The 218,617-nt window shown below is 65.7% G+C and carries 203 protein-coding genes, 2 tRNA genes, 2 pseudogenes and 1 riboswitch (1 of these 208 cut by a window edge); of the genes and pseudogenes, 93 read left to right on the top strand and 114 right to left on the bottom strand.

The features are described 5' to 3' along the window. Nucleotides 1–79: 79 nt before the first annotated feature. From AZ34_RS09465 to AZ34_RS09455, 3 genes are all read right to left on the bottom strand, one after another. Nucleotides 80–1,747 carry a ShlB/FhaC/HecB family hemolysin secretion/activation protein gene (locus tag AZ34_RS09465; RefSeq protein ID WP_155831768.1) on the bottom strand — a complete coding sequence of 556 codons (1,668 nt, stop codon included), beginning with the start codon at nt 1,745–1,747 and terminating at the stop codon, nt 80–82. Between the two features lie 197 nt (nt 1,748–1,944). Continuing rightward, a riboswitch (cyclic di-GMP riboswitch) is annotated at nt 1,945–2,029 on the bottom strand. An 80-nt stretch (nt 2,030–2,109) separates the two neighbouring features. Beyond that, nucleotides 2,110–5,070 (bottom strand): hypothetical protein, encoded by a 2,961-nt coding sequence (locus AZ34_RS09460; protein WP_155831767.1) that lies wholly within the window; start codon nt 5,068–5,070, stop codon nt 2,110–2,112. A gap of 35 nt (nt 5,071–5,105) precedes the next feature. After that, nucleotides 5,106–5,879 (bottom strand): IclR family transcriptional regulator domain-containing protein, encoded by a 774-nt coding sequence (locus tag AZ34_RS09455; protein WP_035607443.1) that lies wholly within the window; start codon nt 5,877–5,879, stop codon nt 5,106–5,108. A gap of 241 nt (nt 5,880–6,120) precedes the next feature. Between AZ34_RS09455 and pobA the strand changes: the two genes are divergently transcribed. Together pobA and AZ34_RS09445 are read left to right on the top strand one after the other, a co-directional pair. Then, nucleotides 6,121–7,329 (top strand): 4-hydroxybenzoate 3-monooxygenase, encoded by a 1,209-nt coding sequence (gene pobA, locus AZ34_RS09450; RefSeq protein ID WP_035607441.1) that lies wholly within the window; start codon nt 6,121–6,123, stop codon nt 7,327–7,329. A 222-nt stretch (nt 7,330–7,551) separates the two neighbouring features. Beyond that, entirely contained in the window at nt 7,552–8,013 is a 462-nt protein-coding gene (locus AZ34_RS09445) for an Lrp/AsnC family transcriptional regulator (protein WP_035611339.1), read from the top strand. Between the two features lie 88 nt (nt 8,014–8,101). On the opposite strand, the gene AZ34_RS09440 is transcribed toward AZ34_RS09445, so the two are convergent. Further along, a complete protein-coding gene (locus AZ34_RS09440) occupies nt 8,102–10,477 on the bottom strand; it encodes a YgiQ family radical SAM protein (RefSeq protein ID WP_035607435.1) in 2,376 nt (791 codons plus the stop codon). A 167-nt stretch (nt 10,478–10,644) separates the two neighbouring features. Then, nucleotides 10,645–13,701: an EAL domain-containing protein gene (locus tag AZ34_RS17595; protein WP_051509656.1), complete on the bottom strand. Its 3,057-nt coding sequence runs from the start codon at nt 13,699–13,701 to the stop codon at nt 10,645–10,647. Between the two features lie 110 nt (nt 13,702–13,811). Between AZ34_RS17595 and AZ34_RS09430 the strand changes: the two genes are divergently transcribed. The 4 genes from AZ34_RS09430 to AZ34_RS09415 are packed head-to-tail and all read left to right on the top strand — an operon-like array spanning nt 13,812 to nt 18,735. Further along, nucleotides 13,812–15,416, top strand: a complete 1,605-nt coding sequence (locus tag AZ34_RS09430) for an EAL domain-containing protein (RefSeq protein WP_081767152.1) — start codon at nt 13,812–13,814, stop codon at nt 15,414–15,416. Beyond that, nucleotides 15,409–16,047, top strand: a complete 639-nt coding sequence (locus AZ34_RS09425; RefSeq protein WP_051509654.1) for a chromate transporter — start codon at nt 15,409–15,411, stop codon at nt 16,045–16,047. The genes AZ34_RS09430 and AZ34_RS09425 overlap by 8 nt, the downstream gene beginning before the upstream one ends. Further along, on the top strand, nt 16,044–16,667 hold the full coding sequence (locus tag AZ34_RS09420; protein WP_035607432.1) for a chromate transporter: 624 nt from the start codon (nt 16,044–16,046) through the stop codon (nt 16,665–16,667). The genes AZ34_RS09425 and AZ34_RS09420 overlap by 4 nt, the downstream gene beginning before the upstream one ends. 46 nt (nt 16,668–16,713) lie before the next feature. Beyond that, nucleotides 16,714–18,735 carry an AsmA family protein gene (locus tag AZ34_RS09415; protein ID WP_035607429.1) on the top strand — a complete coding sequence of 674 codons (2,022 nt, stop codon included), beginning with the start codon at nt 16,714–16,716 and terminating at the stop codon, nt 18,733–18,735. Between the two features lie 26 nt (nt 18,736–18,761). Here AZ34_RS09415 and AZ34_RS09410 read toward each other — a convergent pair whose 3' ends face one another. Next, nucleotides 18,762–19,214, bottom strand: a complete 453-nt coding sequence (locus AZ34_RS09410) for a DUF2721 domain-containing protein (RefSeq protein WP_035607426.1) — start codon at nt 19,212–19,214, stop codon at nt 18,762–18,764. A 122-nt stretch (nt 19,215–19,336) separates the two neighbouring features. After that, nucleotides 19,337–19,666, bottom strand: a complete 330-nt coding sequence (locus tag AZ34_RS18295) for a hypothetical protein (RefSeq protein ID WP_035607424.1) — start codon at nt 19,664–19,666, stop codon at nt 19,337–19,339. A gap of 83 nt (nt 19,667–19,749) precedes the next feature. On the opposite strand from AZ34_RS18295, the gene AZ34_RS18290 reads away from it, so the two are divergent. Further along, complete coding sequence (locus AZ34_RS18290) at nt 19,750–20,061, top strand: DUF4389 domain-containing protein (protein ID WP_035607422.1); 312 nt, start codon at nt 19,750–19,752, stop codon at nt 20,059–20,061. Nucleotides 20,062–20,121: 60 nt separating this feature from the next. Here the strand turns inward: AZ34_RS18290 and AZ34_RS09395 are convergent, their stop codons facing one another. Beyond that, nucleotides 20,122–21,414: an MFS transporter gene (locus tag AZ34_RS09395; protein WP_035607420.1), complete on the bottom strand. Its 1,293-nt coding sequence runs from the start codon at nt 21,412–21,414 to the stop codon at nt 20,122–20,124. Between the two features lie 97 nt (nt 21,415–21,511). Between AZ34_RS09395 and AZ34_RS09390 the strand changes: the two genes are divergently transcribed. From AZ34_RS09390 to AZ34_RS09365, 6 genes are all read left to right on the top strand, one after another. Beyond that, entirely contained in the window at nt 21,512–22,162 is a 651-nt protein-coding gene (locus tag AZ34_RS09390) for a TetR/AcrR family transcriptional regulator (RefSeq protein WP_035607418.1), read from the top strand. A 177-nt stretch (nt 22,163–22,339) separates the two neighbouring features. Then, complete coding sequence (locus AZ34_RS09385) at nt 22,340–23,317, top strand: Bug family tripartite tricarboxylate transporter substrate binding protein (RefSeq protein ID WP_035607415.1); 978 nt, start codon at nt 22,340–22,342, stop codon at nt 23,315–23,317. A gap of 41 nt (nt 23,318–23,358) precedes the next feature. Continuing rightward, nucleotides 23,359–24,534 carry a Gfo/Idh/MocA family protein gene (locus tag AZ34_RS09380; protein ID WP_035607411.1) on the top strand — a complete coding sequence of 392 codons (1,176 nt, stop codon included), beginning with the start codon at nt 23,359–23,361 and terminating at the stop codon, nt 24,532–24,534. A gap of 11 nt (nt 24,535–24,545) precedes the next feature. Then, nucleotides 24,546–25,784 carry a dihydrodipicolinate synthase family protein gene (locus tag AZ34_RS09375; protein WP_035607408.1) on the top strand — a complete coding sequence of 413 codons (1,239 nt, stop codon included), beginning with the start codon at nt 24,546–24,548 and terminating at the stop codon, nt 25,782–25,784. Between the two features lie 10 nt (nt 25,785–25,794). Beyond that, nucleotides 25,795–26,718 carry a sugar phosphate isomerase/epimerase family protein gene (locus tag AZ34_RS09370; RefSeq protein WP_035611334.1) on the top strand — a complete coding sequence of 308 codons (924 nt, stop codon included), beginning with the start codon at nt 25,795–25,797 and terminating at the stop codon, nt 26,716–26,718. Between the two features lie 61 nt (nt 26,719–26,779). After that, on the top strand, nt 26,780–27,007 hold the full coding sequence (locus tag AZ34_RS09365) for a hypothetical protein (RefSeq protein WP_035611332.1): 228 nt from the start codon (nt 26,780–26,782) through the stop codon (nt 27,005–27,007). Between the two features lie 27 nt (nt 27,008–27,034). Here the strand turns inward: AZ34_RS09365 and AZ34_RS09360 are convergent, their stop codons facing one another. The 7 genes from AZ34_RS09360 to AZ34_RS09330 are packed head-to-tail and all read right to left on the bottom strand — an operon-like array spanning nt 27,035 to nt 34,755. Beyond that, nucleotides 27,035–27,838: an SDR family NAD(P)-dependent oxidoreductase gene (locus AZ34_RS09360; RefSeq protein WP_051509653.1), complete on the bottom strand. Its 804-nt coding sequence runs from the start codon at nt 27,836–27,838 to the stop codon at nt 27,035–27,037. A gap of 3 nt (nt 27,839–27,841) precedes the next feature. Then, a complete protein-coding gene (locus tag AZ34_RS09355; RefSeq protein ID WP_035607406.1) occupies nt 27,842–28,588 on the bottom strand; it encodes an SDR family NAD(P)-dependent oxidoreductase in 747 nt (248 codons plus the stop codon). Further along, nucleotides 28,588–29,511 (bottom strand): branched-chain amino acid ABC transporter permease, encoded by a 924-nt coding sequence (locus tag AZ34_RS09350; protein ID WP_035607404.1) that lies wholly within the window; start codon nt 29,509–29,511, stop codon nt 28,588–28,590. Before AZ34_RS09350 ends, AZ34_RS09355 begins: the two co-directional genes overlap by 1 nt. A 21-nt stretch (nt 29,512–29,532) precedes the next feature. After that, entirely contained in the window at nt 29,533–30,858 is a 1,326-nt protein-coding gene (locus tag AZ34_RS09345; RefSeq protein ID WP_081767150.1) for an ABC transporter substrate-binding protein, read from the bottom strand. A gap of 56 nt (nt 30,859–30,914) precedes the next feature. Next, nucleotides 30,915–31,829: an NAD(P)-dependent oxidoreductase gene (locus AZ34_RS09340; RefSeq protein WP_035607402.1), complete on the bottom strand. Its 915-nt coding sequence runs from the start codon at nt 31,827–31,829 to the stop codon at nt 30,915–30,917. Beyond that, nucleotides 31,826–33,847: a bifunctional 5-dehydro-2-deoxygluconokinase/5-dehydro-2-deoxyphosphogluconate aldolase gene (locus AZ34_RS09335; RefSeq protein ID WP_231495499.1), complete on the bottom strand. Its 2,022-nt coding sequence runs from the start codon at nt 33,845–33,847 to the stop codon at nt 31,826–31,828. Before AZ34_RS09335 ends, AZ34_RS09340 begins: the two co-directional genes overlap by 4 nt. Then, nucleotides 33,844–34,755 carry a MurR/RpiR family transcriptional regulator gene (locus AZ34_RS09330; RefSeq protein ID WP_081767149.1) on the bottom strand — a complete coding sequence of 304 codons (912 nt, stop codon included), beginning with the start codon at nt 34,753–34,755 and terminating at the stop codon, nt 33,844–33,846. The genes AZ34_RS09335 and AZ34_RS09330 overlap by 4 nt, the downstream gene beginning before the upstream one ends. A gap of 94 nt (nt 34,756–34,849) precedes the next feature. Here AZ34_RS09330 and AZ34_RS09325 point away from each other — a divergent pair, with 94 nt between their 5' ends. From AZ34_RS09325 to AZ34_RS09310, 4 genes are read left to right on the top strand one after another with little or no spacing between them, the layout of a single operon-like run. After that, complete coding sequence (locus tag AZ34_RS09325; protein WP_035607399.1) at nt 34,850–35,878, top strand: branched-chain amino acid ABC transporter permease; 1,029 nt, start codon at nt 34,850–34,852, stop codon at nt 35,876–35,878. Nucleotides 35,879–35,881: 3 nt separating this feature from the next. Next, a complete protein-coding gene (locus AZ34_RS09320) occupies nt 35,882–36,628 on the top strand; it encodes an ABC transporter ATP-binding protein (RefSeq protein ID WP_035607397.1) in 747 nt (248 codons plus the stop codon). Then, a complete protein-coding gene (locus tag AZ34_RS09315) occupies nt 36,625–37,377 on the top strand; it encodes an ABC transporter ATP-binding protein (RefSeq protein ID WP_051509652.1) in 753 nt (250 codons plus the stop codon). Before AZ34_RS09320 ends, AZ34_RS09315 begins: the two co-directional genes overlap by 4 nt. A 1-nt stretch (nt 37,378) precedes the next feature. Further along, the gene (locus tag AZ34_RS09310) at nt 37,379–38,020 is read left to right on the top strand and encodes an ATP-binding cassette domain-containing protein (RefSeq protein ID WP_035607394.1); all 642 of its coding nucleotides are present in this window, start codon (nt 37,379–37,381) and stop codon (nt 38,018–38,020) included. A gap of 5 nt (nt 38,021–38,025) precedes the next feature. Here AZ34_RS09310 and AZ34_RS09305 read toward each other — a convergent pair whose 3' ends face one another. Both AZ34_RS09305 and AZ34_RS09300 read right to left on the bottom strand, forming a co-directional pair. After that, the gene (locus AZ34_RS09305; RefSeq protein ID WP_035607391.1) at nt 38,026–39,000 is read right to left on the bottom strand and encodes a Bug family tripartite tricarboxylate transporter substrate binding protein; all 975 of its coding nucleotides are present in this window, start codon (nt 38,998–39,000) and stop codon (nt 38,026–38,028) included. 33 nt (nt 39,001–39,033) lie between these two features. After that, nucleotides 39,034–40,068 carry an amidohydrolase family protein gene (locus AZ34_RS09300; RefSeq protein ID WP_035607388.1) on the bottom strand — a complete coding sequence of 345 codons (1,035 nt, stop codon included), beginning with the start codon at nt 40,066–40,068 and terminating at the stop codon, nt 39,034–39,036. Between the two features lie 85 nt (nt 40,069–40,153). Between AZ34_RS09300 and AZ34_RS09295 the strand changes: the two genes are divergently transcribed. Further along, complete coding sequence (locus AZ34_RS09295; RefSeq protein WP_035607385.1) at nt 40,154–41,113, top strand: LysR family transcriptional regulator; 960 nt, start codon at nt 40,154–40,156, stop codon at nt 41,111–41,113. Here AZ34_RS09295 and AZ34_RS09290 read toward each other — a convergent pair whose 3' ends face one another. After that, nucleotides 41,114–43,231 (bottom strand): NADPH-dependent 2,4-dienoyl-CoA reductase, encoded by a 2,118-nt coding sequence (locus AZ34_RS09290; protein ID WP_035607382.1) that lies wholly within the window; start codon nt 43,229–43,231, stop codon nt 41,114–41,116. Nucleotides 43,232–43,368: 137 nt separating this feature from the next. On the opposite strand from AZ34_RS09290, the gene AZ34_RS18545 reads away from it, so the two are divergent. Then, nucleotides 43,369–43,539, top strand: a complete 171-nt coding sequence (locus AZ34_RS18545) for a hypothetical protein (protein WP_006297688.1) — start codon at nt 43,369–43,371, stop codon at nt 43,537–43,539. A gap of 141 nt (nt 43,540–43,680) precedes the next feature. On the opposite strand, the gene AZ34_RS09285 is transcribed toward AZ34_RS18545, so the two are convergent. The 3 genes and pseudogenes from AZ34_RS09285 to AZ34_RS09275 all read right to left on the bottom strand — a co-directional run bounded on the left by AZ34_RS09285 (nt 43,681) and on the right by AZ34_RS09275 (nt 47,211). Continuing rightward, nucleotides 43,681–45,039 (bottom strand): hypothetical protein, encoded by a 1,359-nt coding sequence (locus AZ34_RS09285; protein ID WP_155831766.1) that lies wholly within the window; start codon nt 45,037–45,039, stop codon nt 43,681–43,683. Nucleotides 45,040–45,250: 211 nt separating this feature from the next. Further along, nucleotides 45,251–46,108: pseudogene (locus AZ34_RS09280) on the bottom strand (bile acid:sodium symporter family protein); the annotation flags it as partial. 110 nt (nt 46,109–46,218) lie between these two features. Continuing rightward, nucleotides 46,219–47,211, bottom strand: coding sequence for an isopenicillin N synthase family dioxygenase (locus AZ34_RS09275; RefSeq protein WP_035611318.1), 993 nt, complete (start codon nt 47,209–47,211; stop codon nt 46,219–46,221). A 259-nt stretch (nt 47,212–47,470) separates the two neighbouring features. Between AZ34_RS09275 and AZ34_RS09270 the strand changes: the two genes are divergently transcribed. Beyond that, complete coding sequence (locus AZ34_RS09270) at nt 47,471–48,505, top strand: ABC transporter substrate-binding protein (RefSeq protein WP_035607371.1); 1,035 nt, start codon at nt 47,471–47,473, stop codon at nt 48,503–48,505. Between the two features lie 2 nt (nt 48,506–48,507). Then, nucleotides 48,508–49,008, top strand: coding sequence for a nucleoside deaminase (locus tag AZ34_RS09265; protein WP_035607367.1), 501 nt, complete (start codon nt 48,508–48,510; stop codon nt 49,006–49,008). A 46-nt stretch (nt 49,009–49,054) separates the two neighbouring features. Here the strand turns inward: AZ34_RS09265 and AZ34_RS18895 are convergent, their stop codons facing one another. The 4 genes from AZ34_RS18895 to AZ34_RS09245 all read right to left on the bottom strand — a co-directional run bounded on the left by AZ34_RS18895 (nt 49,055) and on the right by AZ34_RS09245 (nt 55,895). After that, nucleotides 49,055–50,668 carry a methyl-accepting chemotaxis protein gene (locus AZ34_RS18895; RefSeq protein ID WP_081767148.1) on the bottom strand — a complete coding sequence of 538 codons (1,614 nt, stop codon included), beginning with the start codon at nt 50,666–50,668 and terminating at the stop codon, nt 49,055–49,057. A 100-nt stretch (nt 50,669–50,768) separates the two neighbouring features. After that, nucleotides 50,769–52,352 carry a methyl-accepting chemotaxis protein gene (locus AZ34_RS09255; RefSeq protein ID WP_331280904.1) on the bottom strand — a complete coding sequence of 528 codons (1,584 nt, stop codon included), beginning with the start codon at nt 52,350–52,352 and terminating at the stop codon, nt 50,769–50,771. A gap of 221 nt (nt 52,353–52,573) precedes the next feature. After that, on the bottom strand, nt 52,574–54,922 hold the full coding sequence (locus AZ34_RS09250; protein WP_035607365.1) for a RelA/SpoT family protein: 2,349 nt from the start codon (nt 54,920–54,922) through the stop codon (nt 52,574–52,576). A gap of 25 nt (nt 54,923–54,947) precedes the next feature. After that, nucleotides 54,948–55,895, bottom strand: a complete 948-nt coding sequence (locus AZ34_RS09245) for an alpha/beta fold hydrolase (protein WP_035611312.1) — start codon at nt 55,893–55,895, stop codon at nt 54,948–54,950. A gap of 91 nt (nt 55,896–55,986) precedes the next feature. Here AZ34_RS09245 and AZ34_RS09240 point away from each other — a divergent pair, with 91 nt between their 5' ends. The 3 genes from AZ34_RS09240 (at nt 55,987) to AZ34_RS09230 (ending at nt 59,048) form a co-directional block, all read left to right on the top strand. Continuing rightward, nucleotides 55,987–56,769, top strand: coding sequence for a 3-hydroxybutyrate dehydrogenase (locus AZ34_RS09240; protein WP_035607363.1), 783 nt, complete (start codon nt 55,987–55,989; stop codon nt 56,767–56,769). Nucleotides 56,770–56,968: 199 nt separating this feature from the next. After that, nucleotides 56,969–57,703, top strand: coding sequence for a two-component system response regulator OmpR (gene ompR / locus AZ34_RS09235; RefSeq protein WP_006298009.1), 735 nt, complete (start codon nt 56,969–56,971; stop codon nt 57,701–57,703). 52 nt (nt 57,704–57,755) lie between these two features. Continuing rightward, on the top strand, nt 57,756–59,048 hold the full coding sequence (locus tag AZ34_RS09230) for an ATP-binding protein (protein WP_051509648.1): 1,293 nt from the start codon (nt 57,756–57,758) through the stop codon (nt 59,046–59,048). A gap of 90 nt (nt 59,049–59,138) precedes the next feature. On the opposite strand, the gene ispF is transcribed toward AZ34_RS09230, so the two are convergent. Together ispF and ispD are read right to left on the bottom strand one after the other, a co-directional pair. Beyond that, nucleotides 59,139–59,624 (bottom strand): 2-C-methyl-D-erythritol 2,4-cyclodiphosphate synthase, encoded by a 486-nt coding sequence (gene ispF / locus AZ34_RS09225; protein WP_035607359.1) that lies wholly within the window; start codon nt 59,622–59,624, stop codon nt 59,139–59,141. Then, nucleotides 59,621–60,346: a 2-C-methyl-D-erythritol 4-phosphate cytidylyltransferase gene (gene ispD / locus AZ34_RS09220; protein ID WP_035607358.1), complete on the bottom strand. Its 726-nt coding sequence runs from the start codon at nt 60,344–60,346 to the stop codon at nt 59,621–59,623. The genes ispF and ispD overlap by 4 nt, the downstream gene beginning before the upstream one ends. A 150-nt stretch (nt 60,347–60,496) precedes the next feature. Here ispD and mfd point away from each other — a divergent pair, with 150 nt between their 5' ends. Genes mfd through serB form a run of 3 tightly spaced genes read left to right on the top strand, consistent with a single transcriptional unit; the run spans nt 60,497 to nt 65,401 of the window. Next, complete coding sequence (mfd, locus tag AZ34_RS09215; protein ID WP_035607355.1) at nt 60,497–64,021, top strand: transcription-repair coupling factor; 3,525 nt, start codon at nt 60,497–60,499, stop codon at nt 64,019–64,021. A 6-nt stretch (nt 64,022–64,027) separates the two neighbouring features. Then, nucleotides 64,028–64,642, top strand: coding sequence for a hypothetical protein (locus AZ34_RS09210; RefSeq protein ID WP_035607351.1), 615 nt, complete (start codon nt 64,028–64,030; stop codon nt 64,640–64,642). 21 nt (nt 64,643–64,663) lie between these two features. Further along, nucleotides 64,664–65,401, top strand: coding sequence for a phosphoserine phosphatase SerB (serB, locus tag AZ34_RS09205; protein WP_035607348.1), 738 nt, complete (start codon nt 64,664–64,666; stop codon nt 65,399–65,401). A 28-nt stretch (nt 65,402–65,429) separates the two neighbouring features. Here serB and AZ34_RS09200 read toward each other — a convergent pair whose 3' ends face one another. Next, nucleotides 65,430–66,266, bottom strand: coding sequence for a DUF481 domain-containing protein (locus tag AZ34_RS09200; RefSeq protein ID WP_035607346.1), 837 nt, complete (start codon nt 66,264–66,266; stop codon nt 65,430–65,432). A 218-nt stretch (nt 66,267–66,484) separates the two neighbouring features. Here AZ34_RS09200 and AZ34_RS09195 point away from each other — a divergent pair, with 218 nt between their 5' ends. Continuing rightward, on the top strand, nt 66,485–66,712 hold the full coding sequence (locus AZ34_RS09195) for a hypothetical protein (protein ID WP_035607344.1): 228 nt from the start codon (nt 66,485–66,487) through the stop codon (nt 66,710–66,712). Nucleotides 66,713–66,783: 71 nt separating this feature from the next. Beyond that, complete coding sequence (locus AZ34_RS09190; RefSeq protein WP_035607341.1) at nt 66,784–67,092, top strand: hypothetical protein; 309 nt, start codon at nt 66,784–66,786, stop codon at nt 67,090–67,092. A 27-nt stretch (nt 67,093–67,119) separates the two neighbouring features. On the opposite strand, the gene rlmB is transcribed toward AZ34_RS09190, so the two are convergent. Both rlmB and AZ34_RS09180 read right to left on the bottom strand, forming a co-directional pair. Next, the gene (gene rlmB / locus AZ34_RS09185) at nt 67,120–67,860 is read right to left on the bottom strand and encodes a 23S rRNA (guanosine(2251)-2'-O)-methyltransferase RlmB (RefSeq protein ID WP_035611308.1); all 741 of its coding nucleotides are present in this window, start codon (nt 67,858–67,860) and stop codon (nt 67,120–67,122) included. A gap of 90 nt (nt 67,861–67,950) precedes the next feature. Further along, nucleotides 67,951–68,652 (bottom strand): ABC transporter ATP-binding protein, encoded by a 702-nt coding sequence (locus AZ34_RS09180; RefSeq protein WP_035607338.1) that lies wholly within the window; start codon nt 68,650–68,652, stop codon nt 67,951–67,953. Between the two features lie 40 nt (nt 68,653–68,692). On the opposite strand from AZ34_RS09180, the gene AZ34_RS09175 reads away from it, so the two are divergent. Beyond that, nucleotides 68,693–69,352 carry an arylesterase gene (locus AZ34_RS09175; protein ID WP_035607335.1) on the top strand — a complete coding sequence of 220 codons (660 nt, stop codon included), beginning with the start codon at nt 68,693–68,695 and terminating at the stop codon, nt 69,350–69,352. Nucleotides 69,353–69,364: 12 nt separating this feature from the next. After that, on the top strand, nt 69,365–70,414 hold the full coding sequence (gene mnmH / locus AZ34_RS09170; protein WP_035607332.1) for a tRNA 2-selenouridine(34) synthase MnmH: 1,050 nt from the start codon (nt 69,365–69,367) through the stop codon (nt 70,412–70,414). Nucleotides 70,415–70,470: 56 nt separating this feature from the next. Here the strand turns inward: mnmH and AZ34_RS09165 are convergent, their stop codons facing one another. The 5 genes from AZ34_RS09165 to AZ34_RS09145 all read right to left on the bottom strand — a co-directional run bounded on the left by AZ34_RS09165 (nt 70,471) and on the right by AZ34_RS09145 (nt 75,422). Beyond that, a complete protein-coding gene (locus tag AZ34_RS09165; RefSeq protein WP_051509646.1) occupies nt 70,471–71,292 on the bottom strand; it encodes an ABC transporter permease in 822 nt (273 codons plus the stop codon). Beyond that, a complete protein-coding gene (locus AZ34_RS09160; RefSeq protein ID WP_035607329.1) occupies nt 71,292–72,239 on the bottom strand; it encodes an ATP-binding cassette domain-containing protein in 948 nt (315 codons plus the stop codon). The genes AZ34_RS09165 and AZ34_RS09160 overlap by 1 nt, the downstream gene beginning before the upstream one ends. Nucleotides 72,240–72,309: 70 nt before the next feature. Continuing rightward, nucleotides 72,310–73,137 (bottom strand): DUF2189 domain-containing protein, encoded by an 828-nt coding sequence (locus tag AZ34_RS09155; RefSeq protein WP_197026521.1) that lies wholly within the window; start codon nt 73,135–73,137, stop codon nt 72,310–72,312. Between the two features lie 91 nt (nt 73,138–73,228). Further along, nucleotides 73,229–74,488, bottom strand: a complete 1,260-nt coding sequence (locus AZ34_RS09150) for a PLP-dependent transferase (protein ID WP_035607327.1) — start codon at nt 74,486–74,488, stop codon at nt 73,229–73,231. A 16-nt stretch (nt 74,489–74,504) separates the two neighbouring features. Beyond that, nucleotides 74,505–75,422 (bottom strand): LysR family transcriptional regulator, encoded by a 918-nt coding sequence (locus AZ34_RS09145; RefSeq protein ID WP_035607325.1) that lies wholly within the window; start codon nt 75,420–75,422, stop codon nt 74,505–74,507. Nucleotides 75,423–75,531: 109 nt separating this feature from the next. On the opposite strand from AZ34_RS09145, the gene AZ34_RS09140 reads away from it, so the two are divergent. Next, nucleotides 75,532–76,707 carry a YeiH family protein gene (locus tag AZ34_RS09140; RefSeq protein ID WP_081767146.1) on the top strand — a complete coding sequence of 392 codons (1,176 nt, stop codon included), beginning with the start codon at nt 75,532–75,534 and terminating at the stop codon, nt 76,705–76,707. A 78-nt stretch (nt 76,708–76,785) separates the two neighbouring features. Here AZ34_RS09140 and AZ34_RS09135 read toward each other — a convergent pair whose 3' ends face one another. The 20 genes from AZ34_RS09135 to AZ34_RS09040 all read right to left on the bottom strand — a co-directional run bounded on the left by AZ34_RS09135 (nt 76,786) and on the right by AZ34_RS09040 (nt 97,819). Continuing rightward, nucleotides 76,786–77,316 carry a phosphoribosyltransferase gene (locus AZ34_RS09135; protein ID WP_035607322.1) on the bottom strand — a complete coding sequence of 177 codons (531 nt, stop codon included), beginning with the start codon at nt 77,314–77,316 and terminating at the stop codon, nt 76,786–76,788. A gap of 40 nt (nt 77,317–77,356) precedes the next feature. Further along, complete coding sequence (locus AZ34_RS09130; RefSeq protein WP_035607319.1) at nt 77,357–78,730, bottom strand: adenylosuccinate synthase; 1,374 nt, start codon at nt 78,728–78,730, stop codon at nt 77,357–77,359. Nucleotides 78,731–78,753: 23 nt separating this feature from the next. Continuing rightward, on the bottom strand, nt 78,754–79,962 hold the full coding sequence (locus AZ34_RS09125; RefSeq protein ID WP_035607317.1) for an ATP phosphoribosyltransferase regulatory subunit: 1,209 nt from the start codon (nt 79,960–79,962) through the stop codon (nt 78,754–78,756). Between the two features lie 116 nt (nt 79,963–80,078). Further along, nucleotides 80,079–80,267, bottom strand: coding sequence for a DUF2065 domain-containing protein (locus AZ34_RS09120; RefSeq protein WP_035607314.1), 189 nt, complete (start codon nt 80,265–80,267; stop codon nt 80,079–80,081). 92 nt (nt 80,268–80,359) lie between these two features. After that, complete coding sequence (hflC, locus tag AZ34_RS09115) at nt 80,360–81,262, bottom strand: protease modulator HflC (RefSeq protein WP_035607311.1); 903 nt, start codon at nt 81,260–81,262, stop codon at nt 80,360–80,362. A gap of 27 nt (nt 81,263–81,289) precedes the next feature. Next, a complete protein-coding gene (gene hflK, locus AZ34_RS09110; protein WP_231495581.1) occupies nt 81,290–82,666 on the bottom strand; it encodes an FtsH protease activity modulator HflK in 1,377 nt (458 codons plus the stop codon). Nucleotides 82,667–82,974: 308 nt separating this feature from the next. Continuing rightward, nucleotides 82,975–84,189, bottom strand: a complete 1,215-nt coding sequence (hflX, locus tag AZ34_RS09105) for a GTPase HflX (RefSeq protein ID WP_035611302.1) — start codon at nt 84,187–84,189, stop codon at nt 82,975–82,977. An 83-nt stretch (nt 84,190–84,272) separates the two neighbouring features. Then, a complete protein-coding gene (hfq, locus tag AZ34_RS09100) occupies nt 84,273–84,542 on the bottom strand; it encodes an RNA chaperone Hfq (RefSeq protein WP_081767319.1) in 270 nt (89 codons plus the stop codon). A 90-nt stretch (nt 84,543–84,632) separates the two neighbouring features. Beyond that, nucleotides 84,633–85,967 (bottom strand): ribosome biogenesis GTPase Der, encoded by a 1,335-nt coding sequence (der, locus tag AZ34_RS09095; RefSeq protein WP_035607306.1) that lies wholly within the window; start codon nt 85,965–85,967, stop codon nt 84,633–84,635. 39 nt (nt 85,968–86,006) lie between these two features. Beyond that, nucleotides 86,007–87,359 (bottom strand): PQQ-binding-like beta-propeller repeat protein, encoded by a 1,353-nt coding sequence (locus AZ34_RS09090; RefSeq protein WP_051509645.1) that lies wholly within the window; start codon nt 87,357–87,359, stop codon nt 86,007–86,009. Then, nucleotides 87,359–88,063: a YfgM family protein gene (locus tag AZ34_RS09085; protein WP_035607298.1), complete on the bottom strand. Its 705-nt coding sequence runs from the start codon at nt 88,061–88,063 to the stop codon at nt 87,359–87,361. Before AZ34_RS09085 ends, AZ34_RS09090 begins: the two co-directional genes overlap by 1 nt. Before the next feature lie 13 nt (nt 88,064–88,076). Continuing rightward, nucleotides 88,077–89,420, bottom strand: a complete 1,344-nt coding sequence (gene hisS / locus AZ34_RS09080) for a histidine--tRNA ligase (protein ID WP_035607295.1) — start codon at nt 89,418–89,420, stop codon at nt 88,077–88,079. A 10-nt stretch (nt 89,421–89,430) separates the two neighbouring features. Continuing rightward, nucleotides 89,431–90,729, bottom strand: a complete 1,299-nt coding sequence (gene ispG, locus AZ34_RS09075; RefSeq protein WP_051509644.1) for a flavodoxin-dependent (E)-4-hydroxy-3-methylbut-2-enyl-diphosphate synthase — start codon at nt 90,727–90,729, stop codon at nt 89,431–89,433. Beyond that, entirely contained in the window at nt 90,729–91,970 is a 1,242-nt protein-coding gene (locus AZ34_RS09070) for a helix-turn-helix domain-containing protein (protein WP_051509643.1), read from the bottom strand. Before AZ34_RS09070 ends, ispG begins: the two co-directional genes overlap by 1 nt. Continuing rightward, complete coding sequence (gene pilW / locus AZ34_RS09065; RefSeq protein ID WP_035607292.1) at nt 91,963–92,799, bottom strand: type IV pilus biogenesis/stability protein PilW; 837 nt, start codon at nt 92,797–92,799, stop codon at nt 91,963–91,965. Before pilW ends, AZ34_RS09070 begins: the two co-directional genes overlap by 8 nt. Next, on the bottom strand, nt 92,796–93,992 hold the full coding sequence (rlmN, locus tag AZ34_RS09060; protein WP_035607289.1) for a 23S rRNA (adenine(2503)-C(2))-methyltransferase RlmN: 1,197 nt from the start codon (nt 93,990–93,992) through the stop codon (nt 92,796–92,798). The genes pilW and rlmN overlap by 4 nt, the downstream gene beginning before the upstream one ends. Before the next feature lie 33 nt (nt 93,993–94,025). Next, entirely contained in the window at nt 94,026–94,451 is a 426-nt protein-coding gene (gene ndk / locus AZ34_RS09055; protein ID WP_035607286.1) for a nucleoside-diphosphate kinase, read from the bottom strand. 151 nt (nt 94,452–94,602) lie between these two features. After that, nucleotides 94,603–95,922, bottom strand: coding sequence for a pseudouridine synthase (locus AZ34_RS09050; RefSeq protein ID WP_035607283.1), 1,320 nt, complete (start codon nt 95,920–95,922; stop codon nt 94,603–94,605). Beyond that, a complete protein-coding gene (gene scpB, locus AZ34_RS09045) occupies nt 95,919–96,656 on the bottom strand; it encodes an SMC-Scp complex subunit ScpB (protein ID WP_035607281.1) in 738 nt (245 codons plus the stop codon). The genes AZ34_RS09050 and scpB overlap by 4 nt, the downstream gene beginning before the upstream one ends. A 128-nt stretch (nt 96,657–96,784) precedes the next feature. Further along, nucleotides 96,785–97,819: an RluA family pseudouridine synthase gene (locus AZ34_RS09040; RefSeq protein WP_035607280.1), complete on the bottom strand. Its 1,035-nt coding sequence runs from the start codon at nt 97,817–97,819 to the stop codon at nt 96,785–96,787. A gap of 129 nt (nt 97,820–97,948) precedes the next feature. Here AZ34_RS09040 and AZ34_RS09035 point away from each other — a divergent pair, with 129 nt between their 5' ends. Next, entirely contained in the window at nt 97,949–98,770 is an 822-nt protein-coding gene (locus AZ34_RS09035; protein ID WP_035607273.1) for an outer membrane protein assembly factor BamD, read from the top strand. Between the two features lie 106 nt (nt 98,771–98,876). On the opposite strand, the gene AZ34_RS09030 is transcribed toward AZ34_RS09035, so the two are convergent. The 11 genes from AZ34_RS09030 to AZ34_RS08980 form a co-directional block, all read right to left on the bottom strand. Next, nucleotides 98,877–101,018 (bottom strand): ATP-dependent DNA helicase, encoded by a 2,142-nt coding sequence (locus AZ34_RS09030; RefSeq protein ID WP_051509642.1) that lies wholly within the window; start codon nt 101,016–101,018, stop codon nt 98,877–98,879. After that, on the bottom strand, nt 101,005–101,220 hold the full coding sequence (locus AZ34_RS09025) for a YdcH family protein (RefSeq protein ID WP_035607270.1): 216 nt from the start codon (nt 101,218–101,220) through the stop codon (nt 101,005–101,007). Before AZ34_RS09025 ends, AZ34_RS09030 begins: the two co-directional genes overlap by 14 nt. Before the next feature lie 12 nt (nt 101,221–101,232). Beyond that, on the bottom strand, nt 101,233–101,697 hold the full coding sequence (locus AZ34_RS17590) for a hypothetical protein (RefSeq protein ID WP_155831763.1): 465 nt from the start codon (nt 101,695–101,697) through the stop codon (nt 101,233–101,235). Between the two features lie 49 nt (nt 101,698–101,746). Beyond that, nucleotides 101,747–102,847 (bottom strand): cell division protein ZapE, encoded by a 1,101-nt coding sequence (gene zapE, locus AZ34_RS09015; protein WP_035607267.1) that lies wholly within the window; start codon nt 102,845–102,847, stop codon nt 101,747–101,749. A 138-nt stretch (nt 102,848–102,985) separates the two neighbouring features. Then, nucleotides 102,986–104,413, bottom strand: a complete 1,428-nt coding sequence (gene lpdA, locus AZ34_RS09010) for a dihydrolipoyl dehydrogenase (protein ID WP_035607264.1) — start codon at nt 104,411–104,413, stop codon at nt 102,986–102,988. Between the two features lie 30 nt (nt 104,414–104,443). Further along, entirely contained in the window at nt 104,444–105,091 is a 648-nt protein-coding gene (locus tag AZ34_RS09005; protein ID WP_155831762.1) for a hypothetical protein, read from the bottom strand. A 12-nt stretch (nt 105,092–105,103) separates the two neighbouring features. After that, on the bottom strand, nt 105,104–106,366 hold the full coding sequence (gene odhB, locus AZ34_RS09000) for a 2-oxoglutarate dehydrogenase complex dihydrolipoyllysine-residue succinyltransferase (protein WP_035607260.1): 1,263 nt from the start codon (nt 106,364–106,366) through the stop codon (nt 105,104–105,106). Between the two features lie 97 nt (nt 106,367–106,463). After that, the gene (locus AZ34_RS08995; protein ID WP_035607258.1) at nt 106,464–109,352 is read right to left on the bottom strand and encodes a 2-oxoglutarate dehydrogenase E1 component; all 2,889 of its coding nucleotides are present in this window, start codon (nt 109,350–109,352) and stop codon (nt 106,464–106,466) included. 326 nt (nt 109,353–109,678) lie between these two features. Further along, on the bottom strand, nt 109,679–112,264 hold the full coding sequence (locus AZ34_RS08990) for a branched-chain amino acid ABC transporter ATP-binding protein/permease (RefSeq protein WP_155831761.1): 2,586 nt from the start codon (nt 112,262–112,264) through the stop codon (nt 109,679–109,681). A 58-nt stretch (nt 112,265–112,322) separates the two neighbouring features. Beyond that, nucleotides 112,323–113,201: a branched-chain amino acid ABC transporter permease gene (locus AZ34_RS08985; RefSeq protein ID WP_035607255.1), complete on the bottom strand. Its 879-nt coding sequence runs from the start codon at nt 113,199–113,201 to the stop codon at nt 112,323–112,325. After that, a complete protein-coding gene (locus tag AZ34_RS08980; protein WP_035607252.1) occupies nt 113,201–114,394 on the bottom strand; it encodes an ABC transporter substrate-binding protein in 1,194 nt (397 codons plus the stop codon). The genes AZ34_RS08985 and AZ34_RS08980 overlap by 1 nt, the downstream gene beginning before the upstream one ends. 225 nt (nt 114,395–114,619) lie before the next feature. On the opposite strand from AZ34_RS08980, the gene AZ34_RS08975 reads away from it, so the two are divergent. The 4 genes from AZ34_RS08975 to AZ34_RS08960 are packed head-to-tail and all read left to right on the top strand — an operon-like array spanning nt 114,620 to nt 117,978. Then, on the top strand, nt 114,620–115,024 hold the full coding sequence (locus tag AZ34_RS08975) for a hypothetical protein (RefSeq protein WP_035607249.1): 405 nt from the start codon (nt 114,620–114,622) through the stop codon (nt 115,022–115,024). Nucleotides 115,025–115,035: 11 nt separating this feature from the next. Next, nucleotides 115,036–115,959, top strand: a complete 924-nt coding sequence (locus AZ34_RS08970) for a polysaccharide deacetylase family protein (RefSeq protein ID WP_035607247.1) — start codon at nt 115,036–115,038, stop codon at nt 115,957–115,959. Then, a complete protein-coding gene (locus tag AZ34_RS08965; RefSeq protein WP_035607240.1) occupies nt 115,956–117,158 on the top strand; it encodes an amidase in 1,203 nt (400 codons plus the stop codon). Before AZ34_RS08970 ends, AZ34_RS08965 begins: the two co-directional genes overlap by 4 nt. Next, entirely contained in the window at nt 117,142–117,978 is an 837-nt protein-coding gene (locus AZ34_RS08960; RefSeq protein ID WP_035607237.1) for a GntR family transcriptional regulator, read from the top strand. Before AZ34_RS08965 ends, AZ34_RS08960 begins: the two co-directional genes overlap by 17 nt. Before the next feature lie 21 nt (nt 117,979–117,999). On the opposite strand, the gene AZ34_RS08955 is transcribed toward AZ34_RS08960, so the two are convergent. From AZ34_RS08955 to AZ34_RS08920, 11 genes are all read right to left on the bottom strand, one after another. After that, complete coding sequence (locus tag AZ34_RS08955) at nt 118,000–118,392, bottom strand: YciI family protein (protein WP_035607234.1); 393 nt, start codon at nt 118,390–118,392, stop codon at nt 118,000–118,002. A gap of 98 nt (nt 118,393–118,490) precedes the next feature. After that, complete coding sequence (locus AZ34_RS08950) at nt 118,491–119,150, bottom strand: hypothetical protein (RefSeq protein ID WP_155831760.1); 660 nt, start codon at nt 119,148–119,150, stop codon at nt 118,491–118,493. Nucleotides 119,151–119,385: 235 nt separating this feature from the next. Then, on the bottom strand, nt 119,386–119,832 hold the full coding sequence (locus tag AZ34_RS18285; protein ID WP_155831759.1) for a hypothetical protein: 447 nt from the start codon (nt 119,830–119,832) through the stop codon (nt 119,386–119,388). A gap of 188 nt (nt 119,833–120,020) precedes the next feature. Beyond that, the gene (locus tag AZ34_RS18280) at nt 120,021–120,545 is read right to left on the bottom strand and encodes a hypothetical protein (RefSeq protein WP_197026518.1); all 525 of its coding nucleotides are present in this window, start codon (nt 120,543–120,545) and stop codon (nt 120,021–120,023) included. Nucleotides 120,546–121,101: 556 nt separating this feature from the next. Further along, entirely contained in the window at nt 121,102–121,527 is a 426-nt protein-coding gene (locus AZ34_RS08945; RefSeq protein ID WP_155831757.1) for a hypothetical protein, read from the bottom strand. Between the two features lie 22 nt (nt 121,528–121,549). Then, nucleotides 121,550–122,278: a hypothetical protein gene (locus AZ34_RS18275; RefSeq protein ID WP_155831756.1), complete on the bottom strand. Its 729-nt coding sequence runs from the start codon at nt 122,276–122,278 to the stop codon at nt 121,550–121,552. Nucleotides 122,279–122,490: 212 nt separating this feature from the next. Next, on the bottom strand, nt 122,491–123,102 hold the full coding sequence (locus tag AZ34_RS08940; RefSeq protein ID WP_231495498.1) for a hypothetical protein: 612 nt from the start codon (nt 123,100–123,102) through the stop codon (nt 122,491–122,493). A 467-nt stretch (nt 123,103–123,569) separates the two neighbouring features. Then, nucleotides 123,570–124,556, bottom strand: coding sequence for a helix-turn-helix transcriptional regulator (locus tag AZ34_RS08935; RefSeq protein WP_035611288.1), 987 nt, complete (start codon nt 124,554–124,556; stop codon nt 123,570–123,572). Between the two features lie 57 nt (nt 124,557–124,613). Continuing rightward, entirely contained in the window at nt 124,614–126,806 is a 2,193-nt protein-coding gene (locus AZ34_RS08930) for a xanthine dehydrogenase family protein molybdopterin-binding subunit (RefSeq protein WP_231495497.1), read from the bottom strand. After that, complete coding sequence (locus AZ34_RS08925) at nt 126,803–127,264, bottom strand: (2Fe-2S)-binding protein (RefSeq protein WP_035607218.1); 462 nt, start codon at nt 127,262–127,264, stop codon at nt 126,803–126,805. Before AZ34_RS08925 ends, AZ34_RS08930 begins: the two co-directional genes overlap by 4 nt. Nucleotides 127,265–127,351: 87 nt before the next feature. Then, a complete protein-coding gene (locus AZ34_RS08920) occupies nt 127,352–129,292 on the bottom strand; it encodes a propionate--CoA ligase (protein WP_035607217.1) in 1,941 nt (646 codons plus the stop codon). A gap of 94 nt (nt 129,293–129,386) precedes the next feature. On the opposite strand from AZ34_RS08920, the gene AZ34_RS08915 reads away from it, so the two are divergent. From AZ34_RS08915 to AZ34_RS08905, 3 genes are all read left to right on the top strand, one after another. Then, nucleotides 129,387–129,953: an NUDIX hydrolase gene (locus tag AZ34_RS08915; protein WP_035607216.1), complete on the top strand. Its 567-nt coding sequence runs from the start codon at nt 129,387–129,389 to the stop codon at nt 129,951–129,953. Nucleotides 129,954–130,122: 169 nt separating this feature from the next. Further along, entirely contained in the window at nt 130,123–130,305 is a 183-nt protein-coding gene (locus tag AZ34_RS08910; RefSeq protein WP_035607215.1) for a hypothetical protein, read from the top strand. A 74-nt stretch (nt 130,306–130,379) separates the two neighbouring features. Beyond that, entirely contained in the window at nt 130,380–130,586 is a 207-nt protein-coding gene (locus AZ34_RS08905; RefSeq protein ID WP_035607212.1) for a hypothetical protein, read from the top strand. A gap of 89 nt (nt 130,587–130,675) precedes the next feature. Here AZ34_RS08905 and AZ34_RS17950 read toward each other — a convergent pair whose 3' ends face one another. The 9 genes from AZ34_RS17950 to AZ34_RS08860 all read right to left on the bottom strand — a co-directional run bounded on the left by AZ34_RS17950 (nt 130,676) and on the right by AZ34_RS08860 (nt 139,455). After that, nucleotides 130,676–131,239 carry a MerR family transcriptional regulator gene (locus AZ34_RS17950; RefSeq protein WP_081767144.1) on the bottom strand — a complete coding sequence of 188 codons (564 nt, stop codon included), beginning with the start codon at nt 131,237–131,239 and terminating at the stop codon, nt 130,676–130,678. A gap of 106 nt (nt 131,240–131,345) precedes the next feature. Next, the gene (locus AZ34_RS08895; protein WP_035607210.1) at nt 131,346–131,669 is read right to left on the bottom strand and encodes an integration host factor subunit alpha; all 324 of its coding nucleotides are present in this window, start codon (nt 131,667–131,669) and stop codon (nt 131,346–131,348) included. Nucleotides 131,670–131,704: 35 nt separating this feature from the next. After that, a complete protein-coding gene (gene pheT / locus AZ34_RS08890; protein ID WP_035607208.1) occupies nt 131,705–134,149 on the bottom strand; it encodes a phenylalanine--tRNA ligase subunit beta in 2,445 nt (814 codons plus the stop codon). An 18-nt stretch (nt 134,150–134,167) separates the two neighbouring features. Next, the gene (pheS, locus tag AZ34_RS08885; RefSeq protein WP_035607205.1) at nt 134,168–135,277 is read right to left on the bottom strand and encodes a phenylalanine--tRNA ligase subunit alpha; all 1,110 of its coding nucleotides are present in this window, start codon (nt 135,275–135,277) and stop codon (nt 134,168–134,170) included. 121 nt (nt 135,278–135,398) lie between these two features. Beyond that, nucleotides 135,399–135,758, bottom strand: a complete 360-nt coding sequence (gene rplT / locus AZ34_RS08880; protein WP_035607203.1) for a 50S ribosomal protein L20 — start codon at nt 135,756–135,758, stop codon at nt 135,399–135,401. A 25-nt stretch (nt 135,759–135,783) separates the two neighbouring features. Then, nucleotides 135,784–135,987 (bottom strand): 50S ribosomal protein L35, encoded by a 204-nt coding sequence (rpmI, locus tag AZ34_RS08875; protein WP_006296830.1) that lies wholly within the window; start codon nt 135,985–135,987, stop codon nt 135,784–135,786. A 225-nt stretch (nt 135,988–136,212) separates the two neighbouring features. Beyond that, a complete protein-coding gene (infC, locus tag AZ34_RS08870; RefSeq protein WP_081767143.1) occupies nt 136,213–136,821 on the bottom strand; it encodes a translation initiation factor IF-3 in 609 nt (202 codons plus the stop codon). A gap of 95 nt (nt 136,822–136,916) precedes the next feature. Beyond that, nucleotides 136,917–138,875, bottom strand: a complete 1,959-nt coding sequence (thrS, locus tag AZ34_RS08865; protein ID WP_035607195.1) for a threonine--tRNA ligase — start codon at nt 138,873–138,875, stop codon at nt 136,917–136,919. Nucleotides 138,876–139,047: 172 nt separating this feature from the next. Continuing rightward, nucleotides 139,048–139,455 (bottom strand): GlcG/HbpS family heme-binding protein, encoded by a 408-nt coding sequence (locus AZ34_RS08860; RefSeq protein ID WP_035607192.1) that lies wholly within the window; start codon nt 139,453–139,455, stop codon nt 139,048–139,050. Nucleotides 139,456–139,725: 270 nt separating this feature from the next. Here AZ34_RS08860 and AZ34_RS08855 point away from each other — a divergent pair, with 270 nt between their 5' ends. Beyond that, nucleotides 139,726–140,412 (top strand): Bax inhibitor-1/YccA family protein, encoded by a 687-nt coding sequence (locus tag AZ34_RS08855; RefSeq protein WP_035607189.1) that lies wholly within the window; start codon nt 139,726–139,728, stop codon nt 140,410–140,412. Nucleotides 140,413–140,515: 103 nt separating this feature from the next. Continuing rightward, on the top strand, nt 140,516–140,914 hold the full coding sequence (locus AZ34_RS08850) for a hypothetical protein (protein ID WP_051509639.1): 399 nt from the start codon (nt 140,516–140,518) through the stop codon (nt 140,912–140,914). 127 nt (nt 140,915–141,041) lie between these two features. Here AZ34_RS08850 and rlmD read toward each other — a convergent pair whose 3' ends face one another. The 4 genes from rlmD to surE all read right to left on the bottom strand — a co-directional run bounded on the left by rlmD (nt 141,042) and on the right by surE (nt 145,336). Beyond that, on the bottom strand, nt 141,042–142,535 hold the full coding sequence (rlmD, locus tag AZ34_RS08845; RefSeq protein WP_081767142.1) for a 23S rRNA (uracil(1939)-C(5))-methyltransferase RlmD: 1,494 nt from the start codon (nt 142,533–142,535) through the stop codon (nt 141,042–141,044). Nucleotides 142,536–142,542: 7 nt separating this feature from the next. Next, on the bottom strand, nt 142,543–143,517 hold the full coding sequence (locus tag AZ34_RS08840; RefSeq protein ID WP_081767141.1) for a peptidoglycan DD-metalloendopeptidase family protein: 975 nt from the start codon (nt 143,515–143,517) through the stop codon (nt 142,543–142,545). Between the two features lie 98 nt (nt 143,518–143,615). Continuing rightward, nucleotides 143,616–144,542, bottom strand: coding sequence for a protein-L-isoaspartate O-methyltransferase family protein (locus AZ34_RS08835; RefSeq protein WP_081767140.1), 927 nt, complete (start codon nt 144,540–144,542; stop codon nt 143,616–143,618). Beyond that, entirely contained in the window at nt 144,539–145,336 is a 798-nt protein-coding gene (gene surE, locus AZ34_RS08830; RefSeq protein ID WP_035607183.1) for a 5'/3'-nucleotidase SurE, read from the bottom strand. The genes AZ34_RS08835 and surE overlap by 4 nt, the downstream gene beginning before the upstream one ends. Nucleotides 145,337–145,519: 183 nt before the next feature. Between surE and AZ34_RS08825 the strand changes: the two genes are divergently transcribed. The 12 genes from AZ34_RS08825 to AZ34_RS08770 all read left to right on the top strand — a co-directional run bounded on the left by AZ34_RS08825 (nt 145,520) and on the right by AZ34_RS08770 (nt 155,951). Beyond that, a complete protein-coding gene (locus tag AZ34_RS08825) occupies nt 145,520–146,497 on the top strand; it encodes an NADPH:quinone oxidoreductase family protein (protein ID WP_035607181.1) in 978 nt (325 codons plus the stop codon). Nucleotides 146,498–146,633: 136 nt separating this feature from the next. After that, nucleotides 146,634–148,625, top strand: a complete 1,992-nt coding sequence (gene uvrC / locus AZ34_RS08820) for an excinuclease ABC subunit UvrC (protein ID WP_035607178.1) — start codon at nt 146,634–146,636, stop codon at nt 148,623–148,625. 88 nt (nt 148,626–148,713) lie between these two features. After that, nucleotides 148,714–149,277, top strand: a complete 564-nt coding sequence (pgsA, locus tag AZ34_RS08815; RefSeq protein WP_035607175.1) for a CDP-diacylglycerol--glycerol-3-phosphate 3-phosphatidyltransferase — start codon at nt 148,714–148,716, stop codon at nt 149,275–149,277. Between the two features lie 299 nt (nt 149,278–149,576). Next, a complete protein-coding gene (locus AZ34_RS08810; protein WP_006296845.1) occupies nt 149,577–149,849 on the top strand; it encodes an HU family DNA-binding protein in 273 nt (90 codons plus the stop codon). A 45-nt stretch (nt 149,850–149,894) separates the two neighbouring features. Then, nucleotides 149,895–149,970 (top strand) — tRNA-Val (locus tag AZ34_RS08805). 85 nt (nt 149,971–150,055) lie between these two features. Then, nucleotides 150,056–151,999: a SurA N-terminal domain-containing protein gene (locus AZ34_RS08800; RefSeq protein WP_035607172.1), complete on the top strand. Its 1,944-nt coding sequence runs from the start codon at nt 150,056–150,058 to the stop codon at nt 151,997–151,999. A 28-nt stretch (nt 152,000–152,027) separates the two neighbouring features. Continuing rightward, nucleotides 152,028–152,103 (top strand) — tRNA-His (locus AZ34_RS08795). Nucleotides 152,104–152,182: 79 nt separating this feature from the next. Further along, nucleotides 152,183–152,722 (top strand): thiosulfate oxidation carrier protein SoxY, encoded by a 540-nt coding sequence (locus AZ34_RS08790; protein WP_035607169.1) that lies wholly within the window; start codon nt 152,183–152,185, stop codon nt 152,720–152,722. Nucleotides 152,723–152,725: 3 nt separating this feature from the next. After that, entirely contained in the window at nt 152,726–153,067 is a 342-nt protein-coding gene (soxZ, locus tag AZ34_RS08785; protein WP_035607166.1) for a thiosulfate oxidation carrier complex protein SoxZ, read from the top strand. A 26-nt stretch (nt 153,068–153,093) separates the two neighbouring features. Next, a complete protein-coding gene (gene earP, locus AZ34_RS08780; RefSeq protein ID WP_035607163.1) occupies nt 153,094–154,218 on the top strand; it encodes an elongation factor P maturation arginine rhamnosyltransferase EarP in 1,125 nt (374 codons plus the stop codon). 188 nt (nt 154,219–154,406) lie between these two features. Further along, nucleotides 154,407–154,961: an elongation factor P gene (efp, locus tag AZ34_RS08775; protein WP_035607160.1), complete on the top strand. Its 555-nt coding sequence runs from the start codon at nt 154,407–154,409 to the stop codon at nt 154,959–154,961. Between the two features lie 96 nt (nt 154,962–155,057). Continuing rightward, a complete protein-coding gene (locus AZ34_RS08770; RefSeq protein WP_035607157.1) occupies nt 155,058–155,951 on the top strand; it encodes a TIGR00730 family Rossman fold protein in 894 nt (297 codons plus the stop codon). Here the strand turns inward: AZ34_RS08770 and AZ34_RS08765 are convergent. From AZ34_RS08765 to AZ34_RS08750, 4 genes are all read right to left on the bottom strand, one after another. Next, complete coding sequence (locus tag AZ34_RS08765; protein ID WP_035607154.1) at nt 155,948–157,117, bottom strand: MFS transporter; 1,170 nt, start codon at nt 157,115–157,117, stop codon at nt 155,948–155,950. The two genes, AZ34_RS08770 and AZ34_RS08765, sit on opposite strands and share 4 nt — an antisense overlap. 69 nt (nt 157,118–157,186) lie before the next feature. Continuing rightward, nucleotides 157,187–158,509, bottom strand: a complete 1,323-nt coding sequence (locus AZ34_RS08760; protein WP_035607153.1) for a DNA recombination protein RmuC — start codon at nt 158,507–158,509, stop codon at nt 157,187–157,189. 174 nt (nt 158,510–158,683) lie between these two features. Further along, entirely contained in the window at nt 158,684–159,922 is a 1,239-nt protein-coding gene (locus AZ34_RS08755; RefSeq protein WP_035607148.1) for a magnesium transporter, read from the bottom strand. Nucleotides 159,923–160,157: 235 nt separating this feature from the next. Beyond that, nucleotides 160,158–161,021 carry a transglutaminase-like domain-containing protein gene (locus AZ34_RS08750; RefSeq protein ID WP_035607144.1) on the bottom strand — a complete coding sequence of 288 codons (864 nt, stop codon included), beginning with the start codon at nt 161,019–161,021 and terminating at the stop codon, nt 160,158–160,160. A 231-nt stretch (nt 161,022–161,252) separates the two neighbouring features. On the opposite strand from AZ34_RS08750, the gene AZ34_RS08745 reads away from it, so the two are divergent. From AZ34_RS08745 to AZ34_RS08725, 5 genes are all read left to right on the top strand, one after another. Continuing rightward, on the top strand, nt 161,253–162,083 hold the full coding sequence (locus AZ34_RS08745) for an alpha/beta fold hydrolase (protein ID WP_035611278.1): 831 nt from the start codon (nt 161,253–161,255) through the stop codon (nt 162,081–162,083). Between the two features lie 235 nt (nt 162,084–162,318). Beyond that, a complete protein-coding gene (locus AZ34_RS08740) occupies nt 162,319–163,161 on the top strand; it encodes an ABC transporter substrate-binding protein (protein ID WP_035607141.1) in 843 nt (280 codons plus the stop codon). 87 nt (nt 163,162–163,248) lie between these two features. Beyond that, nucleotides 163,249–163,944, top strand: a complete 696-nt coding sequence (locus AZ34_RS08735) for an amino acid ABC transporter permease (RefSeq protein WP_035607138.1) — start codon at nt 163,249–163,251, stop codon at nt 163,942–163,944. 9 nt (nt 163,945–163,953) lie between these two features. Next, entirely contained in the window at nt 163,954–164,673 is a 720-nt protein-coding gene (locus tag AZ34_RS08730; RefSeq protein ID WP_035607135.1) for an amino acid ABC transporter permease, read from the top strand. Continuing rightward, on the top strand, nt 164,670–165,407 hold the full coding sequence (locus AZ34_RS08725) for an amino acid ABC transporter ATP-binding protein (protein ID WP_035607132.1): 738 nt from the start codon (nt 164,670–164,672) through the stop codon (nt 165,405–165,407). Before AZ34_RS08730 ends, AZ34_RS08725 begins: the two co-directional genes overlap by 4 nt. 88 nt (nt 165,408–165,495) lie before the next feature. Here AZ34_RS08725 and AZ34_RS18270 read toward each other — a convergent pair whose 3' ends face one another. The 5 genes from AZ34_RS18270 to AZ34_RS08705 form a co-directional block, all read right to left on the bottom strand. Then, nucleotides 165,496–165,633, bottom strand: a complete 138-nt coding sequence (locus tag AZ34_RS18270; RefSeq protein WP_155831754.1) for a hypothetical protein — start codon at nt 165,631–165,633, stop codon at nt 165,496–165,498. Nucleotides 165,634–165,745: 112 nt separating this feature from the next. Continuing rightward, nucleotides 165,746–166,909, bottom strand: coding sequence for an acyl-CoA dehydrogenase family protein (locus AZ34_RS08720; RefSeq protein WP_035607129.1), 1,164 nt, complete (start codon nt 166,907–166,909; stop codon nt 165,746–165,748). 95 nt (nt 166,910–167,004) lie between these two features. Then, nucleotides 167,005–168,297 carry an NAD(P)/FAD-dependent oxidoreductase gene (locus tag AZ34_RS08715; protein ID WP_231495496.1) on the bottom strand — a complete coding sequence of 431 codons (1,293 nt, stop codon included), beginning with the start codon at nt 168,295–168,297 and terminating at the stop codon, nt 167,005–167,007. A gap of 37 nt (nt 168,298–168,334) precedes the next feature. Further along, nucleotides 168,335–168,655, bottom strand: a complete 321-nt coding sequence (locus tag AZ34_RS08710) for a c-type cytochrome (RefSeq protein WP_035607124.1) — start codon at nt 168,653–168,655, stop codon at nt 168,335–168,337. Nucleotides 168,656–168,841: 186 nt separating this feature from the next. After that, on the bottom strand, nt 168,842–169,864 hold the full coding sequence (locus AZ34_RS08705) for a sulfate ABC transporter substrate-binding protein (protein WP_035607121.1): 1,023 nt from the start codon (nt 169,862–169,864) through the stop codon (nt 168,842–168,844). 151 nt (nt 169,865–170,015) lie between these two features. Here AZ34_RS08705 and AZ34_RS08700 point away from each other — a divergent pair, with 151 nt between their 5' ends. The 11 genes from AZ34_RS08700 to AZ34_RS08650 all read left to right on the top strand — a co-directional run bounded on the left by AZ34_RS08700 (nt 170,016) and on the right by AZ34_RS08650 (nt 181,055). Continuing rightward, complete coding sequence (locus AZ34_RS08700; protein ID WP_035607118.1) at nt 170,016–170,288, top strand: oxidative damage protection protein; 273 nt, start codon at nt 170,016–170,018, stop codon at nt 170,286–170,288. A gap of 60 nt (nt 170,289–170,348) precedes the next feature. Further along, a complete protein-coding gene (gene mnmD / locus AZ34_RS08695; protein ID WP_035607114.1) occupies nt 170,349–172,403 on the top strand; it encodes a tRNA (5-methylaminomethyl-2-thiouridine)(34)-methyltransferase MnmD in 2,055 nt (684 codons plus the stop codon). Nucleotides 172,404–172,561: 158 nt separating this feature from the next. Beyond that, nucleotides 172,562–173,011: a response regulator gene (locus AZ34_RS08690; RefSeq protein WP_035607111.1), complete on the top strand. Its 450-nt coding sequence runs from the start codon at nt 172,562–172,564 to the stop codon at nt 173,009–173,011. An 82-nt stretch (nt 173,012–173,093) separates the two neighbouring features. Continuing rightward, on the top strand, nt 173,094–174,089 hold the full coding sequence (locus AZ34_RS08685) for a nucleoside hydrolase (protein WP_051509638.1): 996 nt from the start codon (nt 173,094–173,096) through the stop codon (nt 174,087–174,089). Nucleotides 174,090–174,199: 110 nt separating this feature from the next. Continuing rightward, nucleotides 174,200–176,014, top strand: a complete 1,815-nt coding sequence (locus tag AZ34_RS08680; RefSeq protein WP_035607108.1) for a nitrite/sulfite reductase — start codon at nt 174,200–174,202, stop codon at nt 176,012–176,014. A gap of 14 nt (nt 176,015–176,028) precedes the next feature. After that, a complete protein-coding gene (locus AZ34_RS08675) occupies nt 176,029–176,418 on the top strand; it encodes a DUF934 domain-containing protein (protein WP_035607105.1) in 390 nt (129 codons plus the stop codon). After that, nucleotides 176,415–177,086 carry a phosphoadenosine phosphosulfate reductase family protein gene (locus AZ34_RS08670; protein ID WP_051509637.1) on the top strand — a complete coding sequence of 224 codons (672 nt, stop codon included), beginning with the start codon at nt 176,415–176,417 and terminating at the stop codon, nt 177,084–177,086. The genes AZ34_RS08675 and AZ34_RS08670 overlap by 4 nt, the downstream gene beginning before the upstream one ends. 18 nt (nt 177,087–177,104) lie before the next feature. Beyond that, nucleotides 177,105–178,082, top strand: coding sequence for a sulfate adenylyltransferase subunit CysD (gene cysD, locus AZ34_RS08665; protein ID WP_035607101.1), 978 nt, complete (start codon nt 177,105–177,107; stop codon nt 178,080–178,082). Between the two features lie 108 nt (nt 178,083–178,190). Further along, nucleotides 178,191–179,489: a sulfate adenylyltransferase subunit 1 gene (locus AZ34_RS08660; RefSeq protein WP_035607099.1), complete on the top strand. Its 1,299-nt coding sequence runs from the start codon at nt 178,191–178,193 to the stop codon at nt 179,487–179,489. Between the two features lie 57 nt (nt 179,490–179,546). Then, a complete protein-coding gene (gene fdxA / locus AZ34_RS08655; protein WP_035607097.1) occupies nt 179,547–179,876 on the top strand; it encodes a ferredoxin FdxA in 330 nt (109 codons plus the stop codon). An 81-nt stretch (nt 179,877–179,957) separates the two neighbouring features. Further along, nucleotides 179,958–181,055, top strand: a complete 1,098-nt coding sequence (locus AZ34_RS08650; RefSeq protein WP_051509636.1) for an NAD(P)/FAD-dependent oxidoreductase — start codon at nt 179,958–179,960, stop codon at nt 181,053–181,055. 200 nt (nt 181,056–181,255) lie between these two features. On the opposite strand, the gene AZ34_RS18265 is transcribed toward AZ34_RS08650, so the two are convergent. After that, the gene (locus tag AZ34_RS18265; RefSeq protein ID WP_155831753.1) at nt 181,256–181,657 is read right to left on the bottom strand and encodes a hypothetical protein; all 402 of its coding nucleotides are present in this window, start codon (nt 181,655–181,657) and stop codon (nt 181,256–181,258) included. 89 nt (nt 181,658–181,746) lie between these two features. Continuing rightward, the gene (locus tag AZ34_RS08645) at nt 181,747–181,986 is read right to left on the bottom strand and encodes a glutaredoxin family protein (protein ID WP_035611270.1); all 240 of its coding nucleotides are present in this window, start codon (nt 181,984–181,986) and stop codon (nt 181,747–181,749) included. 469 nt (nt 181,987–182,455) lie between these two features. Here AZ34_RS08645 and dnaE point away from each other — a divergent pair, with 469 nt between their 5' ends. Next, nucleotides 182,456–185,977 (top strand): DNA polymerase III subunit alpha, encoded by a 3,522-nt coding sequence (dnaE, locus tag AZ34_RS08640; protein ID WP_035607095.1) that lies wholly within the window; start codon nt 182,456–182,458, stop codon nt 185,975–185,977. Nucleotides 185,978–186,025: 48 nt separating this feature from the next. Here the strand turns inward: dnaE and dusA are convergent, their stop codons facing one another. Continuing rightward, nucleotides 186,026–187,045 (bottom strand): tRNA dihydrouridine(20/20a) synthase DusA, encoded by a 1,020-nt coding sequence (dusA, locus tag AZ34_RS08635; protein ID WP_051509635.1) that lies wholly within the window; start codon nt 187,043–187,045, stop codon nt 186,026–186,028. Between the two features lie 204 nt (nt 187,046–187,249). Between dusA and AZ34_RS08630 the strand changes: the two genes are divergently transcribed. The 21 genes from AZ34_RS08630 (at nt 187,250) to AZ34_RS17585 (ending at nt 206,872) form a co-directional block, all read left to right on the top strand. Beyond that, nucleotides 187,250–188,146 (top strand): beta-ketoacyl synthase chain length factor, encoded by an 897-nt coding sequence (locus tag AZ34_RS08630; protein ID WP_051509634.1) that lies wholly within the window; start codon nt 187,250–187,252, stop codon nt 188,144–188,146. Further along, a complete protein-coding gene (locus tag AZ34_RS08625) occupies nt 188,143–189,036 on the top strand; it encodes a lysophospholipid acyltransferase family protein (protein ID WP_231495495.1) in 894 nt (297 codons plus the stop codon). The genes AZ34_RS08630 and AZ34_RS08625 overlap by 4 nt, the downstream gene beginning before the upstream one ends. Further along, nucleotides 189,023–189,286 (top strand): phosphopantetheine-binding protein, encoded by a 264-nt coding sequence (locus tag AZ34_RS08620; protein ID WP_035607093.1) that lies wholly within the window; start codon nt 189,023–189,025, stop codon nt 189,284–189,286. The genes AZ34_RS08625 and AZ34_RS08620 overlap by 14 nt, the downstream gene beginning before the upstream one ends. Nucleotides 189,287–189,348: 62 nt before the next feature. Further along, nucleotides 189,349–189,603, top strand: coding sequence for an acyl carrier protein (locus AZ34_RS08615; RefSeq protein WP_035607091.1), 255 nt, complete (start codon nt 189,349–189,351; stop codon nt 189,601–189,603). A gap of 92 nt (nt 189,604–189,695) precedes the next feature. Further along, nucleotides 189,696–192,191 carry an AMP-binding protein gene (locus AZ34_RS08610; RefSeq protein WP_051509633.1) on the top strand — a complete coding sequence of 832 codons (2,496 nt, stop codon included), beginning with the start codon at nt 189,696–189,698 and terminating at the stop codon, nt 192,189–192,191. Then, on the top strand, nt 192,188–193,042 hold the full coding sequence (locus AZ34_RS08605; RefSeq protein ID WP_035607088.1) for a glycosyltransferase family 2 protein: 855 nt from the start codon (nt 192,188–192,190) through the stop codon (nt 193,040–193,042). Before AZ34_RS08610 ends, AZ34_RS08605 begins: the two co-directional genes overlap by 4 nt. Continuing rightward, entirely contained in the window at nt 193,039–194,136 is a 1,098-nt protein-coding gene (locus AZ34_RS08600; RefSeq protein WP_231495494.1) for an acyltransferase, read from the top strand. The genes AZ34_RS08605 and AZ34_RS08600 overlap by 4 nt, the downstream gene beginning before the upstream one ends. Then, the gene (locus AZ34_RS08595) at nt 194,133–194,558 is read left to right on the top strand and encodes an acyl-CoA thioesterase (protein ID WP_035607085.1); all 426 of its coding nucleotides are present in this window, start codon (nt 194,133–194,135) and stop codon (nt 194,556–194,558) included. The genes AZ34_RS08600 and AZ34_RS08595 overlap by 4 nt, the downstream gene beginning before the upstream one ends. Continuing rightward, nucleotides 194,555–195,244, top strand: coding sequence for an outer membrane lipoprotein carrier protein LolA (locus tag AZ34_RS08590; RefSeq protein ID WP_155831751.1), 690 nt, complete (start codon nt 194,555–194,557; stop codon nt 195,242–195,244). The genes AZ34_RS08595 and AZ34_RS08590 overlap by 4 nt, the downstream gene beginning before the upstream one ends. Further along, nucleotides 195,237–197,642, top strand: coding sequence for an MMPL family transporter (locus tag AZ34_RS08585; protein ID WP_197026517.1), 2,406 nt, complete (start codon nt 195,237–195,239; stop codon nt 197,640–197,642). Before AZ34_RS08590 ends, AZ34_RS08585 begins: the two co-directional genes overlap by 8 nt. A gap of 78 nt (nt 197,643–197,720) precedes the next feature. Further along, complete coding sequence (locus AZ34_RS08580; protein ID WP_197026516.1) at nt 197,721–197,954, top strand: hypothetical protein; 234 nt, start codon at nt 197,721–197,723, stop codon at nt 197,952–197,954. Between the two features lie 157 nt (nt 197,955–198,111). Further along, the gene (locus tag AZ34_RS08575) at nt 198,112–199,356 is read left to right on the top strand and encodes an NAD(P)/FAD-dependent oxidoreductase (RefSeq protein ID WP_035607077.1); all 1,245 of its coding nucleotides are present in this window, start codon (nt 198,112–198,114) and stop codon (nt 199,354–199,356) included. A gap of 77 nt (nt 199,357–199,433) precedes the next feature. Then, nucleotides 199,434–200,543, top strand: a complete 1,110-nt coding sequence (locus AZ34_RS08570) for a class I SAM-dependent methyltransferase (RefSeq protein WP_035607075.1) — start codon at nt 199,434–199,436, stop codon at nt 200,541–200,543. 2 nt (nt 200,544–200,545) lie between these two features. Then, the gene (locus tag AZ34_RS08565; RefSeq protein ID WP_051509632.1) at nt 200,546–201,175 is read left to right on the top strand and encodes a DUF3261 domain-containing protein; all 630 of its coding nucleotides are present in this window, start codon (nt 200,546–200,548) and stop codon (nt 201,173–201,175) included. After that, complete coding sequence (locus tag AZ34_RS08560; RefSeq protein ID WP_035607071.1) at nt 201,172–202,416, top strand: beta-ketoacyl-ACP synthase; 1,245 nt, start codon at nt 201,172–201,174, stop codon at nt 202,414–202,416. The genes AZ34_RS08565 and AZ34_RS08560 overlap by 4 nt, the downstream gene beginning before the upstream one ends. A gap of 15 nt (nt 202,417–202,431) precedes the next feature. Further along, nucleotides 202,432–202,926 (top strand): hypothetical protein, encoded by a 495-nt coding sequence (locus AZ34_RS08555; protein WP_051509631.1) that lies wholly within the window; start codon nt 202,432–202,434, stop codon nt 202,924–202,926. An 11-nt stretch (nt 202,927–202,937) separates the two neighbouring features. Beyond that, nucleotides 202,938–203,711 carry a 3-ketoacyl-ACP reductase FabG2 gene (locus tag AZ34_RS08550; protein ID WP_035607068.1) on the top strand — a complete coding sequence of 258 codons (774 nt, stop codon included), beginning with the start codon at nt 202,938–202,940 and terminating at the stop codon, nt 203,709–203,711. 42 nt (nt 203,712–203,753) lie between these two features. After that, complete coding sequence (locus AZ34_RS08545; protein WP_035607064.1) at nt 203,754–205,016, top strand: beta-ketoacyl-ACP synthase; 1,263 nt, start codon at nt 203,754–203,756, stop codon at nt 205,014–205,016. A 46-nt stretch (nt 205,017–205,062) separates the two neighbouring features. Next, nucleotides 205,063–205,563: a hypothetical protein gene (locus AZ34_RS08540; RefSeq protein WP_155831750.1), complete on the top strand. Its 501-nt coding sequence runs from the start codon at nt 205,063–205,065 to the stop codon at nt 205,561–205,563. After that, nucleotides 205,563–206,006, top strand: a complete 444-nt coding sequence (locus tag AZ34_RS08535; RefSeq protein ID WP_051509630.1) for a hypothetical protein — start codon at nt 205,563–205,565, stop codon at nt 206,004–206,006. The genes AZ34_RS08540 and AZ34_RS08535 overlap by 1 nt, the downstream gene beginning before the upstream one ends. 41 nt (nt 206,007–206,047) lie before the next feature. Beyond that, nucleotides 206,048–206,872 carry a 4'-phosphopantetheinyl transferase family protein gene (locus AZ34_RS17585; RefSeq protein WP_197026515.1) on the top strand — a complete coding sequence of 275 codons (825 nt, stop codon included), beginning with the start codon at nt 206,048–206,050 and terminating at the stop codon, nt 206,870–206,872. Nucleotides 206,873–206,904: 32 nt separating this feature from the next. On the opposite strand, the gene AZ34_RS08525 is transcribed toward AZ34_RS17585, so the two are convergent. Further along, a complete protein-coding gene (locus AZ34_RS08525; RefSeq protein WP_035607060.1) occupies nt 206,905–207,717 on the bottom strand; it encodes a sulfite exporter TauE/SafE family protein in 813 nt (270 codons plus the stop codon). A 14-nt stretch (nt 207,718–207,731) separates the two neighbouring features. After that, nucleotides 207,732–209,177: an oxygen-independent coproporphyrinogen III oxidase gene (gene hemN / locus AZ34_RS08520; protein WP_051510108.1), complete on the bottom strand. Its 1,446-nt coding sequence runs from the start codon at nt 209,175–209,177 to the stop codon at nt 207,732–207,734. Between the two features lie 180 nt (nt 209,178–209,357). On the opposite strand from hemN, the gene fnr reads away from it, so the two are divergent. After that, complete coding sequence (gene fnr / locus AZ34_RS08515; protein ID WP_035607057.1) at nt 209,358–210,083, top strand: fumarate/nitrate reduction transcriptional regulator Fnr; 726 nt, start codon at nt 209,358–209,360, stop codon at nt 210,081–210,083. A gap of 162 nt (nt 210,084–210,245) precedes the next feature. On the opposite strand, the pseudogene AZ34_RS08510 reads toward fnr, so the two are convergent. The 10 genes and pseudogenes from AZ34_RS08510 to mltB form a co-directional block, all read right to left on the bottom strand. Continuing rightward, nucleotides 210,246–210,455 (bottom strand): annotated as a pseudogene (locus AZ34_RS08510) (hypothetical protein); the annotation flags it as partial. A gap of 71 nt (nt 210,456–210,526) precedes the next feature. Further along, on the bottom strand, nt 210,527–210,793 hold the full coding sequence (locus AZ34_RS17945) for a hypothetical protein (protein ID WP_081767132.1): 267 nt from the start codon (nt 210,791–210,793) through the stop codon (nt 210,527–210,529). A gap of 31 nt (nt 210,794–210,824) precedes the next feature. After that, complete coding sequence (gene ccoG, locus AZ34_RS08500; protein ID WP_035607054.1) at nt 210,825–212,306, bottom strand: cytochrome c oxidase accessory protein CcoG; 1,482 nt, start codon at nt 212,304–212,306, stop codon at nt 210,825–210,827. After that, on the bottom strand, nt 212,278–213,195 hold the full coding sequence (gene ccoP, locus AZ34_RS08495; RefSeq protein WP_035607052.1) for a cytochrome-c oxidase, cbb3-type subunit III: 918 nt from the start codon (nt 213,193–213,195) through the stop codon (nt 212,278–212,280). The genes ccoG and ccoP overlap by 29 nt, the downstream gene beginning before the upstream one ends. A gap of 29 nt (nt 213,196–213,224) precedes the next feature. After that, nucleotides 213,225–213,359 carry a CcoQ/FixQ family Cbb3-type cytochrome c oxidase assembly chaperone gene (locus AZ34_RS08490; RefSeq protein WP_035607050.1) on the bottom strand — a complete coding sequence of 45 codons (135 nt, stop codon included), beginning with the start codon at nt 213,357–213,359 and terminating at the stop codon, nt 213,225–213,227. 11 nt (nt 213,360–213,370) lie between these two features. Next, nucleotides 213,371–213,988 (bottom strand): cytochrome-c oxidase, cbb3-type subunit II, encoded by a 618-nt coding sequence (gene ccoO, locus AZ34_RS08485; RefSeq protein WP_035607048.1) that lies wholly within the window; start codon nt 213,986–213,988, stop codon nt 213,371–213,373. A gap of 10 nt (nt 213,989–213,998) precedes the next feature. Next, nucleotides 213,999–215,438, bottom strand: coding sequence for a cytochrome-c oxidase, cbb3-type subunit I (ccoN, locus tag AZ34_RS08480; protein WP_035607046.1), 1,440 nt, complete (start codon nt 215,436–215,438; stop codon nt 213,999–214,001). Between the two features lie 70 nt (nt 215,439–215,508). Continuing rightward, nucleotides 215,509–215,646: a cbb3-type cytochrome oxidase assembly protein CcoS gene (gene ccoS, locus AZ34_RS08475; protein WP_035607043.1), complete on the bottom strand. Its 138-nt coding sequence runs from the start codon at nt 215,644–215,646 to the stop codon at nt 215,509–215,511. Next, nucleotides 215,646–218,150 carry a heavy metal translocating P-type ATPase gene (locus AZ34_RS08470; RefSeq protein WP_081767315.1) on the bottom strand — a complete coding sequence of 835 codons (2,505 nt, stop codon included), beginning with the start codon at nt 218,148–218,150 and terminating at the stop codon, nt 215,646–215,648. The genes ccoS and AZ34_RS08470 overlap by 1 nt, the downstream gene beginning before the upstream one ends. Before the next feature lie 95 nt (nt 218,151–218,245). Further along, nucleotides 218,246–218,617: the 3' end of a lytic murein transglycosylase B gene (gene mltB, locus AZ34_RS08465; protein ID WP_035611237.1), read on the bottom strand. Its footprint extends 726 nt past the window's final position; the window shows 372 of its 1,098 coding nt (coding positions 727–1,098); its start codon lies off the right edge, out of view; its stop codon occupies nt 218,246–218,248.

The raw sequence follows: 218,617 nt of genomic DNA, 5'->3' as shown, positions 1-218,617 counted from the left end.
CCCAGGCGGCGATCCACGCGCGCCTCATCGCGACGACCCATGTGCAGTTCTTGCGTCATGTTCTTCCCCTTGTGCATGTTCAGATGTGCCATGTCAGTGCAAAGCCTCCCGTCAGGCCTTCGTCCTTGAATGAAGCCGGCGCGTGCAAGCCATGCGCCACGAAGGCTTCGTATTGCAATGGTCCTTGGCGTCCCCGCCACCCCACGGCGCCACCGGCCAGCCAGCGGCCGTCGTAAGACTCCGTGCCCAGGCCGGAGACACCTCCGACATCGATGGCGACAAAAACGTCATGCCCGCGCCACCAGGTGTGGCCCAGCTCGTTGCGGCTGAGCCAGCCGCGTTGGCCGCCCAGGCTGTTCTCACCGCTGAAACCGCGCACGGTGTGGCGGCCGCCGACACTGAACCAATCCAGGCTGTAGAGCGGCTTGTCGCTCCACTGCACGCGGTTCTGGGAGGACAGCCAGACCGGCTGGCGCAGCGAGGGAAACGACTGGTTGAGCCCGGCGGAGGCCTGCACCAGGCGGTAGGTCGGGCCCGGCGCATCGGGGCCGTCCAGGCCGGATTCGGCATTGAAGATGCGCAGGCCCTGCTTTCCTGTGAGCGAGAGGTTGACACTGCCGGCATCCAGGTAGTGGCGATGGCGCACGCCCAGTTGCAACTGGGACAGGCGGCGCTGCTGCACCATGATCTCGGCGTCCTCGATGTAGCTGTGGCGACGACGCACGCCCAGGCCGACGAACAGGTCCGTCTTGACCCGGTTGTCGCGCAGCACGGTGCGGGTCGCGTCGAGCTGGACGTCATAGCCGTCCCCGCTGCTCATGAATTCGAGCACGTCGCCTTCCACCTGCTGGTGGTAGCTGAATGTGTTGTAGCTGGCCTCGACCAGCCAGTAGCCCCAGGGAATACCGTAGTAGACGTTGTGGCTACGGGTGCCCTGCTGGGCGTCGTAATCGGAAGACCGGTTCCAGCCCAACTGAATCTGGTCCTGCAGGCCCAGCGGGTTGTTCCAGCCCGCCTGGGCCGCCCACTGGTTCTTGCCCGTGGCATCCCCGCCGCTGTCGTCCAGGGTGACACTGAGACTCCAGGGCCGCGTGGTGGTGACGGACACCTCCACATCGCTGTAGCCTTCCTGCTCGGACGGCTTGATCTGCATCTGCACGTCCTGCGAGGCCAGGCGCTTCATCTGTTCCAGGCCCTGCTCCAGGTCACGCAGATTGAGCACATCACCGTGACGGGCGGGAAAAGCGGTGCGCCAACTGCCCCGGTAGTCCTGGGGCAGGCGGATCTGGTTCAGGTAACCAGGGAAGAAATGCAACACCAGGGTGCCGCTCTTGAGGTCCTGCTCGGGGAAGGCCAGGCGCGACGTGACAAAACCGCGCGCGAGCAGGCTGCCATTGAGGTTCTTCAGCAACTGCGCCAGGCCCTGCTGGCCCAGGCAACGGCCTTGCCACGCGCGCAGTTCGTCTTGCAGCCAGCCGAAACCCGAAGGCACTTCACCTTCCAGGCGGATGTGATCAAGCTGGAAGCAGAAGTCTTCAGCCTGTGCTGCCGCGTCGGGAGATGCCTGGGGCTCAGGCAGATCAAAGCGGAAATCCGGCCGCTGCTCGCGACGCTGCTGCTCCTGGGCCTCGCGCTGCTGGCGGCGCAGCCATTCGTCCTGGGCGGCCTGGTCCAGGGCTTGCGCGCGCACCGCCCAGCAACCCCAGGCCCACAGAACCAACAACAGTACCCGCCACCCTCTTGCCATGCGCTTCACCACGCCCTTTGCAGCTCCCGGCTCCTAAGGCGCGCGCCCGCAACCTTTCAGGATGCGGTCACACGCCAAGGCCAGCCTTGTTGGCGCAAGGAACACCGGAGGACAGGAAAGGAGTACACGGGACACGCCGCGCGCATCCCGCACAAGCTGCCCAGGGCCGGTGAACCGGAGGCCCTGTGTGCCCGCAGCCTGGCAACCCCGCTGTCATGTCGCCTGGACGTAGACCGGTAGCTTTGCGACCCTGGCTTTCGCTCAGGTGTGCCTTGCCTTATGAATGGGAAGCGATCTTAACGAACGCACCATGGCAAACCCTGGGGTGCATATTTTGCAAGGTAAGGAGTTGTTTCTTTTTTTCAGAACGCCCGCCCCACCGTCAGATAGCCGTGCGTCTCCTGCGGCCCATCCAGCCCCTGGGCCACCCCCAAGCGCAGCTGGAGCCCAAGCACGTACAGCAGCTTCACCTCCCCCAACAACTCCACGCCCACGCCGCGCCAGTAGCGCGCAGGCGCGTCCTCGTCCCGGCCCCAGGCACCACCTACGTCATAGAACACGCTGGCCGAGAGGCGGTTGATGCCCACGGCGGGTGCCATGAGATGTCGGTCGATGTCGGCCAGGGGCGTGCGCCATTCGAGGCTGGCCACGCGGGCGTTGGCGCCTTGCAGTTCGGGCTCATCACTGCCGTAGCCACGCAGAGCGAGCGTACGGTTGCCGAGCTGGATGCCAAGTTGCAGGTTCTCGTCCGTCGCGCCGCCGAGTTGAAAGGGCTCTGTCCGTCCCTGGGCGCGGGCCTCGGTGTAACGCAGGCCCAGCACGCTGCGGCCCAGGGGCAGGAAACCACGCAGGTCGGCGCGCAGCATGCCGCCGTTGTAGTCCGCGTCACGGGGCAGGTCGTCACCATCCTCGCCTTTGAAGGGCGCATAACTTTCGTAGAGCAGCCGGGCATATACGCCCCGGTTCGCACCCTCGCTGTACCAGCTGGCACCCAGGCTGTCGTAGTCCATCACAGCGGCTGCGAGGCGGGTGTCTTCCATACGCCGCACGCTCTCGCTCTCCACGTCCACCCATTCGCTGCGCTCCAGCGCGGCGCCCAGGCCCAGGCTGAAGCGCCGCTCCAAAGTGGGCCACAAGGCCCTGCTCAGCCATTGCGCGTGGGTCTCGCGTTTGTAGGCCGTGGTTTCCGGGTCGTTGCTGCTCCCCGTCCAGGCGCGCGCCTCGACCCAGCGGCTCAGCGCCAGGTGATGCCGGCCCCGATACAGGTATTCGAGGCTGCCCACGGTCTCCTGCTGCGTGGTTTCCGCCGCCAGCATCGCGGCGTACTGGTGCCAGCCCAGGGCGTCGGCGCCATCGGTCTGCGCGCCGAAGGTGACGAGGCCATGGTCAGACGAGAGGACGGGCCACCACCAACGCGGGTACATGGAGCGCCAGGCGGCGTAGGAACGGGGGGCGCCCAGGTCCCCATCGTTCAAGGCTTGTGGGTTCGGCTCGCGCCCACCGGCCACCCGGCCCTGCGCAGCGAGCGACGCGCCCAGCTGAGCTGAGGCGGGGGCTGACGTTGTGACCCAAGGCGGCGCTTCACCCACATCCACCATGACGCTCTGCAAGGCTTGGGCCTCGGTCATGCGCCGCAGTGTGTAACCGCCCTGAGCCACGGCCACCAGGCCCAGGCTGCCATCGGCGGCGCGTCCGCTCTGGGCCGTGACACCGGTGTAGGCATGGCTCAGGCGCCACAGGCGTGCGCCTTCCAAGCGCCAGACATTGGGCACGCCGTCCTCGGCCAACACCATGGTCAGCCCCTCGCGGTCCTGCGCCAGGCCGTGGATGGGCCGGTCGCGGCGCAGCAGGGTGCGCGGTGCGGCCTGCGGCTGCGCCAGGTCGAACTGCAGGATGCGCCAATCGGCCCCCTGATGCGCGACGACGCTGACGCGGTCTCCATCGGCGGCCAGATCGCTCAGGTCCACGCCCGCAGGCGGCGCGTAGAGCAACCTTTCTTGCTTGCCCTGCGCATCCAGCCAGATCAGGCGCGTGGCGCCCGCCTCGTGCTTCAAGGCCACGATGCCGGCCAACACGCCCTGCCCCGCGAACACGGCACGGCGCAGGCGTGCGCAATCGGTGAGTTGCCGCAGGCCCCCGTCGCGCAAGACGTAGAGGTCGTAAGCCAGCGTCCAGGCATCACACAGATCGGGCTGGGCGACAAGCACACGGCCATCGGGCGCCGTCGTGACACGCGCCAGGGCGTTGACCTCGGCCAGATCGCTGCGCTGGCCATCCGCCGCGAAGCGCGTCAGTTGCGGCCGGCCCAGGCCATCGTCCAGCACGGCCAGCAGCGATCCGTCCGCCTGCATGGTGACCGAAGGAATGCGCAACAACGGCTCGGTCAAGACCGAGCCCATCACCTCGGGCTGGCGCCGGATGGCGGCGGCGCGTGTGTCCACCTGTGCCGCGAGGTCGGCCAGGAATTCCTCCCAAAGAAAATCCAGGGGCTTGCCGGTGATGGCCACGGGATTGCTATCCAGACGCGGCCAGAAGAGAAAATTGCCGCTGTAGCGCGTGACCCAGCGTTGCGGCGCATCGGCCCCATAACGCCGCACCAGGAAATCGTAGAAATAGGCCCCGTAGAGGTACTGCTTGGACAGCGGCAGCGCGCGGCCATTGGCGTTGAGTTCAAGCAGGCTGATGAAACCCCGATCGCGCTCGGCGCGCAGCCAGGTTTCGTAAGCTGGGGAATGCAGGCGCCCCTGCCCGGACCAGAGGCCATCGCCCTGGCCCTGCACGCCAGAGGCGCCGGGCGGACTGCTCTCCACCTGCACCGCCAGCCCTTCCAGCACCCAGGACGGATTGAACAGGTTCGGAATGAAGAGCGGCATGTTGCCGAAGATACGCTGCCCCAACTTGGGCACGCCCCGCACCTTGTCCAGGTGCACGGCGTGGGTCAGCTCGTGCACCAGCAGCAGGTCCAGCCAAGCGCTGTTCTCCAGCAGTTCGCCTTCGTCGGGTGGGGCCAGCATCACGGCAATCAGGCTGTAGGGCAACGGCGTGGCGTAGCCGTTGGCCAGGTCGGTCTCGCTGAGCACGAGGATCTCGGTGCGCCCACGCAAGCGCCACTGCAGGGCCTCGGTCACGCGCGGATAGGCCCGCTCAGCCGCGCGAGCCACGGCTTCGGCTTGGGCACGCTGCACGGCGCGGTAATGGACGCGGAAGTTGGCGCTGTCGGCTGACTGCCACTCGACCCTGGGGTCGGGGCTTTGCGCCAGCGCCCCGCCCGTGGTGCCGCACAGCAGCAAAACCAGGCCGAGCCTGCCCAGGAGGTTCTTCATGCGCATGTTCTCTCTGACTCCCTCTGACGAACGACTCACAACAGCGGACGCACCGCCGCCGCCGTTTCCCAGAGCAAGGGTAGCAAATCGCGCTTCAGTTCCTCTGCCGACAGGCGCGTGGTCTCGGCCACCACGTTGAGCGCGGCCACGGTCCGGCCCTGGTTGTCGCGCAAGGGCACGGCCAGGGCGTGCACGCCGAGTTCGTGTTCCTCGCTACTGAGGCAATAGTCTTCCTTGCGCGCGCGTTCGATCACGGCGCGCAGGGCGCGCGCATCGCTCAAGGTGTAGGCGGTCAGCCGGGCCAGTGGCCGGCCCTGGAGCCAGGCGCTGAACTCCGGCTTGGGCAAGGCGGCCAGCAGCACCTTGCCTGTCGACGTGGCGTGGGCCGGCAGGCGCGCGCCCAGGTGCAGGCCATACGGCAGCACGGTGGACGGCGCGCCGGCGTGCACCGGACTGCTGCGCGCGACGATGACCACCTCGTCCCCGCCCAGCACCACGGCCGAGAAGGATTCACCCGTGCGCAGGGCCAGCCGCTCCAGCGGCGCCTGCAGCACGCGGGGCAGGCGCGACGACGCCAAGTAGCTGCCTGAAAAGCGCAGCACCTTGCTGGCCAGCCAGAACCAGGAACCGTCGCTCTCCAGGTAACCCAGGTGGGCCAGGGTGAGCAGGTGTCGCCGCGCGGCGGCGCGGGTGATGCCGGCGCGCTGCGCGGCCAGCGTGGCGTTGAGGCGCTGGCGCTCGGTGTCGAAACTCTCCAGCACGGCCAGGCCCTTGGCCACGCCTTCGATCAAATCGGCCTTGGCGATCATCGACGGCTCCTTCATGCATTCCTTGCGCGATCATCGCGCAGTGGTGGCGATTGTCGCGCAAAGCTCAGCCACCCTGCGTGCTTCCGCAGTCGCGCGCCGCTACGCTACAGAGACACTGAGGCGGCGGGTTGGAAGCGCAGCGAAATAAAGGAGGAGACAAGGCGCAAGCCTTGGCGGGGGAGATTCGCGGAGCTTTCAGCCCACCGCCTCGCACGATCAAGCAAACGAACAGGAGACCCGCATGAGCTACCCCACCCGTACCCAAGTCGCCATCATCGGCGCCGGCCCGTCCGGCCTGCTGCTGGGCGCGCTGCTGCACAAGGCCGGCATCGACGCCGTCATCCTCGAACGCCAGAGCGGCGACTACGTGCTGGGCCGCATCCGCGCCGGCGTGCTGGAGCAGGTCACCATGGACCTGATGGACGAGATCGGCGTCGGCACGCGCATGCACAAGGAAGGCCTGGTGCATGGCGGCTTTGACATGCTGTTCCAGGGCCGTCGCCACCGCATCGACATGAACAAGCTCACTGGCGGCCAGAACGTCATGGTCTACGGCCAGACCGAGGTGACGCGCGACCTGATGGACGCGCGCAAGCAAGCCGGCCTGACGACCATCTACGAAGCCGCCAACGTCGCCATTCACGACTTCGGTACGAACAAGCCCCGGGTGACCTTCGAGAAGGAAGGCAAGACGCATGAACTGCAGTGCGACTTCATCGCCGGCTGCGACGGTTTCCACGGGGTCAGCCGCGAGACGGTGAAGAAAAGTGCCTCCGCATCGGCCATCCGCGAGTACGAGAAGGTCTACAACTTCGGCTGGCTGGGCGTGCTGTCAGACACCCCGCCCGTGCACCACGAATTGATCTACGTGAACAGCGAACGTGGTTTCGCGCTGTGCTCGCAGCGCAGCACCACGCGCAGCCGGTATTACCTGCAGGTGCCGCTGACGGACAAGGTGGAGCAATGGAGCGATCAGGCTTTCTGGGACGAGCTGAAGCGCCGCCTGGACCCCGAGGCCCGTGAACATCTGGTCACCGGCCCCAGCATCGAGAAAAGCATCGCCCCGCTGCGCAGCTTCGTCACCGAGCCGCTGCGCTTCGGCCGCCTCTTCCTCGCGGGTGACGCAGGCCACATCGTGCCGCCCACCGGGGCCAAGGGCCTGAACCTCGCCGCCACCGACGTGAAGTACCTGAGCGCCGCGCTGATCGAGTTCTACCAGGACAGAAGCGAAGCCGGCATCGACCACTATTCCGAGCGCTGCCTCAAGCGCATCTGGCGCGCCGAGCGTTTCTCGTGGTGGTTCACCAGTCTGATGCACCGCTTTCCCGAGAACGGCGAAATCGGCCAGAAGCTGCAGGAAGCCGAGCTGGACTACATCGTCCATTCCGAAACGGGCGCCCGCTCCGTGGCCGAGAACTACGTCGGCCTGCCGCTGGATTTCGGCGCCTGAAACCCCGCAGGCCGCACCCTGACGGCAAGCGCCCCCAGGGTTTGCACCATGCCCGAGGAGGATGCCTGGGGTGCTCCGGCCCTGCGGGCTCGCCCAGACCTGTGAAGGACGCCCCCGGCGGTTTGATCTGCGTCAAAGGGCGTTGCGACGAACCGTTTTGACTTGCTTACATCGGCCTGGATCAGGGGCCATCCATCCCATAATTTGTCGATGAGCAAGAAACTGGACGCCATCGACCGCAGGCTCTTGGCCCTGCTGCAGGAGAACGCGGAAACCCCGCTGGCCACGCTGGCGGAAGCCGTCAACCTCTCCACCTCCCCCTGCTGGCGGCGGGTGCAGGCCCTGCGCGAGCGCGGTTACATCACGCGCCATGTCGCGCTGGCGGACCGCGGCAAGCTCAATCTGGGTGTCACGGTGTTTGTCTCGGTCAAGGCCAGTCAGCACGACCCAGCCTGGTTTGAACAATTCCGCGACGCTGTGCGCCAGATCCCGGAAGTGCTGGAGTTCTACCGCATGAGCGGCGCCGTGGACTACCTGCTGCGCGTCGTGGTGCCTGACATCAACGCCTATGACGCGGTGTACCAACGCCTGATCCGTTCCGTGGCGCTGAGCGACGTGCGCAGCAGTTTCGCGATGGAAGAACTGAAGTTCACCACCACCCTTCCGCTGGACTATGTGAGCTGAGCCAGGGCGACTCCTGGCACGCCATCTTTTTTCAGCGCTCCCTCACGCCCTTGACGCCACCACGTTCACAGGTGGCTAGGCAGCAGGGTCAGCCGCGCCGACCCTTGCGCGGGGCCCCAGTCTCACGCGGCGGCAGGCCCGTGTGCTGGGTCAGCAGGCGGCCTTTGGGCGGTGGCGTCGCTGCAGACCTGGGTGCACCCGCAGCGGACCCCATGACCCGCGCCGTGGCAGTCGTCTTGCCCGGCGGCGTGCTGTTCTTGCGCCGCGCGCTCTGGTAGCCACCGTCCGTCATGGGCTGCCAAGTCGGTATCAGGTGCTGCTTGCCATTGCCGATCAGGTCGGCGCGGCCCATGGCCTTGAGCGCCTCGCGCAGCAGCGGCCAGTTGTTCGGATCGTGGTAGCGCAGGAAGGCCTTGTGCAGGCGGCGGCGCTTCTCGCCGCGCACGATGTCCACGCTTTCGGCACGGTCGTCGCGGTGAATGCCCTTGAGGCTGTTCAGACCCGTGTGGTACATGGTCGTGGCCGTGGCCATGGGGCTGGGGTAGAAGGTCTGCACCTGGTCGGCGCGAAAGCCGTTCTTCTTGAGCCAGATCGCGAGGTTCATCATGTCCTCGTCGCTGGTGCCCGGATGCGCGGCGATGAAGTAGGGAATCAGGTACTGCTTCTTGCCCGCCTCCTCGCTGTACTTCTCGAACATCTGCTTGAAGCGGTCATAGCTGCCGATGCCCGGCTTCATCATCTTGGACAAGGGGCCGCCTTCGGTGTGCTCGGGTGCGATCTTGAGGTAGCCGCCCACATGGTGCTGCACCAGTTCCTTCACGTACTCGGGGCTCTTGACCGCCAGGTCATAGCGCAGGCCCGAGCCGATCAGGATCTTCTTCACGCCCTTGAGCGCGCGCGCGCGGCGGTAAATCTTGATCAGCGCGCTGTGGTCCGTGTTGAGGTTCTGGCAGATGCCCGGATAGACGCAGCTGGGCTTGCGGCAGGCCGCCTCGATCTCGGGTGACTTGCAGCCGATGCGGTACATGTTGGCGGTCGGACCGCCCAGGTCGCTGATGACCCCGGTGAAGCCCTTGACCTTGTCGCGGATGTCCTCGACCTCCTGGATGATCGAATCCTCCGAGCGGCTCTGGATGATGCGCCCCTCGTGCTCGGTGATGCTGCAGAAGGTGCAGCCGCCGAAGCAGCCGCGCATGATGTTGACGCTGAAGCGGATCATCTCCCAGGCCGGGATCTTGGTCGCGCCATCATGACTGCCGTTCTCGTCCGCATAGCTCGGGTGCGGGCTGCGCGCGTAATGCAAACCAAACACGTAGTCCATCTCCGCCGTGGTGAGCGGGATGGGCGGAGGGTTGATCCAGACGTCGCGTGCCGTGGTTCCCTCGCCATGCGCCTGCACCAGCGCGCGCGCATTGCCCGGGTTGGTTTCCAGGTGCAGCACCCGGTTGGCATGGGCGTAGAGCACCGGGTCGGACTTGACCTGCTCGAAGCTGGGCAGGCGGATCACGGTGCGCTCGCGCGGCAGGCGCTTGATGCTGCCCCGGCCCTGCAAGGCCGGGTTGGCCATGAAGGTGATGGGCTGCACGGCCGGCAGGACCGCGACTTCACTCCCCGCCTTCTCGCCTTCTTCCTTGCTGCAACTCTGCCCCTGGGCCGCGGCCTGCTCGGACGTGGTCATGTACGGGTTGATGTGCTCCTCCACATGGCCGGGCGTGTCCACCTCGGTGGAGTCGATCTCGAACCAGGGGTCGTCACCCGGCGGGCTCTCGCGCCGCACAAAGGCCGTGCCGCGCACGTCGGTGATGTCCTGCACCGGCACCTTGGCGGCGATGCGGTGCGCCACCTCGACCAGGGCACGCTCGGCGTTGCCGTAGAGCAGCAGATCGCACTTGCTGTCCACCACGATGCTGCGGCGCACCTTGTCGCTCCAGTAATCGTAGTGCGCGATGCGGCGCAGCGAACCTTCGATGCCGCCGAGCACGATGGGCACCTCGGGGTAGGCCTCGCGGCAGCGCTGGCTGTAGACGATGGCTGCGCGGTCGGGCCGTTTGCCGCCCACGTCGCCCGGGGTGTAGGCGTCGTCGCTGCGGATCTTGCGGTCCGCCGTGTAGCGGTTGATCATGGAATCCATGTTGCCCGCTGTCACGCCCCAGAACAGATTGGGCTTGCCCAACGCCTTGAAGGGCTCGGCGCTCTGCCAGTCGGGCTGGGCGATGATGCCCACGCGGAAGCCCTGGGCTTCCAGCACGCGGCCCACCACGGCCATGCCAAAGCTCGGATGGTCCACGTAGGCGTCCCCGGTCACCAGGATCACGTCGCAGCTGTCCCAGCCCAGGCGCTCCATCTCGGTGCGGCTCATGGGCAGGAAAGGCGCCGTGCCGAAGCGCCTGGCCCAGTAGGGCCGGTAGCTGGTCAGCGACTTGGCGGCGCGGGGGAAAAAGGAAACGTCGGGGAAGGAGGACATGAGAATGCGGTCGGCCGTCCGGAAAGGAACGGACTGAACCCCCGATTGTCCTGGATTTGTGCTGGACTTGCGTGCGGACACGCCCGAAGCCCCGCCAGGTCACGCGTCCAAGCCATCAGGCCAGCGCTACATGACACCAGGGCGCATGCACGCCACTCCCGACCTCCTCAGGCCGGATCAGAGGCGGGATGCGATTGCGACACGGGGGCCAAGGCCGGATGGTCCGCCCGGGGCCGATCCAGGTGATAGCCCTGCACCAGGTCCACGCCCAGGGTGCGCACCATGGCCAGCGTTTGCGCGTCCTCCACGAATTCGGCCACCGTGCGCTTGCCCAAAGCTCGGGCCACGTCCACGATGGCGCGCACGAAGACCTGGTTGTCCCCATCCTTGGGCAGGTCACGGATGAACAGGCCGTCGATCTTGAGCAGGTCCACCTTGAGGTGCTTGAGGTAGGCGAAGGAGGCAAAACCCGCGCCGAAGTCGTCCAGACAGGTCTGGCAGCCCGTCTGGCGCAAGGCTTCGATGAAGCATTCGGCGTCCTGCAGGTCAGACACCGCCGAGGTTTCCGTCAACTCCACCAGCAGGCGCTCGGGCGCCACGCCGTGCATGGTCAGCATCTCGGCGATGTAGTGCGGAAAGCTCGCCTGGTCGAAGGAACGGCCGGAGATGTTCACGGCCAGCGGCGGCATGGCGGGATTGGCCGCGAGCTGCTCGATGCTGGCGCGGACCACCCAGCGGTCGATGTCCACGATCTTGCCGCTCTTCTCTGCATAGGGGATGAATTGCCCCGGCATGATGAGCTGGGTGCTGTCGTCCTGGTCCACCATGCGGATCAGCGCCTCCAAATGGGAAACTGCGCCATCCCCCGCGTGGTAGACGCCCTGGTAATGCAGGCGAAACAGGCCCTGCTCGAGCGCGCGGGCGATGCGGTCGTTCCAGCCCAGGCGCGTGATCATCTTGCGCGAGGTGTCGCGCCCGGGAAGGTAGAGCTTCCAGCCGTTCTTGCCGCTTTCCTTGGCCTGGTACATGGCGGTGTCGGCATGGGCCACCAGTTCTTCGGCGCTGACCGACCCCTGGGTGTACAAGGCGATGCCCAGGCTGGAGGTGAGGCGCAGGTTCTGCCCGTCGATGCGGAAGGGAATCAACGCGATGGCGCGCACGATGCGCTCGGCCAGGTGCTCGGCCTCCTCCTGGCGGGCGTCGGGCATCAGCACGGCGAATTCATCGCCACCCAGCCGGCACAGGAGTTCATTGCGCCGTGTCAACGCACCGACTTCCGAGGCCACGCGGATCAACACGGCGTCGCCGGCCCGGTGGCCGAAGGTGTCGTTGATGTGCTTGAACTCGTCCAGGTCGAAGAACAGCAGCGCGCCCTGGCGATGACGTCGCTGCGACTCCTGGATGAAGCGCCCGAGTTCGTCCTCGAAACGGCGGCGGTTGTAGAGCCCCGTCAAGGCGTCGCGCTCGGCCAGGTAGACCAGCTGTTCGGCCGTCTGGCGCTCGCGCGTCACGTCCTCGTGGATCCAGAGCTGGCCGATGAAACGGCCCTCGGCGTCGCGCACCGGGTAGGCAGTCTGCACGATGACACGACCGTCGCCCGTGGCGATTTCATAGCTGGCCGAGGCCTCGCGCGTGCCCAGAAGCTCGTGCAGATGGCTGGAGAAATGCGTGGGCTGCATGATCTCCACCGCCGAGTCGCTCAGCACCTCGCCTGCGGGCCGCCCCACCAGATTGGCGCTTTCGTCCATCTGCCAGATGCGCAAAAAGGTTCCGTTGCAATACTGGATCTGGTTGTCCGCCGTCACGAACAGGATGCCCAGGTCCATCGCACCCAGCAGCGCGAGCAGGCGCGCGTGTTCTTCCTCCAACCGTGTCAGGTAACGGCGCCGCGCGGACTCGCCCGCGCGCAACTCCAGCACCATGCCGTCGAAGGCTCGCGCCAACCGCCCGAGTTCATCGGAACCGCTCATGGCGATCGGTGCGGGCATGTGACCCTGCCCCAGCTCATCCACCGCCACCGTCAGGCGCTGCAGCGGCCGGCTGACGATGCGGCGGATCAGCACGCGCATCACCCACAGGGCGGGGAGCAGGCCCAACAAACCGATCAGAAAGGCCAGGGTCGCGCCCCAGCGCAGGACCTGGTCCACCTGCGACTGTGGCAAGAGCTGCACCCAGCGCCAATCCGGCCCCTTGATGCGGGACCAGGCCACCCAGTAGGCCTCGTGGCCGTTCTCGCCCTGGGTTGCGCCAATGCGCCGCGCGCCGCTGCTTTGGCCAGATCGCGCCTCCTCGGCGGCGATCAGGGCATGCACCTTGACCAGCAGGGGATCACCGGACTGCTGGATGGCCAATTGCCCCTCGGCCTGCACGATGGGGTTCTGCAGGTCCGGGTGGGCGATGAGCTGGCCGTCGGCGCTCAGGATCATCTGCAACCCGCCCTCGGCACTGCGGGCACGCACCGCGTCCAGCAGGGTCTGGACCGCGATGTCATGGCCCACCGTGCCCACCCAGGCGCCGCGCCAGTCCAGCGGCTGGATGACGGAAACCAGCCAGGACTGGGCCTGCTGATCAAAATACACGGGCGTCCAGAACAGCATGCGCTTCGGGTTGTTCTCGGGCCGCGAGCCAATCATGGTCGGGTACTGGGCATTGCTGGCGTCGACCTGTGCCGCGCCACCCCAGTCCCGGCCCCGCGCGTAGACCATCAGTCCGTCCTCGACGAAATCCATGTACGCGGAGAAAAACGGCGGCGCCAGCGCGGGACCCTGCTCGCGCAACAGTTGGTAGCTCACGACGGCGCGCAGGCGCACGGAATCGCTGGGCCCGCGCGGGCCGGCGCGCAGGTACATGGTGGGGGCGCTCTCCGTGTCCACCCATTGCGGACGCAAGCGCCATAGGCCGTCCCAGCCCGGGGCGAACAAGACATCGAAGCGCCGCCGGGCCTGCTCCAGGTCCTGCTGTTCCAGTCGCAGCAGCAGTTCTTCCTGCAGTCGCAGCACACTGTTCTGGGCCTGCTGGAAGATCGCCGCGCCCGCCTCGGCCCGCAGCTCGGCGGTTTGTCGCGCCAGGATGGGGGCCAGCCGCGAGGCCGCCCAACTCATCGCGGCATACCCCAGAGCCACCAGCACCAGCAGCAGCGCGACGATCAGTCCGCCCATGGTCCAGGACAGCTGACGCGTGACGGAACCCCGACGTGCGACGGAACGGGAAGCGATGCGCAACATGGTTTTTGATTACAGCATAGCAAGCATCGTTCCAGGGTTTGCGCGAATCCCAGCGTTGCCGCCAGGCGTCATCACGCGGGTAAGATTACCTCGTACATACCATCGACTTCATGCGCAAATCGTTGATCCTCGCCTGTGTGCTGGGTTTCACCGCCTTGACGGTGCCGATCGCCGCCGCCCTGCACTGGGCCTCACGCGAGGCGCTGCGCGTGGAGTTGAGTTATGCCGGCACGGTGGCCGATGAATTGCTGCGTCGCGCCATCGCCGCGCGGCAACAGATTTACCTCGCCTTGGATACCCTGGGCCCTGCCCGACGCAACGCCTGCTCGGAGACCACGCTCAGTCTGATGCGCGAATTGAGCATGGGTTTGAGTTACCTGAAGGACGTGGGCGCGGCGCGTGATGGGCGTTTGATGTGTTCCTCCATGGGCCTGTACAGGCAAGGCATTGCCTTGGGCCCTAGCGACGGCCGCGTGTCCAGCGGCGTGCGGCTCTGGCGTGACGTGGTGTTGCCCTACGCACCCGGCCTGCACCTCAATCTCTACGAGCGCGAAGGCTGGGTGGTGGCGCTGCAACCCGACCTCGTCTTTGATCTGGCCTTGCGTGACCCCGACACGACCGTGGCGGTGCTGCTGGGCAGCCCGCCGATGGTGATCCAGTCGCGCGGACCCTACGATCCGACCCCGCTCGCACGCACCTCGACGGTGACCGCCCCTTACCTGGAGCTGGCCGACCACCTGCTGGTGCTGCGTCACTCGCCCGAGAACAATCTGACTGCGCTGGTGGCGATCCCGCGCACGGGCCTGGGTACACGCACCCAGGAGCAAGCCCTGATCCTGCTGCCGCTGGGGGCGGTTGCGGGCTTGCTGCTGGTGGCTGCCGTGGCCCTGGCCACACGCCAGCGCCTGAGCCTGCCAGCTGAAATCCGTCTGGGCCTGAAACGCCGCGAGTTCCACCTGCATTACCAACCCCTGGTGGACCTCCAGACCGGACGCTGCATCGGTGCCGAGGCCCTGCTGCGCTGGCGCCGACCCGAGGGCACGCCCATGTCGCCCGACCTGTTCATCCCTGTCGCCGAACGCAGTGGCCTCATCCGCGCCATCACGGACTACGTCATCGACCAGGCCGTGCGGGACCTGCCCATGTTGCTGGCGCAGCAGCCGGGTTTTCACCTCGGCATCAATTTCTCCGCGCAGGACCTGGAGCACGATGGTTCGGTCACGCAGTTGCTGCGGCGCCTGCGCGAGATGCAGGCGCCAGCGGGCAGCCTGGTCGTGGAAATCACCGAACGCAACGTCACCGACGCCCGGGCTGCGGCCAAACAGATCGCGCGCCTGCACGACCACGGTGTGCAGGTGGCGGTGGACGACTTTGGCACCGGGCATTCCAGCCTGTCGGTGCTGGCCGGCCTGGAACTGGACATCCTGAAGATCGACAAGTCCTTCGTGGACGCCATCGACGCGCAGGCCGCGGCCAGCCTGGTATTGCCCCACATCATCGACATGGCCAAGACCCTGAGGCTGCTGTTGATCGCAGAAGGGGTTGAGACCGAGACGCAGGCGGACTACCTGCGCGAACGCGGCGTCCAGTACGCGCAAGGCTGGCTCTATGGCAAGCCCATGCCGCTGGAAGCACTGCTGGACTTGCTGCGCACCCAGGGCCGGGCCTGGGCACCTCGGGGCCGTGGGTTGATGCCCGGAACCGACCATGCCTGAAACCACGATGCGTCCCAATCCGGAGCCCAGCGGCACGGTGGCGCCACGCTCCTGCGCGGATCTGTTTCTCTCCTTTACCGTGTTGGCCCTGCAGGGCTTTGGGGGCGTGGCGGCGGTGGCGCAACGTGAACTGGTGGAACGCAAGCGCTGGATGACCAACACGCAGTTCGTCGAGGAATGGGCCGTGGCCCAGATCATGCCTGGCCCCAATCTGGTCAATCTTTCCCTGATGCTGGGCGCGCGCCACTTCGGCGTGCGGGGCGCGCTGTCGGCCCTGGCCGGCATGCTGAGCGCGCCACTGCTGGTGCTGCTGAGCCTGGCCTGGCTGTACACGCAACATGCCGACCAAGCCGCCGTGGCCGGCGCGCTGCGCGGCATGGGCGCGGTGGCGGCCGGTCTGGTCATAGGTACCGGCCTGAAACTGATCGTGGCGCTCAAAAACAATCCGCTGCACCCAGCCCAGTGTCTGTTGCTGGGCCTGGCCTGTTTCGTCGCCATCGCCTGGCTGCGCTGGCCTCTGCTTTGGGTGTTGCTGGGGCTCGGCGGCCTGGCCTGGACCTGGGCTTGGGTGCGCCTGGCTCGACGCGAGCGGTCCGCACCAGCGCCGGCCTCGACGGGAAGCGCGCCATGAGCGCCCTCGCTGAACCTGTGCTCTCCCTGGGCCTGACGGACTGGCTGCAGCTGACGCTGCATTTCGCCCTGCTCTCCCTGCTGGCCGTGGGCGGGGCCATCACCACCACGCCGGACATGCACCGCTACCTGGTCACCCGGCAGGGCTGGCTGAGCGAGGCCCAGTTCAACGCCTCCATCGCCATCGCCCAGGCCGCGCCCGGCCCCAACGTGCTCTTCATCGCCTTGCTGGGCTGGAACGTCGGGCTGAACAACGGCGCCGGGGGGCCGTCCCTCGGCTGGGCGCTGCTGGGCGCATGCACCTGCCTCGCGGCTGTGCTGCTGCCCAGTTCCACCCTGGTCTATCTGACGGCGCGCTGGAGCCATGCGAACCGCGAGCGGCGCGGCGTGCGCGCCTTCAAGCAGGGGCTGGCGCCCTTGGTGGTGGCGCTGCTGATTTCCACGGGCTGGATCCTGGCCAGCACGCAGGCGGGCGCTTCCGCTGACCTGGCCTCGGCCGCGATTGCGGCCTGGCCCTTCTGGCTGCTGACGGTGGCCACCGCATTGCTGGTCTGGCGTACCCGCCTGCACCTGTTGTGGCTGCTGGGCACGGGCGCGGTCCTGGGTGTCTGGCTCGGCTGAGGCCAGCTTGTGTCGGTGACATCCATGACGCGGCGACAATGCCGGCATGGCCGAGACCGCTTCTTCCCCCTCGTCGTCCACGTCACCCCGCCGTTGGCCACCCGCGCTACGTCGCCTGCTGGGCCCCCTGCTGCTGTCGGCGCTGGTGCCGCTGTTCGTGCTGCTGGCGGGCATCGCGTGGATCGCGGTGCATTTCAATCCGCAGACCCAGTCACGGCAACTCGTTGAGCTGGTGCGCGCCCGCACCGGCTACCTGCTGACGCCGAGCGCGCCGCCCAAACTGACCTTCAGTCCCCGCCTGGGTCTGGCCTGGGGGCCACTGCTGCTCGAAGCGCCCGCTGACGAGGGTCAGACCGGCGCACCCGCGCGACGCGTGGCCGTCGCCCAGAGCATGCACCTGAGCCTCGACGCGTGGGCACTGCTGCGCGGAACCACGCAGGTGCGTGACGCCCGGATCGACGGCCTCAGCCTCTGGCCGGCCCCAGACCGCCGCTACGCCCTGCCCTCGCTGACACTGAATCTGAACCCCATCACCGAACCCGCCTCGCCAAACCAAACTGGCATGAGCGGCACCCGCAACGCGGCGCCGACGCCGGCCCTGCCCAACTCCGCACCCGCACCCGCACCCGCACCCGCACCCGCACCCGCACCGGGCAGTGTCGACCCACATCAAGCCCCGGCCCTGACCCATGCGCTGAGCCTGGAAGCCACTCTGCTGGACGCCACCGGCCAGGCCGTGTCACTGAGTCTGCAAGGACAGATCGGTCTCGCGCCGCCCACACCCTCGGCGATGCAGGGGCGCGCCCCCGGCCTGCGCGGGGCCTTGCGCCTGGTGTTGCAAGGCGTTTTCGACCAGACCACGTTCGCGCTCGACGCCAGCCGCGCCGATGCCTCGCCGGTGCTGCGCTTCGACCTGGCCCTGGGCTCGCTCGACCTCGACCATTACCTGGCCCGCCCCCTGAGCCAAGTGGTCCAGCAGACGGCTGCCTGGCAAGGCGGCGCCGCGTCCCAAGCGCCAGACCGGCAGACATCCCAGGTGACCGCAGCCCGAGTCTGGACCATGAGCGATGCTGTGGCCCCCAGCCAGCCCCTGCGCGCCCCGGACCGTACACCCCTGCGCTGGCTGCATGAGCTGGGACTGGACCGCCTCGATCTTCAGGGCACGCTGCGCGTGGCCGCGCTCAAGTTCAAGGATGTGCGGCTGAGCCATCTGCGCCTGCAGGCGCGCGCCCAGGACATACCCTTGCAGGACAGCCAAGGGCGCAAGCGCCACAGCATCGACCTCAACCCCCTGACCGCCTCGCTCTACGACGGTGGCGTGCATGGCGCGCTGCGCATCCACCTCGATGCCGACGCAGCCCAGGCACCCCGTTCGACCCCTCTCACCACCTTCGTCGCGGCCAAGCTGGACCTGCGGGATGTGCGCATCGGCCCCTTGCTGCGCGACGCGCTGGCCATCGACGGGCTGGAAGGTCGGGGCCACATCGCACTGGATCTGCGCAGCGGTGGGGGCACGGCCCAGGCGCTCAAGCGTCAACTGAACGGCAAGCTGGGGCTTCAGCTGCAAAACGGCTCGGTCGGTCTGAGCCTCGCCGAGCTATTGCGCGCGGGGCTGGGCGAAATCGGGAAGGCCCACCCCTTGCGCAAGCCCCAAGGCACGGAGGAGGCCGCGCGTTGGCGCACCCCCTTCGATCGGCTGCGCGCGAGCTTCGAGATCGAGAACGGCGTGGCGCGCAACCAGGATCTCTCCCTGGAGGCCCCGACCTTGCGGGTCGGCGGCGGTGGCACCGCCTGGCTGGCCGAGAACCGACTCGATTACACGCTGCGCATGACGATCGCACCCGCCACCCTGCAGCCGGCGCCCTCCGGCCCGCAACCGGCGCTGGATGGCTTGCAGGGACTGACCATACCGGTGCGCCTGAGCGGCCCCTTTGACGACCTGCAGTGGCGCATCACCTATGCCGATATTGCTCCCACGCCCGCATTGCGCCAGCGGCTGCGCGGTTGGAAGCGGGACACGCTGGACAAGCTGCGCGGCCTGCTGCCCCCGGCCAAGACCCGGGACTGAGGGATTGCGCAGACCGGCATGGCAGCTCAGTCGTCGCCGAGCTGCCGGAACTTGAGCACCCGAGCGGCCAGCAGGGTCTCGGCGAAGAAACAGCCCAGCGCGGCCATGAAACAGAGCACGCCCGCCAGAAAGCCGTAGATCGCGTAATGGTCGATCTTGAAAGCCGTGGTCTCGCCCAGGAAGAGCAGCACGATGGTCAGGCCGATCACGAAGGCGCACAAGGTCAGCAAGCCGATGGTGGTGTTGGCCAGCAGGCCGCGCTGCCGTAGCGCGGCCAGTTCCTGGACCCAGTAGGGTGCCAGTGCGGGTTCGGCATTGACGCGCAGTTTCTCGTCCAGGGTGCGGCCCCGGTCGATGATGCGGGCCAGCCGACCGGCCACCGCGCCGATCATGCCGGCCACGGCGGTGAGCAGGAAAACCGGCGCGACGGCGAGCTGGATGCCGTGGGTGACGGTGGAGGTATCGGTGAAAAGAGCCATGGGCGGATTATCGGGTGGACCATGGCGCCGATCGAGCGAGAAGATTCCCCAAGACTGCCCAGAGAGCGCGCCAGAGGGGTTTTGCACCGGCAGCGCCAAGCATGGAATGTTGCCAGTGCAGTTCAAGAGCCGGTGGGTCGGATTTCATAAAAACTCTCGCTCATGCCACGCAGTGGCCCGAACACGGCCTCCAGGGCGGCACTTTCGGCGAGCAGCCATTGCTGAGCGATTTCGCGCTCGGCGTCGGTCAACGCCTCCAGATTCGGCGGATCGCCATAAGCCTGCGCAATGCGCAAGTAGGCGGCGTGCACGGGCAGCACCAGCTCGGCGTCACCGAGATGGTCTTCCAGTACCTGGGCGAAGCGACGCTGCGCCTGCTCGCGCACCCTGCTGCCTTGCGCATCACCCTCGCCCTGGGGGTCGTAGAGGCGGACGGAGTAGGGTCGGTTCATATCCTTCATGGCGTGAGCTTAAGGCACGGGAGGCTTCCTGCTTTAGGTACAGTGCGCATCCCACCGTCATAGGAGCATGGACCTTGAGCGAACCCAACACCCCGCCCAGCCCGGACAACGCCACCCCCCCCGCCGGTCCCAGCAAGAAACGCCAGCTGGGCCTGCGCGCCATCGTCATGGTGCTGATGGGCATGGCCTTTTACCTGGCTGCCACCGTGCTTTTCGCGCTGGCCCTGGTGCAGTTGCTGCTCAGCATCGCCAGCGACGCGCCCAACGAACGCCTGCGCCACTTCGGCCGCGCATTGGGACACTACCTGCGTCAGATCGCGCACTACTTGAGCTTCGCTCGCGACGAGGCGCCGTTTCCGTTCAGCGACTGGCCTGACGCCGATTGAGGACGGGCCGGGTGGCGACCGCGCCGGCTCACGGTCACGCCGCCGCCACGTGGCCCCCTCTTAGGCACGCAGCAGCGGCCGGAACATCCACAGGCCGATCAAGGGGCCGACCCCCAGCAGGGGCAGCAGCAGACCCAGGGCCAGGTGCGGCAAGGCCGAGGTGAACAGCTCGATGCTGAGCACCGAGATCACGAAGCCGATGCAGTTGACCAAGGTCAGCACGCTGCCCACCGCCGCCTGGGGCGCGTTGCGCGCCGTCAAGGCCGAGAACTGCGGCGAGTCCCCGGACACCGTCACCCCCCACAGAAGCAGCCAACCCAGGAACACGACATCGGGCGCGTGCAGCATCAGCGGCGCGACCAGGCAGCAGGCCGCGCTGACCGCCAACTGCACCTGGGCCACCCGCGCGCTGCCTCGCTGGCGCGCCAGCCATCCCCCGCCCGCGCAACCGATGAAGCCCGCGCCGATGATGGCGAAGGACCAGGCGCTTTGCGCCGCGCCCGCGAAACGCAGGCCGACGATGAGCGGCACCAGCACGAAGCAGGTGTAGATCTCCCACATGTGACCGAAGTAGCCGAAGACCGAAGCCCGCAGGCGTCGGTCCTGCCAGATCAGGGCCAGCGAAGCGAGCCGAAGACCGCCCGCGCTGTGTGCGACGGCGGCGCCTTTCGCCTGCGCCGAACGTTGCTGCCAGGGGCTGTCAGGCACCAGCCAGGCCGTCAGCAATCCGCCCAGGGCCGCGAGCAGCGACACCCCGAGCACCACGGCCTGCCAAGGCGCCAGCCCACAGGCCGCGAGCAGGTTCGCCCACGCGCCCTCGCCCCCGGTGCCCTGAGTCGCGGCCGCCAGCGCGCGCAAGCCGTGCGGCAAGGCCGTGCCGAGAATCAGCGCCCCGATCAGCACGCCCATGGCCCCGCCCAGGCCCTCGCGGTACCAGCTGGCTGCGATCTTCATGCCCACGGGATAGATCCCTGCCAGCAGAAAACCCACCGCGAAGCGCAGAACCAACAGCAACGACAGATTCCCGTCCACCCAGAGCGTGGCAGCGTTCACGAGCGCACCCACCAAGGCACAGACCATGAACACCCGCGAAGGCGAAAACCGGTCGGCCACCATCAGCAAGGCAAACACCAAGGTGCCCGCGACAAAACCCAGTTGCACGGCCGAGGTCAGGCGGCCCACGGCCTCCGCCGGCCAGGCCCACGCATGCTGCAGGTCAGGCATGACCGCGTTGACGGCGAACCAGAGCGAGGTGGCGGCGAACTGCGACAGCACGATCACCGGCAGGATGCGGGCCGGGACTACGGTCGAGGCGGGTTGTGGGATTGAGTCCTGGTTTGCCTGCTGCGTCATGGACACAGCTTAGCCGGCGTGCCAGTTGTGTAAAGTCGGCCCGACCCCAGACCCAGCCTTTTGGACCAATAATTAACCAATAAGTGAATTAAACAACATGCCGCGCCCGCCCAAAAACGTCCCCGAGGAACGCCTGCGTGACGCCGACCGCTCGCAAGGCACCATCCTGGCGGCTGCGCGCGACGAGTTCGCTGAATTCGGCCTGGGCGGCGCACGCATGGACCGCATCGCCGAGCGTGCCGGCCTGAACAAGCGGCTGATCTACTACTACTTCGAGGACAAGGAAAAGCTGTTCCAGGCCGTGCTGGAACAGGCCTACGGCAACATCCGCGAGGAAGAGCGCAAACTGAACCTGTTGGACCTGACCCCGGCCGAGGCCGTGCGCAAGCTGGTGGCGTTCACCTGGAACTACTACCTGGCCCACCCCGAGTTCCTGACCCTGCTCAACAGCGCCAACCTGCACAAGGCCAGGCATCTGCAGGATTCGCAGCAGGCCCGGGCACTGAATTCACCGCTGCTGGACATGCTGGCCGAGATCCTGGAGCGCGGACGACGCGATGGCAGCTTGCGCGGCGGCGTGGACCCGATGCAACTCTACATCTCGATCGCCGGCATCGCCTATTTCTACCTCTCGAACAACCACACCCTCTCGGCCATCTTCGGCCGCGATCTGATGTCCGCCAAGGCCCGCAACGAGCGGCTCTCGCACATGACGGACCTGATCCTGGGTTCCCTGCTGCGCGGCTGACACGGCCTCCTCGGAACCTCTTTTCGGTCTCCCCGGTACGTTTCCAGTCCTTTTTCGGGCCCCGGCGGCCCGTCCGCGTGCGCGTGCGCCCTCCGGCGAATCCCTGATGGGCATTGGCACGCGCCCGCCTATAATTCACTGCCTAGTTAATTATTCCAAGCAACCAGGAGACAAACCATGCAACAGCATCTGCGCAGATTCCTCGCCATGGCCACGCTGACCGCGCTCGTGCCGCTGGCCGTCCAGGCCCAGAACAGCTACCCGAACAAGCCGATCCGGGTGATCGTGCCTTTCGCCGCTGGCAGCACCACGGACATCATCGCCCGCGCCATCACCGACAAGATGGGACTGAGCATGGGCCAGCAATTCGTGATCGAGAACCGCGGCGGCGCCAGCGGCACCATCGGCCAGGCGGTCGTGGCCCAGTCCGCGCCGGACGGCTACACGATCATGATCCATTCGTCCTCGCACACGGTGACGCCGCACACCTTCGCCAAGCTGCCCTTCGATCCGCTGAAGGACTTCACGCCCATCACGCCGATCTCGGCCACGCCGAATGTGCTGGTGATCGCGCCGTCCAAGAACATCAAGACCGTGCAGGAACTGCTGAGCTACGCCCGCGCCAACCCCGGGCAGCTCAATTTCGCGTCCGCCGGCCAGGGCAGCGCCACCCACCTGAACGCCGAGAAGTTCAAGCTCGCCGCCAAGATCCAGGCCACCAACATTCCGTTCAAGGGTTCGGCCGAAGCGGTCAATGAAGTGATCGCGGGCCGGGTGGACTATTACTTCTCGCCCATCGCACCCGTGATCGGGCAGATCCGCGGAGGCCAGTTGTTGCCGCTCGCGGTGGGTTCGGCCCAGCGCGCCAGCGCCCTGCCCGAGGTACCGACCACGGCCGAAGCCGGCGTGCCGGGCTCCGAATTCAACTTCTGGATCGGCCTGTTCGCGCCCGGCAAGACGCCGCGCGCCATCGTCGATCGCCTGCAGTCCGAGGTCGTGAAGGCCCTGGCCACGCCCGAGGTCAAGGAACGCTTCCTGTCCCTGGGCGCGGATGCCTGGACGCTGACGCCACGCGAATTCGACGCCTACATCCGCACTGAAATCAAGAACAACGCCGCGCTGGTCAAGGCCGCCGGCCTGGAAATCACCCCCTGAGCGGCACTGCCGTTGACCTTACTTCGTAGGAGAACCCATCCATGCCCACCCAACGTCTGGGAATCATCATGCACGGCGTCACAGGACGCATGGGCATGAACCAGCACCTGATCCGTTCCATCTGCGCCATCCGCGCCCAAGGGGGTGTCATGCTCTCCAACGGCGACAAGGTCATGCCCGACCCGATCCTGATCGGCCGCAACGCCGAGAAGATCGAGGCGCTGGCCAAGGCACACGGCATCGGGCGCTGGGGCACGGACCTGGACCAGGCGCTGGCGAACAAGGATGACACGGTCTTCTTCGATGCGGGCACGACGCAGATGCGCCCCACGCTGCTGGCCAAGGCGCTGCGCGCGGGCAAGCATGTCTATTGCGAGAAGCCCATCGCCACGACTCTGGCCGAGGCGATGGACATCGCCAAGACAGCGCAGGAAGCCACGAAAAAGAGCGGGCTCAAGCACGGCGCCGTGCAGGACAAACTGTTCCTGCCCGGCCTGCGCAAGCTGGACATGCTGCGCCGCGCCGGCTTCTTCGGCCGCATGCTCTCGCTGCGCTTGGAGTTCGGCTACTGGGTGTTCGAAGGCGACCTGCAACCCATCCAGCGTCCAAGCTGGAACTACCGCGCGGAAGACGGCGGCGGCATGATCTTGGACATGATGTGCCACTGGCGCTATGTGCTGGACAACCTGTTCGGCGAGGTGAAATCCATCTCCTGCCTGGGCGCCACCCACATCCCCCAGCGCTGGGACGAAGCCGGCAAGCCCTATGCCTGCACGGCCGACGACGCGGCCTACGCCATCGCCGAACTGACGGGCCACAACGGTGAGCCCGTCATCGCGCAGCTCAACATGTCCTGGGCCACCCGCGTCAACCGCGAGGACCTGGTCACCTTCCATGTCGACGGCACGCACGGCTCCGCCGTGGCCACGCTGACCGACTGCAAGGCGCAAAGCCGCGTCAACACACCGCGTCCGGTGTGGAACCCCGACGTGAAGCAGACCATGAACTTCACCGAGCAATGGCAGGACGTGCCCGACACCCAGGTCTACGACAACGGTTTCAAGATCCAGTGGGAGCACTTCATCCGCCACGTGGTGGAAGACGCGCCCTACGCGTGGACGCTGCCCGAAGGCGCCAAGGGCGTGCAACTGGTGGAGGCCGCGCTGCAGAGCTGGAAGGAGCGACGCTTCGTCGATGTTCCCTCGTTGAACTTCTGAGGAGACACCGCATGGCCCTGTCCCTCAAGCTGCCCACCACATCCGGCGCGCTGGAAAACTACGCGCTGCACGGTGCCGCGCCGGTGCGGCCGGCCGCGGGTGTGAAGTTCAACCGCATCGCCTACTCCGCCGCCCACGTGGTGGCCGACCCGCGCGCGATCGTCGACCCCTGGCTGCAAAGCGCGGTGGACTGGGACGTGACCATCGCCTACCGCCGGCGCCTGTGGTCCCTGGGCCTGGGCGTGGCCGAAGCCATGGACACGGCCCAGCGCGGCATGGGCCTGGATTGGCCCACCTCTCTCGAATTGATCCGCCGTTCGCTGGACGCCGCGCGCGATTTTGGCCCGGCGGCCCTCGTCGCCTCCGGTTGCGGCACCGACCACCTGGCCCCCGAGGCCGCCAAGAGCGTGGACGACGTGATCCGTGCCTATGAGGAGCAGATGGCCGCCATCGAGAAACTCGGCGGCAAGCTCATCGTCATGGCCAGCCGCGCGCTGGCCCGTGTGGCCAAGAGCCCGGCCGACTACGAGCGCGTCTACGACCGCATCCTCAGCCAGGCAAAACAGCCGGTCGTGCTGCACTGGCTGGGTGAGATGTTCGACCCCGCCCTCGCCGGGTACTGGAGAGGCTCCGGTCAAGTCGGAGCCAGGGGCGACAAGGACTTGGACGCCGCCATGGACACGGCGCTGGGCATCATCGCCGCGCACCCGGACAAGGTCGACGGCATCAAGATATCTCTGCTCGACAAGCACAAGGAAATCGCCATGCGCCGCCGCCTGCCGACCACGGGCGGCATCGACGGCCAAGGCGTGCGCATGTACACCGGCGACGACTTCAACTACGCCGAGCTGATCGCGGGTGACGGCTATGGCAATTCACCGGTGCACGGTCAGAGCGATGCGCTGCTGGGCATCTTCGACGCCATCGCGCCAGCCGCGAGCGCCGCGCTGGGCGAACTGGCCCGTGGCAACACCGAGCGCTTCCACGCCATCCTCGGCCCCACGGTGCCTCTGTCGCGCCACATCTTCGCGGCGCCCACGCGCTTCTACAAGACGGGTGTGGTCTTCATGGCATGGCTCAACGGCCACCAGAGCCACTTCACCATGGTGGGTGGCCAGCAGAGCACGCGTTCGCTCGTGCACTTCGCCGAGCTGTTCCGCCTGGCCGATGCGGCGAACCTGCTTGAACAGCCCGAGCTGGCCGTGCGCCGCATGCGGACCCTGCTCGCCCTGCATGGCATCGAAGGGTGAACGGCTGACCATGCGCGATTTCTCGCAGGATCACCGCTGGCTCTCGATCAACACCGCCACCCTGCGCCGCCAGCAGGGCGCGGAAGTGCCCCTCGATCTCATCATCGACCAATGCGCCGCGCGCGGCGTGCGCGCCATCAGCCCCTGGCGCGACCAGGTGGCCGCGGTGGGCATCGACCAAGTGGCCCGGCAACTCAAGGCTCTGGGCATCGAACTCTCGGGCTACTGCCGGGGTGGGTTTTTCCCTGCTGCCGATGCGGCTGGCCTGCGCGCCGCTCTGGACGACAACCGCCGCGCCATCGACGAAGCCAAGACACTCAACGCACCCTGCCTGGTACTGGTTGTCGGCGCCCTTCCCGGTGCCCTGCAGGGCCAACCGGCCTACAAGGACATCGCCCGCGCGCGCGGCGAGGTGCGTGACGGCATCGCGGCCTCGCTCGAGTACGCACGCGCGGTCGGCATGCCCCTGGCGATCGAACCGCTGCACCCCATGCAGGCCGCCGAACGTGCCTGCATCAACACGCTGGAGCAGGCGCTGGACCTGTGCGATGAACTGGACCCGCTGCCGACCGGCGAGTATGGCCGAGGACAGTTGGCCGGTGCATCAGCCGCCTTGGGCGTCGCGCTCGATGTCTATCACTGTTGGTGGGACCCGAAGCTGCAGCAGCAGATCGTGCGTGCGGGCCAAGGTTCGGCCTCGCGCCTACTGGCCTACCACGTCTGCGACTGGCTCGTGCCCACGCGCGACCTGCTCAACGACCGCGGCATGATGGGCGACGGCGTGGTGGAACTGCGCAAGCTGCGCAGTTGGGTCGAAACTGCGGGTTACGCCGGCTACAGCGAGGTAGAAATTTTCTCCACGCTGGACTGGTGGTTACGCCCCGGCGAGGAAACACTGGCCACCTGCATCGAACGCCACCGCGGCGTGGTCTGAGCGCGCCGCGCGATCACGCCGCTGGAGCCGCTACAGTGTGGGCTTCTTCCAGAAATCCACCATGGCAAAACAGAGCGAATGGCCCGGCAAGATGCTGGCCGTCATCAAGACCGGCAACGTGGCCGCAGCCGTTGCGCAGATCAAGGTCGCGCCGAGCGTCAAAGACCTGCGCCAGCTGCAGTCCGAACTCGACAAGGCCGGGCTGCGGGGCCGCTGGCGCGAGCTCGATCTGGCGATCGAGGAGAACATGGCCCTCTTGAACGCGCCGCGCCTGCACCGCTCGCCCTGAGGGCACAAGAACGCGCGAAATACCGCGCTACTGCGTGGCCGTGAGGCCACCATCCACGTAGATCACCTGGCCCGTCACGAAGGCCGCTCCCGGGCTGCACAGAAACAGCACCGGCGCCACCACATCCTCGGGCTCGGCCACGCGACCCAGCGGAATCCTTTGCAGCACCTGCGCCCGCACGGTCGGGTTCTCCAGCCAGTGGCGCGCCATCTCGCCTCGCACCACGGTGGGCGCCACACCGTTAACGGTGATGCCGTGCGCGCACAGCTCCACCGCATGCTGCTTGATCAGCATGACCATCGCCCCCTTGCTCGCGCAATAGGCCGAATACCCCCGGTCGCGCAAGCCCAGCTGGGCGCGCACCGAGAGCAGGTGGACCTGGCGGCCCGGTGCCCGGCCGGCCCGCACGGCCGCGATCTGGTGCACCGCCGCGCTCTGGGCCAGGAACATCGCGGCCTTGAGGTTGACCTGGATGACTTCGTCGAAAGCCTCTTCGCTGACCTCGGACAAACGCTCTTCACGCTGGATGCCCACGCAGTTGACCAGCAGATCAAGGTGGCCAAAATGCCGGGCCACCGCATCCACCGAGCGCCGGATATCGGCCACATGGTGCGCGTCGAGCACCAGGCCCAGTGCCTCATGGCCACGCGCCCTCAGTGCCGCGGCCAGGGCTTCGGCCTTGGTCGGGTCACGCCCGGCGACGGCCACGCGTGCACCGGCGGCGGCCAAGCCCCAAGCGACTGCGGTGCCGATGTCACCGTAGCCGCCAGGCACAAAGGCCACCTGGCCGGCCAGGGGCGCGAGGGTGTTGTCAGTACCAGCAGGCGCCATCGCTCAGTCCATGTGCAGACCACCATTGAGATCGATGATCTCGCCGGTGATGAAGCCCGACAGGGGAGAGGCCAGGAAGGTGACCACGTGGGCGAATTCCTCGGGCTCGCAGAAGCGCCCCACCGGGATCTGCTGCAGTAAGACCTGACGCTGGGCTTCACTGAGCTGCTCGGTCACCATGGGCGTGCGGACGTAAGCCGGCGCGATCGCATTGGCCGTCACGCCAAAGGCGGCGAGTTCGCGCGCCAATGAAAAGGTCAAGGCACTGATGGCGCCCTTGGACACGGAATAGGCCGTGCCCGCCGTGAGCCCGCCGGTCTTGCTGGCCAGTGAGCCGGTGTTGATGATGCGCCCCCAGCGGCGCGCCTTCATCGCGGGCGTGACGCATTGCGACCAGAACAGCGCCCCGTCCAGGTTGACCGCCAGCACGCCGCGCCACTCGGACTCGGTCGTGGCCTCCACCTTGTGGTTGGACAGAACCCCGGCGTTGTTGACCAGGATGTCCACCGGCCCCCAAGCTTGCACGATGGCCTGGTGGGTCTGCTGCACCTCGGCCAGGGAGCGTATGTCGCACACCTGCACACCCACCTGGGCGCCATGGCGGGCGAACGCCGGTTCCATGGCCGCGGCCTGCACATCGACCATGGCGACGCGGCAGCCCTGCGCCACCAGCGCGTCCACCACGGCCCGGCCCATGGTGCCGCCCGCGCCAGTCACCACCGCCACTTTGCCATTCAAGGTCTTGTCCATCAGGTATCCAGAATACTTTTGCGGCCGAACAGCCCACGGGCACGGAAAGTCACCACGGCGATGAACAGGATGTACATCGACATCAGCGACCATTCCGAGGCGAAGGCCCCGGTCAAACCCACCACCAGCCCGACCATCAGCCCCGCCGTCACGGCGCCCCACAACGATCCTACGCCGCCCAACACGATCACCAGAAAGGCCGGCACCACCGCGTCCACGCCCACCTGCGGCCGGATACCCCAGATGGGCGCCATGACCACGCCGGCCAGCGCCGCCAGCGCCACACCCAGCGCGAACACCGCCGAGCGCAGCCGGCCCAGGTTGATGCCCAGCGCGCGCACCATCTCGCTGTCGTGGGCCCCGGCCTTGATGATGGCGCCATAGGGCGTCTTCTCCAGAAAGAGCCAGAGGCCGGCGATGGCCGCGATGGCAAAACCGCAGGCGTAGAAGCGGTAGGTCGAATAGACCAAATCACCGAACAGGAAGGCGCCCGAGATCGCCGCCGGCAACGGCAACTGCTGCTCGTTCGACCCCCACACCACCCGGATCGCCTCCTCGATCACCAGGGCAGCACCGAAGGTCAGCAGCAGGCCGTACAGCGGGTCGAGCCCGTAGGTGCGGCGCAGGCAGGCCTCCAACAAGAGGCCGAACAGGCCCACCAACAGCGGCGCCAGGAAGAGCGCGATGGCGTAGCGCGTCCCTACCGGCAGTGCCATGTAGGCCTCCTGCACTCCGGGAAACCAACCCAGGCGCGGTGTCATCACGAACAGGGCCGCGTACATGCCCAGCGCGAAGAGCGAGCCGTGCGCCAGGTTGATGGTCTCCATCACACCGACGATCAGCATGAAGCCCAGCGCGATCAGCGCGAACAACAGGCCCAGGGTAATGCCGTTGATCAGGTGCGGCAACAGATTGGCGAGCATGGGGAGAGGACCCTGTACCGTTCAGCGCTCGTAGCTGGGGGTCGCCTCGTACGACTCCAGCTTGCAGCTCCCCACGGCAGCGGGATCGATGACATCTTTCGGCTCGCTCTGGGTGAGGATCTTGTAGATGTCGTTCTTCTCCGCCGGCGTGTCGTTGTAGGACGCGAGGTAGATCGTCTGCTGGACCTGGTGCGTCACCGGGTCGATCCAGGCGTCGTAATGCTGCATGCGGTCGCGCGCGCTCATCTTGCGGCCTTCGAGTTTCTTGATCACCGATATGTTCTGGGTCGTGCCGGCCTCCTGCACGCAGCGCAGCAACTCACGCGTGGCCATGTAGCCGTTGTAAAACACATTGCCGGGTACCGCGATCGCCATGCCGGGGAACTGCTTCTGGTAAGCCGCAACGAACTCCTTGACGCCCGGCAGATCGAGCCGGTAGTACCAGGTGGTGCCGAACACGCCGAAGATCGATTCCGGACCCAGGCCATAGACATCGGGCCAGTCCTGCTGGTTGTTGATCCATGCGGCCCGCTTCTGCAAGCCCAGTTGCACAACCTGCTGGCGCAAGGCCTTGATGTCGTCACCGCCAACGGCCGTGGCCACCACCTGGGGCTTGAGCTGCTGCAGCTTGAGCAGGTAGGAGGAAAAATCGCGCGTGTTCTGCGGGATCAGCAGTTCTTCGATGACGCGCCCGCCGTTGGCCTCGATCAGCGTGCGCGTGGCCTTGGAGGTGTTGTGCCCCCAAACGTAGTCATTGGTCATCAACACCCAGTCCTTGCCGCCGGTGCGAATGGCGTTGCGCACCGTGGCCTGCGCGAAGTTGGTGCCGTTGCCATCCCACACGAACTTGACGCGGTGGCAGTCCTTGCCGGACTCGGTGGGCGAGCTGGAGTTGGTGTTGAGGAAGATGCAGCCGTACTTCTGCGCCACCTGGGAAATCGCGTTGGCCACGCCCGAGTGCACGGCACCAATCAGAAAGGCCGCGTCGTTGCGGTTGATCATGCGCTCGGCCACCCGCGAGCCGGTGGCCGGCGTCGTCTCGGTGTCCATGTGGATGGCCTCGATCGGGCGACCCAACAGGCCACCTTTGTCGTTGAACTCACGGATCGCCATCATGGCGCCGAGCCGCTCCATGCCGCCGCTGGCCGCGTACTGGCCGGAGGCGTCCATGGTCAGGCCGATCACCAGGGGCTTGGCCTGGGCGCTCTGGGCCCAGACGCGGTTGTGGGCCCAGGGACCGAAGAAGCCACCGATGCCCGCCGCGCTGGCGGCCGATGCCGCGAGGAAACGACGGCGCTGAGGGTTGCTAGAAACGTGAGGGGTCTCGTCTGTCTTGAGCTTGTCCATGGTTTGTCTCCGGGGTTGGTGGGATGAACGAAAGCGGTCTGTCGCCGCCTTGCGCCTTAGGAACGCTTGGATGGGGTGTTCACGATGGTGACGCCGTTGAGCTTTTCCTGGGCCACGAGCAGCGAGGCGATGAACTGCTCGCCCAGGCCAAGATTGCTCGCCTGCACGAAGCTCTGGTGCGCCGCCTCGGCCAGAAAACTCGTGGTGGGCAGCGTCTCCGTGAGGTGCGTGTAATAACGCAGGTCTTTCTGGCCGTTGGCGATGGCGAACTTCAGGCCACCCAGGTCGCCCTGCAGGGCCTTGCCCACCATCATCTGGAAGATGCCCGAGTTCACGCCCCCGGCGGACACCACGTCGAACAGCTTCTGTAGGGACAGGCCCGACTTGGCCGCCGTGGCCATGGCTTCCGCAATGGCGGCGGCCGTGGTCATGGCCAGCATGTTGTTGATCAGCTTGAGCACATGCCCGTGACCGGGCGGCCCGACGTGGATCACGTTTTCGCAGAAGGCGGACAGGATGGGACGCACCTTCTCGAAATCCGCGGGAAACGCGCCCACCATGGTGTTCAGTCGTCCCTCCTCCGCCTCCTTGGGCGTGCGGGCCAGCGGCGCGTCGATGTAGATGGCACCGCGCTGCGCAAAGGCTTCACGCAGGCGCGCGGTCGACGCTGGCTCGGCGGTGGAGCAGTCGATGACCATCAGCCCCGGCTCGGCCGCGGCCAGCAGACCGCCGTCGCCCAACACGATCTGCTCGACCTGCGGCGAACCCGTCACGCACACGATGACCGCGCTGGCGCCGCGCGCCAGCTCCGCGCGGCTACCGACCTCGACCGCGCCGGCTGCAAGCAGGTCGTCCAGGTTGTCGCGTGAGCGATGCGCCATGAAACGCAGGCCATAGCCCTTTTTGAGCAGGTTCTTGGCCATGCCGTGCCCCATCATGCCCAGCCCGATGAATCCGATCGTTGTGCTCATGGTCTTGTCTCCTGTGTAGCGGTCTGCAATGTCCCGGGCGCCTGCATTGCGGCTTCCTGGCTGTCCTGCCAGAGCCGGATCAATCGCCGGTAACGCGTGGCCACCTCGGCGACGACAGCAGCGTCGTCCAGTTCACCGGCAAACCACGCGGCGGCGGCCTCGGCGAACAAGGTCCGCCCCACCGCGAAGCCCTTGCACAGCGGCTGGCCGGCCGCGGCCCGGAAGCCGAGCCAGAGCTGCTCTTCGCTCGCTTCCAGTCCGAGCAGCAGCACGCCGCGGCAGAACGGGTCGTGGCGCGTGATGGTGTCGGTCAACAGGGCCCAGCCCTTGCTGTCCGGCGGTGGCAACTTCCACCAGTCCGGCCGCACGCCGGCGTCATAGATCTGCTGCACACCACGCGCCACCGTGTCGCTGCCCCCCGGCAGATCGCGCGGTGGGATCAGCTCCAGCAGCAGCTCATGCCCGGTGCCATGGCAGGCCTGCGCCAGCAACTGCACGGTGGCGATCTGCTGCCGCGCCAGGCCGGCGTCGTCGTCCGGGTGGTGCGAGAGCAGGCACTTCACCACCTGCTCCGCGGGCCAGCTTCTCAAGGCCAGGCCCAGTTGCTCACCGTCCTCGAAAACCAGGGGCCGGGAGCCGGGTCGCTCGACCGGACGGCCGATCCAGACGCCCGTACCCGTGAGACGGTTGAGCACCGAAGCGCCGTATCGGCCGTCCACGATGACACCCGGCCCCGGCAGTGCGGCGGCACCGTTCAGGCCACTGGACATCTGCCCGGTTTTTTCAAGCGCATACCCCTGCTCGGCCGCCTGGGCCACCAGTTGCTTGAACCGCGCGATGCGCTCCACCGACGCGCCGAAACGGGCCGCCAGCTCTTCCAGTTGTGCGCGGTGGTCGAAAGCCAGAATGGCCAGAAACGGAGGCACCGCCGCGCGGGTGCTGCTGCGATGCAGATGCTCCAGCACCGGGTCCTCGCGCAGGCGCAGGTGGCGCGAGCCCTGCGTGAGAAAGTGGTTCAGCTCGACCCAGCTCGGCATGGCAGGCGCGCAACCGTGGCGAGACACCACGAGGGCGCCACAGGCGTTGGCGTAGCGCAATGCGTCGCTTAGGGGTTCGTCCCGGACCCAGCCGCGCAGCAGCCCGGCCATGAAGGCATCGCCCGCGCCGAGCACGTTAAAGACCTCCACCGGAAAACCAGGGCCCTGCACGCCCTGTTCCAGCTCGTCGGCAATCGCGCCAGGGAAGGCCAGACAACCCATGGGGCCTCGCTTCATCACGATCAGGGCCGGCGAGACCTCGCGGATTCTGCGCAGCGCCGCCACCGTGTCTTCGGTGCCACCCGCGATGTGGACCTCCTCCTCCGTGCCTACCACCAGATCGCACAGGGACAGCACGGACTGGATTTCACCGCTCACCGCCTGCGACGCCACATAACGCTGCTCGCCCAGGCCCGGCGAGGTCAGTCGCCATAGCACGGGCCGGTAGTCGATGTCGAGCACCACCCGCGTGCCCGCCGCCCGCGCGGCGCGCATCGCGCACAGGCAGGCCTCGCGCGTGTCCGGGTGCGACAGGTGGGTGCCGCTGATCAGCAAGGCGCGCGCGGTCGCGATGTACGCCGGGGCGATGTGCTCTGCCCTCAGCCCCATGTCGGCGCAATGCCGACGGTAGAACAGCAGCGGGAAGGTGTCCTGGTCCTTGAGGCCCAGAAACACCAGCGCAGTCAGTCGCTGCGGGTCGATGCCCAGCTGCGAGACATCCACACCTTCCCGCTGCAGCGACTCGCGTACAAAACGGCCGTTGTGCTCATCGCCCACGCGGCTGATCATGCCCACCCGCAGTCCCAACCGGGCCGCCCCCACGGCTGTGTTGGCTGGCGATCCGCCAAGGTAACGCGCGAAGGTCTGGACGTCCTCCAGGCGCGCGCCGATCTGCTCACCATACAGATCGACCGCAGCCCGCCCCAGGCACAGCACATCAAAGGACCGCGTCTTGTCAGGATGCTGCGGGTTCAGGCTCACGTTCGCGCTCCTTTCCTTCCCGTTGAAGGGTCCGAAGTCCCCACCTGCGCCTTTGCCTTCGATGCCACGGTGTTGCGAGAGACTGGTAGCTTCTTGGCCAGCTCATGGCCGGTGCCAACCACCAAGGCCTGCGCCAGGCACAGAGGTGCGACCAGGGAGCGGAACGCCGCGTCCGGCCCCTGCCCCAGCTCGAAACACAGCGTGGCGTGGGGCTTGAGTGGCGAGAGCGCGAAGTCGGTGATGGCGATGACGGTGATGCCGCGCGCGCGCGCCTGATCCGCTGCCTGGACCACCTCCTGCGAGTAGTTCTTGAAGCTCGTCACCAGCAGCAGTTCACCACGCTCCATCTGGCGCAAGGTGTCCATCAACATGCCGCCCACGCCGTCCATCAGTTGCGCCTTGATGTCCAGTTGCGCGAGTGCGTAGGCCAGATAGCTGGCCACCGGAAACGCGCGCCGCTGCGCCAGCACCTGCACACGCGTGGCCCGACTGATCAGGCGGGCCGCCTCGGCCAGGTCTTTCGCGTTCACGTTGTCTTCCAGCGTGCCGAGATCGGCCATGCCACTGACGACGAACTGGTGCAGCACGCCGGCTTCGGGCGCGCCCGAACCGTTGGAACGGCGGATCACGTCGATGCGGTCACGGTAGCTGCCCACCCGGTCGAGCAAGCGCGCGCGGAACAACTGCTGCATCTCGGTGAAGCCCGCGAAACCGAGTGTGTTCGCGAAACGGATCAGCGCCGATGGCTGCACCCCGACCGCCTCGGCCACGGTGGCCACGGTGCCCAGGGCCAGATCGTCCGGGCGCTCCAGCACGAACTGGGCGATCTGCTGCTGCTGTTTCGTCAGGCGCGCGTAGGCCTCGGACACTGCGTCGGCGAATTCTTCGAACGTGGTGGCTCTCGTCATGTAAATAGAACAGAAAAACTTGATTAACAAAAGAATAGAACATATATTCTCTTATGTCCAGGATCTTTTCCAGAATCTTTTTTCACCGTTCTTCATGACCCTTCATCAAAAGCCCGCCGCGCTGATCACCCCCTCCATGGTGGTGACCGTGCTCCTGCTGGCCAGTACGCCGCTGTGGCTCAAGAGTGCCGGTCTGTACCAGTACCTCGCCCTGGAAATCACGATCTGGATGATGTTTGCGCTGGCCCACAACCTGCTGCTCGGCTACGGCGGCATGCCCTCCTTCGGGCACGGGGCCTACTTCGGCGTGGGGGCCTATGCCTGCGGTCTGTTGCAGCAGCAGGCCGGGGCCGATCTGCTCACGGGCCTGGCGGGTTGCGCCCTGGCCGCGGCCCTGGTCGGGGCGGTGGTGGCCACCTTCATCTCGCACCGCCGAGGCATCTATTACGCGCTGTTGACGATCGCCTTCGGCCAGCTGATGTGGTTCATCGCGATCAAGTGGCACAGCGTGACTGGGGGCGAGGACGGCCTGCTCAATATCCAGCGCCTGCCGCTGAAGCTACCAGGCCTGGAACTCTCATTGGCCAGCAACGAAGCCCTGTTCTATTTCGTGCTCTCCATCTTTGCGCTGGTGCTGGTCTTCCTGTGGCGGCTCATCCACTCGCCTTACGGGCGCGTGCTGCGCGCCATCAAGCAAAACGAGATGCGCGCGAGTTTTGTGGGCCACAACGTCTGGCTCTACAAGTGGAGCGCCTTTGTGCTCTCGGCAGCGCTCTCGGGCCTGGCCGGTGGCCTGTTTGCACTGGCGCAGCAGTCGGCCTACCCCAATGTGATGAGCCTGCACAACTCGGGCTTCGTGGTGATGATGGTGCTGATCGGCGGCGGCCTGGTGAGCTTCTGGGGCCCGGTGATCGGTGCGCTGGTGTTCATCCTGGCGCGCGACCTGCTGGGCGCTTACACCGAGACCTGGCTGCTGTGGTACGGCCTGCTCTTCATGGCCGTCGTGCTCTACCAGCCCAACGGCATCGCCGGCGCCTGGCAGCACGGTCTTGCGCGCTGGCGCAAGTGGCGCCACGCGACGGACCGCACGGCCGCCGTGAAAACCCAGACCCGGGAGGCCTGAACCATGGCCCTGTTCGAAGCCACGCAGATTCACAAGCGTTTCGGGGACCAGGTCGTCCTCGAAAGCGTGTCCCTCGCCTTCGAGGAAGGTCAGCTGTCGGGCATCATGGGCCCCAACGGTGCGGGCAAGACCACCTGCTTCAATGTGCTGACGGGTCGCTTCGCGCCCAACCGGGGTGTCGTGCGCTTCGCGGGGCAGGACATCACGGGCAAGTCGCCGCGCGAGATCGCCCGCCTGGGGGTGGCGCGCTCCTTCCAGATCATGAACCTCTTCAACGACGACAGCGCCATCGACAACATCGTCGTCGCGCTGAAGTCGGTGCAGGCGCAGGCCTGGTCGGTCTGGCGCGACCTCGGTCGCCACACGGCCGCCTACGAGGAAGCCGCCGAGATCCTGCGCGAGATCGGCCTGGCCGGCAAGGAAAGCATGCCCTGCCGCCGCCTGTCCTACGGCGAGCGGCGTGCGCTGGAGATTGGCGTGGCGCTGGCCGCGCGGCCGCGCATTCTGTTCCTCGACGAACCCACCGCCGGCCTGGGCGCGGAAGGCACGACCCGGCTGCTCGAGCTGGTGGGCCGGCTCAAGCAGAAGATCACCATCGTCATCATCGAGCACGACATGAACTTCCTGTTTCGCCTGGCCGACCGGATCTCCGTGATCCACTGGGGCCAGGTCATTGCCCAGGGCTCACCCGCCGAGCTGCGCGACAACCCCTGGGTGCAACGGTCCAGTCTGGGAGGCTTGCCCGCATGAACACCACCACCGCCCCACAGCTCGCCCCACTACGCACCCCACAACTCGCCCCCCTGTTGCGCGTGGAAGGTCTGGAGACCTTCTACGGCGAATCCCAGGTGCTGTTCGGCGCCTCGCTGGAAGTGGCCGCTGGCGAAGTGCTGGCCCTGCTGGGGCCCAACGGCGCCGGCAAGACCACCACACTGCGCTCCATCCTGGGCCTCACCCCCGCGGCCCGCGGCAGCATCCACTTCGACGGACAGGACATCACGCAACAGGCTACCCACCGCATCGCCGCGATGGGCGTGGGTTGGGTGCCCGACGACCGCCGTGTTTTCCCGACGCTCACGGTGGCGCGCAACCTCGAGATCGCGCGCAAGTCCACGCGTTTTCGCGCCTGGAAACTGGGCGAATGTTTCGAAATCTTCTCGGCCCTGGAGTACTTGATGGCACGCGAATGCGAGAACCTATCCGGGGGCGAGATGCAGATGGTGGCGATCTCGCGCGTGCTGATGGGCGCGCCAGGCCTGGTGCTGTTCGATGAACCGAGTCAGGGCCTGGCGCCCAAGGTGGTGCAGGACGTGATGGCCACCATCCGCCGGCTCAAAAGCGAAGGCGTGGCCGTCGTGCTGGTCGAGCAGAACGTGGCCTGCGCCCTGGCCATCGCCGACCGGGTGTGTGTCATGCAGGCTGGGCGCGTCGTCCATGCCTGCGCAGCCGAAGACCTGCGGCAGGATGCCGCGCTGCAACGCCGCTGGCTGGGGATCTGAGATGAACACACCGCTGCTCCACGTCCAGGGACTGGTCAAGCGCTACCGACGGGGCTGGCTCCAACCGCAGACCACCTTCGAACTGCAGGCCGACTTCCGCATTGACGGCCCCACCATCCTGGGTGTGATGGGCGCCAACGGCGCGGGCAAGACCACGCTGTTTGAACTCATCACCGGCGGTAACCAACCCAGCGCGGGCCGGGTGCTCGTGAACGGTCAGGACATCCACCGCACCCGCTACGAGGAACGCGACCGCGTGGCCCAGCACTACCACCAGTCCTATCAGTTGCGCGCCTTCCGCCGCACGCGCCCGTCGTTCATGCTGGAGCGCGCCCTGAGCAGCCGAGCCCTGGTGCACCTCTTCGACGAGCCGCAGTTCAACACGCAGGACGGCTACATCGGCTTCATGCTGGACTTCTTCCGCAGGCTGCGCAGCGAAGGGCGTCTGGTCGTGCTGTGCCTGCACCCGAACGAGCCAGTGCACCTGGAGATCCTGGCAGAGGTCTGCGAACGTTTTGTCTTCGTGCAGAAGGACAGCCAACGCGTGAGCCGCCTGACGTTTGCCGACGACCTGCCGAGCTTGAGCCGGCAGGCCGCGGTGGCCGCCTACCTCGGCCACCTGGCGCCGGCCTGCGGCGCTTGATACCTTCAGTCGATCTTCGCGCCCGAGTCCTTGATGACCTTCGCCCACTTGAGGGTCTCGCTCCTCATGAAGGCCGACAGCTCTTCCGGCGTGCTGGGCATGGGTTCGAGACCAGCGGCCGAGAAACGCTCGCGCACCTCGGTCGAGCGCAGCACGGCCACGAGTTCGGTGTTGAGCCGTTTCACGATCGCGGGCGGCGTGCCTGCGGGCGCGAGGATGGCGAACCAGCCGCTGGACTCGAAACCCGGCAAACCGGTTTCGGCCAACGTGGGCATGTCGGGCGCGAGCACGGAACGTTTCTTGTCCATCACACCCAGCACCTTGAGGCGGCCCGACTGGATCTGCGGCTTGATGGTCGTGAGGTCGGCGATGGCCAGCGAGGTTTCGTTGCCCATCGCGGCCAACACGGCCGGACCACTGCCCTTGTAAGGCACATGAACAATGTCCACGCCGGCCATGGATTTGAGCAATTCACCCGAGAGGTGCATGGCCGTGCCGTTGCCGCCCGAGGCGTAGGTCAGCTTGCCGGGTTCCTTCTTCGCGAGTGCGATCACGTCCTTGACCGTCTTCGCGGGCAGTTCGGTGCCGGCCACCAGCACGAAGGGACTGGCACCGAAACCGGTGACAGGCACAAAGTCGCGCTGCGGGTCGTAGGACAGGGTCTTGTAGAGCGAAGGATTGGCCGTCAGGCCGCCGGCCGAAGCCAGCACGATGGTGTAACCGTCGGCCGGCGCCTTGGCCACCATGCCCAGACCCACGCCGCCGCCGGCGCCAGGTTTGTTGTCCACCACCACGGGCTGGCCCAAGCGTTCAGACAGCTTGGGCGCCACGATGCGGGCCGCCGCGTCGGTGCTGCCACCGGGTGGGAAGGTCACCACCAACTTGATCGGGTTGGCCGGCCAGGCCTGCGCCATGGCGAAGCCCGTGAATCCGAGCAGAACGCAAAGCGCCAGATAACGACGAGCTTGGGAAATTGTCATTTTTGTCTCCTGTACTGGTTATGGATGGCAAATTTATAGCCGGAACAGATGCACGGCATTGCTTTCGTAGAACATCTTCTTGTGTTCAGGTGTAAGCGGCAGCGCATCCATGGCGGCCACCTCGCCCAGTTCGTACTGGTAGGGATAGTCCATCGCGTACATGACGCGGTCCATGCCCATCTGCTGCTGCACGAAGCTGATGGCGGGTTCCCAGGCCATGCCGCTGGTCGTGTACCAGAAGTTCTCGCGCAGGTAGTCGCTGGGCTTCTTCTTGAGCGGCTTGACGCCCGGATGCCGGTTGGCACGCACGATGCCCGCGTGCATGAAATCGATGCGATACAGCCAGAAAGGCAGCCCCTCCCCCAGATGTCCCAGCACGATCTTGAGCTTGGGGAAACGGTCGAACACGCCCGAGATGATCAGGCGCAGCGCGTGCAGACCGGTCTCGGCCTGGAAGCCGTAGATCGCGGCGTCCATGCAGCGTGGCAGGAAGGGCTGAATCATCTGCGGCGGCGGCGTGTTGGGGTGGATGTAGAAGGGCACGTCCAGCGCCTCGGCTGCGGCGAACACATCCCAGTACTGCTCATCGTCCAGGTAGGTGCCCATGGTGTGCGAGTTGACAACTGCGCCCTTGAGGTCCAGCTTGGTCACTGCGCGCTCCAGTTCCCGCGCGGCCTTTTGCGGCGCATGCGGCGCCACGGCGGCCAGGCCTGCGTAACGGTCCGGGTGCTTGCGGATGGTTTCAGCCAACTGGTCGTTGGTGGACACGGCCAGGGCGGCGGCTTCATCCGGCGGGAAGACCTGCACACCGGGCGCGGTCAGCAGCAGCAGTTGCACGTCCACGCCCGCGGCATCCATGTCGGCCAGGCGGCGCGCCTGCATGTCCTGGATGCGGTCGCGCAAGTCCTTGGCACGCGGCGCCTCGCTGGTGCCGAAAAAGCCCCAGAGACTGAAAAACCCGGGGTCGTCCAGACTCTTGGTCTCGATGATCTTGCGGTAACGCTGCACCAGTTCGGGCGTGGCCCAGGCTTCTTCCGTCGCGATGCGACGCCATGCTTGCTGACTCATCCGTATCTCCTTCTCAGTCGGATTAGATGCATCCATAATTCATCTGTAAATCGAAAAATTCCGAATCATTCATGAATTTATTTCAATGACTTCCGGCTTCTCGCCCACCATCCGCCAACTACGCGCCTTCAAGGCGGTGTACCAGTTGCGCAAGCTCGGCGCGGCGGCGGAACAGCTGTCACTGACGCAATCCGCCGTGAGCGTGCTGATCCGCCAATTGGAAGAAGGCCTGGGCGCGCGCTTGTTCGACCGCACCACCCGCTCCCTGCAACCCACCCAGGCTGGCCAAGACGCGATCCAGGTGGCCGAGCGCATCCTGCGCGATGTGGACACGCTGGGCTCCAGCTTCATGGACCTGCGCGCCCATCAACGCGGCCGCGTCTGCATCGCCATCACGCCCACGCTGGCCGGCATGCTGCTGCCCGAGGTCATCCGCACCTTCAGCCTGCGCTACCCGCATGTACAGACTCTGGTGGACGATGTCTCGCCCGAGCAGTTCGTGAGTCGCGTGGTCGGTGAGCATGTGGATTTCGGCATCGGCACACCCGAGCGCGCGGGCGGCGAAATCGTTCAGCAGCCCTTGATGCGCGACACGCTCTGCCTGGTCTGCGCGGTCGGTCACCCGCTGGCCCAACTGAAGCAAGTGCGTTGGGCCGACTTGGACGGGCAGCCCCTGATCACGGCCCGCCCTGGGTATGGCGTGCGCCAGTTGGTTGAAACCAGCGCCGCGCGCGCGGGCGTGCGGCTGAACGTGGTGGGTGAGGTGTCCTTCCAGTCCACGGCACTCTGGCTGGCACGCAGCGGCCAGGCCGTGGCCCTGGTGCCCACCGCCTACGCGCGGTGCCTGGCGCAGCCGGACTTGCTGATCAAGCCACTGCGCCAACCCGTGGTTTCGCGCGACGTCTACCTGGTCTGCAAGCGTGGCCGTTCGCTCTCGCTGGCCTGTGAGAGCTTCATCCAGGTGCTGCGCGAGGAACTGGCCTCCGGGCGTGCCATGCCGCAGGTTGGCAAGGTCGCGGTGCCTAAGGCCGCGCGCACGACATGATCAGAGCCGGGCCGCCAGCCGCGCGGCCTGGTCGATGGCGCGCTTGGCGTCCAGCTCGCCCGCCTCGAAGGCACCGCCGATCAGGTGCAGATCCTGGCCAGGCACGCGGCCTCTGGACTGCAGTTCGTCGAAGACCGAGCGTTGCGAAACCTGACCGGCGCAAAGCACCACGGTGTCGCAATCCATCCACTGCGGTTCTTCACGCTGCTCACCCCGGGTGATGGCCAGGCCCCAGCCTGCGCGCGTGCCTGCACCCTCTGGATGCCCACCGATGCGCTCATAGTTCACGCCGCCTTCCATGCGCACCCGTTTCATCTTCAATGCGGCGCGGTGGATCCAGCCCGTGGTCTTGCCGAGCTTCTCACCCAGCTTGCCGCGCTTGCGCTGCAGCAGTGTCACCTCGCGGGCAGGCGCGGGTGGCCGCGGCCCCCGAGGGGCCAGGCCGCCAGGTGCTTGCGCAGGATCAACCACGCCCCATTCGGCCAACCAGGCCGGCAGGTCCAGCGCGGTGGAGTGCCCCTGGCTGGTCAGATACTCGGCGACGTCGAAACCGATGCCGCCCGCACCGACGATGGCCACACGGCGACCCACGGGTTTCGTGCCTTGGAGCACGTCCACATAACTCATCACCCGTGGGTCGTCCTGCCCCGGAATATTCGGATCTCGCGGCACCACGCCGGTGGCGACCACCACCACATCGTAGGTCTGCAGGTCTTCGGCCCGTGCACGGGTGTTCAGGTGCAAGGTAACGCCCGTGGTTTCGATGCGTCGGCGCAGGTAACGCAACATCTCGTGGAACTCTTCCTTGCCGGGAACCTGTTTGGCCAGGTTGAGCTGGCCACCGATCTCACCGCTGGCTTCAAAGAGATGCACTTCGTGGCCGCGTTCAGCAGCGATCGTGGCGACCGTCACCCCGGCGGGCCCCGCGCCGACGACCGCGATGCGCTTGGCCGGTGCGCCCAGGTCTTTCAGCGGACGGTAGACCAGTTCGGTTTCGTGGCAGGCGCGCGGGTTGACCAGGCAACTCGTGAGCTTGTTCACGAAGATATGGTCCAGGCAGGCCTGGTTGCAGGCGATGCAGGTGTTGATGTCCTCGGCTCGGCCCTGCGCCGCCTTTTTCACAAAGGCTGGGTCAGCCAGTAGCGGGCGTGCCATGGACACCATGTCCGCGCAGCCTTCGGCGAGCAATTGCTCAGCGACCTCGGGCGTGTTGATGCGGTTGGACGTGACCAGGGGCGTGGTGATGCCGGCGGCGGCGAATTCGGCCTTCATCTTCTTCGTGACCCAGGCAAAGGCCGCGCGCGGAACGCTGGTCGCGATCGTGGGCACGCGCGCCTCGTGCCAGCCTATGCCGGTATTGATGATGCTGGCGCCGCCCTGGGCCACGGACTTGCCCAAAGTGACGACCTCGTCCCAGGAACTGCCGCCAGGCACCAGGTCGATCATCGAAAGCCGGTAGATGAGGATGAAGTCGGGCCCCACGGCCTCGCGCGTGCGCGCCACGATCTCCAGTGGCAGGCGCATGCGCTGGCTGTAGTCACCTCCCCATGCGTCGTCGCGCTGGTTGGTGTGCTGGGCCAGGAACTGGTTGATGAAATACCCCTCGCTGCCCATGATTTCAACGCCGTCGTAACCGGCCTCGCGGGCCTTCACCGCGCAGTTGACGAAAGCACGGATCTGCCGCTCCACCCCGCGCGCCGACAGCGCGAAGGGTTTGAAGGGCGAGATGGGCGACTTGATGGCTGAAGGCGCCACGGCCAGCGGATGGTAGGCGTAGCGGCCTGTGTGCAGGATCTGCAGCGCGATCTTGCCGCCCGCCTTGTGCACGGCTTGCGTGACGACTTGGTGCCGCCGCGCCGCGCCCGAAGTGGACAACGTGCCCGCGAAGGGCTTGGCCCAGCCCGCCACATTGGGCGCGAAACCGCCGGTCACCATCAAGCCCACGCCGCCCTCCGCGCGTTCGCGGAAGTAGGCAGCCAGTTTGCTCAGGTCGCGTCCATCTTCCAGGCCCGTGTGCATGGAACCCATGAGCACGCGGTTCTTGATCTGCGTGAAGCCGAGGTCCAATGGCGCCAGCAGATGGGGATAAATGCTGTGGCGGAGGTCAGTTGAGGTCATGGTGGCGACGATGGTAAGGCCGCGAACCCGTTGCGGAGGGTAGACCCAGGCCCGGACAAACCCGGCAGCGGCGCTGCTAAAATGCGCGTTTCTCGTTCGAGTCACACCAAAGTCATACCACCCCAGAAGGATTTGCCATGGGCAACAAGATCGTCACCGAAGCAGACCGCAAGGCCACTCCCCGCCCCGTTCCCCCGAACGGTTTTTCCCTGCCCACCGGCGGTCGCGGCCAGCGCGTCAGCCTGGAGCGCGGCGTCGCCACGCGCAGCAAGAAGAACCCGGGCAAGCGTCCGAGCAAGGGTGGTTAATCGTCAGCGGATGAGTCCTCACCCCGGCGGAACCGGACTCCTCCCACCGAAAAGGCCCCTGGCGGGGCCTTTTTTCATTTCGCCCCCCTGGCCCGGCCCGCACACCGGTGACTCGACTGGCTGTTCGAAAGCCCAGGCAACTCAGTCCCAGAATTTCCACCACGGGGGATCCATGTAGTTATCCAATGTTCCGCGTATGCTCACGATAGGTACAGTGCCTTCGGCTTTCTTTCTTTCATTGTTCATGCACTGATTCCATCCTTCCTTCTGATGGAGCGGACAAGCGCGAGGTTCGGCCAAGAACCCCTCATTGGCATCCAGAACACCTGAGCCCAGGCTTTTGCCCACTTGTGCATAGATTGCATTCACCTTCACATTGAGATCGCTCAGGGCTGCGGCAGAAAAGCCAGAACCCAGGAAACCAACGCCAAACATCTCGATCACTTGCTTCAGATCCGCCTCCAGCGCCGCCTTGATTTCGGATTCCCGGCTTTCGGCATAAACCACGAACCGCGCGCGCAGTTGGTAGTAGGTGATGTACCTGCGCATCAAATCGTCGTTTGGCGGCAAACCCAGCTCTTTCCAAGACTTCCCTCTCCGCTCCCCGAGGTCCGTCCCCAAAAGCAGGTTGATCACACGCGGATCACCAAGGATCAGGAAACCGTTGATTTGCCGCCTGGACGAGGCCGACGCCGAAGCCCCCTGCCCCGCGCTCATACTGCCGGAAGCATCCACCTCACTGGTCCATTGGGTCACAAAGATCCCCGACTTGCTGGTCTTCTCCCTGACCTTCCGCAAGCTTTCCGCCAAGTTCAAGCCGCTCGTCTCCACGGCCTGCTTGGTCGCGTCGATGGCCTTGTCGATGGCGCCATCGGCAGAAAAATCCTCACCCTTGTACAGTTGACTCAGGCTCTTGAGAACGGAATCCTTGCGGTCGCTTTTCGCCGCCATGGATTTGGCTTCTTCCAGCACAATCTTGCGGACCTGCAACTGGGCGGCCAATGCCGCTTGAGCTTGAGAAACCTGTAAGACATCCCGCAGCTCTATCAGATTCGAAAGCGTCACGTTGCCATTCTGAAGTTCACAATTCTTCTTCTGACTATCCGTCTTGCAGAAATGGCGCTCCAGAACCTGGGTCTGCGCCCCCGGCGCGAAACGCGGCGCCATCGCATCGGGCAGGTCCTTGTGCCCCGGGAAAAACCGCGCCACATGCTCGAAGACTGAAAACGGATCTGGGTCGTAGCTGACCATACCGACCACATCCTCAGCCCCTGTGCCCGTGATGTTTACGACGCGCTGCATGCGCAGGCCGTAGGCGCCAAATTCAGACTTGCTGACCGTGCCCAGTTCGGTCATCGCGATGTTCATGGAAGAGGGTGTCGCGCAGCCCATCAACAGGCTTGCTGCAAGCGCCATGAACGGCAGTGGCCAAGCTCGACCTCCTGGACTCAAGTTCTTGGCCGCGCGGGCCATACCCGCCATGGACGCTTCCTGCTTCATGGGTGCACCTCCAAGGTGTTGAACTATCACGCTGCGGTGCTACCCCGGCTCGAAACGACGTCGCAAGCGGACGGCATCTTCAGCTTCCCGACGGGGCACATTCATGGGATCGAATTTGCTTAGGAGGTGGGGTATTTCCACATCAGCCCGAAGCGTAACTATCCGCAAAAGGGATCACAAGCAAGTTCAGACAATGGTGGTCGTGGCTTGCTTATCGCCGCCGCAGCACCAGCAACCCGAACAGCGCGGCCGTGAGGTACATGCTGACCGAGTAGACGGCTGCGGGCAGCGCAAGCTGGAAATTGCCCAGCACCGACAGCGCGACGAAGATGGCCAGCGTCGAGTTGTGGATCCCGATCTCGAAACTCACCGCGGTGGCCATGGGCTGGTCCAGCCCGGCCCCGCGCGAGAGGTAGTACCCCGCGAACAGGCTCAGCAGGTTGAAGGCCAGCACCACAGGCCCCAGGCTAACCAGTGTCTGACTCAAGGCCGTCCATTCCTTGACGATGGCGATCAGCGCAAACGCCGCCAGCACACCCATGCTCAGCGCTTTCATCGGCCGCTCCATGTGCGCCGCGAAGGCCGGGCTGCGACGACGCACGGCCATGCCGAACAACACTGGCAGCAGGATCACGGCCACTACCTCGAACACCTTGCCGAACTGCAGGGGCACGATCTGCCCGCTTTGCACGAAGGCGGCAATGGCGAAGTTGGTGATCAGCGGCAGGCTGACGATGGACAGCAGGGTGTTGATGGCAGTGAGCGAGATGTTCATTGCCACGTTGCCGCCGAACAGATGGCTGAACAGATTGGCCGATACGCCCCCCGGCGATGCCGCCAGCAGCAGCAAGCCCACCGCGTAGACCGGCGCCAGGCCCACCAGCACCACAAGCAGCCAGGCCATGGCGGGCAGCAGGACCATTTGCATCATCAGGGCCAGCAGAACGGCCCGCGGGTGATGGCGCAGGCGTGCGAAATCGCCCACCGTCAAGGACAAGCCCAGGCCGAACATCACCAGGGCCAGGGCGCCCAGCAGCAACTGGGGCAGCAGGTCGATGAAACTCATGCGCGCGGCCCGCGCCGGTCATGCGGCTTTATTGTCATGGCGATCTCCTCGGTTTGAACCGACCCCATGATAGGCAGGCCACGCGCTTGCGCCTGCCCGTGCTTACCCCGTGCTCAGTACGCCTTGAAGTTCGCCGCGATCCGCTGCTTGAGGTAGTCGCCCGCTGTGATGGCCGGGTACTTGCGCGCCGGGCCTTCGATGACGGCGGATCGATTGGCCTGGGCGAAGAAAGCCAGGCTGTAGCGCGGCCCCATGTACTCGCCCGGCTGCGGGTTGCGCACGCGGTGGAAGTTGCTGGGCAGGCGGTCGTCGCTCCAGCGCATCAGCATGTCGCCGATGTTGCAGGTGATGGCGTCGCCGTCGGGCGGAATGGGCGTCCAGGCCTGGGCGTCCATTTCCTTGCCGGGGCAGACTTCGAGTCCGCCCTGCCCCTGGCGCTGGTAGAGCAGCGTGAGGCAGTCGAAATCGGTGTGGGCACCGGCACGCCAGAGGTCCAGCTTGTCTTGCACCTCGGGCGGGATGGCGTAGTAATGCAGCAGGCGCAGCGTGCTCTGGTAATCAGCCTGTTCGGGATCATGCGCGCGCGTGAAGAAATCGTCGGCGAAGCCCAGCTTGTGCGCGAAGCAGGACAGCACCTGCATGCCCACCGCCCAGCTCTTGCGCTCGAAGGCCAGCATGGTGGCCTGGAAACCCGGCAATTCGGCCTCGGTGGGCCAGAGCTCAGCCATATACGGACGGGTGATCTGGTAGCTCTCCTTCTGGTCCGGCGTGCCCGTGGAGGGCCGCACCTGGGCGCGGCTTTCCCAACCCACGTTGAGCGCCTTCTGGTGCGGGTACTGCCGCTTCACCGACTCGGGCAAGGCGAAGAAGCGCTCGGCCATGGCGAAGGCGTCCTGGATTTCCTCCGGGCGGATGCCGTGGTTGACGAGTTGGAAGAAGCCGACGTCCACCGCCGCGTCCCAGAGCTGGTCGGCGATCTCGGCCTTGCGGGCCTCGAAGTTGGAAAGGTCGATGCGGCGGATGTCGCGCGCGGTGTCGAGCGTGCCCATCGTGCCCATGCGCGATTCTTTTTGCAGCTCGGTGAGGTCGTAAAGCTTGGCGGTCATGCAAATCTCCTGAAAGTTGAACTTCAAGAGCAATTTCCGGCCACAACCCCAGGGGTTGGGTGAACGCTTCTACTCCTGCCACAAGACAAGCAAGGCCCGGGCCAGAACTGTCACCCCGACGGTATACACAACTGGCACACGCTTTGCTTGAAAGCGCCCAGGAGTAGAAGCGTTCAGCGTTGGCCAGCCCGGCGCCCGGAAATTGCTCTGGAAACCCGGTCGACCTGATCGGGCACTCACCCTTTCCAGGAGCCTAACCATGCTTCGTCGCCAATTCCTTGGTACGTCCACCGCAATTGCCGCGTCCACCCTCGCCGCACCCGCAGTCTGGGCCCAACCCAGCACCAAACTCACGCCCTTGAAGTTCACGCTGGACTTCCGCGTCACCGGGCAGACCGCACCCTTCTTCCTCGCGCAGGCCCAGGGCTATTACCGCGACGAAGGGCTGGACGTGTCCATCGACGTGGGCGCCGGTTCGGTGACCTCCATCACCCGCGTCGCCAGTGGTGTCTACCAATTGGGCCTGGGTGACATCAGCTCGCTGACCGAGTTCCAGGCCCAGAACCCAGGCACACCCGTGGTGCAGGCGGTCTACCAGTACTACAACCGCGCACCATTCGTGATCATCGGCCGCAAGGACCGGGGCATCACCAGCGACTTCCAGAGCCTCAAGGGCAAGCGCATCGCCGCGGCCGCCGTCGAGTCCACCCGCCGCGCCTGGCCCATGGTGGCCAACAAGCTCAAGCTCGGTGCCGATCATTTCCAGTGGGTCACGACCGACTTCAGCGCGCGTGACAACGTGATGGTGCGCGGCGACGTGGACGGTGCCACCTATTTCCACGACTCCGCCGTCTCGCTGTTCGCGCGCATGAAAGCCGAGGAACTGTCGGTGCTGAAGTACACCGAGGCCGGCGTCAACCTCTACGGCAACGCCGTGCTGGCCAGCCGCAAGCTGATCACCGAGCAACCGGCCCTGGTGGCGGGTTTTCTGCGCGCGAGCAACCGCGCCCTGAAGGAAACCCTGGCCAACCCGACGGCGGCCATCGCCGCCATCAAGCAGCGCGAACCCATCCTGGATGAACAGGTGGAACTCGAGCGCTGGCGCCTGACCGCCCAGTACGTGGCTGCGCCGGACGTGGCGACGCACGGCCTGGGCGACGTGCGCAAGGCGCTGCTGGAGGAACAGATCACGCAAGTGGCCCAGGTCTTCGGCCTGCAGAACCGCCCCAACGCCGACAACGTGTTCGAACGCAGCCTGTTGCCGACCGGCGCGGAACGCGCTTACAAGGCCTGAGCATGAGCCTGCCCACGGAAATCACCCTGGACGAGCGCGACGGCGCTTACCTGCGCCAGGCCATCACCTGGTCCGCCACCGGCCGCGCGCGCGGCAACCGGCCCTTTGGCGCCGTCATCGTCTCGGACCAGGGCGAGGTACTGGCTGAGGCCTGGTGCAACACCAGCGAAACCGGCGACTGCACCGGCCATGCAGAGACCAACGCGGTGCGGATGGTCTCACCGCGTGTGGACCGCGAGACGCTGACGCGCGCCACGCTCTACTCCTCCGCCGAGCCTTGCGTGATGTGCGCAGGTGCCATCTTCTGGTCCAACATCGGGCGCGTGGTCTACGGCATCGACGCGGTACGGTTGCGGGTGTTTCGCGGGGAACGCGCCGAGCAGCGCGACGCCGAACTGTCCTGCCGCGATGTCTTCGCGGCATCGCCGCACCCGATCGAATGCATCGGGCCGGCCTTGATCGAGGAAGCCAGCGCCCCGCACTCGGGCTTCTGGAAAAGCTGAACCGGGGCGGAAGCCCCCTACCGCCACAGCCAGCGGCCAGGAAGGCTCAGCGCAAGGACAAAAGCGCCGGCTGCACGCCACCAGCGTGGCCCCCGCCGGCATGCCCACCACTGAGCTTGAACACTGCCACGGTTTGGACCAGTTCCTGGGCTTGCGAGCGCAGACTGGACGCCGCCGCCGCCATCTCCTCCACCAGCGCCGCGTTCTGCTGCGTGGCCTGGTCCATGTTGGTCACGGCCTCGCCTACCTGCGCCACCCCGGCGCTTTGCTCCGCGCTGGCCGCGCTGATCTCACCCATGATGTCCGTCACGCGCTTGATGCTGGCGACCACCTCCCCCATGGTCGAGCCGGCCTGATCCACCAGGGACGTGCCCTGGGTCACCCGCTCCACGCTGTCGCCGATGAGTTGCTTGATTTCCTTGGCCGCTTCCGCGCTGCGCCCGGCAAGGTTGCGCACCTCACCGGCCACCACGGCGAAGCCACGGCCCTGCTCCCCCGCGCGCGCCGCTTCCACCGCCGCGTTCAAGGCCAGGATGTTGGTCTGGAAGGCAATGCCGTCGATCACGCTGATGATGTCGGCGATCTTGCGGCTCGCGTCGTTGATGCCCTTCATCGTGTCCACCACCTGGGCCACAACCTCGCCCCCCTTGACCGCCACGGTGGAGGCGCTCTGGGCCAATTGGTTGGCCTGACGCGCGTTGTCCGCGTTCTGCTTGACGGTCGAGCCCAGCTCTTCCATGGAGGCAGCGGTTTCTTCCAAGGCACTGGCCTGGCTCTCCGTGCGAGCACTCAAATCCTGATTGCCTTGCGCGATCTCGGCGCTCGCCGTGGCCACACTCTCCGAACCCTGGCGCACCGCAGTCACCGTGCGCACCAAGGCTTCTTGCATGCGTTTGACGGCAGCCAAGACGCTGTTCTTGTCGCCCACGCGCACTGCAACCGTCGTGCTGAGGTCACCCTCGGCAATTTGACTGACGACAAGCGACACCTCGTGCGGCTCCGCGCCGAGTTCGCCACGGATCTGGCGTGTGATTTGCCAAGCGATGAAGCCCCCCAGCAGAGCCATCGTCAGCGCCAGTCCAAGCGACAGCAAAGCACTGGTGGCGGCGGTAGAAGCACCAGCCTTGGCCAGATTCTGGGCGGTGTCGAAACGCAACTGGATCGAATCCTCCACTGCCTTGAACAAGGCAAGACGCTTCTCCCGGGCGGTGAACAAGGCCTTGTCCGCGCCCGCCGTATCGCCCTGCATGGCCAGCTCCATGGCTTGCGAAGCAATCGCCTCATAGGCCTTGCTGTTGTCCTTGATGGCAGCGAGCAAGGCCTTGCCTTCCTGGGTGTCGGTGACCTTGTCGAGTTCCGCGATCAGCTTCTCGTTGTCCGCCTTCAGCTTTTCGACCATGTCGCGGAATCGGGGCTTGAGTTCGACGTTCGTGCTGATCATGACGTTGCGCAAGTTGAGCGCCGCCCCATTCAGGTTGTCCTTGAGTTGCACGAACTGCCGCATCTGCGTCATCTGTTCGCCTGACATGATCTCCAGATCAGCCGCCAGGCTGTTCATCTTGACCGTGCTGCCCAAGGCAATGACCACGCCCAAGGCGACAACAACACCAAAACCGAGTGTCAATCGTTGGCCAACCTTGAGCCTTTTTGTACCAAACATGCTTACCTCCTTGTATCGACGTGCAATTGCCAATGGCCAGGGCAAATCGCCGAAGCAGGTTAATGCGCCGCCCTCTCTCGACAGCGTAAGGTCCAGAAACTCAACGCAATGCCAGCAAGGCTGGCTGCGCGCCACCAGCGTGGCCCCCGCCGGCATGCCCACCACTGAGCTTGAACACCGCCACGGTTTGGACCAGTTCCTGGGCTTGCGAGCGCAGGCTGGACGCCGCCGCCGCCATCTCCTCCACCAGCGCCGCGTTCTGCTGCGTGGCCTGGTCCATGTTGGTCACGGCCTCGCCTACCTGCGCCACCCCGGCGCTTTGCTCCGCGCTGGCCGCGCTGATCTCACCCATGATGTCCGTCACGCGCTTGATGCTGGCGACCACCTCCCCCATGGTCGAGCCGGCCTGATCCACCAGGGCCGTGCCTTGGGTCACGCGTTGCACGCTATCGCCGATCAGCTGTTTGATCTCCTTGGCTGCGTCAGCGCTACGACCCGCTAGGCTGCGCACTTCGCCCGCCACTACCGCGAAACCCCGGCCTTGCTCACCGGCCCGGGCCGCCTCCACCGCCGCGTTCAAGGCCAGGATGTTGGTCTGGAAGGCAATGCCGTCGATCACGCTGATGATGTCGGCGATCTTGCGGCTCGCGTCGTTGATGCCCTTCATCGTGTCCACCACCTGGGCCACGACCTCGCCGCCCTTGACCGCCACGGTGGAGGCGCTCTGAGCCAACTGGTTCGCCTGGCGTGCGTTGTCCGCGTTCTGCTTGACGGTCGAGCCCAGCTCTTCCATGGAGGCAGCGGTCTCTTCCAAGGCACTGGCCTGGCTCTCCGTGCGAGCACTCAAATCCTGATTGCCCTGCGCGATCTCGGCGCTCGCCGTGGCCACGCTCTCCGAGCCTTGGCGGACCTGGGACACCACGCGCGCCAGGCTGCCTTGCATCTCCTTGAGGCTGTTGAGTACCTGACCCACCTCGTCGGTACGGGTGTTGTCGATCTGCACACTCAGATCACCCTGCGCCACAGCACGGGCCACCTCACCAGCCTTGAGCAAGGGCTGGGTGATGGTGCCTGACAGCAACCAAGCGAAAACCATGCTCAGCACGGTGCTGACCACCGCCAGCGCCACCAGCAGCATGCGGCTGGCCTCGTAGTTGGCCTCGATCTCCTTGGCCATGGCGTCGATGTCCTCGCGCTGGTTGTTCATCAGCGCCTCCATCTTGCTGGTATACAAGTTGGCAGCTGGCGTGAATTGCTCGTCCAGCATCTTGTTAGCCTCGTCGAGCTTGCCCTCCTTCTTCAGCGCGACGATGGCGTCGCGTGTCCTGAGGTAGTTCTTGCGCTGCTCACCGATCTCGGCGAAGACGGCCTTGTCACGGTCCTTGCTGAGAAGCCCCTCGACGGCCTTCTGGTACTCGCCCGAGGACTTGCTGGACAGCGCTGCCTCCTCAGCGAAATAGGTCGCGAGGGAAGGATCGCTGCTTCTGGCGATGGCCGCCGTGCGCCGCACGCCAGTGTGCAGATTGCGGTACCAGTCACTGACCATGCGCTCCAACTTGATGGGCACTTCCACCATCTGCCGGGTTGAATCCGCCACGGCGCTCAGCCGCGAAATGCTGACGATGATGGTGATGAGAGAAAGCAGCAGAACCAGGGCGAAACCGAGACCCAGTCTCTTGGCCACCGAAAGATTGGACAAAAAAGCCGGCATATGCGTTCTCCGATGAACAATGCGTGACGCTTGCGAAAGCGGAGTTCATCATATCCATAACCCGCGCGGGTATTTGAGAATCATTCCTTGACTGGCCTGGAAACAACCGCGCGCCATCGCGATCCTGGCTCAAGCGTCCTCGCGGGACACCTTGACAAGCAACACGGGCGCATGACGCCCACCGTCGGACGGACCTACTTGCGCTTGGCCTTCCACACCCCCGGCAGCGCCGCCACCGTCGCCAGCACCTTGGCCAGACGGCTGGTGCTGGCCACCTCCACGGTCAGCGTCATGCGGGCCACGCCTTGTACGGTCTGGGTCTGGGCGCCGATGACGTTGATCTTCTCCTTGACGAAGACCTCACTCACGTCGCGCAGCAAGCCCTGACGGTCGGCGGCTTCGATGTGCACGTCGACCGGATAGACCGGCCCGCCTCCCTTGCCTTCGCCACCGGTCTTGGGCAAACCCCATTCGACGTCGATGACCCGTTCACCATGCGTTTGGATCAGGGCCTGTAGGCTGGCGCAGTCGGCGCGGTGCACGCTGACACCCTTGCCGCGCGTGACAAAGCCGCGTATGGCGTCAGGCGGCGCGGGCTTGCAACACTTCGCGAGTTGGGTGAGCAGCGAATCGACTCCGACCACGAGCACACCGCCCCTGCTACTGCCGTCGCTGCGAGGACGGCGCAACATCGATTGCACCGCGTCCCCGGCATCAGTCGCCGGTGAGACATCGGCCGGTCGCAACACGGCCTCGATACTGCGCGAGGAGAACTCGTCCTTACCCACCACCTCGAACAAGGCTTGCGCGCTGGAGAAGCCCAGTTGCGCGGCCAGGTCCTCGAGCTTGACGGCTGTCTTGCCCTCGCGCTGCAGGATCTTTTCCACCACCTCGCGCCCACGCGCGATGGTTTCCTGCGCGGCCTGGGCATTGAACCAGGCCCGCACCTTGGCACGCGCGCGCGGGCTGACGATGTAACCCAGCTCGGGGTTGAGCCAGTCGCGCGAGGGCCCGCCATCCTTCACGGCGGTGATTTCCACCGTCTGGCCGTTCTTCAGCGGTGTGTTGAGCGGCACCATGGTGCCGTCGACGCGCGCGCCGCGGCAATGGTGCCCCAGGTCGGTGTGCAGGGTGTAGGCGAAGTCCACCGGCGTCGCGCCCTGGGGCAGGTCGACGATGGTGGCCTGGGGCGTCAACACATAGATGCGGTCATCCAGCATGCCACCCGCCTGCGCACGCACCTGACCGGAAGTATCGTCGTCACCCCCGCCGGACAGTTCGCGCTCCCAGGCCAGCAGTTGTCGCAGCACGGCGATCTTGGCGTCGTAGGCGCTGTCGGCAGTCACCGCGCCACCGTAGCCCTTGGCCCCGGCCTCCTTGTAGGCCCAATGCGCGGCCACGCCCAGCTCGGCATGCTCGTGCATGGCCTGGGTGCGGATCTGGATCTCAAGTGCGCGCCCCTCGGCGTCGCGCACCACGGTGTGCAGGGACTGGTAGCCGTTGGGTTTGGGTCGGGCGATGTAGTCGTCGAACTGCTCGGTGACGGGCGTGAACCGGCTGTGCACCCAACTCAGTGCGGCATAACAAGCTGGCACGTCCGGCACGATCAGGCGCAGGGCGCGCACGTCGTAAATGTGATCGAAGTCGAGCGACTTGCCACGCATCTTCTTGACAATGCTGTAGATGTGCTTCGGTCGCCCCTGCACCTGGGCTTCGATGCCCTGAGCGCGCAGATCACGCTCGAAGGTGTCGCGCAACTGCACGACGTAAGTCTCGCGCTCGATGCGCTTTTCGTCCAGCAGGCGGGCAATCTGCTTGTAGGTCTCAGGCTCCAGGAAGCGAAAGGCCAGGTCTTCCATTTCCCACTTGATTTCCCAAATGCCCAGGCGGTTGGCCAGGGGCGCGAAAACATGCAGGGACTCCGCCGCCAGGCCAGGCGGCAAGGGCCGCTTGCTGGCTGCGAACCAGCGCAAGGTCTGCAAGCGCGAGGTCAGGCGCAGCAGCACCACGCGCAGGTCACGCGAGAAGGCCAACAGCATCTTGCGCACGTTCTCGGTTTGCGCCGCCGTCCCCAGCTCGATGCCCGCCGAGCCACCGACCATCCCCTGCAGCAGCTCGCGCTGCGCCTTGGCACGCGCCTGCCGCTGAACCAACACGAGTTGCGTAGTCTCCACCGCCAGCGCCGCGTGACTTTCGCCAAAGGCCTGGGCGATGACCTCGCGCGGCTTGTTCAGATAAGCGCTGGCGTAGACCAGGTAAGCCGCCGCCTGCATGGCCTCGGAGCCGCCGATGGTGCGCAGGATGGCGGCCACGGCGTCCGCATGAGCCAGGGTGTTCTCACCGGTTTCCAGGGTTTCGCCGGCCAACAGCGGTTCGGCGAAGGCACGCGCCCGCGCGATGGTAGCGCCGGGCACTTGAGCTAGTGCGGAGGCTTGTGAGCCCACGGCGCCTGCATCGGCACCTGCATCAGGGCCGGAGGCGGACAGCAGCGCCGCAGCGGCATCGATGCGCTCCACGGTCCGTTCAGCGGTGTGACTTTTCATGCTTCATGCCCGCGCAGTCCGCGCCTCACGCCCCGAGCAGAAACGCCCGCACCGCCCGCACCTGCGCATCGGCCACCAGCGTCGGCGCATGGCCCACGCCTTCGAACTCAAGCAAGCGCGCCCGTGGTCCCCGCTGGGTCATGGCCTGCGCGGTTTCGACGGACAAAAGATCGGACTCCTTGCCCCGGAGCAGCAGCGTGTCGGCGGTGATGGCGTCGTACAACTGCCAAAGCATGGCCTCGCCCGCGGCGGCGCTCTCGGGCGTCATCTGCCGGTAGGGCGCGGCGATGGCCGGGTCGTAGTGCAGCACATACCCCATCCCCTTGCCCGCTTCCAGCGGCGCAGGTTTGAGCATGGGTCGGCTCAATTCCAGCCACTGCTCGCGCGTGTGCGGACCAAAACCCGCAGAGATGAGGCGCAGCGCCTCGGCGGCCTGCTCCACCGTGTCGAAACGCATGGGTGCGCCCAGGTAGGTGCCGATGCGCTCCAGCGCCGCCCAGGCGATGACCGGGCCGACGTCGTTGAGTACCAGCTTGCGGATCGGAACGGGCGCGGGCAGCGATGCCGGATGCAGGGCCGCCTGCCCAAGCAGGGCCAAGCCGATCAAGCCCCCCATGCTGGTGCCCACCCAATCCAGCGTGCGCGGTTTCAAGACGCCGAGCAGGACAGCCATGTCCGCCGCGTACACGGGAATCTGGTAGCCCAGGGGATCGGCGAGCCAGTCGCTGCGCCCGCGCCCAACGATATCGGGGCAGATCACGCGCAAATCGCCCTGTTCACCACCCGAGGCCTGAAGCAGGGCACGGGCGAGCACGTCAAAATCACGTCCTTGGCGCGACAGGCCGTGCACGCAGACCACCACATGGGGTGCGTCATCACGGCCCCATTGCCAGTAAGCCACGCGGTGGGTGCCATCGACGCCGCTGGCGCTGGCACCGGGGCAGGAGACGTGATTCAGCTTGGGTTCGATCATGGTGAGGTCCGTGCGGCGCGCGCGGTACAGGGCGTCGCGCATGGCATCATCCTAATTCATCGATTTACCCCCTAGCGGGATGGAGACATACATGCTGAAAGGCAAGACCGCGCTGGTCACGGGTTCCACCAGCGGTATCGGGCTGGGCATCGCCAAGGCCCTGGCGCAGCAGGGTGCGAACATCGTGCTCAACGGCTTCGGCGACGCCGAGGGGCCGAAGCGGGAGATCGCGGCGCTGGGCGCGCAGGTGGACTACCACGGCGCGGACATGAGCCGCCCCAACGAGATCGAAGCGATGATGGCCCATGCCGCCCAGCGTTTCGGCCGCGTGGACATCCTGGTCAACAACGCCGGCATCCAGCATGTCGCGCGGGTGGAGAACTTTCCGCCCGAGCGCTGGGACGCCATCATCGCGATCAATCTCTCCAGCGCCTTTCACGCCACGCGCCTGGCCCTGCCCGCCATGCTGGCCGCGAACCATGGCAAGGGCTGGGGCCGCATCATCAACGTGGCGTCCGTGCATGGTCTGGTCGCCTCGGCCGAGAAATCCGCCTACGTCGCCGCTAAACATGGCGTGGTGGGCCTGACCAAGGTCACGGCGCTGGAAAACGCCACCACCGGCGTGACCTGCAACGCCATCTGTCCCGGCTGGGTGCTCACGCCCCTGGTGCAAAAGCAGGTGGACGCCAAGGCCCAGGCCTTGAAACTGAGCAATGCCGAGGCCACCAAGCTCCTGCTCGGCGAAAAAGAGCCCTCGCTGCAGTTCACAACGCCCGAGGAACTGGGCGCGCTGGCCGTGTTTCTCTGCTCGGCTGCGGCTGACAATGTGCGCGGCGTGGCCTGGAACATGGACGGCGGCTGGGCGGCGCAGTAGCGGTGGCGAACGAGTTGGACGCCCAAGCCCATTCACCTCCCCAAACCAGGCCGGGGTTCCGGGGGCTTTGTAACATTATGAAAACGAATCGTTGCACCTACCTTGTGGGCAGGCGGTCGGCGTCACAATCCCGCTCGTTCCCGTGCGGTTTTTCCGATTTCAGTCATTTCAACGCATTACAACTTTTTCTGTCTGTGCCATGACGACCCCATCCAACAGCCGTACCGACAAGATCCTGGTCGTTGACGACGACGCCCGCATCCGCGACCTGCTGCGTCGCTACCTGACCCAAGAGGGGTTCGAGGTCTTCTTGGCCGAGGACGGCAAGGCACTGACGCGCATCCTGCTGCGCGAGTCCGTCGACCTGATCGTGCTGGACCTGATGATGCCCGGCGAAGATGGCCTGTCGATCTGCCGCCGCCTGCGCGCCGCGAACGACCGCACGCCCATCATCATGCTGACCGCCAAGGTCGAGGATGTGGACCGCATCGTGGGCCTGGAGGTTGGCGCGGACGACTACCTGGGCAAGCCCTTCAACCCGCGCGAGCTGCTGGCACGCATCAACGCCGTGCTGCGTCGCCGCCCAGCGCCCGAGGCGCCCGGCGCGCCTTCGAGCGAACAGGAAGTCGTGGCCTTCGGCCCTTACGTGTTCGACCTCAGCGCGCGCACCCTGCGCAAGGACGGCGAGGAACTGCCCTTGACCACCGGCGAATTCGCCATGCTCAAGGCCCTGGTGCGGCACCCGCGTCAACCCATGTCGCGCGAGAAACTCGCCCAGCAGGCGCGCGGCCGGGAGTTCGAACCGTTTGACCGCAGCCTGGACGTGCAGGTCTCGCGCCTGCGCAAGTTGATCGAGCTCGATCCGGCCTCCCCGCGCTACATCCAGACGGTCTGGGGCGTGGGTTATGTCTTCGTGCCGGACGGCGCGCATTGAAGCACTTCCGCATTGTCCTCTCCCGCATCGCCCGCTCCCGCATGATCCGGACATGGCACTGAATCCCGAATCAGGCGAGGGCCCGGATTCCGACGAAGCGCTGCGTCGGGCCGCTGACCTGGGCAGCCCCATCCTCTCAGCCGACCCGACCACGGCACGCTGGCTGGCCTGGCTCAAGGAAGACGGCAGTGGCAGGACGGCCGACAAGTCCGAACCCTCGCTGGACCACAGCGTAACGAAAGCCGGCATCGCTCCCGGACAGCCGCACGACAAGGCGGCCGCCTTGCATCAACCCTCGCAAGGACCTGCGGGTGCCGACCTTGACGACACTGCGGTCGTCGAGGCACCTCCGTTCCCGGTCAGCGGCTTGAGCCTCTTCTGGCGCACCTTCGGCCTCATCAGCCTGCTGGTCGGCACCAGCACCTTGATCTGGCAGCAAACCCTGCACCTGCTGGCAGACGAGTCCCGTCAGGGCGTCTGGTTGCTGTGGCTGGTGGTCGGGGTGCTGCTGACGCTGGCCAGCACGGCCGTGGTGGCCCACCTGATCAACCAGCCATTCAAGCAATTGTCGTTCGCGACCAGCCGCATCCGCGAAGGCGACTTCGAGGCCAGCCGGCTCAATGAACGTGTGCCCACGACCGAGATCCGGCAGGTCAACATCGGCTTCAACCGCATGGCCCAGCGCCTGGCCAAGCTGGACCAGGACCGCGCCGTGATGCTCGCGGGCATCAGCCACGATCTGCGCACGCCGCTGTCGCGCCTGCGGTTGGAAACCGAGATGAGCGTGGCCGACGCCGACGCGCGCGCGCACATGGTGGCCGACCTGGAACAGCTGGACGCCATCATCGACAAATTCATGGACTACGCGCGGCCCGACCATGTGCGGCTGGAGCGCGTCAACCTGAACGAAGTGATCCGCAGCAGCCTCTACGCCTTCGAACACCGCGAGGACATGCGCTTCAACATCGATCTGCCCACCGACCTCTGGGTGATGGCCGACGCGGTCGAGCTGGGGCGTGTGATCTCCAACCTCGTGGAAAATGCCCGCCGTTACGGCAAGACGCCGGAGACTGGCATCACCACGCTGGATATCGGCGTGCGCGCGCGCGAGCCCTGGGTGCAACTGCGCCTGCGCGACCATGGCCCCGGCGTGGCGCCCGAGCACCTGCCCAACTTGACCAAACCTTTCTACCGGGGCGACGCCGCACGCACGGCCGCCACCGGGGCCGGCCTGGGCCTAGCCATCGTGGACAAGACCCTGCGCCGCATGGGCGGGCGCTTCGGCGTGGGCAACAGCAGCCTGGGGGGCTTCAGCACCCGCATCGAGCTGCGGCAGGCGAAATAGAAAGTAGATAGAGACAACCCCAAGGCCCAGGGCTCATCGCACAAGCCTGCGGTTCAAGGCGACCCTGCACAGCGGGCCGGACGAGCGGCTTCAGCGCAACAGCAGCACCACGGCCCGCGCCTCGATGCTCAGACCCTCCCCGACAGGACCAAGTTTCTCGGCCGTCTTGGCTTTCACGTTGACCTGCGCCTCGTCCAGCCCGAGCAGCGTGGCGATGCGCTCACGCATGGCAGGAATGTGCGGCGCCATTTTGGGCGCCTGCGCGACGATGGTGCTGTCCACATTGGCAAGGCGCCAGCCTTGCGCGCGCACGCGCGCGGCGGCCTCGGCCAACAGCACGCCCGAATCCGCGCCCTTGAACTGCACGTCGGTGTCGGGGAAGTGGCGACCAATATCACCCAGGCCCGCCGCGCCAAACAACGCGTCGGTGATGGCGTGCAGCAAGGCATCCGCATCCGAATGGCCGAGCAGGCCCTTGTCATGGGGAACCTGTATGCCGCCCAAGATGAGGGGCCGCCCCTCGACCAGCTGGTGCACGTCCCAGCCCTCGCCGATCCTGATGTCCGGAATGCTCATGCCTGTGTCTTTCTGGCTTGCAGCACGGCCTCGGCCAGTGCGAAGTCCTCGGGATAGGTGACCTTGAAATTCTGCGCGCTGCCCTGCACCAAGCGCGGCGCGAGGCCTTGGGCCTCGATGGCGCTGGCCTCGTCGGTCACCGCCACGCCGGACCGCACCGCCTGCTCCAGGGCTTGCGTCAGTTGCCCCAGGCGAAACATCTGCGGGGTCTGCGCCAGCCATTTATCGGCGCGCTCGAGCGTGGCTTGGACCCGCGCGGGCTCTCCCGCAGGCCCGGCCTGCTTGAGGGTGTCGGGCAAGGGCAAGGCCAGCAGGCCACCCACCGGGTCGTCGGAGCAGGCCACCATCAACGCCTCGATCTGCGCCGGGGTGATCAGACAGCGCGCGGCGTCGTGCACCAACACCCAATCGTCGTCCTGCGCGCCCCGCGCGCGCAACTCCGCCAGGCCTCGGGCCACGGTCTCGGCGCGGCTTGCTCCGCCCTGGGGTAGCACCGACCAGGCCGGCGTCGAACTGAGAAAAGTGTCCGCAGGCGCCACGACCACCAACACCTGTCGCAGCGCAGGCTGTGCGGCCGCGACTGCGGCAAAAGCCGTCAGCGTGTGCAGAACCAGTGCCTGACCTGCGACGGCTTGGTACTGCTTGGGAAGGGAACCACCGGCGCGGGTCCCCATGCCGGCGCAGGGAATCAGGACGTGGAACTGGGGCACAAGAGCTGTCATGGATTGGACTGCCATTTTCCCACGCCCGGGCACGCCGGCCCTTGGGGCAACGCCGAGGCAACCACAAACAGGCTCAGCACGTCCGACCCACTAAAATCGCGCCACACCCCCTGCAAAAAGCGCAGGGGGTTTTCGCGTTTTCTGCATCCGATGGAACTCCCCAAGCTTCAAACCGGCAAGCGCCACACCCTGCCCCGCCCGCCCGGCTCCGCCGACGCCCTGTTGCTGGCCCGTCTGGCCGAGCGCGAGAAAGAAGCGGGACGCCTGCTGGCCATCGTCTGCGCCGACGCGACCGACACGCAGCGCCTGATCGACGAGATCGCCTTCTTCGCACCCACGCTGCGCTGTGCCGTCTTTCCCGACTGGGAAACGCTGCCCTACGACAGCTTCTCGCCGCACCAGGACCTGATCAGCGAGCGCCTGGCCACGCTCTGGCGGCTCTACAACACGGGCCAGAGCAGCACCGGCGCGGTCAAGCCGGAAGACACCATCGACCTGGTGCTGATGCCTGCCACGACCGCGCTCTACCGGCTGGCCCCACCCAGCTTTCTGGCGGCCACCACCTTCGAGTTCAAGGTCAAGCAGAAACTCGACGAAGCCGCCCTGCGCAGCCAGCTCACCCTGGCCGGCTACAACCACGTCACCCAGGTGGTCAGTCCGGGCGAGTACGCGGTGCGTGGCGGCCTGATCGACCTGTTCCCCATGGGCTCCGCCGTGCCCTTTCGCGTGGACCTGTTCGACAATGAAGTGGACAGCATCCGCACCTTCGACCCGGACAGCCAGCGCAGCCTGTATCCCGTGCCGGAGGTGCGGCTGCTGCCCGGGCGCGAGTTCCCGATGGACGAGGGCTCGCGCGCGCTGTTCCGTCGCCGTTGGCGTGAACTTCTGGAAGGCGACCCGACCAAGAGCCGGCTCTACAAGGACATGGGCAACGGCGTGGCGACGGCGGGCATCGAGTACTACCTGCCGCTCTTCTTCGAGCAGACGGCCACGGTCTTCGATTACCTGAGCGGCGGCCGCCAGCAAAGCGCCACGCTGGTCCTCCACGGCGACATCGAGCCCGCGCTGCGCCGCTTCTGGACCGACACGCAAGACCGCTACCGCCTCGCCCAGGGCGAGCCCGAGCGCCCGCCGATGCCGCCCGAGCACCTGTTCCTGAACGCGGAGCAGTTCTTCACCCTGGCCAACGCCCATGCGCAGCTCGCGCTGAAAGCGGCCGGCAGCGGCCAGGAGGCACCGGACTTCGCCGAATTCGACCGCCTGCCCGAGGTGACCGCCGCGCGCGGCACCGACGACCCCCTGCTCAAACTCAAGGACCACCTGCGCAACACCCAGCACCGCGTGCTGCTGCTGGCCGAGAGCGACGGCCGGCGTGAAAGCCTGCTTGATTTCCTGCGCGCCAGCAGCGTCATCCCGCCCGCCTTCGACACCCTGGAAGAGTTCCGCGCCAGCGAAGAACGCCTGGGCATCGCGACCGCCGCGCTGCAGCAAGGTTTCGCCTGGACCCAGGAGGCGCTGGACTTCGTCACCGAGACGGAGCTGTTCGCGACCAGTTCGGGCGCGCGCCGCCGCAAGAAGCAGGAACAGGTCAGCGACGTCGAGTCCCTGATCAAGGACCTGTCCGAACTCAATGTGGGCGACCCGGTGGTGCACGCCAGCCACGGCATCGGACGCTACCGGGGCTTGGTCAACATGGACGTGGGCGCGAAGAACCCGGACGGCACGCCCGCGCTGCAGGAATTCCTGCATCTCGAGTACGCCGACCAGGCCGTGCTTTACGTGCCCGTCAGCCAATTGCAGTTGATCAGCCGCTACACCGGCGTCAGCGCGGACGAGGCCCCGTTGCACAAGTTGGGCAGCGGCCAATGGGAGCGCGCCAAGCGCAAGGCCGCGCAGCAGATCCGCGACGCGGCCGCCGAACTGTTGAACATCTATGCACGCCGCGCTGCGCGCGAGGGCCACGCCTTCCGCTTCTCGCCGCGCGACTATGAGCAGTTCGCCAACGACTTCGGCTTCGAGGAAACCGCCGACCAGAAGGCCGCGATCCACGCGGTCATCCAGGACATGGTGAGCCCACAGCCCATGGACCGCCTGGTCTGCGGTGACGTGGGCTTCGGCAAGACCGAGGTGGCCCTGCGCGCCGCCTTCGTGGCCGTCACCGGCGGGCGACAGGTGGCCTTCCTGGCCCCCACCACGCTGCTGGCCGAGCAGCATTACCAGACCTTGGTGGACCGCTTCTCGAAGTGGCCGGTCAAGATCGCGGAAATGAGCCGCTTCCGCTCGACCAAGGAAATCAACGCTGCGCTCAAGGGCGTGGCCGACGGCAGTGTGGACATCGTGGTCGGCACGCACAAGCTGCTGAGCGCGGACACCAAGTTCAAGGAACTCGGCCTGCTCATCATCGACGAGGAGCACCGCTTCGGCGTGCGCCACAAGGAAGCGGTCAAGGCCCTGCGCGCCGAGGTGGACGTGCTCACGCTGACCGCCACGCCGATCCCGCGCACCCTGGGCATGGCGCTGGAAGGCCTGCGCGACCTCAGCGTCATCGCCACCGCGCCGCAACGCCGCCTGGCCATCAAGACCTTCGTGCGCAACGAGGACAAGGGCGTGATCCGCGAGGCCGTGTTGCGTGAACTGAAGCGCGGCGGCCAGGTGTACTTTCTGCACAACGAGGTGGAGACCATCGAGAACCGGCGTGCGCGGCTGGAGGAACTGCTACCCGAAGCCCGCATCGGCGTGGCGCACGGCCAGATGCCCGAACGCCAGCTCGAAGCCGTGATGCGCGATTTCGTGGCCCAGCGCACCAATCTGCTGCTGTGCTCGACCATCATCGAGACCGGCATCGACGTGCCCAGCGCCAACACCATCGTCATCAGCCGCGCCGACAAGTTCGGCCTGGCCCAGTTGCACCAGTTGCGCGGGCGCGTGGGCCGCAGCCACCACCAGGCCTACGCCTACCTGATGGTGCCGGACAAGGAAAGCCTGACCAAACAGGCCGCGCAACGGCTGGACGCCATCCAGGCCATGGAAGAACTGGGCAGCGGGTTCTACCTGGCCATGCACGACCTTGAAATCCGTGGGGCTGGTGAGGTGCTCGGTGAAAATCAGAGCGGCAACATGCTGGAGGTCGGCTTCCAACTCTACAACGAGATGCTGAGCGAGGCCGTGCGTTGCCTCAAGGAAGGCAAGGAGCCCGACCTGCTCGCGCCCATGAGCGCCGCCACCGACATCAATCTGCACGCGCCCGCCCTGCTGCCCGACGACTACTGCGGCGATGTGCACATGCGCCTGTCCTTCTACAAGAAGCTAGCCACCGCCAAGAAGACCGAGCAGATCGACGCCCTGCTGGAGGAACTGGTGGATCGCTTCGGCAAGCTGCCAGCCCAGGCGCAGACGCTGATCGACGTGCACCGCCTGCGCGTGATCAGCCAGCCCTATGGCGTGGTGAAAGTGGACGCCACGCCCCAGCTCATCAACATCACCTTCCGCGCGGACGCGCCCGTGGACGCCATGAAGGTGATTGAGCTGGTGCGCAAGAACAAGCACATCAAGCTGGTGGGCAACGAGAAGCTGCGCATCGAGCGCGCACTGCCGGACGCGAAGGCGCGCGCGCACTTGGTGCGTGATGTGCTGCGCTCACTGGGCGAACCCGTCAGGGAAAAAATTGCGACATGACACAACATGATGAAAAAAATCACGTCCATCATGCTGAGCTTGTCCATGGTCATGAGCGCTCAAGCATACGAGCTGAGCACGATGACACTCACATACTTCGACCACAGCGGCGAGGTCCCCAAAAAGACCTCGACAAGTTGTAACGTTGGCGCCGACTGTTACTCCTACTCCTATCAGGGAATCGGAACGGACATTTTTTTCACCCAGCGCCTTGATGCTGATAACCCCCTGCTTTCGCATGGCCCATGGATTGGGCAAGACGTTGGACGCGCCAAAGTCGGTGGAGATTCCATGCCCTACGGTGCTACAACCCTGGGCTACACCTTGATCATCAACCAAGGTCGATCACGCTATTACTTCGGTTACGGCTTTGGGGTCTCTTATGCATCTCTGAATTCAAAAAAATACGGGCTTCGCAGCAAAACCAACACTGCATCCGCATCGATTCTTGGTGTGGAGTTCTCCTTGTTTCCGTACTCCCAGTTTGTGGGTCTAGGACTCTATCTGGCGCTCAAATCCAGTCCGGATCTTCCGGCTGTTTATGCAAAAGACCAAACCAGCAACCGACGGTACTACGAGATGCCCATCTCCTCCAGCTTTGGCTTGATCCTCAGGTTCTGACATTGCACATCGATACTGCCCATGAGCACACTCGCCCGCGAAATCTCCCCCGGTCTCCTGATTCAGAACTTCACGCCGCCGCTGAAGCTTTCGGACTACAAGCTCATCGCCTTCGACATGGACTCCACGTTGATCAACATCGAGTGCGTGGACGAGATCGCCGACGCCGTGGGCCGCAAAGCCGAGGTCGCGGCCATCACCGAAGCCGCCATGCGTGGCGAAATCACCGACTTCAAGGACAGCCTGCGCCGCCGCGTGGCCTTGCTTGAAGGCGTGACCCTGGCAAACCTCGAAGCCGTCAAGCGCGACCGCCTGCGTCTGAACCCCGGCGCGGCCGAACTGGTCCGCGCATGCAAGCGGGCAGGCTTGAAGGTGCTGCTGGTCTCCGGCGGCTTCACCTATTTCTCCGACCATGTGCAAGCCTTGCTCGACATCGACCACACGCGCGCCAATGTGCTGGACATCCGCGACGGCGCGCTCACCGGCCGCCTGGTCGACCAGCCTTGGGGCGACATCTGCGATGGCGCCGAGAAGCAGCGCACGCTCTTGCAAACCTGCGCGCGGCTGGGCATCTCGCCGCGACAGGCCATCGCCATGGGCGATGGCGCCAATGACCTGCCCATGATGACGGCCTGCGCCGAAGCTGGAGGACTGTCCGTGGCCTACCACGCCAAGCCCAAGGTGCGCGAGCAGGCCATGGTGGCGATCAACACAGGCGGGCTCGATCGTCTGCTGGAAGTGCTGAGCGCGCCCCGCTGAATACAGCCCCGAATCGAACCGTGGCGCCTCAGCCACCAAACGTGATGTTGATGCCCGTGAAGAGCAGGGTGTCGTAGCGTTGGACGGGTTGTCGCGCCATGCCGTCGTAACGGCGCTGCAGCTTCATGCTCAGGCTCAGCGTACGGTTGACAGCCACCTGCAAGCCCATGTCCCATTGCCCGCGGGTGCCCTGAACCTCGCCCAGGTTGCGGTTGATGGTGAGTTTCTGCTGGAACTGGATGGACTCCGTGATGCGGTGGTTGGACTCCTCGCCCAGCATCAATTCGTACACGTACAGATCGTCACGCAGGCTCCCATTGATTTCCACGCCCTGCTTCAAGTAGCGGTCGTCGCGGTAGGACAAACCGCTGAGCACATCCCAGTTGTGCGCTTCACCGCGCAGCAACTGGTAACCAAAACCCGTGCTGTACACCTGACGCAACCCGAGCAGGGCAATCCGGTCGTGGCTCAGCTCCCCACCCCCGAAGGCGAACACACGTTCGGACAGGTTGTGGTCATACCGCGCCCCGATCAGTTCACGAAAGGCTGTGGTGGTTTCTCGTCGGGTGTTCGTCTGCGCATCCACCACTTCGGAGCTGCTCCTGACGAATTCGGCATTGATCGACAACTTGTTGGTCTCGGTGCGGCGCTGGGAATCCAGCACCAAGTTCAGGTTCGTCGTGTTGGTGTTGCCCGAGGTCGAGGACGAGGCAGCCCCAACATGGGTGACCCAGACCGGAACCGCCGGCGAAGTCGGCGCATCTGCGCTGTCGTGAGTGACTGGAGGATCGTGAGCCTCAGCGGCGGCAAACTGCATGGCACCAAGCAGTAGGCCGGCCATGCCGATGACGCATGGTTTCTTCATCTGCCCTATTCTGACGGGCCAGGCTCAGACCACCAAACCGTTGCAGCCTAGCCCCTATGCACAGACGGTTTTGACGTCAATCTGGTGACGATCACCTGATGATGCACGCTGTAGGCCGATTTTGGCTCGGAAAGTTAAGCACACGCACTCAATCCCCTCAAGTTGACAAGTCCGACGATGTGATTAAGATTTAGGCAGTCCTTTATCAGGAGTTCGCCATGGCCATCAGCAGCGTCAACAGCAATTCGATCAACACGGCGGCCTACGTCGCCCCCCAGCAGGACAATGCCGCAGCTCAGGCGCAAGAAGTCCAGGCTGCGCAAGCCCAGGAAACGCAGGCGGCGCAGCAGCAAACGCAACAAAGCGCTCCGCCCCCACAGGAAGCGCGCCCCGTGGTCAACACCCAGGGTCAGACCACCGGTCGGCTGGTCAACGAGACCGCCTGACGCGGCGGCAACTGCCTGCCTCCACGCCCCCCTGAGTCACCACCATAGGTCGCCCCGCTGGAAGACATCCCATGGTCATGGCACTGCAGTCACTCAACAGCGGCACGGCCAGCACCAGCGGCCAATTGAGCCTGTATCGAGCCAGGCTGCAACAAGCCCGGCGCGAAGCTGATCAGGCCGAGAACCGGGTTGCCCAGCTGGAGCAGCAAACCCAGACGGCCCGAAATCAGGCCGCGCGGGCCAATGACCGGGTGCGCAGTGTCGAAAGCAACCCGCCCCGCGCCGAATCCACCACGGAGCAGCGCGGCCAACAGGCCGCGCGCGCGACCCTCAATACACTGGGGCAATTGAACGGACGCCTGCTGAACGTCCAAGCCTGAAAGGCGTTTGCCCGGGCGCCCTGCCCCTCAAACGCCCCGCTGGCGCAAGGCCTCGTACAGGCACACGCCGCTGGCGACCGACACGTTGAGGCTCTCCACCCCCCCCTTCATCGGAATGCTGACCAGCGCATCACAGGTCTTGCGGGTCAGTTGCCTCATGCCTTCGCCTTCCGCACCCAGCACCAGCGCGGTCGGCCCCTTCAGATCGGACTGATACAAGGTCTGCGGCGCGTCGTCGCTGGTGCCGATGCACCAGATGTCGCGCTCCTTCAGCTCACCCAAAGTACGCGCCAGGTTGGTCACCATGAAGTAAGGCACGGTCTCGGCCGCGCCGCTGGCGACCTTGGCCACGGTGGCGTTCAACCCCACGGCATGGTCCTTGGGCGCGATAACAGCGTGCGCGCCAGCGCCATCGGCCACGCGCAGGCAGGCGCCCAGGTTGTGCGGGTCCGTCACCCCATCCAATACCAACAGCAGTGGCGGGACAGTCAAGCCGTCCAACAAATCGTCCAGGCTGTGGGCAAGTTCGATGGGCTGCACCCGCGCAGCCACCCCCTGGTGACCATGGCTGCCCGCGAGCTTGGACAGACGCAAACCATCGGCTTCAATCAGGCGGACCCCTGCCTCCTGGGCGCGCGCCACGAATTGACGCATGCGCGCGTCGCGGCGCGAGGCGTCGTAGTAGATGTCGAGGATGGAAGTTGGCGCCGTTTTGAGGCGCACCCCCACGGCATGGAAGCCGTACAGAACCTTGGGAGATGCAGACATGGGCGCCATTATCGGCGCTGCGGGCTCCCAGTCGGATTATTGAACCTGGCCCGCGCGGCCGCTCTGATGAGGCCTATCGGGCTCACTCCCTCAAGGCGCCTCGTGAGCGCGCCCCGCATCGATGGTGATGCGCCGCTCGCAGCGCGCTGCGATGCCCTTGTCGTGCGTGACCAGCACCAGGGTCGTGCCCTGCTCGCGGTTGAGCTCGAACATCAGTTCCATCACTTTCTCGCCGGTCGCGTAGTCCAGGCTGCCGGTCGGTTCATCCGCCAACAACACGGCCGGCTGCACGACAAAGGCGCGCGCCAGCGCCACACGCTGCTGTTCGCCGCCGGAGAGCAGCTTGGGATAGTGGTTCAGGCGGGCACCCAGGCCCACGCGCGCCAGCATCTCGGCGGCCGTCTTGCGCGCGTCCTTGCGGCCCGCGAGCTCCAACGGCAGCATCACGTTCTCCAGTGCGCTCAGGTGCGCCAGCAACTGGAAGCTCTGGAACACGAAGCCCAGCTTGCGCGCGCGCAGCGCGGCCCGCTCGTCCTCGTTCAAGGCGAACAAGTCCTCGCCCGCCAACCGCACCGTGCCACTGCTGGGCGTGTCCAGGCCGGCGATGATGGACAGCAGCGTGCTCTTGCCCGAACCGGAAGCACCCACGAGGGCGAGGGTCTGGCGCGGCGCCACGCTGAAATGGATATCACGCAGAATATCGAGCTGGCCGGTCGAATCGCTGACGGACTTGACGATGTGCTCGACGGCGATGACGGGATTGGAATCAACAGGAAGTGCGGATTCGGACATGAAGGATTTTTCTGCTGGGCGTTTTTGGAAGACCGCTCGTATGACGGGGCGCCGCTACTGTATCGCGGCCCTGTTGCTGGGCGGTTTCATGGGGGCATTTCATCTGCAAACTCAGGCGCAGACTCAGGTCCCATCCGTCGCGCCAGGCCAGACAGTGCTGGTCGTCGGTGACTCACTGAGCGCGGAGTACGGCCTGGCGCGCGGCAGCGGTTGGGTGGCCCTGCTGGAGAAGAAACTCGCCACCGAAAAGCCCGGCCTGCGCGTGGTCAACGCGAGCATCAGCGGTGACACCACCTTCGGTGGACGCTCGCGCCTGCCGGCGCTGCTCAAGCAGCACCGACCCCGCGTGGTGGTGATTGAGCTGGGTGGCAATGACGCGCTGCGCGGCCTGTCGCTGGACGCGACCCGGTCCAACCTGGCCTGGATGGCGCAGCAGGCCAAGCAGGCCGGTGCGCGCGTACTGCTGGTGGGCATGCAGATGCCACCCAACTACGGCGCGGACTATGCCCGCCGCTTCGCGGCGCTTTACACCGAGGTGGCGCGCGCCGAAAAGACCGGACTCGTGCCCTTCTTCCTGCAAGGCGTCGCGGATGGCCCGGACCCCACGCGTCTGTTCCAGGCCGACCGCATCCATCCGACCGCCGAGGCCCACCCCATCATGCTGGGCAACGTCTGGCCCGAGCTGAAAAAGCTGCTCTGAACCGCAGAACCCATGCAGCAAATATTGTCCGCGGAAGAGGCCCTGCGGCGCCTCGATGCTTTCGACGCCGTGTTGGATGCGCGCAGCGAAAGTGAATACGCCGAGGACCATTTGCCTGAGGCCCAGAACTGGCCCACGCTGAACGATGCCGAACGTCATGAGGTGGGTCTGCTGCACCGTAGCAATCCCTTCGAGGCCCGCAAGCGGGGCGCCATGATCGCGGCGCGCAATATCGCGACCCACATCGAGCGCGAGGTGCTGGACAAGTCCAAGGACTGGAAGCCGCTGATCTATTGCTGGCGAGGCGGCAAGCGCAGCGGCTCGCTGGCGCTGATCCTGAGCGAGATCGGTTTTTATGTCACGCGCATCGACGGGGGCTACAAGGCCTTTCGCAACGCCGTGCTGACCGACATACCGCGCCTGGCCACCGGCCTGGACTGGCGGGTGATCTGCGGCGCGACCGGCTCGGGCAAGACCCGGCTGCTGCACGCCCTGAGCGAAGCTGGCGCGCAGACGCTGGACCTTGAAGCATTGGCCTGCCACCGCAGCTCGGTGCTCGGCGCGCTGCCCGGCCAACCCCAGCCCACGCAGAAGGCTTTCGACACGCAGATCTGGAACGCCTTGCGCCGCTTCGACCCGGCGCGCCCCGTCTACGTGGAGAGCGAAAGCAAGAAGGTCGGCAACGTGGCCGTGCCGGACGCGCTCATGGCCGCCATGCGTGCCGCGCCCTGCCTGCACCTGCTCCTGCCCGAGGACGAACGCGTGGCCCTGCTGCTGGAAGACTACCCGCACTACGCCCAGGACACGGCGGGCTTCTGCGCCCGGCTGGACGCTCTGACCGAGCTGCGCGGCAAGAAGACCGTGGCGCACTGGCAGAACTTGGTCCAGACAGGCCAGCTACAGGAGGTGGTGCGTGACCTGCTGCGCACGCACTACGACCCCGGCTACCAGCAGTCCAGCCTGCGTAACTTCACGCGCTTCGCGGAGGCGCCAGAACTGCATCCGCGTGACCGCTCTATGGCGGCCATGCAGGCGCTGGCGCGGCAGATGCTGGCGGGTTGAGGCGCGCGTTTTCCGTTGCGCGGACCCGCTGCCAAGCAGGTGTGGCCTGGCCTTGGTCAACTCCGGAACCGCCTGCGCGTCAAGGCCAGCGCGATCCGCCAGGCCACCCAGCCATAGATGGCAAGCACGGCCAGGTGCAGCCAGGGGGACGCAGGCCAGTGCCCCAGGAACAGCGGGCGCACCAGTTCCACCACATGCGTCAAGGGCAAGCATTCGGACACCGCGTGCAGCCAGGCCGGCAGGTTCTCGCGCGGGAAGAACACCCCCGAGAGGAAGGTCATGGGCGTGAGCACCAGGGTGAAGTAGTAGGTGAAGAAGTCATAACCCTTGGCCAGGGCATTCACGATCAACGCCATGCTGCTGAACACCACCCCCGCCAGCAGCAGCACGGGCCAGGCCAGCAGCAGCATGGGGCTGCGGCTAATGTCCAGCGCCGCCATCACGAGCAGGATGACCGTGGCGGAGAACAGGGCCTTGAAGGCGGCCCACAGCATCTCGGCCCGCAGCACGTCACGCAGGTCGATGGGCGCGTTCATGATGCTCTCCCAAGTCTTCTGCACATGCATGCGCGAGAAGGCCGAGAACATGGCCTCGAAGGTGGCCGCGTTGATGGCGCTCATGCAGATCGAGCCGCTGGCCAGAAACACGAGGTAGGGCACGGCCTGGCCCGAGCTGCCCCAGGGCACGGTGCCGATCAGGGCGCCCAGGCCATAACCGAAAGCCACCAGGGTGATCAGCGGCTCGGCCACATTGCCCACCAGGCTGGGCAGGGCCAGCTTGCGCCAGACCAGCAGGTTGCGCAAGAAAATGGGCCACCAGCGCAGCGCCGGAGGCAGTAAGGCGACAGGTCTGCCCGTTGATTGCATGGACGTCTTCATCATCCTTCCTCCCGGATCTGGCGGCCCGTGAGCTTGAGGAACAGATCCTCCAGATTGGCCGGCCTGTGCAGACTGCGCAGGCCCTGCGCATGGGCCAGCGCCTGCAGCAGGGGCGCGGCGTCCTGCGTGTAGAAAAAGACCGTCTCGCCACTGACTTCGACCCGGCTGGCCAGCGCGCGCAAGGGCGCGTGAGCCTCTCCATGCGCCAGGGCCTGCGCCTGGCCTTCACCATTCACGCCATAGACCTCGACAACCTCGGGCTCCAGGTGCGCGGCGATCAGCTCCCGGGGTTTGCCTTCGGCGATCTTGCGCCCGTGGTCGATGACCAACAGGCGGTCGCAGAGGCGCTCGGCCTCGTCCATGAAGTGCGTGGTCAGCAGGATGGACTTGCCCTGCTGCAGCAGTTGCTGCAGCCGCTCCCACATCAGGTGTCGGGCCTGTGGGTCCAGGCCCGTGGTGGGCTCGTCCAGCATCAGCAGACGCGGATCGTTGACCAGCGCCCGGGCCAGGCTGAGTCGGCGCCGCATGCCGCCCGAGAGCTGGCCCGGCTTGGCGTCGGCCTTGTGAGCCAGGGCTGCGAAATCCAGCAGCGCCGGGATGCGCGCGCGCATGGCCGCAGTGTTGATGCCGAAATATCGACCGAACACCAGCAGGTTCTCGGCACAAGAGAAATCCGGATCAAGCGAGTCGTACTGAGTCACCACGCCCAGCTGCGCCTTGATGGCATGGGCGTCGTCCGGCATGCGCAGGCCAAAGGCCTGCACATGGCCACTGTCCGGCGCGCTCAATCCCAGGCACATGCGCAGGGTCGTGGTCTTGCCCGCCCCATTGGGGCCGATCACGCCCAGGCATTCGCCGGGGCGGATCTCGAAACTCAGATCCTGGACGACGGCGGTCTCGCCGTAGCGTTTGACTAGGTGATGGCAACTCAGAAAGGCATCCGACATGAGGGCGATTCTGGCACGGCGCCCTGCCCGGCAAGCCCCGGAAGACGCAGGCGCGAATACTGCGGGTGTCTCAGTCCAGCCAACGCACGGAACCCCGGTAGGCGTGCCAGGTGGCATGCCCCAGCCAGGGTCCGATGATGAGCAGGCCCAGGCCCCAGGGAATGAAGGCCAGCACCACCAGGGCGGTGATCAGCCCGCCCCAGAAAAGCATGACAGGCAGATTGCCGAAGAAAACCTGCAGGCTGGTGATCGAGGCTGAGATGGCGTCGGTGTCGCGGTCCAGGATCATGGGGATGGAGACCACGGAGGTGGCGAAGACCAGGCCGGCGAACACACCGCCCACCGTCGCATAGACCGCCACGAAGGCCCAGTTCTCCGGGTTGAACACGGCCTGCAGCACCCCGGCGGTCGATGGCATGCCGGTGTTGAAGAAGACGGCGAAGACCACCAGCGAAGCACGCCCCCACAACAGCTCCAGCAGCAGGAGCACGAGTACCAGCAAGGCCATGCTGCCGATATGCCGATCCCAACAGGTCAGCGAATTCGCAAGGTCAGCGGTCTGCCCGAGTTCACGTTGACGGCTGACTTCGTACAAGCCCATGGCCAGGAAAGGGCCGACCAGCAGACAGCCCGAGACCAGGGACATGGTGTAGACCGGCAGGTGCAGGAACACCGCGCTCAGGCTCAGCGCCATGCCCCAGAAGCAGAAGCCGTAAAAGAGCGCGATGCCCATGGCCGAAGCCATGTCGCGCCAGCCACGGGCAAGCCAGCGCAGCGGATCGGCGAAGGACAGCGGCACGATCTCGCGTCGAGGACCCGCAGGCGGCGGTGGCACGTAGGGCGAGGGTTGTTGGGCAGGCTGGGTGCGGCCGCCTTCGGGCATCTCTTGATCACGCATGCCAGCAAGCCTAGTGGGGCCGCCCCTGTCCTGTCGACTGAGGAAAACCCAGTCTGAATCGTGCCAGGATCAGCACCGGGTCAGATGCGACTCAGGACAAACGGCCCAGCGCCTGGGCCAAATCGGCCTGCAAGTCCTCCACCGCCTCCAGGCCGACCGAGAAACGCACCAGGGTACCGGGTTTCAGGTGCGCGGGCCAGCGCTCGCGCATGGCGTTCAGGTCGTAGGGCACGACCAGACTGACCGGGCCGCCCCAGGAATAGCCCAGCTTGAAGAGTTGCAGCGCGTCGCAAAAGGCGTCCACCTGCACGCCGGTATAACGGGCGTCGAACATCACGCTGAACAGGCCCGCTGCCTGGCCTGGCAGCCCCGGGCCCGATCCTGCAGCATCTGCTGCACCGCCGCACAGGGTCTTCCAGTGCGCATGGCCGGGCGCGTCCGGGAGCGCCGGATGCAGCACCTGCGAGAACTCTGTGCGATCCAGGCACCAATGTGCCAATCGCCGCGCCGCCCGGTCGTGCGCGGCATAGCGCAGCACAATGCTCGGCAGACCACGCAGCACGGCCTCCACGTCGTTCATGCCCACGCCCAGGCCCAGACGCATGTGTGTGTTCTTCAGCCGCAGGTGCAGGGCTTCGTCGCGGGTGACGACCGATCCCATCAGCACATCGCCGCCACCGCTGGGGTATTTGGTCAGCGCGTGGGCGGTGAGGTCCACGCCCAGGCCGGGAGCAATGTCAAAAGCGTTGAAAGCCAGGCCCGCGCCCCAAGTGTTGTCCAGGGCCACGGTCACCTGAGGGGAGGCACGGCAGATGCGCAGCAGTTCGGGCAGGTCGGGGAACTCCAGTGTCACCGAACCCGCGGCCTCCAGCCAGACCACGCGGGTCCGGTCCGTGATGCGCCGCGCCAGATCCTGCGGGTCCATGGGGTCGTAGAACTGGTGGGTGATGCCCCAGGTCTTCAGCTCGCCTTCGGCCAGGGCCTTGCTGGGTCCGTAGACGTTGTCGGGCAGCAGCACTTCGTCGCCCTGCGCGAGCAGGGACAGCCCCACCAGGGCGATGGCCGACAACCCGCTGGGAACCAGCAAGGTCTGCAGGCCGCCCTCCAGCGTGGCCAGTCGCTCCTCCAGCAGGTAGCTGGTCGGCGTGCCGTGCAGACCGTAGGTGTAGCCCGTCTTGTGCTTCCACTCCCGGCTGCGCATGGCCGCGACGCTAGGGAAGAACACGGTCGAGGCCTTGAACACGCCGGGCTGCGGCGCCGCGAAATCCTCGGGCGGGCGGTAGGGGTGGTGGATCAGCTGGGTGGTGAGGTCGGGAGACGGTCGATCTAGGGAGGTATCTTGGGGGCGCATGCGCCGATGGTAGCGGCTAGCGGGTGCCGGCCGCAGCGATCTCCAGAAAACGCGCCGTGCCCCGGGTGAGGGCCCGGTCGCGGTGCCGGATGCAATGCAGCATGCGCTTGAGCGGCGGCAGGCCCGGTACACGATCGGTCAGGGCCACCACCGCCCCCTGCGCCAGCAAATCGGCCACCACGCTGCTGGACAAGCAGCTCACGCCCAGGCCTGCAGCGACCGCGCGCTTGATGGCCTCGGAATCCCCCAGTTCCATGTCCACGTTCATGCGCCCGAGCAGGGGCAGCAGGCTGCGTTCGACTTCCTCGCGCGTGCCACTGCCCGGCTCGCGCAGCAGCCAGGGTGCATCGGCCAGGTCTTGGAGGGTCGCGTTGCCGCAGGCCAAGACATGTGTGGCGGCCACGAAGACGATGAGATCGTCTTCCCGCCAGGGCTCGATGTGCAGCTCCGGATGGTGGCTGGGGCCTTCGATCAGGCCGAAATCAACTTCCAGCGCCGCCACGGCGGCCACCACTTCGCCGGTGTTGCCCACGGTCAAGGCGACGCGCGCCTGCGGGTGCGCGCGCCGCAGGGCCGCGAGCTGGGCCGGCACCAGGTAGTTGGCGATGGTGGTGCTGGCGCCGATCAGCAGCGAGAACGGAGCACCGTCCCTCTCGCGCCCATTTCCCCCTGTGGGCAGCAAACCCTGCAGGTCTTCGGCCTGATCCAACAAGGCCTGGGCGCGCGGCAGCAGCAGGCGGCCATTTTCGTTCAGCACCAGGCGACGGCCGAGTCGGTCGAACAGCGCCTGCCCCAAGGCCTGTTCCAGCCGGGCCAGGGCCTGGCTGGCGGCGGATTGGGTCAGGGCCAGGGTTTCGGCCGCCCGGTGGACGTTTTCCTGCCGGGCAATGGCGCAGAACACGTCCAGTTCGCGCAAGGTGAATCGCAGCCCCATGGAGGGTCCTTTGTCGGGGTGTCTGTCGACGGTTAAATTAGAAAAATCGATCAATCAAAGAATTATTATCCGTTTCTCTTTTTAGCGGCCCCTGTATATCGTTGCAGGCATGGCCGATCTGCTTCCCTCGCCCCGCACTCATACCTCCGCAAGATCGCTCGCGCGCAGCCTGTCCTCGATCGCACCACTCCTGGCGGGCCTGCGGCCGAACGCCCTGCCCGGTCTGACTCTGACCCTGCTGATCTCGGCGGTGGCGATGGCCCTGGCCGAGCAGTCTTGGGCGCGGCAACTGGGTCTTTCGGCCTTGACCCTGGCCATTGCGCTCGGCCTGCTGCTGGGCCATACCGTTTATCCCCGGCTGCGTCGCGTTGCCGAATCGGGTGTGGACTGGAGCAAACAGAAGCTGCTGCGTCTGGGCATCGTGCTCTTTGGCCTGCGCCTCTCGTTCCAGGACATCGCCGCCGTCGGCTGGGTGGGCGTCGCTGTGGATGCGGCCATGCTGCTATCGACTTTCGCGCTTGCCCTGTGGCTGGGCCGGCGCTGGCTGCGGCTGGATGGCCAGACGGTCATGCTGATCGGCACGGGCAGCGCCATCTGCGGCGCCGCCGCCGTGCTGGCCACCGCCCCCCTGCTCAAGGCGACTGCGGAGAAGATCGCGGTGGCCGTGGCCACCGTGGTGGTGTTCGGCACGCTGGCGATGTTCCTTTATCCGGTGCTGTACGCCCTGGTGCAGCCCTGGGGCGTCACAGCCTGGGCTTTTGGCCTTTACACGGGCGCCACCGTGCATGAAGTGGCCCAGGTCGCCGCCGTGGGCAACACGCTCGGTCCCGAGGCCGCGAACAGCGCGGTGATCACGAAAATGATCCGCGTGCTGATGCTGGCGCCTTTTCTGCTCGGCCTGTCCTGGTGGCTCGCGCGGCGCCCGATGGCAGCCCCAATAGCGCAGCCGATCGGGGCAACCACAGCGCCAGATCTTCGCACTGACATGGCGCCCACCCGCACCCGGCTGACCCTGCCCTGGTTCGCCTTGGGCTTCGTGGCCGTGGCGGGCCTGCGCACGTTGGACCAGGCCCAAGGGCTGATCGCGCCCGGGCTGCTACACGCCCTGCTGTGGTTCGACACCTGGGTGCTCGCCGCCGCCATGGCCGCGCTGGGTCTCACGACCCATGCAGTGGCGATCCGCCGGGCCGGCCGCAAGCCGCTGATGCTGGCCGGTGGCCTATTCGTCTGGCTGCTATTCGGCGGGGCGCTGATCAACGCGGTCACGCACCGAGTCATGGGCTGACCGGCTGATCGGCCAACGGACCGAGCCGACCGCATCGACGCGGATTACGACGCAGCGCTCAAGCGCCGCAGCGCAGCCTCAGTTGGAGATCTTCCACTTCGCCAGCAGCTCGGCCGGGCGCATTTTGTCGTAGCCCTCGAAAGGCTGATGGATCCATGGGTCGGTGGGCAGGAACTCGACTGAATAGTCCGCCTGGAAGGTGGAACGCGCCTTGGTCCAGATGACCGCCGTGCGCAGCTCGGAAATAGGGCTGTAGCGGTCGCGCAGCATGCGCACCACCGCGTCCAGCGTGTGTCCGGAATCGGCCAGATCGTCCACCAGCAGCACGCGACCCGCGATCTCGCCCTGCGGCGTGGTGATGTACTTGGCGATGTCCAAGTGCCCCTGTGTCATGCCAGCGTTGGCACGGTAGGAGCTGGTCGACATGATGGCCAAGGGCTTTTCGAAGATGCGGGAAAGGATGTCGCCCGGTCGCATACCGCCCCGCGCAAGACAAAGGATGGTGTCGAATTGCCACCCCGACTGGTGGACCTGGATCGCCAGCTTCTCGATCAGGTCGTGGTATTCCACGTAGCTCACGTACAGGTGCTTGCCGTCTTCGGTCAACATGGTCGCGGGTTCCTCGATTCTATGAAGCTGCGAGCGAGCATCAGGCCAGATAAGGGTGTTTCATCAGGATCGTGTGATCGCGATCCGGACTGGTGGAAATCAGGTGGATGGGCACACCCGTCACATGCGCGATGCGCTGCAGGTACAGCCGCGCGTTGACCGGCAGCTTGTCGTAGTCCGTCACGCCCACGGTGCTGTCGCTCCAGCCGGCCATCGTTTCGTAGATCGGCTTGCAACGCGCGATTTCTTCCGCGCCCATGGGCAGGATATCGATGGTCTCGCCGTCCAGTTCGTAGCCGGTGCACAGCTTCAGTTCCTTCAACCCGTCCAACACGTCCAGCTTGGTCAGGCACAGGCCCGACAAGCCGTTGACCTGTGCGCTGCGCTTGAGCAATGCCGCATCGAACCAGCCGCAGCGGCGCGAACGGCCGGTGGTCACGCCCTTTTCGGCGCCCACGGTGCTCATGTGGTAACCCGGCGTGCCCGGCACTTCCCATTCCAGCTCGGTCGGGAACGGACCACCGCCCACGCGCGTGCAATAGGCCTTGGTGATGCCGAGGATGTAGTGCAGCATGCCCGGCCCGACACCGGCACCCGCCGCCGCGTTGCCGGCCACGCAATTGCTGGAGGTCACGTAGGGGTAGGTGCCGTGGTCCACGTCCAGCAAGGTGCCTTGAGCACCCTCGAACAGCAGGTTCTGCCCCTTGTCGTGCGCTTCGTTCAGTTCGCGCGACACATCGGCCATCATGGGTTTGAGCAGTTCGGCATGGCGCATGGCTTCGGCATACACCGGCTCGAACTGGACCTGGCCATCCTGAATGTAGGGCTGCAGAGCCGCCGGGAAAGCGAACTGCCGCGCGCCCAGGTAGGTGCAGAGCACATGGTTGTGCAAGGCGAGCAGTTCCTTGAGTTTCGCGGCGAAGCGCTCGGGGTACTTCAGATCCTGCACGCGCAGGGCGCGGCGGGCGATCTTGTCCTCGTAGGCCGGGCCGATGCCGCGGCCCGTGGTGCCGATCTTCTCGGTGCCGCCCTGCTCGCGCGCGGCCTCGCGGGCCACATCCAGCGCGGCGTGGAAAGGGAGGATGAGCGGGCAGGCTTCGGAGATGCGCAGGCGCGAGCGCACCTCTACCCCCGCCTTTTCCAGGCCTTCGATTTCCTCGAAGAGCTTGGCCGCCGACAACACCACACCATTGCCGATGTAGCAGGTCACGCCCGCGCGCATGATGCCGCTGGGAATCAGGTGCAGCGCGGTCTTGACACCGTTGATGACCAGGGTATGCCCCGCGTTGTGGCCGCCTTGGAAACGCACCACACCCTGGGCACTTTCGGTCAGCCAGTCCACCAGCTTGCCCTTGCCCTCATCACCCCACTGGGTGCCCACGACGACGACGTTGCGTCCTTTGCTTGTGTTCATGCTTTGCTTCTCTGCTTGTCGGTTCAGACCGTATGAGGTTGGGAGCCAATGGCGCGGACACGCCAAGCGCCCCCGCTCTCGATCAATTCGCGGTCGCAGTGGAATTCATCCACTTCGCTTTCATGGCCAGGTAGCACACAGACCACGGTTTCACCTTGCGCCCGCAGGCGTGCGATCGCTGCGCGCAAATCGGCGGCTGCCAAATCGTCGCCCGGCCAAGGCGCGCGGATGGCCGCACGCAAGGCACGCTCGGGTACCGCGCCCACAAGGGTCTTCAGGTCCAAGCTGAAACCCACGGCGGGCCGCTTGCGGCCGAACACGGCGCCCACCTCGTCGTAGCGACCGCCACGCAAAAGAGCATCGCTCACACCCTTGGCGTAGACGGCGAAACGCATGCCGCTGTAATAGCCATAGCCCCGCAAATCCGCCAGATCAAAACCGACGGAAACTCCGGTGCGCCCACCCAGGCTGCGCGCCAGCCAACGCAAGCCCGCCAGGGCTTGCCCGACCGCGGGCAAGGCGGGCAGCACGCGGGCAGCTTCATCGAGCACCTTGGCATCACCGTACAGCCCCGGAAGGGCCAGCACGCTCTGGCGGGCCGCCGCCGACAGGCCAGGCAGGCCACGGACCAAGCCCGCAAGGGCGGGCACGTCCTTGGCCGCCAGCGCGGCATGGATTTCTTCCTTGACTTCCGCGCCCAATGGCCCGGCACCGTCGCTTTCCAGCAAGGCGCTGACGATCCTGGCATCCGCCAGATCGAGGGTATGCGCGGGCAGGCGCGCGGACTGCAGGCAGTCCAGCGCCAGTTCAAGGATTTCAAGATCGGCCTCAGCCCCGGCATGGCCGTAGATTTCCGCACCGAACTGCATCGGTTCGCGGGTGGCATGCGCGCTGGCGGGACGGGTGTGCACCACCGGGCCGCAATAGCACAGGCGAGCCAAGCCCCGGCGGTTGAGCAAGTGCGCGTCGATGCGCGCCACCTGCGGTGTGGTGTCGGCCCGCAGGCCCATGGAGCGGCCCGAGAGCTGATCGACGAGTTTGAAGGTCTGAAGGTTCAGAGCTTGACTGGCCCCGCTCAGCAGGGAACTCAGGTACTCCAGCAGCGGCGGCATGACCAGCTCATAACCGTAGGCGCGCGCGGTGTCCAGCAAGTCGCGTCGAAGCTCCTCGATGTGGCGCGCCTCGGAAGGCAGGACGTCAGCGATGTGATCCGGCAGCAGCCAGGCGGACATGGGAACGGGGAGGCTGTTAAAAATAGGATTCTACCCGCCTCATCCAGGCCGTCATCCCCCACCCGGCAGGGCCACCGGCGGCGTTCCCGCCCGGGCGTGGCCGACCCGAGCACCCTTCAGGCCAGGAACCAGACGCCGATCAGGCCCAGCAGGATGCTGCACAGACCCCAAAAGCGGATCTGCCCGTCGTTGAGCTGCAGCATCTGACTGAACATCCGCCGCCAGCCGCCGGGCGACAGGAAGGGCAGCAAGCCTTCCACCACGAGTACCAGAGCCAGCGCGGTCCAGAACGTGTCGCCATCCATCGGTCTAAACGAACAGGGAGGCGATGGTGCAGGGTTGCGCCCAGGGACCGGTCAGCCCGGACCACGGGGGAGCACCACGCCCTGGGTCTGAATTACCGCGCCGGCGCAGCTGCGGGCGCGCCCTGACCGCGGAAGACGCGGAAGAACTCCGAACCATTGGGGTCCAGCACCATCACGTCGCTCTTGCTCGCGAAGCTGGCCTTGTAGGCTTCCAGGCTGCGGTAGAAACGCGCGAACTGCGGATCCCGACCGAAGGCGTCAGCGTAAGCGCGGGAGGCCTCGGCATCCCCTTCACCCTTGATCTTCTGAGCATCGCGGTAAGCATTGGCCACTGTCACCTCACGCTGGCGATCCGCGTCGGCGCGAATCTTCTCGCCTTCGGCGGCGCCGGTGGAACGCAGCTCGTTGGCCACGCGCTTGCGCTCGGCCTCCATGCGGCGGTAGACGGATTCGGTGATGGCTTCCACGTAGTCCACGCGGGTGATGCGCACATCCACGATGTCGATGCCCCAGGGTTTCTCGCCGCGCACGGCACCCAGCACCTCGGACTTCACATCGGCCATCAGCGCCTCGCGCTTGGTCGAAAGCAGTTCGCGCACCGTGCGTCGGTTGACCTCCTCCTGGAAGGCATTGCGCACCACACGGTTCAACTGACTGGCACCGGTCTGCTCGTCAACACCGACGTTGCGGATGTATTCACCCGGGTCGGTGATGCGCCAGCGCACGTACCAGTCAATCACCACACGCTGCTTCTCGGCCGTCAGCATCGGTTCGGTGTCGGTGCTGTCCAGCGTCAACAGACGCTTGTCGATGTAGCTCACGTTCTGGAACGGAGGCGGCAGCTTGAAGTTCAAGCCCGGTTCGGTGATGACTTCCTTGATCTGTCCCAGCGCGTAAAGCACACCGAACTGCCGCTGGTCGACGACAAACAGCATGGAACTGGCCAGCGCCAAGAGCACCAGCAGCGATGAAATGATGAATCCGAGGCGGTTCATGTCTGTTCTTCCTTGTTCTTGCGGGACTCAGCGGGATTCGCGCTCACGCGAGCGCTGGTTCAGGCGTGATCGCGCATCGTTGAGCGCCGCTGAACCTTCCGCCGCGCCCGAGGCCGGGGCCGTGCCCTGCATCAAGGACTGCGAGGGAAAAGTAGCCCCTGGATCGGCCACGGCGCCCTGCTGCAGCAGTTTGTCCAGCGGCAGGTACAGCAGGTTGCTGCCCTGCTTGGTCTCGACCAGGACCTTGGTCACGTTGCCATAGATTTCCTGCATGGCCTCGAGGTAGAGGCGGTCACGCGTGACCTGCGGCGCACGCTGGTACTCAGCCAGCACGGAGCGGAAGCGCTGCGCATCACCCTGGGCCTGCGCCACGATGCGCGCCTTGTAGGCATCGGCTTCTTCCTTCAGTCGCGAGGCGGTACCGACCGCACGCGGCACCACGTCGTTGGCGTAGGCCTCGGCCTCGTTCTTCAGTCGCTCGCGCTCCTGCCCAGCCTTGAGCACGTCGTCGAAGGCCGCCTGCACCTGCTCGGGTGGGCGCACACCGCCTTGCTGGAGGTTGATGCCCACGATCTCGATGCCCACGTTGTAACGGTCCAGGATCTGCTGCATCAGGGCGCGCAGGCGCGGCGCGATTTGGTCGCGCTCCTCGGACAAGGCCTGGTCCATGCGCATCTTGCCCACCACTTCGCGCACCGCTGTTTCGGCCGCCTGCACCACCGCGGCGGAAGGATCACGGCTTTCAAACAGGTAGGCGCGGGCGTCATTCAGACGGTACTGCACCGCGAATTTGAGCTCGATGATGTTCTCGTCCTCGGTCAACATGGCCGATTCACGCAGTCCGGTGGCGCGGATCACCACGTCACGGCCCACATCGACGGACCGGATCTGCGTGACGAAGACCAACTCATGACGCTGGATCGGATAAGGCAGGCGCCAGTTGAAACCGGCACCCACGGTGCTGTGGTAACGCCCGAACTGCGTCACGACGGCCTGCTGACCTTCCTGCACGATGAAGAAACCGGTGCCGAGCCAGATCAGCAAGGCGATGGAACCAATCAGGCCGATGCCTATGCCTGCGCTCTTGGCATTGCCACCGTTGCCGCCGCCCGGGGCGCCCCGGTTGTTGCGCCCTCCGCCCTGGCCGCCACCGAACAGGCCGGACAGCTTGCGGGTGAAATCGCGCCACAACTCATCCAGGTCAGGTGGCCCCTGATTCGCCCCTTGTGGGCGGCCGCGACCGGAACCCTGCGGGCCGTACGAAGGCGAAGGCGGTTCGGAATCAGGACGCTCATTGCCCGTCCCGGAAGTGCCTGCGCCCGGGGCATCTTGGGACGGTGGTTGCGAGGAAGACGACGGCGCGTCATCGCTGCGACCCCAACGCGGATCGTTCAGGTTGAACATGCCGCGCAGTCGCTCCCACCATTGACCGCGACGCGAAACGCGTGGCTGCTGGGCATTCGCTTCCGCTTGCGGGTCGTTCATCACCTCGGCAGCGGGACGTGCAGGTAAATTCATTCTTGGTGCTCTCTCTGATGGCTTTGCGCGGAACGCCGGCTCGCTTGCCTGAGCAGGACACGGCATATCAGCGCTCGCAAAACATGCATTGTGCCGAATCCCCATCGGGTTGCAGCAATATCTGGACAGGTCTTCAGGCTATTGAACCGAATGCACACGTTCGATCGTTGGGCCTGCCGCGTTTGTGCAACAGCTCAGGCCACTTGCGCAGCTTGTTCGCGCGCCAGCGCGTCGAGACGCGCCGCCTCGGCCTGCTGGGCGAGTGCGAGCACCCGCGCGGCGAGCGTCTGACGCAAGCCAGCGATGCCCTCACCACTGCGGGCGCTCACGAAGACGCGCGGCGTCTCGACGCCTTCAAGGTCGTAATGGCCCTGCAAGGCCGAAGGCCGCCGCGCTTCGTCTAAAGCGTCCAGCTTGTTGAACACCAGGATCTGCGGAATGCCATCGGCACCGATCTCACCCAGCACCCGCTGCACTTCGGCGATCTGCTCGGGATAGTTCGGATTGGCTGCATCCACGACATGCAGCAGCAGATCGGCATCCACCGCCTCCTGCAGCGTGGCCTGGAAGGCGTCGATCAGGCCGTGCGGCAAGTCGCGGATGAACCCTACCGTGTCGGACAGGGACACGCTGCGCCCCGCACTGCTGACAACATGGGACGAATCGGCCTGTTCCGCCATCACACCCGCGTCCGCCGCCAAGTAGAGCTGGCGGGTGGTCGTGTCCAGGGTGGCGAACAATTGGTCGGCAGCGTAGGCCCTGGCCTTGACCAAGGTGTTGAAAAGGGTGGATTTACCCGCGTTGGTATAGCCCACCAGTGAGATGTTGTAGGCGTCACGCCGCTCGCGCTGGCGACGCTGGGTCTGGCGCTGGCGCTTGACCTTGACCAGCCGTTCCTTGGTGCGCTTGATCGCGTCGGCGATCATGCGGCGGTCGAGTTCGATCTGCTTCTCGCCCGGCCCCCCTCGCAAGCCCTGACCGCCGGTCTGACGTTCCAGGTGGGACCAGCGGCGAACCAGACGCGTGCTCAGGTACTGCAGGCGCGCCAGTTCAACCTGCAGCTTGCCCTCGTGCGAACGCGCGCGCTGGGCAAAGATTTCGAGAATGAGCAAGGTCCGATCATTGACCGGTCGTTCAAGCACGCGCTCCAGATTGCGTTGCTGGGCCGGACTCAGGGCCTGGTCGAACAGGATTTCACTGGCACCGAGTTGCTGGGCCAGCAGCTTGATTTCTTCAGCCTTGCCGCTGCCCACGAACAAGGCCGCATCCGGGGCCTTGCGCTTGCACGTGATGCGCCCCAAGGGCGTCAAGCCGGCAGTTTCAGCGAGCAGCCCCAGCTCCTCCAATCCGCCATCAAAATGAGGGACACCGAAATCGACGCCCACCAGAATGGCCCCTGCCTCCGGCAGGCCCGAAGTACGCGCACCCGCATCGGACGGGCCGGATGCGGGTGCGGAAGTCAGGTGGGAAGATTCAGCCAAGCGAGGTGGCTTCAGGCAGCACCGTCACCGTTCTCGGCACCCACCGAGAAATTCACAGCGCGTCCTGGCACGATGGTGGAGATGGCGTGCTTGTAGACCATCTGGGTGACGGTGTTGCGCAGGAGGACGACGTACTGGTCGAAAGATTCGATCTGACCTTGCAGCTTGATGCCGTTGACCAGGTAGATCGACACCGGCACATGCTCACGGCGCAAGGTGTTCAGGAAGGGGTCTTGCAAAAGCTGGCCTTTGTTATTGCTCACGATATTCTCCGTGTTCAAGTAGTGGAGGAGGAAGCGCCACAATACCACAGCGGCCTTGCGCTGCCTATGCGCACGCCTTATTCCACAGATTGTTCTGATCCTTCTGGCTCAGTCCTTGTCGGCATACGGATTGGTAGAGGTTTTCATTTCGATGCGCAAGGGCGTGCCCGTCAGCTCAAACTCCTTGCGGAACCACCCTTCCAGATAGCGCTTGTAGGCATCGGAGACATGCTCCAGCGAATTGCCGTGAACCACGATGACCGGCGGATTCATCCCACCCTGGTGCGCATATCGCAGCTTGGGCCGGTACATGCCGCTTTTCTTCGGTGTCTGGAACTGCACGGCCTGCTGCAGCAGGCGCGTGAGCACCGGCGTGGACATCTTGCGGTTGGCTGCCTGATGGGCCTTGAGCATGGACTTCCACAAAGGCTCCAGGCCCTGGCGCTTCCTTGCCGAGATGAAATGCAGATTGGCGAACTTCAGGAAGGTCAGCCGCGTCTCCAGCTGGCGCTGCAATTGCTGGCGCTGGTAGTCGTCCACCGCATCCCACTTATTGACGGCCAGCACGACGGCGCGACCGCTTTCCAGGATGTAGCCCGCGATGTGCGCGTCCTGGTCGGTGACACCCTGGGTGGCATCGAGCAACAACAGCACCACGTTCGCGCTCTCGATGGCCTGCAAGGTCTTGACGACCGAGAATTTCTCAACCGCCTCAAACACGCGCCCCTTGCGGCGCAGGCCCGCCGTGTCGATCAGCTCGAACTTCTGCCCCTGGCGCTCGAAGGGCACCCGTATGGCGTCGCGCGTGGTGCCAGGCATGTCAAAGGCAATCAACCTCTCCTCGCCCAACCAGGTATTGATCAGCGTGGACTTGCCCACGTTCGGGCGACCCGCCACCGCGAACTTGATCACGCCCGGCTCGACCACCTCCTCTTCGTCTTCCTCGGGGAGATTGAGCGGTTCGAGTGCCCGGTCCACCAGGGTGCGCAGGCCCTGCCCATGGGCGGCGGAAACTGGCAGCACTTCGCCCAGGCCCAATTCGTAGAACTCCGCGAGCTGCGCGCCTTCCTGCATGCCCTCGGCCTTGTTGGCTGTTAGGACGCAAGGCTTGCCCAACTTACGCAAGTAGTTGGCGATGTCATGATCCTGCGCGGACAGGCCCGCGCGCGCGTCCACCACGAAGATGACCGCGTCCGCCTCGGCCACCGCCTGACGCGTCTGATTGGCCATCTCCTTGTAGATGCCGGTCTCGGCGGTCGGCTCGAAACCGCCCGTGTCGATGACGATGAATTCGTGCCGGCCTTGACGGCCATTGCCGTAGTGACGGTCGCGCGTGAGCCCCGCGTAGTCGGCCACGATGGCGTCGCGTGACTGCGTCAAACGATTGAAGAGGGTCGATTTGCCGACGTTGGGACGGCCCACGAGGGCAAGGACAGGTTTCATCGGGCGGATTTCATGCGGTGAGCCGGATTGTGCTTGAACTCAAGGGCGGGCCTGTGCGGCAGCCTGCCCAAGCCGCAGCCCGTGCACCACCCCCGCACGCGAGACGACCACCAAGGTATTGCCGGCCAGGATGGGCGCTGCCACGATGGCCTGACCCTCATCGCGTTCCTGGCAGGCGTAACGCGCGGCCAGCCCTTGGCCTTCGATTCGGCACGGGCCCTGACGCCCGTAGGCCCAGGTCTCATGGCGAGCTTGCAAGCTGCCATCGATGCGTGCCAGGAAATGCAGCCTTCCGGCTTCATCGCCCACGACCAGACCATCGCCCAGCATCAAGGGGGCCGACAAGGCGCGCAAGCGCAAACTCGTATTGGACCAGACGGCCTGGCCAGTGCTCCGCCGCCATGCCTGGATTGTTCCGTCGAACTCCACACCCAGCACCAGTGCGTCGTCGCCGGCGCTGGCGTCACCGCTCAAGCCCGTCGCGCCCGCAGCCTTCTGCGACCAGCGCAGCGCGCCACCGCCCTGCCCGGCCCGAGCGTCAACGCAAGCCACCGAAGCCTGAAAAGCGCGCACACAGACATCCGTGCCCTGCCGCGCGACACCGGCCACCAGGTCGGCCAGCCGCTCCACGTCGTTGGTGCCGCGCGGACTGGCCACCACGGTCTCCCAGCGGGAGGCGCCGTTCATGGGATTGAGCCCCGCCAGGCGTCCGCCAAAGCCGACCACCAGGTTGTCGCCCACCGCCATCAGCAGGCCAGACTGGCGCAGGATCAAGGGGTCGCCGCTGCGCGTCTGCTGCCAAAGCCTATACCCGGTCTGACCGTCATAGGCACTCACGCTGCGGTCGGCGCCCAGCACGAACACACGCGCGCCGGCCACCAGGGGCGCCGTGTAGGACGGTGCGGACAGCCGCTGACGCCAGAGTTCCTTGCCCGCCTGCAACAGCACCAGTTCGTTGTCGCGCGTGACCACGGCCACGCTGCGCCCGTCATGTCCCACGCCAGCAGATAGGGAACTATTCAGTCCCACGCGCCAGATTGGTTCACCCGTGCGCGCATCCAGCAGGCTGACCTCCCCCCGGTCCGTCGCGACGCCGATCACCGTGCCACCACTCGAGACACCATCGGACAAGCTGCCGCTCACGCCATCGCCGCCAGCCAAAACGGACGGCGCGGACTGAAGCACCAAGGGAAAGCTCACCTCGCCGCCCAGATTCACACGCCAGGCCTCACGCACGGCCAGTCGTTTCGGATCGGGCGGCAAGGGCGCTGGCTCGGGACGGGTGGGTGCGCTGGAGCAAGCCACCAATTGGGCGACCAGAACCAGCAGGCCGAGGGCAGCAAGCCAGCCCATCCGGCCGCCGTTGCGACGCGGATCACATGTCCGTTGCATCAGCGGCCCCCGGCGGGCGCGGCCGACGGCGCTTGCACGCCCAAGGCGGCCAACTTGGCATCGACCAGTTGCTTGTAGTTTTCGCCCGCGCCGGTCTGGGTATCCAGACCCTGCGATGCCTTGAGGTACTCGGCTGCGGCTTCGGTTTTCTTGCCTTGTGCCAGATAGATGTCACCCCGGCGATCCGCAGCGAGCGGAGCAAACTGCGGCAGGAAGTCGGCGCTGAGCTGAGCCAGGGCCGCGTCGTAAGACTGGGCATCGAGCAGCAGGCCAGCCAGACGCAGGCGCGCCAGCGCCCGGTAACCCTCGTCACGACCTTCCTCGGCCAACCACTGCAAGGCCGCGCGCGCCGCATCCAGCCGCGCGGGCTGCGTCAGGCCCGCCTGCGCGTGCACCGCGGCAACCTGCAACGCCGCCTGCTGGGCCTGCGCGGTGCGCGGGAAGCGGTCTTTCATGTCGGTCATGGCACGCATGAGCCGGGCGCCATCCGGGTCCGCGCCCGGGTTGGCCGCGATGCGTTCCAACTCTTCATACAGCGCCGTGGCCTGCGTGACCTGATGGTTCTGCCAGGCCTTCCAGCCCCACCAGCCCGCCAAGGCCAGCACCAGGACGACCAGCAGGGCCGTCAGAAGGTTGCCGTATTGCTTCCAGAAATGCTTGATCTGCGCAAGCTTCTCTTGTTCTTCGAGGTCGAAATGTGCCATGCGATAAATTCCATCAAGCCTGTGATTCTAGAAGGGCGGCCCAGCGCGCGACCTCGGTCAGCGACTGGCGGCTCTGCGCGCCGGCAGCACCGTCGCCCTGCATTCCCTCGCGCAGTGCCTTGAGCGTGACTTCGCCCAAGGCCAGTTCCTCTTCGCCGAAGACCAGTGCCCAGGCCGCGCCACTGGCGTCGGCCTTCTTGAACTGGGACTTCATGCTGCCCGGACCGTCCACCCCACCCGCGTGCTGCACCACACGCAGGCCGCGCGCGCGCAAGGCCTCCAACGTGGTCATCACAGGAGCCAGGGGCGTGCCCGGGGGAACAATCGCGTAGACGTCGGGTGCCGTGCCCGGCATGGGCAGGTTCAGATCCTGCGCCAGCAGCAGCAGGCGTTCAATGCCCAGTCCAAAGCCCACCGCAGGCGCGGACTTACCGCCCAGCTGGCTGATCAGCCCGTCGTAACGGCCCCCACCACAGACGGTGCCCTGCGAACCGAGTTGGTCCGTGACCCATTCGAAAACAGTGAGGTTGTAGTAGTCCATGCCGCGCACCAGGCGCGGGTTGACGCGGTAAGCCAAACCGGCCGCGTCCAGCGCGGACTTGACCGCGTTGAAGTGCGCGAGCGATTCGGCCCCGAGGAAATCAAAGAGCTTGGGCGCGGCCTCGATCAGCGCCTGCATGGCCGGGTTCTTGCTGTCCAGGATGCGCAGCGGATTGCTATGCAAGCGCCGCTGGGCGTCTTCGTCCAGTTGCGCGGCGTGCTGCTCGAAATGGCGGATCAGCGCCTCACGGTGCAAGCGGCGCTCCTCGGGCTGGCCCAGGCTGTTGATCTCCAGTCGCACATGCTGGCCTTCGACCAGGCCCAGCTCGCGCCACAGGGCGCGCGCAACCAGGATCATCTCGGCATCCACGTCCGGCCCGGCATAACCCAGCGCTTCCACGTCCAACTGGTGGAACTGGCGGTAGCGCCCTTTCTGCGGACGCTCATGGCGAAACATGGGACCCAGCGTCCACAGGCGCAAGGGTCCGTTGTAGAGCGCGTTGTGCTCGATCATGGCGCGCACGATGCCGGCCGTGCCCTCGGGGCGCAGCGTGAGCTTGTCACCGTTCAAGCTGTCGGTGAAGGAGTACATCTCTTTCTCGACGATGTCGGTCACCTCACCCAGGCCGCGCACGAACAAGGCCGTCGGCTCGACGATGGGTGTCAGGATGTACTGGTAGCCGTAACTCGCCAGCACCTTGCGCACGGCGGCTTCGAACCATTGCCAACGGGCGGAGTCGGGCAGCTTTTCCGTGCGCGGCACGCTGGCCGGCAGGATGTCGTTCATCCCTTTTACCGCGACAAGTTTTTCAGTCATGGGAGGAAATTCATGCGGTCTCGGCCGCGCGGCCGAAACGCTTTTCAATGTAGTTCTCGACGATCTTGTGGAACTCGGCGGCAATGTTCTCGCCACGCAGCGTCAAGGCCTTTTCGCCATCGATGAAGACTGGTGCGGCCGGTGACTCACCCGTGCCGGGCAGGCTGATGCCAATGTCGGCGTGCTTGCTCTCGCCCGGTCCGTTGACGATGCAGCCCATCACGGCCACCTTCAAGGCTTCGACGCCCGGATACTGCTTGCGCCAGACCGGCATCTGCATGCGCAGGAAGTCGTCGATCTGCTTGGCCAGCTCCTGGAAGGTCGTGCTCGTGGTGCGCCCGCAGCCCGGGCAGGCCGTGACGCTGGGCACGAAGACGCGCAGGCCCAGGGCCTGCAGGATCTCGGAGGCAATCACCACCTCCTGCGTGCGCGACTCGCCGGGCTGCGGCGTGAGCGAGACGCGGATGGTGTCGCCGATACCCTCCTGCAGCAGAACCGACATGGCCGCCGCGGACGCCACCGTGCCCTTGGTGCCCATGCCGGCCTCGGTCAGGCCCAGGTGCAGCGGATAGTCGCAACGACGGGCCAGTTCGCGGTAGACGGAAATCAGGTCCTGCACGCCGCTGACCTTGCAGGACAGCAGCACCTGCTCGGGCGCCATGCCCAGTTCAACAGCGAGTTGCGCGGACTCGATCGCCGACGTCACCAGGGCCTCGTACATCACGGCCTTGGCGTCCCAGGGCTGGGCGCGGCGGCTGTTGGCATCCATCAGGCCAGCCAGCAGTTCCTGATCCAGGCTGCCCCAGTTCACGCCGATGCGCACCGGCTTGTTCCACTTCAGGGCGGCTTCGACCATCTGGCCGAACTGCCGGTCCTTCTTGTCGCCCTTGCCCACGTTGCCGGGGTTAATGCGGTACTTGCTGAGCGCTTCGGCGCAGGCCGGGTACTGCGTGAGCAGGGTGTGACCGTTGTAGTGGAAGTCGCCGATCAGCGGCACGGCGATGCCCATGCGGTCCAGCTGCTCGCGGATGTGCGGCACAGCCTGGGCGGCCTCGGGCGTGTTGACGGTGATGCGCACCAACTCGCTGCCGGCCTGCGCCAACTCCTTGACCTGGATGGCCGTGCCGATCACGTCCACTGTGTCGGTGTTGGTCATCGACTGCACGCGCACCGGTGCATCGCCGCCCACGGTGACGACGTTGTCTCCCCAGGCCACGCGAGCCTGGCGACTGCGGCGCGGGCGCGGCGCGGCCTGCGCGATCGGCGCCGAGACAGCCGCTTGCGGATCGGACGGGAGGTCCAGGGACATCAGCGCACCTCGAACTTCGCCTGACCGTTCGCGATGGTCGGCGTCAGGTCAAACGGGCGGCCACGCACCTGCACGTCCGTCACTTCGGGACGACCGATGGTCACCACCAGAGGGAAAGGTCCATTGACCACACCGACCGGCGTGTTGGCTTCCAGCACGCGGTTGATGCGAATGGTGCCGCTGGCGTCGACCACCTGGACCCAGCCGGGCTCGCGCAGCCGGAAAACCACGGCACCGGAGCGAGCGAATTTGGGTTCTTCTTCGTCCTCGGCCGCCGCCTGCGGCGCGGGCGCGGCAGCAGCGGGTTGCGCGACCGGCGCCACAGCCGCCGCGCGCGCGGGCACGGCCGAGAGGTTGGGCGCCGTTCCACTGGGCGAGGTGCCGCGGGCGAGGATGGACGGCGTCGCGGACGGTGGCAAAGCGGCGGGCGCAGGCGCGGCGGTCTGCGCGGCAGCCGCAGGACGACTGGCGCTGGCGGGCGCGGAAAAGGCCGGCGTCGCACCGCCCTGCGTGGCCACGGGCGTGGTCACCAGGGGTGCGGCGGGGATGCCCGATTGCGGCACAACGGCGGTGGTGGACGCGCCGGGCTCGGAGTTCGCGCCTTCGCCCTCCTTGGCCACAGCCTCACCTTGCCCGGCTGCGGCATCGTCGCCCTGGGCCACGGCCGTGGACGACGTGGGGGTCGGGCTGGCGGCCGTGTCGTCCTTGCCGGAAGGAAGCAGGATGAGTACCAGCGCTGCCAGCAATACAGCCAACGCGGCCAGCACCACCGGCCGGGACAGATGCTCCCAGAACGGTGTCTTGGCCACGTCGGCGGGCGTGCGGAAGGGCGCGTTCAAGCCGGTTTCGTCATTCGCGACCAGTTTGGGTGCATTGGATTTCGGCAGTCGCGCCAGGATAGGCGCGGCGTCGATCTTGAGCGTGCGACAGACGCTGGACGCCAGCGCGCGGATGAAGACGGAATCCGTCAGTTCATCGTGACGATTGGCCTCAAGCGCCTCGAGCTTCTTGACCGAGATCTTCAGCGCCAGGGCCAGCGAGGAAAGGTCCACGCCCGCCGTCTCGCGCGCGTGGCGCAGCATCGCACCCGCGCTGGTGCCGACGCTGCCCTGGGTAGAAGGCTGGAAGGACGGCTGAAAGCCGGAATCCAGGCCGGACGACGATTCATCCGGCGCTCCACCGCCCGCCGGGCCGCTCACGGCCTCAGCTTGCGTTTTCTCGTGCTTGTTCTCTTCATTCATCGAACGCTCTCCGATCATAGGAATCCAGTTCTTTCGAGCCCGGGTGATATGCCCTGAGCTGGCTGCCCAGGCGGTCACGCGCCTGCGCATGGCCCAAACGGTGCTCGATTTTCGCGCCTAGCCACAAGGTTTCGGCGTTGGCCAAAGCGCCATTGTTGTTGATACGCTGAATGTAGAACCTCGCGTCTTGCAGTGCGCCACGCGCGTACAGCAGTTGCGCCAGGTTGTAGCCGGTGACGGGATTGCCCGGATCCAGCTCATGCGCCTTGAGCAGGCTACGCTCCGCCAGATCGGCCTGGCGCGCCCGCATCTGACACAGGCCCAGCGTGAGCCAGGTCTTGCCACGGGCCGCGTGGGCCGGCTGGGCCAGCGCGCGCTCGAAAGAGCGCGTGGCCTGCGCATACTCGCCCTGCTGGCACTGCAGCCAGGCCAGGTTGTGCCACACGTCGGGATTGTCGTCGTTCAAGGCCAAGGCCCGGCGGAAACTCTCCTGAGCGAGCCGGGGCTCCTCCAACTGCATGTAGATCAGGCCGCGCAGATTGTGTGCATCGATGAAACCGGGATCAATGGCCAGGGCCTGCTTGGTCTCGTCCAGGGCCACCGTGGACTGCCCTCGCTCGTAGTAGCCCAAGGCCAGTTGCAGGCGCAACCGGGCACGGCGACGCTGCTCGGGTTCGTCCGATGCCGTCACCAGATCCTCGCTGCTCGCACCCTGCGCGCAGCCTTGCAGACCAGGCAGCGCGACCACCAGCATCAGCACGGTCGTCCAGGCCCAGAGTGAGCGCGACGCGATCCGAGCGCGCGGGGCCCGCCGATCAAAACCGCTCATGCCCGCGAACCTCCCGAGGTGCGAGCAGCATCCATCGGCCGCAGCGGCTGCAACAATTGCCGCTGCCGCGCCATGCGCGCATCGACGCTGGTGCGGTCTTGCACGTCACCCGCCAGTTGGCCGCAGGCCGCATCGATGTCGTCGCCCCGAGTCTTGCGCACCGTGGTGACGATGCCCGCGTCAAGCAGGACCTTGGCGAAGACCTGCACACGTTCGGCGGGCGAACGCTTCAATCCCGATTCAGGGAAAGGATTGAAGGGAATCAGATTGAGCTTGCAACCCACGCCATGCCCGCCGTCCGCGGCCTTTTGGCGAAACGCCTGCATCAGGGCCAGCAGTTCGCGCGCGTGCTCGGGCTGGTCATTCACCCCATCGAGCATGCAATATTCGAAGGTGATGAAGTCACGCGGTGCATGCGCCAGGTAGCGCAGGCAGGTGTCCAGCAGTTCCTGAATCGGGTACTTGCGGTTGAGCGGCACCAGGCCGTCGCGAAGGGTGTCGTTCGGCGCATGCAGGGACACGGCAAGCGCCACGGGACAGTCCTGGCTGAGCCGGTCCATCATCGGCACCACGCCCGAGGTGGACACAGTCAGGCGGCGACGCGACAGGCCGTAGCCATGGTCGTCCAACATGACACGCAAGGCGGGAACCAGGGCCGCGTAGTTCTGCAGGGGTTCGCCCATGCCCATCATCACCACGTTGGTGATCACACGGTGGTCTTCGCCGGATTGCAGCGGGCGCTGGCGGCGGGCGCGCAGGAAATGTTCGGCGAACCAGAGCTGGGCGACGATCTCGCCGGTGCTTAGGTTGCGGCTGAAGCCTTGGTGGCCGGTGGAGCAGAAACGGCAGCCAACGGCGCAACCGGCCTGCGAGGACACGCACAAGGTGCCTCGGTCGTCCTCGGGGATGTAGACCGCCTCGACGGCATTGCCGCCGCCCACGTCGAACAGCCACTTGATGGTGCCGTCCGCCGACTCCTGCTGGGTGATCACGGACAGGCCCTGGATGCAGGCCGCGGTCTTGAGCTTGGTGCGCAAGGACTTGGCCAGATCACTCATCTGGTCGAAGTCGCTCGCGCCCCGCTGATGGATCCAGCGGAACAGCTGGGTGGCGCGAAAACGCTTTTCACCGAGCCGCTCGCAAAAAACGGCCAATCCGTCGAGATCGAAGTCAAGCAGATTGGCCGTTGTCATGAGATGAAGGCGCGCCACGCGGGCGCGTGAGTTTCAGCGGCTGTAGACGTTCATGCCGGGGAAGAAGAACGCCACCTCGATGGCGGCCGTCTCGGGCGCGTCGGAACCGTGCACGGCGTTGGCGTCGATGCTGTCGGCGAAATCGGCGCGAATGGTGCCCTTGTCGGCCTTCTTGGGGTCAGTCGCGCCCATCAGGTCACGGTTCTTCAGGATGGCGTTCTCGCCTTCGAGCACCTGGATCATCACCGGGCCGGAGATCATGAACTTCACCAGGTCATTGAAGAAGGGGCGCGCCTTGTGCACGGCGTAGAAGGCTTCCGCGTCGGCTTGCGACAGATGGACCATCTTGGCCGCGATGATCTTCAGGCCGGCTGCTTCGAAGCGGGCGTAGATCTGGCCAATGACATTCTTGGCAACGGCGTCGGGCTTGATGATGGAGAGAGTGCGCTGGATGGCCATGTGCGTTGTTCCTGTGTTGGGCTTGAGGTTGTAATCCTGCAGTGACGCGGCGACCGCGTTGCGCGCGGGCCCGCCGAATCAGGCAAAGTCAAACATTTTAACCGTCCGCCAGCGGGTTTACACCCGGAGGCAGGCAAAAAACCTCGCCAAATCAACGGCCTCGGCCGCCGCCGCCGCGACCACCGCTGGCCTTGCGGCCGCCGCGTCCGGTAGCGGCACTGCCACCCCCGAAGCCACCACGCCCGCCCGGGCGACCCGCGCCCTTGTCCTGGCGTTGCCGGATGAAGCTGTCGTGTCCAATGTAGCCCTGCGAAGTCTTCATGGGATCCGGCTGCGCACCCTGCCCACCTGGGTTGCGGGCAGACTTGCCACCCGCGGCCTTGCCAGACTTGCCCGGGCCATTTGGTCGCGGCCCGTTGCCTGCGCCGCCTTGCCTCGGCCCGCCCGGGCGCGCCGCCCCGCCCTGCTTGCCCGACCCCTGACGTCCACGCACCGGCGCGCCTGCCTCCGAGGGCGTACCAGCAGCGCGCATCAGGGCGCCGATGTCACGCTCGTCCAACTCCATCCAGGCCCCACGCCTCAAGCCACGCGGCAGCACCATGGCGCCGTACCGGATGCGGATCAGGCGACTGACCGCGTGACCCACGGCCTCGAACATGCGCCGCACCTCGCGGTTGCGCCCCTCGGAAATCGTGACGCGGTACCAAATGTTGGAACCCTCGCCACCACCCTCCTCGATGCTGCCGAACTGGGCGGTCGTGTCATCCAGCGGCACGCCGTCAAGCAGCCGCTGCTTCTCCTCGTTGCTCAAAGCCCCCAGCACGCGTGCCGCGTACTCGCGCTCCAGACCAAACCGCGGGTGCATCAGCCGGTTGGCAAGATCCCCGGAGTTGGTGAACAACAGCAAGCCTTCGGTGTTCAAGTCCAGGCGGCCCACCGATTGCCACTTGCCTTGCGGCAGCTTGGGCAAGCGGCGAAACACCGTGGGCCGGTTTTGCGGGTCATCGTGCGTGACCACCTCGCCCACCGGCTTGTGGTAGGCGATCACCCGCGCGGGCGGCGGCGCGATGCGAAAGCGGATGGGCTTGCCATTGACCTTGATCTGGTCACCGAACTGGATGCGCTGACCGATATGGGCCGGCTCGTTATTGACCGAGATGCGCCCCTCCATGATGAGTTGCTCCATCTCCAGGCGCGAGCCCATGCCGGCCTGGGCCAGCACCTTGTGCAGCTTGGGCGTCTCGGCCTGCGGCAACAGCACACGCTTGGCGGGCGGCGGCAATTCGGCTGAAGCTTCGTCGGCGTCGAAGGCGCCGGAGACCACCGCCGCAAATCGGTCGTCGGGCGTGGCTTCTGGGGCGACCGGACTTGGGGCCGTGTCCTGTGGCTTGGGTTCGGCGCGCGGCGCGCGTGCGCCGTGCGCTTGATCCTGCGGATTCAGGCCGTCGTCGTTCATGCCTTCGGTATTCATCCCTGTGGTTCCTCTGTCTTTCCGCTGGACATCGTCGAACCGGCCGCAGCCCCGGTCTGCAAGGCACCCTCTTCGGTCTGCGGGGCCGGTGACTGGTGGGGCTGCAGCCCGGTGGATTCGGTGGCTGCATCTAACGGCGACTCCGAAAGCACGTCGATGGACGCTTCCTGGGGCAACTGCGCCGGCAATTCCGAGAGCATGTCCAACACGCCCTCCTGGGACTGAGGCGTTTCCATGAGCGGCAACTGGTCGATGGAGGCCAGGCCCAAATCGTCCAGAAACTGCCGTGTGGTCGCATACAGGGCCGGACGACCTGGCGCTTCGCGGTGACCCACGACTTCAATCCAGCCCCGGTCTTCCAACTGCTTGATGATCAGCGAATTGACCGTCACGCCCCGGATGTCCTCCATATCGCCCCGCGTGACCGGCTGGCGATAGGCAATGATGGCCAGCGTCTCCAGCGTGGCGCGGGTGTAGCGCGGCGGTTTTTCGGGGTGCAACCGGTCCAGGTACTCGCGCATTTCGGGGCGGCTCTGGAAGCGCCAGCCCGAGGCCACGCAGACCAATTCCACACCGCGCTGCGCCCAATCCTGCTGCAGTTCTTCCAGCAAAGCCTTGAGCGTGTCGGCGTTCAGGGCGCCCTCAAAGAGCAGGCCCATGTCGCGCAGAGGCATGGGCTGCTGCGCGCAAATCAAGGCGGTTTCCAGAACGCGCTTGGCCAGACTCGTATTCATGTCAAAGGGCAACCCGCATCATCACGATGCGCGAAAAGATGGGTCAAGTAGAGATGGGAGGAGCGCGCCGGTTTCAACCAGCAAGCCGATGCACCGTCACGGCTCGGCTTTCACGCTTCCTTCGGCCCTCAGGGCAAGGGCGAATTCGGTGTTTCCTGCGCGGCATTGTAGTCCAGCCCCAGGGCGGCGCAGGCGTCGCGCAGGTCGCTGGGCGGCGGCGCGTGGAAGACCAGGGCCTCGCCGCTGACCGGATGGCGCAAGGCCAGTCGCCAGGCATGCAGGGCCTGCCGCTGCAGGCCGCCCGCCGGCGCGCCACCGTAGAGGCTGTCGCTGATCAAGGGATGGCCGATCGACGCCGCATGGACGCGGATCTGATGGGTGCGCCCGGTGTGCAAGGTGCAGCGCAGCAAGCAGGCGCCCTGCGCCAACTCCGGCGTGGGCGCTGCGTTGCGCAGGAGTTCGAAAGTGGTCCGCGCAGGCTTGCCCGGATGTCGCGTCAGGTCCACCACCGCCATGCGCAAGCGATGGGCGGGGTCTCGGCCTATGCCTTCCTGCGGCGCACCACCCACGTCACGCCGCGCGGGACCGGCCCAGGCGCGGTGCGCCAGCGCCAGGTACTGTCGACTGACCTCGCGCGCGGCGATCATGCGCGCCAGCGCCTCCATCGCGACGCGCGTGCGCGCCACCACCATCAGACCGCTGGTGTCCTTGTCCAGGCGATGCACGATGCCGGCGCGCGGCAATTGGGCCGCCGCCTCGCCGCGCCCTTGGTCCCGCCCAAGCAGGCCATTGAGCAGCGTGCCGCTCCAGTTGCCGGGCGCGGGGTGCACCACCAGGCCCGCCGGCTTGTGGATCACGAGCAGATGGGCGTCCTCGTGCACGATGTCCAGTGCCATCACCTCGGGCTTGAATGCCTGGCTCTGGGGCGTCGGACGCAGTTCGATCACGCCGGAATCCCCGGCGCGAACCTTGTGCGCCGGCTTGCGCAGCAGCAGCCGTGTCGGCTCCTGCCCCGAGGACACCGCGCCGGCCTCGATCAATTGCTGGAGGTAACTGCGCGAGAACTCCGGCACCAGCTCGCTCAAGGCGCGGTCCAGCCGCTGACCGTGCAAGGACGAGGGAATGCGCCACGGACGTTGCTCCAGCTCCGCTTCGCTCGCCATCCCGTCCAGGCTCTCGGCATCCTCCCCTGCCACATCGGCGCTGACCCTGCCCAGGAAAGGCTCGGGGTCCGTGGGGCTTGGGGAGGCGACTTCTATAATCCGGGCCTTTGAGTTCAACGGTTTTCCTTGATGCTGCGCGCCAAATTATCGGTTGTCCTGTCCGTCGTGCCCTCGGTCACGCTGGCCCTCCTGCTGTCGGCCTGCTCCAGCACACCGGCTGACCCCACGGCCACCATGAAGCCCGAGGAAATCCTGGAACAGGCGCGCGAGGAAGTCCGCAACTTCCAGTACACCCAAGCCGTCACCCTGTTCGAGAAGCTGGAAGGGCGGGCCGCAGGCACCCCGCTGGCGCAGCAAGCGCAGTTGGAAAAAGCGCATGCCTACTACAAGGACGGCCAGCCCGCGCAGGCCGTCGTCACCCTGGACCGGTTCATGCGGCTGCATCCGGCCAGCCCGGCGCTCGACTACGCGCTCTACCTCAAGGGCCTGGTCAACTTCAACGAGGACCTGGGCCTGTTCTCTTTCATCACGCGCCAGGACCTCTCGGAGCGTGACCAATTGGCGGCCAAGGAATCCTGGTCGGCCTTCAACGAGCTGGTGACGCGCTTTCCTGACTCACGCTACAGCACGGATGCGCGCGCGCGCATGATCTACATCGTCAACACCCTGGCCCAGTACGAAGTGCATGTCGCCCGGTACTACTACAGCCGCGGCGCCTACGTGGCCGCCATCAACCGCGCGCAGCAGGCCATCGCGGACTACCGCACCGCGCCAGCGCTGGAAGACGCGCTGCAAATCCTCGTCGCTTCCTACGATGCACTGAACATGCCGCAGCTGCGCGATGACGCGCGGCGCGTGCTGGCGACGAACTACCCGAACAGTGACTATCTCAAGGGACGGGCCATCGGCACACCGGGCGAGCGAAACTCGTCCTGGTGGAAGCTCTGGTGAGCACCGTAGCGCGTTGACGGATCTCAGTCCTGCGCAAAGGCCACAGCTCACTTGATCCAATACCGGACCTGATCTGCCCCAGTCCTGGGACCGACCACTCAGGCTTTCAGTCAGCGCGCAGCGCGGCCAGCCAAGCCCGCGCCTCGGCCTCCTCACCCAGCCGCCGCATTGGGGGCAGGCCCGCCAGCAGGCGGCGCCCATAACCCATCTGCGCCAGGCGCGGGTCGCAGATGACGAGCAGGCCGCGATCGCTCTCGCTGCGTATCAAACGCCCCGCGCCTTGCTTGAGCGCCACGGCGGCCTCGGGCAGGTGGAAGTCGTTGAAAGGGCTGCGTCGCGCGGCCTCCAGCCTGCGGCTGCGCGCCTGCACCAGCGGGTCACCCGGCGGCGGAAAAGGCAGCTTGTCGATGACGACCAGTTGCAGCGCGTCGCCCGGTATGTCCACCCCTTCCCAGAAAGAGGCCGAGGCCACCAGCACGCAGCCTCGCTCGGGCGATTCGGCGCCCTGCCGCAGACGCTCCAGCAATTCGCGCTTGGGGCGTTGGCCCTGACACAGCACTTCGAGGCGACTCGCATTGAACGCGACGCCGTCCTCCCCGGGCTGCGCCGACGCGGCCAGCAGCTCCGGCAAGCGCTCGCCGATGTCGCGCAAGGCGCGCAAGGTGGTGGTCAGCACCAGGGCTCGCCCACCCAGCACCGGTGCGAGTCGCGCAACCAAGGCAGCCACGGCATCCGGGTGCCGCGCCTCGCCCGGCTTGGGGAACACGGCCGGCACATACAAGGCCGCCTGGCGGGCGTAGTCAAAAGGGCTGCGTACGCGCAGCACACGCGCGTCCTGCAGGCCACAGGGCTCGGTGAACCAGCGCAGGGTTTCGTCGTCACCCAGGGTGGCGGACGTGAAGATCCAGGCGCGGGGTGAGGCACGGGGCGCCGCGTCTGGACCTTGCCCCTGCTCGTCTTGCCCGTCCTTGGACACCGGCGGGATCAGGCGTGCGCGTACCGTGTCGGCGATGTCCAGGGGTGATTCGATCAGCCGCAGCTGTTGCGCCACTTCGAGCCAGCGCACGGCCTCGGGTGAGGCTGGCGCGCGAAAGAACAAGACCAAGCCGGCCAGCTCACGCGCCCGGTCGGCCAGGCGCAGCACATCGGGCCCCAGTTCGTCCACATGCTCCAGGGCGACGCGCGCGTCCTCGCAGGCCTGCTGCAGGCCCTCCAGGGCGGCCGCCCAGGCGTCCACGTTCAGGCGCTCGGGCGTGGTGTCGAGCCAGCTCAGGCGCAAGCCACCCGCCGGGGCGCGCCCGGCGCACAGGCGCAGGTCCTGCATGGCCCGCTCCACGGCGCCAGCCAGCTGCTGCCAATCGGCCAGGCCGCGCGCTTGCTGCAAACCCGTGGCCAGCAGGTCGCGCGCGAAGTCCAGCACCTGGCTGCTGGACAACTGGCGTCCGAGGAACTGCACGCCGGTTTCGTTGAGCTGGTGCGCTTCGTCGAAGATCACGGCGTCCACCGTGGGCAGCAACTCGGCCATGCCGGACTCACGCACGGCCAGATCGGCGAAAAAGAGGTGGTGGTTGACCACGAGCAGGTCCGCCGCCAGGGCCTCGCGCCGTGCCAGGTTGACGTGGCAGTCGCGATAACGCGGGCAGTCCTGGCCCAGGCAGTTGTCGCGCGTGGAGGTGATGAGCGGGATCAGCGGCGAGCGTTCGTCCAGGCCCGGCAACTCGGCCAAGTCCCCGGTGCGCGTCTGCTTGCTCCATTGTTCGATGCGCGACAGCGCATGCGCCGCCACGCCCGTCGCAACATGGCCCGAGGACGTGCCGTGGCGCGCCTGCTCCAGACGATGCAGGCAAAGGTAACTCGCGCGCCCCTTGAGCAAGGCCGTGCGCAGGGGCAGGCCCAGCAATTGCAGCAGGCGCGGCAGGTCACGGCCATGCAACTGGTCCTGCAGGGTCTTGGTCGCGGTGGACAGCAGCACACGTTGGCCGCTCAACAGGGCGGGGACCAAGTAGGCGTAGGTCTTGCCCACGCCCGTGCCCGCCTCCACCACCAGCACCTCGCGCCGGGACAGAGTGTCGGCCACGGCCAGCGCCATCTCGGTCTGGCCCGCGCGCGGCCGGAAGGCTGTGGAACCGCGCGCCAGCACGCCATCCTCGGAAAAAGCGGCCGCGACATCCGCGCGCAGGCTGTCCGCGAGGGACGGGGCTGGCACGGCGAGCTGCGCCCCCTGTTCGGCGAGCTCAGGCGGGCTCATCGGGTGTGAGTTCGCGTTCGAGGTGGGCAATTTCGTCACGCAACGCCAGGCGGCGTTTTTTCAAGCGGCGCAAGGCCAACTCGTCATTCGTCTGCACCACTCCCGCCTGCTCGCCCACGCGGTCGATCATGGCATCCAGATCGGCATGCTCGATGCGCAATTCGATCAGGCGGCGCTGCGGGGAATGGAGGTTGACGCCCACCTGCCCTCCCGCTCAGCGATTGGCCGGCGCGGGCACATTGCCACGTGGCTGGGTGCGGCTGCGCGCGCGCTCGGCGTCCTCTTGCTCACGCGCAGCCTCCTGCCGTGCACGCTCGGCCTGACGCGCCTCGACCCGCTGTTTCTGCGCCTGCGCCTCGGCCAGGCGCTTGGCATCGTCCAGCACGATCTCCTCGGCGCGCAGTCGATCGATGACGACACGACGCGCACGACGCGCATCGGTCAGGCAGGAATTCACCCGGAAACGCTGGTAACAGTCGGCGCGGGCCTGCTTGTACTGTGCTTCGGCCCGTGCACGTTCCTGCTCGATGCGCGCGCGCTCCCGCGCATCGTGTTCGGCGTCATAAGGCACTGGACTTGTGGTGGGCTGTGCCTGTGCCCAAGCGACGCACAGCAGCACGGTCAGCCCGACCACGCCAACACGCAGCGCCTCGCGGACCGCGCGCGGAAAAAGGGACAAGACCAGGGACCTCATGAACTGCAAACCCATGACCCGCACTGTACGCCCTTCATGTCAAGCGCGTGTCCACGACGCGACGCTCCTGCTCCAGGAACTCACGTGATTGCATTTCGTTCAGACGCGACACCGTGCGCGGAAACTCATGCACCAGCGGCCCCTCGGTGTACAGCTCCTCGGGACGAACGGCCGCGGAGAGGATGAGCTTGACGCGGCGGTCATAGAGCACGTCGATCAACCAGGTGAATCGGCGCGCTTCCGAGGCCATGCGCACCGGCATGTGCGGCACGTCACTCAGAAACACGGTGTGGAACTGCGAGGCAATTTCCAGGTAGTCGTTCTGCGAGCGCGGGCCGCCGCACAGGGTCTTGAAATCGAACCAGACCACCCCACCCGCCTTGCGCCGCGCGCGGATCTGGCGCGACTCGATGTGCAGCACCGGGTCTTCGTCGCGCGCCTCGGCCAGTTCGTTGAAGGCCTGTTCCATCGCGGCGTCGGCTTCGGGGCCCAGCGGCTGATGGTAGAGCTGCACGTGTTCCAGCGTGCGTTGCCGGTAGTCGGTGCCGTTGTCCACGTTGATGACCTCCATCTCCCGGTTCAGCAGGGCGATGGCGGGCAGGATGCGGTCGCGGTGCAGGCCGTTCGGGTACAGATCGTCGGGCTTGAAGTTGGAGGTCATCACCATGCCCACCCCGTTTTGGAACAGCGCGGAGAGCAGGCGGTGCAGGATCATCGCGTCCGTGATGTCGGCGACATGGAACTCGTCGAAGCAGATCAGTTTGTAGCGCTCGGCGATGCGCTCGGCCAACGCGTCCAGCGGGTTGACGGTGCCCTGGAGGTCGGCGAGTTCACGGTGCACCTCGCGCATGAACTCGTGGAAGTGCAGGCGCGTCTTGCGCCGCAGCGGCACGGCCTGGTAGAAGCAATCCATCAGAAAGCTCTTGCCGCGCCCCACCCCACCGTACATGTACACCCCCATGGGGATGTCTGGGTGGTTGATGAGTTTCTTGAAGGCGTTGGAGCGCTTGTTCTTGTACAGAAACCACTCGCCCGCGCAGCGTTCCAGCGCCTGCACGGCGCGCAGCTGGGCGGGATCGCTGCGGTAACCCCGCGTCTTCAGTTCCGACTCGTACGCCTCGAGTACCGATGCCACGTGAGAAAACCTTTACCAAGCGCCAGCGGGCCGCCAATGGGCGGCTGCGGCATCAAACCCAGGCGGCGCGCAGTGTGCGGCGGATCTGGGCGGGAGCGACCCCCACGCCTTGGGCAGGCGTGGGGGCCTTGTCATGCCTTAGAAATTGAGCGTGCGCTTGTCCACGGCCAGGGCCGCTTCCTTGGTGGCTTCACTCAAGGACGGGTGGGCGTGGCAGATGCGCGCGATGTCCTCGCTGCTGGCCTTGAACTCCATGGCGACCACGGCCTCGGAGATCAACTCCGACACCATCGGCCCCACCATGTGCACGCCAAGGATCTCATCCGTCTTGGCATCGGCCAGGAATTTCACCATGCCCGTGGTGTCGCCCAGGGCGCGTGCGCGGCCGTTGGCCAGGAAGGGGAAGGTACCCGCCTTGTAGGCCACGCCCTCGGCCTTGAGCTGCTGCTCGGTCTTGCCGACCCAGGCGATCTCGGGGCTGGTGTAGATGACCCAGGGGATGGTGTTGAAGTTCACATGCCCGTGCTGGCCCGCGATGCGCTCGGCCACGGCCACGCCCTCTTCCTCCGCCTTGTGCGCCAGCATGGGGCCGCGCACCACGTCACCCACGGCCCAGACACCCGGCAGATTGGTCTTGCACAGCTCGTCCACCACGATGGCGCCGCGCTCGTCCAGCTTCAGGCCCACGGCCTCGGCACCCAGGCCGATGGTGTTGGGCACGCGACCGATGGAGATGATGAGCTTGTCCGCATCCAGCGTCTGCGCTTCGCCCTTGGCGTTGGCATAGGCCACGCTGACGCCCTTCTTGGAGGTCTTGATCTCGCCGATCTTGACGCCCAGCTCGATCTTCAGGCCCTGCTTGTCGAAGGCCTTCTTGGCTTCCTTGGCGATCTGCTCGTCCACCGCGCCCAGGAAGGTCGGCAAACCTTCGAGCACGGTCACGTCCGCGCCCAGGCGACGCCAGACCGAACCCATTTCCAGGCCGATCACGCCGGCACCGATCAGGGCCAGCTTCTTGGGCACACCACCGATGCGCAAAGCACCGTCGTTGGAGAGGATGGTTTCCTCGTCGAAGGGCGCGCCCGGCAAGGCACGCGCGTTGGAGCCGGTGGCCACGATGACTTGCTTGGCCACCAGGGTCTCGTTCGCCGCGCCTTTGACGGCGATTTCATAACCCCCGTCCACAGCCTTCACGAAAGAACCACGACCGTGGAAGAACGACACCTTGTTCTTCTTGAAGAGGAAGAGGATGCCGTCGTTGTTCTGCTTCACGACCGTGTCCTTGCGCGCGATCATCTTGGCCACGTCCATCTTCACGCCCGTGGCCGTGATGCCGTGCTCGGCGAAGTGCTTGTTGGCGTGCTCGAAATGCTCGGACGACTGCAGCAGCGCCTTGGACGGGATGCAGCCCACGTTGGTGCAGGTGCCACCCGGCGCGGGGCCGCCCTTCTCGTTCTTCCACTCGTCGATGCAAGCGGTGTTGAAGCCCAGCTGGGCGGCGCGGATGGCAGCGATGTATCCACCGGGGCCACCGCCGATTACGACTACGTCAAATTGTTTGGACATATCAGTATTCCATTCAGCGCAAACGCGCAATTAATCGATATCAGGACGCCGTTGTTGAAGCACAAAAGGCGGGAACACACCTTGTAGGGAACAACCAATGCGCGAAACGCCTGGCAGTTCCTCATCAGCAACCGTGATTTCCGCAACCATTTCAAGATCACCGAACTCAACAGGGCCACGGGGTGGCAAAGGCTTACGCACTACCCATTTCGGCCACGTCTTGATCGTCGTGCTCTCCAGACGCGCAAACCCAAGAATCCCATCGCTTTCCAAAGAACGATCCGCAGACAAACGGCTATTGAGCTTTTGCGTCAAAGAGGCCGGATCGCCCTTCACCAGCAATCCCCAATCGAACATCTCGAAAGTATTTGCCTTGCGATGCAGGTCGTACATGCCGACCACAGTCAATCCACCCAGCTCAATCGACCGCTTCCCCATGACTCGATAACCTGAACCGAGTTCGTCACGGGCATTCGGAACAATCAAGCGTCCCTTAGGGTTGAATGTGTAACCCGCCGAAGAAAAATCCGCCGTTCCACGAACCTGGGCGAAGTACTTCGGCGAGCACTCCAACAACGATTGGACAAGCTGCTCGCCCTGCGTAGCCGCATGCGCAGACAGCGCAAACAGGAATGGCGTGGCGCAGCGCACCACCCACCTCATGCTGGTCAAGAGCACGCTTGCCACGGATCAGATGTCGAACAGCAGACGCGACGGATCTTCCAGCGCGTCCTTCATCGCCACCAGGCCCAGCACAGCTTCGCGGCCGTCGATGATGCGGTGGTCGTAGCTCATGGCCAGGTAGTTCATCGGGCGCACCACGATCTGGCCGTTCTCGACCACGGCGCGGTCCTTGGTGGCGTGCACGCCGAGGATGGCCGACTGGGGCGGGTTGATGATGGGGGTGGACATCATGGAGCCGAAGGTGCCGCCATTGGAAATCGAGAAGGTGCCACCGGTCATTTCCTCGATGCCCAGCTTGCCTTCCTGCGCCTTCTTGCCGAACTCGGCGATCTTCTTCTCGATGTCGGCGAAGCTCATCTGGTCGGCATTGCGCAGGATGGGCACCACCAGGCCGCGCGGCGAACCGACGGCGATGCCGATGTCGAAGTAGCCGTGGTAGACGATGTCATTGCCATCCACCGAGGCGTTCAGCACGGGATACTTCTTGAGGGCATGCACAGCCGCCTTGACGAAGAAGGACATGAAGCCCAGCTTGGTGCCGTGTTCCTTGGTGAAGGAATCCTGGAACTTCTTGCGCAGCTCCATGACCGGGGCCATGTTCACTTCGTTGAAGGTGGTCAGAATCGCGTTGGTGGCTTGCGACTGCAGCAGACGCTCAGCCACGCGGGCACGCAGACGGGTCATGGGCACGCGCTGCTCGGGGCGCTCGCCCAGGTGCAGCGAAGTGCTCGGCGCAGCCACCTGCGGCAGGGCCTTGGCCGGCGCGCCCGTCGGGATGGCGGCGGGGGCGGGCTTGGCGCCACCGGCCACGGCCGACAGCACGTCGCCCTTGGTCACGCGGCCGTCCTTGCCCGTGCCTGCCACGGAGCCAGCGGCCAGGTTGTTGTCCGCCATCAGCTTGGCGGCGGCGGGCATGGCCACGCCAGCCTTGGAAGCGGAGGCAGCAGCCGCGGCAGCCACAGGAGCCGCAGCCGGAGCCGCGGCGGCAGGGGCCGCAGCCGCCGCAGGCGCGGCAGCACCGGCCTTGCCTTCGGTATCGATCTTGGCGATGACCTGATCCGCCACCACCGTGCCGCCGTCGCCGACCACGACTTCGGACAGCACGCCGGCTGCGGGAGCGGGCACCTCGAGCACGACCTTGTCGGTCTCGATCTCGATCAGGATTTCGTCGGCGGCCACCAGGTCGCCAGCCTTCTTCTTCCATTGCAGCATGGTGGCTTCCGCCACCGATTCGGACAGCTGCGGAACCTTCACTTCTACGATAGCCATTTGATTCTTCCGTTATGGGTTTGCGTTGGGAGGGGTGCGTCAAAGGCCAGCATGAATTCGCGATGAATCCTGCTGGCCTTGCGCCGTCTAACGATGTTTATTTGGTCAGCACGAAGCCCTTGAGCTTGGCGAACGCGGCTTCCACCAGGGCCTTCTGCTGCTCCTGGTGCAGGTGGGCGTAACCCACGGCCGGCGAGGCCGAGGCGGCGCGACCCGCGTAACCGAGCTTCTGACCATCCAGCATGTTCTCGTGGATGTTGTGCTGAATGAAGAACCAGGCGCCCTGGTTCTGCGGTTCATCCTGGCACCACACGATCTCGGTGGCGTTCGGGTACTTCTTGAGTTCCGCGCCGAAGACCTTGTGCGGGAAGGGATAGAGTTGCTCGACGCGCAGGATGGCGACGTCGTCCAGGCCCTTTTCCTCGCGCTTCTTGACCAGGTCGTAATAGACCTTGCCCGAGCAGCAGATCACGCGCTTGACCTTGGCGTCGTCCGCGATCTCCTTCTGCTCGCCGATGACGGTCTGGAAACCGCCCTTGGTGAACTCGGACAGCGGCGACGTCGCGTCCTTGTTGCGCAGCAAGGACTTGGGCGTCATGATGACCAGCGGCTTGCGCAGTGGGCGCACCATCTGACGGCGCAGCACATGGAAGATCTGGCTGGCCGTGGTCGGCTGAACCACCTGCATATTGGTGTCGGCGGCCAGTTGCATGAAGCGCTCCAGACGCGCCGAGCTGTGCTCGGGCCCCTGCCCTTCGTAGCCATGCGGCAGCATCAGGGTGATGCCATTGACACGGCCCCACTTCACTTCACCGGAAGCGATGAACTGGTCGATCACGACCTGCGCACCGTTGGCGAAGTCACCGAACTGGGCTTCCCAGATCACCAGCGTGTGCGGATCATTGGAGGCATAGCCGTATTCGAAGGCCAGCACGGCTTCTTCCGACAGGATGGAGTCAATGACGGTGAACGGTGCCTGGCCCTCGCCCACATTCTGGAGCGGGATGTAGGTGCCTTCGTCGTACTTCTCGCGCTTCTGGTCGTGAATGACGGCGTGGCGGTGGGTGAAGGTGCCACGGCCGCAGTCTTCGCCGGACAGGCGCACGGGGTAACCCGCAGCCACCAGGGAGGCGAAGGCCATGTGCTCGCCCATGCCCCAGTCCACGGGTATGTCGCCACGACCCATGGCGGCGCGGTCGTCGTACACCTTCTTGACCAGTTGGTGCGGCGTCACACTGTCAGGAATGGTGGTCAGCTTTTCAGCAAGACGCTTCCACTCAGCGAGTGGCAGTGCCGTGTCGGCGGCATCGGTCCACTTCTTGTTCAGGAAAGGCGACCAATCGACAGCGAACTTGCTCTTGAAATTGGTCAGCACCGGGTCCACCGTGTGCTTGCCTGCGTCCATGGCGGCACGGTAGGCCTTGACGTATTCGTCCGGACCGTCGGCCGGCAGGATGCCTTGCGTGACCAGCTTGTCACCGTAGAGCTTGCGCGTGCCGGGGTGCGCGCCAATCTTCTTGTACATCAGCGGCTGGGTCAGAGCAGGCGTGTCCTGTTCGTTATGGCCCAGCTTGCGGAAGCAGACAATGTCCACCACCACATCCTTGTGGAACTCCATGCGGAATTCCAGCGCCAGCTTGGTGGCCAGCACCACGGCTTCGGGATCGTCGCCGTTGACGTGCAACACGGGCGCCTCGATCATCTTGACGATGTCCGTGCAGTACAGGGTGGAGCGGCTATCGCGCGGGTCGCTGGTCGTGAAGCCGATCTGGTTGTTGATCACGATGTGCACCGTGCCGCCCGTGGAGTAGCCACGGGTTTCGGACAGGGCCAGCGTTTCCTGGTTGACACCCTGGCCAGCGATGGCGGCGTCGCCATGCACCAGCACCGGCAGCACTTGCTTGCCTTCGGTGTCGCCGCGACGGTCCATGCGCGCGCGCACCGAGCCCTCCACCACGGGGTTCACGATTTCCAGGTGCGAGGGGTTGAAGGCCAGGCTCAGGTGCACCGGGCCGCCAGGGGTGGTGACGTCGGAGCTGAAACCTTGGTGGTACTTCACGTCACCTGCGGGCAGGTCCTCGGGCGCGGTGTGGTCGAACTCGGCGAACAGATCCTTGGGCATCTTGCCCAGGGTGTTGACCAGCACGTTCAAGCGGCCTCGGTGGGCCATACCGATCACGACCTCCTGCACGCCCTTGGCGCCGGCCTGCTGGATCAGCGCGTCCATGGCGGCGATGAAGCTCTCGCCACCTTCGAGCGAGAAGCGCTTTTGGCCCACGTACTTGGTGTGCAGGTAACGCTCCAGACCCTCGGCGGCCGTCAAACGGTCAAGGATCTGCTTCTTCTGCTCGGCGGTGAAGTTGGGGTTGGCGCGGGTGCTCTCCAACTTCTGCTGCCACCAGCGCTTTTGCGTCTGGTCGGTGATGTACATGTACTCGACACCGATGGTGCCGCAGTAGGTCTCGCGCAGTGCGTTGAGCAGCTGGCGCAGCGACATCGTCTCCCCAGGGAAGAAGGTGTTGCTGGTGTTGTAGACGGTTTCCTGGTCGCCATCGGTGAAACCGTAGAAGGCGGGATCGAGCTCGGGGATCGCGGGGCGCTCGGTGCGCTTGAGCGGGTCCAGATCGGCCCAGCGTGCACCGACGTTGCGGTAGGCGGCAATGAGCTGTTGCACCGCTGTGCGCTTGCGGCCCATTTCGGAGTCGGCGCCGGTGGCCATCACCACCTGGGTGACGCCCTGCTTGGCACGTTCGGCGAAGGCGTTGATGACCGGCAGGTGCGGCACGTCGCGCGTGTTGCTGCCGTCGACGGCGGGCACGTGCTGCAGCGCGTCGAAATAATCGCGCCAGTTGTCGGGGACGCTGCCGGGATTGGCAAGGTAGTTCTCGTACATCTCTTCGACGTACGGGGCATTGCCACCGAACAGATAGGTGTTATCGCGATAAGTCTGATAGACAGACGACGCGGAGCCGTTGGATTCGCTCATTGCGCTGACCTCCGTTTCCCTGCAGGAAACTTTGACTGGTTTAAGAAACCTTCCGCGGCACGGCTGAACCGGTTGGCGGATGCGACTGTGGCTGGAAGGGCCCAAGGGCGGCTCCATGTGGATACCCCGCCCCTCAGTACGGACGGGATTGTGCCACCGAAACAGAGTCGTAACACAACCGGAGGGGAACGAATTCACGGCGCAGGGAAATAAACAGCGTCGCAGGCACGCAGCGCGCGCTGATCGCCCGGCCGACTGCGCGCACGGGTGTGCAAACCCGCCGCTCACCAGGTCTTCATGGGGGTTTCACAGGGTTACGTCGCGCATCACGCCGGCATTGGCGCTGATTCCGCCTGCTGCCCCAGGTAGGCCTGGGCCAAGGCGCCGTCCGCCGCAATCTCGGCGGCCGTGCCCTGAGCCACGATGCGGCCGCCCTCGATGACGTAGGCGCGGTCCGCCAGCGCCAGTGCCAAGCCCGCCATCTGGTCCACCAGCAGCAAGGTTATGCCCTCGCGGCGCAACTGGTCCAGCGCGGCGAACAGCTCGGCGATGACCTTGGGCGCCAGACCCAGCGAAGGCTCGTCCAGCAGCAGGATGCGCGGGCGCGACATCAGTGCGCGCGCGATCGCCAACATCTGCTGCTCGCCCCCCGAAAGCAGGCCGGCGCGCTGGTGCAGACGTTCGCGCAGGCGCGGGAAACGCTGCAACTGCTCTTCCACACGCGCCTCGCGGTCTTGCGGTTGCAGAAAGGTACCCAGGCGGATGTTGTCCAGCACGCTGAGTTCGGGGAAGACCTGGCGCCCCTCGGGCACCAGCACCACGCCCCGCGCCACCACCTGTTCCGCGCCGAAGTTCTTGAGCTCTTGCCCCTCGAGGTGGATGCCGCCTTGCACCGGCCGGTGCAGCCCTGCCAGCGCCTTCATCAGCGTGGACTTGCCCGCGCCATTGGCGCCCAGCAGCGCCACGACTTCGCCCTGTCGCACCTGCAGGTCGATGCCATGCAGCACAGGCTCAGCACCGTACCCCGCCACCAGGGCGCCCACGCCCAGCATTTCGGGGCGCGGCCCAGCGTCGGCGTGATCAACGGCACGTGGCCCAGAACCCGCCTCAATTGATTCGCCCAAGTACGCCTGCTGCACTGCGGGATCGGCCTGCACCTCGGCCGGCGTACCCACCGCCAAACGCACACCTGCATCCAAGACCACCACCTGGTCACTGATGCCCATGACCAGGGCCATGTCGTGTTCCACCAGCAGCACCGTCACGCCCGCGTCGGCGATGCGGCGCAGCAGCGCGCCCAGGCGCTCCTTGTCCTCGCGCGAGAGGCCGGCCGCGGGCTCGTCCAGCAGCAGGGCCTCGGGGTCGGCGGCCAAGGCACGCGCAATCTCGACCAGGCGCCGGTCCACATGCGGCAGATCGGCCGCCGGCGTGTCCACTGGTCCGGTATAGCCGCACCAGGCCAGCAGTTGCCGCGCCCGCGCCGTGGACACGGGTGAACACCGTCGTGCCGCACCCAGAAGCGGCCCCAGCAAACCGCGGTGCATGGCCAGCACCACGTTGTCCAGCACGCTCAAGGACCCAAACAACTGCGAGGTCTGGTAACTGCGCGCCACACCCCGGCGGGCGATGCGCATCGCGTCCAGGCCCGTCAATGCCTCGCCCCCGAGCGTGAAGCCGCCTTCGGTGGGCCGATAGAAGCCACTCAGCATGTTCAGCGCCGTGGACTTGCCCGCGCCGTTGGGGCCGATCAGGCTGGTCACAGCCGCAGCCGATGCCTCGAAATGCAGACTGGAGACCGCACGCACACCGCCGAACTGCATGCTCAAACCGTGAGCCGCCAAAGGTTGGCGCGCGCGCCGTGCCAGGACCGTCGTTTCTTCCGCGGGCACGCCCGACGAAGCGGACAGCGCTGCGCCCGCCGCATGCGACCCCACGGACATGGAGAGCCACAACTGCAGCCGCAAGCGACGCAGCAGCCCGGCCACGCCATCGGGCGCGGCCCAGAGCACCAACAGCAGCAGCACGCCAAAAAAGAGCAGGCGGTATTCCTCCAGACCCGAGAGCAACTCGGGCAGCAGGCCCACGATGACCGCGCCAATCAGCGGCCCCGCCACCGAGCCCGCGCCGCCCAGCATGACCACCAGCACATACAGGATGGACTGGACAAAACCGAAGGTGTGTGGGGTCACGAAGCCCGAGAGCGGCGCAAACACCGCACCCGCCGCCGCTGCGCACAGCGCAGACACGGCAAAGGCCACGGTCTTGATGACCAAGGGGTTCAGGCCGATGGATTCGGACGCCGTCTCGGCATCACGCACCGCACGCATGGCCGCGCCCCAGGTACCGCGCGCCAGCCAGGCGTACATGGCCAAGGCCAGGCCCGCCGCCGCGATGGCCAGCAAGGCCATGGCGCGTTCGCCCTGCGCCAGGCTGCCCAGCACGGGGCCCGTGATGCCCATGATGCCGTTCTGCCCGCCCGTGAGCGCGCCGGCCTCGACGATGCCGTGCTCCACGATGAAACCGAAGGCGATGGTGATCATCGCGAGATAAGGCCCTTTCACGCGCAACGCGGGCAAGGCCAGCAGCGCGCCACAGGCCGCACCGATCAGCGCCGCCAGCGGCCAGGCCAGCCAGAAACTCAGGCCCGCCTTGCTGGTCAGGATGGCCACGGTGTAGGCGCCGATGGCGTAGAAGCCCACATGGCCAAACGACATCTGGCCCGTCAGGCCGATCAGCACGTTCAGGCCCACGCCCACGATGGCCAGCAAGGCCACCTGGGCCAGCACAAACACCCAATAGCCATTGAGCGAGAGCGCGAGACCCGCGCCCAGGGCCAGCACGGCCACGAAGGCCGCGATCTGCAGCGTCGTGCCCAGGCCGAGCACGACGCCATTCTTGTTGTGCAAACTCACGGGGTCAGCTCCATGTGGCGCATTGCGGTGCAGGCGCCTTCGGGTTGTCGTGCGGCGCTCATACCTTTTTCACCTCGGCGCGGCCGAACAGGCCATTGGGGCGCCAGGCCAGCGCCGCGATCACCAGCGCGAAGGTCAGGATCTGGGTGTAGCCCGAACCCAACGTGGTGGTGATGGTCGCTTCGACCAGACCGAAGAGCAGGCCCGCGATCATCACGCCCCAGGCGCTGGTGATGCCGCCGAGGATGGCCACTGCAAAGGCCTTGAGGCCGAACAGCGTGCCCATGTCCGAATGCACGTTCATCAGCGGCGCGATCAGCACGCCGGCAATGCCCGCGAACAAGGCCGACAGCGCGAAGGCCAGGGCCACGGCGCGGCGGATCGGGATGCCCATGAGGCGCGCGGCCGCGCGGTTCTGCACCACGGCCAACATGGCCGTGCCCCAGCGCGTGCGGCGCGAGACGAGGTGCAGCACCGCAGCCAGCGCCAGGCCCAAGAGCGGAATCAGCAGTTGCAGCGGGTACACGCCCAGGCCCAGGCCAGCCACCTCGATGGGCGACTGCGCCAGCGGCGAAGGCAGGCTGCGCGGCTCCTTGCCGTAGGTGGCCATGACCACGTTGTCCAGCACGATGCCCACGGCCACCGTGGCCATGAGCCAGGCGTCCGAGCCACGGTTGACGAAAGGCCGCACGGCCAGCAGTTCCACCAGCAGGCCGTAGGCCGCGCACAAAGCCAGGGCCAGCAGCACGGCCGCGTAGCCCGGCCAGCCCAAGGTCTGCGCGAAGGTGTACGTGAGCACCGCGCCGAGCATCATGGAACTGCCTTGGGCGAAATTGACCGTGCCGCTGACGGCATAGGTCACATAAAAGCCCAGGGCCATCAGCCCGTACATGCTGCCCAGGCCCAGGCCGCTGACGAGCGCGGATAGGACCAGCATCAGTTCAGGCCGACCGGCACGATGCGGTTGTCGATGAACTGCGCCCAAACGTAGTCCTCGGCCTGCACCGCGTCATGCACCTCCGGGCTGAAGGGCTTGTTGTAGTTCTTGATCAGGCCTTCGTACTTGCCTATCTTGTAGAAGCCCTGGCGCACGGCGTCCCCCTCGGTCGAGCCCGCGGCCTGGATGGCCAGCGCCGTAAGGTGCACGCCGTCGTAGGCATTGGCCACGCCCACGGCCGGCGTGATGTCGCCCGGGCCCTTGACGTTGGGGTACTTGGCCATCATGGCCTTGATCACACGCTCGCCCACGGGGGATTGCTTGCCAAAGAAGCTGTAGGTCTGCACGAAATGCACGTCCTTGGCGTTCGGACCGGCCAGCTCGGTGAAACGGCCACCGGCCGGGCCCCAGTGCGAGACCACCGGCACCTTCCAGCCCATGCGCTCCAGCGACTTCACGACCTGGGCCGAGGGGCCGACGTTGCCGACCAGGAACAGCGTGTCCGCGCCCGCCGCCTTCAGGCGCGTGAGCTGGGGCACCATGTCCACGTCGTTGGCCTCGTACTTTTCCACGCCAGCCGGGGTCACGCCCTTGGCGGCCATGGCGGCCTTCAGGCCTTTTTCGTTGCTCTCGCCCCAGGGATTGTTGACAAGAATCAGGCCGGGCTTGGCCGTCTTGAAGTTCTTCTGCGCGTAGGCCAGCATGCCCACGTCCACGATCTCGTCCACGGCCGAGACGCGGAAGGCGAAATTGGGATTGGCACCGTTCTTGGTGATGCCCGTGCCCGCGGCCCAGGGGCCCATGAAAGGCACCTTCTCCTGGTTGATCAGCGGCACGATGGCCATGGAGACCGGTGTGTCCAGGCCACCAAAGATGACCGCTACCTTCTCGCGGTAGATCAGTTCGCGCGCGGCCACCACGCCCTTGGCGGGGTTGGCTTCGTCGTCACGGCGCACCAGCTCCAGCTTGCGCCCGCCCAGCAGGCCGCCCTTGGCGTTGATCTCGTCGATCGCCAGCTGCATGCCCCGCGTGATGGCTTCGCCGGCCAGGGCCGACTGGCCCGAAAGCGCGGTGACCAGGCCGATCTTGATGGGTTCAGCAGCCAACGCGGGCGCCGACAGGGCGGCCGCGGCCAGGCTCAGGCCGGCGGCCAGCAGGCCGCGGCGACCGAGGGAAAAGGAAAAGCGGTTCATGGCATGACTCCAGGTGAGGATGGGAAGGGGCGGCCCCGCGGGCTCGCCCCAGTCATGCAAGCGACGTGCCAGTGTTGCCAATCCTATGTTTTTCTTGTCCTCACTTGTAGATCAAACTTGTCAACAATATGGCATGTCTTTTGCGAGCACGTTTTTGAAACGTCCCACCCCACACCTCTTGGTGCACCCGGCACCAAAACAGGGACGAACGAGAGGAATCCACCCATGAGCCCGTCCACCCCTGCGGCCATCGTCGACGAATACCTGCGCCTGCTGATGATTCCGGACCCGGCCGCCGCCAGCCGCTACATCGCGCCCGAGCTGCGCATCCGCTTCACGGGCGGCCGCGCCATGAAGGCTCCCGCCGAATGCGCGGCCTTCAACGCCTCGCGTTACCAATGGGTCAAGAAAAAGGTGGAAGCCACCGAGACCGTGGCCGGCGGTACGCCCGAGCACACCGTGGTCTACAGCCTGGGCACGCTCTACGGCGTCTGGCCCGACGGCACGACCTTCGAAGGCAACCGCTACGTGGACCGTTATGTCGTGAAGCGGGGCCTGATCACGCAGATGGACGTGTGGAACGACAGCGCCGAATGGCTGCTGGTGCGCGCGGGATTGGCCACTTTGTGAGGTACAGCCCCATGCCTGCCATCTACCCCGGCCAACTCCCTGACCACGGGCGCTTTCCCTACCAGCCCATCACGCGCCGCGCCGATTACCAGTGGCCAGGCGGCGCGCGCCTGGCCGTCTACCTGGCGCTGAACATCGAGCACTTCGCCTTCGGCGAAGGCCTGGGCGCGATGATCGGCCCACCCTCGCCCCAACCGGACGTGCTGAACTACAGCTGGCGCGAGTACGGCAACCGCGTGGGCGTCTGGCGCTGCCTGGAACTGTTCGACGAACTGAAGCTGCCCGCCGCCGCGCTGATCAACACCGCGCTCTACGACCACTGCCCCGAGGTGGTGGTGGCCTGCGCCGCGCGCGGCGACGAACTGGTGGGCCATGGCCACAGCAATGCCGAGCGCCAGGGCGTGCTGGACGAACAGGCCGAGCACGAGCTGCTGGCGCTCTGCCGCGACCGCATGCGCGCGCGCAGCGGCGCGGCACCTGCGGGCTGGCTCTCGCCCTGGATCTCCGAAAGCAAGCTCACGCCGGATCTGCTGGCCGAAGCCGGCTACCGCTACACGCTCAACTGGTGCCACGACGACCAACCCGTGCGCATGAAGACGCGCAACGGGCAGGGCCTGTGGGCCATTCCCTACCCACAGGAACTCAACGACATCCCCATGATCGTGGGCCGCCAGCTGGACGGCAAGGACTTCGCGCAGATGATCGTGGACAACTTCGACGAGATGCTCGAACAGTCGCGCCAGCAACCGCTGGTGATGGGCATCGCCCTGCACCCTTACCTGGTGGGTCAGCCCTACCGCCTGCGCCACCTGCGCCGCGCCTTGCAGCACCTGGCCGCCGCGCGAGAACGTGGCGAAGTCTGGTTCACCACGCCCGGTGCCATCTGCACGCACATGGACCGCCTTGCCCACACCCGCACCGAAACCACCGCATGAACGCTCCCCTGCCCTTCCCCCTGCAAGACACCGTCGGCGCCTGGGTTCCGCACGGACGTTTCACCGTTGCCGGCCAGGCCGGCGGCCCACTGGCCGGTCTGACCTTCGCCGCCAAGGATTTGTTCGATGTCGCGGGCCAGCCCACGGGCGCTGGCAACCCGCGCTGGCTGGCCAGCCACCCCGTGCCCACCGAGCACAGCGCCGTGGTGGCGCAATTGCTGGCCGCCGGGGCCACGCTCATGGGCAAGGTGCTGACCGACGAGCTGGCCTACAGCCTGCACGGCGACAACCTGCACTACGGCACGCCGCTCAACAGCCTCTACCCGGCGCGCGTCACCGGCGGTTCGTCCAGCGGCTCGGCCGCGGCCGTCGCGGCCGGCCTGGTGCATTTCGCGCTGGGCACGGACACCGGCGGCTCCACACGCGTGCCCGCCAGCTACTGCGGCCTCTGGGGTCTGCGTACCACCCACGGCCTGCTGCCCAACATCGGCCTAGTGCCCCTGCACCCCAGCTTTGACACGGCCACCTGGCTGGCGGCGAGTGGCGACGTGTTCGAGCGCGTCGGCCACGTGCTGTTGCCCGACACACCGTACACACCGCGCCGCCTGCTGCTGCCGCTGGACGCCTGGGAACTTGCGGACGACATCTTTGCGGTGCCCCTGCAGCGGGCGCGCGAGGCGCTGGCGCAAGGGCTGGCCTGCGTGCCCGAGAACCTGCGCATCGCAGGAGAGATCGGCCTGCCCGCCTGGCGCCAGACCTATGTGACCGCGGGTGCCTTCGAGGGCTGGCAGGTGCATGGCGCATGGATCACCGAAGCGCAACCCACCTTCGCCCCCGCCATCGCCAAGCGCTGGCAGGCCGCGAGCCAGGTCAGCGCCGAGGCCGCTACCGCAGCGCGCGCCACGCAGGCGCAAGTACGCGCGCAAGTGCGCGAGCTGCTCGGCAACGACGGCCTGATGCTGCTGCCTTCGGCCGCCAGCCTGCCCCCGCTGCGCGATGCGGACCCGGCCGCCGTGGACGCGGTGCGCCTGCGCACCATGGCCATCACCTGCATCGCAGGGCTCTGCGGTCTGCCGCAGATCAGCCTGCCGGTGCGCACGGCCTCCGGTGATATGCTGGGCCTCTCCCTGCTCGGCCCCTCCGGCAGCGACCTGGCCTTGATCCGTATCGCACGCAGTCTGCATGCCCAAATCCACTGAGCCTCGCGCCTCTGCCAGCAAGGCAGCAGGCACCCGCCGCGCCACGCGCGCGGTGGGCACCCCTCCCGTCACCGTCACTGCCAAGGGCCGCCGCCCCGCCGCCGCCCCGGCGCTCGACCCCGACACCACCACGGACGCACCCGGCGACGACAGCGCCGACATCGAGGCGCGCATCTACCAGGCCGTGTTTGACAGCGTGATGAGCCAGCGCCTCAAGCCCGGCACCAAACTGCCCGAGGCGCCGCTGTGTGAACTCTTCCAGGTCAGCCGCTCGGTGGTGCGGAAAGTGCTACAGAAGCTCGCGCACGACCACATCGTGCAGCTGCGCCCCAACCGGGGCGCCATCGTGGCCGTGCCCACGCGCGAGGAAACCCGCCAAATCTTCGAAGCCCGCCGCGCGCTCGAAGCCGCCGTGGTGCGCCTGGTGGCCGAACGCGCCACCGCACGCGACCTCAAGGGCCTGCGCGAACAGCTGCGCGCCGAACACGAAGCCATGCACCGCTTCGACCAACCCGCCTGGGCAAGACTCGCCAGCGCCTATCACCTTCGCTTGGCGGAACTCTCCGGCAACGAGATATTGCAGCGCTACCTGGCCGAAATCGTCTCGCGCTGCTCCCTCATCGTCGCCGTGCACCAGCCACCCGGCAACGCGGCCTGCGAGCACGACGAACATGAACGCATCGTGGACTGCATCGCCCAGGGCGACGCCGAGAGCGCGGTGAAACTCATGGACCAGCACCTGCGTGATCTGGAAGAACACCTGATGCTGGAGTCGCCGGGGGATGAGAAGAGTCTGGCGAAATTGTTGGGCTTGGGGTAAGGCTGGCGCTCGCGAATGTGCTCAATGCGCTTGGGCGCGCCAAGCATCAGGGGTTTCGTTGCTGGTCTCGCTCGCCAATGCCTTCGCCGGTTCTAGAGGGCGAACTTCCAATGAGAGGCCAAAGGCCAGGCACGGGTTCTCGGCGGCCAGCGCAGCGGCTTCATCGAGGCTACCGGCAACGATGAACCAGTAGCCCCCTACCAATTCCTTGGCCTCCGCAAACGGGCCATCCGTGATGCCTGCCCCAGACACGACCTTGCCGGCTACCTGCAAGCGACTGCCTTCCAGCATGCGCCCGGACTCCAGATGACCTTCGTACCAAGCGTAGAACCGGTCGATGGCCTGCTGGACGTCTTTTGGCGTCGCGTTTTCGTCCCACTTGCCGCGTGAGATGACCAGGTACTGATGCTTCATGATCTGAGGGCGAACAAATTTATTCAACCGCAAGACGCCGGTCAACGACCGCCACAAGCCTACAGCGTCGACCAAGTACTTGCAGTCAAATAAAACGACTACGGCAGCTTGTAATCATTCCCGAATTCCTTGGTCTGGAACAAACGAAAAACCACCTTTTCAGTCTCTAGCGCGGGATGGCTCCTTTTGAGCGACGCCAGATACGCATTGAACCCGTCGCGACCCTCGGCGTAATAACGCCACAAAATGGGCTGCAACGTGCAATCGAGATAAAAATGTCCAAGATAAACGACTTCGCCGGCAGCGACGGTGAAGCTGCCCCCCAAAGATTGCCCATCTTTCAGGAACCTGCTCCTTGGAATCTTGAAGAACCCAACTTCCGATTTTGATTTTGCAACCTTGATTTCGAGCCGACTCAGCGCATAGTCGCCCGGCTCCACCATGAACGCATAGTTGTCAAACGCTGGTTTCGTGGCAATCAGCGGCGCGTCATCAAGCAGAACGTCGGCATTAGCGTCATCGCCGGTCTTCGCACTAGGCAGCTTGTCAAAGCCGATGGCTCTAAGCTGCGCGTTCTCGAAACCACTGCAGTTCCACCGCCGATCCCACCTTACTGCCAAGAGGACTACGCCTTTATCTGGATGGCTAGCAACTGAGACTCCGGATATCCGTTCCGCAACGGCTGATTGAGCGGCGGCACCAGCTGCAAACCAAACACTCGTTATCTGCAGAAAAAATATTGTGGCGATTATGCGCATGTCCCATCCTTTATGCGATCGTCATTGGAAATAAGCGGACGCCGCAGGCAATCCGGGCGGGTTTTAAATATTCGCCGATCAGAATCATGCCGTACGCCGTCTTCTGTTGTCGACCCGTTGCGGACACAAAATATCAGCAACAGCAGCCATTCAACGAGCATTGCCTGTACGCTTGGAGACCATCGCGTATGGGCATCGGTTCTCAAAGCATCTAATTACTGATATCGCCTAGGAGTCATTTTTCTCTAGGTAGAACTTGTACTTTACAGCGATGACCACCTGCTTCTGATTCCAAGTTCACCGATGTGTAGAACCAGTACGTCCCAGGTTGATCGAATATGCGTACCGTACCTGGAGAAAGTGGAGGCCGCCAAGGTATTGCCTCCTGCTCTGTGCTTATTTCAAGCAACTTTGCTTCGGCGAACTTTTGTGGAGACATAAGCATTTGGTAGCCTTTGGGAGGGCCCCAGACGACAAGGAAAAATGTAACTTTGTCTCGCACTCGAACCACGGAAAGTTCTTCTCCATGATCGAGCCCCAATCTAAGCTTGATCGATTCCCCAAGATGCACATTTTCAGGCTGGCAACTTAAGACGCTGGCATCAATTTTCCATGACGTGCGCTCTGTTGAGTTCGCAACAAAACTCAGTGTGAAGATGGTGGCGTATAAAAATTTTTTCATAACTCAACACTCTCTCGTCAGAGCATAGATGACGCCGTCAATGAGCTGCCAGTTCTTCATCAATCTCAACGGGTTTGCTTCCAGCTTTCGACCCATTGCGGACAACTGGTGGTTGATAAAGCAGACCCTCACGATGCTGCTTTGCGGAGCATGCGCCAATCGTATTCACCCTGGTGTTGCGATCTGCATCAATGGAAGAGCTGTGAGTCGTATTTACGCCAAGTAAGGTACGAAAAGTACGCTGAATACGCAGCAATGACCGCAAAGAAAACAGAGATCCAATAGTCAATCTCGTTGCTAGTACGCATTGCCTCCTGAGATTCGACGAGCGTACGAGCGGGACCGTTGTGTGTCACGATTTCCCAGACAGTGTGAAATTTAGTCTCTGAAGACCAGGGGCGAGGGCGATAGGCCTGAGGGTCGAAGAGTATCGAGACTTGGCCATTTTCTGCAGCGGATAGCGCTACCCTGACAGTACTACGCACCTTGCCCTTTGCTGGATAACTAAACGTTTCCGGAAAGCCCGCCAACTTGAACCTGATTTCTCTGTCTAATTCGGCCACCCATGTGACCTTGCCGCTCGCATTTTTCAGTTGCGCTCGCTGCAGGATTTTGGTTTCGGAAGTTAAGAATCCTAGGATTGCCAATCCAGCGAAACCTGCGGCAATTAGCGCGAGCTTTCTTGCGCTCACTCGTGGACGAATAACAAGCATTGGTTGACGCTCCGGTCCTTGGATTTTTTGGAATTGAGAGGTTCATCTCGACCCAAGGGAGTCACTCAGGGACACAAAAAGCGGACCGCAAGCTCTAGCCCATGGGCGACTTAAGGTCGGCTGTAGGCGCGCTGGGCTTTTCGCTTCCCCCACGCATGCGACCAACGATAAGTCCGATGAATCCAAAGAATACCGAATTCAGCGCAAGACCTGCTGCCAATTGAGCCCATGACATTTGTTGTTCTGGATCATTTGAAGCAAAGGGGAGAAAACCGGCCATAAGGGCAATGAAAGCCCAAGATTCAAAGACGCGGCTAGCCGCGACTGATATAACGAAAAGTACCACGGGTGATAGAGCTCCCGCCAAGCAGCCAATCCAAAAAAATCGCTTTAGCTTCATAAAACCTTACATTCCATATTCGATCGCATAGGCATTGATCGTCCTTGGTTTGCTAGACGCTATCGACCCATAGCGGACTTCTGGAAACTCAAGTTCGTGGTCCGATAGCGGACCTTCAGGACTTGCACGCCAAGTAGAGGTTCAGCGGTGAATCGTTCAGCTCTTCCAGACGCTAATCATCCCGGTTATCGCGCCTAGAACCCCGACAACAGATGTCACCCAAAAGGCGGCGACTTCTCTCCGGTGTTTCTTTTCCGCCCTGATGCGATCCCGCGTCAATTGCACCCCCACATCCGTCAGGTAGTAAGGCTGAGACTCATCATCGTCCCACTCAACTTGACCATACATCGCTTGCTCTGTCGTACTCGGGAGATCCACCCCCAAACGATCCGCTTGGAAACGCAAGAATCGGGTCAGTATCAGACGACGCCATTGATCATTTTTTTTGACATCCTGAACCCACAATCCATTTGTCGGATCGCCGTTTTGCGGGATATTTGCCAAGGCTTTCGCCTCAGCCTTTCGGCAGGCTGCCATCTGTCGCTGGTATAGCCACCATTCTTTGATCAGTGAACCCCACATAGAGCATTTCCCAGAAAGAGATTTAGAGGCAACACCGCACTATTTTGTACTGTGGCGGCGCATCAAGGACTTCTGACTGAACCGGCCCAGGGTGGCTAGACACTATCGCCCCATAGCGGAAGTTTCTCCATTCTGATACCTGACATTCTGGACTGGTTCCCCCTGAAGGTTTCAGAGGGGGAACGAAAGAATGGCGGAAGAATCCGTACATGACGAGCAACGCATCGCGAGCGTCTTGTTCGAGGATCGTCACGGGGTGAGACTTGCGGTTCTGAACGCGTTGGCCCATCGTGTCCTTGTCGTCTGAGTCTCGGCGATGTATGTACGGATTGCGAAATTGGCTCAGTTTGGCGGCCCCATCCAGCAGGTCGCCTGGAAATAGATCGGCTTCGCGAGCGAGCTTGATAGCGTCGGCTAGTGTGGGTGTTCTCTTTTTCGGCGGCAATGTCAGCGCATCAATGATGACGTGCTCGCTGTAGGCCAGCGCTAGGACCAGCGTCGCAATAAAGTTCCCTGAAACGTAGCTGCTACGGGCTTCCTGCATTACTGCCGAAGTCTCTGTTCGTTCCCAGTAGCCTCCGCCGACGTGAACATGGTGTTTCCCTATCCAGATGTGACGTTCCGCACGTTCTGGGCGATCCATCGTGTCGAGTTCCTCGAGACAGGCAAGTACTCGTTCACGAAATTCCTCATAGGTTTCTGGTTTTACAGTTCCGTCAGGATTCGCGCGCGGTGCAAACGGATAGTTCATCGTCGTCTGTGGTCTGTGATCGACAAAATCTAGATGCACGAATGGCCCGCATTGAGATCCGACTGCAGGAGGAATTGATCTGTTTTAGCCCTTAGACGAATTCAGATGTCGACCCATAGCCGTCGGTCGAGGGGCCAAGAAAGCAGTCGCTCAACGTTTGACATGAGAGGACTCGCCCCGGCTCGCCGGGGCGGGTCCTCTCGATGGAAGGGTTAGCCGTCATGCCGCACGAGTGGTACTGCTAGGCCAACATGCCTGCCGACGTTGTACGAGATTCCTCCGCCAAATTTGTAGTCTTCAATGTGAGAGCGCAGTTCATCGGAATCAGATTCAAATAGCGTAAATCTGTACCTCTTGACGAACGAGGCGGAGCCGGGCTCTGCGTCAACGGCCAGTTCCATCGAGTACTCGCCGGGAAGCCAAAGAAAAAAGCGTTCGAACAAATCGAGAAAGGGCTTGATAAGAGCGGCTTCGGCGACGACCGCCTGCTTGTTGTCTTCTGGCCTAGCTGCGATCTTCTGGCGTATGTCTCCTTGAAGCGCAGACTCACTTTCGCGATAGAGCTTCTCTGTTGATCGATCAAAGAACTGTAAAAAATTTGTTGCGTGAGCCCATTGTTCGCCCGGCTTTAGGGAGAAAGGAACGAACAAGACAGAATCTTTTGAAGTAGGAGTCTCAAAGTAGTTCTGGGCTGGAAGAACGGCCAGGGCCTTTCCATCTCTCGATAGAGAGACCTTCATTCCCAGAATTCGCAGTGCTCGTCCACCTGTGTTGCGAACACTCACATAAGACCCAACATTCGCGTTTCCAACTTTGTGGCTCACGACAACGCGACTGTGGATCTCAACCTCCAGCTTTCGAGGACGAAACCAAAAGATGACAGGGGGCAGTTGGGATAGCACTAAGGCCACAAACGCGGCTACTGCTGCCCAAAACTGCCAGTCTAGATAGATCGGTGTTGGAGTCGTATCCACTATGCTTCCCATGATGGCTAACGTGATGTAGTTCGAAAAACCTGCGAGATAAAACGGCGACTGCGTGATAAACCGTTCAATGGATCCACCCTAATGTCTTGTCGCTATTGAAGAAATCTAAATCTGCGTGGCTTTTTGTACAGGTATAAGTAAAGCCGACAGACCCCGCAGTTGCCTTGGCACATTCTAGGAAGTCGGATAGCGAGGCGATATCCCCCAGAGGGTCATGAACGACTGGTTTCAGGCTATTCCTTCAGTTTCCGCTTCTGGCCGTGAACGGAAGTCTAAGCATCACGAGCCGAAGCGCGAATCACCATTCACCCCACCCCAAACTCCCGCCGAAAATCCGCCGGCGTCAGTCCACTGCGCTGCCTGAACTCGCGCGTGAAGTGCGATTGGTCGGCGTAGCCGCAGAGAAAACCAATCTCGGCCAGCGCGGCGTCGCCCTGCATCAAGTGCCAACCCGCCGTGCGGTAGCGGGCTTCGGCCTGCAGTGGCCGAAAACCCAGGCCCGCTTCCTTCAGGCCGCGCTGCAGGCTGCGCCGTGACTGGCCCAGGGCATGGGCCAGGGCGTCCAGGTCGAGCGGCGCGGGTAGGCGGGTGGCCACCAAGCCATAGGCCTGCTTGATCCAGCCGGGCCAGGGTTCGTCGCGCACCAGGTCCTGCGCGGTCTGCGGGCTCGTTGCCCTTGCTGCTTTTGCTACTTCCTCTGCGTGTGGGAGCAAGCGGGTCCAGCGGATGTGCCACTGGGCGCTGTGCCCGCGCGCGCAGGCCTGCGCCAGCGCTGGGGCGTCGGGCTGCGGATAGGCCGCGGCAGCCCCCACGGTGCAATGCAGGCCTTGGTAGCCGCAGGCCTGCAGCAAGGCCAGCAGCACGCCCAGCACCACCAGGTCTTCTGCCGGCAGCGGTACCGGGTGGGGATGCAGCGCCACATGCGCCAGGTCCACGCCGGTGTCGCTCAGCGACAGCAGGCGCACGCGGTGGCGCGAGTGGATGTAACGCTCCAGCCGGCCCCAACGCTGCAGCAGGTCTTGCGCGTCGCGCGCGGCAGCCAAAGCGCTGTGCGTGGGTTCGTGCGTGAAGCGGTGCAGGCCTTGCCCAAGCAGGGGCAGGCAGGCCAGGCCGCCCACCTGCAGCGCATGCGCCAGCACAGCGCGCTTGCCGTCCAGGCTGACGACCGCGCCCTGCGTGGGCGGGCCGGGTGGCGGGGGCGGCAGGCCCAGGTCCAACAGGCCCTGGCGCAACACGCGCAGCATGGCGGCGCTGGCGAAATCACCTTCGATGCGGGGGCGGGCTGCGGGCACGTTTGCTGCAGGGCCAGGTGGACGATGCGGCATTCTGCCTTTCAGGCTTGTTGCGGCTCAGGCCCGCAACATCTCGGGGGTGCAGGGCAATGTCAACAGGCGCACGCCCGTGGCCGCGCGGATGGCGTTGGCGATGGCAGCGCCCGCCGCCACCATGGCGGTTTCACCGGCGCCGGTGGGCGGTTCGCCTTCGTCGATCAGCAGCACCTCCAGTTCGGGCACGTCGTCCCAGCGCGGGATGGGGTACTCGGCAAAGCTGCCCGCCACCACGGCGCCCTGCTCGAAGCGCAGGCCCTCGCGCAGCACCATGCCCAGACCCCAGACCAGATTGCCTTCGCACTGGGCGCGCACCTGTTCGGCGTTGATGACGCGCCCGCAATCGTGGGCGCACCAGAGCTTGGTCACGCGCACGGCGCCGGTGGGGTCCACCTCCACGTCGGCCACCACGGCGGCGTAGCTCATCTCCTTGTAGATGCCGCAGGCCAGGCCTCGGCCCTTGCGCAGGCTGGCCGAGGTGGACGCGGCCGGACGACGTGGCTCCCCAAGTGCCTCCACAATTGGCTCGCGCCAGCGCGCCGCCCGGGCCGCGTGCCGCAGCACGCGGGCCAGGCGCGCGTCTTCGATCTGCGCGAGGCGGTAGGCCAGCGGGTCCTGCCCGGCCCGGTGGGCGCATTCATCCACCACCGACTCGGTGACGAAGTGGTTGGGCCCCGCGCCCAGGCCGCGCCAAGGGCCGCTGAGCACGGGCAGGCGCACCAGGTCAAAGCGAGTCTCGCGCGCGTGGGCGCGGTAGGGCAAGGCAGCGCCGCGCGCCACGCCACGGTCGCCGATGAAGGTGGTCACGCTTTGCAGCCAGGGCGGCGCAGCCGCGTTGGTGAGCAGGATGTGCCCGCTGGTGAAGGCGTGCCACCAGTCGTGCAGCCGCCCGTCGCGCAGGCGCACGCGCACGCGGTGGCTGGACGGCGGGCGGTGGAAGGCCTGGCGGAATTCCTGCGCGCGGGTCCATTGCACTTTCACGGGCAGTCGCACGGCCCGCGCCAGCGCGGCGGCTTCCAGTTCCACGGTGCAGATGGTCTTGCCGCCAAAGGCGCCGCCCACGCGCTGCGCGTGCAGGGTGATGGCGTCCTCGTCCAGGCCCAGTTGCTTGGCCACCACGTCGCGTACGTAGAACACATCCTGGCTGCCCACCCAGAGCTGCAAGTGCCCTTGCGCGTCGAACTCGGCCACGGCGGCGCGGGGCTCAATGGCGGCGTGCGCGGCGGGCGGGATGTCGAAGCGCAGGTCCAGGTCCCAGCCGTTTGTGCCCTCTCCTTTTCCCTCACCCTCGCCGGCCGGTGGCACGCGGTCTTCATGCACGGCGTGGGGCAAGGTGGGTCGGCGTGCGAGGGCTCGGTCTATGTCCAGTTGTTCCTGCCAAGTTGTGGCTTGGGTTTGGGTTTGCGCATCGCCTTCCTTCCCCGCCTCCGTCCGCCACTCGATGGCCAGCGCCTGTTCGATGCGGTCCAGCGCGCCGGGCGTGCGCGCCACGATGCCCAGACCGGTCGCCCGCCCCCGGGTGAAACAAGCGTCACGCACCAGGGCGACAAAACCGGGCTGCGCACGGGCGGCGGCCTCGTTCAAGCGGCCAGGCTCAGCCGAAAATTCGGAGGACAGCGGCGCGTACAGCACGCGCCCGTACACCAGACCCGGCCGCCGCACATCGGCCGCGTACAGCGCTTGCCCGGTCACGATGGCCGGCCCTTGTTCGAGCGGCACACGCCTCAGCGCCACCGGCAGGCCGCCAGGCTGGAACAGGCGCAGTGACTGCGGCGCGGGCGCTGGTACATCTTGCGCCTGCGTGAAACCGCCGCGCGCCATGGCCTCGCGCAGCAGCGCGCAGGCCTGGGCCAGCGGCACTGCGTATTCGCGCATGGAGTCACTGCCCACGGTGGCTTTGACCCGCGTGATGTCGCGCGTGGAAGGCAGGCGCGCGTCCACCTGCGTCCAGGGCACGCCCAGTTCGGCGCAGGCGATCTGCTTGAGGCCGGTCAGGATGTTCTGCCCCATTTCGACGCGGGGCAGCCACAAGGTGTAGCGCCCCTCGGCATGGCTGATCCAACCCAGGGCGGCGTCCAGATCGGGCGTGGGGCGCTTGGGGATCACAGGGATGGCACAGCCCGGCAGCAAGACCACCGTGAGGCCCGCGCCACTGGCGCGCAGGAACAGTCGGCGTGAGAGCATGGGCGTGGCGGAAGTTTCGGGCCTGTTCATGCGCCCTCCTTCGCGAACGCCTTGAGCGTCTGCCGGATGCGGTGCTGCGTGCCGCAGCGACAGAGGTTGCCGCCCATGGCCGCGTCAATCTCCTCGGGTTTGGGTCGGGGCGCGCGACGCAGCAAGCCTGCCGCGCACATCAGCTGCCCGGCTTGGCAATAGCCGCATTGCGGCACCTGGTGGTCCAACCAGGCCTGTTGCAGCGGGTGCAGCCTGCCGTCCGTCGCTGCAAGACCTTCCACCGTGGTGACGGGCAAGGCGCCCACGCTGGCGACCGGCAGCAGACAGCTGCGCACCGCCGTACCGTCGAGCAACACCGTACAGGCGCCGCACTGGCCTTGGCCGCAGCCGAGCTTGGTACCGACCAGGCCCAGGTACTCGCGCAGCACCTGCAGCAACGATTCGTCCCGCCACTCCGGTGCCACGCTGTGGCTCCGGCCGTTGATGTGCAAATCCATGGCAACTCCTTGAAGTTGCCGTGAGCATCCACGCGCACGCGACTGGCGTATAGAACGAATGCGCCAGACCGGGAGAGTGGCCGAGCTTCAGGCCTTCGCGGCCAACAACTCTCGCACCTGTTGCAGCGCCCCCGGGTCGTCCAGCGTGGTCAGGTCCCCCGGGTCGCGTCCCTCGGCCACGGCCTGGAGGGCGCGGCGCAGCAGCTTGCCGCTGCGGGTCTTGGGCAGCAGCTGCACGATCAGCACGCGCGAGGGGCGGGCCACCGCACCGAGCTGCCGGTCCACCACCTGCATCAGCTCACCCTCGAAGCGCAGTCGGGCCTGGGCCTCGCCGAGGGCGCTGGCATCGCGCGCGACCACGAAGGCCAGGGCCACTTGGCCCTTGAGCGCGTCGGCCACGCCGACAACGGCCACCTCGGCCACGTTGGTGTGGCTGGCCAGGCATTCCTCGATTTCGCGTGTGCCCAGGCGGTGGCCGGCCACGTTGATCACATCGTCGGTGCGGCCGAGGATGAAGAAATAGCCGTCCTGGTCGCGCACGCCCCAGTCGAAGGTGCTGTAGATCAGCCGGCCAGGAATGCTCTTCCAGTAGGTGTTGACGAAACGCGCGTCGTCGCGCCAGACGGTCTGCATGCAGCCGGGCGGCAACGGTCCTTCGATGGCGACCACGCCTTTCTGGTCCGGCCCGGTCAACTCCTCGCCCGTGCTTTCGCTGATGAGTTTCACGTCGTAGCCGTACATGGGCAGGCCGGGGCTGCCGAACTTGCTCGGTGCCTTTTCGACGCCATTGGCGATGCTCAGGATGGGCCAGCCGGTTTCGGTCTGCCAGTAGTTGTCGATGATGGGCACCTGCAGGGCGTCGCTGATCCATTGCGCGGTGGGTTCGTCCAGCGGCTCGCCCGCGAGGTAGAGGGCCTTGAGGCTGGAAATATCGTGGCGCTTCAGGTAGGACGGGTCCTGCTTCTTGAGCACGCGCACGGCCGTGGGCGCGGAGAACATGCGCGTGACCTTGTATTTCTCGACCAGGCGCCACCAGATGCCCGGGTCCGGCTGACCATCCATGCCGCGGATGGGCAGGCCTTCGTAGAGGATGGTCGCCATGCCCGCGATGAGCGGGCCGTAGACGATGTAGCTGTGGCCCACGACCCAGCCGATGTCGCTGGTGGAGAAATAGGTTTCACCGGCCTGGCCTTCGTAGATGTATTTCATGCTGGCCGCCAGGGCCACGGCGTAGCCGCCCGTGTCGCGCTGCACGCCCTTCGGCTTGCCCGTGGTGCCGCTGGTGTAGAGCGTGTAGCTGGTGTGGGTGGCGTCGAGCCAGGCCACCGGCACGGAGGTGTACAGGTGCTCTTCACGCAGCGCGCTCCAGAGCTGGTCACGCCCCGGCACCAGGGACATGGGGGCCAGTTGCCGGTCCACCAGCAGCACCGAGGCCGGCTGGTGCTTGGACAGGCGGATGGCTTCGTCCAGCAAGGGTTTGTAGGCCGTGACCTTGCCCCCGCGCGAGCCGGCGTCCGCGCTGACGATGACCTTGGGTTCGGCATCGTCAATGCGCGTGGCCAGCGAGCCGGAAGCGAAGCCGCCGAACACCACCGAGTGGATGGCGCCAATGCGCGCGCAAGCCAGCATGGCGAAGACGGCCTCGGGGATCATGGGCATGTAGATCAGCACCCGGTCGCCCTGGGCCACGCCCAGGCTCAACAACACGGCAGCCATGCGCTGCACTTCCAGGTGCAGGTCGGCGAAGGTGTAGACCTGTTCCCGGCCGGTTTCGGTGCTGACGGCGATCAGGGCGGGCTGCTGGGCTCGGTCCTTCAGGTGGCGGTCCACCGCGTTGTGGCAAAGGTTGGTCGTGCCGCCGACGAACCACCGGGCGAAAGGCGGTTGGCTGTAGTCGCAGATTTGACGGGGTGGGGTCTGCCAGTCGATCAGGCTGGCCTGTTCGGCCCAGAAGGCGTCGCGCTGCGTGATGGAGCGCTGGTGGAAGGCCGCGTAGCTGGATTCCGCGTGACTGCGCGTGCTGGACATGGTTGGTATCTCCTCGAATATTTATGGTTGGCAATCCGGCTGATAATTATTGGTCCAGGACTTGCAGCAGACTGACACTCCATAGCCCTAACCCATGCTGCGCAGCCCCATCAAGCATTGCCGCCACTGCGGCACCCTCGTGGTCTACCGCATTCCCGACGATGGCGACACCCGCGAACGCGCGGTCTGCCCCGAATGCGGCACCATCCATTACGAAAACCCGCTCAACGTCGTCGGGACCATTCCCGTGATGGACGGCAAGGTGCTGCTATGCAAGCGCAACATCGAACCCCGCCGCAACAAGTGGACCTTGCCCGCGGGTTTTCTGGAACTGGGGGAAACAGCGGCTGAAGGCGCGGCCCGGGAAACGGACGAGGAAGCCGGTGCAGAGATCGAGATGCAGGGGCTCTACACCATCATCAGCGTGCCCCGGGTCGGACAGGTGCATCTGTTCTACCGCGCGCGCCTTTTGAGCACGCGCCTTGCGCCGGGGCCGGAAACCGTGGAAGCGCGCCTGTTCGCCGAGCACGAGATTCCCTGGGACGAGATCGCCTTCCGCACCGTCAGCGAGACGCTGAGGCTCTACTTCGCCGACAGCCAGGCCCACGCGACCAGCCCGCGCGACGAGCCTTACCCGGTGCGCGACTTCAGTCTGGGCTGAACCGATCTTTTCCCTTGCGGCTTGCAGCCCTTGTTTCTCCCCGCTTTACAAACCGGGAAAAGGGAGTAGATTGCTTCTCACGCCGCACGCATGGGCCATGCGCAGGCGATGCATGTGCGGCGCAACTGCGGCTTTCGAGCCGCATCCATCGCTACAGACGGAGACCGCCATGAACAAGAAATACGAAGAGCATTTTTGGGATGTAGACCTGGTCGTCCTCTTCAAGGACTGGTTCTCGCAGATCGGCCTGTTCCTGCTGATGGCCGTGACCTTCCTCGGCATCGGCCTGCCCCTTTTCATCTCCATCCTGGTTCTGTGGTATCTTGCAGGCTTTCCAAGCTTCTCCTTGTGAGGAAAGCCGTTCGCGTCGGGGTCTAGGTGTCGGCCCGGCGCATGTTCATCAACCTTGTTTTTGCCTGATCCAACGTGTCCAGCGCTGAACAACCCGCCGCCGTCCTGCCGCTCTACCGCCCGGGCACCCAGGTCATGTACCACGGGAAACCCGAGACGGTGGACCACGTCATCATCCAGCGTTACGACCTGCTGGTGCACCTCAAGGAAAGCAATATCTCGGTCAATGCCGACAAGGTCGAGCTGGAACCGACCCGCATTCCGCTCAATCGCACGCACTGAGCCTTACCGAGGTCGCTTGCGCACCCGCCTCTTGCCGAGGTGCGCCCAGGCGAGATCACTGCCCTTCGCGGGTCAGCAGTCGACAGGCCTCACCAGTCCCCAGCCAACAAATCCCGGATCGCGGTCAGCTCACGGCGCAGCTGCTGAATTTGACTCGCGCTGCCCGTGTGCGCTACAGGCGGGCCCAGTTCCGGCGCCGTGACCCGCGCGGCCATGCCAGCACGCATCTGACCCTCCTCCGCTGACCCTTTCGGACCGGCATCGGTAGAGCCCCACGGCGTACTGGCATGACCGTTGACCAGCGGGTCCGCGGAAGTCTCCAGTGCTTCCAGGCTGGCCGCATCATCCTCGTTGTCGAAAACGAAGTCGGTGCCACGTTTCTTCTCGCGTTCCGCGGCCAGCAGTTCCTGCATCCGGTTGCGCGCGCCGCTGATGGTGAAGCCCTGGTCATAGAGCAGATCGCGGATGCGGCGGATCATCAGCACCTCGTGGTGCTGGTAATAACGGCGGTTGCCGCGCCGCTTCATCGGGCGCAGCTGCGTGAATTCCTGCTCCCAGTAGCGCAACACATGCGGCTTGACCCCGCACAGCTCACCGACCTCGCCGATGGTGAAGTAGCGCTTGGCGGGGATGGGCGGTAACGAAGACTCCATGGAATCGCAGGTCTGAGGCTTGGGGTGTGGAAGGTCGCGGTACGTGAAGGTAACCCAAATCCCCCGGCTTTCCAAGCTACACGGCGCGGTGCATAGCGCCTTTGCTTCAGCTGTCCGACCAGGCCTGGATCTGTTCCTTGAGCTTATGGCTGGCGTGGAAGGTCACGACCCGGCGAGCCTCGATCGGAATCTCCTCGCCGGTGCGCGGATTGCGCCCGGGCCGCGCGGCCTTGGTGCGGATCTGGAAGTTGCCGAAGCCGGAAATCTTCACGTCCTGCCCTTGCGTGAGGCGTTCGGCGACCAGATCGAAGAAGGCATCGACCATGTCCTTGGACTCGCGCTTGTTCAGGCCGATCTGCTCGAACAGCAGTTCGGCCAGATGCGCCTTGGTCAAGGCGGGGGTTTCCAGGCTCTCGACGGCAATGTCCATGGTGTTCCTTTGCCCTTCCAATCAATGAAACCGTTTCAAGTCCGCAGACGCGCGCTCACGTGCTGCTGCAGGGAGGCCAACACGGCCTGAACGGCGGCATCAACTTGCTCATCGGTCAACGTGGCCTCCATGTCGCTGAACGTCAAGCGCACGGCCAAGCTCTTCTCATTGTCGGCCAGTCCGGCCGACACTTGACCCGGCTTGGCACGGTAGACGTCGAACAATACCGCGTCGCGCAGCAAGCCGGAGGTGGGTGCGGCGTGGATGGCCCGCATCAGCGCGGCATGCGTCACGTCCTGGGCGACGATGATGGCCAGATCGCGCTCCACCGCCTGGAACTTGCTCATGGGCCGCAGCGCGGGCACGTCACGGGCCTGCACTGCGTCGAGCGCCAGCTCGAACAGCACGGGTGTCATGGACAGCTCGTAGGCTTGCTTCCAGCGCGGGTGCAGCTCTCCAACGAATCCGATGGGCTCCAGGCCCTGTGCGCTCTTGAGCAGCACGCGCGCGCTGCGCCCGGGATGCAAAGCCGGGTGCTCGGCAGGCTCGAATACCGCCTGACGTGGCGCCAGCAAGGCTTCCACCTCGCCTTTCACGTCGTAGAAATCGACCGCGCGCGTGTTGCCGCTCCACTGCAGACCATCCACCGGGCCCGCCGCCAGTCCAGCCAGGCGCATGGGCTGATCGAAGCCCGCCACGCTGACGTGGCTGTCCTGCACGCTGGCGTCGCGCAGGAACACGCGGCCCAGCTCGAACACGCGCACGCGCGGGGCCTTGCGATCCAGGTTGAACTTGAGCACCTGCAACAGCGAGCCCAGCAGCGAGGAACGCATCACGCTCATCTGGCTGGCGATGGGATTGAGCAGCTTGATGGGTTGGGCGTTGGCGGCGAGTTCGCGCTCCCAGCGTTCCTCGACGAAGCTGTAGTTGATGGTCTCTTGGTAGCCCAGCGCCGCCAGCAGACGACGCACCGCATGCGGGCTGCGCTGCGCCTCGGGACGCAGCTGCGGGGTCACCGGGGCTTGGGGCGGCGTGTGCGGCAGCCACTCATAACCGACCAGGCGCGCCACCTCTTCGATCAGGTCTTCCTCGATCTGCAAGTCGAAGCGGTACAGCGGCGGCGTGACCGTGATGACGCCGTCGCCCTCCACCAGGGACAGGCCCAGGCGCGTCAAGGCGTCCACGCACTGCGCTTGGGTCAGCGGCATGCCGATGACCTTGGCCGCACGCGCCACGCGCAGGGTCACGGGCTGGGCCGTGGGCATGCGGGGCTGCTGGTCGTCGATGGGGCCGCAGACGGTCTCGGGCGTGCCGCAGATCTCGACGATCAGCTGGGTGATGCGCTCGATGTGCGCCACGGTGAGTTCCGGGTCCACGCCACGTTCAAAGCGGTGACCGGCGTCGGTGGCGAAGTTGTAGCGGCGCGAACGACCGGCGATGGACTTGGGCCACCAGAAGGCAGCTTCCACGTAGACGTTCTTGGTGTCGTCGGACACGGCGGTCGCATCGCCGCCCATGATGCCGGCCAGGGATTCCAGCGCCTGGTCATCGGCGATCACGCCGACTTCGCCGTCCACGGTGACAGTGTTGCCGTTGAGCAGCTTGAGCTGTTCACCAGGCTTGCCCCAGCGCACGTCCATGGTGCCGTGGATCTTGTCGAGGTCGAAGATGTGGCTGGGCCGGCCGTATTCGAACATCACGTAGTTCGAAATGTCCACCAGGGCCGTGACACTGCGCTGACCGCAGCGTGCGAGGCGGTCCACCATCCACTGCGGCGTGGCGGCCTGGGTGTTGACGTTGCGCACGATGCGGCCGGAGAAACGGCCGCAGAGCTCGGGCGCGCTGACCTTCACTGGCTGCACGTCCTGGATCTTGGGCACCACGGGTGTGATGGTCGGGGTCTTGAGCGGCGCGCCGGTCAGCGCCGCGACTTCACGCGCCACGCCGTAGACGCTGAGGCAGTGCGCGAGGTTGGGCGTGAGCTTGAGCGTGAACAGCATGTCGTCCAGCTTCAGGAATTCGCGGATGTCCTGGCCCAGGGGTGCGTCGACGGGCAACTCCAGCAGGCCGCCATGATCGTCCGCGAGTTTCAGTTCGCGTGCGGAGCACAGCATGCCCTGGCTTTCCACGCCGCGCAACTTGCCCAGCTTGATCTGGAAGGGCTTGCCATCTTCGCTCGGCGGGAGCTCTGCGCCCACCAGCGCGCAGGGGATCTTGATGCCCGGGCGCGCGTTGGGTGCACCGCAGACGATATTCAACAGCGCGCCCTGCCCGGCATCCACCTGGCACACGCGCAAGCGATCAGCGTTCGGATGCTGCACCGCTTCCTTGATCTCAGCCACCACCACCTTGGTGAACGGCGGCGCCACGGGCGTCAGTTCCTCCACCTCCAGACCGGCCATGGTCAGCGTGTCGGCCAGTTGCTGGGTAGAAAGCGGCGGGTTGCAGAACTCGCGCAACCAGGATTCGGGAAATTGCATGTCGGGGAACCCGTGTTGTTATTGGAACTGACGCAGGAAGCGCAGGTCGCCGTCGAAGAACAGGCGCAGGTCGTTCACGCCGTAACGCAGCATGGTGAAGCGGTCCAGGCCCATGCCGAAGGCGAAACCGATGTACCGCTCGGGGTCCAAGCCCATATTGCGCACCACATTCGGGTGCACCTGGCCAGAACCAGCCACCTCGAGCCAGCGCCCCGCCAGGGGGCCGTGCTGGAACTGGATGTCGATCTCCGCGCTGGGCTCGGTAAAGGGGAAGAAGCTGGGTCGGAAACGCAGCACCAAGTCACCGCTTTCGAAGAAGGTGCGGCAGAACTCGGTGAACAGGTACTTGAGGTCCTTGAAACTCACGTTCTCGCCGATCCAGAGACCTTCGCACTGGTGAAACATGGGTGAGTGGGTGGCGTCGCTGTCGACGCGGTAAGTGCGGCCCGGGGCGATGACGCGGATTTCCGGCATGGGCTGATCGGCAGCGCGCCGGCCCGCTTGTTTCGCGGCTTCGTGCGCAGCCACATGCTGCAGCGCGTGGCGCACCTGCACCGGACTGGTGTGGGTGCGCAGCAGATTGGGGGCCTTCGCATCCGTCACACCGTTCGCACCCTCCACGTAGAAGGTGTCGTGCATGGAGCGCGCGGGATGGTCCTCGGGCGTGTTGAGCGCGGTGAAGTTGTACCAGTCGGCCTCGATCTCAGGGCCCTGGGCCACGGCGAAGCCCATGGAGGCGAAGATGGACTCGATGCGCTCGGTGGTCAGCGACACCGGGTGCAGGCCGCCGCCCATGCCGGCGGCACTGCCGCCGCGCACGCGACCGGGCAGGGTGACGTCCAGCGCATCGGCCTTGAGTTGGGCGGCCAGTTCGGCATCGGCAAGGGCCTGGCGGCGGGCGTTGAGCGCGGCTTCGATGGTCTGCTTGGCCTGGTTGATGGCGGCGCCACGCGTCTTCTTCTCGTCCACGGACAAGGCGGCCATGCCCTTCATCAACTCGGTGATCTGGCCGGCCTTGCCGAGGAAACGCGCCTTGGCGTTCTCCAGATCGGCTGGGGTGGCGGCTTGCGCGAAGGCGTCTCGCGCGCTGCCAACGATGGCGCCAAGGTCAGCCGGAATGTCGCTCATGATGGGGTGTGAAAGCTAAGGGGAAAACAAAAAGAAAAAGGGCCAAAGCTCGTTCAAGCTCCAGCCCTTGTTTCCTGAACCGCGAAGCCCGGTCGGAAACCGAGCGCGCGGTGCATGCAGATCAAGCAGCCAGCTTGGCCTTGACTTTCTCCACGATGCCGGCAAACGCCGCCATGTCGTGCACGGCGATGTCGGCCAGAACCTTGCGGTCGATCTCGATCTGGGCCTTCTTCAGGCCATTGGCGAACTGGCTGTAGGTCAGGCCGCATTGACGCGCGGCGGCGTTGATACGGGCGATCCACAGCTGACGGAAGACGCGCTTCTTGGCACGGCGGTCACGGTAGGCGTACTGGCCCGCCTTCATCACCGCTTCCTTGGCAATGCGGAACACATTGCCGCGGCGACCGCGGAAACCCTTGGCGAGGTTCAGGACTTTCTTGTGACGGGCACGGGCCGTTACACCACGTTTGACGCGAGGCATGTTCTAACTCCTTGTTCGTCGTTGATTACAGGCCTTGGCCGGGCAGCATCTGCGCCATGTGACCCATATTGGTCGCATGCACATTCACCGCACCGCGCAGGTGGCGCTTGTTCTTGGTGGTCTTCTTGGTCAGGATGTGACGTTTGAAGGCTTGGCCGCGCTTGACGGTGCCACCGGGACGAACGCGGAAGCGTTTCTTCGCCGCGCTCTTGGTCTTCATCTTGGGCATTTTCATGCTCCTATTTGCTTGTGCTCGTGAGGCGCCGCAAAAACCGATTGCGGACTTGATGGCCCCGAGCCACTTGTGCGGAGAGAGAATGACTCCCTCCACGTTGACGCAACGGGCCCAAAGGCCCGTCGCAGTCGCGATGGGCGGATTGAACCCGCCCATCGCGCCGGAAAGCCTGAGCCTTCCGGCATTCCCCGCCGGTCTTTCAACCCACGGGGAAATCCCTCAACCTTGCACCGCAGCTTCCGCCGTGGGCTTGACCGTGGCGATTTTCTCGCCGCCACCGGCCTTTTTCTTGCCCGGCGCGATCATCATGATCATCTGCCGGCCTTCGAGCTTGGGCATCTGCTCGACCACGATCAGGTCGCCCAGATCAGCGCGCATGCGGTCCAGCATGGCCATGCCCAACTCCTGGTGCGTGATCTCGCGCCCCCGGAAGCGCAGGGTCACCTTGACCTTGTCACCCTCCTCAAGGAAGCGCTTGATGTTGCGCAGCTTGATGTTGTAGTCGCCATCGTCGGTGCCAGGGCGGAATTTGACTTCCTTGACCTCGATCACCGTCTGCTTGGCTTTCGCTTCAGCGGCCTTCTTCTGCTCCTGGTACTTGAACTTGCCGTAGTCCACCAGACGGCAGACGGGAGGAACGGCGGTGGGCACGATTTCCACCAGATCAACGTCCATTTCCCCGGCCAGGCGCAGGGCCTCCGCCAAACTCACCACTCCCATCGGCTCATTGTCCGGCCCGGAGATGCGAACCTCGGGGGCCATGATTTCACGGTTCAGGCGGTGCTTGCGCTCTTCGCGCTGGCGGCGATCACGAAATTCAGTAGCGATGGCTCAAATCCTTTACAAAAAATGTCGTCAGAAACGACTCAACCGCCCCGGCACGCGCGAACCAGACAACCTGACTGCGCCCACAGGACTCAAGGTCATGCGGCGTGTTCAGCGGTCTTGTGGGCAATGTCCTGAGCGATCAATTGAACGAAGGCGTCCAAGGACATCACGCCGAGGTCTTTGTTCCCCCGGGCGCGCACCGCGACGGCACCAGCAGCCTTTTCCTTGTCGCCCGCGACCAGGATGTAGGGCAGCTTCTGCATCGAATGCTCCCGTATTTTATACGTAATTTTCTCGTTGCGCAGATCGGTCACTACCCTAAGTTCTTGATTCGGCAGTGCTTTGCGCAGTTTTTGGGCGATTTCCTGGCAGTAATCGGCTTGGGCGTCGGTGATGTTGAGCACGGCGACCTGGGTCGGGGCCAACCAGGCGGGCAAGGCGCCGCCATGCTGCTCGATCAGAATGCCGATGAAACGCTCCAGGCTGCCGACGATGGCACGGTGCAGCATGATGGGGCGGTGGCGACCGCCATCCTCGCCGACGAATTCCGCGTCCAGCCGCTCGGGCAGGTTCGGATCCACCTGGATCGTGCCGCACTGCCATTGGCGACCCAGGGCATCCTTGAGCGTGTATTCGATCTTGGGGCCATAAAACGCCCCCTCGCCGGGCAGGTATTCGAATTCACAGCCGCTGGCCCGTAGTCCTTCAGCCAGTGCGTTCTCCGCCCGGTCCCAGCTCTCTTCGGTGCCGATGCGCTTTTCGGGTCGGGTGGAGAGCTTGTAGAGAATCTCCGTGAAACCAAAATCCTTGTAGACCTTCTGCAGCAGCGAGGTAAAGGCCTTCACCTCCCCTTGAATCTGGTCTTCCGTGCAGAAGATGTGGCCATCGTCCTGCGTGAACGCACGCACACGCATGATGCCGTGCAAGCCACCCGTGGGCTCGTTGCGATGACAAGCGCCAAACTCGCCATAACGCAGCGGCAGGTCGCGATAGCTCTTGACCCCCTGCTTGTAGATCAGGATGTGACCAGGACAGTTCATGGGCTTGAGCGCGTAATCGCGCTTCTCGCTCTCGGTCGTGAACATGTTCTCGCGGTACTTGTCCCAGTGGCCGGTCTTCTCCCACAGACTCTTGTCCAGGATCTGCGGACCCTTGACCTCCTGGTAACCGTTCTCGCGGTACACGCGGCGCATGTATTGCTCGACCTCCTGCCAGACCGTCCAGCCCTTGGGGTGCCAGAACACGGTGCCGGGCGAATGTTCGTCGAGGTGGAACAGGTCCAACTCACGACCCAGCCGTCGGTGGTCGCGCTTCTCGGCCTCTTCCATGCGCAGGATGTAGGCATCCAGGTCTTTTTTATCCGCCCATGCGGTGCCATAGATGCGCTGCAGCTGCTCGTTCTTCGAGTCGCCGCGCCAATAAGCGCCGGCCAGCTTGGTCAGCTTGAAGGCCTTGAGGAAACGCGTGTTGGGCACGTGCGGGCCACGGCACATGTCCACGTATTCCTGGTGGTAGTACAGGCCCATGGCCGTCTCGTCGGGCATGTCCTCGATCAGGCGCAGCTTGTAGTCTTCGCCGCGCTGCTTGAACACCTCGATGACTTCGGCGCGTGGCGTCATCTTCTTGATCACGTCGTAGTCCTGGGCAATCAAGGCCTTCATGCGCGCCTCGATGGCTGCCACATCCTCGGGCGTGAAAGGACGCTCGTAGGAGATGTCGTAGTAGAAGCCCTCTTCGATCACCGGGCCGATGACCATGCGGGCCGTGGGATACAGCTGCTTCACCGCATGCCCGACCAGGTGGGCGCAAGAGTGACGGATGATCTCCACCCCCTCAGAATCCTTGGGCGTGATGATCTGCAGCTTGGCATCGCGGTCGATCAGGTCGCTCGCGTCCACCAGGCGGCCGGAACCGGTAGGTTCGTTTCCATACCAGACTTTGCCAGCCACAGTGTTCTTGAGCAGGCCAGGGCCGATGGCGGCGGCCACCTCGGCCACCGTCACCGGGCCGGGAAACTGGCGTAGGGAAGCGTCGGGAAGCGTGATCTGGATCATGTGCTCGTCGTAAAAATCAACAAGGCGCGGTGAAATTCACCGCGCCTTGTTCTTCGTGGGGATGAAACGTCAGCGGATTTTATGCGCTAGTCCCCAGCAGGTTTGGCCGAATCCGAGCAGGCGAGCGCGCCAGCAGCCAAGTCCAGTGAACTTGGGCTGAAGCGATGCCCCGTCAAAGACCGATCGCCGCGATCCCCGCGCGCGCGATTTGCGCGTCCTCCGTTGACTTCACACCGCTCACGCCCACCGCGCCCAGGCAGTGCCCATCCTTCAGGATGGGTACTCCGCCCTCCAGCATGCCCTCCAGGGTGGGCGCGCTCAGGAAGGAATGGCGCCCGCCATTGATCACCTCCTCGTACACCCGGCTCTCGCGCCGCCCCAACGCGGCGGTGCGCGCCTTGGCCGGCGAGATGTGCGCCGACACCGGCGCGGCGCCGTCCAGACGCTGCAACCAGAGCAGATGCCCGCCCTCGTCCACGATGGAAATGGTCACCGCCCAGTTGTTGTTGCGCGCCTCGGCCTCGGCGGCGGCGGCGATTTTCTTGATGTCGTCGAGTTCAAGTACGGATCGGGTTTGCATGGCTAGTCTGAAAAAGTGAAAAAGAATGAGGATGAAAAACAACAGCCCGCAGCATAACGCGCAAGCCTGTGTTTTGACGCAAAGCGCCCCAGCTGCTCCCTACGCGCGCCAGCAAAACAGCCCTGAGAAAAATGCGGGGAATCGCGCTGGAACGCCCGGTCGCCAATACCAACAGGCAACGTGATGGATTGGAAGGCACGCAGGGGTTTCACTCTAGAATTCCCGCCATTCATCCCCACATCTCACACAGAACACTTGAAGGAGCCAACCATGAACCAACGCGTCCCCAGCTATTACGGCGCGGCCCTGCCCGCGGCCGAGCGCAACAAGGTGCTGCGCAACACATACTGGCTGCTCGCGCTCAGCCTGCTGCCCACCGTGCTGGGCGCCTGGATCGGTGTGGCCACCGGCATCACGCTCCAACTCAACGGCATCCTGGGTCTGGTCGTCTTCCTGGGCGGTGCCTTCGGTTTCATCTACGCGATTGAAAAGACCAAGAACTCCGCCGCGGGCGTGCCGGTTCTGCTGGGCTTCACCTTCTTCATGGGCCTGATGCTGTCGCGTCTGATCGCCATGGTGCTGGGCTTCAAGAACGGCTCCGAGCTGGTGATGACTGCTTTCGCCGGCACGGCAGGTGTGTTCTTCGTCATGGCCAGCCTGGCCTCGGTCATCAAGCGTGACCTGTCCGGGATGGGCAAGTGGCTGTTCATCGGCGCCATCGTGCTGATGGTCGGTTCCATCATCAATGTCTTCGTGGGCTCCTCGGCGGGCATGATGGCCATCTCCGTGCTGGCCATCGGCATCTTCAGTGCCTTTATGCTCTATGACCTGAAGCGCATCATCGACGGCGGCGAAACCAACTACATCAGCGCCACCCTGGCCTTGTACCTGGACATCGTCAACGTGTTCCAGAGCCTGCTGGCCTTGCTGGGCCTCATGGGCGGCGAACGGGAATAAAGCAACGCAAAACGCGGGCCGAAATAAGGGCCTGCGTGATTTCGTACTCAAGCCGACGCAGCTTCTGCCGATACATGAAGCAATGTCACGTACCGCCTCCGTCATGAAGCTGCGCCTTTCCTTCCGCATCCTGGCCATTTCGTCCGCAGCCTTGCTGCTGGCCGCCTGCGACATCCCAGGCGTCGCGCCAGATCCCCGTATCGCGATGCGGGACGCGGACAGCCGAGCCATTGGCAACGCCTGCCGCTATGCACTGCGTGGCCTGGAGGAATGCTACGCCAACAACCCCAAGGCCTTGAAAACGGCCGTCCTGGAGGGCTGGCGGGAAATGGACCAGTATATGCGTGAAAACGACATCAAGGGCCAGCCAGGCGCACCCATGGATGCGCAACAAGCACAGGCGCCCTTGCACCCCCAGGCCAAATCCGGACCGGAAGTCAAAAACGCCGAAGACACCAAAAACAAGGCTGCTGCGGATAAAAAATCAGGTATACGCCTCTGATCCGCGCAAGGTCTCAATCAAAAACGCACCCTTGGGTGCGTTTTTTCATGGGTCTGCCATCGGTCTGCAGTCGTGCGATCACTGCCGGTCGCACTGTGGGCTGTGATGCAGCATGGGCTGCCATGGCTCACGCCACGAAGTCCTGCATTCCAACAGCCCGGTCAAAAACCGCGATGCTCTCCACATGCGCGGTGTGCGGGAACATATTGACCACACCCGCCGCCGTGCAGCGGTAGCCTGCCTGATGCACCAGCAAGCCCGCGTCCCTGGCGAGGGTGGCGGGGTTGCAACTCACGTAGACGATGCGGCTGGGCAGCACATACCCTGGGGCACTCTGCGGCGTCTGCACGCAATCGGCCAGGGCCTTGGCCAGGGCGAAGGCGCCTTCACGCGGCGGATCGACCAGCCATTTCTGCGCCACGCCATAGCCCTGCAAGTCCGCCGGGGCCAACTCGAACAAATTGCGGGCTTCAAAGCGTGTCGGCGCCAGTGGCGCCCAGGGCGTCGCGCGCCGTTGTGAGTTGTGGCGTGCGTTGTCCCTGGACCGCGCCACCAGCGCTTCGCTACCCTCGATGCCCAACACCTCCTTGGCCTGCGTGGCCAAGGGCAGCGTGAAATTGCCCAGGCCGCAGAACCAGTCGATCACGCGTTCGTCTGGTTTCACGTCCAGCAGACGCAGGGCCCGTGTCACGAGCACGCGATTGATGTGGGGATTGACCTGCGTGAAATCCGTGGGCTTGAAGGGCATCTCAATGCCGAATTCGGGCAGACCGTATGCCAGCGGCGCGGTGCCGTCCTGATCGTCCAACCGATGCACCGTGTCTGGGCCCTTGGGCTGCAACCACCACTGCACACCGTGCGCGCTGGCAAAGACGCGCAGCTTGGCCACGTCGCCTGCGCTCAAAGGCTCCAAGTGGCGCAACACCAGCGCCGTCACCACCTGGCCGGCCAGGGTGTGGCCGCAGGCCAGCTCAATCTGCGGACAGGTTTCGATCGCGTCCATCGAAGCGATCAACGCACGCAGCGGCATCAGCATGGCACTGACATGCGGGGGCAGCACGGCGCAGGTCTTGATGTCGGCGACGTAGCGACTCTTACGCTCGTGGAAGCCCACCAGCACTTCGCCCTTCTTGCGCACATGCCGCACCGACAGGCGAGCACGGTAGCGGTAGCCCCAGGCGGGCCCTTCGATCGGCCGCAGCAGCACCTCGGGGCGCACCTTGCCCAGGTGCCAAAGGTTGTCCTCCAGCACGCGTTGTTTCACGGCCACCTGGGCCGAGGGCTCCAGGTGCTGCATCTTGCAGCCACCACAAGCCTCCGCGTGCAGGCCGAAATGAGGACAGGCGGGCCGCACACGCTGGGACGACGCACGGTGGATGGCCGTGACGGTCGCCTGCTCCCAGTTGTTCTTCTTGCGGTAAACGTTGACGCTGACGACCTCGAAGGGCAAGGCGCCTTCCACGAACACCACCTTGCCCTTGACGTCGGGCTCATCCCCGCCGTCGCGGCGATGGGCGATGCCCTGGGCTTCGATGTCCAGCGACTCGATGTGCAAGGCGTCGGCGGGAAAGGCCGTCGAGGCCAGCGAGGATGCGGCCTCAACCACGGGCGTGATGGACATGAAAACCTCAGCGCTTGGGCAGGTACTGGGCCGGATTGACCGGCTTGCCCTGGCGACGCACCTCGAAATGCAGCTTGACGCGGTCGGCGTCACTGTTGCCCATTTCGGCGATCTTCTGGCCGCGTTTGACGGTCTGGTCTTCCTTGACCATCAGGGCGCGGTTGTGCGCGTAGGCGGTCAAGTAGGTGTTGTTGTGCTTGATGATGATGAGGTTGCCGTAACCGCGCAAGCCCGAGCCCGAGTAGACCACGCGCCCGTCGGCGGCGGCCAGCACCGGTTCACCCGCCGTACCGCCAATATCCAGCCCCTTGTTCCTCACGCCGTCGAAGCCTGCGAGCACCGGACCGGATACCGGCCAGATCCAGGTCAAGCCACCCGAGGACGCCGCTTCCCCCCCGACCACCACGCTGGTTACCGGACGCGAAGTCGGCGCGCCCGCAACCGGTGCGCTCGCGACCTTCTCCCCCGCATCGTCGTCTGGCGCCGGTGTCTCACCGGGCGGAATCACGCGCAAGACCTGTCCCACGGCGATCTGATGGCCATCGGGCAAGCCATTCCAGCGCGCCAGGTCTTTCCAGTGCTGCCCGGTCTCCAGGCCAATGCGATAGAGGTTGTCACCCGCCTTCACGGTGTAGTACCCTGGTTTGTCCACGCCACCCGCCATGTCCCCACTGGCCGGCGGCACCGGCGTGACCACAGGCGCCGCTCCCCCACCCCCCCCGGAAGCCGGTCGCACGGCACTCACTACGGGCGCACGGGCCGGCGCGGAAGAGCCGGAGGCGCGCTGCGGAAAACTGGGCGACTCGACCGTTGGCCGCGAGACAGGCACCTCGCGCGCCTCAACAGGGGCGCGACCGGCGCCTGCGGCGCAACCCGCCAACCACCCGATCGTGCCCAGGGCTAGCGCCAGCAAAGCACAGCGCCGCAGCGGCGCAAATAGCGTGGCATCTCGTCGTGTCGGCGTCGCATCCGCAAAAGTCATCAGTCCACAGTCCTTCGAGAAATAGGGGTCAGTCCGGGTCCATCCAGACGGTCAACAAGCCAGGCGAGGCAGCATGCGCCGCGCACCGCTGCACGGCATCAAGCGATGCCCGATTTTAGGGGGACGAATTGCACAGGCTCCAGCAAGGTTTGCCGCACGCCCGCCGCGGTCTTATCAAGCACCATCAGCGCCTGTCGCACGGACCGCCCTTGGCCCGGGGCCAGTCCGCTCATTTGCGCATCCTCGACCATCACGGGTGCAACCAGCCGCCCGCCCACGGCCAACTGGTCCACCCAGGTCTGCGGCAATGCCTCGCCGCCCGCTGCGGCGATGATGCCCGCGTACGGCGCACCGGCCGGATACCCTGCCATGCCATCGCCAAACAGCAGATGCACATTGGGCAGCCGCAGGCCACGCAGGTTCTCGCGGGCTTTTTCATGCAGGCCACGCAGGCGCTCGATGCTGTACACCTCGCGGGCCACGCAGGCCAGCACCGCCGCCTGGTAGCCGCAACCCGTGCCAATCTCAAGGACTCGCCCCGCGCCCTGCACCGCCCCAGGAGATGTCCCGCCGCTGCGCTCGTTCTCCTGCGCGGACCTGACCGTCACTTCCGCAAGCGCGGGACAGTCCAGCAGCAGTTCGATCATGCGCGCGACGACATTCGGTTTCGAAATGGTCTGCCCGAGTCCGATGGGCAAGCTGGTGTCTTCGTAAGCCTGAGGTGCCAGCGCCGTGTCGACAAAGCGGTGCCGCTCGACCCGCCCCATGGCGTCCAGCACCCGCGCGTCGTGGATGCCCTGGGCAGCGAGTTTCCTCACCATGGCCTGGCGCACGGCCTGCGAATCCAGGCCATGGCTGGCAAGAGGTCGGCCGGACCGGCCCGCATGCACACTGGTCGATTGGGGCGGCAGGGGCGCGGACTCCACGGTACGCGCGAGGTTCGCCCCCGGCATGCCCGCCGTAGCAACCGGTGCGCCGCTGGCGCGCTCCAGACGCACGGGAAAGCCCGGGCGGGCGCGATTCATGCCCCCACCTTGACCGAGGGTGAGGCAGGCACCGACGACGCGGACAGATGCGCGATCGACTGCGCCCAGTAGCTCAGCGCCTCGTGGTCGGACAGATCCACCTTCAACGGTGTCAGCGTCACATGGCCCTGCGCGGCGGCGTGAAAGTCGGTGCCTTCACTCTCGTCCAGCGCCGGCCCTGCGCCTCCGATCCAGTACATGGTCTCGCCCCGCGGACTGGTCTGCGTGATCACCGATTCCGCCGCGTGGCGCCGCCCCAAGCGACAGACCTTGGTGGCCTTCAACTCCTCGCGCGGCAGATTGGGCAGGTTGACGTTGAGCAGCCAGGGCTTCTGCCGAGGCGTCTGGTGCGCCAGCAGTTGCTGCACCAGTTCGCGCGCTCGCTCGGCCGCGGCATCCAGATGCTTCCAGCCCTTCTGCACCTGCGAAAAAGCGATGGCCGGAATGCCAAACAAATAACCTTCCATGGCCGCGCCCACGGTGCCGGAATAGATGGTGTCGTCGCCCATGTTCGCGCCGTTGTTGATGCCCGAGACCACCAGATCGGGCCGGTAGCCCAGCAAGCCCGTCAGCGCGATGTGCACACAATCGGCCGGGGTGCCATTCACGTAGCGAAAGCCATTGGCCGCGCGGTGGACGTAGAGCGGCGCGTTGAGCGTGAGCGCGTTCGACTTGGCGCTGTTGTTGTGCTCCGGCGCGATCACCTCGACCTCGGCCACGTCCTTGAGCGCCTCGTACAGCGCCACGATGCCGGGCGCCTGGTAGCCATCGTCGTTGCAGATCAGGATTTTCATGTTGCCGAAATTGTAGGGGCCAGCCGCCGGGGCCTGGGTTGGCCCCTCGTCTGTCCCGAGCAGGACCGTTTCGCATCATGCGCGTCACGGCAGGGACAGCCGCCCGGTGGCTCGCAACCGTATGATCTCCCGACACTGCTCGCGAGGCCCGCGCGAGACGATACAAACACAGAGGAGACACCCATGCATGCTTGGCTATGCAGCGACCCCAGCGGCGTCGACGCGCTGGAATGGAAGGAACAAGCGACGCCCCAGCCCGGCCCTGGCCAGGTGCTGCTGGAACTCAAGGCCGCCAGCCTGAATTTCCCCGATCTGCTGATCGTGCAGAACAAGTACCAGATGAAACCGCCCCTGCCCTTTGTGCCTGGCTCGGAGTACGCGGGCGTGGTGCGGGCGCTGGGCGAGGGCGTGCAGCATCTGCAGATCGGCCAGGCCGTCGCCTGCCTGACCGGTACCGGCGGTTTCGCGACCCACACCCTGGCACCGGCGGAGCGCTGCCTGCCTCTGCCCCCCGGTTTCCCGATGGAGGACGCGGCGGCTTTCATCATGACCTACGCCACCTCCTACCACGCCCTGATCGACCGTGCCCAGTTGAAGGCCGGAGAAACCGTGCTCGTGCTGGGCGCGGCAGGCGGCGTGGGCACCGCGGCCATCCAGATCGCCAAGGCCCAGGGCGCGCGCGTGATCGCGGCGGCATCCAGCGAGGACAAGCTTGCGCTGTGCAAAAAGATCGGTGCGGACATCGGCATCAACTACGCCACGCAGGACCTGCGCGAGACGATCAAGGCTGCCACCGAAGGCAAGGGACCGGACGTGATCTACGACCCCGTGGGGGGCGACCTCGCCGAGCCGGCCTTCCGTTCCATCGCCTGGCGCGGCCGTTACCTGGTGGTGGGTTTCGCCGCCAGCCCGACCATCCCCGCCCTGCCCATGAACCTGCCCTTGCTCAAGGGCGCATCCCTGGTCGGCGTGTTCTGGGGCGATTTCGCCCGCCGTGAGCCGCAGGCCAACGCGGCCATGATGCAGGCGCTGGCACAGTGGTACGCGCAGGGCAAGGTCAAGCCGGTCATTGACCGCGTGCTGCCCATGAAGGACCTGAAGCAGGCTTATGCCCTGATGGGCTCGCGCCAGGTCAAGGGCAAGCTGGTGTTGGCGAACTGACCCTACTGGGTTGGACGCGGAGAGGACGGGGCAGACTGACCGCCTCATATGATTTGCTGCGCAAATCGAAATCGGCGGCGCAGCCTGCCCCGCCCTCTCCGCTTACGTCGCACCACGAGACAGCGACAATACGCCCATGTCCGCCGACACCGATGACACGCCTGCCGTCCACTCCGAGGAACTGCTGAACCAGGTCGCCGCCCTGCCCCCGCTGCCGGGCGTGTACCGCTACTTCGACGCCACGGGTGGCCTGCTCTATGTGGGCAAGGCCCGCAACCTGAAGAAGCGCGTCTCCAGCTACTTCCAGAAGCGCCACGATGGCACGCGCATCGGCCACATGGTCGGCAAGATCGCGCGCATGGAGACGACGGTCGTACGCTCCGAGGCGGAAGCCCTGCTGCTGGAAAACAACCTCATCAAGACCCAGCAGCCGCGCTACAACATCCTGTTCCGCGACGACAAGAGCTACCCCTACCTCAAGATGACGGCGGCCTCGGCCAAGGCCGTCCCGACCGAAGCCAGTGCCTGGCCTCGCATGGCCTACTACCGGGGCGCGGTCGAGAAAAAGCACCACTACTATGGGCCCTATCCCAGCGCCTGGGCAGTCAAGGAAGCCATCGTGCTGCTGCAGAAGGTCTTCCGCTTGCGCACCTGCGAAGACACGGTGTTCAGCAACCGCACCCGCCCCTGCCTGCTGTACCAGATCAAGCGTTGCTCCGGCCCTTGCGTGGGACTGGTCAGCACCGAGGCTTACGCGCAGGATGTGGCGCACGCCCAGGCCTTTCTCGACGGCGAAACCCAACAGGTCCTCCAGCAGCTCGAAGCGCGCATGCTGGGCCATTCGGAACGGCTTGAATTCGAGCAGGCTGCGGAGCTGCGCGACCAGATCTCGGCGCTGTCCAGCGTGCTGCACCAGCAGGCGGTGGAAAGCACGGACGACCGCGACGTGGACATCCTCGCCGTCAGGATCCAGGGCGGTCGCGCTTGCGTGAACCTGGCCATGGTGCGCGGCGGCCGGCACCTGGGTGACCGGGCCTATTTCCCCAGCCACGTCGAGGACGCGACGGCCCTGCATTTTTCCGAGGAGGACAGTGATGCCGCACCCGCGGCAGGCACCTCGGTCGAAACGCAGGTGCTCGAAGCCTTCATCGCCCAGCACTATGTGCAGGTACCCCCCGTGCCCACGCTGATCACCGGCGCGCCGGTGGGCGCCGAGCTGATGGGCGCGCTGTCCGAGCAGACCGGCCTGCGCATGCGCGCCGTCCATCAGCCGCGCTCCCAGCGCCGCATCTGGCTGGACATGGCCCAGACCAACGCGGACCTGCAATTGGCCCGCCTGCTGGCCGAGGAAGGCTCTCAGCAGGCGCGCACGCGAGCGCTGGCCGAGGCACTGGACCTGCCCCAGCTGAGTGACCCCGCGGGCCTGGACGATCTGCGCATCGAGTGCTTCGACATCTCGCACACGGCGGGCGAGGCCACGCAGGCCTCCTGCGTGGTGTTCCATCACCACAAGATGCAGAGCAGTGAATACCGACGCTACAAAATCGAGAGCATCACGCCGGGCGACGACTACGCCGCCATGCGGCAGGTGCTGACGCGCCGCTACGAACGCATCGCCGCGCGCCGGGCCGAGGCGGAACGCGAAGGCGAGGTGGAAACGGCGACGCCCGCCCAGGCCGTGATGCCCGACCTGGTGCTGGTCGACGGCGGCAAGGGCCAGGTGGCGATGGCGCGCGAAGTCTTCGAGCAACTCGGCCTGGACCTCTCCCTCATCGTGGGCGTGGAAAAAGGCGAAGGCCGCAAGGTCGGCCTGGAGGAGCTGGTGTTCGCCGATGGCCGCGACAAGGTGTATCTGGGCAAGGATTCGGCGGCGCTGATGCTGGTCGCGCAGATCCGCGACGAGGCCCACCGCTTCGCCATCACCGGCATGCGCGCGGCACGGGCCAAGGTGCGCACGGGCGGCAGCCGGCTTGAGGACATCCCTGGCATCGGCCCGAAGCGCCGCGCGCGGTTGCTGCAGCGCTTCGGCGGGGCCCGCGGTGTCGAGTCCGCCAGCGTGGAAGACCTGGCGGCGGTCGAGGGCGTCTCGCACGAATTGGCCGAAACCATCTACCGCGCGCTGCACTAGGGCAGCACGGACCAGGATGCGGGCGGCCGCCACGCGACATGCCCCAACGTGAACAATTTCACACCTGGGGCATGCCACAATCCAGCCCATGTTCTTCACCATCCCCACCTTGATGACCTGGGCGCGCATCGTCGCGATCCCTCTCATCGTCGGCGTCTTCTACCTGCCGCTGGACCCCCAGATGCGCAACCTCATAGCGACGGCCATGTTCGTGTTGTTCGCGCTGACGGACTGGCTGGACGGTTACCTGGCGCGCAAGCTGAACCAGGTTTCGGCCTTTGGTGCCTTCTTGGACCCCGTGGCCGACAAGTTCCTAGTCTGCGCCAGCCTGCTGGTGCTGGTGCACATGGGCCGGGCCGACGTGTTCGTCGCGCTCATCATCATCGGACGCGAGATCGCCATCTCCGCCCTGCGCGAGTGGATGGCGCAAATCGGTGCTTCGCGCAGTGTGGCGGTGCACATGCTGGGCAAGCTCAAGACCATGGCGCAGATGGTAGCCATCCCTTTCCTGCTCTACGACGGCGTGGTGTTCGGCCTGCTTGACACCCATGTCTGGGGCACGGTGCTGATCTGGATCGCGGCGGTGCTCACCGTCTGGTCCATGGTGTACTACCTGCGCAAGGCCTTGCCCGAGATCCGGGCCAAGGTATGAGCCGCAGCCCGGCCAGCGCCCGCACCAGGGAAACGATTCGTCACGCATGAAATACCGCATGCGCGCGCGCCATGAAGGCTGGCACGGGAAATGCGTCTAGAATTCGCGTCCCACGCCGCCAAAGTGGCTGCAAGCCTTGATTGACACGGCCCAAGACCATCGCTCTAATTGCCGCACCCAAATTCAAGCGGGTGCCCAATTGCAGATTGCCCTGCAGTCCCACCGGTCACCGGTCCGGTGCGCACAGGATGCAGCAGGGGCAGACCGATTAACCTAGTTCCACGTACAAGGGGATTTTTGTGAACAAAACCGAACTGATCGAGCACATCGCCAAGAACGCAGACATTTCCAAGGCGGCGGCCACGCGGGCACTGGAGTCCGTGATCGGCGCCGTGAAGACCACGCTGAAAAAAGGCGGTTCGGTGTCTCTGGTCGGTTTCGGCACCTTCGCCGTGACCAAGCGCGCCGCCCGCACGGGCCGCAACCCGCGCACCGGCGACACGATTAAAATCAAGGCCGCCAAGCTCCCGAAGTTCCGTCCGGGCAAGGCGTTGAAGGACGCCTTGAACTGAACATGGATCGAGCGTTGGGACCCACCTGAGGGTTTCAACCCGGTGGGGTGCTTAGCTCAGTTGGTAGAGCGGCGCCCTTACAAGGCGTAGGTCGGCGGTTCGAGACCGTCAGCACCCACCACCCAAGCGAAGGCGAACATTGCGTTCGCCTTTTTTCTTGTCAACGATTTTGGTTTTTTCCTTTCCCCAGCCGGAGACCCGTGCCCATGTTTGAGAACCTGCGCAAGCACAACAAGATCCTGATGGCGGTGCTGATCCTGCTCATTGTCCCGTCCTTCGTGCTGGTGGGCATCGACGGCTACACCCGCATGACTCAGAATGACCGCGTGGTGGCCCGCGTGGGCAAGCTTGAAATCACCCAAGGCGAATGGGATGCCGCGCACCGATCGGAAGCCGACCGGCTGCGCCAGATGATGCCCAATCTCGATGCACGACTGCTCGATTCCGATGCGGTCCGGCGGGGTGTGCTGGAGCGCCTGGTGCGCGAGCGCGTGCTGCAGCAGGCAGCCCAGGAGGCGCGCCTGGGCGTGAGCGACGCCCGCCTCTTCCAGGAACTGCAGACCATCCCCGCCATTGCCCAGCTGCGCCGCGCCGATAACACCATGGACGTGGACACCTACCGCGAGCTGTTGGCCCGCCAGAACCTGACCCCTGCCGCCTTCGAGGCACAGCTGCGCTCGGACCTCATCCTCAATCAAATCCAATCCAGCGTGAGCGGCACGGCCGTGCAGGCCAAGACAGCCGCCGATTTGGCCCTGAATGCTTGGCTGGAACGTCGCGAGGTGCAGTTGGCGCGCTTCACGCCCGCCGACTATGCTGCCCGCGTGCAAGTGAGCGAAGCCGATCTGCAAGCCTACTGGCAAGCCAACCAGGGCCTGTTTCAGGCACCCGAACAGGCCCGCATCGAGTACATCGTGCTGGACATCGACACCTTGCGCCAGGAAATCCGCGTGAACGAGCAGGACCTGCGCAGCTACTATGAACAGAACGTCGACCGCCTCAGCGGCCCCGAGGAACGGCGTGCCAGCCACATCCTGATCACTGCTGCCAAGGACGCCCCCGCCGCCGAGCGCCAGAAGGCGCGTGCGCAGGCGCAGGCCCTGCTGGACGAGCTGCGCAAAGCGCCGGCCAACGCTCAGGCCAAGCTTTTCGCCGATCTGGCTCGCAAACATTCGCAAGACCCAGGCTCGGCCTCGAATGGTGGTGACCTGGGCTTCTTTGGTCGTCAAGCCATGACCCCACCATTCGAGCAAGCCGTGTTCGCGCTCAAACAAGGCGAGCTGAGCGACGTGGTGGAAACCGACTTCGGTTACCACCTCATCACCGTGACCGGCATCAGGAAACCCCAGGCCAAGACTTACGCCGAGTTGCGCCCCAGCCTGGAAACCGAACTGCGCAACCAGCAGGCCCAGGCGCGTTACGCCGAAGCCGCCGAGGCCTTCACCAATGGCGTCTACGAGCAGTCGGACAGCCTCAAACCCGTGGCCGATCAGCTGCGCCTGAACATCCAGACCGCCACGGTCAACCGGGACCCAGCGCAAGGCGCGAGCGATGCGCAAGGTGTGCTGACCAACGCCCGGCTGCTGGCTGCGGTGTTCAGCGACGACGCCATCCAGGCCAAGCGCAACACCGAGGCGGTGGAGATCAGCCCCAGCCGTCTGGCCGCCGCGCGCGTCGTGCAACACCTGCCTGCCCGCACCCTGCCCTTGGCCGAAGTGCAGGCCGCCGTGCGCGAGCGCGTGGTCAGCACGCGCGCCGCGCAACTGGCGCGCGAGGACGGCCAGGCCAAGCTGGCGGCCTGGAAGGCTGCGCCCGCCCAAGCCAAGTTGGGTGCGCCCGAAGTGGTGTCGCGCGACCAGACCCGCAACATTCCACGCGCCCTGCTCGACGCCGTGCTGCGCGCCGATCTCCAAGCCAATGGCGCTGGTGCGGTCTGGGTGGGCGTGGACCTGGGGGAACAGGGCTATGCCCTGGCCCGTGTGAACCGACGCGTAGAACGTGCCCCCGTCGGGGACCCGGCCCAGCAAAACCAGCAGCGCCTGGAGTACTTGCAGCGCTGGACCCAGGCCGAGAACGAGGCCTATTACCAGTTGCTGCGCGAGCGCCTGAAAACACGCATCGATCTGCCGGCCAGCGCGCCGAAAGTCTGAAGCTTGGGGCTATAATCTCGCCCTTGCGGTGGCTGTAGCTCAGTTGGTAGAGTCCCAGATTGTGATTCTGGTCGTCGTGGGTTCGAGTCCCATCAGCCACCCCAAACAGACCAACACGCCAGCATGGAGGGACTTCATGCTGGCGTTTCTTTTTGGGAGGTCGCCCGCCCGATGCAATCTTTCATGATGAACGAACGCCGCGCCTTGTTCAAAACTTTGGGGGCTGCCGGGTTCGCCGTGGGCACCTGGGGCAGTGGTGCCCTGCGGACGCTTGCGGCGCTGGGCCTGTGCAGCGGCACATCGGCAGCCTGGGCACAAACGAGCGCGCGGCCCGTGGCAAACCGCTCCCCTGCCTTTGAGGCCGAGACGCCCGGCGATGCGCTGCGACAGTTGATCGGCAACGCGCCGATGACCGAGGTCGGTGAACAGCAGATCCAGTTGCAAGTGCCCGAACTGGCCGAGAACGGCGCCATGGTGCCGGTGAGCGTGATCAGCCTGATCCCCGGCACGCGGCAGATCATGCTGCTGATCGAGAAGAACCCGCACCCCCTGGCCGCCAGCTTTTATTTTCCCGAAGGCACCGAACCCGGCTTCCAGACCCGGGTGAAGATGGCACAGAGCAGTCGTCTGCGGGTCGTGGTGCAAGCTTCCCAGGGCCAAGACCTGCGTAACTACACGACGGTGAAGGAAACACGCGTCACCCTGGGCGGCTGCGGGAGCTGAAGCATGAACACCGATCTGCCCTCGCCCGAGCCCATGCGCCTGCGCGCCAACCACGCCAACGGCGTGACCGAGGTACGGGTGCTGGTAAAGCACATCATGGAAACCGGCCAACGCCAAGACCCGGCGGGGCGGACCATCCCCGCCCACTACATCACCGAGGTGCAAGCCCACCACCTTGGCGCGGGCGCGCCACGCCTCGTGCTACAGGCGCAATGGAGCACGGCAATCGCGCAGAACCCCATCCTCTTCTTCAAGTTCAAGGGCGGTGCGCCGGGCGAGAAAGTCGTGCTGCAGTGGGTGGACAACCTGGGCGTGCGTCGCAGCGACGAAACGCGGATCGTCTGATCCCTCACGCCATCGAGGCACGGCCCATGCGTTGGGACATTTTCTGCAAGGTCATCGACAACCACGGCGACATCGGCGTGTGCTGGCGCTTGGCACGCCAGATCGCCGCACGCGGACAAGAGGCGCGGCTGTGGGTGGATGACGCCTCGGCCCTGGCCTGGATGGCGCCCGGCCAGATCGAGAGCGTGGAAGTCCACCCCTGGTCAGGCCAGGCACCGGCGGGGCTGCCGCCCGGCGACGTCCTGATCGAAGCCTTTGGCTGCGACATCGCGCCGGACTGGATCCAGGCAGTGGCCACGGCGGACACAGCCTGGATCAACCTCGAATACCTGAGCGCGGAACCTTATGTGGAGCGCATGCATGGCCTGCCCTCGCCGGTGCTCAGCGGCCCCCTGACCGGCTGGCGCAAGCGCTTCTTCTACCCCGGCTTCACACCGGCCACCGGCGGCCTGCTGCGCGAGCCCGACTTGCAGCAACGCCAAGTCGGGTTCAAGCGCGAGGCATGGCTCGCGGCACAGGGCATCTGGCCGGAGGATGGCAGTCAGGTCATCTCACTGTTCTGCTACGAGCCCGACGCCCTGTCCTCCCTGCTGGCGCAACTCGCGCGACCGGACGCGCGCGAAGGACAAGAAGGACAACCCCGCACCACGCACCTGCTCGTCACCGCAGGCCGCGCGGCGGCGGCGGTCCAGACCACGCTGGGGGCACAGAACCCCAATGGGGCCGACGACCCATCACGGCTGCGCATCCACTACCTGCCCCGCCTGAGCCAGGACGACTACGACCATCTGCTCTGGGCCTGTGACCTGAACTTCGTGCGCGGCGAGGATTCCCTGGTCCGGGCTCTTTGGGCGGCGCGGCCAGGACCGACGGGAAGCTTGCAGTCCATCCCCTTCGTCTGGCAGATCTACCCGCAGCACGACGGCGCGCACCATGTCAAATTGCAGGCGTTCCTGGACTGGATGCTCCCGCAAGCCGGCGACCACGCTGGGCTGCGCGCCTTCCACGCGGTCTGGAACGGATTGCACGCGGGGGCATTGCCAGCGTTGGCCGGGTCGAGCTGGGCCGAAGCGACGCAGGGCGCGCGCGCGCGCCTGCTCGCGCAAACCGATCTCTGCACGCAATTGCAGGCGATGGCTGAGGCGACATGATTCCGCCCATGGCTTGGGCATCGGCCTCAGCACTCACCTGCCTCACCCAGCGGTAGGCTCAGAGCGAGCGGTCCGGCCACCCCCGGCCATCCCAAAGGCAAAAAACGCTAAAATCAAGGGCTTTGCAGAACGCCGCCGGAAGACTTCGGGAGCGGCCAGTCTATTTCTCCATCACTGGACAACACATCATGAAAATCGCTCAAGAAATCCGCGCCGGCAACGTGATCATGCACGGCAAGGACCCGATGGTCGTGCTCAAGACCGAATACGCCCGCGGTGGCCGCAACGCCGCCACCGTGCGCATGAAACTCAAGAGCCTGATCGCCAACTTCGGCACCGAAGTCGTGTTCAAGGCCGACGACAAGATGGACCAGGTCATTCTGGAAAAGAAGGAATGCACCTACTCCTACTTCGCCGACCCCATGTACGTCTGCATGGATGCCGACTACAACCAGTACGAAGTCGAAGCCGAGAACATGGGCGACGCCCTGCACTACCTGGAAGACGGCATGGCCGTGGAAGTGGTGTTCTATGACGGCAAGGCCATCTCGGTCGAACTGCCGACCAGCGTCGTGCGCGAAATCACCTGGACCGAACCCGCCGTCAAGGGCGACACCTCGGGCAAGGTGCTGAAGCCCGCCAAGATAGCCACCGGTTTTGAAGTGCCGGTTCCGCTGTTCGTGTCGCAAGGCGACAAGATCGAAATCGACACCCGCACGGGCGAATACCGCAAACGTGTCTGACCCTCGTGGCGCAGCCCTGCTGCGCCCGTCCCGCGCCAGGCTCGAGGCCTGCCCAGGCTCCTCGTTGCAGGAGCCTTTTTTCTTGGGAATCGAATCATGCTGAAACACGCCCGTGACCTCAACCAGCGCACCCTGGCCGATGCCTGGGACGAACTGAAGGCCCACGCCGACGCCGGCCTGCCCCTGCAGGCCGACGCCTACCGCCTGGCCTTCGCTGACCCGGAATTCCTGTTGCGCCGAGACACACGCGGCATCCGCATCCAGCTCGAACTGATGAAGCCCGATCTGGAGCAGCAGGAACAGGGCATCGAGCACACGGTGGTGGTCTACGGCAGCGCGCGCACGCCCTCGCCCGAACAGGCACAGGCCAAGCTGGAAGCCGCCCGCCAAAGCGGCGACTCCGAGGCACTGAAGCTCGCCGAGCGCGACCTGCGCAATTCCCGGAACTACGACGCCGCCCGGCGTTTCGGCAAGCTGGTGGCCGAGCACAGCGCCCAGTTGCCGGCGCACGAACGGCTCTACATCTGCACCGGTGGCGGCCCCGGCATCATGGAAGCGGCCAACCGGGGTGCGCACGAGGCGGGCGCACCCAACGTGGGCCTGAACATCACGCTGCAGCACGAGCAGAGCGGCAATCGCTACATCACGCCCGGCCTGAGCTTCAAATTCCACTACTTCGCGCTGCGCAAGATGCACTTCATGATGCGCGCCAAGGCGCTGGTCGCCTTCCCCGGCGGCTTCGGCACGCTGGACGAGCTGTTCGAGGTGCTGACGCTGGTGCAGACCGGCAAATCGGAACGCGTGCCCGTGGTCCTGCATGGCAGCGATTTCTGGAAACGGCTCATCAACTTCGACCTGCTGATCGACAACGGACTGATCTCGCCGGGTGATGTGGACCTGTTCTACATCGTCGACACGCCCGAAGCGGCGTGGGACGCCATCCAGTCCTTCTACAACCTCGCCGCGGGCGGTCGGGCCTCCGCCAGCTAGGGTTTCAGGCCCCAGGCGGCGCGGCTGCCCCAGCCCACCGCCGCGCCCACGGTCCAGAACACCAGGGACACCCCCACCACCGCGCCCACGCTGCCGAACATCAGCGGCATCGCGACACTGGACGCATTGAGCGTGAGCAAGCGCAGGCCCAGGGCCTCGCCATGCCGGTCATGCGGGGTGATCTGGTGCAGCGTGCTCATGATGAGCGGCTGCACCGAGCCCAGCACCAGCCCTAGCAGCACCGAACACAGGCCCATGCTCCAGGCGCCAGGCATGAAGGGATAGACCACGAACAGCACGGCGGTGACCAACATCGCGCCACCGATCACCACCCATTCGCGCAGGCGGGACGCCACCCAGGGCATGAGCATGCGCACCGCGGCCGCCGAGATAGCAAAGGCGCCCAGCAGCGTGCCGATGGTCGAGGCGCTGAATCCGCGCTCGTGCCCCAGCACCGGCATCACGAAGGTATGCACGTCCCAGCAGGCCGAGAGCAGCCAGTTGACCAGCATCAGGCGGCGCATCATGGGCTCGCGCAGCAGGTCCCAGGCCTTGCGCGTGCCCGCGGCGGGGGCCGCGGCCGCGCGACGCTGCGGGGCGCGCCGCACGCACAACCAGGTCACCAGGGGCAGCAGCGCCGCGAACAGGAAAGCGGCGCGGTAGCCCTGCAGATCACCGGGTTGCCCACCGAACCAGACGCCGGCATGGTCGATCAACAGACCCGCGAGCAAGGGGCCGAGGAAGTTGGAAAACGCCGGGCCGATGGACAGCCAGCTGAACATGCGCTTGAGTTCCGCCGCGCCGCGCGCGCTGCGCCCCACCTGCCGCTGCAGGGCGATGGATGCTGCGCCTGTAGCCCCACCCGCGCACAGGGCCGCCAGGCACAACACCGGAAAGACGGGAAACACGGCGGCCAGCAAGGTGCCGCTGACCGCGGCCATCACACCCAGGCCCACGGGGCGGCGCAGGCCATGGCGATCGGCGTAACGCCCCGCCGGCAGTGCCAGGAAGACCTGGGTCAGAGCGAACAAGGACATCAGCACGCCCACCGCCAGCGGGCTGTAGCCCTGCGTCAAGGCCAGCAGGGGCGCGGCCATGCGCAGGCCCGCCATGCAGGCGTGCAGGCAGATGTGGCCCAGGATCAGGCGCGCCAACAGCCAGTTCATTCAGGCACCCACGTTCCGCACAGCCATCCGCACCGCCCCCTCCTCAGGCCTGCGCTCACGCGGCGGGGCTCACTCCTCATCCGCGCCCTTGTCCAGCGGCAGCAGGTTCTGCGCCTGGGTTTCGGGCAGGGCCTCCACGGCCTTGAGCGCGCGGTTCATGGCGCGGCTGCGCACCTCGGCGCTGTCCAGGGTGTTGAGCACGGTCTGGGTCTGGGTCTTGACCCGTGCCAGCACCTCGCCGAACTTGTTGAATTCAGTCTTGACCGCGCCCAGCACCTGCCAGACCTCGCTGCTGCGCTTTTCCAGCGCCAGCGTGCGAAAGCCCATCTGCAGAGAGCTCAGCATGGCCAGCAAAGTCGTGGGGCCGGCCAGCGTGACGCGGTGTTCGCGCTGCAATGCCTGCATCAGGCCCGGGCGACGCAGCACCTCGGCATACAAACCCTCGGTGGGCAGGAAGAGGAAGGCGAAATCCGTTGTGTGGGGCGGCGCGAGGTACTTCTCGGCGATGCTCTTGGCCTCGAGCCGGATACGCGCTTCCAGCGCCTTGGCCGCGCTCTCGGCGCCCAGCGCGTCCGCGCGCTGCTGGGCATCGAGCAGGCGCTCGTAATCCTCGTTCGGGAACTTGGCATCGATGGGCAACCAGCAGGGCGTATCGTCCCCGCCGAGGCCCTTGCCCGGCAACCGGATCGCGAAGTCCACCACATTGCGGCTGCCCGGCACGGTAGCCACCTGCGCGGCGTATTGATCGGGCGCGAACACCTGCTCCAGCAGGGACGCCAGTTGAGCTTCGCCGAACATGCCGCGTGTCTTCACATTGGTCAGCAGGTGCTTGAGGTCGCCCACGCCCGCAGCCAGGCTCTGCATCTCGCCCAGGCCCTTGTGCACCAGCTCCAGCCGCTCGGCCACCTGCTTGAAACTCTCGCCCAGTCGCTGCTCCAGCGTGGCGTGCAGTTTCTCGTCAACGGTGGCGCGCATCTCGTCGAGCTTGACCGAGTTGCTCTGCTGCAACTGCGCCAGCTTGGCCTCCATGGTCATGTTCATTTCGCCGATGCGCCGCGCGTTCATCTCGCTCAGATTGGACAGCTGCGTCGTCAGCGTGTCGCGCACTTCCTTCTGGAACAGCGTGATCTTCTGGCTGAAATCGTCCAGCCGCGCGTCCTGCGTGCGCGTGGCCGTCGCCGCCTGCTGCACCAGGCTCTGCTGGAAAGTCGCCAGCGTCTGCTGCAACTCCTGGCGCGTGCCCCGGGCCGAGTCACCGATGTCCTGCCGCAGCTCGCGCGCCAGTTGCTGGCCGGCACTGGTGTCGCCACGGCGCAGCAGCAGCACGATAAGCAGAACCAGGTTCACGACCAGGAGCGCGAGAACGAGCAGTACCAGCAGGGTGATGTTCATAGGCAAGGCAACTCACACCGGTTCACGATCCGGCGGCCACAGAGGCGAATCATGGAGTACAGGCCGAACAAGACGACCCCATCAAACAAGGCCGGCAAAGCGGCCTGCTCACAGAAAGGAGAGCCGAGCGAAGTGCCCGCCCAGACGGTTGAATTCTACGCCCGGCCCATGGCCTCACCAGAGTATCAGCACCGTCGCCAGGCCGAGGAACAGACCCATGCTGGCCACATCGGTGGCCGTGGTCAGGAAGATGCTCGAGGCGGTGGCCGGGTCCGCGCCCAGGCGCTTCAGGGTCAGCGGGATCATGGCGCCCGAAATGCCACTGACGACGCAACTGCCGATCATGGCCAACAGAATGGCGACCGCGAGCCAAAGCGCGGCCGGGTTGTGCTGGGATGCCGCGGTGACATACATGCCGACGGCACTGACGAGACCGACCAGCAGGCCGTTGAGCAGACCGAGCCAGGCCTCCTTGGCGACCAGGGCACGTTCGCGCCCAGGTCGTACCTCACCCAGGGTGAGGCCGCGCAAGGTCACCGCCAGCGCCTGACAGCCGGTGTTGCCACTCTGGCCAGCCAGCACGGGCAGGAACAGGGCCAGGATGACCAACTGGTTCAGCGTCTCCTGGAAAATCCCGACCACCGCGGCGGCGAGGAAGGCCGTCAACAGGTTGAACTGCAGCCAGGGATGGCGCAGCTTCAGGCAGCGCTGCCAAGGCGTGGTCAAGCGTTCTTCCTCGACGCCGACCATGCTGGCGGGCTGGGCGCTGATCTCGAAGTTCTGCTCCTCGAACAGCACCTGGCCACGCACCAAGCCGACCAAGCGCCCTTGACCGTCGCAGACCGGGTAGACGGGATAGTGGCGGCTGAGCACAACCTTCATGGCCTCCGCCAGTGGCATCTGCGCGTTCAAGCTGAAAGGGGACGGGATCATCACCGCATCCAGGGTCTGGTCGTGGTCGGCGAAGAGCAGGTCACGCATGGTGATCACGCCACGCAGGCGGCCGGCCTCGTCCACGATGAAGCCGTAGGTGATGAAGGCCTGCTTGATCAGCTCGCGCAGGCGCTCGATGGTCTCGCCCACCGTGAGCTGCAGCGGAAAGACCGCGTAGACCGGGTCCATGAGCCGGCCCACACTGCCCTCGGGGTGGCTGCGGTTGCGCGCCCACTGGCGCACATGGATCGGTGGCGCGGCCGCGCGCACGCGCTCGGCGTAGTCCTCGGGGAACAGATCCAGGATGGCGGTGGAGCGGCCCGGGTGCAGCTCCAGCAGCAGTTCACTGCTGAGGCTGGGCGCTTCGTCGCGCAGCAGCTTGGCGGCCTCCTGGTCATCGCGCTGCGCAATCGCCGTGCGCAGCCCGGCACGCCGCTGCCCGGCGTCCATGGCTGTCTCGCTCGTATGGTGGTGATCCATGAAACGGTGTCCTGCCCTTGCATGCCCCAGTCTGGCCGACGTCAATGTGATTTTGCTTTGGCACGACGACGCCCCCTCTGCGCCAGTATCCGTAGTTCGCGGCGCTGCCTCGGGCACCAACGGGGTTCTGGCGATGTACCGTGCCGCCGCGCGTGCAGTCTAGACGATCGAGATGGGTTTCCTCCCAGGCGCGGCCTGCCTCAGGGCCGCAGGCCGGTCCCCTGCGCGACCGCGATCAGCCGTCGGTAGAGAGTGCCTGGGTGCTGTGGTACGGCACGATCAGGCGGCCGCTGTCGTCGGCCATGGCCTGGATGGCGATGCGCGGCGCGGCGGAGGTGATCGAACCGAAGATGGTCGCGAAAGACACATCGGCCGCGTCACGACCGGTGCCCAGGCGCACGAAGCCCATGGGGATGGCGGTGCCCGAGGGGTCGAACAGGTACCAGCGGTCACCCAGCCATGCTTCCACGTAGGCGTGGAAGTCGGTCGGGCCGAGCGCCGGGTCGGCGCCGTAGTCGATGCCCGTCGCGAAACGGGCCGGGATGTTGACAGCGCGACACAGTGCGATCATCAAATGAGCGAAATCGCGGCACACACCCACGGTGCTCAGCAGGGTGTCGATCGCGGACGTGTCGGACGTGGACGAGTTGGATGTGAAGGTCGTGTGGCTGAGCACCCAGTCGCGGATGGTCTGCACCCGGGCATACCCTTGGGGTAGGCGGCCGAATTCGCGCATCGCGAATCGGTGCAAGCGGTCCGAGGGGCAATAACGGCTGGGGTAGATGTAGCTCAGCACCGACAGTGGCAACCGCGCGACGGGGACCTCGGCGATGGTGCCGGGTTCGGCCATGTGGTGATCCAGGTCGATGGTCGCGTCGTAGCGCACTTCAAGCGGACCTGGCGCAGCCTGCAGGCGCAGGTAGCGGTTGCCTGTCGCGGGATCGGTCTGGACCACCGACGGCTGTGGCTGGCTCAGGCTCAGCGCTTCGCGGACCACGCGCTGCCGCTGCGTGTGCGCGGCATGGATGTTGAAAACGAAGTCGCCCCCGTACTCGCCGATGGTGTAGGCCAGCTCCAGCGCGATGTGCAGGCGGATCATCGCGGCGGCGGCAGGCCGCGAAGGTCGAGGGGATCGTGGGAATGAGGCATGTGTGTGTGGCCCGATTGTAGACCCGGGTCTTGCAACGATCCGTGTCATGACGCACACAGGTCGCATTGGGCTGGGAGCGCCAGCGCACGGAAACACCGCGCAAAAACAGCCAGCATGCACCTTGCGCGGACCCGCGCCCCGATGCCCTTCCCACCCTTCCCAGTCACCAACGAAGATCCCATGGACCACATCACCACGACGGACGGCACCCAGCTCTACGTGAAGGATTGGGGCAACGGTCGGCCCGTGATCCTGATCCACGGCTGGCCACTCTCGGCCGACAGCTGGGACGACCAGGCCATGGCCATCGCGTCGGCCGGCTACCGCGCCATCGCCTATGACCGACGCGGCTTCGGCCGTTCCTCGCAGCCCTGGAACGGCTATGACTATGGCACGCTGGCCGACGACCTGGCCGCGGTGATGCAACAGACGGGCGCGCAGGACGCCGTGCTGGTGGGTTTCTCGATGGGCGGCGGCGAGGTGGCGCGCTACATGTCACGTCATGGCGGCAAAGGGGTCACGCAAGCGGTACTGGTGTCCTCGGTACTGCCGTTCCGGCTGAAGACCGAGGACAACCCCGGCGGCAGCCCGCAGTCCGCCTTTGACAAGACGGCCGCCGCGCTTGCCGACGACCGCCCCGCCTTTCTGGCCGGTTTTTTCAAGGACTTCTTTGGCATCGGGAATGACAGCCGTCCGATCAGCGCACAGACGCTGGAATGGGCGCGCGGCGTGGCCATGCAAGGCAGCCTGAGGGCCACGCTGGAATGCCAGAAGTCCTTCTCAAGCACTGACTTCCGTCCCGATTTGGGCGCATTCAAGGTGCCCACGCTCTTCATCCATGGCACAGAGGACAAGACAGTGCCCATTGCTTCTTCAAGCCGGCCTGCGGCCGCAGGCATCGCGCGCAGCACGCTGATCGAATACGAGGGCGCGCCGCATGGCCTGTTCGCCACCCACAAACGACGACTCAGCAAGGACTTGCTTGAGTTCATCGGCCGGCGTGGCGCGTGAGTCGCAGGACCAACTGCGCCGCAGAAGCTGAAGGCGCCTGAACCCAGGCGGACCGGCCTGGGCCGGTTGCGGCGTGGGCAGGACGACCCGCGCCGGCATGTGATCGTTTTTGCATATGGATATGAAAAAGCATTGGTTCACACCGCGTCTGTTCCTGCCTATGATTTTCGCCAGGACGTCAAGCCGCCCTGCGGCGAAAAACGCCGACCCAACCAACTTCTGGAGTCAGACTCTCATGCGCAAGCGCACTTTCAACACCCTGATCGCCTCGGCCTTCGCGGCGATCCTGAGCCTGGGCGCAGCCACGGCCCAGGCCGACCAGCTCGCCGACATCAAGAAAAAGGGCGTGCTCGTCTTCGGCATTCTGGGCATCGATGAACCCAACAGCTTCGTCGACCCCAAGACCCGCCAGTTCATCGGCTACGAAATCGACCTGGCCAACGCCATCGCGCAGAAGATCGGCGTCAAGGCCGAATTCAAGCAGGTGGCGGTTGCCGCCCGCATTCCCGAGCTGCAACAGGGCCACGTGGACCTGCTGGCCGCGTCGCTCACCCACAACAAGGAACGCGAAGCCCTGATCGACTTCGGCCTGACCCACTTCGTCACCGGCTCCAAGGTGGTCGTCGCGAAGAAAAGCGGCATCACCAGCGTGCACCAGCTCGGCGGCAAGAAAGTCGTGACCGTCAAAGGCGGCACGCAGGAACCCAACCTCAAGCGCGTCGTTCCAACCGCCGACGTGGTCACCTTCGAATCGACGCAGCAGGCCTTCCTGGCCCTGCAGCAAGGCAAGGGCGTCGCCTACATCAACGACGAAGCCTCGCTCTACAGCGACGTGCTCAAGCTGGGCCCCAAGGCCAAGGACTATGTCGTCCTGCCGGAAAACCTGAACGTCGAGCCGCTGGCCATCGGCATCAGGAAGGGTGAAACGGCGCTCAAGGCCGTGGTGGACCAGACCCTGCGCGAACTCGAAACCTCTGGCGCGGCCGACAAGCTCTACGAAAAGTGGTACGGTCAGGGCAGCAAGCTCAAGTTCGGCAAGCGCACCTGGAAGATCGAGTCCGACAAGGTGGACGGCTGATATCCGGTCTGCCGGCCCCAATCTGCCGGCCGACACGACGGCCCGCCCCCAGGCGGGCCGTTTTTCCGTTCCCGGACAATCCCCCCGATGCCCTCCTTCGATTTCTCCCTGCTGCTCGCGGGGCCCTACCATGAGATGCTGCTGGCCGGCCTCGGCATGTCGTTGCTGCTGCTGGCCGTCTCGCTGACCCTGGCCCTGCCACTCGCGGCCACCCTGGCCCTCTTGCGGCTTTCACCCTGGGCGCCGCTGCGCGCCATCGGCTGGCTCTGCATCGAAGTGCAGCGCAACATCCCGCCCCTGGCCCATCTGCTGTTCTGGTACTTCGCCGCGCCCGAGCTGCTGCCCGAGGCGGTCCGCGACTGGCTCTACGGCCACAACTTCGAGGCCATCGCTGCCGTGGTCGCACTCACGCTCTACGCCGCGGCCTTCATGGGCGAGGACCTGCGCAGCGGCATCCGCTCCGTGCCTGCCGTGCAGTTCGAGGCGAGCCGGGCCCTGGGCCTGGGCTTTCTGCCCACCATGCGCCTCGTGATACTGCCGCAGGCCCTGCGCATCGCCACGCCGCCCCTGTTGTCGCAGACGCTCAACCTCTGGAAGAACAGCAGCCTGGCCACCGTGATCGGCACGGCCGAGCTGATGTACGCCGCCGCCAAGGTCGAGACCGAAACCTTCCGCAGCTTCGAGGCCTTCGCATTCGCGACCGTGTGTTATCTGACGGTTTCGCTGGCCATCGGCGCCCTGGCCGCCTGGTTCGCCCACCGCTATCCGCCGCGCTCGCCTTGAGGACTGCCCATGACCTTTCTTGAAGTCATCGACAACTACTGGCTCTATTTCCTCGTCGGCCAGTACCCCGAAGGCCCGCTGGGCGGGCTCGCCCTCACCCTGCTGCTGTCCGCCGCCGGCCTGCTCGCCTCCCTGCCCATGGGCCTCGCGCTGGGACTGGCGCGCGTGAGCCCCTGGCGCGCCCTGCGCTGGCCCGTGACCGCCCTGGTCTACGTGGTGCGCGGCACGCCGCTGCTGATGGTGGTGTTCTGGGCCTATTTCTTCCTGCCCAGCGTGACGGGCGCGAAGACGGACCAGTTCACCACCATGCTGATCGCGCTGGCGCTGTTCAACGGCGCCTACCTCGCCGAGGTGGTGCGCGCGGGCATCCTGGGCCTGCCGCGCGGCCAGATGGAAAGCGCACGGTCGCTCGGCCTGTCCTGGCTGCAGGCCATGCGCGGGGTGATCTTGCCGCAGGCCCTGCGCAATATGCTGCCCTCGCTGGTCAGCCAGTTCGTGATGACCATCAAGGAAACCTCGCTGGGCTACATCATCGGCCTGAACGAGGTGTCCTTCATCACGTCCCAGATCAACACCCAGGTCTTCGTCTACCCGGTCCAGCTCTACCTGCTGCTGGGCCTGAGCTACTTCACGCTCTGCTTCAGCCTCTCGCGTTTTGCCTACTGGCTGGAACGCCGGCTGGACCGCAAAGCGCCATCCCTGCACCATTCCGCCTCTGCCGTCGCATGATCACCTTCGACAACGTCAACAAATGGTACGGCCCGCGCCGTGACTACCACGCCCTGGTCGACATCAACGAGACCGTGACCCGGGGTGAAATCGTCGTGGTCTGCGGCCCCTCGGGCTCGGGCAAATCGACGCTGATCCGCACCCTCAACCGCCTGGAGCCGATCGACAGCGGTCGCATCACCCTGGACGGCGAGGACATCCACCGCAAGGGCCTCGACCTCAATGCCTTCCGCTCGCGCATCGGTTTCGTGTTCCAGCAGTTCAATCTGTTCCCGCACCTCACGGCCCTGGAAAACTGCACGCTGGCGCCCGTCTCCCTGAAACGCGCCACCAAGGCCGAGGCCCGCGAGCGCGCGCTCGCCCTGTTGGACCGCGTGGGCCTGTCCCACAAGGCCGACGCGCTGCCGGCGCAGCTCTCGGGCGGGCAGCAGCAACGCGTGGCCATCGCGCGCGCGCTGGCCATGCAACCGCCGCTGATGCTGTTTGATGAGCCCACCAGTGCGCTCGACCCGGAAATGGTGGGTGAGGTACTGCAGGTCATGAAGGACCTGGCGCGCGACGGCATGACCATGGTGGTCGTCACGCACGAAATGGGCTTTGCCCGCGAGGTGGCCGGCCGCGTGCTTTTCATGGATGCGGGCCGGGTGCTCGAACGCGCCCGCCCCGATGAATTCTTCACCCGCCCGCAGCACCCGCGCGCGCAGCAGTTCATCGCGGACATCCGCATTCATTGAGGAAGCCATCGCGCCCCAACAACCCAGCGCTCTCCCTTGTCAGCGTGGCCGTGCGCCAAGCCGGCGACGGGTCCCGGCGGCGGGCGGTTCACGCGAGGTGCGGCAGCGCATGCACCGCCAGCAGCAGAGCCGCAGCAGTGATGCCTAGCAAGGCGCGCAGCCATGAGGACGCCGGCCAATCCTGGCTGGTTTCGTCGTCCTGCTGCTCAAGCGTGCCTTGTGTCATGTGATCCTTGATGAGATGCACGGATTGTGAAAACAAGCGCCGTAAAAGAGAACGAAAAGATCGTCAGATGCATATGGCCGAATCGGCATAAGGCCGATCGGCCAATGCGCCCTCAGGTGTAGGCGGAAGGCGTCGGCAGGACGTCGTTCAGCGCCCAGTTGCCCAGATCGCGCAGTTTGTATTCGATCGGATCGTGCAAGGTGTGGGTGCGGGCGTTGCGCCAGAAACGGTCGTGGCCCAAGGGCGCGTGCAACGAGGAGGTACCGGCCACTTCAAACAGGCGGCTGCCGATGTCCAGGGCAGCGCGCGCCGCCACCACCTTGGCCGAGGCCACCGCGATCGAGACTGCACCGCGTTCCTCGGCCGTGAGCGACAGGCCACGCTGCCAAGCGGCCTCGATTTGTTGCGCCGCCTGCTCGGCCAGGGCCTCGGCGGCCTTGAGCTGCACCCAGAACTCGCCGAACTTCTCCAGCAGATAAGGGTCCTGCGTGGCCTGCTCCACGTTCGACAGCACCCAGGGCCTGCGCCACTGCCGCGTGTGATCCCGCGCGGCCTGGTGTGCGCCCTCGGCGATACCGAGGTAGATGTTGACCAGCATGGACTGCGACAGCGTGGAGCGCAGCGAAGCCCAGGCGCTGCTGCCCGGGCCGGGGTTCAGCACCTCCTCGGGATGGACCAGCACGTCCTCGAAGATCACGTTGCCACTGTCGGTCTGGCGTTGCCCGATGGCGTTCCAGTCGCCCTGGATCTGCAAACCCTCACGGTCCGTGGGCAGGGTCGCCGCGATCAGCCGGCCGCATTCCAGATGGGCCGAGACCAGCAACACATCGGCCCCCACCGCGCCCGAGCAAAAACTCTTGACGCCATTGAGCACCAGGCCTTCGTCGAACTCCGCCGCCGTCACGCGCTTGTCGGCCGGGTTGTTGGCATTGCCCCAGAACCAGCGCTCGCGCACGGTGCGCGTCAGCCACTCTTCTTGCTGCTCCTCGCTGCCGAAGAAGGACAGGCTGGCCACCTGCAGATGCTGGAAGGCAAAAAGGTGCGCAAGAGAACTGTCCACCGCCGCGATGCGGCGGATGGCACGCAAGATGACGGGCCAGCTTTCGCCCTGCCCACCGAACTTTGTCGGCACGGCCAGGGTCAGCAGCCCGCTGTCGCGCAACAGCGCGCGTTCAGCGGTGGCATGGCCGCCTTGCCGGTCGCGCTCGACGGCGGTGGCCGCCAGGCTCGCGCACAGCAGCGCGAGTGTTTCGTCCAGAGTTTGCTTGATGTCCATGGCGCAAGGACTCTAGCGAAGACGGGCCGCAAAGCGAACGACTCAATCGTTGCTTGCTTATCGCTGCAATATCTATAGACCCAAGTCGTGGCAACTCAAAGCAGCGCGTCGGCCCAGATGTTGCGCGCCCAGGACTTGGCGTATTGGCCTTCCAGCGCATTGGCCGCGGAGGACAGGCCCCCGGCCCCCGGCACCGCCGTCAGCGTCTTCTGCTCCGCGTTCCATTTGTGGACGGACGCCACATGCACCACTTCCGTCTCGGAGACGAAGCTGTAGCAGGTGTTGGCGAGGATGGGCTCGGGGTTGACCTCACGCCCCTGCAGCAGCGCGATGACCGCGTCCGCCGCGACCTTGCCGTGGTTGTTGGCCATGAAACCGGACTTGGGCATGCCCGGCGCCGAGGCCGTGGCGTCGCCCAGCACGTGCACGCCCGGCGCGACGGCGGACTCAAAGCTGCGGAAGTCCACGCCCGCCCAACGTCCGCCCACGTTGAGCAGCTGGGCCTGCTGCGCGATGCGGCCCGCCTGCTGCGGCGGCACTACGTTGAGCACGCCCGCGCGCACGGTGTCAAAGCTGGTCTCGATGGACAGGCTGTTGGCATCGACGCGCACAAGCTCGTTGCTCGCTCGGTACTCGACCAATCCCGGGTACAGATCGGTCCAGGCCTTAAGGAACAGACCCTTCTTCGACGTGATGTCCGGGTTGGCGTCCAGCACGATGACTTTGGAGCGCGGCTTGTGGGCCTTGAAGTAAGACGCGACCTGCGAGACGCGCTCGTAAGGTCCCGGCGGGCAGCGGTACGGCGCCTTGGGGATGTGCAGCACATAGGTTCCGCCGTTGTCCAGGGCCTCAAGCTGCTTGCGCAGCGCGACCGTCTGGGCGCCCGCCTTCCAGGCATGCAGCACCTTGGCTTGCGCCTCGGCGCTTTCCAGACCGGGCGTCTGGTTGTAGAGAAAGTCGATGCCCGGCGAGACGATGAGGCGGTCGTACTTCAGGGTGTCGCCACGCGCCAACCGCACTTCCTTCTTGGCCACGTCTATGGCCGTGGCCTCGTCACGCACCACGCGCACGCCGTGCTTGCGCTGCAAGGTGTCGTAGCTGGTGGTTAGGTTTTCGATCTTCTCGTAACCACCCAGCACGAGGTTGGACAGTGGGCAGGAAATGAAGGCGGCCTCACGCTCGACCAGCACCACCTCGAGTTCCTGTGCCGTACCCATCGTCCATAAGCGCAGGTACTTGGCCGCTGTCGCGCCACCGTAGCCCCCGCCGATCACCACCACGCGCTGGCGCGCCGTGCCGATGGGGGTGGCAGCACAACCGACCAAGGTGGTCAGGGCACCGGCACCCGCGCCAGCCGCGACGGTGCGCAAAAAAACTCTGCGTTGCATCGTGTTCATGTTGCGTGTCTCCAGGGTTCAAGGCGGTTCAAGGCTTCTGGGCAGCGAAAAAAGCCGCCAGACGTTCAAGCTCGCCGTCGCTGTAGCCCTTGGCGTGCTGGTGCATCACGGTGGCCTGCAGCTCACCTTTCTTGTAGGCCAGCAGCTTTTGCAGCAGCACGGTCTTGTCCTGGCCGGCGATCACCGGGATCGCACCCCGCGCGGGGCCTCCCGCGCCATTCGTGCCATGGCAGGCAGCGCAGCTCGCGGCCCAGACGCGGACCTGGGTGTCCACGCCCTGCGCGGCGGCGCTGGTACTCAGCGCCACGGCCAACAACAGGATGGACCCGATGGATAGGAATTTTTTCATGCGCCAGTCTCCAGAAAATTCAGATCCGAGTATCGAAACATTCTGACCCAATGCAAACCCGTGTTTGTTCCTTGATTTGGCTTTTCATTCAAAACACAGATCGGCCAGACTAGCTGCAATCAACAAGACCGACATGAATGCTCCCTGATTTCCGGTGTGATTGGACGGACGCTGGCCTCGTGGCGTTTACTTCTTGGCGTAGATCTGGTCGAAGCTCGCGCCGTCGGCGAAGTGCTCCTTGTCCGCCTTGGCCCAGCCGCCGAAGCCCTGGTCGATGGTGAACAGGTTGAGCTTGGGGAACTGCTTGGCGTACTTGTCGATGGCCTTCTTGGAAACGGCGGGGCGGTAGAAGTGCTTGCCCGCGATGTCCTGGCCTTCCTCGGAATACAGGTACTCGAGGTAGGCCTGCGCGACCTTGCGCGTGCCCTTCTTATCCACGTTCTTGTCCACCACCGCCACGGCGGGCTCGGCCAGGATGGAGAGCGAAGGTGCCACCACGTCGAACTTGGCGCCGAATTCCTTTTCCAGCAGATAGGCCTCGTTCTCCCAGGCGATCAGCACGTCGCCCTGGTTGCGCTGGGCAAAGGTGATGGTGGAGCCGCGTGCGCCGGTGTCCAACACGGGCACGTTGGCGTACAGCTTCTGCACGAATTCCTTGGCCTTGGCATCGTTACCATACTTGCGCTTGGCGAACTCCCAGGCCGCCAGGTAGTTCCAGCGCGCGCCGCCGGAAGTCTTGGGGTTGGGGGTGATCACGCTCACGCCGGGCTTGACCAGGTCATCCCAGTCCTTGATGCCCTTGGGATTGCCCTGGCGCGTCACCAGCACGATGGTCGAGGTGTAGGGGGAGGAGTTGTGCGGCAGTTTCTTCTGCCAGTCGGCGGCCAGCCAGCCCCCGTTCTTCACCAGCGCATCGGTGTCACCCGCCAGGGCCAGCGTGGCCACGTCGGCGTCCAGGCCGTCAATGATGGAGCGGGCCTGCTTGCCTGAGCCGCCATGCGACTGCTTGATGGTCACGTTCTGGCCGGTTTTTTCCTTCCAGTACTTGGCGAAGGCGGCGTTGAACTCCACGTACAACTCGCGGGTGGGGTCATAGCTCACGTTCAGCAGGGTCACGTCCTGCGCCAAAGCCGGGGTGCCGGCAAGGCCGAGGACGGACAGCAGACCGGCCAGCAGGGGAAACTTGATAAAGTCGCGGCGTTGCGTCATGTCGGGTTCCTTGGTTCGATGTTGGAATCGCTGCAATCGAGAAAAAAGCGATGCAAGGCATTCTGGAGAGACATGACCCAAACTGGAACGAATAAGATTTCAGTTGCTTATTACCCAAACATCCATAAAAACCATCCAAGAGATTCACGACATGGCACGCACCGTCAATTGCATCAAACTCGGCAAGGAAGCCGAAGGTCTGGACTTCCCGCCCTATCCCGGCGAACTGGGCAAGCGCATCTGGGAAAGCGTGAGCAAGGAGGCCTGGGCTGCCTGGCTCAAGCACCAGACCATGCTGGTCAATGAAAACCGCCTGAACCTGGCCGACGCGCGCGCGCGCCAGTACCTCGCGCGCCAGATGGAAAACCACTTTTTCGGCAGCGGTGCCGAGCAGGCCCAGGGTTACGTGCCCCCCAGCGCCTGAACGCGGCCCCACCCCAGGGCATCGGCTGAGGCACGGCCCGCATCGCGTCACCGCACCCCGATGAGCGAACCCGTCAGCTGGCGCGAGGGCACGCCGTACAGCGAGCGTTTCGACGATCTCTACCGCACGACGGCGGATGGCTTGGCCCAGGCGCGGCGCATCTTTCTCGCGGGCTGCGGTCTGGCGGATCCCGGCGTTGAACCAGCCCAAGCGCAGACGCAGAATCCAACTACGCGCGCAAGCGCCTGGGCGGATCAGCGCCAGTGGCGCATTCTGGAAACCGGCTTCGGCCTAGGACTGAATTTTCTCGCCACCTGGCAAGCCTGGCGCAACGATGCCCGGCGCCCCAGCCTGCTGCATTTCATATCCATCGAGGCGTTCCCGGTCGCTGCCGAGGACCTGGTGCGCGGTGCCCAGGCCTGGCCGGAACTGGCGCCTCTGGCCGAGGAACTGGCCAAGCAATGGCGGCGGCTGGAGCCCGGCAGTTCCTGTGCCGTGCAGCGGCTGAGTTTCGACCACGGCCGCGTGCTGCTGACCCTCTGCTTGGGCGATGTGCGTGAGATGCTGCGGGAACTGCGCCCCACCCTGCCACACCGGGTGGACAGTGTGTTCCTCGATGGCTTCTCTCCGCACGCCAACCCGGACATGTGGTCGCCCGACACCTTGCGCGATCTCAGCACCTTGGCCCGGCGCGGCGCCACGCTGGCCAGTTGGACGGCCAACGGCGCGGTGCGGCGCGCCTTGACGGAAAACGGTTGGCAGGTCGAGAAAGTTCCGGGCTTACCCCCGAAGCGCGAAAGCATCCGCGCGGTGTACGCGCCACGCTGGGAGCCGACCCGCGCGCGCGCGCCAGTGGACCGCGAGCCTGGGCGCTGCGTGGTCATCGGCGCGGGTCTGGCCGGTGCGGCGACAGCCGCTGCGCTGGCGCGCCGGGGTTGGCAAGTGACGGTGCTGGATGCGGCAGCGCCCTCGACTTTGCAGCATGACGAGAGTCGCCCAGCCCATGGGGGGGCGAAACTGCTGGATTCGCTCGAGGGCAGCTCCGCCGCACGGGCGTCGGATCTGCTCAATTCGTTCGAGGGCAGCTCCGCCGCGCGCGCGTCGGATCTGCCCGTGGGCCTGTTCTCCCCCCATGTCTCGCCGGACGACAATCTCTTGTCGCGCTTGACGCGCGCAGGCATACGTCACACGGTGCAGTCGGCGGAACATTTGAGCCAGCAAGGCCTGTTGCGGGTGGACCAGGACTGGTCGCTCAGCGGTGTGCGGGACCAGGGCCATGCGGCGCCGATCGTCCATGCCCTTGCCGGTTGGATGAAACCCGCACGCCTGGTCGCGGCCTGGCTGGCGCAGCCGGGCGTGCAGGTGCGCGGCCACGTCAGTGTCGCTCGCCTGCGACGCACCGGTCCGAATGCAGCTTGGCAGGTGCTGGACGCGCAAGGGACGGAACTGGCGCAAGCCGAGTTGGTGGTGGTCGCCGCAGCCTGCGCCAGCGCGAAGCTGCTGGACGCATACCTGCCCGCCTCGTCGCCCTTGCCCCTGAACCCGGTGCGCGGGCAAATCAGCTGGGGCCTGCATGCAATGCAACAGGACCGCACCGCGCCCCCTTGGCCTCCGACACCGGTCAATGGCAACGGCCACTTCATTCCGAACGCGCCCATGGACGCAGGCACAGCCTGGCTATGCGGCTCCACCTACGAACGCGGTGAAACCGATCCCCAGCCCTCGCATGCCACAGTCGCCACCGGCCATGCCGCCAATCTGGACAAGTTGCGCGCGCTGCTGCCCGCCATCGCACAGCAGCTCGAGCCCACCTTCATGCGCGGTGAGGTACGGGCCTGGAGCCAGATCCGCTGCACCTCGCGGGACCGTCGGCCCCTGGTCGGTTTCGTGGATGACGCAGGCGTGGCGCCAGAGAGTTTCCAGAGATCGTCCACACCCGGCAGCCTCGCCATCCTGACCGCCCTGGGTTCACGCGGTTTGAGCTTCGCCGCGCTCTGCGCCGAGTTGCTGGCCGCGCAACTGCACGCCGAACCCCTGCCCCTGCCGCACAAACTGGCCCGTGCCCTGGATGCGAGACGGGTCGGCGGTACGCGAACGCGAAAGACCGACGTCTGAGCGCATGCGGGGCGCACGAACGGATGGAATCTGGCCCCTCGGTCAGGATCGCCTTGCGCCCGATTGCATTCCTTACATCGTGTTGCAAGGTGACGCCCCCGTCATGGAAGCCTGGCCTTGACAATGCCGGACTGCCCATCCACCGCCGCCGCTGCACCATGGAAAACTCCACCACCGCCTCGCCCGCACAGACACCCGCCGCCACTGGCCTGGCCGGCGCGCGCAAGCCTTTGAGCGCCCTGGTGGTCGCGCATGACCCTGCCTTGAAGCAGCAGTTGGTGCAGACACTGGCTGCGATGGTGGAGATCGGTTCGGTGCGCGGCGCGCAGACGCTGGAGACGGGTCTGGTGGCCATCGATGGCGGCATGGTGGATCTGCTGGTCGCCGACCTGGACCTGCCCGACGAGGGCGGTCACATTCTGATCCGGCATGCACGGCGACGCTTGGCGAGCTGCAAGGTGCTGGCCCTGGCCACCCCGTCCACCGCCGAGGCCCGCATGCCGGCGGCCGTGCAGACCGGGGCCCTGGGCTGGCTGCGGGTACCGGAGTCACCGGAACGGGCGGGCGCGGAAGTGGCCGCGCAAATCCGGCAGCTGCTGGCCACCTGAACCGGGAACGCACCCGGGGCTCGCACGGGCAGGCCTCCGCAGGCGGACCGACCACCCTCGCGGCATGGCGCAAAATACACCCATGTCGCACAAGCTCATTCTCGACATCGACCCTGGCCTCGATGACGCACTGGCCCTGGCCTTTGCCCATGCCCATCGGGGTTTGGCGCTGCAAGCCATCACCACGAGTTTTGGCCGCGTGGCATTGCCCCAAGCCACCCGCAACGCCTTGCGCCTGTGCGCGCTGCTGGGCCGGGACGAGCTGCCGGTCTGTGAGGGCGTCGTGACGCCCACACGCAAGGGGGAATGGCTGCCCGACCCCGGCCTGCACGGACAGGACGGTCTGGGAGACTGGACGGGCGACGGCCCCTTGCAACGTGGCACCGATCCGCGTTCCGCCGCGCGCTGCATCGTCCAGCTGGCCTTGGCCCATCCGGGCGAGATCACCCTGATGTGCGGTGGTCCTTTGAGCAACCTGGTCCAGGCCCTGCGCCTGGAACCCCGGCTGCCGCAGCTCCTCAAGCAGGTGGTGGTGGCCGGCGGCTGCCTGGATGCGCCAGGCGACGTGTCCCCCGGCGCTGAGTTCAACCTGTGGTCCGACCCGCACGCGGCAGATGCGGTGCTGGGCGCAGGTTTCCAACTCACCGTGCTGGGCCTGAACGTCAGCCGTACCGCGCCCCTGCCGCTGGACTGGCTGGAACACTGGGCAGCGCAGGAGCCGTCCAACCCCATGCGACAGCTGCTGTGGCACGCCGCGCGCCACCAATCGCAGGTGCAAGCCGAGGAAGCGGGGCTGGCGGAAGGAGCGGTCCGCCCCGCCATCGCCATCGCTGGCGTGCTCGGCTTGGTCTGGCTGCTGCACACCGAGCTGTTCCGCCTCGTCCATGGCCCGGCCCGGGTGGCGCACGACGGCCTGGCCGAAGGCCAGCTGCTGCTGGACCGGCATGCCGACCTGGGCCTGCCGCCCTACCCGCAACCGGGCTGGGGCACCGACCAACCCGCCGTGCGAGCCGCCATCCACCTGGATGCGGCGGCCTGCCTCGACCTGGTTCAGCAGACGCTGGCTCCCCTGAGCTGAACGCCCATCCCAGCCGCGCCCCGCGGGCGAATTTGCTTATTACCGGGAGTCATGGACTCCTAAGCAAAATGTAGTTTGGAATTTGGAGCGTGACTTTTACAGTCGCGCCCATGTACCAGTACACCGATTTCGACCGTCAGTTCATCCGGCTGCGCGCGGAACAATACCGCGACCAGTTGCAGCGCCGCCTCGGCGGACAGCTCAGCGAAGAGGAATTCCGGCCCCTGCGCCTGCAGAATGGCTGGTATGTCCAGCGGCACGCGCCCATGCTGCGCGTGGCCGTGCCCTATGGCGAAATCTCCGCGCCTCAATTGCGCGTGCTGGCCCGCATCGCCCGCGAGTACGACCAACCCAGCCACGAGGTGTTCCAGGGCGCCGTGGCGGCGCAGAACAAGCTGGGCGATGTGCAACTGCGCGACGGCCAGGCCATCGGCAGCAAGCTGGTGACGGGTTATGGCCACTTCACCACCCGCCAGAACGTGCAGTTCAACTGGATCCCGCTGGACCAGAGCGCGGACGTGATGGACCTGCTGGCCACCGTGGACATGCACGGCATCCAGACCAGTGGCAACTGCATCCGCAACATCACCACGGACGCGCAGGCGGGCGTGGCCGTGGACGAAATCGCCGACCCGCGTCCCTGGGCCGAAATCATGCGCCAGTGGAGCACGCTGCACCCCGAATTCGCCTTCCTGCCGCGCAAGTTCAAGATCGCCATCACCGGCGCGCGCGAAGACCGCGCGGCCACGCCCTGGCACGACGTGGGCCTGCACCTGATCAAGAACGCGGCGGGTGAATTGGGGTTTAGGGTGCTGGTGGGTGGCGGCATGGGCCGCACCCCGACCATCGCCACCGTGATCCGCGAGTTCCTGCCCGCCGAACAGATCCTCAATTACCTTGAAGCCGTGGTGCGCGTCTACAACCGCTGGGGCCGCCGCGACAACAAGTACAAGGCGCGCATCAAGATCCTGGTCAAGGCCGAGGGCCAGCGCTACGTGGACGAGGTCGAAGCCGAATACCGCCAGATCCTGGAGCATGACGGCGCTCCGCACACGGTCAGCGCCGCCGAACTGCAACGCGTGAGCGCGGGTTTCGTGCCGCCGGCCCTGAAACTGGACGCCGCTCCCGCCGAACCCGTGACGGCCGCCGAACAAGCCGAATACCAGCGCTGGTTACAACGCAACGTCCACGCCCACCAGAACCCCGCGCTGCGCGCCGTCACGCTCTCCTTCAAGCGCCCCGGCCAGTCGCCCGGCGACGCCACCGCCGCGCAGCTCGACGCCGTGGCGGAATTGGCCGAACGCTACAGCGCGGGTGAAGCCCGCGTGACGCACCAGCAGAACCTGCTGCTGCCCTGGGTGCAGGCCACGCAACTGCCCGCGCTCTGGCGCGAGGCCAAGCGCCTCGGTCTGGCCAAGGCCAACATCGGCCTGCTCTCCGACATGATTGCCTGCCCCGGTGGTGATTTCTGTGACCTGGCCAATGCGCGCTCGCTGCCGCTGGCCGAGGCCGTGACCACGCGCTACCAGGACTTGGACGAGTTGGAAGACCTGGGCGAGATCGACCTGCACATCAGCGGCTGCATCAACTCCTGCGGCCACCACCACAGCGGCCACATTGGCATCCTGGGCGTCGACAAGGATGGCAAGGAGTGGTACCAGGTGACAGTGGGCGGCTCAGACGGCAAAGACCTGTCGGGCGCGGCCGTGCCGGGCAAGGTGATTGGCCCGTCCTTCTCGTCGCACGAAGTGCCGGACGTGATCGAAGCCCTACTCGACACCTACCGCGAGCTGCGCGCCACCGGCGCCGACGGCCGCCAAGAGCTGTTCATCGACACCGTCAAGCGCGTGGGCATCGATCCCTTCAAGCAGGCCGGACAGCAAGCACGCCACCCGAACGCCGACGAAGAAGAAGCCACCGCCTGAGCCGGAATCCAACCATGTCTCTCACCCTCATCACCGCCCAGGCTGCGGCCAGCGAAACCGTTTCCCCTTCCGTGCTCGCCCTGCCCAACGACGCGGACCCGCGTGAGGCCAAGCTCGACGGCGTGACGCGCATCGACCTGCACTTCCCCGCCTTCACCGATGGCCGGGCCCACAGCCAAGCCTTCCTGCTGCGCCGCCGCCTCGGCTTCCAGGGAGAGATCCGTGCCACCGGCGACGTGCTGGCCGACCAATTGCCCCTGATCGCGCGCAACGGCTTCACGCAAGCCGTGCTCAAGGAAGGCCAGGACCTGGCCATCGCCGAACGCCAGCTCACGCGCTTCCCGTCCTACTACCAGGGCGACGCCGTGTTGCCACAACCGCGTTTCGCGCGGGAGACCACATGAACAGCCGCCTGAACCCCGCCAGCGTGATCAACACGGGCAAGGCCATCACCGCGGCCGATCTCGCGGACGTCAACGCTCGCCACGGCCACGACGCCCCCGCCTTGGTGGCCTGGGCGCTCGGCCTGGGCCAGAAGGCCATCGTCACCACCAATTTCCGCCCCTTCGAGGCGGTGATCCTGCACCTGGTCACGCAGGTGCAGCCTGATGTGCCCGTGGTCTGGATGGACAACGGCTACAACACCGATGCCACCTACCGCTATGCCGACGAAGTGACGCGTTTGCTGGGGTTGAACCTGCGCATCTACCTGCCGCGCCGCACGCGCGCGCACCGCGAGGCGGTGGAAGGCCCCGTGCCCGCGCTCGACGACCCACGCCACGCGGCTTTCACCGAAGAGGTGAAGCTCGAACCCTTCGCCCGCGCGCTGCGCGAGACCGCGCCCCAGGTCTGGTTCACCGCGCTGCGCGCCTCCGACAGCGCGGTGCGCGCCCAGATGGAGCCGGTGAGCATCAACCCCGATGGCCTGATCAAGGTCGCACCGCTGCTGCACTGGTCGTCCAAGGACCTGCACCAGTACTGCGAGGCCCATGGCCTGCCCAACAACTTCGACTACGTGGACCCGACCAAGGGTGAAGCGCAGCGCGAGTGCGGGCTGCACCTGGCCCACTGAATGCAGAGAACTTCCGCCATGAACGCCCGCACACCCCTCGAACTTCGGCACGAATCCCTGGGCACTTCGGTGCACCAGCTCAGCAATGCCCACCTCGACGCGCTCGAGGAAGAAACCATCTTCATCCTGCGCGAAGTCGCCGCGGCCTTCGACCGCCCGGCCCTGCTGTTCTCGGGCGGCAAGGATTCGCTGGTGCTGCTCAAGTGCGCGGAGAAGGCTTTCGGCAAGAAAGGCGAAGGGTCCTCCGGCGGCGGCCTGCCCTATCCGCTGCTGATGATCGACACTGGCCACAACTTCCCCGAGGTCACGGCCTTCCGCGATCAGCGCGCGGCCGAGCTCGGCGCCCAGCTCATCGTCCGCGGCGTGGAAGACTCCATTAAGCGTGGCACCGTGCGCCTCGCGCACCCCGGCGAATCGCGCAACGCGCACCAGTCGGTCACCCTGCTCGAGGCCATCGAGGAATTCCGCTTCGACGCTTTGATCGGCGGTGCACGTCGTGACGAGGAGAAGGCCCGCGCCAAGGAACGCATCTTCAGCCACCGTGACGGCTTCGGCCAATGGAACCCCAAGGCCCAGCGGCCTGAACTCTGGACGCTGTTCAACACGCGCCTGGCGCCGGGCGAGCATTTCCGTGTTTTCCCCATCAGCAACTGGACCGAGCTGGACGTGTGGCAATACATCGCCCGTGAAAACGTGGCCCTGCCCAGCCTCTACTACACGCACAAGCGTGAAGTCATCGAACGCAAAGGCCTGCTGGTGCCCGTGACCGAACTCACGCCGCCCAAGGCCGGTGAGCAGGTGGTCGTGCGCGACGTGCGCTTTCGCACCGTGGGCGACATCACCTGCACCTGCCCCGTGGCCAGCACCGCCGCCAATGCCGACGACATCGTGATCGAGACCCTGGCCGCCGAAGTCAGCGAACGCGGCGCGACCCGCATGGACGACCAGACGAGCGATGCCTCGATGGAAAAGCGAAAGAAAGACGGGTATTTTTGAAACACCCCAGGCTGCGCGCACGGTGTGCGCTGCGCCACCCCCCTTGCAGGGGGCGCTCCCGGTGGCCCGGCGAAGCCGGTTCCACGGGAGCCCTCGAAAAGGAAACTTATGACCGCAACGACCCTCTCAAATCTCAGCACCGCATCGGCCCTGCGCTTCATCACCTGCGGCTCGGTCGACGACGGCAAAAGCACCCTGATCGGACGCTTGCTGGTCGACACCCGCGCCGTGCTGCAAGACCACCTGGCGGGCGTGCAGCGCCAGGGCCAGACCGACCTGGCGCTGCTGACCGACGGCCTGACAGCCGAGCGCGAGCAGGGCATCACCATCGACGTGGCCTACCGCTACTTCAGCACCGAGACGCGCAAGTTCATCATCGGCGACGCGCCGGGCCATGAGCAGTACACGCGCAACATGGTCACGGCTGCGTCGAGCGCCGACGCCGCCGTGGTGCTGATCGACGCCACCAAGTTGGAGTGGAAGAACCCGACCCATGCCCTGCTGCCTCAAACGCGCCGCCACAGCCTGTTGCTGCAGTTGCTGCGCGTGCCCTCCATCGTGTTCGCGGTCAACAAGCTGGACGCGGTGGACGACGCAGCGCTGGCCTTCAAGCACATCAGCGCCCAATTGGCCGCCTTCGCGCGCAACGCGGGTCTGAACGTCCATGCCACCGTGCCTGTTTCCGCCCTCAAAGGCTGGAACGTGGTGGACGCTGCGGAACAAAAAAGTTGGTGCGGCTACGAAGGTCCGACCTTGTTGCAGATCCTGGAAGCGCTGCCAACGACTGCGCCGGACACGGACTTGTCTTTCGCCTTCCCAGTCCAGTGGGTCGAGAAGTTTTCCTCCAGTAGCGATACCAGCCAGGGCCGTCGCGTGTTCTGGGGCCGCGTGGCCGCGGGCGCGGTCCAGGTGGGCGATGAGATCAAGGTCTTCCCGAGCGGCCAGACCGCCACGGTGGCGCAGGTGCTCAACCATGTTCGGCAACCCGAAACGGTGGGCGCAGGTCACAGCGCCGGCGTCGTGCTGGACCGGGAAGTGGACGTCTCGCGCGGCGATTGGCTGTTGTCGCCCGGGCACAGCGCGGGCACACAAAGCATCCAGGCCACCGTCGCCTGGCTGGACGATGAACCGCTGGTGCCCGGCCGGGTCTACTGGGCCTTGCACGGCCACCGCTGGGTCAAGGCCAAGGTGGCACGCATCGCGCACCGCCTGAACATCCAGACGCTGGCCAAGGAAGACACCCAGCAGCTCGACGCCAACAGCATCGGCCATGTGGAATTGGCGCTGCAGGCCCCGCTGGCCGTGCTGCCCTTTGCCCAGGCGCGCGTGCTGGGTTCGCTCATCCTGGTCGACACGGCCAGCCACAAGACCGCCGGGGCCGTTCTGGTGAACCCGGCCGTGGCCTGAGTCCTTCCCGAGCCCCATCCTTTAAAATCGCGGGTTTCCACCCAGCCAGAACTACAAATGACTCACGTCGTCACTGAAGCCTGCATCCGCTGCAAATACACCGATTGCGTCGATGTCTGCCCCGTCGACTGCTTCCGCGAAGGTCCGAATTTCCTGACCATCGACCCGGACGAGTGCATCGACTGCGCGGTCTGCATCCCCGAATGCCCGGTCAACGCCATCTACGCCGAGGAAGACGTGCCATCGGGGCAGATGCACATGATCAAGCTCAACGCCGAACTGGCCCGTGCGCCGGGCTGGAAGAGCATCACGAAGCGCAAGGCCGCCTTGCCCGATGCCGAGGACTGGAAAGACAAGACGGGCAAGCTCTCCGAGTTGATCCGCTGATCGCCCTGGTGTGTTTCCAGAGTTTCGTCACCGATTTTCACCACTGAGCCGGCCACGCTGGCTCCCTCTCTACGCGCTACCGTGCAGTTTCAAACCCCGTTCCAAACCCATGCGGGCGGCCCCGACGCCCCCGTGATCGAAACCGATGCCGTCATCATCGGTGCCGGCCCCGTGGGCCTGTTCCAGGTGTTCGAGCTCGGCCTGCTTGAAGTCAAGGCCCATGTGATCGACTCGCTCGCCTACCCCGGCGGCCAGCCCATCGAGCTCTACCCCGACAAACCCATCTACGACATTCCGGCCGTGCCGGTCTGCACGGGCCTGGAACTGACGGAATCCCTGCTCAAGCAAATCGAGCCCTTTGGCGCCACCTTCCACCTGGGCCAGACCGTGACCGTGGTGCACAAGCGCGAGGATGGCCGCTTTGACGTCGAGACCGACAAGGGCACGCGTTTCATCACCAAGACCATCTTCATCGCCGCTGGTGTGGGGGCCTTCGAGCCGCGCACACTGAAGGTGGATGGGCTGGACAAGTTCACGGGCACACAACTCCACTACCGCGTCAAGAACCCGGCTGACTTCGCGGGCAAGAACCTGCTGATCGTGGGCGGTGGCGACTCGGCGCTGGACTGGACGCTGAACTTCACCAGCGATGGGCCGAACAAGGCCGAAAGCGTGATCCTGGTGCACCGCCGCGATGGCTTCAAGGCCGCGCCCGCCAGCGTGGCGAAGATGCGCGAGTTGTGCGACGCCTACGAGATGCAGTTCATGGTCGGCCAGATCACGGACTTCGAGGAAAAGGACGGCAAGCTGGCCGCCGTGAAGGTGACCGGCGGCGACGGCGTGACGCGCGTGGTGCCGTTGGACGTGCTGCTGGTCTTCTTCGGCCTGTCGCCGAAGCTCGGCCCCATCGCCGACTGGGGTCTGGCCATCGAGCGCAAGCAGTTGGTGGTGGACACGGAGAAGTTCAGCACCAGCGTGCCGGGCATCTTTGCAGTCGGTGACATCAACACCTACCCGGGCAAGAAGAAGCTGATCCTCAGCGGTTTCCACGAATGCGCCCTGGCCGCCTTCGGCGCCATGCCCTTCATCAGCCCCGACAAGAAGGTGCACCTGCAGTACACGACGACCAGCCCGAAGCTGCACAAGGTGCTGGGGGTGGAGTCGCCGGTCTTCGATTGAACTTAGTTCTTCGTTTGCCCTGAGCTTGTTGAAGGGCAGCGATGTGCAGATGAGCAAACCCGCTTCGTGCGGGTTTTTTCATGCCCGCTGGTTTGGCGGGAGCCTCACCGGGCCTGCCCCCAACGCGCTCATACGGGGATGGCCTTCGGCTTCGTACTTCAGCAGGGTAGTAGCCACTTTCTCTACCTACGCCGCTGGAATTATTTGCCGTTTTCGGCGACGGAAATTTTTACAAATCGCTTACCGTCAACTGTATAAGCAATCACGTCGTTTTTACACAGTTCAACCGACACTGGCTGTCCAATGTTCTCGCGCAAAACGGCTTTTCCAGGACTCTGCGATTTGACATGCTCCAGATAGTGCCAATGGCTGCCATGCGCAAACAAATCCTGTCCTGCCATCTTGACAACTCCTTGAACCGTCTTTTGTTCTCCATTGCGTTGCAAGCAACTTTGGGCTCGCTCCACGGTCTGATCGTATGTACGGTTTCCAAGAAAAGAAACCCAAAACATGATTAGGAGGCCAACAAGCACCATGACAATCTCGACTCTGGTCTGAAGACTGCGACCCTGCGACAAGTTTTCCGATTTCTCTTTCGACATCTTCGAATCAAGCGCGCCCCGCGCGGATTTTGTATGACTTTCAAGCTCTCTGAAAGAAGGAGGCGCTATATCAAAGTGAGCTACCTACCTCACTTCAACTGCGCCAACGCCGCCTGCAGGCCCGCCACGCCACCCACGCGCTGGTCGTTGATGAAGATCTGCGGCATCTGGCGCACGGACGGGCCGCACTTTTCATAGAACGCAAGGCGCTCGGCCTCGTCATCGATGCGGATTTCCTCGAAAGGCAGCGAGCGGCTCTTGAGCAGCATCTTGGCTGTGTCGCATTGCTGGCAGGCGGATTTGGAATAGACAGTGATTTTCAGGTTCATGCCCATGAGTCTAGCGAGAGCGCTATTCGCACGGGCGCCGCAGCCCATTTCGATGGCTTCCCTGATCTGGACCATGCTGCGGGATTGCTGCTCCATCGCATGGGCGATCTCCTGCATGTGGACCGCCAGTGCACAACCTCCGCCGCGCCGGGCCCACCGCCAGCGTGCGATTTCGGGGATGGCGGCTCAGACGGGAATGAAGCCGCAGCGCCGCAAGTGCGGCGCATCGTCCTCTGACTTGCGGCATCGTGTTTGAACGAAGCGGCCGTAGGGCGCGCAGTGAGTTATGCCGCAGCGGCTTCATGCCCGGCTGAAGCGCGAAGCCGCAGGCCATCCCCGTATGAGCGCGCTGGCGGTGGGCCCGGCGCTGCAAGCCTGCAGCAGCACGGCCTTCAAAGCAATCGTATTCTCAAACCGCCTTGCTTCTTGAGCAAATTCCCCGCCTGACGGCCTGACTAAAATCAGCCGCATGTCCTCCCCCGATTTCGCCCCCGCGTACGCACATCTCCGCCTCCACACCGAATTCTCCGTCGTCGATGGCGCCACCCGCGTGGACGACGTGGTGGACGCCGCGGCAAAGGACAGCCAGCCCGCGCTGGCCATCACCGACCTCAACAACCTGTTCGGGGCCATCAAGTTCTACAAGGCCGCGCGCGGCAAGGGCGTCAAGCCTCTGATCGGTGCGGACATCGTGCTCGAGGGCCTGGGCAGCGACCCGCTCGCGACCAGCCGCCTGCTGCTGCTGGTGCAGAACAAGCAGGGTTACCTCAACCTCAGCGAACTCCTGGCCCGCGCCTGGACCAGCAACGTCCACAAGGCACAGGCCATGGTGAAGCTGGCCTGGCTGAAGGAACTGCACGAGGGCTTGATCGTGCTGTCTGGCGCGCAAGCCGGCGCCGTGGGCCAGGCCCTGGTGCAGGGCGACACCGCCCGCGCGCATGACCTGGCCCTGCAACTCGCCACCGTCTTCCCGCACCGCTTCTACCTGGAACTGCAACGCGCGGGCCGGGCGGACGACGAGGCGCATGTGGGCGCTGCGGTGCAACTGGCGGCCCGCCTGAAGCTACCGGTGGTGGCCACCCACCCGGTGCAGTTCCTGACCGAGGACGACTACGAGGCGCACGAAGCCCGCGTCTGCATCGCCGAAGGCGAAATCCTCGGCAACCCGCGCCGGGTGCGCAAGTTCACCAAGGAACAGTACTTCAAGAGCAGCGCGCAGATGCAGGCCCTGTTCGCCGACCTGCCCTCCGCACTGACCAACACGGTGGAAATCGCCAAGCGCTGCAACCTCACCCTGGTGCTGGGCAAGCCGCAACTGCCCAACTTCCCGATCCCGGGCGGCCTGTCGATGGACCACTACTTCCGCAAGGTCTCGCTCGAGGGACTGGAAGAGCGTCTGAGCCATCTCTATCCCGACCCGGCCAAGCGCGACGCCGAACGTCCGCGTTACTTGGAGCGGCTGGACTTCGAGATCAACACCATCCTGAAGATGGGCTTTCCGGGTTACTTCCTGATCGTGGGTGACTTCATCCAATGGGCTAAGGCCAACGGCTGCCCCGTGGGGCCGGGCCGCGGCTCGGGCGCGGGCTCGCTCGTGGCGTACGCACTCAAGATCACCGACCTCGACCCCCTGGCCTACAAGCTGCTGTTCGAGCGTTTCCTGAACCCCGAACGTGTCTCGATGCCGGACTTCGACATCGACTTCTGCCAGGCCAACCGCGACCGCGTGATCGAGTACGTGAAGGAACGCTACGGCCGCGAGGCCGTGAGCCAGATCGCCACCTTCGGAACCATGGCCGCACGCGCCGCCATCCGTGACGTCGGCCGTGTGATGGACATGAGCTACACCTTCTGCGACGGCATCAGCAAACTCATTCCCAACAAGCCGGGCCAGCACATCACCATCGACGGCGCGATCAAGGAAGTGCCCGAACTCGCCGAACGCCAGGCCAAGGAAGACGAGGTCAAGAACCTGCTTGAACTCGCGCAAAAGCTCGAAGGCATGACCCGCAACGTGGGCATGCACGCGGGTGGCGTGCTGATCGCGCCCGGCAAACTCACCGACTTCTGCCCGCTCTACCAGCAACCCGGCAGCGACGCCGCAGTCAGCCAGTACGACAAGGACGACGTGGAGGCCGTGGGCCTGGTGAAGTTCGACTTTCTGGGGTTGGCCACGCTGACCATCCTGGAAATCGCCCGCGAATTCATCATGAAGCGACACCCGGGCCAGGAGCACTTCAGCTTCGAGGCCATTCCGCTGGACGACAAGGCCACCTACCAGCTGTTCCAGGAAGGCAAGACCGAGGCCGTGTTCCAGTTTGAAAGTCGCGGCATGCAGGGCATGCTGCGCGACGCCAAACCCACACGGCTGGAAGACCTGATCGCCCTCAACGCGCTCTACCGCCCCGGCCCGATGGACCTGATCCCCAGCTTCGTGGCGCGCAAGCACGGACGCGAGGAGATCGAGTACCCGCACCCGCTGGTGGCCGACATGCTGTCCGAGACCTACGGCATCATGGTCTACCAGGAACAGGTGATGCAGACCGCGCAGATCCTGGGCGGCTACTCGCTCGGCGGCGCCGACCTGCTGCGCCGCGCCATGGGCAAGAAAAAGGCCGAGGAGATGGCGCAGCACCGCGAAATCTTCCGCAAGGGCGCCGCCCAGAACGGCATCGCCCAGGAGAAGGCAGACGAAATCTTCGACCTGATGGAGAAGTTCGCGGGCTACGGTTTCAACAAGTCGCACGCCGCCGCCTACTCCCTGCTGGCCTACCACACGGCCTGGCTCAAGGTGCACTACACGGCCGAGTTCTTCTGCGCCAACATGACCGTGGAAATGGATGACACGGACAAACTCAAGGTGTTGTTTGAAGACGCGCAGAAGATGGGCATGCGCTTCGAGCCGCCCGACGTGAATCGGGGCAATTACCGCTTCGAGCCGGTGTCCGACACGGTGATCCGCTACGGCCTGGGCGCCGTCAAGGGCACCGGCCAGCAGGCCATCGAAGCCATCGTCAAGGCGCGGGAGGAAGAAGGCCCCTTCAAGAGCCTGTACGACTTCTGCAAGCGCGTGGACCGTGCTCGCATCAACAAGCGCACGGTGGAGGCGCTGATCAAGGCCGGCGCTTTCGACAGCCTGCACCTCAACCGCGCGGAACTGCTGGCCTCCATCGACCGCGCTTTTGACTTCGCCACGGCCAGCGCCGCCAACGCCAACCAGGGTGGCCTGTTCGACCTGATGGCCGACGACGGCGGTGACACCCATGGCTCCAGCACGCAGGAACCCGAGCTCGTCGAGGCCCTGCCCTGGGGCGTCAAAGAGCGCCTGAGCCACGAAAAGACCGCCGTGGGTTTCTACTTCTCGGGCCACCTGTTCGACGAGGTCGCCCACGAGGTGCGGCGTTTCGCCAAGCGCGAACTCGCCGAGCTGATCGACACGCGCGAGCCGCAACTGCTGGCTGGCATCGTCAGTGACCTGCGTGTCATCAACGGGCAGCGCGGCCGGCTGGCCCTGTTCAAGCTGGACGACAAGAGCGCGGTGCTGGACGCCCGCGTGGACGAAGCCCTGCTCAACGCCAACAAGAACCTGCTCAAGGACGACGAACTGATCGTGGTCACGGCCAAGGTCATGCCGGACCGTTTCTCAGGCGGTCTTCAGCTCAACGTCACCCAGCTCTGGAGCCTGGAAACGGCACGCTGCCGCTTCGGCAAGTACCTGAGCGTGGCGGTGAACCTGAATTCCGGTCGTTACCCCGATGTGCGCCGCCTGCTGGCCGATCATCCGCCACAACGCGAAATGACCGAACAAGGCGAACTGTTGCGCGGCCTGCCCGTGCGTTTCACGCTGAAAGTCGGCAGCGCGGACATCGGCACCTACCAGACCGCGCTGAAGACCGAGGACGAGAAGACCAAGTTCTACCCCAGCGACGCGGCACTGGCGGGCTGGATGGCCCAGGCCGATCAGGGCAAGGCGGTGGTGGTCTACGAGTAACAGGGTCAGCTCGGGGTCGCAATGGCCCTGCCGTCTTACCTAAAGACCTCAGGCGGCCACGCGCTGCACGGTGTCCGCATCACCGCGCGCCAAGGCCATCACCTGGCGCGGGTCCTCGGCCTTGAGGCGATGGTCGCTCCACACATGTCGCCAGCGTCGCGCACCGGGCAAGCCATGGCGCAGGCCCAGCATGTGCCGCGCGATGCCATACCAGCCCAGGCCCTCCTCGGCCTGCAGGCGCAGCATGTAGTCCACCATGCGCGCCTCGATGTCCTCGCGTGACGTGGCAGGCCCCGACTCGCCAAAGTAGAGGCGATCCCAGGACGCCAGCCACCAGGGGTTGTGGTAGGCCTCGCGGCCGATCATCACACCGTCCAGATGGACCGGGACACCATCCGCGGAGTCCGCCGCACCGAGCGGCGAGGCGGCGCTCTGCAACTGTTCCCGCACCTGTGCGTCGCTCGCGATACCCCCGTTGATGACGAGGGTGAGCGCGGGGAAGTCACGCTTGAGGCGGTGCACGAACTCGTAACGCAGCGGCGGAATCTCGCGGTTTTCCTTCGGGCTCAGGCCTTTGAGCCAAGCGTTGCGGGCATGGATGATGAAGGTCGTGCAACCGGCCTCGGCGACCGTGCCCACGAAATCGCGCACGAAGTCGTAACTTTCGACGCGATCAATGCCCACCCGGTGCTTCACCGTCACGGGCACCCGATCCGGGTTCTGGACGGCGTCGCGCATGGCCTTGATGCAGTCGGCCACCAGTTGCGGCTCGGCCATCAGGCAGGCGCCGAAGGCACCCCGCTGCACGCGCTCGCTGGGGCAGCCGCAGTTCAGGTTGATTTCGTCATAGCCCCATTGCTCGCCCAAACGGGCACAGGCGGCCAGGTCGGCCGGCTCGCTGCCCCCAAGTTGCAGGGCGACGGGGTGCTCGGAGGCATCGAAACGCAGGTGCCGCTCCACATCCCCATGCAGCAGCGCACCGGTGGTGATCATCTCGGTGTACAGGCGCGCATGCCGACTCAGCAGGCGATGGAAATAGCGGCAGTGCCGGTCGGTCCAGTCGATCATCGGCGCCACGCAGAGACGCCAGGGCGAAGACGCAACAAATGTAACAGCCGCAACAGATTGGACTGGCACGAAAACTGCGCCGGGAACGGCACTCGAAGCGTAGGGCAAGGCTGACGACGGCTGGGCGGAGGACATGGCGGAATTATCCGGCCCCACCCAGCACTTAAAATCCACACAGTTTTTTCAGTCATCAGGGAGCCACGTTTGCACTTCAGCCTGACCGCCTGGGCCGCCTGCGCGCCGGGCCTGCGCGAGCCGCAGGCGTGGTTGGCATGGGCGCGTCAACCCCATGTGCCCTTGCGGCAGGGGCTGGACAGCGACCTGCCCGCGCTCACCGAGCTGCCCGCGATGGCGAGGCGTCGGCTGAGCCCCCTGGGCCGCATGGCGGTTCAGGCGGCCTGGTGGTGCCAGGAGGCGCCAGTGGGGGGGGCCAGCCAGGCCATGGAGTCCTCCCAGCGCGATGCGACCTGTCCCGTGGTGTTTGCCTCGCGTCATGGCGACACCCAGCGCACCCTGGAACTGCAAGATGCCCTGGCAGCGGGCCAGGCCATGTCGCCCACGGCCTTCGGTCTGTCCGTGCACAACGCCATCAGCGCTCAGTACTCGATCGCGCGCGGTGACCGAGACAACTACATCGCGGTCGCCGCCGGCGTGGCCAGCGCGGCGGCCGGCCTGCTTGAAGCCCTGAGCCTTCTGGCGGACGGGGCCCCTGAAGTTCTGCTGGTCTGCCACGAGGAGGGGGTTCCGCTACCTTACGACCGCTACGTCGATCCGGCCGAATCACCGGGCCCGGCGATGGCCTGGGCCTGGGCCTGGCGACTCAATTCGGCCAGTTCCGCATCTGCGCAAGCGCTGCGGTTCACGCTGTCCCTCTCGCACGCAGAGGGTCTGGGACAAGCGCCCGCCAGCGCCTGCGCCGCCCCGGCTTCCACCACCCTGCTGCCTTTCGGACTCGACCTGCTGCGTTTTGTCCTGACGGACGAACCCCAGTGGACGCGCGAGGTGGACGGCCTATCCTGGCGTTTGCGACGTGACCCCGGCACGGTAGCGGCATCGCAAGCCCCGGCACAAGGCCCCGTGGCCAGCGGAGGGGTGCCGTGACGTCTGAACGCCCGCAGGCCTTGCACCTGCCTCGCCTCGGCCTCGGCGCCTGGCTGGAACGCGGTTGGCGCACCATCGCGACGCTGCTTTGCTTCATGGCGTTCGGTGCGGGCTGCTTGCTGATCTGGGGCCTGCTCTTTCCCCTGGTGACCAGTCCCCTATTGCTGACCCTGTCCGGTCAGGCGCGCCGCCGCGCCGCCGCGCAGGCCGTGATCCATGCCAGCTTCCGCGCCCTGGTCCGCCTGATGGCCAGTCTGGGCACCATTGAGGTTGAAATTCGAGGCGGGGAGAAGCTGCGCCGCCAGGGCCTGCTCATTCTGGCCAACCACCCCACCTTGATCGACGTGGTGCTGCTCATCGCCCAGGTGCGACACGCCGACTGCATCGTCAAGGGTGCGCTGGCGCGCAACCCCTTCACCCGTCACCCCATCCGGGCTGCAGGGTTCATCTGCAACAACTCTGGCGCCGGCCTGGTGGACGATTGCATCGCGTCGCTGCGCGCGGGCAACAACCTCGTCATCTTTCCCGAAGGCACGCGCACGCCGCGCCAATTGCTGGGGCACGACGGCCTCGCCAGTGCGAATCCGCCGCCCCGACTGCAGCGCGGTGCGGCGCAAATCGCGGTGCGCGGCGCCATCGACGTCACGCCGGTGCGCATCCGTTGCACGCCGCCCCTGCTGCTCAAGGGCGAGCCCTGGTGGCGCCTGCCCGCGCGGCGCAGCCACTTCCTGCTTGAGGTCGGCGACGACATCGCCATCCAGCCCTTTCTCGACACTGCGCAGGCGTCGAGCGAGCCCGATACGACACCAGGCGAAGCCCGTGCCGCGCGTCGCCTGACAGAATTCCTCAGTTCCTATTTTTTCCAGGAGTATCCCCGTGCAACAACTTGAGCAAGACATCAAAGAGCTCATCATTTCCTCGCTCGCATTGGAAGACGTGAGCCCGCAAGACATCGACCCCACGGCACCCCTGTTCGTCGAAGGCCTGGGCCTGGACAGCATCGATGCGCTGGAACTGGGCCTGGCCCTGCAGAAGCGTTATGGCGTGACCTTGAGCGCCGATTCCGAGGAAACTCGACGGCACTTCAGCAGCGTGCGTGCGCTGGCGGCCTTCGTGCAAGGTGCGGCCGCCAAGGCCTGAGCCCCTCCCCATCCCGCCAGCCCTTACGCCCGCCTTTTCGCTCCCTATTTCCGCCTCCCGCCATGACCAAAGACGACATCCTCCAGAAAATTGTGTCCATCCTGCACGACACCTTTGACATCGAGGTGGCGCGCATCACGCCCGAGGCACGCCTGTACGACGACCTGGACATCGACAGCATCGACGCCATCGACCTCATCGTGCAGTTGAAGCCGCTGCTGGGCAAGCGCCTGCAGCCCGAAGCCTTCAAGTCGGTGCGCACCGTTCAAGACGTGGTGGACGCGATCCACGCTCTGGCCACGGAGACCGCGGCCTGACCGGGTGGCGACTCCCGTTGCCGCGCCATTCGCTTCACCCACTGCATCGGCCTCACCTCATCCGCCTCCTGCCGCATTAGCGCCGTCCCACCTTGCGCCGTCTCCTCCTGCTCCTGCTCGCGCTGCTGACCTGCGCCTACCCGCTGCTGATCTACATCTCGCTCGGCCATGTGGCGCCGCATTGGCTGGCCTTGCTGCTGACCGCGATGGCGCTGCTGCGCGCGGCCGCAACGCGCGAGCGCCACTGGCTGATGGCCGCCCTGGGCGCGCTGCTGCTGGCCGGTGCGACCGCGGCCAGCGGCAACTTTCTGCCGCTGAAGTTCTACCCCGTGCTGGTCAACGCGGTGCTGCTGTTCGTCTTCACCTGGAGCTTGCGCCACCCGCCTTCCGTGATCGAACGCCTGGCCCGGCTCACCGAGCCCGCTCTGCCGCCTGCCGGCGTGGCCTATACGCGTGGACTGACCCAGGTCTGGTGCGGATTTTTCATCGTCAACGGCCTGCTGGCCCTGGTCACCGCGCTGTGGCCGCAGCAGGCCCACGGGGACGAACTCTGGGCGCTCTACAACGGCCTGATCGCCTACCTGCTCATGGGCTCGCTGTTCGCGGGTGAATGGCTGCTGCGCCCGCGCCTGCGTCGGCGCTTTGAAGCCCGCCATGCCGCCGCAGCGGCCCATGCCACGGCTTCAGACGCCCCCCAAACGCAGCCCTCCGACACGCCGTATTGGCGCCCGCTGACCGAAGTGGCCACCCGGTCCAGCGACGCGGATTTCCTGCGCCGGGTCCAGGCCTGGCGTGCCGCCTTCGCCGCGCAAGCCAGCCCGGCCGTGATCCTGTACTTCACGGACAGCCGGCGCTTCAGCTGCGCGCTCTACGGGGCTTGGCACGCGGGCAAGACCGTCTACCTGCCCGGGGACGCCCAGGCCGCCACGCTGCGCAGTCTGGACACCCTGCATGCGCAGGATGGTCCACCCCCTTGCCGCGCTGGCGATCTGCCCGGCGCGATGCCCGAGCCCCGGGTTTCGACGGAGGGCGACACCCCCTCCCCGCTCCCGCCACTGACACCGCTGGACGCGCGCACCACCCAACTCATCGTGCACACGTCGGGCTCCAGCGGCCAGCCCCAGGCCATACCCAAGCAGCTGGCCCAGCTGGACGCCGAGGTGCACACGCTGCAGGCCACCTTTGGCGCGCGCGTCGCTGCGGATGCCACGTTGTACACCACGGTGTCGCACCAGCACATCTACGGCCTGCTCTTCATCGTGCTGTGGCCGCTGGCGCTCACAGGCCGCGCGCCACGCTGCCACCGCATCGACTACCCCGAAGAACTCGCGGAGCAACTGCGCAGGCAGGCGAGCGGCCGGGCCATCCTGGTGAGCAGCCCCGCGCACCTCAAGCGTCTGCCAGCCAGCTCACCGGGCGGACTGGACTGGCGAGGTGCGCGAACGGCACTCTCGGCCATCTTCTCCTCCGGCGGACCGCTGCCACCAGAGGCCGCCGAAGCCGCGTTGGACCTGCTGGGACGATCGCCCATCGAGGTCTACGGCAGCTCGGAGACCGGTGGGATCGCCTGGCGCCAGCGCGCGGTCCATGGCGAACGCTGGTTGCCTTTCCAGGCGGTGGCATGGCGCATCGGACCGGACGAACTGCTCGCCGTGTGTTCGCCCAACCTGCCGGATGCGCAGTGGTTCCAGACCGCCGACCGCGCTCAAGCGCTGCCCGAGAGCGCCGGGGGCGGCTTCCTGCTGCAAGGACGCGCTGACCGCATCGTGAAGATCGAGGAAAAGCGCGTCTCGCTCAACGCGCTGGAAGCGACCTTGCTCGCCACCGGCCTGGTGAAAGAGGCGCGAGCCCTGGTGCTGGACGGTGCGGGCGACCACGCCCGGCCGCGACTGGCCGTGGTCGCCGTGCCCAGCGATGCGGGATGGGCCCTGCACGACGGCCAAGGCAAGCGCAACCTCAACGAGACATTGCGCGCCGCGCTGCTGCAAGCGGTGGAGCGCGTCGCCCTGCCCCGGCGCTGGCGCTACCTGCGTGAATTGCCGCAAAACGCTCAGGGCAAGACCACACAGGCGGATCTGGCCGCCCTGTTTTCAGATCACGGGGCCGAGGCCCAGCCTGGCATCACGGCGCCGACGGTCGCGCCCTCGCCCGCCCAAGGACCAGCCTTGCCGCCCTGGCGTCTCCTGCCCAACGATGCGCCTGCCCCAGCCGCCGAGCCAGCACAGGCCACGATCGCCCTGCTCGCGCTCGACATCCGCGCCGACCTGGCGGCCTTCGATGGACATTTCGATGGCCTGCCCATCCTGCCTGGCGTGGCGCAGATCGACTGGGCTGCGCGCCTGGGCCGCACCTGTTTCGCGCAAGCATTGAACACCGCCCAGCTGGCCGACCATTTCAGCCGCATCGAGGTGCTGAAGTTCCAGCAGCCCGTCCTGCCCGGCATGCAGGTGCAGCTACGCTTGCAGCTCCTGACGCGGCCAGAAGGCGGTCAGGCGCTGGAGTTCAGCTACCACGGCACGCAGGGCGGGCAGCCCGTCGTGCACTCCAGCGGACGGCTGGTCTACGCGCCCACGGGATCCACGGCATGAGCACGTCCTTGTCCGACGCCGCGCTCGCGTTCCGGCCCACGGCCATCATCCCGGTCTACAACCACCCGCGCACCATCGGCCGCATGGTGGAAGCGATGCTCGCGCACGATCTGCCCTGCCTGCTGGTGGACGATGGCAGCAACGCCGAATGCGCGGCCGTGCTGGACGCCCTGGTCATGCGGCATGCGCCCCGGGTCCGGCTGCTGCGCCTGCCCCAGAACCAGGGCAAGGGCGCTGCGGTCGTCGCGGGCCTGCGCGAAGCAGGTGCACACGGCCTGGGATCGCCAGCGGTCACGACACAGGCGGCGGAGTGCAGCCAGCCAGCGCGCTACACCCACGCCCTGCAGATCGATGCCGACGGCCAGCACGACCCGGCGGACCTGCCGCGCTTCCTGGCCCTGGCGCGCGCGCGGCCCGAAGCCGTCGTCTGCGGCGTGCCCATCTACGACACTTCCGTGCCCAAGGCCAGGCTGTACGCCCGCTACCTCACCCATGTCTGGGTCTGGATCAACACCTTGTCGCTGGACATCCGCGACTCGATGTGCGGCTATCGCGTCTATCCCCTGGCGCCCACCCTGGCCCTGCTCGACGCGGAACCCATCGGACGGCGCATGGACTTCGACACCGAAATCCTCGTGCGCCTGCACTGGCGCGGCCTGCCGATCCTCAACCTCCCAACGCGCGTGCATTACCCGCAGGACGGCGTGTCGCACTTCCGCGTCTGGCTGGACAATGCGCTGATCTCGCGCATGCACGCCCGGCTGTTCCTGGGCATGCTGTGGCGCGCACCGCGCCTGCTGGCGCGCAAGCTAAGACACGGCGGCGCCGCGCGCTTTGGAGGTGGTGCATGAAGAACCCGGCACAAAGCGCCAGCCCGGGGCCGGCGGCTTCCCAAGCCGCCACGTCCACGCCTTCCTCGACCTCCTCCAGCGCCCCCAGGTCGACGCACTGGGCCCACATTGGCGAAAGCACTTTCGTCGCCGGCCTGCTCTTCCTCTATGGCGTGCACCGACTGCTGGGGCGCTGGCCGTTCCGGCTCTGCCTCTACCCCGTGGTCTTCTATTACTGGGCCACCCGGCCGCTGGCGCGCCGCGCTTCGCTGGACTACCTGCGCCGCCTGCAGGCGGCGCACCGCGTCTTTGCCCGCACGCCGAACTGGCGGCACAGCCTGCGCCACTTCATTGCCTTCGCCGACAGCCTGCTGGACAAGCTGCTGGCCCTCAGCGGCCGCTACCGCTTCGAGCACATGCGCTTCACGGGCCGCGAACCCCTGTTCGCGATGATCGAGCGCGGACAAGGCGGCATCTTCATCACGGCGCACATTGGCTGCCTGGAACTGTGCCGCGCCGCCATCGCCGACCGCCACGCGGCCCTGCGGCTGACCGTGCTGGTGCACACCGCGCATGCGGAACGCTTCAACCGGGTGCTGCAGCGCCTGGGCGACCAGGCGCACGACGGCAGCGGCAGCCGTGTGCAACTGCTGCAGGTCAGCGAAGTCACGCCCGCGACCGCCGTGCTGCTGGCCGAGAAAGTGGCGCAAGGTGAATTCATCGCCATCGCGGGCGACCGGGTTCCCGTCGCCCTGCACAACCATGCCGCCAAGACGGTGCGCGCGCCTTTTCTCGGCGCGCAGGCGGCCTTCCCCATCGGCCCTTATGTGCTGGCGGCCCTGCTGCGTTGCCCGCTCTACCTGATGGCCTGCACCCGCGTGATGGTGCCAGGTCCGCGCGGCAAGCCGGTGAGCAGCTACGAGCTGCGCTTCGAGCCCATCGCCGAGCAGGTGCTGCTGCCGCGCGCCGACCGGCAGGGCGCGCTGGCCGAACTCGCCGCGCGCTACGCGCTGTGCCTCGACGCCACCGTGGCCCGCTCGCCTTACGACTGGTTCAACTTCTTTCCCTTCTGGGACAGCCCCGACCCCAGCAACGCTCGCGCCCCCCGCCCATGAAGCCCACCCACGCGCCCCTGGTCCACGAGATCGAGGTCACACCCGCCTTCTTCGACATCGACGTGATGGAGATCGTCTGGCACGGTCACTACGTCAAGTACCTAGAAATGGCGCGCTGTGCCCTGCTGGCCAAGTTCAACTACGACTACCCGCAGATGCGCGCTTCCGGCTACGCCTGGCCCATCGTGGACATGAGACTCAAGTACGTGCGCCCGGCCACCTATGGCAAGCCGATCATCGTGCGGGCCGAAATCGTGGAATGGGAAAACCGCCTGCGCATCAACTACCTCCTGCGCGACAAGGAGACCGGGGCGAAGTTGACCAGCGCCCACACCCTGCAAGTCGCGGTGGACATGACCACGCGGGAGATGTGCTTCGTCTGCCCGCCGGTGCTGTGGGAACGGCTGGGAGTGCGGCCATGACCCACGCGCAAGACCACGACAAGCTACGGCGCCGCAGCCTCGGCCTGTGCGCGGGCCTCGGCCTGGGTTTCAGTCTGCTCGGCCTGGCCGCCATGCGCCCCGCCCGCGCAACGGAGCCGGACACCGCGCCGCTGCTGGCGCGCATCCGCCAGCGCCTGCAGACGGCCCCGGTGCTGCGGGGCCAGTTCGAGCAGGTCAAGCGTGTCCAGGGCTTCAAGAACCCGCTCGTCTCGCGCGGGGAGTTCCTGGTCGCGCGCGACCATGGCATCGTCTGGCACACGCTCAGGCCCTTCGAGTCCACCCTGGTCGTGACCCGTGACCGCCTGCAAAACCGTCAGGCCGACGGCAGCGTCAGCAGCCAACTCGACGCGCGCGATGAACCTGGCCTGCGCGCCGTCAACGCCCTGCTCTTCGCGCTGATGGCCGCCGACCTGGAGACACTGGCCCAGCGTTTCCACATCCAGGGCACGGTCGGCGACGCCGCAGACGCGCAAGACTGGCGCATCAGCCTGCGCCCGCGCGACGCCGCGCTCGCGCAATGGCTGAGCCGCGTGGAGCTGCAAGGTGACCGCTACCTGCGCGGCGCCACCCTGGTCGAGGCGCGCGGCGATGAAAGCCTGATCCGTTTCAGCGCCCAGGCCACGGCCGAGCGCCTGAGCCCGGCGGAGGTTGCACGCTTTGACTGAGTCCCTCGTCCTCGCGCGCGCGCGGCGCTGGGCCTGGCATGGCGTGGCCCTGCTCTGGCTCGTCATGGTGCTGGTCGTCGCCGCGCACCAATGGCGCTTCTGGCAAGACCCCCATGGCCTGGACGCCGACGTGATGTCACTGCTGCCAGCCGACGAACAGGCGCCCGAAGTCACCCTGGCCACGCGCCAACTGGGCGATCAGGCCGCGCGCCAGGTCATCGTGATGCTGGGCACGCCGGATTGGGGGCAGACGCAGAAGGCGGCGCTTGCCTGGTCGCAGGCCTTGCGCGGGCAGGAGGTGCTGGTGGAAAGCCGGGCCTTCAACCCGACAGCCCAGGCCGACACCCTCGCCTTCTACCGCCCATGGCGTGACCGCCTGCTCACGCCCGCGCAGCGCGCACAGTTGCAGGACACCCCCACCGCCACGCTGGCGCAGAACGCGCTTACCACGCTGTACCAACCGGCGGTGCAGGCACGGCTCACGGACTGGCTCGGCGATCCCCTGGGGCTCTGGCCCCACTGGTGGACGGCACGCGCCGCTGAAACCCGAGCCCGCCCGCGCGCGGGCGAGCAGGGTGAATGGCTGTGGCTGTCCGCCGAGGGGCGTGAATGGGTGGTGTTGGCCTATGACATCCGCGGATCGGCCTTCGCACTCGATGGACAGGCCATCATCGGCGCCACCCTGGGGAAGGCGGAAGAAGCCGCGCGACAGGCGCTCGCGCAGGCCGCGCCCGGCGCCACGCTGGATCTCCTGCGCGCGGGCATCCCTCTGCATGCCGAGGCCGCCGCCGTGCAGGCTCACCGGGAAATCAACACCATCGGCTGGGGTTCGCTGGCCGCCGTGCTGCTGCTGGCATGGCTGGCTTTCCGCTCCCCGCGCCCGATCGCGCTGGTGGCGCTGTCGCTGGGCATCGGCTGCGCGGTCGCGCTCTCGGTCACCGCCTGGTTGTTCGGCTCGGTGCACCTGTTGACGCTCATCTTCGGCGCCAGCCTGGTGGGCGTGGCCGAGGACTATGGCATCCACTATTACGCCAGTCGCCAGGCACGGGCAACGACACCCCCGCGCAGCCTGATGCGCCAACTTCTGCCCGGCCTGCTGCTGGCCCTGGCCACCAGCATGCTGGCCTACCTGGCACTGGGACTGGCGCCCTTCCCCGGCCTGCGGCAGATCGCCGTCTTCTCTTGCGTGGGACTGGCCGCCGCGATGCTGACCGTGGTCTGCTGGTTCCCCCTGCTCGATGGGGGCACCGTGGGCCCGAACCGGTTTGCCGAGGCCGTGAGCGCCAGTCTGGCGCGATGGCCACGCCTGCGCCCACAGGCTGTGCTCCGGCGTGCACCCCGCGCCTGGCTGCCCTGGCTCGTGCTGGGTCTGCTGTGCGCCTTCGGGCTCACGCGGCTGCAGACCAGCGACGACGTGCGGCAGTTGCAAAGCTCGCCAGCGGAACTCATGCAATCGCAAATCCGCCTGGCCCACCTGCTGGGCGTGGCCAGTCCGGCGCAGTTCTACCTGGTTCAGGGCCAGGATGCGGAACAGGTCCTGCAACGCGAGGAAGCGTTGACGGCCCGGCTCGATGCCGTGGCGCGGCGTCACGGCCTGGGCTACAGCGCCCTGTCTCATTGGCTGCCCTCGGTGGCGCGTCAGCAAGCCGACGCCGCGTTGACCGCGCAAGCCGAGAGCCGCGTGCTGGGCGCGGTCGGCCAGGTCCTGGGCGAATCGCTGCGGCGACCGGCCTTCCCCGAGGCACCGCTGACGCTGGACCGCTGGCTGACCAGTGCAGCCTCGGCGGCGGCGCGCCCGCTCTGGCTGGGGGAACTGAAGGGCGCAGCGAGCCCCACGCAGGCGAGCGTGGTCCTGCTGCGGGGCCTGCACGACCCCACCCTGCTGCCCGAACTCGCCGCCGTCGCCCATGATCTGCCCGGTGTGCGCTGGGTCGACAAGGCGGAGGAAGTCACCTCCGTGCTGGGCCGCTACCGCGAGGCCATGGGCGTGCTGCTGCTGTTCGCGCACGCGGCGGTCTTCGCGGCGTTGGCCTGGCGCTTCGGACGTGGCGCCTGGCGCGCCTGGCTGCCCACGGCCCTGGGCAGCGTCATCACACTGGCGCTGCTGGGTCTGCTGGGTCAACCGCTGCAGTTGTTCAATGTGCTGGCGCTGCTGTTGTTGCTGGGCGTGGGCGTGGACTATGGCATCTTCCTGCTGGAGCACCCCAACGACGGCTCGGCTTGGCTAGCGGTCAGCCTGGGGGCGGTCAGCACCTGGCTGGCCTTCGGCTTGCTTGGGCTGTCCAGCACACCCGCGCTGCGCGCCTTCGGGCTGACCTTGCTGTTCGGCGTCGCCATCGTCGGACTGCTCGCACCCTGCCTGCGGCCCGTGCAAGAAGCACCCGGACCCACCTCCTGATTCAAGTTTTCACGCCTTCATGCCTTCCTCATCATGCGACTGCAGTTGAACTCCGCCAACGATTTTGTCCTCCGACACATGCGCGCCCTTGAAATGCTGGGCGTCCTCATGCGCATCTTCAGCTTCAGCCTTGTGAGCTGGATGGGACCGGACAGCCCCTTCATGTTCGTCTGGATCTTCAACACCATCGACGCGATGCTGCTGTCCTGGTGCGCCTGGCTGCGCAAGGACGCCGCCTACACCACGCTCAATGTGTTCTGGATCCTCGTCGGACTGATCGGCATCGCGCGTGCCGGCCAGTTCCTGCACTGATGCCCGCGCATGCCATCCATGCAGACCCCTTGCTTTCTGACAACACCATCCACTCGGCGGGCACAGGCTCAGCCCAAGAGGCTAGGTTCGGCGCCCTTGCGCCCGGCGATGCTTCGGGTCGCCCGCCGCGCTTCATACCTAACCAAGGTCAATTGACATGAAAACCGAAAAAACCGACATCCTCATCATCGGCGCCGGGCCTGCAGGCGCAGTGGCGGCGGGCCTGCTGCGCCAGCAGGGCCGCCAAGTGCTGATCCTGGAGCGCGAGCAGTTCCCGCGTTTCTCGATTGGGGAAAGCTTGCTGCCCCAAAGCATGGAGTTGATCGAGGCCGCGGGCATGCTGCGCGACGTGGTGCAAGCGGGTTTCCAGTACAAAAATGGCGCGGCCTTCGCTTGGAACGGCAGGTACACCGCGTTCGACTTTCGCGAGAAGTCCAGTCCGGGCTGGGGCACGACCTACCAGGTCCAGCGCGCCGACTTCGATCAGGTGCTCGCCAACGCAGCGCAAGGCATGGGAGCCGAAATCCGCTACCGCCATGAAGTGTCAGCGGTGGACGTGGACGCCGCGCGCCCTCGCTTGACCGTCAAATCCCCCGAAGGCGAGACTTACCAGGTCGAGGGCAACTACCTGCTGGACGCCAGTGGCTTCGGCCGCGTGTTGCCCAGGCTGCTGAAACTGGAAACACCCTCGAACTTCCCCGCGCGCGGTGCGATCTTCAGCCATGTGCGGGACCACATCGATCCGGCCAGCAGCTTCGACCGCAACAAGATCCGCGTCACCGTGCATCCGAAGTTTCCACATGTGTGGTACTGGACCATTCCGTTCTCCAACGGGCGCTGTTCCCTGGGGGTGGTGGCGCAGACGGAATTCCTCGCCCAGTACCCCGGCAGTGAATTGGAACGCCTGCAGGCCCTGGTGGCCGAAGCACCCGACCTGGCCGCCCTGCTCAAGGACGCGGAATGGGACACACCGGGCCGCCAGATCGTGGGTTATGCCGCCAACGTGAAATCCCTGCATGGCATGAACCAGGGCCACCGATATGCGCTGCTGGGCAACGCGGGGGAGTTCCTCGATCCGGTGTTCTCCAGCGGTGTGACCATCGCCTTCAAGTCCGCCAGCCTGGCCGCCGAGTGCATCCGCCGCGAAGCTGCGGGAGAAAAGGTGGACTGGGACGCGGATTACGATCGCGCGCTCAGGACGGGCGTAGACACCTTCCGAGCCTTCGTTGAAGCTTGGTACGAGGGCTGGTTCCAGCGCATCATCTTCCATGACAAGCAAAAAACACCCGACATCCACCGCATGATCTCCGCCATCCTCGCGGGTTACGTCTGGGATCGCACCAACCCCTACGTGGCCGAACCGCGTCGCCTGGCCGTACTGGCGCAGCTGTGCTCGGTCTGAAGCCCTGAGCCGTCGCCACGCCTCGACCCGACCTGATCCCTGATTTCCCGCCGCTCTGCGTTTTCCGCCGCGACCCCATGAACTCACTGCAAGACAAGACGTTTTCTCCCAAGCACCAATCCGCCTTCGATGCCCGCTACGAAGCCCAGAAGATCGCCTTCGGCCCCGTGGTGTTCCACTGCGTGCGCTATGCCTGGAAACGCGGCATGCTGCAGGCGCTGGCCGAGGCCGGGGGGCAGGGACTGTCGGTGGACGACATGGCCGCGACCGGGCGCTGGAGCCGCTACGCCCTGAAGCTGGTGCTGGAGACCTGCCTGTCCTGCGGCGCCGTCTCACTGAAAGACGGTCGTTATGTACTGGACAAGACGGGCTATTGCGTGCTGAGCGACACGCTCACCCAGGTCAACCTGAACTTCGTGCACGATGTGTGCTACCTGGGCTTGTTCGAACTGGAACGGGCTCTGGACGAAGGCAAGCCTGCGGGCTTGAAGACGCTCGAGGCGCAGGCGGGCAAACGCTGGTCGACCATCTACCAGGGCCTGCCCGAACTGCCGGAGCCCGCGAAGTCGAGTTGGTTCGCCTTCGACCACCTCTACTCCGACACCTCCTTCCCGCTCATCCTGCCCGACGTGTTCGCCACCGCGCCCCGGCGCATCATGGACATCGGCGCCAACACGGGCAAGTTCAGCATCGCGGCCCTGCGCCACGACGCCCAGGTCGAACTGCACCTGGCCGACCTGCCCCAGCAGCTTGCGGTGGCGCGGCAGGCACTGGACAATGAGGGACTCGCAGGACGCGCGCATGCCCACCCCGTGGATCTGCTCGACGACAACGCGCCACTGCTGCAGGAAGGAGCACCGGGCATGGACCTGGTCTGGATGAGCCAGTTCCTCAGTTGCTTCAGCGAACAGGCCATCGCCAGCATCCTGCGGCGCGCCGTGGCCACCCTGACCCCACAGGGCCAGGTGCTGATCCTCGACACCTTCTGGGACCGGCAGCGCTACGACATCGCGGCCTACTGCCTGATCAACACCTCACCCTATTTCACGGCCATGGCCAGCGGCAACAGCAAGATCTACGAAAGCGCCGACTACATCCATCTCTGCGCAGCCGCCGGCCTGCGACTGATCACCGTGCGTGACGGCATCGGCTACGGCCACTCGCTGTTGCGTTTCGGCAAGGCATGAGCATGCCGCGCGCCACCACCCTCGCCACACGCTGCACCCTGGGCCTCTGGGTCGTGCTGCTGAGCGGCTGCGGCCTGCTGCGCACCACGCCCCCCGCGGACGGCGTGGGCCTTCCACCGGGCCGCGCCGTCCCGGCGCCCGCGCAAGCGGGTGACGCGCCCCTGCTGCGCCTCGCGCCCGGTGCGCTCGGACGCAATCTGGCGCTGGAGCAACGCATCCGCATCGAGGCGCGCGACGAAAAGGGCCAGCCACTCAAGCGCCAGATCGAGACCTTGCTGGAAGTCGATGCACGGACCTTGCGCGTCGTGCTGCTCTACATGGGGCAGACCGCCGCCGTGCTCGAATGGGACGGTCAGCGCTTGCAAGAGACACGCTCGGTCTGGTGGCCCTCGGCGCTGCGCGGTGAACGCATCCTCTCGGAACTGCAGATGGCGCTCTGGCCCAGCGCCGCGATTCGCGCCGCGCTGACGGAGGGTTGGACCCTGGACGCGGACGAGCAGGTGCGCGTCCTGCGTCAGGATGGCGTACCGGTCATCCAGATTCGTTTCGTCGATGGCATCCGCGAGGTCGAACTGCGCAACCTGCGGGAGGACTACCACCTCTCCATCCGTTCCCTGAGCCTGGACCCATGACCTTTCATCTCAACGCCCTCGGCCTGCTGTGCGCCCTGGGCAACGGCGTGGACGAGGTACGCCGGCAACTCTTCAACGCCACCGCCCTGCCTGGTACCCTGGGGGTGCGCCCCTGCGCGCTCTACGCGCCTTACGCGCCGCTGCATCCCGGCCAGGAAACCCCCACGTCCCTGCACCTGGGCTGTCTGCCCGACACGGTGGCGCTGCCGACGCTCGAGGATCTGCCGGTGGAGGAACGCACCCGCAGCAATGCGATGCTGACGTTGGCCTTGGCGCAGATCCAACCACAGGTGGATGCCGCCATCGCGCGGCATGGCCCGGAGCGCGTGGCCGTGGTGCTGGGCGCCAGCACGGCAGGGCTGGAAGAAGGCCTGCAGGCGGCGCGACAGTTCCAAGCCCAAGGCCGTTTCCCCAACCACTACCACTATGGCCAGCAGGAGATGGGCAACGCCGCCGCCTTTCTGCGCCGCAGCCTGGGCCTGCGCGGCCCGGCACATGTGATTTCAACGGCCTGTTCCTCTGGCGCCAAGGCCTTGGCCTCTGGCGCGCGCCTGCTGCAGGCCGGACTGGCTGATGCGGTGATCGCGGGCGGCGTGGATGCGCTCTCGGCCTTCACCATCGCAGGCTTCTCCGCGCTGGAATCGGTCAGCGCCGAACGCTGCCTGCCGCTATCGGCCAACCGGACCGGCATCAACCTGGGCGAAGGCGCCGCGCTGTTCCTGATGAGCCGGGAACCTGCGGCCTCGCCAGGCGAGGGAGTCTGCCTGTCCGGCTGGGGCGAAACCTCGGACGCGCACCACATGTCGGCCCCGGAACCCAGTGGACGCGGCGCGGCTGAGGCCATGCGCCTGGCCATGGCGCGCGCGCGCCTCACGCCTGGCGAGGTGGACTACGTCAACCTGCACGGGACGGCCACGCCACAGAATGACGCGATGGAAAGTCGCGCCATCCTCGATGTGCTGGGCAGCGACGTGCCCGTGAGTTCCACCAAACCGCTGACCGGCCACACACTGGCCGCGGCGGGCGCGATCGAAGCGGCACTGGCCTGGATCACCCTCGCCGACAACCCGCAAGGCAGGCTGCCACCCCATGTCTGGGATGGCGCATGGGACGACACCCTGCCCAGGCTGACGCTGGCGCGGGCCTCAGCTCCGGCCTTGGGCCGTCCCGTGCACCATGTGCTGAGCAATTCCTTCGCCTTTGGCGGCAGCAATGCGACGCTGATCCTCTCGCGCACCTGATCTCCCCATACCCGCATGCCAAGCACTTTCCAGCCCATCGAGCACTACGTCCCGCACCGGCGTAGCCTCTTGCTGATCGACCGCCTGATCGCCGCCGACGACGACAGTGCGGTGAGTGAACTGACGGTGCGCGACGGACTGTTTGCAGACACGGACGCCGCCGCCGTCCCGGCCTGGGTCGGGATCGAGTACATGGCCCAGGCGATCGCGGCCTGGGCGGGTGCCCGACACGCGCGCCACGGCAGCCAGCCGCGCCCCGGTTTCCTGCTCGGCAGTCGGCGCTACCTGGCGCATGTGGATGCCTTTCCTTTCGGCCAGCGGTTGCGCGTGAGCGTGAAGTGCGAACTGCTCGGCGACAATGGCCTGGGCATGTTCGAGTGCGCCATCCTGGACGCGCTCACGGGACAGCCCCAGGCCGAAGCCCGGGTGTCGGTCTATGAACAGCCCGAGGATCCCCCGTCCGGTTCGCACGGCAAGCCCATGCCCACGCCGCTAACCGGCAAGCCCTGAGTCACAGCAGCATGAACAACAACTCTCCCACCGCCACGGCACCGACGGTGCTGGTCACCGGTTCCAGCCGCGGCATCGGCCGCGCCATCGCGCTGCGCCTGGCGCAGGAAGGCCATGACCTGGTCCTGCACGGACGTGGCGCCAGTGCGCAGCTCGAAGAAACCGCCGCCCGCGTGCGCGAGATCCGGGGGCACGCGCACGCGGTCCGCACGCTGGCCTTCGACGTGGCCGATCGCGCCGCCGCATCCGCCGCCCTGCTGGCCGATGTGGAAGCGCACGGGGCCTATTACGGTGTGGTCTGCAACGCGGGCATCGCACGCGACAACGCCTTCCCCGCGATGACGGGCGAGGAATGGGACCAGGTCATCCACACCAACCTCGACGCCTTCTACAACGTGCTCAACCCGCTGGTCATGCCCATGGTGCGGCGCCGGGCGCCCGGGCGCATCGTCACGCTGGCTTCCGTCTCGGGCCTGATGGGCAACCGCGGGCAGGTCAACTACAGCGCGGCCAAGGCGGGCATCATGGCCGCGTCCAAGGCACTGGCCGTGGAACTGGCGAAGCGCGACATCACCGTCAACTGCGTCGCGCCGGGCCTGATCGAGACCGAGATGATCCACGCCGAAATGGCCCCGCAGGCCCTGGAGGAAGCGATGAAAATCATCCCCCTGCGCCGCATGGGCCGGCCCGAGGAAGTCGCCGCTCTGGTCGCCTTCCTGCTCAAACCGGAAGCGGCCTACATCACACGGCAGGTGATTTCGGTCAATGGCGGCATGATGGGTTGACTACCGGGATGCAGGGACGATGTTGGAATGAACGGAAAAAAAATGAACGAGAAAAAACGCGTGGTCGTGACCGGCTTTGGCGCGATCAGCCCCCTGGGACACGACTGGCCCACGGCCCTGGCGGCCCTGCGCGCGGAACGCAACAAGGTGGAGGTGATGGAAGCATGGAAAGGCTACGAGGGCTTGAACACCCAGCTCGGCGTGCCGGCTCTGCCCTTTGAACTGCCTGCGCACTACAACCGCAAGACCATGCGCAGCATGGGCCGGGTGGCGGTGATGGCCACGCGGGCCAGCGAGCTGGCCCTGATCGACGCCGGTCTGCTGGGACAAGGCGCGGACGCCATGAAGGCCGACCCGCTGCTGCACAGCGGGCGCATGGGTGTGTCCTACGGGTCCTCGGCGGGCACGCCCGCGGCCATCGGTGACTTTGGTCGCATGATCATGGAGAAGACCACCGAAGGCATCACGGCCAACACCTACATCAAGATGATGTCGCACACGGCCGCGGTCAACATCGGCGTGTTTTTCGGCCTCACCGGTCGTGTCATCACCACCTCCAGCGCCTGCACCTCGGGCAGCCAAGGCATCGGATATGCCTACGAAGCCATTCAGTCCGGTCGCCAGGTCGCCATGCTGGCGGGAGGCGCCGAGGAATTGGATGCGACCGAGGCCGCCGTCTTCGACACCCTGTTCGCCACTAGCACGAAAAACGACACCCCCGATCTGACACCACGCCCCTTCGACGCAGCGCGCGATGGCCTGGTGCTCGGCGAAGGCGCCTGCACCCTGGTGCTGGAAGAGCTGGAACACGCGAAGGCGCGCGGCGCGACCATCCACGCGGAGCTGATCGGCTACGGCACCAACAGCGACGGCTCGCACGTCACTCATCCCAAGAGCGAGACCATGGCTCAGGCCATGCGTCTGGCACTGGACGAAGCGGGCCTGCCCGCCAGCGCCATCGGCTACGTCAACGCCCACGGCACGGCCACCGAGCAGGGCGACCTGGCCGAATCCGAGGCCACCCTGGCCGTGCTGGGCGAGCGCGTGCCGATTTCTTCGCTCAAGAGCTACATCGGCCACACCCTGGGCGCCTGCGGCGCGTTGGAAGCCTGGTTGTCCATCGAGATGATGCGCGCAGGCTGGTTCGCCCCCACCATCAACCTGACACAAGTGGACCCGCGCTGCGCCGCGCTGGACTACATCACCCAGGGCGGGAGGGCCCTGCAAACCGACATCGTGATGAGCAACAACTTCGCCTTCGGCGGGATCAACACCTCGTTGATATTCCGCAGGTGGCAAGACTAAGTCGAACCATGCCAGGAACAGGCTGTAAGGCCTGTCCAGACGAGGAATGAATTTGAAAGCACCACGGATTGCCTTGGTCTTGTTAGTCCTGTTTCTGCAAGGACCGGCATGGGCACGGACTGCGGAACTGATTGAACATGAGCGGGTATTGCTTCCTGGCACTTCCACGCACTTGCCCACGACGGAAGACGCACGGGCCGCCATCATCCTCGGTGGTCAGCATTTGGGATGGCGAGTCACCGGAGACAACATTGGTCGGATCACACTTTTTTACAACAGGAAGAACAAGCACACGATCACAATCCATGTGATCTACGATGCCTACGGCTTCCAGGTGCGCTACGCCGACAGCACCAACATGAACTATGAAAAAGTCGACGAAAACACCGCCCTCATTCATCCCAACTACAACCGGTGGATCAACAATTTGATCAAGGAAATCCCCGAAGCGATGAAGGAAGTCAATGCGGCAAAGGCCCGCGCGGAACTCATCCGCGCACTGAAATCACCTTCTTCCGTCCAACCCACCCACAAGGAACAACCCTGATGAAAGTTCAACTCAGCTTCGCCGCGCTGTTCACTGGTCTCTTTCTCGCGGTGCCCGCGCACGCCGAAGACAAGATCCTGCACATCCCGCTCAAGGACGTGATCGAAATGCCGGAAGCCAAGGACAAGCTGGATGGCACGGTCAAGTTCTACCTGGCCGGCCAGACCACCCCCAAGGTGCTGTCCAAGTCCAACGACGATGTGTCGAACAAGCGCACCAACGCCGTGGGCAAGGATGAGGTCTTCGCCTGCAAGTGGGCGGCGCTCTCGGCACTGATCTCACTGCAGGACAAGGCCAAGACGCTGGACGCCAACGGGGTCATCAACATCGTGAGCTATTTCAAGAAAGAAACCTACAGCGACCCGGTGAACTTCGAATGCCGCAAGGGTGCCATCATGGCGGCCGTGACCCTCAAGGGCAACTACGCCAAGCTGGAAAAATAAGCTCCACCTCCCCCGGGCCGAAGGTGCCAAACCAGGATGAGGTGCAGCCTGTTGCCGCCTGGCTGGCATTGGCGCGGGTGTCCGAATGGTGGCCCCATTTCGCAAACCTCGAGAGTGCGCCATCCCCGGCGCTTGCCGAGTTTTCCGTCTCCGAGCAAGAACGCCTGCGCGGCATCACCGCGCCCAGGCGTCGGGCGCAGTTCATCGTGGGACGACTGTTGCTGCGGCGCCTGCTCCGGCAACTGCTGACACCCACGCGAACTTTCTCTGTGTCGGCGTCGGACCAGGGGCCACCCCGTCTTGAGGACCAGGACCATGATGCCCCAGAGCTGCACCTGGCCCTGAGCCACAGCGGAGACTGGGTCTGCGCCGCCGTGGCCCCGCTGGCCCTGGGTCTGGACCTCGAAGCCACGGAAGACCGATCCCGTGCCCGTGACTGGCCCGCGCTGGCGACGATGGCGGCCTCGCCCACCGAACGCCGCGCCCTGGCCGCCCTGCATTCGCCCGCTGAACAAGGCGCTGGTTTCCTGCGACTCTGGACGCTGAAGGAAGCCTGGTTCAAGCAACAGGCACGCGCCCTGGATCTGGCTGTGCTGCCACGCCTGCACACTGCCCCCGCGAACGATGCCGCGGCATTCAATGCCTGGGTCTGGCAGACCGAGCACTGCACCCTGGCGCTGAGCTGGTCCTCGACCCTCTCGTCGACCCCGCTGCCGGTGCACTGGGTCCAGTCGTACCCAGTTGGCTCGGGCCATGGTCCAGCACCGACTGACGCGTCCGGACCCTTGGGCACCACAGCGCCTCTGCACACGCTGGCCCACGCCAAGCCGCGACCCTGGCACGTCGGCCTGCCCCCCTCTGCCTGAGTTCTGAGTTCAGTCAGGCCATGCGGGCGCCATCAAGCCGTCAGGCACCAAGGTGCCGTGTCATGCACCAGCCCCATCCAGAGCGCCCACGCCGAGCTGAGCGCCAAGGCCAGTCCGGCCAGGCGCACGCCCAGGTTCTGCCAGATCGGATTGCGCGAACTTGCGCCCTGCCCCAGGCGCAGCCACAGCCACGGTCCCAAGGTCATCGACACCGCCGTTCCCAAGGCAAAGAGCGCCATGACCACCGCGCCTTTCCAGGCCTGTCCCGTCAAGGTGGCAACCAGCAATGCGGAATACAACAAACCGCAGGGCAGCAAGGCCCACAAGCTGCCGATCAGGAGCAGGCCGGCGCTTGCACCCCTGCTGCCCTGTCCGTCGTCGGTGGCAGCACGGCGACGCACCAGGCGCTGCACGCGGCGCCACAGCGCCTGCGCACCCTGCTCCAGCCAAACCGGCTGGGCAGCACGCCAGAGCAAGACCAGACCCAAGGCGATGGCCGCCACATGCAGCAGCGACCAGAGCGGACGCAGGGCCGCCGAGTGGACTGTCAGCCAGCCCAGTCCCTGCATCGACGCGGCCGCCAGTCCGCCCAGGGCCGCGTAGCCCAGCACCCGCCCCAGTTGGAACATCAACACGAGCGGCAGGTCGGAGGAGGCCGCGGGCGGATTGCCCACGGGCAAGGCACCCGTGGCATCTGCCTGAAAGCGGGCTGGCTGCGGCGCGATCGGCGGGCCACCGCGCGCCGCGCGCGCCAGGCCAGCGCAGGCCGCGCCGCACATGGCCACGCAGTGCGGCCCGCCGGCCAGCCCCATCAACAGCGCCGTGAAGGCAAGGGTGGAGGACATCCCGGCATTCTGGCTCAAAGAATCTTGGAGAAACGCGCCCGATTGCGGTCGGCCTGCAGATAACGGTCAAACACCATGGCGATGGCGCGCACAAAGTACCAGCCCAGGGGCGTGACCTGGATGCCGCCGCGCCGCGCGTCCAGGTCCAGGCTGACCAAGCCCTGCTCGGCCAAGCCGCGCAGGGCTTCCAATTCGGTCGCGAAGTAAGTCTTGAAGTCGATCAGCCAGGCCAGGTTGATGGACTCGAACATCAGCTCGCCCTGACACATCAGGGCCATGATCACGGCGCGCCGCACCAAGTCGTCGCGCGAGAGCGCCAGGCCCCGCTGCACCGGGAAGCAACCCCGATCCAGCGCGTCGTAGTACTCCTCCAGCGTCTTGGCGTTCTGGCTGTAGGTCGCGCCGATGCGGCCAATCGCGGACACGCCCAGACCGATCAAGTCGCAATCGGGCTGCGTGCTGTAGCCCTGGAAATTGCGGTGCAGGCGACCCTGACGCTGCGCCACCGCCAGGGCATCGTCCGGCAAGGCGAAATGGTCCATGCCCACGTAGACATAGCCCGCGCCCTGCAGACGCGCCAGGGCGTCCGACAGCATGGCGAGCTTGGCCGCCGCGCCCGGCAACTGGGCACCATCGATGCGACGCTGCGGCTTGAAGCGTTCGGGCAGATGGGCGTAGGCGTAGAGCGCGATGCGCTCAGGCCGCAACGCACAGACCTGATCCAGGGTGCGGGCGAAAGACTCGGGTGTCTGCAGTGGCAGGCCGTAGATCAGGTCGGTGTTGACGGACTCGAAGCCACGGTCGCGCGCGGCCTGCACCAGCGCGAACACCTGTTCCGCAGGCTGCACACGGTGCACGGCCTTTTGCACGGCCGGGTCAAAGTCCTGCACGCCGAAGCTCAGACGGTTGAAGCCCAGTTCAGCCAGCACGTCCAGTCGTCCCGCATCGATGGTGCGCGGATCGACCTCGATGGAGTACTCCCCCCCGGGCGTGAAGTGGAAGGCGCGTTGCAGCATGCGCATCAGCGCACGCAGTTCCGCGTCATTCAGAAAGGTCGGCGTGCCGCCGCCCAGATGCAGTTGGCTGATCGCCGGGGCGTGGCCTGCCGTGCCCGCGCCCAAGGCCTCGAGGTGCAGATCCACCTCGCGTGCCAGATATCGCAGGTACTCGGCCGCGCGCTCATGGTGCTTGGTGATGATCTTGTTGCAGGCGCAGTAGTAGCACAGCGACTCGCAGAAGGGTATATGCACGTAGAGCGACAAAGGCAGCGCCCCCGCGCCCGCGCCGCCGCGTTGCCCCAGGGCCTGGGCGTAGTCGGTCGCACCAAAAGCCTCGACGAAACGATCCGCCGTCGGGTACGAGGTGTAGCGCGGACCGCTCACGTCATGGCGACGCAACAGCTCGGGCGTGAGCGCGAGCGGTGCGTCGGGAGCGATGGCGGAGTCAGTGTCTTTGCGCATGGGGGAAAACCGGATGGTTGGTGCGAGACTGTGCGCCTCGGGCGCGTTCCCCATCTTGATTTGCATCAAAAGGTGACCGATTCACCCCTCGCCCCCCCCGAGGGCCCCGGGGCCGCGACACCCGCCAACCGTGTCACAATCATCGCCATGTCGTCCCACCCCACCATCAACGTTCATGCGATGGATCTGCGCACGATCAAGGTCGCCTGCTCCAATTGCAATCTGCGCGAGCTCTGCATGCCCGTGGGCCTGAGCAGCGAGGAGATGGAGCGCCTGGACCAGGTTGTGGCGGCACGGCGCAAGGTCAAGCGCGGCGAGGCACTGTTCCACGCGGGTGAGAAGTTCGAATCGCTCTACGCCATCCGCACCGGCTTTTTCAAGACCTGTGTCACCACCGAGGACGGGCGTGATCAGGTCACCGGCTTCCAGATGGCCGGCGAGATCATCGGTCTGGACGGCATCGTGAACGACCTGCACAGCTGCGACGCCGTGGCGCTGGAAGACGCCGAGGTTTGCGTCATGCCCTACGAGCGCATCGAGGATCTGTCGCGCGAGATCAATGGCTTGCAGCGTCATGTGCACCGCATCATGAGCCGCGAGATCGTGCGCGACCAAGGCGTCATGCTGCTGCTGGGCAGCATGCGCGCCGAGGAGCGGCTGGCCGCCTTCCTGTTGAACTTGGTGCAGCGCCTGCACGCGCGGGGCTTCTCCCAATCTGAACTCATCCTGCGCATGACGCGGGAAGAAATCGGCAGCTACCTGGGCCTCAAGCTCGAAACCGTGAGCCGCACCTTCTCGCGTTTCGCGGAAGACGGCATCGTCGAGGTCAAGCAGCGCTACGTGCGCATCCTGGACACGGACGCCCTGACCCGGCTGGTGAACGCGGTCCAGCCGGCCTGCAACTGAACGCGGCGCATGCCGGTTCAGACAAGACGCGCGTCGCGGTCTGGATGATGCCCCCTCCTATCGCAAGCGAGCCATCCACGACACGCGCACGTCGTGGTCCTCGTGGCCGCGAAGGTACGCCTGGATAAGCACCCTAGCGGGCGCTGCTCAATCTTTCTCCTGGGCCAACAGCAAGGTCAAGGCGCTGGCCAGTCCGGCCATGCCCCAGAAGGCGAAGAACGCCAGGGTGTAGACCCCGGCACGCGCCAGCTCGACGGGCTGGCCAAACCAGTGCAGATCCTGCGGATCCACCAAGGCAAAGACCAGCATCTCCAGCAGACCAGCGACCAGAAAAGCCGGCCAGGCGATCCACATCAGTTTGCGCCACTGCATGCTTGTGCTCCTCTACACGCCTGTGTTTTTGTTGATTCGCGGTCGGCTAGCGTCGCCTGTGCGCCTGCCTGTCAGGGCTTGATCGGGGTCTGGGACGGGGTGGAACTGGTGCCGAGCTGCAGGTCCACCGGAGCGGCCACAGGTGCGCCGGTCTGCGCATGATTGCGCGCCTGCTGTGCCGGGGCCTCGTTCTGCCTGAGCACGCGGGTGTCCAGCACCGGATCGGGCGCGCTGGCGGCCAGCCAGAAGGTATGCAGGCCCGCGACCACCACGATGAGAGGTCCGGACAGGACCAGCCACACGTAGCCGAACTTCCACCAGGGTTTTGTGTCTTGCATGTCTTGCTCCTTGATGCTCCCAGCCGCCCGTTCATCGGGGGACGAGGAAAACAGATTTTTCCTTGACCACATGGTCGTCGGCGCTGATCTCGAAACGCATGGGATGGCTCCCCTTGCCCACGCGCTCGCCTTCTTCGTAAGGCAGCTGGGCGCGCACGGCGATCCAGCGTGACTGCGCCGGACCGATGGTGATCTCGCCGCCTTCGGCACCGTCGCTGACCACGGCGAGCCCGGGCAGACCCGTGGCCACGATGCGGTAATGCTGCGTTCTTTCGGCAGCGTTCATGATCTGCAGGCGGTACACGTTCTCGATCATGCCGCGCCCGTCCGGACCGACGACGATGCGGGCAAGCACGCCACGGTCTCGCACCACATCCACCTTGAAGGACGAACGCAGGGCCAGGCTCGCCAGCAGCCCGAAAATGATGGCCCAGAGGATGGCCGTGTAGACCAGCACGCGCGGCCGGAACACGCGTTTCCAGGTCTGCAGGCGGCTCCAACCTCCGTGCAGCGCGTTCTGCGTGGTATAGCGGATCAGGCCACGGTCATAGCCCATCTTGTCCATCACGCCATCGCACACATCCGCGCAGGCCCCGCAGCTGATGCATTCGTACTGCAAACCCTCGCGGATGTCGATGCCTGTGGGGCAGACCTGCACGCACATCGTGCAGTCGATGCAGGACCCGAGGCCCATGGACTTGAGTGCCTGCGGGTCCGTCTGACGCGAACGTGCGCCGCGCGGTTCGCCGCGCTGCTCGTCATAGCTGACGATCAGCGTGTCCCGGTCGAACATCGCGCTCTGGAAGCGCGCGTAGGGGCACATGTACTTGCACACCTGCTCGCGCATGAAACCCGCGTTGCCATAGGTCGCCAGCGCGTAGAAATTCACCCAGAACCATTCCCAGGGGCCGAACCCCAGGGTGAAGGACTGCGCCCAGAGTTCGCGCACCGGCGTGAAGTAACCCACAAAGGTGAAACCCGTCCACAGCGACAAGGCCAGCCAGACCGCGTGCTTGCCGCCCTTGCGCAGGAACTTGTTCAGGCCCCAGGGCCCGGCGTCGAGACGCAGGCGCGCACTGCGGTCGCCCTCGAGCTTGCGCTCGATCCACAGAAAGATCTCGGTGTAGACCGTCTGCGGGCAGGCATACCCGCACCATTGGCGCCCGGCGACGGCGGTGAAGAGGAACAGCGACAGCGCCGAGATGACGAGCAGGCCCGTGAGGTAGATGAAGTCCTGCGGGTAGAGAACCAGGCCAAAAAGGTAAAAACGCCGGGCCCCCAGGTCGAAGAGCACGGCTTGACGTTCGCCCCACTGCAGCCAGGGCAGGCCGTAGAAGACGATTTGCGTCAACCAGACCAGCACCCAGCGCCAGCGCGCATAGAGGCCGCTGACGCTGCGGGGATAGATCTTCTTGCTGGCCTCGTAGAGCGAGACCATGGTCTCGCCGCCGTCGGCCTCGGCAGCGATGACCGGAATGACCTTTCTATCGGCCACCACCGCGGCTCCAAACATAGGCCGTCAGCAGGTGGATCTGCTCCGGGCTGAGCTTGCCGCCATGTGCCGTGCCTTGCGCGGGCATTTGGTTGGTCTTGCCGGCGTTGATCATGGCCGTGATCGCGCTTTCGCCCCAGCCATGCAGCCAGACATCGTCCGTCAGATTCGGGGCGCCCAGCAAGGGATTGCCCTTGCCGTCCTGACCGTGGCAGGCGGCGCAGACCCCGAATTTGGCCTTGCCCAGTTGCGCCCGCAGGCTGTCATGCGGACTGTTGGACAGGCTGAGCACATAGTGCGCGACATTCTTCACATCGTCCGCACCACCGACCGCCGCCGCCATCGGGGGCATCACGCCAGCACGCCCCTGCGTGATGCTGGTCTTGATCTCGTCGGGCGTGCCGCCCCAGAGCCAGTCGCCATCCGTCAGGTTTGGAAAGCCCTTGCTGCCCCGCGCGTCGCTGCCGTGGCATTGGGCGCAGTTGTTCAGGAACAGCTTTTCCCCCATGGTCAGGGCCTGGCCGTCCTTGCTCGTGTCCGGCACGCTCAGTCCCGCGAACCTCGCGTACAGGGGCGCCACCTGCTGCGCGCCCTTGGCCATCTCAGCTTCGTACTCGCCCAGTTGCGTCCACCCCAGGGACCCTTCGTGCTTGCCCAGGCCGGGATACAGAAACAGATAGACCAGGGAGAAGATGATGGTGAGGATGAACAGGCCCACCCACCAACGCGGCAGGGGGTTGTTCATCTCGCGCAGATCCTCGTCCCAGACATGGCCGGTGCTGTTGTCGGCGGAGGCATTCTTGACCTTGACCTTGCCCGACACCCAGAGCAGCACCAGACAGGCGATGATGCTGATGAGGGTGACGGCGCCAATGAAGATCGACCAGTAGTTGTGCGTGAAGTCGCTCATGATGTGTACTCGCCTTCAGTGTCTTGTCTTCATTCTTCGAAGGGCAGGCGAGCGGCTTGCTCGAAGTCCGCCCGCTTGCGCGCGGACCAGGCCCAGGCCACGATGCCGACGAAGCACAGCAGCCCCACCACGGTGACGACGGAACGCAGGGTATTGATGTCCATGTCCATGCTCCTTACTTGAGCGCGGTGCCCAGCACCTGCAGGTAGGCGATCAGCGCGTCCATCTCGGTCTTGCCCTTGACGTCCGCGGGCGCCTGTGCGATCTGTTCGTCCGTGTAGGGCACGCCAACCACGCGCAGGGCCTTCATGTGATTCGGCAGCGCGTTGGCATTCACCAGATTCTTCTCCAGCCAGGGATAGGCCGGCATGTTCGATTCCGGCACCAGGTCGCGCGGGTTGATCAAGTGGATGCGGTGCCACTCATCGCTGTAGCGACCGCCCACGCGGGCCAGATCCGGCCCCGTGCGCTTGCTGCCCCACTGGAAGGGGTGGTCATAGACCGATTCCCCGGCCACGGAGTAGTGGCCATAACGCAGCGTTTCGGCGCGGAAGGGACGGATCATCTGCGAATGGCAGTTGTAGCAACCTTCGCGGATGTAGACATCGCGTCCTGCCAGCTGCAGCGCGGTGTAAGGCTTGACGCCTTCCAGCGGCTGGGTAGTGGACTTCTGGAAGAAGAGCGGAACGATCTCGACCAGCCCCCCCACCAGCAGCACCAGCAGGATCAGCACGATCATCAGGAAGTTGTTGGTCTCGATCTTCTCGTGACCCGAGGTTTTGTGTTGTGCCATGTTGTTCTCCTCAGACGTGGGCCGCCGCGACGTTGGGGATGCGCACCGGTTCAACGCGCCCGGCCGTGGCCGTCTTGATCACGTTCCAGAGCATCAGCACCATGCCCGCGAGGTACAAGAGACCGCCCAGCAGACGCAGCACGTAGAAGGGATAGGTGGCCTTGACCGACTCAACAAAGGTGTAGGTCAGCGTGCCGTCGGCGTCGACCGAGCGCCACATCAGGCCCTGCATCACGCCAGCGATCCACATGGCCGCGATGTAGATCACGATGCCCACCGTGGACACCCAGAAGTGAACCTCGATGGCCTTGACGCTGTACATCTGCTTCTGACCGAACAGGCGCGGGATGAGGTAGTACATGCTGCCCATGGTCACCAGGCCCACCCAGCCCAGGGCGCCACTGTGCACGTGGCCGATGGTCCAGTCGGTGTAGTGGCTCAGGGCGTTGACCGTCTTGATGGACATCATCGGTCCTTCGAAGGTGCTCATGCCGTAGAAGGACAGGCTGACGATCAGGAAGCGCAGGATGGGGTCGTCGCGCAGCTTGTGCCAGGCGCCGCTGAGCGTCATGATGCCGTTGATCATGCCGCCCCAGCTGGGGGCGAGCAGGATCAGCGAGAAGAGCATGCCAATCGATTGCGTCCAGTCCGGCAAAGCCGTGTAGTGCAGGTGGTGCGGCCCCGCCCACATGTAGGTGAAGATCAGCGCCCAGAAGTGGACGATGGACAGGCGGTAGCTGTAGACCGGCCGCTCGGCCTGCTTGGGGATGAAGTAATACATCATGCCCAGGAAGCCGGCGGTCAGGAAGAAGCCCACCGCGTTGTGGCCGTACCACCACTGCACCATGGCGTCCTGCACACCGGCGTAGGCCGAATAGGACTTCCAGAATCCGGCTGGCACGGCCGCGCTATTGACGATGTGCAGCAGCGCCACGGCGATGATGAAGGCCCCGAAGAACCAGTTGGCCACGTAGATGTGGCGGACCTTGCGCATGCCCACGGTGCCGAAGAACACCAGAGCGAAGGCCACCCAGACCAGGGTGATCAGGATGTCGATCGGCCATTCGAGTTCGGCGTATTCCTTGCCCGAGGTGTAGCCCAGCGGCAGCGTGATGGCCGCCAGCACGATGACCACCTGCCAGCCCCAGAACGTGAATGCCGCCAGCGGCCCGCCAAACAGGCGGACCTGGCAAGTGCGCTGAACCACGTAATAAGCCGATGCGAACAGACCGCAACCGCCAAAGGCGAAGATCACCGCGTTGGTGTGCAAGGGGCGCAAGCGTCCGTAGCTGAGCCAGGGGATGCCGAAATTCAACTCGGGCCAGGTCAGCTGGGCGGCGATGATGACGCCCACCAGCATGCCGACCACGCCCCAGACCACCGTCATGATGGCGAATTGCCGAACCACGGTGTCGTTGTAGACCGTGGCGTCCTGTTTAAGTATTGTCATGTTTCACCTCTGTTCACAGTCTGCCCGCTTGGGTACATCGCCGGTTTGACGCATGTCAAACCGACCGCATTCAGTCATCGCGCAAGATGCGCTCGCCCTCGGCCTCCAGGTCCTCGAACTGGCCGCGCTGGATCGCCCACCACAGTCCGCCCAGGACAAAAAACACCAGGGCGACCGACAGCGGGATCAACAGGTACAGAATCTCCATCACGCACCTTTCAGGGAGGGCTCGGCCCGCGCGGCGGCGGGGCGCGTCAGGCGCAGCGCGTTGAGCACCACCAGCAGGGAACTGGCGGCCATGCCCAGACCAGCCGCCCAGGCCGGCAGCAGCCCGGCCACGGCCAAGGGAATGCAGGCGGCGTTGTAGGCCACGGACCAGGCGATGTTCTGCCGCACGATGCGCAAAGTGCGCCGAGCGATGGTCTGCGCCTGCACCACGCTGTCCAGATGCTCGCCCAGCACCACAAAATCGGCCCGCGCACGGGCCAGCGGCACGGAAGGACCAAAAGCGAAGGACACCTGGGCACCCGCCAGCGCCGGGCCATCGTTCAGCCCATCGCCAACCACGGCCACCCTGCGGCCCTGGGCCTGCAGCTGTCGCAAGGTCGTTAACTTGTCATCTGGCGCGCACGCACCCCGCGCATCTGCCAGGTCCAGCCCCAGTTCGCGCGCCACGCGCGCCACCGGCGCCGGCGCGTCGCCCGACAACATGCGCACCGCCAGGCCCTGCTCGCGCAGGGCAGCGACCGTTGCACCTGCGTCCGGCCGGATTTCCTCGCCGAATTCAAAAGTGGCCAACCAGCCCTGCTCGTCCGAGAGCATGGCATGCGGCCCGAACACGGCCTGCGCAGGTACCCCGCAATGCAAGGGCGAACCAAGGCGCAAGGCGCGTCCGTCCACCGTGCCCGTCAGGCCCCGGCCGCTGTGTTCCCTCAGGTTCTCGACCGGGGTGACGTCTTGCGCCGCGGTGGTGGCCTTGACCAGGGCCCGCGAGAGCGGGTGCAGGGACTGGCGTGCCAGCGCCGCGCCCCAGGCCAGGGCCAGGCCCCGTGTCAGGCCCTCGCGGGTGCGCACGGCCTGCAGGGTCAGGGCGTCGCTGGTCAGGGTGCCGGTCTTGTCGAACACCACCGTGTCGACACTGGCCAGGGCTTCGAGCGCCGAGAGCCGGCGCACCAGCACGCCCTGGCGCGCCAGCGTGCCCGCGGCCGCCAGCAAGGCCGCCGGCGTGGCCAGGGTCAACGCGCAGGGACAGGTGACGATGAGCACGGCCACGGCCACCATCAGGGCATGGCCTGGCCCGCCCTGCCCTGTTGCGGCATCGACCTGCCACCAGTAGACCGCTGCCCCGGCAGCCGCCAGCAGCACGACGATCAGGAAAGGCCGTGCCAGTCGATCCACCAACTGCGCCATGCGCGGCCGGCTGGCCTCGGCCTGCTCCATCAGGGCGACGATCTGCGCGTAACGCGTGTCCTTGCCCACGCGCTCGACCCGCATCAGCACCGGCGCCGCCAGGTTGTGGCTGCCCGCGATGAGGGCGTCACCCGGACCGCGCTTGAGCGGCCGCGATTCGCCGGTGAGCAAGGCTTCGTCGACCTGGGTGCTGTTGTGCGGCAGGCCCTCGAGCAGCACACCGTCGGCAGGGAAGGCCTCCCCGGGCAGCACACGCAGCAGGTCGCCCACGCGCACGCGGTGCAAGGCGACCCGCTCGTAACGCGGTTCCCCGTCAGGACTTGCCTCGTCACGGGTCTGGCGCAACACGCTCTCGGGCAGGCGGTTCATCAGGGCGTCCAGTGCGCCGGCCGTGCGGTTGCGCAGGCGCAGCTCCAGCCAACGCCCGGTCAGCAGGAAGCAGACGAACATGGTCAGCGAGTCGAAATAGACCTCGCGCCCGAAGATGCCCTGTGGCTCGAAGGTGCCCAGGGTGCTGACGACGAAGGTGATGCCCATGCCCAGGGCCACGGGCACGTCCATGCCGATGCGTAGGCTGAGGCGACCTTGCCTGAAACCACTCGTCAGGTCACGCCAAGCCGCCGAGAAGAAGGGACCGCAGCAAAACAGCATGACCGGCAAGGTGAGCACCCAGCTGGCCCAGCGCAGCAGTTGCTCCTGCTCGCCCGTGAGGTCCCCCATGGCCGAGCCCGGCCCAGCCACGTAAGCCGGCCACGCGTACATCATGACCTGCATCATGCAGAAGCCCGACACCAGCCAGCGCCACAAAGCGCCGCGCGATTCGCGGCGACGGCGCTCGCTGGCAAACAGATCCTGCGCGGGCACGGCGCGGTAACCCGCAGCCTGCACCGCCTCCAGCCACTGGGAGGGGCGGGCCACGCCGGCGCGCCAGCGCAGGCGCGCGCGCTGGCTGCCGGCGCTCACGCTGACGGTTTCCACGCCCGGCAGATGGCGCAGTGCATCTTCCACGTTGAGAGCACAGGCGGCGCAGTACATGCCCTCGATCGCGAGGCGAGACTCCCACAGGAGCGTATTGGCCCGATCCGGCGCCACATCGGCCGGACCCTGCTCAGACAGCGGGCGGCCGAAAGCGGGCCAGAACTGGGGGTCATCCACCAAGGCACACGCGTCGGCGGCACTGGATGCGGCGTAGGCAACCGTGGGAAAGGCACAGGAGGCAGTGGCGGCGGCGTCGGAAGCGGAAGACGCCTCCAGGGGACCTGCCGCGACAGGCGATGCTCCAACGGCAAGGGCTGACGTCATGGACGGCAAGCGTAAGGGCAGCGGCATGAAGATGATTTGATGCAAATCAAATCTTCATGGCAAGCCCTGGCGGGTTTCGTGTGCCCCGCCCGCGCCTACATCCGGGTAGATTTGTCCTCGTTGGCCGCTTCGCGAGCCGTGTTTTCCCTGAGCGGACTTTCCCGGGTGGTGCGCTCCTGCTCCCGCGCGCGGCTCGAGCTCATAGCCTGGCCCACCGCCTCGCCCAGCTCGATCACGGCCAGGGCGTAATAGCTGCTCCAGTTGTAGCGTGTCACGGCGTAGAAATTTTCCGTGCCCGCCACGTAACTGGGGGAGTAGGCCCCGTTCTGCAGCTCCACCAGCGCCAGCGGGCCTTCGTGCTGACGTGCATCGTGCCCAAGCAACACGCCCATGGCGGAAAACTGCTCCACCGCGAAGGTGGGCTTGATGTCCGGCGCCAGCAACATGGGCAGGTCCAGCACGGCGTA

Origin of the sequence: Hylemonella gracilis str. Niagara R (assembly GCF_000600295.1) — a bacterium.
Classification (GTDB): domain Bacteria; phylum Pseudomonadota; class Gammaproteobacteria; order Burkholderiales; family Burkholderiaceae_C; genus Hylemonella; species Hylemonella gracilis_A.
Note: the sequence above shows the minus strand (reverse complement) of the source record. Positions and strands in the feature narration are given on the sequence as shown.

Excerpts from the sequence above, each read along its gene's own strand:
- AZ34_RS08800 (WP_035607172.1), top strand. The coding sequence starts at position 150,056 with ATGTTTGAGAACCTGCGCAAGCACAACAAGATCCTGATGGCGGTGCTG.
- AZ34_RS18265 (WP_155831753.1), bottom strand. The coding sequence starts at position 181,657 with ATGTCGAAAGAGAAATCGGAAAACTTGTCGCAGGGTCGCAGTCTTCAG.
- AZ34_RS08645 (WP_035611270.1), bottom strand. The coding sequence starts at position 181,986 with ATGAACCTGAAAATCACTGTCTATTCCAAATCCGCCTGCCAGCAATGC.
- rlmB (WP_035611308.1), bottom strand. The coding sequence starts at position 67,860 with ATGTCTGCATCTCCCAAGGTTCTGTACGGCTTCCATGCCGTGGGGGTG.
- mnmD (WP_035607114.1), top strand. The coding sequence starts at position 170,349 with ATGAGCGAACCCGTCAGCTGGCGCGAGGGCACGCCGTACAGCGAGCGT.
- surE (WP_035607183.1), bottom strand. The coding sequence starts at position 145,336 with ATGAAAATCCTGATCTGCAACGACGATGGCTACCAGGCGCCCGGCATC.
- AZ34_RS08995 (WP_035607258.1), bottom strand. The coding sequence starts at position 109,352 with ATGAGCGAATCCAACGGCTCCGCGTCGTCTGTCTATCAGACTTATCGC.
- AZ34_RS09290 (WP_035607382.1), bottom strand. The coding sequence starts at position 43,231 with ATGACCTCAACTGACCTCCGCCACAGCATTTATCCCCATCTGCTGGCG.
- soxZ (WP_035607166.1), top strand. The coding sequence starts at position 152,726 with ATGAACACCGATCTGCCCTCGCCCGAGCCCATGCGCCTGCGCGCCAAC.
- AZ34_RS09125 (WP_035607317.1), bottom strand. The coding sequence starts at position 79,962 with ATGTCCGCCTGGCTGCTGCCGGATCACATCGCTGACGTCCTGCCTTCC.
- AZ34_RS09365 (WP_035611332.1), top strand. The coding sequence starts at position 26,780 with ATGGCAAAACAGAGCGAATGGCCCGGCAAGATGCTGGCCGTCATCAAG.
- AZ34_RS09300 (WP_035607388.1), bottom strand. The coding sequence starts at position 40,068 with ATGAGTCAGCAAGCATGGCGTCGCATCGCGACGGAAGAAGCCTGGGCC.
- dnaE (WP_035607095.1), top strand. The coding sequence starts at position 182,456 with ATGTCCTCCCCCGATTTCGCCCCCGCGTACGCACATCTCCGCCTCCAC.
- AZ34_RS17950 (WP_081767144.1), bottom strand. The coding sequence starts at position 131,239 with ATGGAGTCTTCGTTACCGCCCATCCCCGCCAAGCGCTACTTCACCATC.
- rlmN (WP_035607289.1), bottom strand. The coding sequence starts at position 93,992 with ATGACAACGGCCAATCTGCTTGACTTCGATCTCGACGGATTGGCCGTT.
- AZ34_RS09145 (WP_035607325.1), bottom strand. The coding sequence starts at position 75,422 with ATGGGGCTGCGATTCACCTTGCGCGAACTGGACGTGTTCTGCGCCATT.
- AZ34_RS09460 (WP_155831767.1), bottom strand. The coding sequence starts at position 5,070 with ATGAAGAACCTCCTGGGCAGGCTCGGCCTGGTTTTGCTGCTGTGCGGC.
- AZ34_RS09275 (WP_035611318.1), bottom strand. The coding sequence starts at position 47,211 with ATGACCGCCAAGCTTTACGACCTCACCGAGCTGCAAAAAGAATCGCGC.
- rlmD (WP_081767142.1), bottom strand. The coding sequence starts at position 142,535 with ATGTCCATCACGCCCGTGGTTGAGGCCGCATCCTCGCTGGCCTCGACG.
- AZ34_RS09350 (WP_035607404.1), bottom strand. The coding sequence starts at position 29,511 with ATGCTCGCCAATCTGTTGCCGCACCTGATCAACGGCATTACCCTGGGC.
- AZ34_RS09210 (WP_035607351.1), top strand. The coding sequence starts at position 64,028 with ATGATGAAAAAAATCACGTCCATCATGCTGAGCTTGTCCATGGTCATG.
- ccoP (WP_035607052.1), bottom strand. The coding sequence starts at position 213,195 with ATGAGCGACTTCACGCACAACTACTGGTCGATCTTCATTGGCGCCGTC.
- AZ34_RS08895 (WP_035607210.1), bottom strand. The coding sequence starts at position 131,669 with ATGGACATTGCCGTCGAGAGCCTGGAAACCCCCGCCTTGACCAAGGCG.
- AZ34_RS08595 (WP_035607085.1), top strand. The coding sequence starts at position 194,133 with ATGAAGCCCACCCACGCGCCCCTGGTCCACGAGATCGAGGTCACACCC.
- rplT (WP_035607203.1), bottom strand. The coding sequence starts at position 135,758 with ATGCCTCGCGTCAAACGTGGTGTAACGGCCCGTGCCCGTCACAAGAAA.
- AZ34_RS09295 (WP_035607385.1), top strand. The coding sequence starts at position 40,154 with ATGACTTCCGGCTTCTCGCCCACCATCCGCCAACTACGCGCCTTCAAG.
- AZ34_RS08675 (WP_035607105.1), top strand. The coding sequence starts at position 176,029 with ATGTCTCTCACCCTCATCACCGCCCAGGCTGCGGCCAGCGAAACCGTT.
- AZ34_RS09440 (WP_035607435.1), bottom strand. The coding sequence starts at position 10,477 with ATGTCCTCCTTCCCCGACGTTTCCTTTTTCCCCCGCGCCGCCAAGTCG.
- ispF (WP_035607359.1), bottom strand. The coding sequence starts at position 59,624 with ATGAGCATTCCGGACATCAGGATCGGCGAGGGCTGGGACGTGCACCAG.
- pheT (WP_035607208.1), bottom strand. The coding sequence starts at position 134,149 with ATGCAATTTCCCGAATCCTGGTTGCGCGAGTTCTGCAACCCGCCGCTT.
- AZ34_RS08605 (WP_035607088.1), top strand. The coding sequence starts at position 192,188 with ATGAGCACGTCCTTGTCCGACGCCGCGCTCGCGTTCCGGCCCACGGCC.
- AZ34_RS09425 (WP_051509654.1), top strand. The coding sequence starts at position 15,409 with ATGCCTGAAACCACGATGCGTCCCAATCCGGAGCCCAGCGGCACGGTG.
- AZ34_RS08725 (WP_035607132.1), top strand. The coding sequence starts at position 164,670 with ATGATCACCTTCGACAACGTCAACAAATGGTACGGCCCGCGCCGTGAC.
- AZ34_RS18895 (WP_081767148.1), bottom strand. The coding sequence starts at position 50,668 with ATGTTTGGTACAAAAAGGCTCAAGGTTGGCCAACGATTGACACTCGGT.
- AZ34_RS09375 (WP_035607408.1), top strand. The coding sequence starts at position 24,546 with ATGGCCCTGTCCCTCAAGCTGCCCACCACATCCGGCGCGCTGGAAAAC.
- fdxA (WP_035607097.1), top strand. The coding sequence starts at position 179,547 with ATGACTCACGTCGTCACTGAAGCCTGCATCCGCTGCAAATACACCGAT.
- AZ34_RS08985 (WP_035607255.1), bottom strand. The coding sequence starts at position 113,201 with ATGCTGGTCCTATCCGCGCTCGTCAGCGGCCTGGGCCTGGGCAGCATG.
- hisS (WP_035607295.1), bottom strand. The coding sequence starts at position 89,420 with ATGACTGAAAAACTTGTCGCGGTAAAAGGGATGAACGACATCCTGCCG.
- AZ34_RS08535 (WP_051509630.1), top strand. The coding sequence starts at position 205,563 with ATGAAAGTTCAACTCAGCTTCGCCGCGCTGTTCACTGGTCTCTTTCTC.
- AZ34_RS09150 (WP_035607327.1), bottom strand. The coding sequence starts at position 74,488 with ATGCGCCCCCAAGATACCTCCCTAGATCGACCGTCTCCCGACCTCACC.
- AZ34_RS08565 (WP_051509632.1), top strand. The coding sequence starts at position 200,546 with ATGCCGCGCGCCACCACCCTCGCCACACGCTGCACCCTGGGCCTCTGG.
- AZ34_RS09030 (WP_051509642.1), bottom strand. The coding sequence starts at position 101,018 with ATGAGCCCGCCTGAGCTCGCCGAACAGGGGGCGCAGCTCGCCGTGCCA.
- pilW (WP_035607292.1), bottom strand. The coding sequence starts at position 92,799 with ATGAGCGGTTTTGATCGGCGGGCCCCGCGCGCTCGGATCGCGTCGCGC.
- AZ34_RS08560 (WP_035607071.1), top strand. The coding sequence starts at position 201,172 with ATGACCTTTCATCTCAACGCCCTCGGCCTGCTGTGCGCCCTGGGCAAC.
- scpB (WP_035607281.1), bottom strand. The coding sequence starts at position 96,656 with ATGAATACGAGTCTGGCCAAGCGCGTTCTGGAAACCGCCTTGATTTGC.
- AZ34_RS09455 (WP_035607443.1), bottom strand. The coding sequence starts at position 5,879 with ATGATCGCCAAGGCCGATTTGATCGAAGGCGTGGCCAAGGGCCTGGCC.
- AZ34_RS17595 (WP_051509656.1), bottom strand. The coding sequence starts at position 13,701 with ATGTTGCGCATCGCTTCCCGTTCCGTCGCACGTCGGGGTTCCGTCACG.
- hemN (WP_051510108.1), bottom strand. The coding sequence starts at position 209,177 with ATGCGCAAAGACACTGACTCCGCCATCGCTCCCGACGCACCGCTCGCG.
- AZ34_RS08720 (WP_035607129.1), bottom strand. The coding sequence starts at position 166,909 with ATGGACATCAAGCAAACTCTGGACGAAACACTCGCGCTGCTGTGCGCG.
- AZ34_RS08660 (WP_035607099.1), top strand. The coding sequence starts at position 178,191 with ATGACCGCAACGACCCTCTCAAATCTCAGCACCGCATCGGCCCTGCGC.
- AZ34_RS08955 (WP_035607234.1), bottom strand. The coding sequence starts at position 118,392 with ATGAAGCATCAGTACCTGGTCATCTCACGCGGCAAGTGGGACGAAAAC.
- AZ34_RS08750 (WP_035607144.1), bottom strand. The coding sequence starts at position 161,021 with ATGATCCGCCTGCACATCGCGCTGGAGCTGGCCTACACCATCGGCGAG.
- AZ34_RS08555 (WP_051509631.1), top strand. The coding sequence starts at position 202,432 with ATGCCAAGCACTTTCCAGCCCATCGAGCACTACGTCCCGCACCGGCGT.
- AZ34_RS08910 (WP_035607215.1), top strand. The coding sequence starts at position 130,123 with ATGAACAAGAAATACGAAGAGCATTTTTGGGATGTAGACCTGGTCGTC.
- AZ34_RS09240 (WP_035607363.1), top strand. The coding sequence starts at position 55,987 with ATGCTGAAAGGCAAGACCGCGCTGGTCACGGGTTCCACCAGCGGTATC.
- AZ34_RS09190 (WP_035607341.1), top strand. The coding sequence starts at position 66,784 with ATGGTCATGGCACTGCAGTCACTCAACAGCGGCACGGCCAGCACCAGC.
- ompR (WP_006298009.1), top strand. The coding sequence starts at position 56,969 with ATGACGACCCCATCCAACAGCCGTACCGACAAGATCCTGGTCGTTGAC.
- AZ34_RS08740 (WP_035607141.1), top strand. The coding sequence starts at position 162,319 with ATGCGCAAGCGCACTTTCAACACCCTGATCGCCTCGGCCTTCGCGGCG.
- AZ34_RS08790 (WP_035607169.1), top strand. The coding sequence starts at position 152,183 with ATGATGAACGAACGCCGCGCCTTGTTCAAAACTTTGGGGGCTGCCGGG.
- AZ34_RS09410 (WP_035607426.1), bottom strand. The coding sequence starts at position 19,214 with ATGGCTCTTTTCACCGATACCTCCACCGTCACCCACGGCATCCAGCTC.
- AZ34_RS09180 (WP_035607338.1), bottom strand. The coding sequence starts at position 68,652 with ATGTCCGAATCCGCACTTCCTGTTGATTCCAATCCCGTCATCGCCGTC.
- AZ34_RS08765 (WP_035607154.1), bottom strand. The coding sequence starts at position 157,117 with ATGAACTGGCTGTTGGCGCGCCTGATCCTGGGCCACATCTGCCTGCAC.
- AZ34_RS08960 (WP_035607237.1), top strand. The coding sequence starts at position 117,142 with ATGCCCAAATCCACTGAGCCTCGCGCCTCTGCCAGCAAGGCAGCAGGC.
- AZ34_RS18295 (WP_035607424.1), bottom strand. The coding sequence starts at position 19,666 with ATGAACCGACCCTACTCCGTCCGCCTCTACGACCCCCAGGGCGAGGGT.
- AZ34_RS08840 (WP_081767141.1), bottom strand. The coding sequence starts at position 143,517 with ATGACTTTTGCGGATGCGACGCCGACACGACGAGATGCCACGCTATTT.
- AZ34_RS08470 (WP_081767315.1), bottom strand. The coding sequence starts at position 218,150 with ATGACGTCAGCCCTTGCCGTTGGAGCATCGCCTGTCGCGGCAGGTCCC.
- AZ34_RS09265 (WP_035607367.1), top strand. The coding sequence starts at position 48,508 with ATGAGCCTGCCCACGGAAATCACCCTGGACGAGCGCGACGGCGCTTAC.
- AZ34_RS09140 (WP_081767146.1), top strand. The coding sequence starts at position 75,532 with ATGGCCGATCTGCTTCCCTCGCCCCGCACTCATACCTCCGCAAGATCG.
- AZ34_RS08580 (WP_197026516.1), top strand. The coding sequence starts at position 197,721 with ATGCGCGCCCTTGAAATGCTGGGCGTCCTCATGCGCATCTTCAGCTTC.
- AZ34_RS08945 (WP_155831757.1), bottom strand. The coding sequence starts at position 121,527 with ATGTGGGGTTCACTGATCAAAGAATGGTGGCTATACCAGCGACAGATG.
- AZ34_RS09285 (WP_155831766.1), bottom strand. The coding sequence starts at position 45,039 with ATGAAGCAGGAAGCGTCCATGGCGGGTATGGCCCGCGCGGCCAAGAAC.
- AZ34_RS09070 (WP_051509643.1), bottom strand. The coding sequence starts at position 91,970 with ATGAATGAAGAGAACAAGCACGAGAAAACGCAAGCTGAGGCCGTGAGC.
- AZ34_RS18275 (WP_155831756.1), bottom strand. The coding sequence starts at position 122,278 with ATGAACTATCCGTTTGCACCGCGCGCGAATCCTGACGGAACTGTAAAA.
- AZ34_RS08745 (WP_035611278.1), top strand. The coding sequence starts at position 161,253 with ATGGACCACATCACCACGACGGACGGCACCCAGCTCTACGTGAAGGAT.
- ccoN (WP_035607046.1), bottom strand. The coding sequence starts at position 215,438 with ATGACAATACTTAAACAGGACGCCACGGTCTACAACGACACCGTGGTT.
- AZ34_RS09135 (WP_035607322.1), bottom strand. The coding sequence starts at position 77,316 with ATGTTGACCGAAGACGGCAAGCACCTGTACGTGAGCTACGTGGAATAC.
- AZ34_RS09165 (WP_051509646.1), bottom strand. The coding sequence starts at position 71,292 with ATGAAGACGTCCATGCAATCAACGGGCAGACCTGTCGCCTTACTGCCT.
- AZ34_RS09050 (WP_035607283.1), bottom strand. The coding sequence starts at position 95,922 with ATGAATACCGAAGGCATGAACGACGACGGCCTGAATCCGCAGGATCAA.
- AZ34_RS08835 (WP_081767140.1), bottom strand. The coding sequence starts at position 144,542 with ATGAATCGCGCCCGCCCGGGCTTTCCCGTGCGTCTGGAGCGCGCCAGC.
- AZ34_RS09200 (WP_035607346.1), bottom strand. The coding sequence starts at position 66,266 with ATGAAGAAACCATGCGTCATCGGCATGGCCGGCCTACTGCTTGGTGCC.
- thrS (WP_035607195.1), bottom strand. The coding sequence starts at position 138,875 with ATGATCCAGATCACGCTTCCCGACGCTTCCCTACGCCAGTTTCCCGGC.
- AZ34_RS09245 (WP_035611312.1), bottom strand. The coding sequence starts at position 55,895 with ATGATCGAACCCAAGCTGAATCACGTCTCCTGCCCCGGTGCCAGCGCC.
- mfd (WP_035607355.1), top strand. The coding sequence starts at position 60,497 with ATGGAACTCCCCAAGCTTCAAACCGGCAAGCGCCACACCCTGCCCCGC.
- AZ34_RS09160 (WP_035607329.1), bottom strand. The coding sequence starts at position 72,239 with ATGTCGGATGCCTTTCTGAGTTGCCATCACCTAGTCAAACGCTACGGC.
- AZ34_RS09420 (WP_035607432.1), top strand. The coding sequence starts at position 16,044 with ATGAGCGCCCTCGCTGAACCTGTGCTCTCCCTGGGCCTGACGGACTGG.
- AZ34_RS08690 (WP_035607111.1), top strand. The coding sequence starts at position 172,562 with ATGGAAAACTCCACCACCGCCTCGCCCGCACAGACACCCGCCGCCACT.
- AZ34_RS08575 (WP_035607077.1), top strand. The coding sequence starts at position 198,112 with ATGAAAACCGAAAAAACCGACATCCTCATCATCGGCGCCGGGCCTGCA.
- pheS (WP_035607205.1), bottom strand. The coding sequence starts at position 135,277 with ATGAGCGACATTCCGGCTGACCTTGGCGCCATCGTTGGCAGCGCGCGA.
- AZ34_RS08920 (WP_035607217.1), bottom strand. The coding sequence starts at position 129,292 with ATGTCCAGCACGCGCAGTCACGCGGAATCCAGCTACGCGGCCTTCCAC.
- ispD (WP_035607358.1), bottom strand. The coding sequence starts at position 60,346 with ATGACAGCTCTTGTGCCCCAGTTCCACGTCCTGATTCCCTGCGCCGGC.
- AZ34_RS09330 (WP_081767149.1), bottom strand. The coding sequence starts at position 34,755 with ATGACGAGAGCCACCACGTTCGAAGAATTCGCCGACGCAGTGTCCGAG.
- AZ34_RS08855 (WP_035607189.1), top strand. The coding sequence starts at position 139,726 with ATGAACCAACGCGTCCCCAGCTATTACGGCGCGGCCCTGCCCGCGGCC.
- odhB (WP_035607260.1), bottom strand. The coding sequence starts at position 106,366 with ATGGCTATCGTAGAAGTGAAGGTTCCGCAGCTGTCCGAATCGGTGGCG.
- AZ34_RS09085 (WP_035607298.1), bottom strand. The coding sequence starts at position 88,063 with ATGGCACATTTCGACCTCGAAGAACAAGAGAAGCTTGCGCAGATCAAG.
- uvrC (WP_035607178.1), top strand. The coding sequence starts at position 146,634 with ATGTCCGCCGACACCGATGACACGCCTGCCGTCCACTCCGAGGAACTG.
- AZ34_RS09040 (WP_035607280.1), bottom strand. The coding sequence starts at position 97,819 with ATGGCGAGCGAAGCGGAGCTGGAGCAACGTCCGTGGCGCATTCCCTCG.
- AZ34_RS08965 (WP_035607240.1), top strand. The coding sequence starts at position 115,956 with ATGAACGCTCCCCTGCCCTTCCCCCTGCAAGACACCGTCGGCGCCTGG.
- AZ34_RS09035 (WP_035607273.1), top strand. The coding sequence starts at position 97,949 with ATGCTGCGCGCCAAATTATCGGTTGTCCTGTCCGTCGTGCCCTCGGTC.
- AZ34_RS17945 (WP_081767132.1), bottom strand. The coding sequence starts at position 210,793 with ATGCAAGACACAAAACCCTGGTGGAAGTTCGGCTACGTGTGGCTGGTC.
- AZ34_RS09230 (WP_051509648.1), top strand. The coding sequence starts at position 57,756 with ATGGCACTGAATCCCGAATCAGGCGAGGGCCCGGATTCCGACGAAGCG.
- AZ34_RS09415 (WP_035607429.1), top strand. The coding sequence starts at position 16,714 with ATGGCCGAGACCGCTTCTTCCCCCTCGTCGTCCACGTCACCCCGCCGT.
- dusA (WP_051509635.1), bottom strand. The coding sequence starts at position 187,045 with ATGATCGACTGGACCGACCGGCACTGCCGCTATTTCCATCGCCTGCTG.
- AZ34_RS08490 (WP_035607050.1), bottom strand. The coding sequence starts at position 213,359 with ATGGACATCAATACCCTGCGTTCCGTCGTCACCGTGGTGGGGCTGCTG.
- AZ34_RS09310 (WP_035607394.1), top strand. The coding sequence starts at position 37,379 with ATGAACACACCGCTGCTCCACGTCCAGGGACTGGTCAAGCGCTACCGA.
- AZ34_RS08915 (WP_035607216.1), top strand. The coding sequence starts at position 129,387 with ATGCTGCGCAGCCCCATCAAGCATTGCCGCCACTGCGGCACCCTCGTG.
- AZ34_RS08545 (WP_035607064.1), top strand. The coding sequence starts at position 203,754 with ATGAACGAGAAAAAACGCGTGGTCGTGACCGGCTTTGGCGCGATCAGC.
- AZ34_RS09355 (WP_035607406.1), bottom strand. The coding sequence starts at position 28,588 with ATGGACAAGACCTTGAATGGCAAAGTGGCGGTGGTGACTGGCGCGGGC.
- AZ34_RS09195 (WP_035607344.1), top strand. The coding sequence starts at position 66,485 with ATGGCCATCAGCAGCGTCAACAGCAATTCGATCAACACGGCGGCCTAC.
- AZ34_RS09380 (WP_035607411.1), top strand. The coding sequence starts at position 23,359 with ATGCCCACCCAACGTCTGGGAATCATCATGCACGGCGTCACAGGACGC.
- AZ34_RS08950 (WP_155831760.1), bottom strand. The coding sequence starts at position 119,150 with ATGCGCATAATCGCCACAATATTTTTTCTGCAGATAACGAGTGTTTGG.
- hflK (WP_231495581.1), bottom strand. The coding sequence starts at position 82,666 with ATGTTCAACCTGAACGATCCGCGTTGGGGTCGCAGCGATGACGCGCCG.
- AZ34_RS09155 (WP_197026521.1), bottom strand. The coding sequence starts at position 73,137 with ATGCGTGATCAAGAGATGCCCGAAGGCGGCCGCACCCAGCCTGCCCAA.
- rpmI (WP_006296830.1), bottom strand. The coding sequence starts at position 135,987 with ATGCCCAAGATGAAGACCAAGAGCGCGGCGAAGAAACGCTTCCGCGTT.
- AZ34_RS08600 (WP_231495494.1), top strand. The coding sequence starts at position 193,039 with ATGAAGAACCCGGCACAAAGCGCCAGCCCGGGGCCGGCGGCTTCCCAA.
- cysD (WP_035607101.1), top strand. The coding sequence starts at position 177,105 with ATGAACGCCCGCACACCCCTCGAACTTCGGCACGAATCCCTGGGCACT.
- ccoO (WP_035607048.1), bottom strand. The coding sequence starts at position 213,988 with ATGGCACAACACAAAACCTCGGGTCACGAGAAGATCGAGACCAACAAC.
- efp (WP_035607160.1), top strand. The coding sequence starts at position 154,407 with ATGAAAATCGCTCAAGAAATCCGCGCCGGCAACGTGATCATGCACGGC.
- AZ34_RS08540 (WP_155831750.1), top strand. The coding sequence starts at position 205,063 with ATGAATTTGAAAGCACCACGGATTGCCTTGGTCTTGTTAGTCCTGTTT.
- AZ34_RS09305 (WP_035607391.1), bottom strand. The coding sequence starts at position 39,000 with ATGACAATTTCCCAAGCTCGTCGTTATCTGGCGCTTTGCGTTCTGCTC.
- AZ34_RS08860 (WP_035607192.1), bottom strand. The coding sequence starts at position 139,455 with ATGCAAACCCGATCCGTACTTGAACTCGACGACATCAAGAAAATCGCC.
- der (WP_035607306.1), bottom strand. The coding sequence starts at position 85,967 with ATGAAACCTGTCCTTGCCCTCGTGGGCCGTCCCAACGTCGGCAAATCG.
- AZ34_RS08550 (WP_035607068.1), top strand. The coding sequence starts at position 202,938 with ATGAACAACAACTCTCCCACCGCCACGGCACCGACGGTGCTGGTCACC.
- serB (WP_035607348.1), top strand. The coding sequence starts at position 64,664 with ATGAGCACACTCGCCCGCGAAATCTCCCCCGGTCTCCTGATTCAGAAC.
- AZ34_RS08680 (WP_035607108.1), top strand. The coding sequence starts at position 174,200 with ATGTACCAGTACACCGATTTCGACCGTCAGTTCATCCGGCTGCGCGCG.
- AZ34_RS08970 (WP_035607247.1), top strand. The coding sequence starts at position 115,036 with ATGCCTGCCATCTACCCCGGCCAACTCCCTGACCACGGGCGCTTTCCC.
- pobA (WP_035607441.1), top strand. The coding sequence starts at position 6,121 with ATGAGCTACCCCACCCGTACCCAAGTCGCCATCATCGGCGCCGGCCCG.
- AZ34_RS09340 (WP_035607402.1), bottom strand. The coding sequence starts at position 31,829 with ATGAGCACAACGATCGGATTCATCGGGCTGGGCATGATGGGGCACGGC.
- AZ34_RS08570 (WP_035607075.1), top strand. The coding sequence starts at position 199,434 with ATGAACTCACTGCAAGACAAGACGTTTTCTCCCAAGCACCAATCCGCC.
- AZ34_RS08670 (WP_051509637.1), top strand. The coding sequence starts at position 176,415 with ATGAACAGCCGCCTGAACCCCGCCAGCGTGATCAACACGGGCAAGGCC.
- AZ34_RS08975 (WP_035607249.1), top strand. The coding sequence starts at position 114,620 with ATGAGCCCGTCCACCCCTGCGGCCATCGTCGACGAATACCTGCGCCTG.
- AZ34_RS09370 (WP_035611334.1), top strand. The coding sequence starts at position 25,795 with ATGCGCGATTTCTCGCAGGATCACCGCTGGCTCTCGATCAACACCGCC.
- ccoG (WP_035607054.1), bottom strand. The coding sequence starts at position 212,306 with ATGTTTGGAGCCGCGGTGGTGGCCGATAGAAAGGTCATTCCGGTCATC.
- AZ34_RS08710 (WP_035607124.1), bottom strand. The coding sequence starts at position 168,655 with ATGAAAAAATTCCTATCCATCGGGTCCATCCTGTTGTTGGCCGTGGCG.
- AZ34_RS08685 (WP_051509638.1), top strand. The coding sequence starts at position 173,094 with ATGTCGCACAAGCTCATTCTCGACATCGACCCTGGCCTCGATGACGCA.
- AZ34_RS08705 (WP_035607121.1), bottom strand. The coding sequence starts at position 169,864 with ATGACGCAACGCCGCGACTTTATCAAGTTTCCCCTGCTGGCCGGTCTG.
- ispG (WP_051509644.1), bottom strand. The coding sequence starts at position 90,729 with ATGTCCCTGGACCTCCCGTCCGATCCGCAAGCGGCTGTCTCGGCGCCG.
- AZ34_RS08925 (WP_035607218.1), bottom strand. The coding sequence starts at position 127,264 with ATGGATTTGCACATCAACGGCCGGAGCCACAGCGTGGCACCGGAGTGG.
- AZ34_RS09315 (WP_051509652.1), top strand. The coding sequence starts at position 36,625 with ATGAACACCACCACCGCCCCACAGCTCGCCCCACTACGCACCCCACAA.
- AZ34_RS09390 (WP_035607418.1), top strand. The coding sequence starts at position 21,512 with ATGCCGCGCCCGCCCAAAAACGTCCCCGAGGAACGCCTGCGTGACGCC.
- AZ34_RS08770 (WP_035607157.1), top strand. The coding sequence starts at position 155,058 with ATGCTGAAACACGCCCGTGACCTCAACCAGCGCACCCTGGCCGATGCC.
- AZ34_RS08590 (WP_155831751.1), top strand. The coding sequence starts at position 194,555 with ATGACCCACGCGCAAGACCACGACAAGCTACGGCGCCGCAGCCTCGGC.
- AZ34_RS09395 (WP_035607420.1), bottom strand. The coding sequence starts at position 21,414 with ATGACGCAGCAGGCAAACCAGGACTCAATCCCACAACCCGCCTCGACC.
- AZ34_RS08980 (WP_035607252.1), bottom strand. The coding sequence starts at position 114,394 with ATGAACCGCTTTTCCTTTTCCCTCGGTCGCCGCGGCCTGCTGGCCGCC.
- AZ34_RS09320 (WP_035607397.1), top strand. The coding sequence starts at position 35,882 with ATGGCCCTGTTCGAAGCCACGCAGATTCACAAGCGTTTCGGGGACCAG.
- AZ34_RS09325 (WP_035607399.1), top strand. The coding sequence starts at position 34,850 with ATGACCCTTCATCAAAAGCCCGCCGCGCTGATCACCCCCTCCATGGTG.
- AZ34_RS18545 (WP_006297688.1), top strand. The coding sequence starts at position 43,369 with ATGGGCAACAAGATCGTCACCGAAGCAGACCGCAAGGCCACTCCCCGC.
- AZ34_RS08755 (WP_035607148.1), bottom strand. The coding sequence starts at position 159,922 with ATGGATCACCACCATACGAGCGAGACAGCCATGGACGCCGGGCAGCGG.
- ccoS (WP_035607043.1), bottom strand. The coding sequence starts at position 215,646 with ATGGAGATTCTGTACCTGTTGATCCCGCTGTCGGTCGCCCTGGTGTTT.
- AZ34_RS09250 (WP_035607365.1), bottom strand. The coding sequence starts at position 54,922 with ATGAAAAGTCACACCGCTGAACGGACCGTGGAGCGCATCGATGCCGCT.
- AZ34_RS08730 (WP_035607135.1), top strand. The coding sequence starts at position 163,954 with ATGACCTTTCTTGAAGTCATCGACAACTACTGGCTCTATTTCCTCGTC.
- hflC (WP_035607311.1), bottom strand. The coding sequence starts at position 81,262 with ATGAACCGCCTCGGATTCATCATTTCATCGCTGCTGGTGCTCTTGGCG.
- AZ34_RS09120 (WP_035607314.1), bottom strand. The coding sequence starts at position 80,267 with ATGGATGGCGACACGTTCTGGACCGCGCTGGCTCTGGTACTCGTGGTG.
- AZ34_RS09465 (WP_155831768.1), bottom strand. The coding sequence starts at position 1,747 with ATGGCAAGAGGGTGGCGGGTACTGTTGTTGGTTCTGTGGGCCTGGGGT.
- AZ34_RS08735 (WP_035607138.1), top strand. The coding sequence starts at position 163,249 with ATGCCCTCCTTCGATTTCTCCCTGCTGCTCGCGGGGCCCTACCATGAG.
- fnr (WP_035607057.1), top strand. The coding sequence starts at position 209,358 with ATGGATCTGCGCACGATCAAGGTCGCCTGCTCCAATTGCAATCTGCGC.
- AZ34_RS08525 (WP_035607060.1), bottom strand. The coding sequence starts at position 207,717 with ATGTCCTCCACCCTTGCCTTCACGGCGCTGTTGATGGGGCTGGCCGGC.
- earP (WP_035607163.1), top strand. The coding sequence starts at position 153,094 with ATGCGTTGGGACATTTTCTGCAAGGTCATCGACAACCACGGCGACATC.
- AZ34_RS18280 (WP_197026518.1), bottom strand. The coding sequence starts at position 120,545 with ATGCTTGTTATTCGTCCACGAGTGAGCGCAAGAAAGCTCGCGCTAATT.
- AZ34_RS08700 (WP_035607118.1), top strand. The coding sequence starts at position 170,016 with ATGGCACGCACCGTCAATTGCATCAAACTCGGCAAGGAAGCCGAAGGT.
- AZ34_RS08850 (WP_051509639.1), top strand. The coding sequence starts at position 140,516 with ATGAAGCTGCGCCTTTCCTTCCGCATCCTGGCCATTTCGTCCGCAGCC.
- AZ34_RS09360 (WP_051509653.1), bottom strand. The coding sequence starts at position 27,838 with ATGGCGCCTGCTGGTACTGACAACACCCTCGCGCCCCTGGCCGGCCAG.
- AZ34_RS08825 (WP_035607181.1), top strand. The coding sequence starts at position 145,520 with ATGCATGCTTGGCTATGCAGCGACCCCAGCGGCGTCGACGCGCTGGAA.
- lpdA (WP_035607264.1), bottom strand. The coding sequence starts at position 104,413 with ATGTCCAAACAATTTGACGTAGTCGTAATCGGCGGTGGCCCCGGTGGA.
- AZ34_RS08615 (WP_035607091.1), top strand. The coding sequence starts at position 189,349 with ATGACCAAAGACGACATCCTCCAGAAAATTGTGTCCATCCTGCACGAC.
- AZ34_RS09430 (WP_081767152.1), top strand. The coding sequence starts at position 13,812 with ATGCGCAAATCGTTGATCCTCGCCTGTGTGCTGGGTTTCACCGCCTTG.
- AZ34_RS08715 (WP_231495496.1), bottom strand. The coding sequence starts at position 168,297 with ATGCAACGCAGAGTTTTTTTGCGCACCGTCGCGGCTGGCGCGGGTGCC.
- pgsA (WP_035607175.1), top strand. The coding sequence starts at position 148,714 with ATGTTCTTCACCATCCCCACCTTGATGACCTGGGCGCGCATCGTCGCG.
- AZ34_RS09175 (WP_035607335.1), top strand. The coding sequence starts at position 68,693 with ATGACGGGGCGCCGCTACTGTATCGCGGCCCTGTTGCTGGGCGGTTTC.
- AZ34_RS18285 (WP_155831759.1), bottom strand. The coding sequence starts at position 119,832 with ATGAAAAAATTTTTATACGCCACCATCTTCACACTGAGTTTTGTTGCG.
- AZ34_RS18270 (WP_155831754.1), bottom strand. The coding sequence starts at position 165,633 with ATGACACAAGGCACGCTTGAGCAGCAGGACGACGAAACCAGCCAGGAT.
- AZ34_RS09090 (WP_051509645.1), bottom strand. The coding sequence starts at position 87,359 with ATGCAACGGACATGTGATCCGCGTCGCAACGGCGGCCGGATGGGCTGG.
- AZ34_RS08760 (WP_035607153.1), bottom strand. The coding sequence starts at position 158,509 with ATGAACATCACCCTGCTGGTACTGCTCGTTCTCGCGCTCCTGGTCGTG.
- AZ34_RS09385 (WP_035607415.1), top strand. The coding sequence starts at position 22,340 with ATGCAACAGCATCTGCGCAGATTCCTCGCCATGGCCACGCTGACCGCG.
- AZ34_RS08930 (WP_231495497.1), bottom strand. The coding sequence starts at position 126,806 with ATGAACAGGCCCGAAACTTCCGCCACGCCCATGCTCTCACGCCGACTG.
- mnmH (WP_035607332.1), top strand. The coding sequence starts at position 69,365 with ATGCAGCAAATATTGTCCGCGGAAGAGGCCCTGCGGCGCCTCGATGCT.
- AZ34_RS09270 (WP_035607371.1), top strand. The coding sequence starts at position 47,471 with ATGCTTCGTCGCCAATTCCTTGGTACGTCCACCGCAATTGCCGCGTCC.
- AZ34_RS09130 (WP_035607319.1), bottom strand. The coding sequence starts at position 78,730 with ATGAACACAAGCAAAGGACGCAACGTCGTCGTCGTGGGCACCCAGTGG.
- ndk (WP_035607286.1), bottom strand. The coding sequence starts at position 94,451 with ATGGCCATCCAGCGCACTCTCTCCATCATCAAGCCCGACGCCGTTGCC.
- AZ34_RS09345 (WP_081767150.1), bottom strand. The coding sequence starts at position 30,858 with ATGGACAAGCTCAAGACAGACGAGACCCCTCACGTTTCTAGCAACCCT.